Origin of the sequence: Prosthecobacter dejongeii (assembly GCF_014203045.1) — a bacterium.
GTDB classification, from domain to species: domain Bacteria; phylum Verrucomicrobiota; class Verrucomicrobiia; order Verrucomicrobiales; family Verrucomicrobiaceae; genus Prosthecobacter; species Prosthecobacter dejongeii.
The window spans coordinates 277,957-499,695 of the sequence record NZ_JACHIF010000004.1; the positions used below are offsets into that span (position 1 = coordinate 277,957).

The following is a 221,739-nucleotide window of genomic DNA, read 5'->3' on the forward strand; positions in this document are numbered from 1 at the left end:
AAGGATCTCGTGTTCGAGCTTCAACGGAGCCACGATTTTTATGTCGTGGAGAGACAAAGATCGAACGCCGCCAGAGCTTCCCGAAGGGGCAGCTTCAACGGAGCCACGATTTTTATGTCGTGGAGAGCCGCCGTCAATGTCCATGTCAGCAAGGCCGATCCACTCGCTTCAACGGAGCCACGATTTTTATGTCGTGGAGAGTAGGTTGCGGGAGTTGGAGAACAAAACATTACAATTTAGCTTCAACGGAGCCACGATTTTTATGTCGTGGAGAGCTGGTGCAGGAAGTTCCCCTGGCTGCGGAACTCCGTGCTTCAACGGAGCCACGATTTTTATGTCGTGGAGAGAGCGGGTGGAGGCTGCGCTGGCCGCTCTGCCGGCATTAGCTTCAACGGAGCCACGATTTTTATGTCGTGGAGAGCCCAGATTACCCGAACATGTATGCGGTGGACGTCCAGCTTCAACGGAGCCACGATTTTTATGTCGTGGAGAGTTTCCAGACCATTGCTTTATCTGTCTTCACTTCCTCTCGCTTCAACGGAGCCACGATTTTTATGTCGTGGAGAGCCTTTGCGCAGCGGATGGACGCCGCAAGGGTTTCTTCGCTTCAACGGAGCCACGATTTTTATGTCGTGGAGAGTTGATGATGCTGTATTTGCGAGCCACATCCAGGTTATCGCTTCAACGGAGCCACGATTTTTATGTCGTGGAGAGTTCCTCAGAAGCTGACCGAATTAGATCCGCCCTCGCTGCTTCAACGGAGCCACGATTTTTATGTCGTGGAGAGATCGGCGGCCTCTTCAATCTCGTAGGCACTACGACTCGGCTTCAACGGAGCCACGATTTTTATGTCGTGGAGAGAGGGTGGCTACTCGCAGGTTTACCCAGCCACACGTCCGCTTCAACGGAGCCACGATTTTTATGTCGTGGAGAGTAGCGAAACCGAGGGCCTGACGTTTCGCAATCCGTCGCTTCAACGGAGCCACGATTTTTATGTCGTGGAGAGAACCACATCGTGGTAGATGCCAGCAATGCATGTGCCCAGCTTCAACGGAGCCACGATTTTTATGTCGTGGAGAGCTAACGGGCTCAAGATGCGAATCACCCTCAGCGACTCCGCTTCAACGGAGCCACGATTTTTATGTCGTGGAGAGCTTGCCAAACTCAACCCGCAGAAAGTATGAGCAAAATGCTTCAACGGAGCCACGATTTTTATGTCGTGGAGAGCCCTTATGCCAACCAAACCCAAGCGACAACATATCAGGCTTCAACGGAGCCACGATTTTTATGTCGTGGAGAGATCCCAGTCTTTAGCTGGTCGAGAAAGTTTTAGAATAGCTTCAACGGAGCCACGATTTTTATGTCGTGGAGAGAAGCCCGAGGCCGCAGGCACCGGCACCGCCTCCCGGGTGGCTTCAACGGAGCCACGATTTTTATGTCGTGGAGAGCTTCCAGAAGATATCCGCTCTCGTTTCACCTTTGACCAGCTTCAACGGAGCCACGATTTTTATGTCGTGGAGAGTCATTTATATGACGAATAGTAAACACGCCATGACACACGCTTCAACGGAGCCACGATTTTTATGTCGTGGAGAGTTGCTGAGGATGTGCTGACGGAATCTTACCACCACACGCTTCAACGGAGCCACGATTTTTATGTCGTGGAGAGCGCTGCCGTAGGGGGTGGTGATGGACGTCACCGGCGAGAGCTTCAACGGAGCCACGATTTTTATGTCGTGGAGAGCCACCGAAAACAAAGTTGTCCTCCACATCCAGATCAGCTTCAACGGAGCCACGATTTTTATGTCGTGGAGAGGTAGGGCTTCCGCGTTGTTCATCGCTCCAATCATCACGCTTCAACGGAGCCACGATTTTTATGTCGTGGAGAGGAAGCGGTCGAAGACGGGACGGCGGGTGAAGGTGCTGCTTCAACGGAGCCACGATTTTTATGTCGTGGAGAGGTGCTGGACGTGGCCACGTCGGGAATCCTGGTGGTCAAGCTTCAACGGAGCCACGATTTTTATGTCGTGGAGAGCTGCGACCTCGAAGTCCTCCATTCCCGACCATGAACGGCTTCAACGGAGCCACGATTTTTATGTCGTGGAGAGATCACCTTGCCATTTTTGATAACGGTCAGGTGCGATGCTTCAACGGAGCCACGATTTTTATGTCGTGGAGAGGACACCCACGCTAAACCCGCTACAACTCGCGAGTATGTAGCTTCAACGGAGCCACGATTTTTATGTCGTGGAGAGTCCTGGATAGGGCCAGACGTAAGCCCAAACATCGCCTTTGCTTCAACGGAGCCACGATTTTTATGTCGTGGAGAGTGTGCATGGATTCCAGCCATTTATCCTTGGAAAGAGCTTCAACGGAGCCACGATTTTTATGTCGTGGAGAGGGCATTCCATAGTGGTACGAATTTTCCCGCCACGCAGGCTTCAACGGAGCCACGATTTTTATGTCGTGGAGAGCACATGGCAAGCCGTCCCAAAGAAAAACGACCGCCTTGCTTCAACGGAGCCACGATTTTTATGTCGTGGAGAGGGGTGTCGCGGATGACTTCGCCGTCTTCGGAGATGATGCTTCAACGGAGCCACGATTTTTATGTCGTGGAGAGACCGAACTCCGCGCCACTCAGCGCAAGCTGGACGAGGCGCTTCAACGGAGCCACGATTTTTATGTCGTGGAGAGACAAGGTTGTCACCGACTGTCTGCTCGTAGGGAAAGCTTCAACGGAGCCACGATTTTTATGTCGTGGAGAGCTGCTATGGCTTGCCCTCAGCGGTGGCCTAGTCACCATGCTTCAACGGAGCCACGATTTTTATGTCGTGGAGAGATCCGTGCAAGACTGCAACCTCAGCGCCAACCCCGCCGCTTCAACGGAGCCACGATTTTTATGTCGTGGAGAGCTGATGGAACGCAGGTTGCAGAGACGCAGCGTTATCTGCTTCAACGGAGCCACGATTTTTATGTCGTGGAGAGTTGCGCAGGGAGTTTGAGGAGGCGGCAAAAATTTTTGGGCTTCAACGGAGCCACGATTTTTATGTCGTGGAGAGGCCGCCTGGAATGCTCATCCATCGTCGGGGAGCATGGCCGCTTCAACGGAGCCACGATTTTTATGTCGTGGAGAGAAGGGGAGCGAACGAAAGTTCTAACGGTTTTATAGCCTGCTTCAACGGAGCCACGATTTTTATGTCGTGGAGAGGGCTTTCTGTAAGAGATGCTTTCGATAACTATCTTAAATGGCTTCAACGGAGCCACGATTTTTATGTCGTGGAGAGAAAAGCCCGTGGGCTTTACCACGGGCTTTTGAATGGCTTCAACGGAGCCACGATTTTTATGTCGTGGAGAGCTGTGGGATGCTGACCCCAGGTCGAACGGAGCACGGGCCGCTTCAACGGAGCCACGATTTTTATGTCGTGGAGAGGGGCCGTAGTATTGCGGCCTCAACCACACGGGAACGAAGCTTCAACGGAGCCACGATTTTTATGTCGTGGAGAGGCCCAGGCCAAACTGGTGCAGGCCTTCATGTCGTGAGCAGCTTCAACGGAGCCACGATTTTTATGTCGTGGAGAGAACGGGGCCAATCTGTTCATCGGCTGCAACGCGGGGTTGCTTCAACGGAGCCACGATTTTTATGTCGTGGAGAGTTTCACACGCGTTGGTGGCCGGGCCGATCAGCACAGCTTCAACGGAGCCACGATTTTTATGTCGTGGAGAGGGGCATAAAAAAGGAAGGTTTCGGATTCGCAGAGGTGCTTCAACGGAGCCACGATTTTTATGTCGTGGAGAGATTTTGATCGTCTTTTAAGTATCTCCACCGTTTTTTTAAGCTTCAACGGAGCCACGATTTTTATGTCGTGGAGAGGCGGCAAGAGGGTTTCTAGGGTGTGGGTCATGGCTTTTGCTTCAACGGAGCCACGATTTTTATGTCGTGGAGAGCCCACAATGGGAGATCGAGGGGCATGGACTGCCAGGCGCTTCAACGGAGCCACGATTTTTATGTCGTGGAGAGTTTGCAATACCAAAATACCCCCCATAGCTACCCCATGTAGCTTCAACGGAGCCACGATTTTTATGTCGTGGAGAGCCGCAGTTCGTGATTCTTCTTCACCCGGTCCGGAATGGCTTCAACGGAGCCACGATTTTTATGTCGTGGAGAGTTTTGGAAAAACGCTACAAGGTTTACGTGCTTCGTGCCGCTTCAACGGAGCCACGATTTTTATGTCGTGGAGAGGGGGTGCCGGGAAAGTTGATGGACGGTTGAATGGCTCCGCTTCAACGGAGCCACGATTTTTATGTCGTGGAGAGTTCCCACCGATCATGAAACTGGGCGACTTCTCCGCATGGCTTCAACGGAGCCACGATTTTTATGTCGTGGAGAGTCTTTGAAGACCTGCCCGACCAGCAGCTCGCACGGCAGCTTCAACGGAGCCACGATTTTTATGTCGTGGAGAGCCTGCCGCATCAGGAGCGTCAATGGTGACCACGCGCTGCTTCAACGGAGCCACGATTTTTATGTCGTGGAGAGTAAAAAGCCTGATAACTTGCCTGATGGCGTGGAGTGGCTTCAACGGAGCCACGATTTTTATGTCGTGGAGAGTCTCCAACGACGTGAAGAACCAACTCCGCTCCGCAGGGCTTCAACGGAGCCACGATTTTTATGTCGTGGAGAGATGGCCTTTGTGTAAATGTGCCTGAAACTTCAAGGGTTGCTTCAACGGAGCCACGATTTTTATGTCGTGGAGAGCCGGCAGGCCGCTTTGGATGCTGCGCACGGAGCCTTGCTTCAACGGAGCCACGATTTTTATGTCGTGGAGAGCTCGCTCTCGCTGTTCCCGCACCACTCCGCCACCTGACCGCTTCAACGGAGCCACGATTTTTATGTCGTGGAGAGGCAGAGATTCAAAGATGTATTTCCCATCATCAAAAGAGGCTTCAACGGAGCCACGATTTTTATGTCGTGGAGAGTAGTAGCCGGTGGCGCTGAAGTTGCCTTGCTCCGTGATTCCGCTTCAACGGAGCCACGATTTTTATGTCGTGGAGAGCCCAGGAACTCATCCCACTCCGAGCTCTCCATGAACTCGCTTCAACGGAGCCACGATTTTTATGTCGTGGAGAGAGTCGCTTTATAAACCTCGTATGCATGGGCTATCCAGAGGTATTTTGCGAGTGGTGCGGAAATTGCCAGCATTAGATAGGATCGCTCTTCAGTTTGAGCGTATTAAACTGCTGATAATGAACACGCGAGTGGCTGCGGAGGGTGCGAGCGGGACTTGACCGCTCGAAGAAGTTTAAAATGTCAAAGAACAAAGTACGTGGGTGTTCTACACCACGTAGCAAGGCGCATCAAATCTGGAATAGGGAAGCCCCAGCGCTGAAATGACGCGATCTCCGCGCCCTTCGGAGGGACCTAGTGAAACGAAGAGCACTTGGTCTTCATCATGTTTGATGACTTCTTTTAGCGTGCGCTGCAATTGAACGAGCTCGCGGGGATTCAAGTCGCATTCGAAAACGGAAAACTGCAGGTGAGTTCCGTGATCTTTGCATATTTTGAAAACTTTTCTCAGACGTCGGTCATTGGAAATGTCATAACACACAAGATAGGTATGTCTTGAGCTGGGGCTGTTATTACGGGCAGACATGGGAATTTACCGGGTGACCATGGGGATGTAGTCGGGGATTTCTCCGGTTAGCCAGCGTGCTAGGAGACGGGCTTGGAGTTCTAAGACGCGGCGATAGCTGACTTTGTAGTCGAAAATGGGGTGCGTGATGAGGGTGTTCATTCGCTGTTCATAGGCCTGGAAGAAGGCTTTGCGGCCGATGGGCGTGAGGTTGACGGCATCCCCGGCGCGGACGAAGTGACCTGGGGTGATCATTCGATTATTAATGGCGGTGAGGACGGCGCTTTCGGCGATGAGGGGACGGAATTCTTCCATCAGGTCGAGGGCGAGGGCGGGGCGACCGTGGCGGGGTTGGTGATAAAAGCCAATGTAGGGATCGAAGCCGACGGCGAGGGAGGCGATGGTACAGTCTTTGGCGAGGAGGCTGTAGGCGAGTGATAAGAGGGCGTTGACGGGATCGGTAGGGGGACGGCGGCGACGTTGGTTGAAGTCGAAAGTGAATGTTTCTTTTTCGGTTCTTAGCTTTTTCTGTAATGCGGTGCTGATGTCTAAGCCGGGGATGTCATCGTCGGGGTCGTTTTGGCCGATTTTGATCATTCCGGATAGATTTTGGAAGTAGAGGGCGGCGGCGGCGCCTTCCATGCCGAGGAGTTCATCGAGACCTCGGGCGTCGGGGACGCGGCCAGCGATTTCTTTCATGCCCCGGATGGCGGTGCTAGGGGGATCAATGTGCAGCCGCATGAGCATGGTGCGGTGGTTGCGGATTTTGGCCTGGACGATTTTGCGGGCGAGGGCGAGGCACTGGACGGGGTTGCTGGCGATGGCGAACTGGCGGATGCGGGTGTGGACGTTTTTGAGGCCGTAGAACCAGCCGCCCATGCTGAAGTAGGCGATGGGGATTTCTTGTTCGCAGAGTTCTTGGATGGCTTGGGTGGTGAGCTGGATGTTGCCGAAAAGGGAGACGTGGGTGACGTCGCTAAGGCGGATTTCGTCGAGGGTAGTGTCTCCGTCTTTGATGGTGAGGCGTTCGGATTTGATGCCGACGCGGCAGCCTTGGGTGTTGAGGTAAAGGGCGCGTTCGTCATCGCGTGCGGCGATGAGGCGACGTGGGGGCAGGGGAATGCGTGTGGGCGAGGGTGGGTTTTCGGGAAGGCGAGCGTTGGTGGCGAGAAGGCGTGTTTCGTCGGGTAGGCAGACGGGAGCGAGTGAGCAACGGACGCACTTGGGGCTGTTGATGAGGGGTGGCGGCATCGTGGGGGATGCGGCGGTGCGGCGGGCTTCGGCGATGTTTTGGATGATCCAGGTTTCGACCTCGGGGGTCATCTGGAGTTTGACTCGCTGTTTGGTGGCGCGGTAATAGATGACGCCTTCGTTGCAGTGGTAGCCGTTGTCGCGGAGGACGAGGATTTGGAGGCCGAGTTGCATTTTGTCGGCGTCCCAGAGTTCGTTGGCTTCGGGGCCGATGCGGGGGGAGCCGACTTTGTAGTCAACGGGGGTGACTTGTTGGACTTTGTGTTGGTGGAGTTTTACATGGAGGAGTTGGGGCTGTGGAACGGCGGTGTCCGTGATGTCGGGCGATGTTGAGTCTGTGGGTGGGGCTGCGAAGAGGTCTGGCTGGTCGGTATTGGGGAGGGCTTTTTTGGTTGTCTTTTTGGTTAGGTTAGCGGTGGATTGGGGCTGCCAGTTGTGGGTGGATTGGGGGATGAGGGCCATTTGGACTTCGATGAGGTCCATTTTGGCGACGACTCCGAGGCGTTCGGAGCTCATCATGGCGGAGCGGGAGTGGATGGTCTCGGTCTCGGGTGGGGCCGCGGATTCGGGCGGGGTGGGGGTGTTGTCGGCTGAGGGCGTTGGATTTGGGGCCGCATCTGGGTTTTGGGCTTTGGGGAGGGCCCCGCGTCCTCGGTCTATTTTTTGATGGATGGCGGAGCCACGTTCGGTGTCGGCATTGTCGAGGAAGATGCCTTCGACGTGCTCGTAGTAAAAGAGGCGGGGGCAGTAGATGTATTCGTTGAGCTGCCTGGCGGGTAGGGAATCATTTGCGGCGCTTTTGGTTAGGTGGGGCTCGCGGGTGCTCAAGACCGCGGTGGGGGCGTTGTGCGGATGGCTGGCGCGTTGGAAGCCGAAGAGGTCGAGTTCGGGATGATCTTCGGGGATGGGAAGTGGCTCGTAGAGGTATTCTAGATCCCAAAGGGCGGCGGGATGCTGATGAAGGGCGCGTGCGGTCCGGTAGTAGGAGGCATTCATGGGCAAGTCCGAGAATTTATGACTATAGGCCTAACTTAAGGTGTGGGGCAAGCGGCAATGGAGGTGTGTGGACTGGACGAAAGCGGGGAGCCCGGCGCATTGGGACAACGCGCCCTACCCTGGGAGAGTGCAGGCAGGAGTGCCTGCATCACCTGGGGGATGGAGGAGCACGAAAGGTGCGGAGGATACGGAATGGTTTGGGGGCTTGTGAAGAGGGATGCTGCGCATCCTAGATTTAGATGCGGGCAGGAGTGCCCACGCTCCTCTCGGGGTTTGTTGGAAGCGGGGAGATGTTTTTGTTATGAGCGGATTTGGGCGGACTTGAGAGTCCAGCGCGTTGGGACAATGCTCCCTACCGGGGAAGTGCAGGCAGGAGTGCCTGCATCACCTGGGGGATGGAGGACCACGGATGTTGCGGAAGACACGGAATGCTTTGGGGGCTTGTGAAGAGGGATGCTGCGCATCCTAGATTTAGATGCGGGCAGGAGTGCCCACGCTCCTCTCGGGGCTTCTTGGAAGCGGGGAGATGTTTTTGTTATGAGCGGATCTGAGCAGTTAAAGGAGGGGGGCTGAGCGTTGGGACAACGCTCCCTACCGAGGGGTCTTGTGGAGAGGGCGGGGTGAGGCGTGGGCTGAATGCGGGGGGCCGGAGCGTTGGGACAACGCTTCCTACCTGGGGGGATGGAGCGGCTTGTTTTGGCCGGGGGGATTTTATCGAGTTAAAGCTCTTGAGTACTTTGGCTTGGTCTTTGGATGGGGGCTTCTGGACCTAACGGGAAGTGTGTTGCGATTGCTGATTTGGTGGGCGGCGGGGGGCTCTGCCTGGGCTGGTTGGTTAGGCTAAGGGTGAGCCTGGGGGCTTCAGTCGTTGGGTTCGGCTGGGTATTGGACGGGTGGCTGGCCGATTTTGGAGTGGGCTTTTTTATAGCCTTTTTGATGGTCGGACTCTTGGACCTTTCGGCAGGTGAGGAGGAACAACCATTCGTCGCCGTAATCGAAGAGGAAGATCATTTTTCGCCGAGGGCGGAAGACTTTGGAGATGGGTGTGTTTTTGACTCCTATGTCGGTTTCTTTGACCTCTTCCCCCATGTCGGCAAAGAGGCTGTAGGTCTCTTTGCTCTGGTAGGGATTTTTGACGTTGTCACCAAACTCGAAGGCGTGATCAAAGTCGAATTTTATGGTCTTGATGATGAATGCTGCCAGATCATACAGGGAGAGTTCGCCGTCGATTGCGAGCTCGGCTTGGAAATCTTCATGTTGGAGGGTGAGATGCTATTCTTTCATCCAGGGAAAAAAGAAGGGGGAACTCTCTCAGTCAATGGGAACGAAGAGACCGAGACCGAAGTTGGATGTGTAATGAGTGGCCTACACAGCCGTTGCTGGGGTGAAGTTCCGAAATTTGCCCTGGGTGAAGCGTTCACAACGATAGAGACGAAAAACTCCACGCGGCGAGAGCTGGCAGTGATCTGGTTTGTCTTCTTGGCTTTCTGCTAAGGCGATTAGGCTGCGGGTGGTGGCAATGTCGATGGGAATATCCCACAAGGGCCAAGTCCAAGTGGTGGCTTTATCAATGTCTGTGAAGCCCGTAGTGCGGAGACCGGATTGGCGAGGATGGACGGGGTGGAGTGCAAGCCCAGTGACTGCGAGGGCATTGGCTCCGATCATGCCGCCCTGCTTTTTGCGCTCTGGGTCGCCGCTAGGATTGCGCCAGCGAAGGGCGTAACGCACGTCATCAAGGGGATCCAAACGCAGACTGAGTGATTCAGTGGGATCGTCGTAGACCCATGGAGCAAAAAGCGTCTTGGTAATGTGCTCCGGGGCGAGGGAAAGAAGTTGGTTAGCCATGATACCAAGGAAGTGCTGGTGGCCTGCACCACGCACGGTGCGAAAGGCGGTGTCTTCGGCGAGGCCTTCGTCATCTTCACAGGCGCTGCTGCATAAGGCGGCTAGGGTGGCAGCGTGGAAAGATTGCTCATGTGCCGTGGCTTGAGCTTGCAATTCCCAAGCACGCCACTCTGGAGCTTTGAACTTGGTATCAGGACCGTAGTTAAGGTGTGGGGCGGCGTGCTCAAGCCAACGCACTCGTAGTTTGGTGATCTCGGAATTGAAGGCTACCTTGCGATCTTTGAGGTCGGTTTTGGTGAGGCTTTTGTCTTTCTCGGCTTGTTTAAGGCTGACCTCGATTTGCTCAATGCGGGTGCGGAGTAGTTCGCGCGCAGTCAGTCCGGCACTGGGATCAGTTGGTCCGCCAATGAGGGCGGTGTGCAGGCTTTCCACAAGCTCGGCCTTGGTGAGTGGATGTGAGGTGTGTAGTCTGGCTTTCTCGGTCCGTAAGTCCCATGAGAGCTTTGGCTTCCAATCGGGATGATGATGGGCGAGGAGGCGGAGGGTGCCGAGGGCGGCGAGGTAGCCGACGCTGTTGCTGCCTTTGAGGCCGATGAGTTGAAGAGTGTGGGTGCTCATGCGGGCTGGGTGATGGTTTGCTCTATCGCGCTGACTTGCTGGTCGGCGAGGCGGAAGAGGGCTTCCAGCCAGGCGAGACCCCAGGGGCCGAAGCGGTTCTGGAGTCGCCAAAATCGTTCACTAATGGCGCTGTCGAGTCGTTCAAGACCAGAGACTGCGACATGGGTAAGTGATTGCTGAGCAGCTTTGCAGGTGACGGTAAGGTTTAAGCCATGTGGGTCATTGATGACTGGTGCAAAGGGGCGGCAGTAACCGTGGTGGCTTGCGATGAGGTGAAGGATGAGGTCTTGCTCTTCGATGTCCTGCCAAAGTGCTGGGCTGCACTCGGCAAGGCGAGTGCTCAGGAGTTCGTGGCGTCCGCCTGCGGGATAGCCTGCGGCTTTGCGCTGCTCTTCAGCTTGTCGGCGAGTTGCTGGAAGGCGGGCGGACTTGGCTAAAAGCTGGTCTATTGCGGGTGCAAAGCCTGGAGAGCCTGCGATGAGCATGGACTGAAAGCGAGGGTCGGCCTTGCCGGTGTCGTGCAGCAGTCCGGCCAGATGGAAGGCGCGGACTATGGTCTCAGGCAGGCCCACTGCTTTAGCGTGTTGGCTGGCGCGCTTGGCTACATCTTTGCTGTGTGTTTCCAGAAGGACGGCTTGGGCGCTGCGAGAGCTGCTGAAGCTGTCGTCGGGAGTGGGATCGTCTTCTACATCAAGAGAAAGCCGATAGCGGCGGGTGCTGCGGAGGATGAACCCGGCAGGGGATAGAGGCTGATGAATGGCACGCTCTAAGCGGCGCTGGTTGTCGATCTCATCATGCAGGGCGGCACAGGCTTTGAGCAGCCATTGGTGCTCAGGGCTTTGTTTTGCGCATTCTTGTAGGCTTTTGAGAATGGCTTGGAAATGCGCCTTGGCTGGAGCAAGGTCTTCGAGCATTGGTTCAATGGAGTTGGCTTCGAGCCAAGGCTGGAGTAACTCCGGCCATTGTGGTTCATCATCCTTGGCAGTGCTGGGTTTTGGCCAGTGAGCAGTCAAGTTCTTGTGAAACCGCAAAGTGGGGCGTGCCCGAGCGCTGTGTTGGACATAATCCCCTAAATCGAGGTGAATGCTGGGGATATCCTTTCCAGCAATGTCTTCACGAAGCCAGAACAGGGCGCTGGAGTGATCGCTGAGGATAATTGTGTCTCCCTGCTTTAAGCCATCGAGCTGACGTATATTCGTAATGATGAAGCTAGAAGCTTCATTGTCATCAGCTTGTTTTTTGTGCTTGGGGTTGCTGCGCAGCGGACCACGCCAGCAAACGGCAAACAACGGCTTGTCTGATTCGGGGAGCTTGAGATCGGGTTCTTTGGAGGTATCGTCGCTATCGAGAGAGAGAGCTTTAGCCGCTTGATCGTCTTTCGTGGTGGCAAACCACTGAAGCAGAGCCCAGCGTGGGACGCTGAGGCACTCGGCGGCCGCGGGAGGGCAAAGGGCGATGTGATCAAAAAGGGCCTCTTCGTTGCCCTGGCTCGGTGGTGCTAAGTTAAGTCTCCAACACAGGCTTATCTCGGGAGCATTGGTGCTTTTGCCGTGAAGGAAAAGGCTAGGCTCGGGTTCGCAGTGCGGCTTGGGACTGGTTTGGCTCCATGCTTCAATATGGGCAGGGAGCATGGCAGGGGCATCTCGGGGCTCGAGGCGGAGCTTAGCGGCTTCGGAGGGTTCGAGAGCAGCTAGCTGTGGCTGAAGGGCGTTAATACCGAAGTCGAGTTGGTCTGCTGGGATTGTATTTAGCCAAGTCCAGGTCTCAGGAAGGGCACGAGCATAGACGGGGTCGAGATTTTTATCGTCGGCGGGTGCGGTGTTCTGATCGGCTCGGATAACAATGGTAGCGAGTGCCTGGATGGGGCGTCCACCACGATTGAGGCGGCCAAAACGCTGGCGTAAGGAACCGAGGCTGGCGCATTCGGTGACAAGCCCGTCGAAGTCCATGTCAGCTCCTACTTCGAGGCACTGCGTAGCCACAACGAAGACCGGACCACGCTCTGGATTTTTGGCAGCGGCACCTGTGCTGAGGTGAAAAGTGGACTCCGCTTTGGCAACGATGCGATCACGGTCGTAAGGCCTCATGCGGCCCGTGAGTAGAACATGCGGTTTATCTTTGAGCAGTTCGGCAACTCTCTGTGCGGTGGCAACGCGGTTGACCAGAATGGCGATGACGCGCCGATCCTCTTTTTGAAGAGTTTTGGCTTCAGAGACGAGCTTGACGGCAAGTTTCTCCACGAAATCCCCTTGCTTGGTTCCTTCTGCGATGACGAGGCTTGCGGGTTTGCTGGCGGACCAGCGTTTGCCGAGGGTCGGATGCTGGCGGTCTGGGATAAGCTCTTCGTCGGTAGCTGGAAAACGGTCTGTGCAGGCCTCTGGCGGCGTGGCGGACATGACGACGAAGCGGAAGGGCGCGGGGAGTGCATCCTGAGCGTAGCGGCGATAGTGAGCGATGGCGTTGGCGGTCTGGAGGAACGGCTCAGCGATGTGGGCTTCATCCAAAAGGATGAGCATGTCATTCCCCACAAGGCCGGCTTGAATCGGCAGAGCACCGGGACTGGCTCCGTAGCCACGAAAGAGCAGCCGTGAGCCGAGTTGATCAACCGTCGAGCAGAGAACGAGAGGCTGGAGCGGGTTATTGCTCCAAGTTTGATCACGGAAAACGCCACCACGCAGCGTGACGACACGGAGAGGGTCTTCAGCGAAGTCTCCTGCGAGCGCACGCAAACGACAGGCAACGGCTTCGACGATGGCTGAGTCTCTGGCTCCGGGCTTAAGGGCAGCGGTGATCTTTTCTGCACGAGCGCTGGCTTCATCCACGATGATGCGACGATCTACCACAAAGGCGATACGACGTGGGGCGGTGCGCTGCCCGGGCGGAAGATCGGCCTGGGCTGCCAGTGCGAACAGGGCGATGTCGATGCAGGCGGTCTTGCCGCTGGCAGTGGGCAGGGTGATAGCTTGGGGCCAGCCTTTGCCTGCATCCAGCACGCGCTGCATGAGGCGCTCTTGCCACGGAAAAGGCTCCACGCCATGCACGGCGTGGAAAAAGTCGCTGAACTGGTCTGTGGTAAGGGCGCTCATGCAAAGGCTCCGGTGAGGGGTCGAAATAGGCCATAACCACGATACCGGCCTGCGCCCAGCATGAGGGGGCCATGCACTTCATCCGTGAAGGTGATGGCAACATGGCTGTGATGAATGTTGCCCCCTGATTTACGCTGAAGGCAGGGAAAGCCGCGATTTGCAGGGCTGCCCTGATGGGCGGAGACAGGCATGATGTGGACGGAGCGAATGATGTTCTCCGGCAGGCCGACATGTTTGCAGGCTTGCAAAACCATTTTCTCGATTTCGTCGTAGGCATCTTCACCTCGTCCCTTTGGATGACGATCAAAGGCCATAGGGGTGACGGTGGCCCAACGTTTGCTGGGTTGAGTCCAAAGCTCTGGAACCAGAGTCTGCGGACGGGAGGATTCGGCAAGTTCTAGCTGCATTTCACCAATTTTCCCGAGGACGAGCTTCAGTGTGCGTGGCTCGCCATCGTCAAAAAAAATGGAATGGAGAAGAGGACTTTGCAGGTCTGTAGGCAGAGCGAGGGCGAAACCCATAATGCGGCCATCACCATGATTGTGACCGACGTTTGCCAAAGGTAGGAAGGAGAGATGGGGGCGGTCAGTGGGTTGGCCAGGCCGACTATGGCCCGAGAGCCACTCCGGCGCGGGCTGTTCAGGACAGATGGCCATGAGGGTATCTCGCAGGGCTCGGGTGAGCTGGCCTGTGCTCTCGAGGCCAAAGCGGCGTCCCCCAGTCTGGCGAAGCACAATGAGATCAGAGGAAAAAACGGTGTGGTGGCTGGAATCGGTCTGCTCTGGCCGGTTAGAGTCTAAGTCATAGGAGCCCCACATAACAGGCTTGGGCCGGAGACCTTGAACGAAAAGGCGTTCAAGCTCATCAAATCGTCCCGGATTTGGGATGCGGAGGCGGCTTGCCGTGAGACGAGTGGAACCGGGCTTCCAAAGGGGCAGGCTTTTAGCTTGGTCAGGCACTATGTCTGTTAGCCAGCACTCGACGGGCGATGAGGAGTGGCCCAAGTAGGTGACCCGGCTGCAAAGATCGGCTAGAGCGCTGCGCTCGGTGGGAGGAGGATCGGTTGGCCAGACGAAGGCAACAAGAGTTGGATCTATGCCCTCAACTAAGTGCAATGGCCGCACAGCAGGGAAGAAACGAGGCTGCTTACCACGTTTTTCAGGAAGGACGGAGAGGCCATCGTCGATGACATCGTTCGAGGTCTTATCATCAACTTTCCTCGGGGTGACTGCGTCGTTGGTGGGAACGAAGACAGTTACGACATCGCGGTGCTGGATCTCAGAAACAGCTCGCAATTCAGGTGCGGGCTGCTCCTCCAGCCAATGGAGGGCAGCCTGAGCTGCGGGCGAGCGATGAGTTTCACCCCAGGCGGCGACCAGGGCCATATAGAGTCGGTCAGGGTGCGGCGGCCACTCAGCTAACTTGTAGCTGCTGGGATGTGTGGCCACGGCTCGCCCCATGAGGTAGCGAACGCAGATGGTGATCATGGCTCAGTAGTGGATTTAGCGGAAAGCGCCTGACTGCGACGAATGAGTTCCACTAGCTGGGGGGAGGCTTGCAGCTCGATTTCAGCTTCATGCCAAGGAAGCTTAGCGGCTTTCGCCTCTGCCAGAGCGGAAGCGAATAGATCGATGGCTTGCTTTCGAGTGAGGGTGAAAGACTTCGCTGGCTGTCCTGCAGTAAGAATTTCCCAAGAGGGCGTTTCGGCGGCATAGAGCTGACAGCGGGAACGAAGGTCGGAGTTTTGCTCGGCTGCAAGTACGGAAGCACAAAGGCCAAGCGCTGCTAGAAGTGTGCGGGCCTTGTCATCGGTAGCGATGTCAGAGGCCGCGCCTGCCTCTAGAGGGAAACAAAGGCGGCGCAGGGCAGTGAGAGACAAGACTACAGTTTGTTCGGCTTTTTCGAAGATTACGCCTCCCTCGGTTATGGAGGGCACGACATTCCCGTGATTGGCCTCGGAAGGCTTGCCATCTTTGCCAAGAAGCACCGGCTTGCCTCTTTCTTTGAGTGATTCCTTTTCTTCAAAGGTCCACCCTCCGTTTGCTGCGGCGTAGATAATGGCGGCGTCCTTCCTAATCTCAGCCGGGTCGATACGGCTACTCGTCTTGACTCCAAGTTGAACGGTGTGCGCTACTAATTCTGAGACCAAAGCCCTTGGAAACTTGGCACCTAAGCCTCCTTTTGGCCCGGTGCTGTCCCACACCCCAAAAACAAGCGCGGTGGGGCAGTACTTGAGCAAGGCTGTGGCGTTCTTGAGGTCAACGCTGTCGAGACTCTTACCGACATCGGCTTCACGAAACTTCACTCCTTTATTGGTGATGCTGTCGCGCAGCAATGCGTCGGCAATACGATGCGGAGCCTCAAGACTAGAAACGCTAAATTGCTTTAATAACCCTTCGCCCTCAATTTTGGTGGTGATGACTGGTAAAGAAAGTTGGCCTCGCCGCTTCGCCTCAAGTAGGGCAAGCTCCATACGGTTGGCTTGAGCCTGAACGGAATCCAGAAGCACACGAGATGCGGTGCCAGCTTCTTTATTGTGTCCTTCTAGCGCATATTTCCCACCTTCATAGGTCGGTGGGAAAACCTTAGTGCCATTGCCAGCAGCAGGCTCATAGGTGATTCGAGTGCGGATTGCCGAGGCTCCATCAGTAATGGCAGCCTTAAGAATGTCTAGAGTTAAGACTGTGCGTGGTATGCTCATGGTGTGTTTGGTATTGAATTCGTGAAAACTAGATCCAGGCTACCCTTAACAAATGCCGCAGGGAAGAAGGTGGTGAAATCTTGGGGCATGCTGTGGTTGGGCGCTTAGATGATTTACGGGTATTTTTGAGGATTTAAGCGGGTGGTCGTGAATTTTGCAATCTGGATATGGGTTTAGTGGTGGGTAGGAGGTGGATTTTTTTGGGTAGGGGGGACAGGGTGGGGTGATGGAAGTTTTGCGCTGGGGTTGCACGAGTGATGTGGACGCGCTAGATAGCGGGTCTTTCATGTCTGCTTTTTCTAACCGCCTTGACCGTCGTTTTGCTGAGCTCCGTTCTTCTGGGAAGCGCGCCTTTGTGGCGTATATCGCTGCGGGGGATCCGACGCTGGAAGCGACGGTGGAGATGGTGCTGGCGCTGGAGCGGGCGGGGGTGGATGTGGTGGAGCTGGGGGTGCCGTTTTCGGATCCGCTGGCGGATGGGGTGGTGAACCAGATGGCGGCGGACCGTGCGCTGAAGGCGGGGGCGACTTTCCCGAAGGTGCTGGAGATGATCCGGGTGCTGAGGACGAGATCGCAGATCCCGCTGGTGCTGTTTACTTACCTGAACCCGATCTATACGTATGGGTATGAGTGCTTTCACACGGATGCGGTGGCGGCGGGTGTGGATGGGGTGCTGGTGCTGGATCTGCCGCCGGAGGAGGCGCTGCAGAATGCGGAGCTGAGGCCGACGCCGGAGCTGGCCCATATTCAGTTGATCGCGCCGACGTCGCCGCCGGAGCGGATCGAGCTGATCGCGCGGAATGCGGAGGGTTTTATTTACTATGTTTCGCGCCTGGGGGTGACGGGGGCGCAGGTGGAGGTGGCGACGGGGATCGCGGAGCAGGTGGCTGTGATCAAGCAGTTTACGGAGGTGCCGGTGTGTGTGGGCTTTGGGGTGTCTAACCCGGAGCAGGCGGCGACGGTGGCGAGTATGGCGGATGGGGTGGTGGTGGGGAGTGCGATCGTGAAGCTGATCGAGCGGGAGGGGGCGGCGGCGGATCTGGCTGACCAGGTGGAGGTGTTTGTGCGGCCTTTGGTGGCGGCGGTGAAGGGGCTGGTGTGAGGTGTGTTGACGCGTGGGTTTTTTTGCTTTTTTGTTTTATTTTTTTGATTTTTATGACTCTGAATTTTTGGAAGATGAATGGGGCGGGCAATGATTTTGTCATGCTGGACAATCGGGATTTGTCTCTGGTGCTTTCGGGGGAGGTGATTGCGCGGCTGTGTGATCGGCATCGGGGGATCGGTGCGGATGGGCTGCTGTGTGTGGAGCCGGCGAGGGAGGGGGGGGATTTTAGGATGCGCTATTACAATGCGGATGGGGGGGAGGCGGAGATGTGTGGGAATGGGGCGCGGTGTTTTGGCCGGTTTGTGAATCGGCTGCATGAGGATGGGCTGACGCGGGTGCGCTTTGAGACGCTGGCGGGGATGATTTCGGCGGAGTTTGAGGGGGACCAGGTGCGGATCAATATGAGTGCGCCGCATGGGCTGACGCTGGGGGCGGTGCTGCCGGTGGGGGGGGAGGTGCTGACGGTGCACTCTGTGAATACGGGGGTGCCGCATGCGGTGGTGTTTGTGGAGGATCTGGAGGGGGTGCCTGTGCGTGAGTGGGGGGCGGGGCTGCGCTACCATGAGGCGTTTCAGCCGCGGGGGACGAATGCGAATTTTGCGAAGGTGGTGGCGCCGGGGAGCATTGCGATCCGGACGTATGAGCGCGGGGTGGAGGATGAGACGCTGGCGTGTGGGACGGGTATGGTGGCGTGTGCTTTGATCCACCACGAGCTGACGGGGGCTGCGAGCCCGGTGAGTGTCTTGGTCAAGGGGGGGGATACGCTGCGGGTGGGCTTTACGGAGGTGGCTCCGCATGAATATTCTGATGTGACGCTTTTTGGCCCGGCGGATTTTGTTTTCCAAGGCTCTGTTACTCTCTAATTTCTTTTTTTTACTCTCATGTTCGCAGGAACCCATACCGCTATTGTTACCCCTTTTCTCAACGGTCAGCTCGATGAGGATGCGCTGAAGAAGCTGATCGATTTTCAATTCGACCATGGTGTGTCGGGCGTGGTGCCGTGTGGTACGACGGGGGAGTCACCGACGCTGGACTATGATGAGCATGAGCGTGTGGTGAAGCTGACGGTGGAGTTTGCTAGGGGCCGGGGTGTGGTGATGGCGGGCACGGGATCTAACAGCACGCGGGAGGCGATCGAGCTGACGCAGGAGGCGGAGGCTGCGGGGGCGAATGCGTCTCTGCAGGTGGCGCCGTATTACAATAAGCCGACGCCGGAGGGGCTGTACCAGCATTTTAAGGCGATCGCGGATAATACGAAGTTGCCGATCATGCTGTATAGCATCCCGGGGCGATGCGGGATCGAGATCGGGCTGGATGTGGTGGTGCGGCTGGCGGAGAGCTGCCCGAACATTCGTGCGATCAAGGAGGCTGGGGGGAACCCTGAGCGGGTGAGCCAGATGAAGCAGGTGCTGCCGGCGGATTTTGAGATTCTTTCTGGGGATGATGGTCTGACGCTGCCGTTTATGTCGGTGGGTGGGGTGGGGGTGGTGAGTGTGGCCTCGAACCTGATCCCGCAGCAGATCAGTGATCTGGTGAAGCTGGCGCTGAAGGGTGACTTTGCGGGAGCGCTGGCTATCCATCAACAGTATTACCCTCTGTTTGCGGCTTTCCTGAAGCTGGCGACGAATCCGATCCCAATCAAGACGGCGATGGCGCTGGCTGGGCATTGCACGAATGAGCTGCGCCTGCCGCTGGTGCCGATGGAGGAGGCGAAGACGGAGGAGCTGCGCGCGACTCTGACGAAGCTGGGGCTGGTCTAACCGAGGGCGTGTCTGTGATGAGCTATTGATCTTCCGTGAGGGGGATCAATGGCTGATGTGGCATGAAGCGGGCGGTTTTGGCTGGGCGAGGGCTTTTTCCAAAATGGCGTCTAGGTGGGTGACGGGGAGGGAGTAGTGGCCTTCCTCGGCGAGCCATTCGGTGGTGGTGTGGGGCATGATGCTGGCGAGTTTTTCGGTGTAGCGCCAGTCGATGTTACGGTCTTGTTTGCCATGCCAGAAGTGGATGGGGTAACCGATGGAGCCGACTTCGAAACCCCATTCGGAGAGGTAGATATCGGCATCGGCAATGACGGCTTTGGGGCCACGACGAAGGGCCTCGAGCATACCTGCGCGTACTTTTTCAAAGACGATGGGGTCTTTTAAAACGGCACGGTCTGCGCGGCCGAGCATTTTCATGAGCCATTTGAGTGGGGCTTGATCGGGGTGGCCACGGGCTATTTTTTCGCCCAAACGCAGGATGATGCCGAGGACGGTGGGGAAGGCATGGCGCAGGCGGATCATCATGCGGTATAGCCAAAACATGTGCTCGTAGCCCAGGAAGGTGAGCGGGGGGGCACCGCAGATGATGGTGGCGCTCAAGAGGCGCTGAGGCATGTGGAGGGTGGTGACGAGGACGTAGGGGCCGCCGCCGGACCAGCCGAGGATGTGGAATTGATCTAGGGCGAGATGGTCTGCGAGCTCCGTTAGGAGTGGGGGCCAGTCTTTGAGTTCGCGTCCTTCATGGAAGTCGGAAAGCCCAATGCCTGGGCGATCTGGGGAAATAAAGCGCAGGCCGTATTTTTTGCCCGCTTCATCCATCAAAGCTCCCTGAATGCGCGCGCTGGGCCAGCCGTGAAAGTAAAAGCAAGGGGTGCCCTTAGGGTCACCATGCAGGGCATAGCCTAACGTGCGTCCTGTGGACAATCGAAAAGTATGGTCAGCCATGCGTTGTTAAAGGGGGGGGAGGGGAGTGTGGAAAGTAGAGCTGAGATGGGCTTCTCGCAATCGGCATCCCATGAGTAAATGGGGCATCTCCTGGCAAGTGGTGGATTCGGATGTTTTAACTTCTCTCTTTTCTAAAAAGGGTCTCAGATAAAACGCGATTGCACGCCGACAAACCCCCTCTAATCTTGAAGCGCGCTCATGAAAACTGTCCCAGCAATCCTCGCCCTCGCCGCTCTTATTCTCGTTTCCGCTTCTTGTGATAAACATTCCTGGGAGGAAACAAAAGTATTGCATGAAGGCATGCACAAGGAAGGTCATGGTGATGCTCATCACGGTAAAGCAGAGGAGCACGCGAAACCTGCCGCTCATGCTCCTGAGGCTGCTAAGCCTGCTGCGCATTGAGTTCGCGAATCCGAGGAAAGACTTTCGCTGGCTTTCCCGTTATTTTGTAGAGTCCTTTAGGCTCACTTTGGTAAAATATCCAGAGTGAGCTTTTTTTTGAGCATCTCCCGTAGAAAAGAATCTAAATATCGATGGTTATTCCTTTTGCTCACTTTTCGTCTCGTCCGCGTCTTGTAAGAACCGGCGTGGTGAAGTTTTTTCGTGGATTTTCTATCTTGATGTTGCTGGGGACTTTGGCAATTGCTCCCCTAGCTTTTTCACAGCAGTCTGTGACAAATGTTCCTATCAGAGCTTTAGATGCTCTCGCCAGTGAAAATATCTGGCAAATCACGACGGATCAATTTCAGCAGCATTTTGAAAAGATTGGCCTGCAATGGCTTTCTGAAAAACGCGATCAAGCACGTTTTTTTGGTCCCGGGCTGAGTTTGTGGCAAGGGCAGCTCAAGGTGACTGAAGCGATTGTTAATTTCAGTTCCGAAGGCCAGCCTAATCGCATCAGCCTTTCTATTTTTAATCGTGGGGATAGTGACAGCGAGTTTGTAAATCGCGAGAAATTTGAAGCTTTAGTTGAAAGTCATCGGACTAAGATTGGCCAGATCCTAGCGGTGTCTTCAACGGAGCGCGGGAAGGACAAAACTTCGGCTGTTGCTGCTGAGGGTTACGTTTGGGTCAAGCCTCCTACGGCTTACCTCCTCGAATATTCCTTCCAGCGAGAGGTAAAGTCTCGCGACTTACCGTTTCGTCCAGAGTTTATCCGTTTATTGATGGCTCCGGTTCCTAAAACGGGGACGACCCCAGGAGGGGGGGCTGTGGCTGCTAAGGCATCTTCAGTCACGAAGGACTCTCTAGCGACGAATTTGAAGCGTGAGGAAAATGGGGATGTCGTCATTGCAAATGTCCCGATGGTGGATCAGGGGCCCAAAGGTTACTGTGCAGTCGCTACTGCGGAGCGGGTTTTTAAATACTATGGTATCCCCGTAGATCAGCATGAGATGGCCCAGGTGGCTGATAGTAGCAGCGATGGGGGAACAAGCCCGGCTAAGATGTATGAAGCTTTGAATAAGCTGGAAGGGCGTCTTCGGGTACGAGTCAGAGTCATCGAAAATTGGGATTACAAGACGTTCATGGACATGGTGGGAGATTACAATAAAGAGGCCAAACGAGCTGATAAGCGTGAGGTCAGCGCGGCCCCACGTGGTGGCACCATTTACATTGATGAGATCTATGGTGCTATGGATGGTGAGGTTCTCAAAACCTCACGTATTGGCCGTGACCGTTCAGGCTTTGGCAAATTCCAGCGCAGCATTACTGGGTTGGTTGATCAGGGAATCCCCGTCATGTGGGGTGTAATGCTAGGGCTCTTGCCTGAGCCGGAAATTCCCCAGGCTTCAGGAGGTCACATGCGCCTCATTATTGGCTACAACCTCAAAACCAACGAGTTTCTGTACACCGACTCTTGGGGGGCTGAGCACGCTCTGAAACGCATGCCGATTGCCAATGCCTATACCATGACCACGGGCATCTATTACATGGAGCCGATGAAGTAGATTCGCCACGCGGCATATGACCGAATAAACGCCCGTCAAATGAGTTGCTGATTATTGCATAATACATAGTGGTAATTCACCGCTATCTGTACTGACAGACGGAATTAGTGTCCGGCGTTTGACTTTCCTCGTGTTCATTTAACAATGATACTTGGCCTTCAGCGAATCTGTGGTGCTGGGTAGAAGCGTCGTTTTTACGTTGCCATCGCCCTGAGCAGACAGCCATTCGCTGAAGGTTTTTTTCATCTTTGTAACGCAAGAGTTCCAAGGACTCAGCAGCTTTCATTTCCGTCAAAACAAACTCTGGCATCCGCCCATAGATTGATTTTGCTTCCAGAGCGGTCTCGCCATTTTCTTCCCGGGTGGTGAAATAGGCTGCGATGGGACCCTGGTCTGTGGGAATGGTGGTGATGATGGAAAAGGCCTTGGTATCCCCTGGCGAGATGTAAACCATCATGGGGTCATTGAGGGCTCCGGGCAGTTTTTTCAAGGCCTCTAGCTTCAGCTCAGAATGCTTTCCACGCTTCTTGCGGATCTTGCTCTGGCGAATGCGCAGCGGTATTTCAGGCAGGCCTGCTGCTTTTAAAATAGCCCCAGGTGGACCTATTTCCAGGATAGCGTTGGGAGGCAGTTTTTGTCTGAAGGCAGCTTCAATGTTATCCGCGTATGGCACTGGCCTAACACTGAAGGTGGAACCAATGATCTTGAGAGCCGCTTGCTCCACAGCCACCACATGGGCAGCTTCTTCAGTAAGGCCGAGGGATTCATTGAGGAAGGCTTCGAGGTTCCCTAGCTTGCCCTCACGCTGGGCTTTGGCTAGGCGGGCGGCCTGGCGCTGGCGCTCCACGTCGAGCCGCTCGTAAAGGGTGGTGAGGGTGGTCTGGTCTCCAGCGGCTTGGGCCTCGGTTTCAAGATCGGCCAGGGTGAGGCTGCACTGGCTGAGGGTGAAGCGCGCTCCCTCGGCGGCGTTTTGGCTGAAGGCTTCGAAGACGGCGAAGGTGCGCTCATCTTCCTGGATGCCGAGATCAGCGACCTGACTGCGAAAGAGGGCCATGGCCTGCTCCGCTGTGGGGAGGAGGGCGGCGGTGCCATCGGCAACATTGGAGACTTCCCACTGCTGGCCGACTTTGCGGATGCTGATGCCGGCGTGCTGGAGCTGCTGCTGCTCGGCCTGCTGGGTGCGGTGCTGGATGCGCAGGGCGGCGGCCTGGCGTTGCTCAGTGGTGGCGGTATCGGCATGGCCCGTGGGCTGGGCGAGGCGGGGGAGGAGGCGCTGAGCCCTCACCAGACCGAATTGATATGAATCAATCTTTGGTTAGAATCAATATGCGCTCCCAGATGAGGTGTCTGTGCCGTTTGAGTCTGCGGCTTGCGTCGGAATCCCTGCAGATGGGGACCCCTTCAAGGGGCAGAGCCGAAGAAATTCAAGTGAGGCTTTAGTCTTTCTTGAGCAAAACTCCTGACCTCTATGAGATCAGAAGTTTTTGTTTGTAGGGACTACTTCACTTTCATAGGCAAAGACTAATCCTGGATGTGGAGCTCAAAGGACTGAGCCTGGAGCTCTAGGCTTAACCAGGCGGCGGGAGCATCCAGCTTGACTCCTTCCAAGTAAAAATCCGTGAAGGTTCCGGTGCTAGGCCATTGGTTAGACTCCACCTGCGCAGGGCCAAACCCACCTTCCTCCGGTGTTTTCAGATAAGGACAAATTGTCAGCTTGTAGGACCTGACTTTGTTAAAGACAATCTGGGCCTTTGGGCACTTTTTGCCGTAAATGGCATAACCAGGATGTGCTTCCATGAATTCGAGCCCGCTCAGGATTTCGATGATTGTCCGCTCCGCCTGGAAGGTCATTTTTCCATAGACGGTATCCATCGTATGCAGGTCATCAAAGTGTGTGAGAAATATACTCATAACATTCAGTCGTTAATCTTTTCAATGATGGTTGTCATCACCGCCTTGTGAAATAACTCTCTTCCATCTGTTGTCTTAAAGAAATGAACTTTGAAATCTTCCGCCAAAGCGGTCTTCTCAACAACAAGTTTAAATCCCATCTCTTTTAAAACTTGGTTTTCGGGCACCTTGATAAACTTATTACCCTTGGTGCCATTTATAACGATTCGTCCTCCCTTTTTTAATACTTTGGAAGCCTCTATGAGCCACGCTTCCATAGGGAGGCCATAAGGATTGCTCGCCACTATGAGATCCTGACTTTTAGGGGCAAAATGCCGGGAGATATTTTCGACCGAATCCTTTATTCCTTGCTGGGCTCTCAGATCCACATTAATCGCCCCTGGAATCTGGCTATTTTCCCCACCGAACACCTCCACGATCTGTTGGCCCGGCACGAACAGAGGCGAGGGTAGCCGAGTGTAATCCTGGGAGCGGCTATTTCCTTCACCGGGCGGAACTTTGCCTGACTGAGACGTTAGACCTTCGGGTCCTTTGGTCCCCTCATTGCCAGGGTTCACAGGCTTTTCGCCAGACGGTATAAAGGATGACAAACGTGCTGTAGCATCCCCTGCCTGCGTAGCGCGTGGCTGGGCGAGGTAATCGGTGAGCTGGGTGAAGCGTTTTTCAATCTCGGTATGGCGGGCAGCGGCGGTGCTCAGGCTGCTGAGCTGGAGGAAGCCGCCTAGCTGGGCACGGACCTCGGGCGGCAGCACGGTAAGCACGGCATCCAGGCTGCGCAGGGCCTGCTGCTGGGCGCTGGTGGATGTGGGCTGTGCAGCCCAGGTGGCGTGTGCGGTGGCCAGGTGCTCATGTGCACGCTGGAGCAGGGCGGGCTGCTGTTCAGGCTGTGCCTGCACCTGCTCTCCTAAGTCTGCGGAGAGGGCCTCTAGACGATCACTGAGGATCAGCTCTGCTTTATCCTCAGACTTGACTCCAGCCATAAAATCAGTTAGGCTAAAGCTAAGCTTGGTCGCAGCCGATGACGGTGCCGATTGTTCGCTCGGTTCCCCATCGTTGAAAGCCTCCAGTGCATCGCGGACCTCCAGGGCCTCCAAGGAATACATTCTTGGAGGCTCTGCTGTTTGTAAAAGGTAGCGAACTGTCATCAAAACATGACGCCGTTGGCCGTCCGGAAACACAGCCCATGCATAACGTCGCTCATAGAAGGCAACATCCTTTCCTTCAGAGTCGGGCTTTCTGGCAAGCACTTCTGAGTTTTCCAATAGTTCAGGAAGTGCAGCCACTGCCTCAAAATGAGCAGCCACATTTTCTCCCTCATAAACTTTCACTTGCTTCATTTTATTGACACCGCGCTGTGAAAGCACAAACGGCGCAGGCATCCTTGCTGCAATTAATGGCGCAGTTGCAGTAAGCCAAGAGCGCCCTTCCTGAGCCACTTCTTTGGGTGATCCTGAGCGCAGACTAATGCCCTCTAGTTGCAATACTGGAGGCGCTTTTGAGGGAACATTAAACTCTGCATTTTCAATTCTTAAACGAAGGCTGAAGGTGGAACCAATTATCTTCAGGGCTTCACTCTCCACCCCCGCCACATGAGCGGCTTCTTCGGTGAGGCCGAGGGATTCATTGAGGAAGCCTTTGAGGTTCCCTAGCTTGTTTTGCGCTGGGCTTTGGCCTGGCGGGCGGCCTGGCGCAGGCTTTCGCGGAAGAAGTCCAGGGTGTCTTGCAGCCGGGCCATGAGGCCGGGTGCGCTGCCCTGCTGCGCGGCCTGGCGCAGGCGCTGCCGCTGCTGCCGCGCGTGGCTGGCCTCTTGGCTGCGCACGGCCCGGCTGATGGGGCTGCCGTGGCGGGTGCCTGTGGCCCACAGGCGGGCGAGGTGGGAGTAGGCCTCAATGATGGCGGTGGGGCTGTCCCCATGCAGGTAGGTGTCTCCGGTGGCTAGCTCCACTTCCCGGATGTTGGCGGCGAGGGCCTCCAGGCTGGTGCGGTTTTGATTGACGAAGAGGCGGGCGTCGTTTTCGGACTTTTCCTCGACGAGGCCGATGGCGCGGGCCCCCTGGTGGATGCGGCTGGCGTAGGTGGCGAGGCCTTGTTTGAACTCGGTCACGGACTGGCCCAGGACGTTGAGATCGGCCAGGGTGAGCTGGGCGTTTTTTTTGACGTTGGCGATCCGCCCTCACCAGGCCGAATTGACATGAACCGATCTTTGGTTAAAGCGCACAATGCGCTCCCAGATGAGGTGTCTGTGCCGTTTGAGTTTGGGGCTGCTTCCGAATCCCTACAGATAGGGACTCCTTTAAGGAGCAAGGCGGGAAACTAAAACCTGGCAAAGCACCGCTTTGCCAGGTTTTTTATTGTCAGTGTGCCTTTTCCACAATCGATTGTGCGCCAAATGGATGCTTCGCCATGTCAGGTGGATATTGGCTTATAAGCACCCAATTTTGGTCCAATCCTTTACCATCTGCGGTCACAACCAAAACTGAATCCATCTTCTTGTTAGGCCAATGAATGTTACGCCTTTATTCGGGTGCCAGTGTCAGGCACCTGCCTCTTCACACTTGGGTGATTTCGCTCAAGATTGAGCCTCACTTTTCCACCAGCTTTTTCCGCCACCGTCAGGAAGGTCATCTTCAAAATGACAAGCGGCGACGGCAGGGATCTTTTGCTCCCACAAACCGGTCAAAAGCTGGCTGATACCTTCCACATAGGTGGCTTTATCCGTGGACGCTACAGGTTCGATTTCCAGCTTGTAGCGGTAGTATAAAAATAAGTCTTCTTCTCCCGCTTCCCCGAGGCCTGAATCTATGTTCTTACCAAAATAGATCTCTGCCCAAGGACACTGTATATCACATAAGATCTCCAATCTTCCTTTCACAAGCCTCGCAATGGTTTCACCTAACTCAGACTTTTGTCGATTGAACTCAATAAAGACACTGCAATAGAAGTCGTCAGTCATGAATCAAAACAAGGGTGTTCTTCGGGAGGGTCAGTTGCGGGGCCTAGGCGACAATCTTGCAGAGGACTCACTGCATCGCAAGAATCCGTGAGGCTTCAAGGGGTTTATAGGCTTGATCCACGCGAGCCCGTTCAGGTAAAATCAATGGCGTCGTCTCCAACCTTTTCCGCCAATGTCCTCTCCATCTCCCCATTCCCCTGAAGACTCTTGAAACGATCAAAGTTGTGAAGAGTTGATGAATGAAGCCATCCGCCTTGAAATGATGCATCAGGGCCTGCCTGAGCGCGAGGCGGATGCCGTGCGCGCACGCTTTGAGTCTTTGGCCCTCACCTGCTCCTTCCTCCGCAAGGCTGATTTCGCCGCCTTCACGCGCAGCTTTCGGGGCATGTGCGCTAACCGTGAGTTGCACCCTCTTGCTCTGGAGGCTTTCTTACGTGCCGCCTGGAAAGCTAGTGATGAGGATGCCAAAGGCCTGCGCCTCATCCCCGGCAAAGCGGAGATCCAGGCGCGAGCACGCGAAATGAGGCGAGCCATGATCCTGGATACCGAACAGTCCTGGGCCTATGAAGGCCTAAACGTCCAGTTCCGATCTGACTTGGAGGAGGGCGAGGACCCCGCTCTCTTGGCCATCTCTTATGGCCAGCCAGCTCATCTCAACCTAGACGAAATCCGGGAAGGTATGCGCGAGTACATTGAGAGCGGGCGCTTGGAAGCCAAGTTTGCCAGGATCGCGGCAGATTTTGAAAAGCAGCAGGCCCAACGGTCTCACAGTTAGTTAGGCGAACCTCCCTTCATCCGTTCTTCAATTCCTTAGAGTAACCTGTACAGGGAACGGTGGACGGAGCACTTTCAGTGTGGATGGGCGCAAGCCGTACCTTTCCGCATGGTAGTTCATCAGTGGACCTAGGTTAGACGGCAGTTCTTTCAGCGCGTGCATGTAAACGGCGCGTGGCACATGCTGGGCTCTTTGAGTATTGGGAAGCAATTCTTTTTCCAAAGCAGAAGTCATCAAACGGGTCCATCGGCCATTGCCATCTTGGAAAGGATGGATGAGCACAAGCCGTGCATGAACGAAGCCCTGCAGCATTAGACGATCCGAAAGGCCTGTGGGCGTATCGATGCCCTCCAGATTTTTGGAAAGAGACTTCACTTGATTCGTCAGCAGTTGAAGCTCGGCCTGGATGTTTTTGCTATCCGCCCCCACTCGTCCGCTGAAGGCAGCTAGGTCACCAGGTTGCCGCAGTTGTCCTGCATGCGGGTAGATCTCATCAAAGTAGAGCCGATGCAATTTGGTCAGATCGTTCACTGCCCATTCTGAAAAGGGTTTGGAATGCTGCTTCAGGTAGTGTGACGCTGCCTGATACCCGCGCTCGGAGGCGGCTTGGAAATCTGCTTCCGTATGAATCTCGGGGAGGGTTTTCACCTGCTGAATTTCTTTGGTCATATTCGAATGTTCTCCAATATTAAGTAATTTATCCTTCAAAGGTAAACTCTCCTTGGCTGATGCGGGTCGCTCTTGTCTGCGGGTGTAATGCAGGGGGGCGATGATCCATTTGGCTGTCTTCGATGAGACAGACCAATGAGCTGTGCGTTGTGCTGGCGCTGACAATGACTGTCTCTTGTGGAGTGCCATCCTAGGTTCTTCAAGAAGGATGTTATCTCCGCATTCATCGCAAACCCAGGCTCCTCACCTGAATCCCTGGCCAGGCTTCTGACTTGTTCTTTAAACACTTGACGCGGGCTTCACGTTCCGGCTCATCGAGGGGCGGCAAGGGCTACTCGAATGTCCTCAAGGCTGGCGTTGTCACCGTTGAGCTACAATCGATTTTAAGGTTTTCTCCAAACCGTACTTGAGGTCTTTGTACGGCGGTTTGTTCCAGCCTACTTACCGGAAATTCTTTTTCTGATTTACTACTCCATGAAAGGCTCCTGCGCGAATGTCGCGGTGGCTAGGGTGTCCTGATTACTGCTCTAGAACGCTCGACGAGAGGTTTTGTCGAGCATCTACCCTCTAGGGAATAATTTAACAAGGGGTTTCCGCTCCACCCATCGGCTGAGCCAGGGCACGATGAGGACGCTACCCATGATGATGGAAGCGCCGATGTAAAAACCGCCGCTCATATGCTCTTGCGACCCAAAGATCAGCACGGCCAAGATGATGCCATAGACGGGCTCTAGATTATAAACGACATTCACCGTGAAGACCGACATACGGCGCAGGACGGCCATGTAGCCAGCATAAGCCCCAACCGTGCAGACTGTGGCCAGGAGAAGGATCCATAGGCAGTCCGAGGCTCCAGGTATGTTGAATTGTCCTGGAGTCGTTACCAGCCAAGCAAGCATAGCTATCACTAAAGCCCCAAGCATTTGATAGTAACCCATGACCGCGTAGTGGCTGCGAGCGACTAGTTGTTTATTCATGACGGCAAACAGAGCCGCTAGGAGAGCGGAGACGATGCCTACGGTAAAGCCTAACCAATAACGCAATTCGACCTCATAGATCATCCATACCGCTCCCACGATGATGATGCCGACGAGAAGTTCTAATGGTCTCCAGCGTCGAGTGCCATCGGCATAGGGCTCGATGAGGCTGCACCAAAGCATGGCCGTGGGTAGAGCGGCAAGGCTAACGCTGGCCGTGGCGAGGCGGGCAGAGAGGAAAAAGAGGATCCAGTGCAGGCCTAGAATGGCCCCTACGCCTAACATTTTCCAAAGATCTGTGCGGGAGACTTGGAGGTTCTGCTTGAGCCCACGCGTCAGGAGCGCAAAGCCTGCCGCAGCAATGGCCGTTCGCCAAAGAACTACCTCAATGGGGGGAAGTGTGATCAGCTTTCCCAAGATCGCGGTAAAACCCCAGGCGAGAATCACCAAGTGCAAAAGCAAGTAGTCACGCATACTCAGGTGAAGGCGTTCGCGCAGAAAGTTATGCAGATCAAGCCTCCATGCATGAAGCCTGTGAACGACTGATGCTGAGGCCTTGGTTGGGAGCTTTGGCAGCAGATTGCGTGGCTCACGCGACACAGGTTTTCAGCTCGGCCATGGCGGCAGCGGTGTCTGAAGGACCGTAAAAAGAAGTGCCACAGACAAACAAATTGGCACCGTTGGCCTTGGCAATGGGAGCTGTATGGGGATAAATGCCGCCATCCACCTCGAGATGATACTTCAGACCGTGGGCATCGCGGTAGTCGCGTGCCGCAGCTAGTTTGGGCATGGTTTCTTTTTCCATGAACGGCTGCCCACCAAAGCCTGGGACCACGGTCATCACCAGAAGAAGGTCAATGTCATTGACGTAAGGTAGGGCGGCTTCAAAAGGCGTGTCTGGATGAAGGGCAATGCCTGCATGTTTGCCAGCAGCACGAATGTGGCGCAGCGTCTCAAGCACGGAGTTGTCATAGCGGGCTTCGACGTGAATGGTGATATTGTCGGCCCCAGCGTGGATAAAACGGTCCACATAATGGTCTGGGCGATGGATCATGAGATGCACATCTAGATACATGGAGGTGCATTTACGCACAGTCTGCACCATTTGAGGGCCGAAGGAAATGTTGTCCACAAACGCTCCGTCCATCACGTCCAGGTGTAGCCACTGCACCCCAGCATCTTCAGCACGTTTCACTTCTGCGGCGACACGGGACCAGTCAGCGGCGAGGAGAGAGGGCAGAATGAGGGGTGTTTCGTGAGTCATGAGAGATTATTTCACTGGGTAGAAGTTCCAGGGCTGGGGAGCAACTGAGAAGTGATGAAAAGGTGACTGTCTGTGGCTTTTACCAGGTTTAAAGATGGTCGGTTCACATCCAGGGTTGCCTTTCCTGCTCGGGCGGTGTTTGAATCCCACGTGTTTTCTTTCCGCCACACGTTTGGCTTAGCCCTTTTACTGACTCTCACGGCCTGTCGTGTGTCTCCCCCACAGACACCGGATACGCCTGTTTTGGCTTCGGATCCTGCAGGTAGCGTGTGGGTGGTGGATGCGCCTAAAACGGGGGGGCGCCTGTTTCTCTGTGGGACGATTCATATCCTCAGGGAAGGTGATTATCCGCTTTCTCCGGCCTATGAGGCAGCCTATGCCAATGCCGACCGAGTGGTTTTTGAACTGCCTCCAGGAGCCGGTGAGGGCAGTAGCATGACCTCTCGCATGCGTGAATTGGGGGTGTATTCAACCGAAAGCTCCTTAGAGGCCAGTGTGAGTCCGCAAACATGGCAGGCGGTGAAAAAATGGGCCCGTAGTCGGGGTGTCGAACCTTCGTCACTCAATCGTTTCAGACCCTGGTTTGTGGCCTTGCTGATCACTTCAACGGAGTATGCGGCGCTGGGCGCAAAACCCGAATGGGGGGTGGATAATCATTTTGAGGCTAGGGCAAAGCGCGATGGGAAACCTGCCACGGGGCTGGAAACCGTGGAATTTCAACTCCAGCTTTTTGCCAGTCTGACACCCGCTCAGCAAAATGAGATGCTGGATCAGACACTCGGAGAGGTTAACACGCTCCCTCAGGAGTTTGCGAGCATGATCGAGTCCTGGAAGCACGGTCGGTTGGATGCACTGGGCGAAATTCTCTTTCGTGAGCAGGCAAAGTTTCCAGATCTCATGGATCTATTCCTGTTCCACCGGAACCAGGCGTGGCTGGGACGCCTGGACGAGATGCTGCAAAAAGGAGAAAAAGTGATGCTGCTCGTAGGTACGGGCCACTTTGTGGCGGACAAGGGCTTGATCAAATTGCTAGAGGCCCGTGGCTACACCGTTCGCCATTACAATGAAGTAAAGGCTGAAATGTAGCACTAGACAGCCCTTTTGTTTGACCTCACGGAGGCACTCTCAGTTGCAAAGGCGTTGTCTATGTCTGACGGTATGGCTATTCTAATCATCCATGAAGATTCTTGTCACCGGCGGCGCCGGATTCATCGGCTCACACACTGTTGAACGTCTGCTCAAAAGCGGAGGTCATGAGGTGACGATTTTCGACAGCTTCAATGACTATTACAATCCGGCCATCAAACGTTCAAACGTGCGCCATTTTGGCGGGCAAGTGACGGTGCAGGAAGGTGAGCTAACGGACGCTGCATTCGTCCGACGTGTGTTTGAGCAAGGCCAGTTTGAGGCCGTGATTCACCTCGCCGCACGCGCAGGGGTGCGTCCTTCCATTGAACAACCTGAGCTGTACATTGATACCAATATCAAAGGTACGTTTAATCTGCTGGAAGCGGCGCGGAAGATCGGCTGCAAGCATTTCGTTTTTGCCAGCAGTTCCTCGGTATATGGGGTAAACAAAAAAGTGCCGTTTAGTGAAGAGGACCCCATATTGCAAACCATCAGTCCCTACGCGATGACCAAGATGGCAGGAGAGCAGATGTGCTCGAATTACAGTCACCTTTACGGCATTAAAACGGTGTGCCTACGCTTTTTTACAGTGTATGGTCCACGGCAGCGCCCCGACTTGGCCATTTCTAAATTCACTCGTTTGATCGATGAGGGGAAGCCAATTGATAAGTTTGGAGAAGGGCACACAGCGAGGGACTACACCTTTATCCATGACATTGTGGATGGCATCATTGGAGCGCTTCATTATCGCTCCGGACCTATTTGCGATATCTTCAATTTGGGCGGTTCACAGACGGTGACACTCAATGATCTCATCTCCACCATCGAAAATGGAGTGGGCAAAAAGGCGGTGATCCATCAGTTGCCTGAGCAGCCTGGAGATGTGCCGCTGACTTCGGCCGACGTGAGCAAAGCGAGGCAGTTGCTGAATTTTAAACCCACCACAACGATAACGGAAGGGGTGCCTGCATACGTGGAGTGGTATCGTCAGATGCGTGCGGAAGGTGTGGCTATTTGTTAGCGGCGGCGGCTACCTATTTTCTCCGCAGTTTATCCACCAGCACGGCCCCCAGGATCACGGCCCCGAGAACGACCTTCTGCGTGTAGCTTTCCACGTTGGTCAGGTTCATGCCGTTTTGGATCACGGCAATGATGAAAGCACCCGTGAGTGTGCCGACCATGCTGCCTTTGCCACCGCTGAGGCTGGTGCCACCCACCACCACAGAGGCGATGACGTACAGCTCATACATACCTCCGTAGGTGGGGGATCCGCTTTTGAGTTGCGACGCCATCACCACGCCGCCCAGGCCCGCCAGCAGGCCGCTGGCCACATAGGCAAACATCAGCACTCGGTCCACCGGCACGCCGGAGATGTGCGCGGCCTCGCGGTTGCCGCCCACGGCATACAGGTAACGGCCCATGCGCATCTGCGTCATCACCAGATGCGCGGCGACGTAGAGCAGCAGCATCAGCAGCACCGCATTCGGGATGCCCAGTACATCGGCCCCACGGCCTAACCAGACAAACGTGTCCGGGATCTGATAGATGGACTGCCCCTCCGCTAGCGTGTAGGCAAAGCCGCTAGTCACCAGCATCATGGCCAGGGTGACGATGAACGGCGGGATGCTAAAACGTGTGATCATCAGCCCGGAGAAGCCGCCCGCCAGACCGCAGGCCAGGATGGCCACGGCACTGGCCAGCACCATGCCGCCCGTGCCCGCCTCCAGTGCGCCCGCTTTTTCTCGGATGGACCAGGAGACCAGCACAGCAGCGAGTGCCAGCAGGCTGCCCACGGAGAGATCAATGCCAGCCGTGATGATGACCATCGTCATGCCGATGGCGATGATGGCGATCACAGCGATCTGGTTGGCGATGTTCAGGAGGTTGTCGCCTTTGAGAAAATTGGGCCAGCGATAGCTGTCGGGTTTCACTACGCGTGGGGACCCCAGCGGGGCGAAGTCCTTGGCCAGTTCCTCCAGCACCAGCCAGCGCACGGTTTCCTCCGTGCCGATGATGGCATTCACCTTCGCTCCGGTGGCGGCCTGCTTTTCCAGTGCGGCCCGCACATCGGCTGGCGCACCCTTCACCACGGCCGCCACCGTCGCACCCGCCGACGTCACTTGCGTGGCCACCGCATCCGCATAGGCGGAGTCGTCGGCAGATGGCCTAACCACAACCATGACCGTTTGCCCGGCCTTCACTTCCTCCACCACTTGTGCCACTGCTGCCTCGCCCGTCACGGACTGGTCCGTCAGCGTGACTAGGCTGAAGAAGGCGCACAGCGCGGCCAGCACGAGGATCATGCCGTGGTCGGACAGCAGGAGGAGCAGGGGACGTTTCATAGCTGGGAAAAAAGGAAAGGGGGTTACTTCAGTTCAGGGTCCTGCTGCGCGTCTGCCTGGCGGTAGAGCTGCGTGGGGATGAGGATCTGCGGCGACTGTGGCAGCCCGCGTGACCACGTCATGATGGACTGCACCAACTGCACGCCCATTTTGTCAGGGAATTGGATGGGGTCCGCGTAGATCTTGCCGTCCTTGATGGCTTGCTTGCCCTCCGGCTGCCCGTCGAATCCGATGATGACCACCTGCTTTTCCTTGCCCGCCTTTTCCAGTGCGGCGCGTGCGCCCAGGGCAGCGGGATCATTGATGGCAAAGATGCCGCGCAGGTCCGCATGGGCCTGCAGAGTGTCCTCTGCCGCCTTGTAGCCCAGGTCCTTGGCACCGCCGCTTTCCAGCTCCGCCACGATGTCAATCTTCGGTTTGCCGCTGGCATTGTGCGCGTCAATGACTTCGCGGAATCCCTTCACACGTAGCTGGCAGGACTCCACCTGCTTCAGGTGCAGCACGGCCACCTTGCCGCCCTGGCCGCCCAGGGCCTCGATCATCGCCGCGCCCGCCTCTTTCCCACCGCCATAGTTGTCCGTGGCGATCTGCGTCACCAGTTTCACGCCCGGTTCATTGCAGGGCACATCCACGGTGAAGACGGGGATGCCCGCCGCATTCGCCTCCTGAATCACCGGCACGATGGACTTGGAATCACAGGGGCTCAGCACGATGGCGCTCACCTTTTTCACGATGAAATCCTTCACCTGGTTGCTCTGCTTGGCCACGTCCTTATCACCGCTCACCACGATGACCTCGTAGCCCTGCTTGCGCCCTTCGGCGGCCAGATTATCGCCGATGACTTTGAAGAAAGGATTGTCCAGAGTCAGCAAGGATGCACCGATGGTGCCGCGTGTGGGTGCCGGGGCCTCCGGCTGGCCGCAGCCTGCCAGCGCGATGAGGAGGCCGAGGCCGAGATAACGGGAAAGAAGTCTCATGCGTGGGGTCGGTGGGGTACAGGGTTATTGCCGATGCTGAAGGGTCCCTTTGAAAATGACAATCATGGAGTGAGAGAAACCCTCATCTTTGCGGCGTTGGTTTATCCCGTCATGCTCCGCCCATTCCTCACCGTGCTCGTCCTCCTGTCCGGCCCCACCTTCGCTGCGGAGGAGGCCCTGTTTCAAGCCAGCCCGCTGACGGAAAAGGGCCTGTTCACCGATGGCATCGAAGGCCCCGCCTGCGATGAAGCGGGCAACATCTACTGCGTGAAATTCGGTGGCGAGCACACCCTGGGCAAAACCAGCCCGCAGGGGAAGGCGGCCCTGTTTGTGAACCTGCCCACTGGCAGCACCGCCAATGGCATCCGCCTCGGGCCCGACGGCTTTCTCTACGTGGCCGACTACACCGGCCACAACATTTTAAAGGTGAACCGCCAGACCGGCGAGACCATCGTCTGGGCCCATGAGCCGACGCTGAACCAGCCCAATGACCTCGCCATTTTGGATGACGGCAGCTTCTACGCCAGCGACCCGAACTGGAAGGCCGGCACCGGGCAGATCTGGCGCATCAGCCGCGAGGGCAAGTTCACCAAAGTCGCCCCGGACATGGGCACCACGAATGGCATTGACGTCAGCCCAGATGGCAAGACGCTGTATGTGAATGAGAGCGTGCAGCGGAAGGTCTGGGCCTTCAGCATTGAGTCAGATGGATCGCTGAATAACAAACGATTGCTCAGGGAGTTTCCCGACTTTGGCTTTGATGGCATGCGTCTGGATGTGAAGGGGAATCTCTACATCACCCGCCATGGCAAAGGCACCGTGGTGAAGCTTTCGCCCAAGGGCGACATCCTGCGGGAGATCACCCTGCCGGGCAGCAATCCATCAAACATCTGCTTCGGCGGTCCCGATGGCCGCACCGCCTACGTCACCGAGATGCAGAACGGCCAGCTCGTGCAGTTCCGCGTGGACCAGCCCGGCCTGGAGTGGCAGCGCCTGCAGGACTGGCGTGCGGCGGATCAGGAAAAGAAACCCGCCCAGGTGAAAACAGCCGCCGCCATCCGCGATGTCTGCGCCTGGCCCAATCTCACCACTCTGCGCGATGGCACCGTCATCGCCGTGGTGCATAACCAGCCTGGGCACGGCACGATGGAGGGCGACATTGACTGCTGGGCCAGCAAAGACGGCCTGGCGTGGGAAAAGCGCAGCACCATCACCCGCCACGTGCCCCACACCATCCGCATGAATCACGCCGTCGGTCTCGCCGCCAATGGCGACCTCATCGTCCTCTGCTCCGGCTGGACGGATGTGAAGCAGCCGCAGCGGCCCAAGCAGGCCCCCTTTCGCGATGACATCCTTTCCAACTGGGTGCTGCGTTCCACCGATGGTGGCCGCACCTGGACCCAGCATGAAAACTTCCCCGCACCTGAAGATGGCTGGACGCACTACATCCCTTTTGGCGATATCTGGGCACGCGACGGCGCTCTCTACACTTCTTGTTATCACGGCCAGTTCACCGATGCCACGAAGAGCACGAAGACCAAGGGTTACCGCTCCTGGCTCTTCCGCAGCGATGATGACGGTGCCTCGTGGAAGGCTGTGTCCGTCATCGGCGCACGTCACAATGAGACCGATCTTTTTCCCCTCGGTGGTAAAAGCTGGCTGGCCGCTGCCCGTGTGGAGGCCATGGATCTCTACCGCAGTGATGACGATGGCGCCACTTGGCAGGCTCCCCTGCGTGTCACGGGTCGCAACGAGATCAATGGCCACCTCACCCGTCTGAAGGATGGCCGCCTCCTCCTGACCTACGGCGTCCGTGTTGCCCGCCAGTATGGCGTCCGCGCCAAGTTCAGCAGCGACGATGGCACCACCTGGAGCGACCCCATCCGTGTGGCCCACAGCCATAGCTGGGACTGCGGCTACCCCAGCAGCGTCCAGCTTGCCAATGGCGACATCGTCACCGCCTACTACTCCAAAGACTCCCCCCTCTATTCCGGCTATCACATGGGCGTGGCCGTGTGGAAGCTATGAGGAGGTGATTTCGCCACCTGTATACCGAGCTTCCTCAAGGCCCAAGGAGCGGGACTTGCCAAGTCCCGCAGCGGAGACACACCGCAGCCGCGAAGCGTCCTGGACTGCGCCAGTCCTCTGGCGATTTCGAAAGCTCATAAGCCTCCGTTACCACTCTTGCCACACTTCCTGTTAATCCTGCCAATTCTGGAATCCTGTTTAAAAAAGCCCGCAGCCCTTCCGCCCCTGTCTAAAGGCCCACCTGGAATTCCATCCCCTCACGTCGGTCTTCTTGAGATCATTTTCCACAAGACTTTGCCTCGGGGACTTGCTAGGAAAGGGCCATGCCCTTGCTCACTGATCGCAAAACCCAATCGCAATATGATGTCATCGTCGTCGGCTCCGGCGCGGGCGGGGGCATGGCGGCGATGATCCTGGCCCTTAGTGGCGTGAAGGTCCTCATGGTGGAGGCCGGGCGGAACTACGAGCCCGCCACCGAGACTCCCATGTTTAACACGCCCGAGATGGCCCCGCTGCGTGGCGACCGCACCCCCGTGCGCCCCTTTGGCCACTACGATGCCACCATCGATGGCGGCTGGCAGGTGCCCGGCGAGCCCTACACTAACAAGGCTGGTACCGAGGGGGCCTTCTGGTGGTGGCGCGCTCGCATGCTGGGTGGCCGCACCAATCACTGGGGCCGCATCTCCCTGCGCTTTGGCGAGTTCGACTTCATCCCGAAATCCCGCGACGGCCTCGGCGTGGACTGGCCCATCAGCTACGGCGACATCGCCCCCTGGTATGATCGCGTGGAGCAGCTCATCGGCGTCTACGGCGAAAACGACGGCATCGCCAATGCGCCGAATTCATCCCCCGGCGTCCTCTTGCCACCGCCGAAGCCACGCCTCGGCGAGCTCATGGCCAAGAAGTCCTGCAAACAAAGCGGCGTCCCCATCGTCGCCGCCCACCGTGCCGTGCTCAGCCAGCCGCTCGATTGGAAAAACCTCCCCGCCCAGCTCTTCCCCGGCAACGCCAAGGCCCAGGAGATCATCGGCAAGGACATGATGCTGCGCGCCCCTTGCTTCTGGGCAACCGACTGCATCCGCGGCTGCAGCATCCGCGCGAATTTCCAAAGCACCACCGTCCTCCTCCCGCCCGCCCTCGCCACGGGGAATCTGGACATCATCACCGATGCCATGGTGCGCGAAGTCATCATGGAAAATGGCAAAGCCGCCGGGGTCCATTACATTGACAAAAAGACCCGCCGCGATGCCGTGGTGAAGGCCCGCATCGTCATTCTCGCCGCCAGTTCCTGCGAAACCTCACGCATCCTGCTGAACTCCAAATCGCAGGACAAGGCTGGCCTCGCCAACTCCAGCGGCCAGGTGGGCAAAAACCTCATGGACAGCGTGGGCACCACGCTCGGTGCTCACATTCCTGCGCTGGAAAATGCGCCTATACTCAATGAAGACGGGGCAGGGGGGCTGCACGTGTACTCCCCGTGGTGGCTCGTCAATGAGCACTCCAAGCTCGGCTTCGCCCGCGGTTACCACATCGAGATGGGCGGTGGCCGCCGGATGCCGCAGATGAGCAGCTTTAGCCGTCTGGATCAGACCAGCCCCGGCATCTATGGCAGTAAGTTGAAGGAGGAGGCCAAACGCTACTACGGGGCCAGCTTCAGCTTCAGTGGCCGGGGTGAAATGGTGCCTAACAAGGATTGCTACACCGAGCTGGATCCCCAGGTGGTGGATCAGTGGGGCATCCCCGTCCTGCGTTTCCACTGGAAGTGGAGTGACCATGAAATCAAACAGGCCGAGCACATGCAGCAGACCTTTGCCGAACTCATCGAAGGCATGGGCGGCAAGGCCAGCCCCAAGAGTGGTCGCGACGCCATCCAGCGCCCCGGCGAAATCATCCACGAGGTGGGCACCGCCCGCATGGGAGCCAATGCCGGCGACTCCGTGACCAACCAATACTGCCAGACCTGGGACGTGAAAAACCTCTTCCTCATGGATGGGTCCGTCCTCCCCAGCAACCCCGACAAAAACCCCACCCTCACCATCATGGCCCTCGCCTGGCGCTCCTGCGAATGGCTCATGGGCGAGATGAAGGCCGGTAATGTTTAATCCAAACACACTTTCTGTTATGTCTGAAAACCTTTCTCGTCGCCACGCCCTGAAATGGCTCGCTGGCACCGTCGCCGCCCCGGTCGCGCTGAAGGCTGCCCCTGGCGAAACCGAACCCGCGCCCCCGGCCTACCCGCAGCGTTACACCCTGCACGATCCCGACTTCTCCAAGGCCCTGCCCGGTCCCTGGGACAAGCTGATGACCGAGGCCGAGCTGAAGACCACCACCGCGCTGGCCGATCTCATCCTGCCCAAGGACGAACACGGCCCCGCCGCCAGCGAAGTGGGCGTGCCCGCGTTTCTCAATGAATGGATCAGCGCCCCGTATGAAAAGCAGCGCGAGGACGGCGAAGTCATCCGCGGAGGCCTCGCCTGGCTGAATACTGAGTGCTTCAAACGCCACGCCAAACCCTTCGAGGAACTCACCACCGAACAGCAGTCCGCCATCGTCGATGACATCTGCGGCCTGGAAAAACCCAAGCCCGAACACCGCATCGGCGCTGCCTTCTTCAAGACCTTCCGCCAGCTCTGCCTCGGTGGCTACTACACCCACAGCGCCACCTGGAAAGGCCTCGGCTACATCGGCAACATCAGCCTCGGCGGCCCGTACCCCGGCGTCCCCCAAGACATCATCGAGAAATACGGCCTGCAAGACGTGGCGTGAGGAGGTGGAGGGGAGGAAAGTGCTAAGTTCGGAGGTCAAGGGGTCAAGAGGTCAAGAGGTTAAGAGGTCAAGAGGTCAAGAGGTCAAGAGGTCAAGGTGGGGCAAGGTGGGGCAAGAAGTCGCAAAGCGTCCTGGACTGCGCCAGTCCTCTGGCGCTTTGAAGGCTCTCCCACCTGCAACGACCACCGACCTCGAGAGGAGCGCGGACACTCCTGTCCGCATCCTAAAACACCGGATGCGAAGCATCCCACTCCCACCGTCCGCCCTGTATCCTCCGAGCTTCCCCAGCGCCCCCAAGGAGCGGGACTTGCCAAGTCCCGGCCCCTGAATCCGCACCCACCCCTCCGCTCTCGCCAGCTCTGCGGGTGTCTAGTTTTGGGGCGATCTGGAGAAGGTCCGGCAGGTCATGGAGTCGCCTAAAGGCTAAACACCAACAGACCGAACAAATCTGCCCCCTTTTACACACTTCCTGTTAATCCTGCCATCTTGTTAATCCTGTAAAAACAGCCCCCATTCCACGACCGATCGCCGTCCGCCCCCAAGACCCCCAAAACCACGGGACTTGGCAAGTCCCGCTCCTTGGGGACTTCCCCGTCATCCTCACCTTCTGTGTTTCCCGTCCTTTCCGTGGTTGAAAATTTCCCACAAAAAAACGCAGGCCAGTGCGCGCTTTCACGCTCCCAGCCTGCGTCTCACAGTCACGCTTTATCGCCTTACACCGCCTCGCGCGAGTAGCCACCATCCAGCAGGCGCAGGGCCTTGGTGGGGTTCGCGTTTTGCAACGCCTCCGGCAGGCAGTCATCGGGGAAGCCCTGGTAGCACACGGGCCGCACAAAGCGGTAGATGCTACCGGTGCCGATGCTGGTGTAGAAGCTGTGGCTGGCTGCCGGGTAGGGGCCGCCGTGGTGCATGGAAGGGCAGGGCTCGATGCCAGTGCCGAAGCCGTTGAAGATGATTCGGCCCACCTTGCGCTCCAGCACGCGGATCAGCGGAGCGTACTCGCGCAAGTCCTCCTCCGTGCCGTGGATGGCCGCCGTGAGCTGGCCTTCCAGATTGCGTGCAAAGGCCAGCAGATCTTCCAGCGTGGGGCACTGGGTGATGATGGAGCATGGGCCGAAGACCTCCCGGCGTAGTTCCTCATGCGACTCCAGCACCTGTAGCGTCGTCGTGTAGATGCGGCACGCGGCCTGGGTGGCGTCAAGGTCTGCCGGTGTGGCCGATTCACCGGCCAGTTGCAGGCCGTTGATGGTGGACCACACCGCCGTGCCTGCCTCATAACTTTCGCAGATGCCGCGATGCAGCATGGACTGGGGCGGCACCTTGGCGGCGAACTCGCCCGCGTTTTCCACAAAGTTGGTTAGCTCCCCGCCCTGCAGGCCCAGCACGATGGCCGGATTGGTGCAGAACTGGCCCACGCCCATCGTCACTGAGCCCACATACGCCTCGGCGATTTTCTCCCCGCGCTCCTTCAGCGCCCCTGGCAGCAGGAAGACCGGATTGATGGAGCCCATTTCGCCATAAAAAGGGATCGGGTGCGGGCGCGCCGCTGCCACATCCATCAGTGTCCGGCCACCGCGCAGTGAGCCTGTGAAGGCCACAGCCTGCGTTAGCGGATGCTTCACCAGCTCGGTACCGATGTCTGTCCCGCGCCCGTGCAGCAGGGAGAATGCGGCATCGGGCAGCCCCGTCTTGCGCAGGGCCTTCACCACCGCGCGGCCCAGGAGCTCGCAGGTGCCAGGGTGCGCCGGATGCGCCTTCACCACCACCGGGCAGCCGGCAGCCAAAGCGGAAATTGTGTCCGTGCCCACTACACCGATGGCAAAGGGGAAATTGCTCGCGCCAAAGACCACGATGGGCCCCACCGGCAGCAGCACACGCCGCACGTCCGGCTTAGCCAAAGGTTGGCGGTCGGGCTGCGCGCGGTCAATGCTGGCCTCCGCCCAGGATCCCTCGCGGATCAGCGCGGCGAACATCTTGCACTGGTTCACCGCACGGCCACGTTCACCCGTCAGGCGTGCCATCGGCAGGCCCGTCTCGGCATGGGCACGCTCCAGAAGGGGCTCGCTCAGTGCCAGGATTTCATCTGCGATGGCCTCCAGCAGAAGAGCCCGTGTCTCCGGCGTGGCCGCCCTCAGTGCATCAAAGGCCCCATCCGCAGCGCGCAGCGCCTCATCCGCGTGGGCCGCTGTAGCTTCGCAAAAGGCAGGCTCCAGCTTCTCGCTCGTGCTGGGGTTGGTAGCGTGGAAAGGAGCGTGGTCGCAAGGAGCCTCGCGTCCGGCAATGAGTTGGTGGCCTGAGATCATGGTTGGAGAAAGAGTAAAAGAGTTTAGAAACGATTTTCAGTATTCAGACATCCGGCAGTGAAGCAAATGCCTTTGCACTTCCCGGAAGTCTCAACTTTAAGGCTGGGGCAGCGATTGTGCCTATCAAAGAAAGAAGGCGAGCCGTGACCTTTGGCATCTGAACTTATGGCCACTTACCCCATCGGATTCGCCAGCGTGCCGATGCCATCAATCGTGATGCTCACCACGTCCCCGCTTTTCAGGGTGAATTCATCGCCCGGCACTGTGCCTGTGCCGGTCATCAGCAGCGCCCCGGTGGGAAAGGTGTTATCGCGGTAAAGAAACTCCGCCAGCTCCTGCGGCGTGCGCTTCAGTTGATCTAGCGTCGTGTCGCCCTCAAAGGCCACTTCCTCACCGCGCGTGATCTTCACGCCGATCACCGTCTCCGGTGGCAGCAGGTCTGGCGTCACATAGATGCAGGGGCCTACGGCGGCGCAAAGCTTGAAGCATTTCGCCTGCGGCAAATACAGGGGGTTTTCACCCTCAATGTCCCGGCAAGAAAGGTCATTGCCCACGGTATAACCAATGATCTCACCACGGCTATTGATCGCCAGTGTCAGTTCAGGCTCAGGCACCATCCAGGTGGAGTCACTGCGCAGGTGCATCGCCTGCCCAGGGTGCGCCACACGTTGAGGGGTTGCTTTGAAAAAGATCTCTGGCCGCACGGCTGCATACACGCGATCATAGAAAGTGCCGCCGCCTGCGTCTTTGCTCTCCTCCATCCGTGCGGTGCGGCTGCGGTAATATGTTACCCCGGCAGCCCATACTTCCTGGGTGCCGATGGGGGCCAGCAGCGTGCTGGCTTCCGGTGCCGGGACCGCTGTATATGTCACCACAATTTCTGCGAGGTAAGCGTGCAGGTCCTCATGATTGAAGAGAGCATCCCACTCTAAATCCGCCAGGCGGTACCAGTGGTTCGCATGGTTCAGGTAGATGCCTTGGGTGGTGCGGTAAAGGTGCATAAGGAAGGGTGGCCGAGCCTAGCGGAAGCCTTTAGCATGTCAAACATCACGCACCTTGGCTGAGGGAAAGCTTTACCAGCAGTTGATCCAACTCTGTGAGATCCATGGCCCAATGGATGTTTAAATCCGTCAATTGTTCCGAATACCCCCTGGCTGCTCTGCCACCGATGATGAGAGCCATGGATTCAGGCAGCAGATTGCGGATCTTACGCAGCTTTTCTTGAATCACAGGGCACTGGTCCGGATACACCACACTGAGAGCTACCGCCCTGGCCTTTCGCGCCCGTGCGCAGGCCACGATTTCCTCCGTCGGGAGATTGGGGCCTAGATAGGTGACTCGCCACCCCAGATCCCGTGCTGAGGAGGCTACTAGCAAAGCACCTAATTCGTGCACCTCACCCACCGGGGTCGAGATGACCACCTCGGGCGCAGATGCAGCGACTTGACTCCCTGGGACAGGAGTCATCAATACCTCCCTCACCACCGAAGTACAGATGTGTTCATGGCTGGGACGAATATCCCCCGCTTGCCATGACTCACCGACTTTTTGAATCAATGGACAAATCACTCGATGCACGGTGCAGCGTTGGCCAAACAATATACGTGCTCGCTGTAGCAACCGTCGGAGCCTATCTGCGTCATAACCCTTAGCAGCCTCCAGGCAAAGTTTAACAAAATCCGCTTCCGTTTCTAGTGGGCTGGTTGCATCGACTGTAAAGCTGGCGGTGGCCGAGGTAGGGCGTTCGAGAGTTTGTTTGAGCAGGTTTTCCAACTCACTTTTTTCCAGTTTTGCGATGTTGCCGATGCGGTGACCATTTTCGGTCAATTCACGCAGGAGCGTGAGTCGTTCGATCTCATCAGGGCTATACATCCTTCTGTTTGTCCCTGTACGTGTGGGGGTGAGCGCCTCATAACGACGCTCCCAGATGCGGATCACATGGGGACTCAATCCGCTGCGGATGCTGGCGGCCTGGATGGTGGAAAGCATAAGTTGGGGAGCATTACGACATCTAAAGCCGCTTGGTAACAACTGTCTGTGTCTGTTATCCTCGAAAGTTCCTGGTTGAATCTTCGCCCACCAGCATTCCTATCCATCTCATGCTGAATTACATCTGGGCCTCCCTTATCCTCATCGGCCTTCTTGTCGCTGGGCTGCTAGGCCGCTTCACCGGGGATCAGGGCGTTATCACCGCAGCCCTGGAAATGTCTAAGACCGCGGTTATGGACATCGCCTTGCCCCTCGCTGGCATGATGATGTTTTGGCTTGGCCTCATGCGCCTGATGGAAAAAGCTGGCCTTCTTCACTTCGCCGCCCGCGCCCTCTCCCCGGTCATGCGCCGCCTCTTCCCCGATGTGCCTCGGGATCACCCCGCCATGAGCGCTATGATCATGAACCTGGCTGCCAATATGCTAGGCCTCGGGAACAATGCCACCCCGCTTGGCCTCAAGGCCATGACCCACCTCCAGGAACTGAATCCCCACAAGGACACCGCCAGCAATGCCATGGTCACCTTTTTGGCCATGAACACGGCTGCATTCACCCTCATCCCCATGACGGTGATCAACTATCTCAGTGCCGCCGGCGTCAAAGGGGCCTATCAGATCATCGTCCCCACCATCCTCGCCACCGCCTGCACTACCCTCACCGCCATCTTCGTTGCTAAGGCTCTGCAAAAGCTGCCCATGTTTCGCATCCGCCCCGGGGAAGGGGACAGCCCCCTTGCAAGTCGCATCCCGGGCACTGATCCCGCAGCCCCTGCCGCAGAGGAACCTCCAGCAGAAACCCCGCGCATCACTGCCCGGGGTCGTATTTTCTTGGCTGCCATCCTGATTCTCTTCACCGGCGGCGTGGTTCTAGAACTCGCTGCGCCAAGCCTTCGCCAGTCTGTGCTCGATGCTACCGGACTTACCCAAGTCATCCGCAGTGCCGAACAACGCGCTGCCAGTGCAAAGGCCGATGCCGCTGCCCGCGCCGCCGAAAAAATCAAAGCTGCTGAGGCTGCCAAAGCCACTGCTCCGGCCACAGGCCAAAACACCGCTCCTGCATCCGCCACTCCAGCCGAAGATCTCTCTACCTCAGGGCTCATCCGGCGCCTTATGGATGGGGCGTCCGGCGTCGCCATTCCCTTACTCGTCATCATCACCCTCGGCATCGCTCTCGCGCGACGGGTAAAAGTGTATGAAGAATTTGTCGAAGGTGCCAAGGAAGGTTTCGGAGTTGCCACCCGCATCATGCCCTTCCTTGTGGCTATGCTCGCAGCCCTTGCCATCTTCCGTAGCTCCGGCGCTCTCCTCTTGCTGGAGCACGTACTCACCCCCGTGCTCAACCGCGTTTCGTTTCCAGTCGAGCTGCTTCCCATGGCCCTCATGCGCCCTCTTAGCGGCAGTGGCTCCCTCGGCATCCTCAACGAGCTCCTCGCTCGCAACGACATCCTCGAATACCTCAAATACACTGCCGCCATCATGTTCGGCTCCACCGAGACCACCTTCTACGTGCTCGCCGTTTACTTTGGCTCCGTCAGCATTCGCAAAACTCGCCACGCTCTTGCCGCTGGCCTCACTGCTGACCTTGTAGGTCTCTCCATGTCCGTCGTCATTGGCCGTCTCATGTTTGCGTGAGTGGGAAGGGAAGGGGGGGAAGTGCTGAGGTTAAGAGTCAAGACGGTCAAGTAGTTCTCTGGCGCCGCCGCGCTTCCCAAATTGCCCTCGAGAAGAGCGCGGAGATTCGCTTCGCGGCTTCGCACTTCTCCACATCCGAAAATTATCGGATGCCCAGCGTCCCACTCCCTCCGTTCGCCCACGCCATCGCCGAGCTTCCCCAACGCCCCAAGGAGCGGGACCATGAGGCCAGCGTGTAAAGGGCGCGCGTCCATGATATCGCCGAGCTTCCCCAACGCCCCAAGGAGCGGGACTTGCCAAGTCCCGGCCCCTGAACCTGCGCACACTCTCGCGCCCACGCACGCCCCTGGCGCACAATTCCTCCACCCCCACATCCTCACGGCCTCGACCCCTCCCAAACCACGCGACTTGGCAAGTCCCGCTCCTTGGGGGCTTTACCCACTCCCCACAAAAAATCCCGTTGCCCAGGAGATCTCTCCCCCAGACAACGGGACTCTAAAAAAGACGATACCTTTTGTTAGGCGGGCACCACCACGAAGCTTCTTAGAACTTGATCGTCGCGCCGGCCACCAGGCCAAAGCCCGGCTCGTTGCTACCAGACCCCGTGTAACGGTACTCCTCATCCAGCAGGTTCTCCAGCGCCAGCGTCACCCCGATGTTCTCGGTGATCTGCCAGCCGCCGCGCACCGTCAGGATGTTGAAGCTTGGGTTGCCATCCGCTGGCATGCGCTGCGTGTCTCCCTTATCGCCCGCGTTCAGATTATCATACTGAGAGTGGGACAGACTCACGAACTCGCCCCAGAAGCGGCGGTCTGTGCTCTGCCAGCGCACCCCAGCGCGGCCCATCCACGGCACCACACGGCTGAGATAGTCTCGGCTCTGCGTCGGAGCGCTGGTGCGATATTGATCCGCCTCACCTTCTGTCCAGGTCAGATGTCCAAAGATCGACCAGTTGTCATCAAAGCGCACTTCACCAGCCAGTTCCACGCCTTGCATGTGCCCCTCACCCCCATTGGCTTTGGTGACGATGAAAGGATCGGCGCTCGTTCCCGCCCCTTGGCCTGTGGGACGGCGGACGATCATGTCATCAATGACCGTATAAAAGTAGCTCAGGCTACCGCTGAAGTGCTTGGTTTCCGCCTTGAGGCCGATCTCCATGTTGATGAATTTTTCCGGGTCCAGTCCTGGGGCCCCCACTTCGCGCTCACCGCTGCGGGCCGTATCCAAACGGGAAAGGTCAGACAAGTTTGGCGCACGAAAGCCTTGAGAAATTCCGCCAAAGACCTTGAAGCGATCCTGCGTGTCCAGATCCACCACGATGCGGCCACTGGCCGAAAAGTTCGTCCAGCTATCGCTGTAGGAGTCCACCGCCTGTGGAGTAGAAGGGTCCTGATAGCGGCCGATATCCGCACGGGCATACGTCTCACGTGCACCCAGGAAAAGATGCACGCGGGAGCCCAGGTCCACCTCATAGTTCAGGAAGGCACCCAGCAAGTCGTAGGTCGAGTCATCACCCACCGGCCCCTGCACACCCTGCGAGTGCAGCGTTCCGTTCAGGCGGTATCGCTGGCTGCCACTGCTCACCCAGTCACGGTAGTAGTCCACTCCGTAGATAAAGCGGCCGATGGAGGTATCGCTCTGCAATTGGAGATCCAGCCCCAGTGTGCGCAGCTCCACCTGTGTGTAGTCCACACGGTTGTCAGCTTGACGGCGAATCCGGTGCTCATACTCATCCGCACTTTGCAGGGAAACGGTCAGGCTCGCAGCATCAATGAATCCCGCCAAATTTTCTAACTTTTCACCACCGAGCCGCACGTATGAAAGCGTGCGCTCCTGGTCATACGCGCGCTTCACATCCGTGCCTACCGTCGTCCCGTGCCACGAGATACCCTCACGCGTTTGGTGCGTGCGCCAGGCATCATTTTGGCGCAGTTGCTGGTGCACGGCCGTCAGCGTCCAGTTCGCATCCAGCGCCACATCCAGACGCATGTCATAGGCCCACTCATCATAGTCCGTCTCCGGTTGGTCGCCGATGCCCGCCGCGTGCACATCACCAAAGGACTTCAGGCTCGCGCCCAGGTGTAGTCCCCAGCGCCCCCCTTCACCGAACTGGAACTCCTGGCGTCCTACATTGCTCTCCTCCGCTGTGGATCCGCGATACGCCGTCAGCCCGTGGAAAAAGTAGCCCGCCTGCTCATTGCGGAAGTCCGCCCCCTTCGTGAAAAGGTTTAATGTTCCGCCAATCGCATCGCTGCCATACAGTACCGAACCTTGGCCCGGCACCAGCTCGATGCGGTCAATGGCAAACGAATCAATCGTATTCCAATATTGGTTAGGACCATCGCGGAAAGTCGAGTTGTTAAAGCGGATGCCATCGATCAATGCCAAATTACGAAAGCCTGTAAAACCGCGAATGTAAGGGGAGCCCTGCGCATTCGCTGTCTTTTGCACCATCACGCCCGGAAGTTCTTTCAGCGCCTCTGGTAAGGAGCGGACCTGGCGTTCTTGGAGTTTTTCTGCGTTCAGTTGCCTTACCTGTGCCGGGGCTGCAATGGCAGCCTGCTCAGTACGAGTGGCTGTCACGACTACTTCCGGCAGGATGGGAGTTTCTTTTACTTCAGTCTCAGTCGCTGCCGGAGTCTCCGCAGTCGGGGGAACTTGTGTTTTTACGGCTTCAGCCGCGTGGGTCGGGGCTAGCCCCGCCAGTATGATGAGCGTCGTGATTAAAGTTGGTTTTAACATCGGGAGATTCCCAGAAATCCCATTGTCGTCACTTTGTCATTTTTTGTTGGTGTTGTGAGACGCGCAAATTGCCCGATGGATAAAAAATGGACTGCCATTTTTAATTTGGGGCATATTTAATGCCCCTTTTCCAGGCTCGGCAAATTCGCACCCATCACAGCGGACGATCATAAATCTTTTCAAACACGGCATCTGGGCCTTCTGCAATGCGGTTAGCATCCACAATCGTGATGCCATCAGGACCAAAGCGAGCTGTCACAGTGGCTCCTTTACCCTCATTCAAGTATTTGAAATTCAGGTCTCGCACTCGTGCGGCAGCATCTACGAGGGCACAGGTGATGCGTGCTTCCTCGGCAGTGGGATATAAATCCGCCACGGCATCCCGGCTTTCTTTAGCAAATTTGACCCGGCACACCGCCACAAGACCTACGGTCAGACTGTCCACGCCGTAGCCGATGTAGCCCTTCGTTCCATCTGGGCGTGCGACATCTCGTGTGAAATGGTTATTGCTTGTCCGCGAGCCACCGCCCTGGTTCCACCAGCGAAAACCGCGATACTGCTGGTCACTTTCCACCTTGCCATCTGCACCTACGATCTCGTGGCCCTGGTTCACAGGTCCTTCAAAGTCCGCCGGGGTCACCCAGTTGTTATGAAAGTTGATGCTCATGCCGTTTTCGAAGTCCACACGCACCTGCACCGCATCATAGGCATTGATACCATCGCGGATCAGTCGCTTCTTTTGCCCCACGGCTGTTAGGCTCACGGGCTTCGACTTGTAGTAGCTCCAGATGAGGTCCGTCCAATGAGGGCCGACATAACTAAAAGGATCGGAGGATTCCACCCACTTAAAAGTGCTAGTGCTCACTTCCAGAGGTTCTTCCAAATAAGCTGTGCCATACAGCGGTGCACCGATGCGGTTTTGAATGTCATCGCGGATGCGCAAATGATCCGGGTCGTAGCGCTTGTGCATGTCCACTGCGACAATGCAGTTCTTAGCCTTCGCCGCCTCAATGATCTCATCGGACTCACTTGTGCTGAGGCACATGGGCTTCTCTGTGAGCACATGGACACCTTTGGCCAAGGCTGCCAAAATGGGTTGGGTATGGAGATGATCCGGGGTGGCTACGGCCAATACATCCAGGTCAGGGAAATCCCGCAAAATTTCATCCCAGGGAGCATCACCAAAATAAACTTTGGGTTCATGCCCCGTCCATTCTTTGAAAGCAGCAGCAGACTTCAAGGCTGACTTTTCTGAGCGTGTAGCCACAGCCACCAGATCAAACTTCACGGGGGCGAGATCTCGCGCATGTTTGTCCAGTCCCACTCGGGCCAGTTGCCCCGCGATGCCAAAGCGCTGCAGGTCAGCATAAGCACGTAGGTGGACATCTCCGCCGAACATCCCGGCACCGACAAGAGCAATCTGAATGGTTGGTTGCATAGAAGAGCTTGAGTCAAGGCAGGCGAAAGCACTCCGCAAGGAAGGACGTCAATATCGAAGTGACCAACATCCGCGTTCCGATGACAGCTCTCGTAAAACACGCTCCACAGCCGACTCTGATGCATGATTGAAAGTCAATCATCGAAATGAAGGCTTCATTTACGCCCTCTTCTCCTAAGTCATCGGCCGTGCTGATTCGTCATTTAAGGCAGCCTTTGATTCACTGGCTTCGCTCTGGGGAGACACAGGTTTGAGAGGGATCCTACCTGTGGTTGTCAGGAATTTGTGAAAAATATGAAAATTAAGTTTGCATGAATTTAACGAATAAGTTATAAATACCATATTCCGAGCAAGAAGCCCTTCACGAGTTTCGGGTTCGGAAGACAACGAAATCCAACAGCCCAAACTGAAAAACAACGACTATGAAAAAAGTTAATCTCAATGCCTCCCTTAAGGCTGGTTTCTCCCTTGTGGAAATGCTGGTCGTGATCGCCATCATCGGCATCATCGCTGCGATCGCGATCCCAAACATTGGTAACATCAATGACAGCGCCAAGCAGGCTACCGCTCAGCGCAACGCCCAGTCCGTCGCTTCTGTGATGAACGCCGCTATCGCCGCTGGTTACGTTCCAGCTTGGGCTACTGAAGCCGAAGTTCTTGCCGCCGCTCAGGGTGTCACCGTCTTCCCAGCAACAGGCCCATTCAAAGACAAGGTCTTCACCGTCGGCAACATTGACGACGAAGAAGAAGCAGCTGTGCTGACCTATATGGACTGGGACAACGTCAACAAGCAGGTCAAATACATCGCTCGCGACGACGGTTAATTCCGACTCGCAGCTTCGCCCGGCTCCAGGCTTTGGACGCCATCTCTGATCCTCGGATCATGAGCTGACGAAACCGGGCACACCTTAGATCCGCCGGGGATTCGACTCCTCGGCGGATTTTAGTTTGATTAACCTCTTGATATTCCTAAGGAAAATGGTCGGTCAAAAACATCCAAGAAAAGGCTTCACGTTTGTGGAGGCTGTATTTACCATTGCTATTATTGGCATCATGGCATCCTTGGCTGTTAGCGCCATTTCCAATGGAGCTCGTGATGCCAATAGGATCATGGCACGCCAACAGCAGGCTGCCGTGCAGGAAGCTCTCAATGCCTGGGTCCTTTCTCAGGGTAGAGTTCCTCTCGAAGGCGGCAGCACAGATACGGCACAGGTGCAGTCCCTGGAAAATATCCGGACATTGTATAACAATCTGCCTAGCACCGTGGCGCGTTTTCAGAAACTGCGCCCGACCACAACAGGATCCGATCCATTGAAACAATTGGGGTTTCTGGATGCTACCACATTGGCTCATTTTGATGCTTATACCGTGGGGTCAGATCGCCTCAAAACCGCTGCTTTGGAAGGGGCACGCCAGTACTTGAGTTTGCCCGACTGGGCGCCGGGTGAAGAGCCCCAGGTTCTTCTTTTGGATGAGTAATGAGTTTGATCGTCTCACCCCGATTCTTTTTTCCTATGACTTACTTCCATCCCGTTAGGCTTTTGGTTAGCCGCGTTCGCCGAGGGTTCTCATTGGTCGAAATGATGGCCTGCGTTTCCATCATCGGCATCATCGCGTTCATGGCCATTCCGTCCATCACTCGCATGCGGGGAGAGAGTGAGCGTAACCTCGCTATCACACGTGCTGAAGCTTTAAATCTCGCTCAGGCCACTTTTATCCAAGTCAAAGGGCGGACCGAGGCGGCCTTGCTTTGGAACAACGCTACTTCAGACGAAAATAGATACAAACTTTTGAAGGAATACATGAGCTATCCAGAAGCATCTCTGAGTCTCTACATGCCTTCGGGTTACTCACTGAAATTCAGCAACAAGATCACCAACATGGAGAAAGCGGAGCTGAAGCTCGGCAATACGAAGGTTTTCTATTGAACTTTGTGTTCTCATGAATTCGTCCCAGAAAAACATCGCCTTCTACAAACCTGCCGCACAGCCCACGCGCTGCCGCGCAGGTTTCTCCATGTCGGAGATGATCGTGGTCATTGCGATCCTGGGTGTTCTGGCTGGTGTGGTGGTCATCATGCTCCAAGGGGCCTTCGGAGCTAGTCAAGAGGCCTTGGCGAAGGCCCGTGTTGAGATGTTGAATTCAGCTCTCCACACTTGGTCCACGGCCAATCGAGAAATCTATTTTCCTCCTAACGATGGTAGTGGAGAGGAAGAACTTTATATTTTACGCGAACTGCAGTTCCGTGATCCAAATCCGCTGAAGGCCAAGACGGGTTCCCCCTACGTTCCGCCCGAATACAATCCTGTTGCATCCTCAAACAAGACGGACTTCCGCATTCGCTGGAATGGCCGTCTCTATGAACTTCTCTTGCCTGATCAAGAAGGCTCAGGGCTGCTCATGGATTTTGCTGCGTCGGACTTTACGACGCCTCATCAATTTCCAGAGAACTACAAATCCGGCAGTTTTTAAAACTGTTTTCTCCGCTTCTCGCCCATGTCTGCGAATCTACTTCCATCGCCACCGCTTACTCCACAGTCCTTTGGAGAAGTGAGTAATCTACCTACCGCGACAATTGATGCAAAGGCTGCGGCAATTCTTTCGATCGAGGGTATGGCCCTCCAATACAATCTGCTTCCGGTCACACTCCTGCGGGAATCATGCTCGCCAGAGGCTGAGCGCATCGTCCGCAAGCTTGGACGTGTTCCTTATGTTGCGGATCCTTGGTTGCCTGTGACCATGGTAGGCCCGCTTTTGGTAATGGCCCATCACAACCCGCGGGCAGGGGATACCTGGGGGGTTCCTAGCTTTCTCACCATCCGCATTCTCATCAGTCCAGATCAGTATCAAAAAACCCGCAAGGATCTGGTACAACGGTTTGGTCAACTACCCATTGCCCAGCAGAATGCCTTAGAAAATGTGCAGCCGCCACGGTTCCCAGAACTGGGCCTGGAAGGTTCCTTTGAGTGGCTCATGGAGCATTATCCTTTTGAGCCTTCTGAAGTGACGAAAATGCGTGGCTTTTTTGAAAGCCAAAAAGAAAAGCATTCAGTCTTAGAGCCCACTCATTTTAATTCCGTGCAGCGGAATCTCGGACCCGCTCTCCAACATTTGGTTAGTGGTGGTCGGCATCTTTGCTTTGCTGCCAGCGAGGCCCAGCGCCAGACCTTTTTCCCTTTGCCTCTCTTAGAACGGCATACTGTCTATCCTCTCTACATCGGGAAGAACGCAGTGTTCTTACTCAGTGAAAACACGGATTGTTATTCTTTTGAGGATGAGTGGCTTTCCATGGGAAATCCAGCGGTCAAGATCATCCCTGTTTTGGCAGATCCTGCGGCCATCCGTGATGCCATCAATCGAGCTGGAGCCACCTTTGATCCCAGCGGCATCGCCCGCATGGATAAGTCCACTCTCACGGCCTCAGTGACGGGCAATGAGGGTGTTGTGGACATCATGGCTGAGGACATGGCGAGGATCAATCCTTCGAGCCCAAATCACACGGCAGAGGAGCTCGTTCAGTGGGCTCTTTTCACTGCCATTCGCTGCCGGGCATCAGACCTTCATTTGGAGAAGTTTTATAACCTCGCTCGTTTCCGTGCCCGCATGGATGGAAACATGAAAACCATCCTCACAGCGCCTGAATCTCAGCTCAATCGCTTCGTGGCCTTGCTAAAAAATTATGCAGGCATGAATCAAAACAGGCAGGAGTGCCAGGACGGCCGCTTCAGTCTCAGCATTGGTCGCCGCCGCTTGGATGTTCGTGTCGCGGCTGTCCCCACCCGACGTGAATTTCAGAAGGTCATCATGCGCTTTTTGGACAAGCAGGATGGTGTCAAACGGCTGTCGGATTTCAATCTCAGCCAGCGTCAAATTGATATTCTTACGCGTACGATGACGCGCGACCAAGGCCTGGTGCTTGTGACTGGCCCCACGGGTTCAGGGAAGACCACCACACTCTATGCTCTGCTCAACAGTGTGAATGATGATGGTGTGAATATTCAGACCATTGAAGACCCCATCGAATATGAGGTGGAGGGTATTAACCAAACCCAGACAAATCATACGGTGGGACTGGATTTTGCCAATGGACTGCGTTCACTTCTGCGTGCCGACCCTGACATCATTCTCATTGGGGAATCTCGAGATGCGGAGACGGCCAATGCGGCGGTGAATGCAGCTCTCACAGGCCATTTGGTTCTCACCACACTGCATGCCAATGACAGCCTACGTGCCGTCTCCCGTCTCATGAGCATGGGGGTGGAAAAATATCTTTTGGCCGATTCTCTGGCCCTTTCTCAGGCCCAGCGGCTGGTGCGTCGTCTCTGCACCTATTGCAAGCGTCCGATGCCCGTGCCGCAGGATGTTCAGGAACTCATGGCCAAGCAAGGTGTGATCACCCAGCCATTGACTCAACCCATCTACAGTCCCGTCGGTTGCCAGGAATGTCACGGTACTGGTTATTCAGGTCGTGTCGCTCTCATGGAACTGTGTGAGATCAGTTCTGAGCTGCGGGATCTGATTGAGGAAGCTGCGCCCATGTCTGCGCTCCGGGCCTGTGCTTTTAAGAACGGCTTTTTCTCACTTTACCAGGAAGGTCTCATGCAGGTCATCGCAGGTCATACCAGTCTGGATGAGATCAAATGCCTAGCTTACACCGCCGCTTGATTCGTTTCCTCCCTTTTTGTTAGCCGATTCTCCCTCTCCCTTCATCTCTTATGTTCACATCTACTCCCGCCCACTCTCATCGCTCTCATGGGCGTATCTTAGTCGTGGATGACGAGCCGCAGATGCTCGCTGTCGCCAAGGCTATCCTGAATGCTCACAGCATGGATGTTGAGGTCTGTGACTGTGGTGCGCAGGCCCTGCAAGTTTTCCAGGCGGCCATTGCTACACCAGGTCGGTTTTCATGTGTGGTTCTCGATCTCACGATGCCGGGTGGCCTTTCAGGCTTTGAGGTTATGGAAGAGTTGCAAAAGCTGGACCCGGATCTCTCTGTCATCGCTTGCAGCGGATACTTCCAGGAAGATGCGAGGGATCTTTGTCAGGCCATCGGCTTTACTGATGTGCTTCAAAAGCCCTACACCTTAGAGCATCTCGTCGCCACTGTGCGCCGTGGCCTCATGCGCGACCGCGCTACTCACGACCAAGCATGAAGCTCCGCTTCTCCATTTCTGCACGCTTCATGGTCCTGGGCCTTTTGGCCGTGGTGATCGCTGTGTGTGTCACTGCGTTTGCCTTTCTTTGGCAGGATTTTCAGATCTTGCGGATGGTGCAGCGCTCTTATCTGGGCTCGATTGTACAAGCCGCTCAGACGGAACTGCGCGCACAGGGGCATTCACCGGATCAATGGATCTCAGCTCCTTCACTGACGAGTGAATCCATTGTTCATCTAAAGATGCGCCTTCAGGTCGTGGACGTTCCCCCCATGATCCAAGACCTCGGTCTGCGGATTGAGATCGTAGCTCCTGGTGCTGCGGCTACCCAAACTCCCGTGGAGAAAACTCCGTACGTTGTCGTTCATGATACGCCCTTGCAGTTTCAGCCAACGGAGCCCGAACCTTCGCAGCTTCATGACATTATCTATCGGGTCATGGCGGGCTCTTCGGTCGTCATTGGAGACTCGACGCCCTTAATGCCAACTCAGTTGTTGGATGCTCCGCACGAGTGGCTTCTTGCGGGGGCTCCACTTACCAATCCCACGGGGCGTATTGGCGGGGTCATCATCGCACGGCAGCCGGAAGTACACTTCAAGCACCTGCTGAATCTTCCACGCCTGATGGTGCCGATATTGGGGGCCTGTTTGGGTCTTTTACCCGCGATTTTGGGTTTCTATTGGGTGGGACGTAGCATTTCACGCAAAACCGCGCAGCTTCAAGAAGGCTTCGAGGCTCTGCGCCAAGGTAACCTGAACCACCGCCTGCCTGCCACAGGAAGGGATGATCTGGATGCACTCCAGGCCCAGTTCAATGACGCGATCACAGGCTTCCAGCAAGAGGAGTCTCGCAGGCAACAAATGGTAGGTGAGTTTCAAGCTGCCCGGAAGCAAGCTGAAGTCGCTACGGCTGCGAAGGGGGACTTTCTGGCAAACATGAGCCACGAGATCCGCACGCCCATGAATGGCATCATCGGCACCACCTCATTGCTGATCGAGATGGGCCTGGACAATGAACAGGAAGAACTGGTCCGCATGATTCGGAGCAGTGGGGAGTCCCTCCTACATCTCATCAACGACATCCTGGATTTTTCCAAAATCGAGTCTGCTAAAATGGAGATCGAAGACATCCCTGTGGATATGGAAAAACTCCTGGCTGAGGTGGCGGATGTCTTCTCCTACCGTGCTGCCGAGAAGAAGGTGGAGATCAATTTTCACATGGATCCAGCCCTACCGCGCATGTTCCGCGGGGATTTTCAACGCATCAAGCAAGTGCTGGTGAATTTGGTCGGCAACGCCATCAAATTTACGGAGAAGGGGGAGATCCTCATTCTTGCGCGTCAAGTAGCACGTAAGACCCCGCAAGGTGACATGCCACACCTCCATTTTTCAGTGCGGGATACTGGCATCGGCATTTCAGCCGATAAGATAGGCTCACTGTTTCAGGCTTTCACTCAGGCAGACACTTCCACCACGCGTAAGTATGGTGGCACGGGTCTGGGACTCGCGATTTGCCGGAAGCTTTGCCACCTGATGGGGGGAGAGATCAGCGTCATCAGTGATGAAGGGCATGGCTCAGATTTCTTCTTTGAATTGCCCCTGCGCATCGCGCAGGACGAAGCGGGTCGTGAAGAGGAATTTAGCTGGTTGGACAGCATCAAAGAACGGCGCATTACATATCATAGCCCCCACACGACTACTCAGCAGATTTTGCAGCAAACCCTTCAACAATGGGGCGTGGCTGCCATCCCGTTGGCGATTTTACCTGCGACTCCAGAGGCCTTGAGTCGAGAGTTGGGGGATACCCCAGTCTTCATCATGGATGCCAGCGAACATACGCCGACCTCCCTGGCCCCTTTCCTCCTCGCAGCTTCAGTTCACGGTACGGGAATTCTCCTCTTATTGCCTCTGACTTTATGGAAGTTGCGTGATCAATTTGCTCCTCCGGGTTATACCCGTTTCGTCAAGCTCAGCAAACCGGCCAAGCGCCGTGAACTATTGCGCGCATTAGCCGAACTCGTTCGCATGCCTCGAGTGGCGAATGTTCCTGCTAATGCGGTGGCGCCGATGCATAAGCCTATTTCGCTAACCAGTCCTATTACCGGGAATGGTGGCTCGTTTCATCCCGCCAGTGCGCCGGCCTCAGCCTTGCCACCTCTGGTCAGTCCCTTCCCCAGCAGTCCTCCTCCCATCGGTAGTGAGTTCAATGCCGCTAACGTGAGTGTAGCACCCGTATCTTATGTACAACCCTCATCGACCGTGTCTCCCGCTTGGGGCGGCACTGCTCCTGTTTCTGCTGCTGCCTCTCTAACCCCTCCGCCTGCTATGCCCATGCCAGATCCAAATCCAGAGTGGCTGAAGCCTGCCCCCCCAGCCCCTCCGACACCTCCTTCACTCACGGGGTTCTTTCACGAGCATCCTGCGCCTCTCCAGAATCACAGCCGCGCGGGGCAAGCAAGCCACGATGCCCAAATCTCACAGGAGACCAATCGCGCCATCGCTGCTGCTGCAAATGCGAACGGAGATAGCTTTGCTAAACAGCATCCGGCACGCATTTTGTTAGTCGAAGACCAGCCCCTGAATCAAAAAATTGCGACCATGCTGCTCCAGCGTCTGGGATACGCGCAGGTAGATGTGGCTAACAATGGGCAAGAAGCTGTGGAGATGGTCTCCGCAGGTTCTTATGATCTCATCTTTATGGATCTTCAAATGCCTGTGATGGGCGGCATTGATGCCGCGCGGGCCATTCGAGGAAATTTCCACCTTAAAAACCAGCCAGCGATCATTGCCATGACCGGGCACGCACTCACGGGCGTCAAAGAAGAATGTAAAGAAGTCGGGATGAATGCCTTCCTGACCAAGCCTGTGAGCTTGGATGACTTCCGCAAGACCCTGCCGCCGTGTTTAGAAAAGGAAGCCGCGCTGCGCCCGATGGTGCTCTGATCTGGCTTTTGTGCCCAAGTTCAATCCATGACATAGGTTGCGTGTACATGGCTGCTTGGCTAGTCTTGCGGTCTCATGTCTCTCGTTCGTAAAGCTGTCATTCCTGCTGCCGGTTACGGTACCCGTTTTCTGCCCATCTCGAAGGCCATTCCTAAAGAGATGCTGCCGCTCGTGGATAAGCCTGTCATTCAGTACGTGGTGGAGGAAGCCGTCGCTTCTGGGATTACGGATATTTTGATGGTCATTAGCCGGAGCAAACGCGCGATCGAGGAACATTTTCACCCAGCGTTTGACCTCGAGGCAGAGTTGGAAGCTAAAGGCCGAAAAGAAGATTTGGAAGATCTTCGCCGACTGCAATCACTGGCAAAAATACATTTCATCTGGCAGCCGAAAATGGGTGGTCTGGGGGATGCCATTTTGTATGCACGAGATCATGTGGGCAATGAGCCCTTTGCCGTGCTGTTGGGAGATACAGTGGTGACCACGAAGGACGAGTCCCGCCCCTTGACACGCCAGTTAGCAGATGTGGTGGAGCAGCGCGGTGGTTCCGCTGTGGCTTTGCAGGAAGTTTCTTTGGAGAAGGTGAGCCGTTACGGCATCCTGGGTGGGGAGGAACTGGAGCCTGGGCTGATCCGCGCACGACAGTTTGTCGAGAAACCAAAGCCAGAGGAAGCGCCGAGTCGTCTCGCCGTGAGTGCCCGGTATGTCTTATCTCCGCGTATCTTTGACCACTTGGAAAAGACACCGAAAGGTAAGGGGGGAGAACTCCAACTGACCGATGCTATGGCCTCCTTGATGCAGGAAGAGGCGCTGTATGGCTTGCACTACGAAGGGCAGCGGCATGACATCGGAAACAAGCTGGACTTCATCAAGGCAAACCTACACTTTGGCCTGCAACACGCAGATATTGGCGAGGCGTTGCGGGAATACGTCAAAAGCTTATCTTGAGTGGATCGCGGAAAAGACGGGCCTAACCTCAACTTTGAAGAGAAAGATGGGAGGAAAAGAGTGCGGCGAAATCAGCTGGCTTTTTTAGCCGCCGCCTTTTTCACCGCAGGCGCTCCCAGGTTTTCCTGAAGCTCTGCAGAAGTGATGCCGAGAAGTTTTGAGGTCTTGGCGGCATCTTCCTCGTAATGGCGGTATGCCATGCGCGAGAGCTCACGCTGGACCCAGGGTAGCAGCTCAATATCCGGGCTGTTTTGCGCGGTATTCAACAGCATGGTCAGGGCATCCCGCATGCGCGTGACGGTGCTGGCAGAGTTACCATGGCGGCTACCCGTGCTGCCCAGAGGAATATCTGAGGCAAGAAGCACGTCCGAATTACACAGCGCGCAGGCACGCTGAATGGTATTCTCCAGTTCACGCACGTTGCCTGGCCAGTCATAGGCCTCCAGCAGTGCGAGGGCATCTTCCGTGAAGCGCATGGTCAAACCCCGCCGGCGGGCAGATTGACGGTGGAGGAAAAACTCGGCCAGCAAGCGCACATCTTCACGCCGTTCGCGAAGCGGCGGGATGTGGATACGCACAACGTTGAGACGATAAAAAAGGTCTTCGCGGAAGGTGCCCTTCGCGACTTCTGCTTCCAAGTCTTTGTTGGTGGCCGCCAGGACGCGCACGTCACATTTCAACACTTGATTGCTACCGACACGGCAAAATTCGCCTTCCTGGAGCACTCGTAACAGCTTGCTCTGGACGGCTAAGGGCATGTCACCGATTTCATCAAGGAAGAGAGTGCCGCCGTCGCATTGCTCAAAGCGGCCGATGCGCTGGGTCACAGCTCCCGTGAAGCTGCCTTTTTCGTGACCGAAGATTTCGGACTCCATCAGATTATCTGGAATGGAGGTGATATTGATGCCGACGAATTCTTTCTGCGTACGCGGGCTAAACTTATGAATGGCGCGGGCAACGAGTTCCTTACCACAACCGCTTTCACCTGTGACCATGACAGGAGCGTCGCTACGGGAAACGCGGCCGATCATCTTGAAAACATCCTGCATCGGGCCTGAGCGGCCAATGATGGTCTCCTGAATGGTTTCAGCGGGAACTTCAGCCGCATTGGCCCGGGTGACGCGGCGGGATTCATTGGCCCGAAGTGCACTCTCCACCACGGTGCGTAGTTCATAAGGCAGCTTTTCCTTTCCCAGCACATCGTATGCACCGAGGCGCATGGCTTCGATCACGTTGCTGGTACTAGCGATACCACTGAAAAGGATGACCATCGCATTGGGATCAGTCTGGCGCAGACGCTTGAGCAATTCGATGCCTGAAGTGCCAGGTAATCGCACCTCTGCGAGAACGAGATCGGCACGCGTTTTTTGGTAATTGGCCAATCCCTCCTCAGCACGTTCTGCGGTGCTCACGGAAACGCCGGGAGCTTTCAGGTGTCCAGATGCCCAGACGAGGAAGTCTGGATCTGTATCCACGATGAGAATTCTAGAATCCGGGATGTCTGCCATGGGTTGCACTAAGACTGCGTTCCTATCTTGATTCAGCGGTGGCGTCAACACGTGAATCGGAGCAACCCAGTGCTGATCTGGTGGCGTTCACGCAGTCTTGAGAGGCTTGGAGCGTAAAAGTCCGAGGCTGAATTCCAAGTTTTCACCATCTCAGGCTTACGCAACGGCGGCTGCATTAGGCACCAAATGTTCGGCCGCTTTGGCTGCCTGCTCACGCAATTCCGGGTTGGCATTCTTCTGCTCGAATTCTCGACACCAACCTTTGATCTCGAGTTCGTTGAAAATTTTGCCGATCACCCGGCGAAGCAGACCTTTGAGATTGGGGAGCTCGACTTCTTGGAGACTGCGAATGGCTGCTTCTTTGTAGGTTTCCAGCATCAGGGTGGATTTATCGTAGGCCCCAGATTCCTCGGCCCAGCGACGGATGGTAGGCTTGTCTGGCAGCGTGTTGGCTTGACCATTCCAGAGTGCTTCCATGATCTCCTTAACCTCTCCCTTGCCGCGTTCCCGCAGCAGAGCCAAAATAATGCTTGGGCGAATACTGACATTGTTGTCTGCCGCAGAATCATCGCCAAGATCATCCAGATCATCGCGAATCTGGTAAGCAATCCCGAGATTTTCGCTGTAGGAGTGAAGGGCTTCGGCCGTTTCTTCGAGCTGTCCTGCCATGGCTGCGCCAATTTTGAGAGCTACCTCAAACGCAGGGGCCGTCTTGCTGCGGAAGATCTCCAAAACTTGGGTATTGCTCAAAGCGACTGGGTGATTATTCCAGAGCAATTCGGCACCTTGGCCACGGCAAAGCTCTCGTTGACCTTCTGCGGCCACTTTTAAACAAGCGCTGCGGATGTGGCTGGCGCATTTCATTTCAGCAAGCAGGCGATACCCTTCGCCGATCAAAAGATCTCCCACATTCAGGGCCACGGGAATGCCGTATTCGGAATGCAGGGTGGGCTCGCCATAGCGTTCTGCATCGTTGTCCTCAATGTCGTCATGAATGAGGGAGGCTTTATGAAAAGCCTCCACGGAGATGGCCGCCAGTTTAAGATCGTCTGAAATGGGGGCTTCTGGATCTTCGCGTAATGCCTGGTAAGCGGCGATGGTGAGGAAAGGGCGCCAGCGCTTGCCGGCGCGGCCTAACCGTTCACGGGCGATTTGTTCGGTCTGGCAGCTGGGTTTGCCCAACAGCGCTTCCAAGGCCTCTGGGGTGAACCAAGTTTTAACTTCTTCATGCAAATCATTCAGATTTAGACGGCGAGTTTTGTCTTCGCTGGTGAGGTGGATGTAATCCCAAACCCAATCCACATCCACCGTGGTGTCAATGCAGTCATCTTGTAGCAAAGGCACGGCGACAGCGGGAATGGCGGCCGCTTCAACGTAGGGAAAAGTACGCTCCAGCACAGGTAAGCAGGAGATACCTACGATGGCCTCGATTTTTCCCGTCTGAATCAGAGACATAACGATGGCACTGCCTTCAGCGACAAGAACCGCATAGCCTAGCTTTTCCGCTTCATTCTGGAAGTCCTGGATGCTGCAAAGGCCGCATTGCTTGCATAATAGGCCGAATTCATCAAAAGGGGCTGGACACTTGCTTTCGATACGTAGGCATTTGGGCATCAATAAAAGCCGCTTTTCAAAGGGCACTGTGGCCAATGATTCGCGCCAAGTTTCATTGGCGAGGAGCACACCTGTGTAGTCGCGATAGATTTTTTCGATCCCATTGAGGGCCATGATTTTATCCGTGTGCACCTGGAGCTCATCAATGGGCACTGGAGGAACGAGTTTTGTCTGCTCAGCATACTCCCGCACTGCTTGAAGCACAAAATCACGATCCTGTTTGGTCTGCGGAATGTTCTTTTTAGGCTGCCTAAAGCGCCGCACAAGTCCAGGAATGGCGGGGGGCAGGGAAGCAGAGCGGACAGCGACGGTGGACATGGGGGAAGGGGACAAATTTCCTGAAAGCAAACAACCATTAATCCATACGTCCTCGTTGAAGCAACGAATGGGAAAAGAGTCAGCCTTGTAACCGTGCCGCTGCCTGGCAGTCTTGCAAGGATTGCGAAAGGATGTGCGGATTTTGTGCTGATTAAGAGGCGATCACGTGGCGTTTTTGAATTCTCAGACCACCGTGCCTCGGCTTTTGCCTTTGTTACCTTTGGGTTTAGCGGGGGCTCCCGGGATGCCTTCTTCTTGCAGAATCGTATCCTGCGGAAGTGGTGCCGCTTCTGAGTCGGACTTCGGTTCGGTGTCCGTGTAGGGAGTTTGTTTCTGGTACAACTTGAGGCGTGTTTGAAATTCAGTTTCCAGATTGCGGCGATCTTCTTCTGCCAACTCTTTGTCGGCAGGCAGCAGGGCCAGGGCTTTCTTTTGCCAAAGCACAGCTTCTAAATACTCACCATTTCGAGCGAGACAGGCGGCTTTGGTATCGATCATTTCATAACGCTGCTCTTCCCCTGCTTCATCCATGATGCGCAGTGCGCGGGAGGAAAGTTGCACCGCTTGTTCGCCATTGTGAAGGCTTTCGTCAGGACATGTCGCCATGAACCAGGCCAGGTTGTTGGCTGCCCAGGGGTCATCACTGCGGGCTGCCCGCTGATACCACGCACCTGCGCGTCGGTAATCGACAGGAACCCCTGTGCCGGAATAGTAGAGATTTGCCAAACGGCTCATGGCTGGCACAAAATCTTGCTGCGCTGCGCGAAGGTAATAAAGAGCCGCTTTAGAGGGACTTTTTGCAGTGCCTACTCCCCGCTCGTATTTGGCTGCGAGCGCAGTTTGAGCTTGTGGATAATTTTGTTCGGCCGCTTTTTCTAGCCATTCGGTGGCCTTTTCGGCATCCAATTTGACGCCACGACCTAGATCATACGCCATCGCGACGGCATGCTGTCCTGCGGCAAACCCATTTTCGGCGGACTTGCGATACCATTCGAAGGCTTTGGCATCGTTTTTCTTCACTCCCACGCCATCTTCATAGAGGGAACCCATTACGAACTGCGCACGCAGGTGTTTCTGAGCGGCCGCTTTTTCCATCCATTGCATCCCCTCAGCTTCATTCTTCTTTAAACCCTCACCCGTGAGCAGTCGCAGTCCGAGTTCAAATTGAGAGTCCGCGTCGCCATCATTGGCCCAAGCTCGCAGTTCTTTGTCGTTGATGACCTCTGGGATCTGCTGCGCAGAAACGGTCATGAAGGCGAGGCAAGTGAAAGCAAGACAGCGGAAGAAAATTTTCATGATGGAAAACACTACGTTTCGAGAATCGTGCCTACAACAGACAAACTTACGGATTGCTTGCTCGATTGCGGCATGATTTGGGCCAGTTCTCAAAAAAGAAAACACAAGCTCCAATGCAAAGCGATCACGAGAACCACGAGTGGTGTATGAAAAAAACACCTTTTGGCCTCAATCCATAAGGGCACACTGAGGGTAATGCCTGTGGGTGAGATCATTGAATCTCTGCAATCAATTAAAATATTTGGATATTTGACCCTGTGGGAGACTCATGACTTTCTTTGTGGTTAGTCAGCCTATGATCTAGAAGCCTGTAGCAGTGGGCCGCATGAAAAAAGCAATAAGGATGAGGAGCGAGCCACGCGCTCATACTGCTGTCCTTGAGAAATGATGGCATTTTTTTAAATTTATCTGGGAGGCTTTGAATAAAAATCTTGTCTTTTCGGCTGTCATGGTTGATAATTCGGTGTTGTTGAATTCTTGAGTTTGAGAATTTAGTATTCAGCAAGGCCTGTAATTTATGGATTCTATGGAATTAGCTTGCGCTTACCATTGGTTCTGGTTACATTTTAAATAGATATTCAAAATTTTCCTGTCCGGCCAAGCCTCTAGCTCCCCATTTATGTCCAACACACTCCAGCCTGAAATCAAGGATCACGCCAAATTGGCCGACTTCATTTTGTTCAGCCAGCGGGAATTCTTGCTCAATTTGTCCAAGGAGCTGAACCGCGATAACATCTCCTTCGCTCAGTTCTTCCTGTTGAGTTATTTGGCTACTTCGAAGGAGCTGACGATGACCGATATTGCCCGTAAAATGGGTCATTCGACTGCTGCTGCGACTGGGTTGGTGGATCGTCTTGAAAAGCTGGGATACATGGAGCGCACCCACGCGATTGATGACCGCCGCAAAGTGATGGTTCGTGTTACCTCCAAGGGCTTGGATCTTGTGAGCCGTCTCCGCGATGGTCTTCAGGACCAAATTGCCGAAGCGATGAGTGAGACTGACGCCACGGATGCTGCTTCTTTCATGACCTCCTACCGCACGATGGATACGAGCGTCGCCAGCAAGTAAGATTTCCCGTTGTATTGTTTGTTTCGAAAGCGCATGGAGCTTGTATGCTTCATGCGCTTTCTGCTTTTAAATAGCTATGGATGATTCTCTTTGGATGACTTTTCCTCTCTTGAGTGACTTGCCGGGCTTTCGGCATCGTTTCACCCTGAGGCACCCAGACATAGCGGTGGATGCTGAGCGCGTCGTGGTGGTGGAGCGTCTGTGGGACTGGCACCGCGAGCAGGCTGTCGAGTTGGGCTTCCATGCCCATTCTTTATGCACTGCAGAGCAAGTTCACGGTTCTAGGGTCGTGGCAATTGATTCGGTGCCTACGGCCCCTATTCTTGGAGCGGATGGCATTGTCACTGGCGCAGCCGATTTGGTAATTGGCATCTATGTGGCAGATTGTGGAGCCCTTTACTTGGCTGATCCAGTTACAGGAGCTTGTGGAATCGTACACTCGGGGAAAAAAGGATCTGAGTTGGGCATTGCAGCCGAAGCGATACGCCTCATGCATGCAAAATATGGCTGTGACCCAAGCAACATCCGTGCGCAATTGGGGCCCTGCATTCGCCCCCCTGCTTATGAAGTGGATTTCGCCTCTCAAATCCGGGAGTCTTGTCTGCAAGCTGGGATTTTACCCGAGCACTATGCGGACTGTGATATCTGTACTTCCAGTGACTTGCGGAGATTTTATTCTTACCGCATGGAGAAAGGTCGGACTGGTCGCATGCTTGCCTTAATGGGACGACTGTCCTCGAATACTTAATTTCACCTAAAACCGACCTGTTGTGGAGCTTTCCTCACCTGCAAAGATTAATCTCTGGCTGCGTATTTTAGATCGCAGATCCGACGGATTTCATGAAGTCGAGACGCGACTGTGCAAAATAGGTATCTCGGATACCGTGAAATTGGAGTTGATGGGTCCAGGGAAATCCGTCGAGTTGACTTGCAACATTCCCGGTATTCCGCTGGATGATTCCAACTTAGCTATCAAAGCAGTACGTGCTTTTGAACGCCGTCTCGGCAGAACAAACTCTTGGCACATCCATTTGGAAAAGAGAATTCCCTCGGGCGCAGGGTTGGGGGGGGGCAGTAGCAATGCGGCCTCCATTTTAAAAGCAGCTAATGAACTCACGGGAAAGCCTCTCCCGCTCTCGGAGCTTCTAGAAATCGCCGGAGATATAGGCGCTGATGTGCCCTGTTTTTTATTGGAAACGGGTGCGGCTGACGGAGCCGGGCGTGGGGAAAGAGTGACTCCGGTGGAGTTTTCTTGGAAGTTGCCTTTGGTGCTTATCAAACCGGCCTTTCCCATACCAACCCCGTGGGCTTACAAACACTGGAAGGACTCGCAGGAGCTTAGGGGAGTACTTTATGCACCGCAGCACTGTCCATGGGGACACATGGTGAATGGCCTGGAAAGGCCAGTTTTTGAGAAATATCGCCTTCTCGCGGCGCTTAAAGGGTGGCTGCTTGAGCAAAAAGGAGTGCAGGCAGCACTTATGTCAGGGTCTGGCTCGACCATGTTTGCAGTGACCAAAACGCATGCTGATGCAGCCGCTCTGGCTGAAGCTGCCCAACTTTGGTGCGGTCCCACCGCTTGGGTGAAGGCTACGGAAACACTGGTGTAAAAAAATTGAGGCCGGGCGGCTCCCGATTCCGCCCGACCTCTTTGTTTGCATCAACCTCAACACTGACCTGTGTTTCCACAGGGGTGATGACAACAACCAATCACTCTCAAGACCAGTTAGGGGGACTCTCTCCCGCCATCACTGTTGATAGATTAGATTCCTCTCCTGAGGAGATGTTGAATCATTTTTGATTTTTTTTGATGATTCTTTTCGGCACCGATTCAGATCGGCGAGCCGTTGATATGACGAGTTGAATCGAGGGGCGGCATCGCCATGATTTATTTTTGCCTTTTTTTGATCATGAATTCCAAATTTGCTGCCTACCACACCCCTGAAATCCTGGTTGATACGGATTGGCTGGCCGCCAATCTAGAGACCCCCGGCATTCGAATTATTGAAAGCAATGAAGACCTGCTTCTTTATGATGTGGGCCACATCCCAGGTGCCGTTCACATTGACTGGCGCCGCGACTTGAATGACCAGACGACTCGCGATTACATCGGTCCGCAAGCTTTCGCTGAACTTTGCCGTCGCCATGGCATCACGCCAGAGACCACCCTCGTTTTTTATGGGGATAAATCGAATTGGTGGGCCTGTTATGCCTTCTGGGTTTTTCAGCTGTTCGGTCATACCAAGGCCAAAATCCTGGATGGTGGCCGCGACAAATGGGAGGCGGAAAACAAGCCTTTGACCCGCTCTGTAAACGCCTTCCCGGCCAGCGATTATCCCGTGCCATCCAAGCGTGATGATGAGGCGCATCGTGCCTATTTTCAGCAGACCTTGGAACACTGTAAAGCTGGTAAAAAGCTTGTGGATGTGCGCAGCCCCAAGGAATACTCAGGTGAGGTCACCCACATGCCTGAATATCCTCAGGAAGGCGTGCTGCGCGGTGGTCACATCCCAGGAGCGAAAAGTGCTCCGTGGGCGCGTGCGGCCAATGCCGACAAAACTTTCAAATCTCGTGAGGAGCTGGAGGCTATCTATGCCAATGAATTGGGGCTGAAAACCGATGACGATATCATCGCTTACTGTCGCATTGGTGAGCGCAGTAGTCACACTTGGTTTGTGCTGAAATATCTTCTCGGGTATAACCAAGTGCGTAACTATGACGGCAGTTGGACGGAATGGGGCAATATGGTGCGCACCCCAATTGAAGTGGGTGCGTAGCATTCTCAAGTCTAGAAAGGTTTTGGTCTCTAATTCCCCCCTTATGCCCTATCCCACTGCCCTCAACGAGATCATTGAGCTGTTTGAGTTTTTGCCTGAGGCTGCACGCCGGGAAACTCTCATCAATTACGCAGATGCAGCCGCCGCCTGTGGCCGCAAGGAGGGGGTGGCTTACAACCTGGAAGATGTGCGTAAGGACGAAGAGTGCACCGATACCGTTGGGGTCTTTGTGCGAGTGGATGACGAAGATCGAGTTCATTTCGCCATTGAGTTAGGACCTAAAGTTCAAACACTCACCAAGGCGATGACTGCCATTCTCTGTCGCGGGCTTAATGGGAGCACCTTGATTGAGGTGATGGCGGTGCCTGCGGATTTTGTGCCACGCATCATCGGTGCGGAATTAGTTCGTTTGCGGAGCCAGACGGTCTATTATGTCCTTGGTCGCATGAAGACTGCGGTGAAGATGTTTACAGATCGTCGCCGCGCTGAACTTCCTTGAATGAAGGTGGGAGTGCACAAAGGCTTTGAGTCGTAAAAACCCTCTTTCCCAAGAGGCGTTCTGGCTTCGCTTTTTCTTTCGGTAAAAAGTTGCGAACAAACCTGTCCGGAATCGGCAAATTAGGTGACATCATTCTTGCCATTTTAGGCAGTGCTCCGTACTCTCGCGCGCCATGCAAGAAAATAAACGATCGGTGGATTGGGACAGACTCGAAGCAAAGCCTGAGTTCCGCGCTCTTCTTGGGCGCAAAGCCAGCTTCATCATTAAGGCTACCATCTTCTTCATGGCCTACTATTTGGCCCTACCTATTTTAGTGGGCTACGCTCCTGATTTGATGAAAAAGAAAGTCTTCGGTGAGGTGAACATTGCCTATCTTTTTGCCCTCTCTCAGTTCTTCATGGCCTGGATCATGGCTTTCGTTTACGTCCGAGTCGCCTCCCGTTGGGATCGTGAGGCCGCAGCTGTGATTGCCGATGTGAAGTAAACAGTCTTCGATTTCTTTTCTTTGCTGCGGGAAACCACAGCGCTTTCCAAGCCTTTCTTTTTTTAGACTTCATCTGCATGTTCATTTCTCTTCTTTCAGCGGCTGCTGCGACGGCGGCCTCTCCGGCTTCTTCCAAAAGCTTGATTCCCCTTATCATGTTCACTGGCTTCGTGGCGCTCACGTTGCTGATCACTTTCTGGGCTGCTAAGCGCAACACAGGGGCGAGTGCTTACTTTGCGGCGGGTCGTAATATCACTGGCTGGCAAAATGGTCTCGCTGTCGCGGGAGACTACATGAGCGCAGCCTCCTTCCTGGGAATTTCAGGAATGATCTGTTTCTCCGGTTACGATGGGTTTATGTACTCGGTGGGCTTCCTCGTGGCTTACATCACGGTGCTACTCATCGTGGCTGAGCCTCTGAGAAATGCCGGGAAATATACCATGGCGGACCTGTTGGCTTATCGCCTCTCGCCACGGCCTGTTCGTGCCATGGCCTCCCTCAGCACGCTCACGGTTTCTACTTTTTACATGATTGCTCAGATGGTGGGTGCCGGGGTGATCATTGAGCGCCTGATCGGTCTTTCCTTTGCTCCTGCCGTCATTGGGGTGGGAGTGCTCATGCTGGTCTATGTTGTCTTTGGGGGAATGCTCGCTACCACTTGGGTACAGATCATCAAAGCGCTGCTGCTCATGGCAGGTGCGATCCTGCTCAGCTACCTCGTTCTTCAGTATCATCACTTCAGTCTGGCTGGCTTCTTCGATGCCGTATCGAAAGCGGACTACGCAGGCACCGCTGAACCGAAAAACCTTCTGGAGCCCGGCCTCAAGTTTGGCGTTGCTGTCGCAGGTAAATGGGGCCCACTCGATCTCGTCTCCTTGGGATTGGGACTCGTTTTGGGAACGGCTGGTCTGCCGCATATTCTGGTGCGTTTTTACACAGTTCCAGATGCCAAGACGGCGCGTTCCAGCGTGGTTTGGGCGATGGCCATCATTGGTATTTTCTACATCATGACCACCTTCTTTGGTTTTGGTGCAGCCACCATTTTGAAAAAGGCGCTGATCCTCACGGAAACCGGCGCGCCGAATCCGAATATGGTCGCTCCTATTCTGGCGCAGGAATTGGGAGGAGAGCTCTTTTTTGCCTTCATCAGTGCCGTTGCTTTCGCCACCATCCTGGCTGTGGTCGCTGGCTTGACCATGAGTGCCTCGGCCTCCTTCGCTCATGACTTTTACTCGAACGTTCTCCATCACGGCAAAGAAAACCGCCCCGGAGCTGAGGTGAAAGTCGCCCGCATCACCGCCTTCATTGTGGGGGCAGTCAGCATCGGTATCGCCATCTATCTAGGCCCCGCCGTGAATGCGGCGTTCCTCGTCGGACTTGCTTTTGCTGTGGCTGCCAGTGCCAACCTTCCGGTCATTATCTTCAGTGTCTTTTGGAAGCGGTTCAATACGACCGGTGCTGTGGCCGGTCTGGTCACCGGATTGGTCTCCGCCATTGTCCTCATCTTGCTTAGCCCGAATGGGCTTTTTGGCAAAGCTGGGGCTCCATTTCCCCTGGAAAACCCAGGAATTGTCAGCATTCCTCTGGGGTTCTTGGCGGCGTATCTGGGCACCATCCTGACTCCACGTGATCTTGAAGCTGAGGCTAAATTCTCAGAACTCACGGTCCGTGCTCACACGGGGCTGGGGGCTGAAAAAGCGACCCACCATTGATCGTCCAGCGCTGTCGGCGCAGAAAATTAAATTTTGAGTGGCCATCACGTTTCACGTGATGGCCATCGTCATTTTGGCCGCTCGATGCCAGTTTCCAGCATCCATTCAGGGCTTGCCCGAGTTGCCCTTCATGAGGTTTTCCACCTAGCGCTTCTTTTCTTTGGGCTGTTTGCCACGCACACTCATGCGGAAGGGCACGCCTGGGGCAGGCCATTCTTTGCGAATCACGCTTTCGAGGAAGCGCAGGTACCCGTCGGTCATCTTGGCCGCGCGGTTGGCGAACATCACGAAGTGAGGCACGGGAATGGAGACATCTTCCGTCTCGTTTACCTGCGTTACGTAGAGCAGCTTGAAGGTCTGTGGACTGCGGCCGAGCGGGCCTGGAGTGTTTTCGATGGTTTCATGCATCAAGCGATTCAGCACGCCTGTCCCGATGCGACCCTGCGCGCCTTTTCGCACTTTTTCGATCTGCACAAACAGCTTGCCCACGTTGTCGTTATTCTTGGCTGAGATGGCGACCAGGGGAGCGTAGCTGAGGAAGAAAAACTCGCGACGCATGGTTTCAGCCAACTCTTCCAGACGATCCTTTTGCTGGGCATGAGGGTGGAAGAGGTCAAACTTATTCATCACGAGGATGCAGGGCTTGCGCTCTTCCACGATCATTTGGGCGATCTTGCGATCCTGCATCTTAGCACCGTCTGCGCAGTCAATGACCAGGAGGCAAAGGTCTGCCCGCTTGATGGCGGCGTAGCTGCGCTGGATGCTGAAGATTTCCACGGCATCTTCCACCTTCGCTTGTTTGCGGATGCCGGCGGTGTCGATGAGTTGGTAATGTTTGCCGTTATACGTGCAATGCACGTCCAGGCTATCGCGAGTGGTGCCGGGAAGGTCGCTGACAATCGCTCGTTCTTGACCCAGGACGGCGTTTACCAGAGAGGACTTGCCTGCATTTGGCCTGCCCACGATGGCTAGCTTGAGCGGGCGGGCAGAGAGGCGTTCGTCGCGAGCTTCTTCGGTTTCTTCCTCGGTCAATTCCAGTTTCTCTACAATGGAGTCCACCAGGTCATCAATACCGTAGCCGTGCACGGCGCTTACTTCTGCCGCATTGCCAAAACCGATTTTGGCAAACTCACCGGAACCTAAGCGACGCTTTTCCGAATCTGACTTGTTGGCCACCAGGATGACATGCTTATTGGTCCGGCGCAGCATCTGGGCTAGCGACTGGTCAATCGGCGTGATACCTGCCGTCACGTCCACTACAAAGAGCAGCAGATCCGCCACGTCTAGGGCGATGGCAGCCTCTACCTGTACCTGCTCGGTCAAGACATCCTCCGTATTGGCTCCGATACCGCCCGTATCCATGATGTTAAAGACCTGCGGCCCACGGCGGCATTCAGCCGTGATACGGTCGCGAGTCACCCCTGCGAGGTCATGAACGATGGAAATATTCATGCCGGCAAGGCGATTGAAGAGGGCAGATTTGCCCACATTCGGGCGGCCTACGATGGCGACGGTTTTACGCATGGGATGTTTTTTTCTAAAAGGGATGGAGACAGGTCAGTCATGCTTTCCTGAATGCTCTTGTACCTGGCGCACGCCAGCCGCGAGATTGAGGAAGCCTGAGATGGCCGTAAAAGCTCCGGCCAAAGCCGTGGGCCAGATAAGGAAAGGAATATCTAACATCAGCCAGAGGACGGCGGCAAACTGGGCAAAAGTGGCTACTTTACCTGTCCAATGTGGTTTGATCACGCATTTCCCCGTGAGATAATCAATGAGGAAGGCGCCACCGATGCTGGCGAGGTCACGGAAAATGACCAGGGTAGGGAACCAGAGTGGAAAGTGCTGTCTCCAGCCGGTAAAACTCAAAGTGATAATGCCGGAAAGCAGCAAAAGTTTGTCCGCTAGAGGGTCTAAAATGGCACCTAAACGGCTGCGCTGATTGAAATGGCGGGCTACATAACCATCCACAGCGTCGCTCAATGCTGCGATGGCAAAGGTGGCGATGGTCCACCAGCGTAGCGTTTCATTGGCCTGTCCCGAGGACACACTTTCCCCATAATAGACCGCCAACCCGATGAAAACCGGGATGAGAAGGATGCGGAAAATCGTGATCTGGGTGGCGAACGTCACAGCGAACCTTCCCTTTAAACCCTGGGGAGCGGATTGCAATGCCGACTGTTTTGTTCGTCTTTCTGAGAGAGCCTGAAAATGCCTGGGATCAATTTAAAAGTAGTGTTTCTGAGCGTGGCAGCAGCTCTCCTAGCGGCTGCCGACCCTCCTAAATCTATTTTGGGAAGGCGTTTCTTCCGCTGGGGCATTGCATTCGCTGCTCTTGCAAGGCCGTCGTGATGATCCAGATTATGGTTGAGTGAATCTGATTTCAGGGGATTTCCTCTGAATTTGAACGTTGGCTAACAAAGAATGAATCAAAACTAACGACCCAGCACTTGGAGGAGTTCCACCTGGAAGATCAGGTCGCTATTAGGTGGGATTTTTCCGCCGATGGCGCGGTTTCCATAGGCCAAGCGTGCAGGGATGTGCAGCAGCCATTTGTCGCCAGGTTTCATGAGTTGTAGCGCCTCCGTCCAGCCGGGAATGACTTGGCCGACGCCAAAGCTCGCAGGTTGACCACGCTCAATGGAGCTGTCAAAGACCGTTCCGTCAGTGAGGGTGCCATGATAATGTACTGAGACGGTATCCCTGTAAGTGGGTGAGATCCCAGAATCAGGCCCAGAGCTCAGAACACGATATTTCAGTCCGCTGGCGGTCGTCACCACACCGGATGGTGAGATGCTAGGGGTTGCCGCTGGAGGGCTAGTGTTCTGGGGGGCCTGGGATGGGGGCTGTCTGACGGTCTTCTTTTTCGCTGGGGCTTCAGTCTGGCAGGCCGTGAGGCAGAGCAAAAGGGCGGAGGACAGGGTAACGTAAAGGGACTTCATGGAATGAGAAAAGAGGTACTGAACGCCTGCCAGTATGCGCCGGGTGGCGTGAGGTGTGCCAGTACTTTCTCCCACATCAGTGCTGATCTAGGTTAGGCCTTTTTCATCGGCTCGCATCTCCGGTAGGACGGACCTCTAGACGAAAAGAAAATTTCCAGTTATTAATTGTCACTGATGCGTGCCGTGCCGCGTATCGGTGAAGCCTTCGGCTCATCGCCTTCTGTCCATTGATCCCCAAGAGAATACTTATGTCAGACGAAGCTCAAACTTGCCCTGTAGCCCACACTGCTGCTGCCCCTCAAGGAAAGTGTCCTTTTCACCACGCGCCCAGCACGGGTACGACCAATCGCGATTGGTGGCCGAAGCTGTTGAAGATTGATCTTCTGCATCAGCATTCTTCCAAGTCCGATCCCATGGGAGGAGACTTCAATTATGCCGAAGAGTTCAAGAGTCTGGACCTCGCTGCGGTTAAACAAGATCTCGCTGCGCTGATGACGGATTCTCAGGACTGGTGGCCAGCAGATTTTGGCCACTATGGTCCCTTATTTATCCGCATGGCCTGGCATAGCGCTGGCACCTATCGAACAGGCGATGGCCGTGGGGGAGGTGGCCGTGGGCAACAGCGTTTTGCCCCGCTCAATAGCTGGCCAGACAACGTTAGTCTGGATAAAGCACGTCGCCTTCTTTGGCCCATCAAGCAAAAGTATGGTCGCAAAATCTCATGGGCGGATCTGATGATCCTCACGGGCAACGTGGCGCTAGAGACGATGGGATTTAAAACGTTTGGTTTTGCCGGTGGACGTGAGGATACCTGGGAGCCGGATCACGATGTCTATTGGGGCCGTGAAACTACCTGGTTAGGCGGCGATAAACGCTATGCTCACGGGTCTGAAGGCGTCGCCAAAGCGGGTGGTGTGGTCGTTTCCGATGATCAGGCGAATGGGGACGTGCATTCGCGGTTGCTTGAAAATCCGCTGGCTGCGGTGCAGATGGGGTTGATCTACGTGAACCCTGAAGGCCCGGATGGCAACCCCGATCCCTTGAAGTCTGCCTATGACATTCGTGATACGTTTGCTCGCATGGCGATGAACGATGAAGAAACCGTGGCCCTCATCGCGGGTGGTCATACTTTTGGTAAGACCCATGGTGCTGGTCCGGCCTCTCATGTGGGCGCTGAACCAGAGGCCGCTGGCCTGGCTGAGCAAGGGTTTGGCTGGAAAAATAGCTTCGGCACCGGCAAAGGTGGTGACACCATCACCAGTGGTCTGGAAGTGACATGGACCACCACGCCCACCCAGTGGAGCAACAACTACTTTGAGAACCTTTTTGGTTATGAATGGGAGCTGACCAAAAGCCCGGCAGGAGCCCATCAATGGAGGCCCAAAGATGGGGCAGGGGAGGGCACTGTACCTCACGCGCATGATAAGACGAAACGCATCGCGCCGAACATGCTGACGACTGACATCGCTCTGCGCGCAGACCCGGCTTATGAGAAAATTTCACGTCGTTTTCTGGAGAATCCAGATCAGTTTGCCGATGCTTTTGCTCGTGCCTGGTTCAAGCTCACCCATCGTGACATGGGCCCGCGCGATCGTTACCTCGGGCCTGAGGTGCCTGAAGAAATCCTCCTTTGGCAAGACCCCATCCCAGCTGTGGATCATCCCTTGGTCAATGCGCAAGATATCGGTGCTCTGAAAGAGCAGATCGTGGAGTCGGGTCTAACTGTGTCGGAGCTTGTCTCTACGGCCTGGGCTTCGGCCTCAACGTTCCGCGGTTCGGATAAACGAGGTGGGGCAAATGGTGCCAGAATCCGTTTGGCTCCGCAAAAAGATTGGGAGGCCAATCAGCCTGCTCAACTGGCTAAAGTCCTGGAAAAACTAGAAGGTATTCAAAGTGCGTTCAATGCCTCCCAGTCTGGAGGCAAAAAAATCTCGCTGGCTGACCTCATCGTTCTTGGTGGCTGTGCGGGTGTAGAACTAGCGGCCAAGAAGGCTGGCCATGAGGTCATGGTTCCCTTCACCCCAGGACGTATGGACGCCACGCAGGACCAGACCGATGTCGAGTCTTTCGGTTTCCTGGAGCCTTTGGCCGATGGCTTCCGAAACTATCAGCGCACGAAGTATAGCGTTTCAGCGGAAGAACTCCTCATTGATAAAGCACAGTTGCTCACACTCACGGCTCCTGAAATGACCGTGCTCATCGGCGGCATGCGTGTCTTAAACACGAATGTGGGCGCAGGCCAAGCTGGATTGTTGACTCAGCAACCCGAGGTGCTGACCAATGACTTTTTTGTCAATCTGCTGGACATGAGCACTGAGTGGAAGCCTCTCTCTAAGGATGACGATGCCTTCGAAGGGCGTGACCGGAAAACCGGAGCTCTCAAATGGACGGGCACACGAGTGGATCTGGTCTTTGGGTCCAATGCCCAGCTCCGTGCTTTAGCTGAAGTTTATGCCACTTCGGATGCTCAAACCAAGTTTGTGCGCGATTTCGTGGCCGCTTGGAACAAGGTCATGAACCTGGATCGCTTCGACCTTTTGTGATGCGGTAAGACACGCTGCGCCGTCTCAGAATCCTGAGGGTGGGAGATCATCTCTCCCACCCCGTCATCGATGAATAGGGCGTATCGCCTCCCTTGATGTCCTGGCTTAAATTCGACCTTCCAATGGTGATTGAGCATCCATCGCCAGGAACTGCTTTTTTCGGCAAACTCTCCATCTGAGGATGGGTGCCTAATAAAGGCACGAGCCATCATCATTGGCGCGATGAAAATTGGGTAATTCGTTTCATCGCTCTCATCTTACCTAGATCCTACCCAGGGGGGAGCTGATTCTGTGCCTGTTCAAACCAGCAGGTCGGCATACCCTCTACCTTCAGATCGACTTGAGCTCTTTGCGTTCCAATTGCGCAGGCCATGGAAAAAACACGGAGAGGCAGCCGCTATGCACAGGAGGCGCGATCAAAATACAGTGACTGGGACATGGGCAATCATGGGTGCGAGTTAAAACACTCATAGAATGCTTCAATCGTCCACATCCAACCAGTCTCTTTATTGCTCTACGTCTTTACCTCATGAAACGCTTCATTCCATCCGCCTTCGCCACCCTTGCCATGCCTTTCCTGGCGATGGCGCAATCCTCCGCTCCAGCTCCAGACGAGGACAAGCCAAGGGCCCCGGAAGCCCCTGCCACGGCTCCTAAAGTTGTCGTGCCGGAGACCCCTCCTGCGGTGTCTGCCGAAAAGTCCCCTGATAGATCTACTCCTCCCGGGGCCAGCAGGCGCGAAAGACCTGCCGCCCCAGGAAAGGATCGCCCCGAGCGCTCGGGCCTTCCTGGAGCTGACCGTCGTAGCCCTTCCGAAAATGAACGCCCAGGCGGTCCTGGCGCTGCTGAACGCCGCAGAGCATCTCGAGCAAAAGATCAAACTGGTGAGCCAGAGGCTCCGGGTCGGGCTCCTGGGGGCACCGCCCCGAACGGGAATCCATCTGGCGATCCCGAGCGCAAGGCACCGGGTCAAGAAAGGGACAGGCCTTCGACCCGCCCGGTAGAAACCCCTGATGCACCACCGACCCCTCGCGAGGTGCCGCCAGCCACTAGCGACGCCCCACCGACCCGCCCTGGGAGTCGTCCCGTGCCTGGGAAAAAGCCCACCGATCCGCAAGAACGGGGCGTTGATCCCTCGGTGACCGCTCCCGGTGCCCCGATGCCAGCCGAGACTCCTACGCCGGCAACTCCTGGTGAACCTAAATCCACAGAGCGACCTGTACAGCCAGAACGGCCTGGACAGCCTGAGCGACCTGGACAGCCTGAGCGACCTGGACAGCCAGAACGGCCTGGACGGCCAGAACGGCCTGGACGGCCAGAGCGGCCTGGACAGCCAGAACGGCCTGGACAGCCAGAGCGGCCTGGGCAGCCAGAACGGCCTGGACAGCCTGAGCGGCCTGGGCAGCCAGAACGGCCTGGACAGCCTGAGCGACCTGGACAGCCCGAAAAGTCTGATCAAGCTGAGGGGCGCGAACGGCCTGAACGCCCTGCTGCCCAGAAGCCCCCGACGCAAGAGACTGCCGAAGTGCTTGCCGATGAACCCAAACGTGATCGCCAAGCCGATGCTGCCCAGGCGCGCAAGATCGAAACCCCGGAAGATGCCAAGCGCTTGCTCATGAACATCCTCGGTGGCGGTGCCGCTCGAGCTGATTCTGATGATCGTCGTGGTCCCAATGATCGTCGAGACTCAAACGATCGTTCTGAACCAAGACGTCGCCGGGACGATTCCAGGCCCCGTTACCGCCCCTCCTTCGAGGAAGTGGGCCGGACCCAGCAGGATCGTGACCGCGCGGTCAGTATTATCGTGGACAGATTCCAGGGCCGAGTCCCGCAGGCGGCGCCTTCAGGCAACGTATATCGCGAACGCCGAATTTTCGAAACCACCGAAACCCAACGCCGCACTCAGTTTTACGATGGCAACCGCCGGGTGATCCGCTACTCCTCCATGCAGGAGATCCCGCCGATCATCGTTGCATCTCAAGAACTTAACCGAGTCCAACTCCTCCCCCAGTCGCAGAGCACTTACCGCGTCATGCCGCAGGCAGCCCAGCAGGAGCGTTATCGGAATGATATTCCGGCCTCGTACACCAGTGGCGACGCCTATGCCGTGTCCTACAGCGTCGATCCTGATTCGGCCATCAGCACAGATGCCATCCTCTTCCGTCAGGGCTCCACAGACTTTGCCGATGCCTATTCCTATGACCTTGTCATTGATATGGCAAACGCCATGAAGGCCCCGGCCCTAGCCAATGACACTTTCGTCATCGAAGGCCATGCATCCGCTGAAGGTGACTATGGGCAGAACCTCCAGCTTTCTCAAGAACGCGCGGAGCGGATCTCCCGCGAGCTCGTTTATCATGGCGTCAATGCCGAGCGTCTCATGCCTGTAGGCTATGGCGAAGCCGAAGCTTCCTCCCCGGCCGATGCCAATGAAGCTGCTCGTCGGTTGGACCGCCGCGTTGTGGTCTTTCGCATGCGCTGAACTTTGATGGAATGTCGGACGCGCTGTGGCGCGTTCGACGTTTCAAGGAGCGAAGCGCCCAGCAAGTGACACACTGCGTCGTGTCTGACCTCACTAAGAGTAGCAGTAACACCTCATGCTGAAGACCTAACGACAACTTCCTCCGTCCTATCCTGAAGGTCATCGGCAATGCTGCCCAGGGAGAGTTCGGGTTATTCAGCTACAGTATCATTTAATAAAATTTAATGCGGAGCAGACTCCTTTCAATCTTAATGGCCTAACAAAAAGTGTTCCGGATTCAGCTTGGCACACCTCATTTCGGCCGTAATGGCCCGCGCATTTGTGGCGGTATCGCCTCCATGGGTAGCTTTCGTCCCAGTGCTTTCTCAAACCCAGATCGGCAAGCAGCCGACATGTATTCTGATTTCGCATCATGCTCCGCCAGGCTCGCTGGGTAGGCACGCGCGCTTGTCGGGTCCGTTGGCCGGGGGACACCTAGCGCATAGCCGATCCCGCTTAGCAATTGCTTGTGCAGTCGGCTCAACACCTTCTTCCGCTCCGGTGGCCCGTGATTAAACTCAGCCGTGTAGCGTGCATACGATGTCACTGCCAGCTTCCCGCCCGTCAGAGCAGATCCAAAGAGAAAGTTTACATCATCATCACACAGGTCCGCCCCCGTCACCCCCACCACTGTGACGTTCCCAGGCATGGGCGTCCGTAGTAGATAACTCTGCAACATCTTCAGCAGGCCTGACGCCCGCCACTGCTTATCCCATTTTTCAAAGTGAAGTATCTCTTTCTCCATGTTCTCAGCCCGCACATCCTCACCCTCACTACGCATCAGCGCCACCAGTCCTCGTAGCAATTTCTTTGGTGCAATGTCTGTGGGTACCTCACCACCAAGATCTTTTAGCATTTGCCTCGCCACCGGGTGACTCCACTTGATCCCTGGGATCACCTGCCTCGTCACCCATCGGTCCAGAGCACTGCGATCTGCCGCCGGCAGTCCCACTGTATCAGGTGCCAAATAAGCAGGCATTCCCAGCGTCAGGCTGATGCGCTCCATCGCCTCTTTCATCACAATGTCTTCCACTGGCCCCACCTTAATAAAACATAGCCATGGCCCTTCGACCGGGCCTTTAAAAACGGATGGTCCCTCTACAGGACCCCGGCCTAGCATCTTTAGCGCTGCATTCGCGAGCTCATCCGTCTCCGCACGCTTCACCACCATCTCGCCGATCTCTATCGCCTCCTCCTTACGCTTTAGCTTCCGCAGCACCTCCGCATACACCAGTTGTTCTTCCAGGCTCCACGGGCTCAATTGCAGCCCCTTGGTAAAATACTCTGCGGCCCGCGTTTCATCGCCCTTCTCATGCAGCGCCCGCGCCGCCTGAAAGACCAAGCTAACATCCTTAGCCGCATTCACAAAGTCCTTGTTTGAAGCTGCTATCACCGCTTCCGCTTGGCGAATAGCCTCATCCAAATTCGTATCCCGCACAGGCAGTTGTGCCATAACCATCTTCGTGCTCAGCAGCACGACCAGCCGCAGCAGTGTATCCCATCTTAAATGACCCTTCTTCATGACTCCATCTTAAGTAAAAAGAGGGGTCCTGCAATCCTCGCTTCTAAACATTTTCAGGGCCTGCTCGGCTCTGATGAACTTGATCAAAAAACAACTTCGTCCTTTTCAACTCGTCGAGATGCTTTAAACTAAGTTTCTGTTCCCCGAACGCATCATGGAGAGGTGGTCGAGTGGTTTATGGCTCCAGTCTTGAAAACTGGCGTGGGGTAATTCTCACCGTGGGTTCGAATCCCACCCTCTCCGCCACCCCGTTTTCGAGCACCTTAGATGCTTGGACGGCCTTGGGGATGAAGGAGTAAGGTAGTGACATGGAACCCCCAACTGTCACACTTGCCCTCTCTGAATCAATGTCCCGCCAACAAGGTTTGCTGCGTCGCGGCTCACGCTGGCACAGCAATTTTAAAGTGCCTCTCGACCTCCAAGCGGCGCTTGGAAAGAAGCTCATCCGCGAATCTCTCGGAACCTCCGACTACAAGGAAGCCTGCCGGAGGGTTGTTTACGAACGGGCGCGAGTCACCGCGCTTTTTGAAAACGAGCGGCGAAAACTGGTGATCCTAAAGGCCCCCAAGGCCAAGCACGAAAAGCGTCTTCTTACGGTCATTTCAGAACGCGAAGCGTGGGAGATGGCAGCCCGCTACCTTGCCACGTTTGAACACAAGTTCGGAAATTGGATGCAAGAGGAAGGCCGCTTCCTTGGCGAGCATGAACGGGAGCAAATGCGCTCCAATGTTCAGGAGGATGAATACGACTTGGCACGGGGAGAGGAATACAAAGGCCAGCCGTTGGACGGCACCCGTGAGTTGCTGCGCTTCCTTCAAAGCGAAGGCATTGAATGCGCCGTCACCAGCCCTGCCTTCAAGACACTCCGGCCTCTGTTCTTCAATGCACATCTGGAGTATCTAGGGCGTGCTCAAGACATGCTCAAAGGCGATGCAGCAAAGGAACGAAGCCACCAGTTCAAAGGCGTGCATTTTCATTCGCCGGCGATTGCTGAGCAGAAGAAGGGGAAAACGATCAACGATCTTTTGGAACTGCGGAAGCAGACCATTCAAGAGTTCAACCTCTCTCGAAAAAGCGCCGATGCCTCACAACTCACGGCCCGCCTTCTTCGTGAGTTCTTTGGAGGGGAACGCCAGCTTTCGGCCATTCAGCCGGAGGACATCCGGCAGCTTTTCGATTTGCTGCGCCGCATTCCCCCGAACGCCACGAAGCGTTACAAAGGAATGACGCTGGAGCAGGCGGTTGCGGCAGCCGACAAGGCAGAAGACCGGAGGCGCTTGAGTCCGAAAACGCTCCGCAACAACTACATTCAAATCACAGCCCTGTTCAATCTGGCGATGGGAGAAAAGTGGATCAGTGAAAACCCTGTCAAAAGCAAACGACTGAGCCGGTCATTTGAAGACAACGCCGATTCACCTCCCCGCCCACAGTTCACGATTGAGGAACTGAACCGCCTTTTCCGCTCGCCGTTTCACATGGAATGCGCCCAAGGCAAAGAACGCGGAGGGCGCTTTTGGGTTCCGCTGTTGTCCCTGTTTCATGGCTTCCGCTGCAATGAAGCCTGTCAGCTTTACACGGAAGACGTGAAGACCGTGGAAGGCATCACCTTCATTGCCATCCGCGAAGAACGGGAAGACGGCAGCAAATGCGAAAAGAAGCTCAAGACAAAGCAGAGCAAGCGCGAGGTTCCCTTGCATCCTGAGTTGATCCGGCTGGGCTTCATGGATTTTGTTCAAGAACGCAGGCGTGACAGTGCATCCCCTCGCTTGTTCCCGGAACTCACGCCGGGCCACAAGGGCTATTTCTCCGATGCCTTTAGCAAATGGTTCGCCCGCTTCGTGGAATTGACCGTTGGCAGCGAATGCCGGGCAACCATGCACAGTTTCAGGCACCAGTTCAGAGACGCCACAAGGGCGGCAAGGCTCCCCGCTGAAACGGTGGCACGCCTCGCAGGCTGGGAAGACGGTGAAGGCCCGGCAAGCCGTCAAATGAACCACTATGGCAGAGGAGCGGGCTACCTCCGCACACTCGCGGAAGACATCGCCAAAATCGAATACCCCGGCCTTGATCTGAGTCACCTTTGCGCTGCAAAAACGGTGAAATCGGAGCCTGCCGAAGATTGAGACAATCCAGCTTTTCACTCTTGCGTGCTCTCTGCCGACTCTCTAATTTCACAGTGCTGATCGAGAGGTCAGACGAGACTTGATAACCTCGCGTATAGCGGCGGGCGTGTGCCGCAAACACGCCGCTTCCAGACCTGAAAATGGCCCGGAGGCGGCGGTTATGTCCAGAGCCTCCGGCTTAAAGGCCGTCGCGGTCGTCTATACGCGACTTATCAACTCTCGGGTCACCCGTTTGGAATTTTTCCAGGCGTGGTGACAGAGATTGATTTTCTGCCTTTGAACACATGGACAACCAGCAAGCATCAAACGAACGGTGGTATTACTCCCAAGGAGAAGCCGTCAATGGCCCCTTTTCTCTCTCTGAACTGCTCCAAAAAGCGGAGGAAGGAATTCTCAATTCGGAAACGCTCGTTGTGCCAGAGGGCAGTGAAGATTGGCGGCCATTCTCTGCCATCGCCCCTGCCGACACCAATTCTCAAGAAGCCAAAGAAGCGCCGTCACAACACGCGGAGCCTCCCCCTGTTCCGCACGAATCAGCGGGGACTATGCCGAATGACAACGTGGACAAACCAGCCCCCAAAAAGTTACGCGACAAGCTCTTTGAATCGCCCGTTGAGGCATCTGCAAAACCGGCCCCAAACAACAAAGACGCCCTCAAGGGCTGCGGCGCGCTCGTTCTCCTTATCGTTGTGGCTGCGATCTTGTGGCATCACTGGCGCTTCCTGCTTACGATGGGTGGTTTTCTTGGCGTTTGGTATGGCTTTGCTAGTTCCGGCCTCCAAGCCAAACGGAGCAAAGTCTATTCAGTGGGCGGTGGTTTCGTGCTGGGCTTACTGACAATGATGCTTTTGAGAAGCTGCGTGGGGACGGATGGCATTGATTTTTCAAATCCTCCTGCGGCAATAGAAAAACTGGCGAAGGAGTCTCTTGGATCGGCAGAGGGCTTTGAATACATCAAGGTTGAAAAGACAGGCCCGAATCAAGACGGCTATTTCGTGAATATCAGCTATCGTTCACCGGGGGATTTTATCGGCGGTGAGAAAGGTTCATTCCAGCGAATCAAGCGGGACATGAACGACACATACAAAACGATTTTGGCTCATCCAGAACTGGCGGTCGTTCATTTGAAAATCAATGCGCAGCTAGAGCTAAAAGACAAATTCGGCAACACAGCTTGGGTTGATGTTTATCGAACACGTTTGGAAGAAGCAGCTACCGGGAAGCTCAATCGCCAGAATCTCAACCTCGTGGATTTTGAAGAAATTTGGGATGTGGTTTTCATTCATCCGATATTTTGGCCCTTCGATGAAAAGCAATCTCGGTGATCTAGTGAAACGAGGGCGGCTTGCCTCCCTCGCGTTGATAATTCCTGCGCTGTTTGCGGCTTTAGGATGCGGCAAACACGGGCAGGATTCACCTTCCGAACAAAGAAACTCAAGGACGCCGCCCAAGAGGTATCATCATGCCCAAGCAGGAACCCCGGTTTATTTCTTCAAGCCGCTGTATGCTGACAACCCGCGCTGCTCATTCGAGTATGAAACCCTGCCAAGCGGGGCCGTGCGTTTCATAGACGCCTACGATCATCGGGAATACTGCATGACGCAGCCTTTCGAGATGAAGGAAAGGCCGTTGCCAGAATCAGCCGTGAAGGACGCGCCTGCGAATATGGCCGAAAAGGAACGGGCGATGAACGAGCCGCTGAAATACTACCTCATCACGTCGTATGCCACGGTGAAGGGCTACCGTTACAGCGCGTTCCGCTATGCGATTGACCACAACGGAACTGTTCGTTTCGATCAACGCGGCAGCAAGCTGGCGATTCCACCGCCCTACATCATCGAAGAAAACTTCGTGGGGAAAGGAAATCACCCAAAAATCCCGGACTACCCGCCTTCACCAGACAGGGGCTAGCTGTTCCGGTTTGAACACATGTGCGAGCCTACTAAAGAGAGAAGTCACACGAGCAAAAACCATCGAATATGCCATTTTTGAAGCAGTCCCCCTGCTCAACCATTGAATTCATCACCCTTCTCCCTCGATACAAAGTTCCTTCCCGAAGATGCTGCGGAGGACAAGATTGATTTAGACTTGGGGACGTGGCGTGTGTTTGGCCTGACTCCCGGCGATGAGATCGTTGATGAGTTCAAGAGCCATCTTTCTTCGCCACCGGATGACAAAGAGAAGACGGGCTACATGGATGATTTCGCATGGGATTCCGACATTGTTCCCGGCGGCCAGCCGTTGTATGGAGCGTTCCTTTGCCGTCTTTCGGGGAAAGACGACCGGAAATTCTGGATTCGGAAACAGGCTTTAATCCATCCCACGGATTCACGCCGTATCGAGCCGCCCCTTTGCTCCGGCTGCTGCCGCTTTCGTCTGGACAGTCAACTGCCCATCACTGGGGACTTCATTCACACGGCCAAGCTCTACCTCTCCCTGAATCTGCAACGCTTCATCAGGCATCAGCCACCGCAGGACAACCCCAAAAAGCCGCACACTCCGCGCCTTCAAAGACGAAAGGGCAAACGCTGTGTTCATGGAGATGAACAATCCCTTGATGAGCAGGACAACTGGCTGCCCGACACTCCCGAATGGCGAAAGTATGCCACCAGAGAACACTTCCCGAAGTATCTGGAGTTGATCGGCGATCAAATGGGCAAGGAATTGTCCCGTGCCTGCAACGTCATTGAAAAGAGCGTGCTTCAAATCGACCCGGAAGCCGATTGGCCGCAAATGGGCTGGGAGCGGGAAGACTCATACAGCCTTAGCCAGGTGGAAACGCTCTGGGAGTTCCCCGCAGACAATCCCATCACTACCGTCTGGGAGCTTGGAACGAAGCTCATGCACCTTTCCAAGACCGGAGGGAAAGTAGCCATGCACAAAATGCAGGCCAAAGAGGCCGGGCACATCTACAACTCCCCCTGTTTCAGCATCCCGATAGCCAAAAATGTGCGCTTGAAGCTGTATGCGAAAACCAATCGGCGGATTCGATTCGAGATTGTGCATTCCGAACTCTGGAATCAGCGGGCCGCGCTTCTCAAAGAGGCCGGATTGAACCCGGAAGCAGGCGGGCGCTCTTGGGACGATGTTCCGCATCTGCTCAAAGCACTCCGGCAACGGGCGGCGAAGCACATGAACAACGTCATGGAGCATTTGCAAACCGTGCAAACTCCCGAATTGAAGCCCAAGACGCTCTTGGAACTGATTACCGCCGTCTTTGAGGCCATTCCTCCCACGATCTTTAAGCAGACACGCATGGATCGAATTCAAACCATGCTCATCTGGCTTTGCTTTCACAAAGGCTACCGGGGCGGCATCAAGAAGGGGCCGTATTCCGATGCTCTCAAGACACTGGCGGAGCGCGGGATCATTAAGTTTGACCACAAACGGAAGTTTTATGTGCTCACCAATGCCTACAGAGACGCCGCAGCGGCCCTTTCCTCGATAGCAGGTGATCCTCTTTTAGCCTTGATGGGCATTGACCTATCCGAATTCGTCCTGCAACCCACCAGCCTCTCGCCTCCCGTCCGTGTCCGTGAGTGACATTCCCCGGCCTTAGCTCTGCCGCCAAGGCTCGCACATGTGTTCAACTTGGCCGTCTCCGCTTCTGAAAGTGTGTTCAAACAATCGTTGCCCGCTTTTTGCCCCGAAATCGCCCGGTTTTCCGTGGGAAGGGCTAATCTGAATGTGTGTTCTCGAAATCACTATTTTATTAAGGCCTACAGCGCGAGGCTGTTGCTTCTGGCAAGAATCGCGCTCTAGGACTTGCGCTCCCACACACGCACATAGTCCACTTCCATTGATGTGGGAAAACCCTTCTCCGTTGCTGCCAGTGGTTGGGGTTTCATCTCTTGCCCCACCCAACCGATGTGCGGATACCTTAGTCCAAGGGAGAGAGTGAGGTTCATCGGCAGGTGCCAGTATTGGTTGGGCTTCCGGGCAACTTCCTTGCCATCGATATACCAGATGATGTTTTCAGGGGTGACATCGCAGCCATAGACGTGAAAATCCTCACGCGGGTCCCAAGGAGCCGTCCAAGCATTCTTACAGAGCGCAGGGTCCGTTCCCGGCCTGACCCAGCGGACCTTCCCGTCTTTGTCTGCAAGTCGCAGATGAAGATTCATGTCGATCTGATTCACGGAGTCGCGCACCTTGGTTTCGCGATTGAGTTCGTTCATTTGCAGTTCGACGAAATCGATCTCGCAATAGCGCACCTCGCCTGTTGAGGTCTTGCCATCGCTGTAAATCCAGAACGCGGGACAGGCCCCAGGGAAGAGGCTACAACCTTTGATTCGCGCCTCGTAATAGCCGTAGGTGCGTTTCAGCTTCGAGCGGAAGATGCCCGACTTGTAAGACAGCGATAGACCGTTCTTCCGTGTATGCGGTTCATAGGTCATGCTCAGCACTAGCTTGCCGTCCTTCTGAACCGCGTTCTTCTCATCCCATGTCCAGGGTCCCCAACTCGCAATATTTGTTGTCCACTTCTTAGGATCGACTGCCGCGCCATCGAATTCATCTGAGAACGCGGGCTTCTGCTCCCACAAACCGGTTTGGCCCAATGGTTTCACAAGATTGGGTTGAGATGGGTCTGCATGAGCGTTCGCGAACAGCAGGAGTGTTGTGAGTGCGCAGAGAATAGTTTTCATAGATGAAAAGAATGGACACCATTCAATTAAAGCCATCAACCGCTTCGCACATGGCATTTCGTCTTCGACACATTCAAAAATAACACTTTCCTTTTGTGTTCACACATATACGAGCATATATGTGTGAACATGGATGGCAAATTTGTAGCTTATTACCGCGTTTCGACAGCGAAACAGGGCCAGAGCGGCCTTGGACTAGAAGCCCAAAAGGCAGCCGTTGAAAGCTACCTGAACGGCGGCAAGTGGAACCTCGTTGGCGAGTTCGTGGAAGTGGAGAGCGGCAAGCGCAAGAACCGCCCGCAGCTAAACGCCGCCCTCGCTCTATGCAAGAAGCAGAAAGCAACGCTCATCATTGCCAAGCTGGACAGACTGGCCCGCAATCTCCACTTCATTTCCGGCCTGATGGAGTCCCGGATTGAGTTCTTGGCAGTGGACAACCCGACCGCTAACCGCCTCACGGTGCAAATTCTCGCCGCCGTCGCAGAAGAGGAAGCACGTGCCATCTCCTCCCGCACCAAAGCCGCTCTCGCCAGTGCCAAGGCAAGAGGCGTGGTCTTGGGCAAACACGGTGCGAAGCTGGGCAAGGCCAATCACGAGCAAGCTGTGAAGACAGCACACAACTTGGAGGCCACGATTGAAGCCCTCAAATCCGAAGGCATCACCGCCGTTCGTGAAGTTGCCACTGCGTTGAATGCTCGTGGCATTGCCACCCCGCAAGGCAAGCAATGGCACAGCACATCAGTTCACCGCCTTTTGAAGCGTCTCGACAATGCCACCTAAAAAGCCTTCCTTTCGCACATGTGTTCAAGCCCCCTTGTTGCAACCGGTGCTCACTTGCCGGGAAGCCTGATCTGCCACTAGTCAGAGCGTCCTTTTTTGCGGCGCATACATGCTTTGAATCGAGGGGGGCACCGTGCTATCCTCTCCGTGCCTTGGTTTGGCTTTGCGTATGGTAGTTCCGGGCATTGAACATCGCCTGATGCCCCACCATGCCCAAGCCCGTTTACATTCCCAAGAATCCTGCCAAAAAGCCCGGCAGACCCACGCTTTTGAACCCCACTAGGCAAGCCGCGCTTCTGGAGGCGATTGAACAGGGAATGCCGCTCAAACAAGCTGCCGCAGTCGCGGGCATGTCATACGACACGCTCAATCATTGGCAAAAGCGGGGAGAGAATGAAAGTGCCCCGCCTGAATATTGCCAGTTTTACCAGCAACTTCGGCAATCTCAAGCCGTCGCCATGCAGGTGCATGTTTCATCCATCTGTGACGCGGCAAAGCGCGACTGGCGGGCCGCAGCATGGATGCTGGAACGACGGTTCCCGGAAGACTTCGCCAGACAGCAACACCATGAACATGCCGTGTCAGATGCGAAGCCTTGGATGCCTGACCCCGACGTAACGCCTGAGGTTTTGATTCGGATGAAGAGACAGCGGGGGATTGCCGAACTGCTCAAGAAGCTGGGCAGCATCATTCTGGAAAAGAAGCGCCAGCGGGAAGAAGATGCCAAGGCCGAAAGAGAAGCCGTTACGCTGCAAACGCCGCTCGTTTTGAACACAAAGCAGACGAAGCCCAAGCGTGCTCCCTTGCGCGAGTGAGTGAGCAAGTCACAAAACGGTTGCAGTGTCACACCGAAGCGGCACACTGATTCACGATGTCACGGGCCTAAGCCCTTGATTTCCAAGGAAAAGACGGCGTTTGGGTATTCTCCCACCCTCTCCGCCACTGCGAAAAGCGCCCCGAGCCTTGTAAAATATGGCCTCGGGGCTTTTTTGTGGGGTTGAGGGGATTTTTGCTGAATCATGCCTTTTTAGGCCTTTTCATGCCTTTTTACTGGTGTAAAGTGGTGTAGAATTGAAGCGGAAAAAAGCCATCACGGAGAATGAGAAGGGCATCATCGCGGTCACCTTTGGGACGGCGGTCGCTCAAGTATTCCAGCGGGGGAATGGCTATTGGAAGGTGAATTGGAGGGAGGCGGGCAAGAGTAAGTCCACCACAAAGGCGAAAAGAGAGAAGGCCATCGAGTTCGCGGAGTTGAAAGTTCGGGCGCTGGATGCGGGGCAGGGGGGCATGATGATGACCACGGCGGACCATGCGCTCTTAACCCGACTTAAGGCCGTGAGTGGGGATCGCTCGCCTTTTGCGGTGCTGGATGAGTTGGAGTCTGCGGCCCAGAAATACGGGGGCTGGCAGTTCTTCAGCCGGGCGGTCTCTCATTATGAGGCCTCAGGCCTGGCAAAGGTTGAGCTGGTCACGGTCCAGAAAGGATTTGATCGGCTGATTGATAGCTACGGGAAGCGAGATCCTGAGACAGTGGAAACGCTGGAGAAGGAAATTGGCCTCTTCTGCAAGACTTACGGAGATCTGCTGATCTGCGATCTCACGGAAGAATTCGTCGAGCGCTGGGTGAATCGCCGGAAATTGAATGGCGAGGTAGCAGCTCCTCGAACGCACAACAATCGGCTCGATTGTTGGCGTACTTTTTTGAATAAGGCCCGAAAATGGAATTACTGGCCCCAGGGAGAGAAACACCCAGGAGAGACGCTGGAGCGAGAGCGTGTGGCTCAGGGGATACCTGAGATTTTCACGGTCGAGCAGGCCACGGCGCTTTTGAAGTTGGTCCAGAAAGAAGAACCGAAGGCGCTGAACTACTTTGTCACGGCATGCTGGTTGGGTCCTAGACCAAAGGAGATCCTTCGAATGACCCCTGAGATGTGGGACTGGGAGCGTGGCTACGTGGGCCTTTCAGCGAAGGTGGCCAATAAGGTTCTGCGCCAGCGGTTTGTACCCATTCCTGACAACGTGAGGAAGATCCTGGGCGGGAAGATTGAGGATCCTCGGGACAAGGTCTTTTACGGCAAACGTGTTCGAGGGGCGCTCTGCACCACCAAAGCAGGCGATGAGATTTCAGCGCTCGCTAGAAAGCATGGCATTGTCGAGAACTGGCCTGCTGATGTGATGAGGCACAGCTATATTTCCTACCGGCTGGCCCAGGGGCATAGCCGCAGCCAAGTGGCGGAATGGTGCGGGAACAGCGAGGCGGAGATCCGTCAGTCGTATCGGCGTCCTCTGATGAAAGAGGAGGGCGATAAGTGGTTTCAGATCGGGCTTTAATTCGCATTAACATTGAAGAAATTAATATTGGCCTTTTCTGCTAAATAAGTCTATGACTTAAGTATGAAAAAAGAAGAATTCGATAAGTTGAAGGGTCTACCTGCAGCCAATGAAAGCCAACTGATTTTAGGTAGTCGAGTGGCAGGGACTGGCAAGCTTGAATTCCTTGATTGGGATGACCTCAAGGAATCGGGTAAGCTTAAATTTACTCCTACAGCTCCTCTCAATGTTAGGCTGGAGGGGAAAGGGGAAGTAACCTACTTTCAACATCGAATTGAATTTAAAGCTGCCACAAAGAGCGGTGAAGCCTACTATCTGTTGACCTAGATTGAATGGGATTATCTCTCTATTAGATAGCCTAGCGGCAGACTGAGCATTTACCACCGGCGTTGCAATGTCCACAGTACTTGCAGTTTTTGCAGGCTCCACAGAGGCCGCTGGGGTTGCAGTAGGCGCAATCGGGACGGGCGGCGGGGAGTGAGAGGGTGATTACCAGGGCTAAGGCAGCAACGGCGACAGCGAGAGCGATTTTCATACTTGCATCGTGTACGTTCTACGGGAATTTATTCTTAGATGAATGTTTATTGGCTTTCCCGTGATGGCGTTTCCCCGGCCGAGGGGCCTTTTGCTATTGGGCAACTGCAGCGGATGTATGAGGCTGGCCAGGTGAATGCTTTGGCTCAGGTAAGCAGGACGGGGGAGGATCTCTGGATACCGCTGTCTGAGGAATTAGAGGCCGTGCAAATGCCGACATCATTTTCTCAAATTAAGCACTCCATTCCTCCAGCGATTGGCCGCGTAAAGTTGGTTAAAAGCAGCGGATGTCCGGCCATACTTTTGTTCTTTGGCGGCGTCATCATGTGCTTCATTTTCTTCCCTGTCGGGATTCCGATGATCATCATTGCCTTCATGATTGATTTCGCGAATGGCCATCATGTGTGCAGCGAATGTGGCAACAAAGTGATGAAGACCTCTAGCTTTTGCCCTGCCTGCAAGGCTGAATTAAAATGAAAAGCTGGTGGTTATGTCGAGATGGCGTAGTGCATGGTCCTTATGACCAGGACACCGTTCATCGATGGCTAAATGAGGGTGAGATCTTCGAGGGAGATCAGCTTGCTGAGGTTGGGACAGAAGCTTGGCAAGATGGGAGATCTTGGGCTCTAAAGAATGATGAATCATTTCTCTTCGAAAATCTGCTGAATGAGATTGTGGATGAGATGCGTGCTAAAAGGGTCTGGCGAGGGATAAATAACGATTCGCCAAGTCCTGATTTCCGGTGGATAACGCTCAAGGAATCTATGGCCGTAACAGAATATTTGAACCGAACGCAACCAGGATGGAGCGCTAACGAGAAAGGCGAGGAGCTGTATTTCTGGGAAAGTGACGAGATGGCTCTGAAAGTTCGCGTTGCCCTTGCGAAGCTCTTTCCTGAAAAGCTGAAGGCTAAGAGTCGTGTGCGATACCAATAAAAAAGCCCGTCTCAAGACGGGCTTTGAAAGGGGATAATGTTAGACGATTGGTTAGGCTTTTTTAGGCTTTCTTGCGCTTGCCAGAAGTATAACTGACCTTCTTCGGCGACTTGGGATCTGCTGCCTGAGACTTTTCGTCTTCGGCTGCGATGTGTTGAGGCGGCATCTTGGTGATGTTGCTGGAGGAAACGGCAGGAGCTGCAGTCTTGGCCCCCGTGTTCACGGAGTTGGGGGCTTGTGACTTTGACCGGCGCTTGACGAGCACATCTTGAATAGCCTCGGACAAGAGATCATCAAAGCTGATGTTTTCCTCTTTGGCCATCATGAGGAGCTCATAAAGCTCAGAGAGCGGAAACTTAATCACTGACGCCCCCATCATTTTTTCCTCCACCCACTGAGGAACAGGAGAGATGCCTCCTTCCCATTTAACGATTCCTGATGCTGAGCAGTTGCCGAGTTGAGCAGCAAGCTCTTCCCGAGTGAGGTCTCGTGATTCTCGCAGTGTGCGTAGTTGTTCGCCGGTCATGGGTAAAGGATCATGATTTAAATTTACCCGTTTGGCAAATTTTTGTTTGCCAATTAACCAGATTGGTAACAATATGCGGGTGTAATTAACCTATTTGGTAAATATGAACGCGACCATCGAAGTCAATTTGTCGGACTCCTTAAACGCTGAGGAGCTGTGCGAACTCACTGCTGAAGCAGAGGAGCAGGATAAGCCGATTGCACGTGTGCTTTATGAAGCGGCCAAGGAAGTGGCGCGCCGTCGCAGAGAGCAGCGCGAGGGCAAGGAGCCTGCCCTTGCGGCCTAACATCAAACACTTGCCTACCTATGAGTGCGACTAACAAGAAGGCGAAGAGCAAAGGGCCGGGGATGCCTGGCTACAGCGACCGGGAATGGGCGCTGATGGACTTTGGGCGGTGCCGTAACATCGCGCTCCGGGCTCTGAGAAAGGCCAAAGAGGAGAAAAGTCCTATCGCGGCCCGAGGCTGGGTGGGAATGGCGCGTGAGTGGGGGAAGACTGCGCGTGAGGTTTATGCGCGGGCCTTTCCTGAGCGCGTCCCTACCCAGCGTAAAGCGGGCAGGAGTGCCCACGCACCTCTCAGAGCGGGAGGTGGGCGATGAGTGCGCCGATCTACACACGCCGCATTGTGCGGGAAGCGATCCGTGACTGGCTGGTGAAGATGAAGTTGGTCAAGGGGGCTCCGGCTGTGCTGGATCTGATGACTGATGATCTCATGGCTGATATCGGCCTGACGTTTGCCTTTGAGATGGTTCTGACGGAGCGGGCGGTGCAGCAGGCCAAGGGCTACGATGCAACGCACGATGATGAGCACACTCACGGGGAGCTGACGCTGGCAGCGCTGGAGTATGCGCGGCATGCCTATGAGCAGGATGGCAGCGTGCGAACGGGGCAACCTTTGACCCGGCCCGCTCCATCGAGCTGGTGGCCTTTCCGGGCGTGCGATTGGCACCCGAGAGATACGGCCAAGGCCAATCTGATCGTCGCGGCGGCGATGCTGATCGCGGACGCGGAGCGCCTGGAGCGGGCTGAGGCCACGCCCATTTCACAACCCCAGTTGGATCTGAACCTGAACCTAGAAAGACCACGACCATGAACCGAGTACCTGTGTTGTTCCGCAAGGCGGACGAACAATTTCGAATCGCGGGGGCCGATACGGTGCTCGTCACGATCAATGCGGGCAATCGCCTGCATTACGTTGCCGGCAAAGGCGGTAAGGCAGTGATGGAGGAAGCGGAGTGGGAGGGTTACAAGCTGCTCTGCAAGCGGTTCGCGGAATCCCCCATGGATCGTCAGGATGCCGATCCCTTTGCGGCGCTCCTGGAGCCACGCCTAACGACTGAGGATCTCTGGCATATTGTGACCTCACTCGCCGCCGAAGCTGCGGAAGTGCTGGTGTTGATTCGAGGGGCCATGACGACTCTGAGTGTGGAAGATTATAGCGATGCCCTGGCAGGTGCCGAGCGACGGCAGGAAACCGTGTCGAGCTGCCTCAACCAACTCATGGTTAGGCTTCGTGGTGAAGTGCCGATGACACCGCAAGGGGAGCCGCTGCCCAAGGCCGAAGAGACAACCACGGAAGATGCGGAACAGACGGAAGGGAGGGCGCGCTGATGCTTTGTGAATGCACCATTCGGGCTGAGGGCCCAGGAAAACGCTGGATGCGCAACGTGGAGGCGACCAGCACTTTCGACGCGATGCAGCAGGTGCTGAAGCTGCCTGAGGTGGCGGTCTATTTTGCCGATCGGCCTTTCGCGCCGCTGTGCGTGCATGTGCAACCTCACCAAGCTGAGGAGGTCAAGCAGGCGGCATGAGAGCGGGGCTTTATCCATTGAGTGTGATCGCACGTTTCCTGGGGCAGCGGCCCTCGGAAATGACGCGCTACATCGAGATGGATGCCCTGCCTGCGATCAAGGTGGCCACGGCAACGCGGCCGGCTTGGCGAGTGGCGCTGCCGACCTTCCACCGATGGCTAGCGGCCCGCTCTTCGGGCCTCACGCTGACGGTCGAGGAACTGCGGGAAGAGCTGAGGCTCTGCGAGGAAGCGGAAAAACCGAAAAAAGGAAAGGAACAAAGCGAGCATGAATGAAGAACTAAATCAGGAGGTCGAGGACCGGGTAAATCGAGAGGGCGGGCGGCTTGCGAAGGTTATCTCCCAAGCCCTCTCGGACGCTAGAGATCCCGCGATGAATGGCCAGGAAGCCAACTATGCCAGCATGAAAGCCCTGCTCACAGTGACGGCCATTTATGCCGTGGATTTAAAGGTCCCTGACCAGACGCTGGAAGGCACAATCGCTGATTATACTCAACAAATGGCCAATGCCATGAGAGTGGCACACCGCTTAATCATGAAAGGAATGCCCCACGGATGAGAGTGCAGGTGTCCCATCATCACTCCTGTGCTTACGGATACTTTTCCGATGCAACCGGGGAGACATGTCTGATCTCTGAAACGACGGCGAATTGGCCAGCGATCGTGATCGGGTATGAGCATCATAAAATGATGCTGAGGGTGGGACATGTGCGGGAGCTTTTACCGCTGCTGCAGCGCTTCACGATGACGGGGAAACTGATCGAACCGGTGTGGGAGGATTACTTGATATGAGCAGTGACCAACGACTCCAGGCAGAATGCGCGCGCGCTGTGGAAGCGGAGGTGAAGATGCGTGAGGAGCTGCGTAAGATGGAAGCGCTTTTCCCGGTGGCGACGCGCCAGACGGTGGCGATCCGCCATGCGATGATCGAGATGCTGAGCTTTGTGAATGCGGTCAAAGCGTCGCTGGCATCCTCAAAAATGGTGGGGAGCGTGGCGCAAGATCCAACGCCTGATCGCGTGGAAGACACGCCTTTGTTCGCGGGCCAGGCGACGCCGCTGCCTGCTGAATTTGCGCCTGCTGAAAAGTGGAAAGAGATCTGGACGGGGTCTCGCATCGCAGCGGTGCCGGTGAAGAAAATCACGGCCCAGGAAGAGCGGCGGATGCTGGCCTCACTGAGGCGCGCCGGAGATCACAGCCTGGATGCCCAGGAGCCCGATCACGACCGCCACGTGGCGGTCGAGCCAGAAGGAGGGAATCACTGATGGAATACACAAGTTACGCCGATTGGCAAAGAGCCGTGGATCAGAAGATCGCGGAAGTATGGGCGCTGAATGGCGGGGGTCTGGCCTTTGATCCGGTGAATCCGGAGATGGGGATCAGCCATGTCATGCATGATGATGACAGCCTGGAAGTGGAGATCCGCGAAGCGCGTGTGCGCACGTTTCAGGAGCTGATGGATTTCATTTGGGCCGGGGGGCCGAATCCAGTCGCGGCGCTGAAACGGCTGTTTGTGATCACGCGCTGTGGATCGCCGCAACATTTGGCGTTCATGAGCCAGACGGATGTAGCGGTGCTGCTGAATGAGACGCGCGCGGCCACTCAGAGCCGGGAGGAAAAGCACTGGGAGAAGTACCTTGAGGAGCTGGGATTCTTCGGCACTCGCACGCGGCTCAAAAAGAATGACGGAGCCCGAGAGACCTACAAGGAACTGAGGAAAGGCAATGTTTCCCGCCTGGGTGGCAAGGCGGCGCTCAAGAAATTTTCAGTGCTGCGGCAGAAGCACGGCACTCCCAAGAAAACGACAACGCAGAAAGCAAAACGGAAATGAACAGCATGAGCATGGCTATCCCAGCGGGCCTTATCGCGGGACAAACCTGGATGGACGGGCATCGCCACATGGTCGCGGTGCAACTGGACAACCAAAGCGGCCTTTCCCCTGTGGAGATGGTCAAAGAGATCGACCTGGATCTGATCGACGCGAGCCCCCTGAATCGGCAGCACTTTGACCCGATCAAGGCCAAGGAAATGGAGGATAGCCTGCGTGAGCATGGGCAGACGACCCCGGCGATTTTGCGGCCGAAACCCGATGGGCGTTATGAGCTCGTGGCAGGGGAGCGGCGCTTTCGCGGGTGCAAGGCGATCGGGCGGCCGCGCCTGCTGTGCATGGTGCGTGATTACACGGATTCCCAGGCGGCGGAGATCCTGCTGATCGAGAACCTGAAGCGGGAAGATCTGAGCGTGATCGAGGAAGCGCGGATTTATCAACGTTTGTTAGAACTGCGTGATGAAGATGGGGCCAAGGTTTACACGCTGCAGAAGATCGCCCTACGGGTGCATGATGATGAGAAGAAGACGGATCGAGTGGCGCGCGTGCTGACGCTTCTGGATCTGCCCGAGAAGGTTAGGGAGGCGCTGGATGCCGGCGTGATCCCGATGCGCGTGGCGTTCCTGGTGGGGCGGGTGGCCGATCCCAAAGATCGCGTGAAAGCCGGTGAGGCTGTGCTGAAAGGGCACTGGAGCCAGCGGCCGCTGACGGTGAAGGAAGCGGAGGCCCTGATCGCCAGTGAGTACCAGGTGAATCTGAAAGGCAAAGATCTGGATCGGGAGGATGCGGACATCCTGTCTCCGGAGCAGAAGAAAACCCTGGGCTTCACTGGGGCCTGTGGTGAGGCGAATGACGGAAGCTGTGAGCGGTGCCCCTGGCTGGCGAAGAATCACCCCGTTTTTTCCAATGAGCTGGCGACGGGGAATAACAAGGGGAAGGGTGAAACCGGCGTGGATCCGCTGACATGCACGCGCGCGCCCTGTTTCCAGCTGAAGATGGAAGCGCTGTGGCAGCAACGTGCGGCTGAACTGGCGGCGAAAAGTGGGGCAACGGAAGTGCTGCCGTTGGAAGCTGGCGGCGCAGATTTGCAGCGCTGGAACTCCCCCTGGGTGATGCTGGATGAGAGCCCGACTGGTGGTCACCTCAATGACTGGCAGAAAGCGGCCGAAGCACCGAAATGGAAGAAGATCCTGAAGGGCGTCAATGTCCCGTTGATGGTGGCTGCTGGCGAGAATGGTAAGCCTGTGTTGGTCGTCGATAAAGTGCTGGCCATCACGGCGGGCAAGCAGGTGCAGCCTGAGCTTTTCGCTAAGGCTGAGATTCCTGGCCAGAAAGGGGCTCAGGATAGTAGCTTGACTCCTGAGCAGAAAGCTGAGGCCCAGGAGGCGGAAAGATTGCGCCATGAAGAGGCCAAAATGCAAAAGGCCATCAAGGCCGAGACCGTCACCGAATGCCTGAAGGAGCTGCGCGAAAAAGTGGAAGCTGAGGGGCCGAGCGTGGATCTGCTCAAAGGGCTATTCAGCTCCATCACACGCGCCACGGATGGCATGGATGATCTGATGGCATTCTTCGACGGGGGCCCAGCTGAGGAGGAAGAGGATGGAGTCGGCATCGAGCAACGAATCAAAAATTACCTGGACCTCCTGACCCCGAATGGCCTCCTGGCGGCGTGCGTGGTGGCGTCTGTCTGGGATGATGTGAGCTACAGCGGGCTGGAAAGGGCGGAAGATTTCCAGACGATGGCGAAGGCTGTCGAAGTGGATTGCGGGGCGCTGGAGAAGTATGTCACAAAACGGCAGGAGCAGCTCTTTAAAGAGGCTGAGAAAGCGCGGGCGGAGAAGCTGAAACCCAAGCTGAAAAGTAAGGGAGCGAAGAGTGATCCCGCACGCGCCACGGAGCAGCTGAATGCGGATATCGTCACGGCGGGCATCTTAGCTGAAGGCGATGCGCAACGAGACGCAGCACCAAGTCGCACGGGGCCTCCGGGCCCAGGCATGCTAGGGCGCGGGCCTGAGCAGTCCTGCAGCGGTGATGCGGCAGCATTTGCGGAACTCTTTCCTGAGCTGCCGCGTGAGCTGAGTGAGGAACTCAAGGAACGCGGCCGGGAATGGCGTATGGCGAATCCGGAAGGCGACGAAATGCAGATGCGCGAAGATCTGGAGCTGACGCCTGAGGGGGCAAGCGAGCTGTGGAAAGTCATCGAGCAGGAAATCGAGGAAGATGTGCCAGCGCATCTGGAGCGGGTGCGTGAGTACAAGGCGCGTTTCCCTCAACACTCGGGAGGCAAGATTGCTGATGAGCTGGGGATTACCTCGGATGAAGCTTATGCCTGTGTCGATTTCCTGATCGACGAAAAGCACAATGCTGCCCAGGAGGCGAAAACCGAGAACTGGACGGTGGAACAGAAAGCGGCCGCGCTGAATGCCGGCACGCATGACATGGCGGCGCTTATCGGGGTGAAGCCTAACCGCAAGGATAAAGAGGCGGTGAAGGAATGGGACAAGCGCCGCAAGCAGGTGGAACGCAAAGCGGCCCAGCTGAGCGAGGGGAAGTGAAGCAACCTAACCAAATAGAAAGAGTGATAGTGATATGAGGCCAAAAATCGTTTGTTTGTGTGGAAGTACAAAGTTCTGGGAAACATTCCAGAAAGAGAGTTTGAGGCTGACGCTTGAGGGCGTCATCGTCCTTAGCATCGGGGCGGCAACTGCCAGTGATGATTCACACTTTGGTAGTCTTCCAAAGCCTGAGTATGATCGCGTGAAGGCGAGTCTTGACGAACTTCATAAGCGCAAGATCGACCTGGCTGATGAGGTTTTGGTTCTCAATGTGGGCGACTACATTGGAGAGAGTACGAGAAGCGAAATCGAGTATGCCATTCTCAACGGGAAGATGGTCCATTATGCTTATCCTCACGGGCCAAGAGGGCTTCTGCTTGAAGGCTTTTTGAAGACTAATGAAGCATGGGGCCCCGCTCCTCCTCAGCCTTTAACGTGCAGGCTCATGAAGTGGCTGTCGGAAGTGAAGTCCATGCATGATCAATTTGTCAGCCAGGGCAATGAGGAAGCATCCATGGCCGTGGCTGCTTGCCATGACAGCTTTAAGGAGGTGGTCAAGGGCTATGCCGATGACATGCAAGCCTATCGAGCGGGGCCTCAGATCAAGCGGGAAATTTCACCAAGCGGGAAGCCTGAGTGAAGGGAAGTAAACCTAACCAAATAGAAAGAATGAAGTAGTTATGTCAGAATTTAAATCAGCTTTTAGCCTCTTAGAGGGCTTCGAATTTGCCAGCTCGAAAGATCGTGAGAACGCACTGCAGGCGCAGTTGTGGTTTACGGAGGCGCTTATGAATCCGGCCTCAGAGCCTTTTCCGTTGGTGATCATCACGGGGCCAAGGGGGTGCGGGAAATCGACGCTACTGACGCGGATGAAAAGCGTGGTGAGGCATCGGGCTTGCTTCGAATCGTCCTCCATTGATGACTTGTCTTTTGCCGCTGCTGCGCAGTTGTCTGCCGCTCTGGTGGTCTTTGATGGCCCTCGAAGTGTGACGGCGGAACGCATCGAGCGGCTTCGTGAATTTACCTCTAAAAATAGCTGGGAATACCGGGCTCTAGGAACGGAGAAGTTAATCAGCCGAGGCAAGTGCTGCCTAGTGGTGGTGGCTGGAGAAGGGAAAGAGCTGAAAGGCCTGCTGAGCCATCCCGGCATTGAGGACTGGAGCATTCAGATCCGGATGAAAGCCCGTGCTGAACAGAAAGGAGGGCAATAGCCGTGGCTGAAAAAACATCGAAGTATCCGCGCCCGGATGTGGTGGTGAGATTCTACGGGCCTCCAGGCGGCGGTAAGACGGCGCTGATGGGGGAGATAGCCGCCATGCTCGCCGCGAAGGGGAGTGATGCGGTATGTCTGGAGGGCAAATCTGGGGAGCGGAAGCTACCGACGGTGACGCCTCCGGAGGGGCAATTCCGAAGGCCCCGGCGCGTGCTGCTGATCGAGCAGTGGGACTGATGGTCTAACGAATAGCGATACAACCCTTTGAGGAACTTTTTTATGCAGGTGGGAGATAACATTGATCTGGCGAATCTGCGGGATCAGATTCGCGGTCGGCTGACGATGGCGGATCTGTGCGCGAAAGATGGGCTGGAAGGCCGAAGGGAAGGGCATGCGCAGCGGGCACGCTGCCCTTTTCACGAAGAAAAGAGCGGGTCATTTCTAATCGGCGGCCGTGCTGCAGATCGAGCGCATTGTTTCGGGTGCGGATGGAGCGGGGATCTTTTTGCTTTTTGGGAAAAACGCAAAGGTGTCAGCCATGTGGAGGCAGTGAATCAGCTGGCCTCGCTGGTGGGGCTGGCTCCTGTCATTCCTGGGGTGAAATGGGAGCGGCCGAAAGCGAAGGCGCTGGCGGTGGCAAAAGGCACGCGGCGGATCGAGGCCGGGGAAAAGCCGGCGCTGCCAGGCATGCGGATGCTGCGAGAAGACGAGATGGAAACGCTGGCGAAACTGCGCGGGCTTTCTGTGGAGTCGGTGAGGATCGCCGCGACGGTGATGAAGCGTGTGGGCTACTGTGAGTGGCCGCTGTATCTGAATCGCCGGGAGAACCGCTGGTGTAGCCCATGTGATGCGCATTGGTTCAAGTGCGGCCGTGATACGGATGAGTGCGCGCCGGTGCCGAGGTTCCCCTCCTGGGTGGTGACCGATGATGCGCGGTGGGTGGCGCAGTTTCGGCGCCTGGATGGTGAACCCTACACTCCGCGCGGGGAAGGCGGTAAAGATCCCTTCAAATCCTGGACACTGGGAACGGCAACGTGGCCACTCGGCGCGGCCGAGCTGCGGAATCGAATGGGTGTGATCCTCGTGGAAGGTGGGGCGGATATGCTGGCGGGTTACCATTTCCTTCAGCGTTTCAGCCGACTGCGCGAGGTGGGGGTGGTGTGCATGCTGGGCGCGAGTGGTCGCATTGCCGAGGCGGCGCTGCCTTTCTTCAAGGGGAAGCGCGTGCGGATCATCTGCGATGCGGATGAGGAGCAAGTGAAGCGACATCCACAAAAGGATGGTACGGAAAGGATCGTGAAAACACGACCTGGCTGTGATGCGGCCGCGCGATGGACGGAGCAGCTGACGCACGCGGGTGCGGCGGTGAAGACATTCTACCTCGGGGACGTGCTGGATGGCGAGGGAGAGATCATCGTGCCTGGCCTGGTGAGAGCTGACGGGAAGCCGGTAAAGGATCTGAATGACCTGGCTTATTGCAGCGAAGTGATCCTGGATAGTGATGAAGTGCGCGATGCCTTCTGTGAATGGAAGGAGGGCTTCGGTGGCTAAGAAAGCAGCCACAAAAAAAGCGGCGAATCCACGTGATGGAAAGGCCAAAAAAGGTGCGAAGGATGAAGCGGCAACGTTTTCACCCGGCGATGCGGCCGCGCCCAAGATCTTCGACGTCGATCAGGTGTGCGACGAGCTGAATCTGTGGTGGGAGAATGACGGCGGCGATTCCTTCGTGGTGAAAACGGGTGGCGAATTGTGGTCGCGCTGGCCGGTGTCATCGATCAAGCAGCTGGCGCGGATGTTGCCCGGACGATTGATTGCCCTGAAGACGCGCGAGAACGAGCGGCTGAGTGAGATGGATCGCGTGCTTTTGCATGCGCGCCAGGCGCGGTGCGTGGAGAAGGTATTGCCGGCGCTGGCGGGCTACCGTGCGGGGGTGCGTGAGCTGAGTGACGGCCGTCGTGTGGTGGTGAGGATGTCGCCCAAATTGATCGAGCCCGAGAAGGGTGAATGGTCAACTGTGCGCGCGCTGATCGAGGACCGGCTGAACCTGGGGGCAGGGGATGTGGATCAGAGCGTGTACTTTCACGCGTGGTGCAAGATCGCCTATGAAAGCCTGATGTATGGGGAGCCGGGGAGCTACAAGCCTGGTCATGCGCTAGTGCTGAGTGGGCCGGTGGGCTGTGGGAAAAGCCGTCTGCAGGTGAACATCATCACGCCTTTGTTAGGTGGCCGTAAGGCTGACCCCACGGCCTTCCTGATGGGGGATGATAGCTTTAACGCTGACATGATGGGCAGCGAACATTTGATGATGGAAGAGCTTCTGACGAGCAGCTGGAGCGCGGCCGATCGCGTGAACCTGAGCGAGGCCATCAAACGCATCGTGGCGAACGAGAGCAAGCGCATGCGTTTGATGCGCACAGATCCGCTCACTGTGGATCCGTTTTGGCGGTTCACTTTGTCCATGAATAACGACCCGGATAAGCTCCGGGCCTTCCCTATGCTGACACCTGATTTTCGTGATAAAGTGATCATGCTGCTCGTGGCCAAAAAGCCGCTGCCAATGCCGACACGAACGGCGGCCGAACAAAAAGCGTTTAACGACCAGGTGAGGAAAGAACTGCCGGCGTATGCGTATTGGTTGCTCAATGAATTTGAGATACCGACCGCCATGCTGACGGTCGATGGGCAGGATGCGACGCGGTTTGGTTTTGGTTCTTTTCAACACACGCAACTGTCAGAACAGCTGTTTGATGAGTCGCCTGCAGCTCAGTTGCTGAGGCTGATTGATACGGCTGAGATCTGCCACATCGCGGGCACTCCGAAGAAGCTTTGGGAACTGAAGCATCCGCTGAATCACAGCGGCCGGAAGCCCCGTGGGCGGCCCTGGGAGAATACGCCCTGGGTCTGGGAAGGCAGTGCTGAGAAGCTGGAAGAGCTGCTGTGTGGCCACGTGGAGGGCTGGACTTCTTCTGTGGCCCGAGCCGCCTCCAGGCTTCTGGGGAAAGCGGGCGCGGCTACGATGCTGAGCCGACTTGCGGAAGACCGGATTGACAGGATCGCTAAGCGTGACAGGGCGGAGTTTAGGGGATGGGCCATTGCCGCGTCAGCGGACGAAATGGATGCGCCGAAGGCGGAAGATGAAGAAGGTGAGGACTGAGGGGGGGGCGGCGGAGTGAGGCGTCAGCGGTCGAAACCCTGACGCCGAAGGCGTGTATGACATGCTGTGATGTCAGGCTATAAGCCTACGGCCAGGCGGAATCGCGCCCTGTGGTGACGGTGTGGCGGGTTGTTTTTTTATTTATTAGGCGCGCTAGGTGTCAGCTTATCGGTTTAACTTTTTCGATCCTAACTGAGCTTTTGTGATGTCAGATTGTCAGATTAGAAGACTTTGCCTTGAAAGAGTAGGGGCATAAGATGACGGGCAAGAGTTGCGAGGTTGCACTTTCCGCCAGAATAAGGGGCAATTCCGTGCAAATGAGGGGCGATCCTGCCCCATCCCACCCCGGTAAGGAATCTCTTTGCCCCCTAGGGTGCCTAATGCGGGTCCTCCGTCCCCCAGTGAATTCGCAAATGGGGCGAAGAATTGCACTCTTGCCCCTGTCTTTTGACACTAGGCGAGGGGCATGGATTTAGACGTGGTCATGCAAATGGAAGGGCAAAAGTGCCCTGCTAGCTGCCTTAGTTGCTGCCTATCGCCCGTTCCTGCCCCTCTGCTGATCAAGGCGAACAAAAATTTTCGGAAGGGTAGGGCCTTGCCCAAAATTTTCGCGCGACGTAAAAATAAAACATCGGACAAAAAAACGGCCGGCGCTGCATCATGAACGCGCTAGAACAATCCGAGATCCCTCTCGCCGCCGAATCTGAAGCGCTGCAACTGCACGCGCCTGCCTGTATCGCGGTGCGGCCAAAGTTGGAGAGCGCCAAAAAGGAAACGTACAAGCATTACGAGTCCATCTATGGCAAAAAGACTCGAACGCTGAAGTGGTGGGTAGAGCAGGGGCGCTCGGCGGCGGGTGGGCCTGATCTACCCCCGTTAGATCGACCTGAGGAGATGCCAGCATGGTGGGAGAGGGTAATGACTCAATCATGCCCTAGATCAGTTCTGGAGGCCTCCAGAGCGGCAGCGGCGGCGCGTACCTCGTCTATGGTCGTGTCGGTGGTCTCACAAGCTCCTATCGCAAATGCGGCTAACGGGAGCTCTGCTACACCTGCATTTGAGGCTCCGGCCCTAACGAGCCAAGATGAAAACCTGAATCATTTAAAGGGGCAGCTAGCGCGGGTGCGTCTTGAGCTCCTAGAGGCGGAGACTGCAGAGCCGCGTGACCACGTCCTGATCGAGTCGAAAGAAAGGAAGTGGCGGGAATTGCGAACGGAGGTTGAAGAAGCTGAGGCGGCGATTTTTAAACTCCGAAAAATGCAGGGAAAGCTCGTGGATCTGGAGGCGGTCGAAGCCGCTCTTATGCCGCTGCTCTCAAACGTCGTGGATGCCGTGCGTTCCACCTACACCCGAGTGCGGCCGTCGCTGTCTGCGGCATCGACAGACGCTGAGCGTGAGGCCATCTGGAACCGTGGGATTGATGAGGCCTTTGAAGAGCTTGTCCGTGGTGGCTTTTTGAACCGTGAAACCATGAAGCTCGCTGCATGATTGATCTCACTGAATGGGGGCGTGGATTGTTGGGCCGGGTCATTCGACCACGGCCCAAAGGTGGGATCGCGAAGTGGGGCCATGAGAACATTGCGCTAAGCAGTGAGGAGAGCGCTGGAGCTCCGGGCCCTTACCGGGTCGAGCTAGAGCCTTGGACATCGATCGTCTTCAAATTCATCGAAGATCCGCGCTATGATCTCCTGTACGTGGCGAAAGCTTCCCGTATGGGCTTCACACTGGCTTTCTTCGTGGCCATGATGTGGTGGCTCACCCATTTTGGCACGAATATCATTTTCGCGATCGACAAATCGAAGGAGGTCAAAAGGATCGCTAGAAAGCGCATCATCCCATTGATCAAGAGCGTGCGCGCTTTGCGTGATGTGCTGCCTTCGAATGATCGCGCGCTAACGACTGAGACGCTTTACTTGAAGGGTAAGACAGTCTTTCTCGCGGGTGCTCAAAGCCTTAGCCAGGTGTTGAATAAAACGGCCTCGCTGATCTGCGCGGATGAGCTCGATCAGTTTGAAAACTTCAAGTCTGGGGAAATCAACGCCCATGGTCATTTGTTAGACCGAATGATGGACGTGCTGAATGCCAAGGGCATCTTTGGCGGAAAGCCGCGTAATGAGGAGGATATCACTTGGCAGGAATATCTCACCGGGACTCGTCACCAACTGTTTGTGCCTTGTCCTCACTGCGAGACCATGCAGGTCTTAGACCCGAAAAATATGCGGTATGATCACTGTCGCACCGAAGATGGGGATTATGATGGTGACCGGGTAGCGAATGATGCCTTTTGGCAGTGCATCAATCCAGAGTGCCGATTGGATCCAGCGCGTCACCACGGCCGCATTGATGAAAAGCACAAGCTGTGGATGCTGGAAATGAAAGACCATGAGTTTGTTAGGGCGGAGTTCCGCCAAACCAATTTTGGGCAGGATGATGATAAGCCTGAGCCGCGTAAAATGAGCGTGCAGATTGGGCAGCAATACAGTCTCCGGCCAAAGCTGACCTGGGGAGCGATCGCGTTGCATTGGATCAAGGCCAGCAAAAAGGGTGGAACCGAATTGGCGCACTTTTATCGCACGCGTTTTGGCATGCCTTATCGACAAAAGCAGACCATCATCAAAGGCGAGATGGTCAAAGCTCTGGCAAAGGGTAGCGTTTATCGGCATGGTGAATGCCCCGTCTTGCCTTGCTTCGTGGCCATGGCTGTGGACGTTCAAGAGCTCGTTAAAAAGTGGTCTAAGGTCGCCTTCCTGCCTTCCGGTGAGGCTTTCATCATTGATTACGGCGAGTGCTTGGCCTTTGAAGATCTTTATGAGATCGCAGAGAAGCCCATCAAGATCCTGGACTGGGGAGATATCCCTGAGTCCGAGCGGGATCCACACATCATGGTGAATTTCGTCTGGATTGATGAGGGTAACGGTGATGGGGATCAATCGACGAAGGATGTGCGAGACTTCTGTGCTCGCCCTCGCTCTCGAAATCACCCGCTGCACGGCGGCCATTGGATTTACCCGTGTAAAGGGGCAGGGGGCTTGCAAATCAAGGGTGTGGTCGATGAACGTGACCGCAAGGTCGATAGCTATGAGTTCAAATGCTACCACTTGAGCCATAATGAATTCGCCACTGAGTTGTACCTACAGCGAATTGGCCAGCACGAAGAGATTTGCGCGGCCATGGAGATCATGGCGCGAAGCCCTCACAAAAGGCTACCGCTTCCGGCCCCTCGCTTGTGGCTGATGAAAAATCCCGATGACGAATTCATCGCGGAATTGTGCGCGGAGAAACGGCAGCTCAAAAAGGTCCGTGGGCGGCTGCGTTGGGTATGGGTCGATCCGACCGAAAAAAACGACTATGGCGACACGGTGAAGTATTGCCTGGCCATGTGGTATTTCATTCGTGAATTGTATGGGTGGGAGGCACCTGATGATGAGCCAGAAACTGATGCATCGAAACCGGCCCAAAAGGAGCGCGAATACATCCTGCATCGGGATGAGGATTGACATCCTCTAGGCCCTTGAATGGCCTCCGATGTTGATCCCGATATCCTCACTGACGCAATCCTCCTGCATGTTGAGGACCTTGGCGAGGTGAATGGTAAAGCCTGGCTGCGCACGGAATTTGACCGCGTTTTTGGCCTCGTGATGGCTGGCGATGAATTTGTAACGGCTACGAGCTTCAAAGGTCAGAGCGGCAGCGCGGAGCGCAAAGTTTCCGGTGCCCAGTTGCTCGCTGTGCTCACTCAAGCTCGCAAGATGCTGAATGCTGAAGAAAACGGCAGCCCTGCGGCTGGGGCCATGCTTGTCCCTCGTCTCGCTGACTTTCCCCTTTCCTGATTTTTATGAGTCGTTCTAAAGCTCGATCCAAAGCTAAGCCCGCGCCCATTACAGCGGCCGTCTTGCCTCCAGCAATGCCGGCAATCAATAGCGGTGGTGGAATCCGCAGCACCCCCGTGGGCCAGACCTGGCGGAACTGGAGAGCCGAGACCAGCACTCAAGCTCGGGAGCGTGTTCTCACATCACGATTCCTCCAGGAGGCGCTTCCATTTGTGGGTTACCTGGTCTCGCAGCTGCCCGAGGAAGCTTTGGGTGATGGCCTAGTGCCGACCAGCGAAAGCAAGGATTTGGAGTTCAAGCGCGCGGCTACGGCATACTTTGATCAATGGGCTAGATCGCCCGCGATCGACATTCGTCGCCGATTCGATTTCTACGCATCGCAGCATATGATCGGCCAGACCATGATTGGCGATGGCCAAGTGTTTGCGCTGAAAATTCGTGATCCGCGCCCTGAGGCGCTAGCAAGGCCGTTAAGTGATAAGAAATTCCGCCGTTTACAGCTTCAATTTCTGACTCGTGATCAGCTCGGAAATGCAGGAGCTCGTGACATGGTGGCCAATGGAACTTCCCTTGTTTGGGATAACGGAATCCAGTTTGATAGCCTGGATGTGGCTCGCAAATACAGCATCATCAAGCAGACCTCTCCAGGCATCTTAGCAGGCAGTTCTTATGAGATTAAAGACGCGTCAGAGATGCTGCACATTTACGCCGATCGAATGTTCAATCAGCGCCATGGAACCCCATGGCTTTTCAGCGGCAACTCCAGTGCTCTTGATGCCTTAGACCGTAAATCGGTGCGTATGTATGCCTCCAAGATTCGCGCCTATTTCTTGGGTGCCATCAAGACACCGACGGGCGAAAATCCGGCAAGCATGCGCAGCGCGGTGAGGAAAGGCACCAAGCTGAACGAAGAAGGCGCTGCGGTCGATAACGGTGTACGATATGTCGAGCTGGCGGGTGGCGTCTCCATTCCCGTTTTGAAGGAAGGGGAATCCATCAACTTTTACCAGAATCAGGATCCTGTTACGGCTGATCAGCTTCTGCAGGAGCTCTGGACGGAGCTTGTGTTTTGCCTGAAATATCCGCCTGAATACCTGCTGAATTTGATGGGCCTCGGCTCTGGTGCTATCAGGATGGTGCTTCGCAAAGTCAAAAAAGCTCATGACAGAATCCGTCGCCCAGTGCGGCAGCAATACTGCCAGGAGGTGTGGGAATTTGTCATCGGGGATGCCATTCAGCAAAAGCTCCTCCCGCTCGTGGATGACTGGCGCGACGTGAATTGGAAAGGTGGAGTCGATCCAAGCATTGATGCCGGCCGAGATGAAAAAGCCGAGCAGGAAAAGCTGCGGAGTTTCACGGGCACGGTCGAGCAGTATTGCGATGCGTTAGGCCTGGATGGCGAATCGGTCCGGCATGCTCGCTTGGATGAGATAGCGGATAACATTGCTTACGGAGCTAAAAAAGGCCTGCCTTGGTTCATGTGCATCGATGCGCTTCAAGTGCAAGCCATGACAGGTTTGGCCTCCCAGTTAGGCGTTGATATCGGTGACCTGGTAGCCAAGCTAACAACGGTTAAGGAGTAGAATGAACGACCGCCACGTGGCGGTCGTCATTGACATCTAGCTGGCTGGGTATGACTCAGCCTCGGCCTTCTTTCATCACTGCCTCAGCCGTTCCTCCCAAGCAAAACGGATCCTGGTTTGCCATTACAGCGCTGGCTGACAAACCTGCAGCCGAGATTCGGCTCCGTGGTTACATTGGCATGGCCTCGGAGGGTTACGACTACTGGACTGGTGAGAGCTATGATACTGGCGGCGCTGGCACGGTGCAGGAATTCGAAGAAGCCTTGAAAGCGCTGGGCCCAGTTGACGTGATCAATGTTTATATCACCTCTGAGGGTGGGAACGTTACCGATGGCATTGCTATCCATAACATTCTGGCCCGCCAGAAGGCTAAAGTCGTTTGTACGATTGATGGTTATGCTTTTTCTATTGCCACCGTGATTGCCATGGCGGCCAATGAGCTGAGGATCGCTGCGAATGGCCTCATGATGATCCACGATGCGGAGTTTTGGGCAGCGGGCTCTGACGTCAAAGCATTGCAAGACGCTATCAACAGTCTCCAGGCCTGCAATGAAGCGATCGCAACGGCCTATCAGGCAAAAGCGGGTGGAACGCTCGCAGACTGGCATCTCAGAATGTCGCAAACGACCTGGCTAACGGGTCGCCAAGCGGCGGAACTGAGGTTGGCAGATACAATCCTGGATGATGTGGCTCTCACAGCATACGCGCCCGCGAATAAGGCCACCCTTGCTCGTCAAATGCCCGAGAGCATACGGGCTCTTTTTGACAATGCGTCACCACCGATCGCCACGCCGACACCTTCCACCACTCCTATGTTGAAGCCCCGCACTCCTCTCTTCACTGCCGCCACCGATACGCCGCCCGCTGGCGGGGGTGCGGCTCCTACAACTCCCCCCGCTGCAACGGCTACCCCGCCTGAGGCTGATCCTGTTGTTGTCCCTCCACCGGCAGCCGCTGCCGCGCCGGTCGCTGATTCGGTCGCTGCTGCGGTTACCGCTGCAATGGCTCCCATGCTAACGCAGATCACTGCATTAGCCGCTGAGGTGCAACACCTCAAAGGTCTCGATGCTCACGGCATTTCTCGCACAACAGCGGCCAGCGCTGGCCCAGTAGGAGGAGCAAAGGCTGATAAGCCCGACCTCACTGCCCTCTCTCCTCGCGAACGGGTCAAAGCTGCCCTGGCCGAACGTCGTTCCTAATCTCTCACCCTCACCCTTCTTTCTACCTACTCGTTTTATGACTCTTCGCCTTGCCGCTAAAATTGTTTTCTCGCTCCTTTGTGTGCTCTTGGCCGTTAATCACGGCTTCATCGTCGGTCTCAGCATCTGGTGTGTTGGTGGTCTCGCTCTGATTAAGCCCCAATACACGGGCGAATTTTGTGAGCGTCTGACCATGCTAGACCTGGTTCGTCCCGATCCGCTGATCGGTGGCCTGGTCGAAGAAAACATCATTCGCGCCCCCGAGCTGCAGGTATTTGAAATGGCGCAACTGGAGAGCGGAATCAGCTACAAGACTCTTCATCGTATCGGCTTGCCCACCACGGGTTTTCGCAAAATCAACCAAGGCGTTGATCCATCCAAAAGCCGCTACGAATCGCGGGAGCATAAGTGCTTTCTGTTCTCCGGCCGGGTTGAGTATGATCGTGCAGCCGGCCAGGCGGACAGCGGGGGCTTGGCAGCCATTGAAGCGCGCGAGTCTTCGGGTGTTATGCTTTCTTCCATGCAGGAGATCGGGAGTCAGATCTTTAATGGTGTGGCTAACGAAGCTGAGGGTTTCCCCGGCTTGAAAGCTTTCACGCCTTTCGGGGGTGCTTACACTCTCAATGCCACGGGTGCGGCGGCGAATACGGCAAGCTCCATTTATGGAGTGATCATGGGCGAAGATTACTGCCGCCTGATCGGTGGCGCGGGCGACATCTTTAACTTGGGTGACTTCCGCGACGAAACCTTGCGCGATGAAAACGATAAACCTTTCGCTGGCCGTGCTGCTGATCTGCTAGGCTGGGTCGGTTTGCAATGCAGTGCTAAATTTTGTGTGGTCCGAATCGCCAACGTCACGGCGGAGGTTGGCAAGGGTTGCACGGATAACCTTCTCGTGACAGCTAAGGAGCTTCTCCCGTCTGGATTTTCCCCGACGTTCTGGTTCATGAGTCGTCGCTCGCGTGCTCAGCTCCGCACCTCTCGCAGCGCTGTGACAATGGCGGCGTTGCAACGCACCGGTGACGGCGTGGAAGTCTCTGCGCCTGTGCCAACGGCAGACGTCGATGGTGTGCCAATCATCGCCACTGACAGCATCCCAAACACTGACGCAATCGAGGCTTAATGCCTCACCTAAACTTCACTCTTCACTTCTACTTTTATGGCTAAATTTGCTCAAGATCTCCTGCTGATTAAAACCAAGGCACTGCCGGCAGCGGCAGCGACCGCCTACACCGCCGCCATTGATTTGCGCGGCGATAGTCCCGGTGTCTCGCTTCAAAATGTCGAATTTGAATTCGGCGTTCCGGCTGTTCCTGCGCTGGCCGATACCAAGACCATCATCACCAAGTTGCAAGACTCGGCTGATGGTGTGAACTTTGCAGATATCGCGGCACTCAACAGCATCACTCAAACGGGTGCAGGGGGCGTAGGCGCGGCTGCGTTGTCGCGTAGTGTGGTGCTACCTGCGACTGTGCGGCGTTATCTGCGCGCGGCGGCCACTGTTTTGGCCGTGGGTGGCGACAACACTGCGGTGAGCTTCTTCCTCAAAGCGAAGTTTTAAGAGCTTCGGTCTAACAGAACCTTCAACCGCTTTTTTGTATGGCTACCAAAACAGTTCGTTATCATCAATTCAATCGCCCGGACGTGGAACTCCTCGTGATCGCAGAACACAAGGATGGCACCTTGGACATCGGCGATGAGGAGGGCAACATCATCGTCAGTCGCTGTCCTGTTGACGCTGGCAGGTTCGGTTGCTGTTCTTTGGTAGATTCAAGCGTTGCCGATGCGAAGGCCGCTGCCGATGCGAAGGCCGCTGCCGATGCGAAGGCCGCTGCCGATGCGAAAGCCGCTGCCGATGCGAAAGCCGCTGCCGATGCGAAAGCCGCTGCCGATGCGAAAGCCGCTGCCGATGCGAAGGCCGATAAAAAATAGTCTGCTACCGTGCATCTCCAAAACCCCTTACCGCTTTCGCTGGTAAGGTGTTTATTTTTTGACACCCCCCTGTGCACATGCCCGATATCAAAGAGCTGACGAATGATCTGGATCGAAAAAGCGGCCGTCGCCGCTTTATGATCACGGGGGTCAATGAAGAGGAAAGGGTCATTGTGGAGCTCCAATGGGAGTACAATCTCAGCCTTTATGATGAGGCAAAAAACTTCGCGGCCGTGGATCATCCTCCAGGCAATCAAGCAGCGGCTGAGCAGCTGCTTGACCTTGTGTGCGCGCTCCGCCAGAAGCTTTTCTCCCTGGATCTCACATGAGCCCTTCTGCTTTCCAACAGGCCATGATGCGAGGCATGGCTGCCAGCCCCTTCAAGGGTTCTGTAACGCTGATGATCGGGAATGCTGAGCACCCCGTTGAACACTGCGTGGTCGAGAGCGGAGACAATGCGGCCAAAGCCGAAGAATACGGCCTGCAGCACGTGAGAACGCTATCCGTTCAAATGCCGAAGAAAACACCCTTGGGGGTTTCGACACTGCCTGAGCGGCCAGAAACAAAACACAAGCTCAAGTATTTGGGCCGGATCTACAACCTGACCAGCATCGAGGGCGATGATGAGGCCTCCCCGGTGTGGGTATTGGAAGGGAACGCACCTCTATGACAACCCTGCCTGATATCTTCATGGCCCAGTTGGTTCTGGATTACCTATCAACGCCCGAGTCAGCCGCTAAAGGCGTCCCGAACATCCAGAAAATGTTGATGGATTCCTGCCAGGAATACCCGCGCCCATCGCTGATCATTGCCGCCCGTGAGGATCCCAAACAATCCTCGGGATCGAAACGCGTGGTGATGGTGACGCCTGTGCTAGCGACCTGGCTGAAAAGCACAGATGAAAATGCAGTGCCGGTGGGGCAGCAGACAACCCGCCCGGATGCGAGCGCCTGGCTGCATCTGATTGATAATCGTCTGCGAGATCTCGCGGCCTTTGCTGCCTTTGTTGCCGCTCTGCCGAGCGAGCGGAAGGCGGGCTATGCTTTCCTTTGCACCCGCTTTGGCGGCGCTGCTGTTCCTCTTCGTGGTGAGATCACTCAGGAGGTCAGTTACGCCACCTCAGTGAGTTACACCCTCGCGGTATCGCCGCTGATTTGACAATGAATCGGAGTCGTTAGGCACTCCTTACTCCTTGTCATGAATCATAAAAAACGCTTCTCGCTTCTTTCTTCGCTGGCTGCTTTTGCTGCCATTGGTCTCATTTCTTCCCGGCCTGCTCATGCGGCGGATGTGTCGGTAACGGCCGCCAACGTGCGGGTCAGCTCTCTGGCCGTCATCATGCCGGGGACATTCGGCGAAGCCGTGACTGCGGGTCAGCCGGTATATGTGGGCCCGGATAGCCGTTACTACCTCACCGATGTGAATGTGGCGGGGAAAACCGAGCTCGCTGGGATCGCCATCAATGGCGGTGCGGCCGGGCAACCCGCTTTAGTTTGCAGCGAAGATCCGGCATTCACGCCTGGCTTCACGCTCAGCACCTCGGCTCCCGTTTACGTGGCGAGTGCCACGGCTGGAGGTATTGCGCCTGTAGCGGATGTGACCACGGGCTGGTTCACGACCGTCATCATGGTTGCTCGCAGTACGACAACGGCCTCGTTTCGAGCGCGCGGGCATGCCTCAGGTGCGGCGGCGACGGCCCCTTAATCGTCTGGCGTTATCACTGGTTAGTCCATCCACCTTTCATTTCTCTTCCCATGCCTGCTCCAGTTCCAGCCGTTCAACTTTACGGCACTTTGCCAAACTTCGACCGTCAGGAATTTGCCGAGACGGGCTTTCTCACTCAGACCGTCAGCTTTACGCCTGAGCAGGAGATCAAAAAGAAAAAGAAACATTCACCCGGTGAACTGGGTCAGACTGGCCAGATCCAGATTTGGCGCGGCGATTTAGCCATCGAGCTCAAGGGCGATATCATCCCGAATGCGGATGGTTTGGTGCATGGCCTGCCTGCTAGCTACGTCGGCCAGGCGATCACAGCCTGTGCTCACTTCGCAGCAGCAACGGAAGGGCCAAATCCCATCCCAGCCCTGGAGCGTCATGGTTACACTCGCGATCCAAACAAGCTGCTGTTTATCAGCAGTGCCAAGACGGATCTGGGAGAGGATGCGCCCAACTGCACCATCGGCATGACTTACGTGCCGACTGTTAGCAAGGATCCCATCGCGCTTCTCGCCTAACCAAAACTTTGAAAAATCGAGCCTCGGCTCTTCACCCAATTCCCTAAGCCGCCATGAGTGCCTCTGCGAATACGATCTTGATCACAGAAACACGCCTGGCGGCTTGTTTTCGGGCTTTAGGATTTCCATATCAAGCCGAAGTCATCATCCATGAGCGCCGGGATGAAATGCGCGTTCAGTTCCTTTTCCAGCCTCAGAGTTTGCGCTTTCCTTCGCTCTTTGCATCGGCGCTGTTAGCCCAGTGGCAAAGCGGAGAACTGGCTCAACGTGAGCCCTTGCACTTGCTGTGCGTCATGATGAATGCCCAGCATAATTATGACCAGCTTCTCAAAGCTCAGAAACAAGGATCTGCTCTGCGAGTGGTGAGCGTGGCGGGTGGGTTGATGACACGCTACGTGCTTGGTCAGGAGCCTGCGACGGTGGCATTTTCGCCAGAGCGTGTGAGCATTGATGATTTACGCCTGGCGGCCTGCCTGGGCATGCTGGGGGTGCCTTTGCTGCGCATTACGGGTTCGTCTCCCCGTCATGTCTTCGAGATGGCCCGCACAGGGTATCCGGTGCTCCTTAGCGACGGTCAGAGGCATGTGCATGATGCGCAAGTGCTCTCCAGACGCTCCCCGACAGAAGCCGATCCTCTGAGGTTATGGCTGGAGATTCAGCAGCCGCTTCATCCGCTCTGCATTGGCTACGATGCGCTGTATTCCAGGACACAGCTCAAGCGTGAGCTGGAGACTCAAAAGAAGCTCCTGATGATTGATGAGGCCTCGCACCGGGTCACCGGCGATGGAGCCTCTACGGAGATCCTGGCGGCCAAGCAGGCGCTTGTGAGCGTCGATGCCGCTGGTCACGTGATGGATCACGTGACGAGACACATGAAAAGCCCCCCTATTTTTTGGACGAAATGACTGCAAACTCTGAACTCCCCTTGGCACCTTTGGAAGCTGAGATCCCTGCTGAGGCCTTAGCTCCAGCTCCCATCCTTCCTGCACCTGAAACGCCCCCACCGGGCCCCCAGGAAGATGAAGTCTTTGCAGCGCGGGCGGCTGAGGCGCGCGAGCTTGCTTGGGATCTCGCTGCAGAGCCTTTCTTTGGCGAGGATATGCCCCTCAAACCTTGGTCTCGTGAGCGGCATTTGCTGGCCATGCGGCTGATTGCTATGGATGTCCCTGGACCTCCGTTGGAAGAATTGGGAAGGCTTCAGCTTCGGGGCGCTGAATGGGCCAAAGCCAGGGGAATCGACACCCCGCCTTTGACTGACTTTGTAGATATTCTGCCGTATGTTCCAGCGGCAGAAAAGATCCTCTTCATCGCCGCTCATGATCCCCAGGAGCTGGCGCATCTTCGGGGCCCGCGTGTCGAGCGGTTCTTTTCAGCGATCGCCAAATGGAGTGAGGCAAACATTCGTCCGGATCAATTCGAGCTCGCCTGCCTCACGGCCCTACAGCTGACCACTCAGCACGAACAGATGATGGCCATGCCTCAGCCGGGAAAAAAGGGAAGGGCTGACTCGGGAAACTAGCCCTGCCCGTGCGCAGCGCGGATTTCTATGCGCTGCTGTCTCGGGCCTATCTAGGCGGAGTCACTCGTGATGAGATGCGATGGGAAATCAGCCTCACTGAAGCATACGGGATGATTCTGGCCAGCGGCATCCTGCATGGCGGGGCCTTCGTCTGGCCGGATCCACGCCTGAGCCGTAGCGGCCGGCAGATGCTCAAGCTACGCGACAAGTTAGAGCGCTGGAAAACCGAGGGCTTCGCTTCCATGATCGATCTTTGACCGACCGCCACGTGGCGGTCGTCACTTTGACATGAGCGCTTTGGCGAAAGCTGCCCCATCTCATGTCCTCCGGAATCATCGTACAATCACAAAGCCACCAGGCGGCTTTTGAGCGTTTCGCTTCCGGGAGCAAAAAAAGCATGGTGGCATTGGTTAAGGGCGAATTCGGCATCGTGCTGGACAAGGTAGCCCGCTACACGCCGCCAGCTTCCGAAGGTGTCACGGGGCTCAAAGCTGAGCGACAGGGGAAAGCGAAGGTTGCTGCCGATATCCGCAGCATCTACGGCACTCCTGGGGATGCCTATGACGCGATCAAAGGCACTTCCGCCGCCTCAGCTTCCGCCTTTTGGTTTCTTCACAAACAGGGGAATGACGATGATGCCAGCAAGATCGTCCGTGCTGCCACGGGAAAGAGCTTTTCTAGTTTTGATGGTGGCACCTTGCATCAACGGGTGAGCCCTGCCCAACGTCGCAAGCGCCGGAAAGAGATCGTCTTTTTCGTTCGAAATCCGCAGTCGCTCGAAAGCTACATTCAGCAGGAAGAGAGTCACGTGTGGTGGCTTGCTTCCGGCTGGGCTCCGGCGCTTCGTGCCCTCGGTCGCAAGTTGCCCTACGGTGTCGGTAAAGCCAATGGCCCTGGCAACTTTCGCGCCATCATCAATGATCGTCGCATCGAGCTCATTGCGACGGATGAAGTCGGCTACGCCAGCAATGTGCGAGACATCAATCGCCGCATCGCCTGGGCCATGCAGGTCCGCACCCAGGATCTGAATGATATGTGGGATAAATACCTCGCCACTCTCGCGCGAGAAACGGGCTTCAAATCTGCCAAAAAATGAGTGCCATTGTTTCTGCGCTGCGACTTGAGATTGCCGAATACCAGCAAAACCTGGCAAAGGCTCGTGGCGACGCTGCGAAGCTGAAAGAGGATCTAATGCGTCAGTCTGCCGGTATTGAGCAGGCTATTCTCGGAAAAACTGAGAGATACCAAGCCATCATTAACAAGGTTCGCACGGATGCGATGGCCCTGAAACGGGAACTGTCACAGGCGCAGTCTCAATTGCTCGCGAAGGAAGCTCTACGCGTGCAAAATCCTGATTTCAGGAGCTTCCATCGGCATGTGGAAACGGAGGGTCGTAAAGCTGGAGCCAGCCTTGCGGCCAGCATGCGTGGGGGCTTGAACTCAGCAGGAGGACTGGTGGCGGGTGGTATTGCGACGACCTTAGCGGCTGTCGGTTCAGTGGGCAGTCGAGGCGGAAATTTCAATCTTACGCTCGATAATGCTGAGGTGGGTATCGCTAACGTGTTACGTCGTTTCGATGGGCTCAATGCAGCGGCTGCGAAGAACGAGGCCGCTAAGGCTTTGGAGCGCATCATTGAGCTGGAGCCGATCACAGCGGGCGGCCTGGAAGATCTGACGTTAGGCTTCATGAAGACTTTGGCCACGGCTAAGGGAATCGGCCTAACCACGATGCAAAACGTCGAGTTGACTGCAAAATTCGCCAACGCGGTGGCGAATGCCGGCTTGCCCTTGGATCAGCTCACTCAGGAATACCGCTCCATCCTCAGCGGCAACATCACCAAAGATTCCCAGATTGCGAAGATCCTTGGCATCACGAATGAGGAAGTGAACCGGATCAAGTCTTCCGGGGGTGACATGTTCGCCTTCCTCACGGATAAGCTTGGGGAATTTGGCGAGGCAGGTGATGGTGCTCAGGTGGCCTTTAGCTCGTTCGGGAGCGCCGTTTCCAAGACTTTCGGAAATCTCACCCAGGGCGGATTTGATGAGGCGGTGAGCAGCGCTCGCGAGCTTGCTGAATGGTTGGAGGGCAATGCTGATGCGTCTCGGGAAGCTGGGGATGCCATCGGTGATTATCTCTACGTCTTTCGTGATGGCTTTAAAAATCTGTCCTCCGAGATTCTAAATGATCCCAAAATCAAGCAGCTGGCAAAGCTGAACCCCTTTGCCGGCGTGATGCCGAGTAAGGACGATATTGATACCGCCAGGTTAGCTGATGAGCAGGCGCGACGAAACAGCAAAGCGGACACACTACAGCGGCATGCTGATGATCCAAATCTAACGGAAGAGCAGCGCGCCAAGATCCTGGAAAAGATCGCAGTTATGCGGCAGCAAGATCTCGATGTGGAGACTGAGGCAGCTAAGATCCGGGAGGAAACGGGGGTTAGCTTTGTTGAGTCACTTCGGCAAGCGCGCGAATTGGTAGAGCTGCGCGAGTCGTCCCGTGCTTCGGAGCAGCAATCCGCCAATCAGAATTCAGAAGAAGCCAGTGAGGCATCAATCAAGGCCAAAGAGAAAGTGGTCGAGCTGCAGCAGCGCATTGCTGAAGAGGAAATGAAAGCTTTGCCGCCTGCGGAACGCTACCGCGCGGCAGCTGAGGCCCAGGCTGCAATCTTCGAAGAAATGCAGAAGACAGGCGGCCTATTCTTCGAGGCATCGATCGAAGGTATGAAAGAGCTTGTGAGCCTGCGGTTTACTCGTGGAAACTTCGAAGGGGCTTTGCAAGCCATGGAGCAGCTCAATCGCGCTCAAGACTTGGCCAAGGTGATGTCTGAGGCGGATCAGCAGGCCGAAGACAGCACCTCGAAAACCGACAAAGAGCGTGACCAGGCGCGCGAGAAAAAAGAGCGAGAGGAAAAAAGCACCGCCGCTAAACTATTAGCCGAGAACAAACTTCGCCAGAAACGCGCAGAAGCCCTGGCGGACTTTCATGCCGAGATGGATATCCTCAAAGCTCAAGCCGATGGCCGCAAGGAACTGGCTGAGCAGCTACAGCGGGATCTCGATGTGCAAGAGCTCAAGCGTCGCATCATCGAACAAACGAATGTCAGCGAAGCTGAGGCCCTCCGGATGGCTCGTGAGCGTATTGACCTTCAGCAGAGGATCAAAGAGCAGCAGAGCAGCTCGAAAGATTCCCGCTACGATGAAAACGGCCGGCGCGTTACCGATGGCCGCAAGCGCATCGATGCGCACATCCGCACGCCAGAAGAGGGCGGGCCGGATCGTGGCCCTAGCGGCCTAAGTGACTTTTACCGGGATCAGACCGACCCGTCACGAGGCAAGGTGAATACGCCAGGCCTGGATGCGTACGACACGATGCAAAAGACTCGGCTGAAGGATACCTTCAAAACGCCTGGCCTGGATGCCTACGATGAACTGCAGCGGAAGAAGAACCGCGATCAGAGCCAGGTCACAGATCAGGCGAAGAAGAACGAAGCGGCCGCCAATGCCACCCCTCAGGACTCCACGGCTCAAGTGACTCAAATCATCATCCAAACCCTTCCTGAAATCCTGGCCCGCCTTAGCTTATGAGCGCCCCACGTGTCATCGTTTATGGAGAAAAATGCTTTCGGCTGGAGCCTGATAAGCGTTCGGAGCGGCTTCGGGGTCTGGATGCCGTTTATGGTCATTGGCAGACTGACAGCCCGCGAAGCTTTCGCAAAGGATCCGTGCCGCCTGGTTACCCTCACATGCGAATTAAGAGCTGTGACACCATCGACTGGATCGACGGCCTGGATCACGAGCACCGCTGGGAGGCCGATGGCCTGCTTGATGGGGCTGACAAGCTAGACGCCGACCGGATGAGTCAGCCAGAAGAAGGCTGGGACGTGGGGACGCTCGCCTTTTTAACGGTGAGGCCTGAGGCTTACGTGCAACACTCTTCGCACCCGCTTTACCCCTCGTTGGTGATTCAAGATCTGGAGAAAGAAAATCTCAATGGTTATGTCTCACGGGTGAGCTGCAGCTGCCGAGGAATTTACATTCCGAAAGCAGTGAAACGTCGCTATTCGACGAACAGCAAAGAGATCACGGTGGGGGCTACCATTCCGACGATCAGTGAGTATCCGCAATCCTATCGAGTGCCTCAGCAGCGGCTGCAGATGACGGAGCGCTTTTTGATCGACGGGGATCCACCGACAGACAAAGTAGGGCAGGTGCTCTTAGGTGCAGATGTGCCCACGGATACTCCGACCATCTTCTCCAGTGCTCTGACGGCTTTTGTGACGAGCTTTCAATTCAATTACCCTTACCTGTGGAGGATCGACAACCTCACGGCAGAGCGACTGCTGGCCGGCCGATCTGAGCACGATGTGACTGTGCAATATAGCTACTGGGAAGCGGTGGAACCTAACGGCGCTGCCTAACCATGGATCTTGAATTACCAGATCCCTTCTTTTTTAGACAGCACAGCGGTCCCTTGCCGATGTGGATGCTACGCAGTTACATGGAGTGGATCACGCGGTATTTAAAAAAGCGCTGGCAACCCAAGATTGCTTTCAGGACTGCTTTCGATCTGGAGTTGTGGGGCACGCGCTACGTTCCTGGACTGCCAGGGGATAACCCCGTGAAGGAAGCTTACCGATTTGAACGCTCTGCGGGTTTTTGCTTTGCTCGCGATTTTCGTTCTTTTGGAGATTACATTCTCGCTGGAGTGGTTCCGCAGTCGCAAATTGTCGCGCAGTACTACAGGTTTGATGGCGAATTCGACGATGGGATTGTGAAAGGTGCCTGGAAGGCCGAAGAAGAAACGGATCTTTATAAATATCCGGACGGAATTGCGCTGCATTTTGTTAGGCATCTGAAAGATTTTGACCGGCATGTTTACCGCCTTCTTCAGGAGCGGAGAAAGCCGATCGAGATCCCAACTGTGCGAGATACATCGCAGTACTAATTGATTAAGATCATGAAAATCATCTTTGAGACGACCACAAACACTCTTGTTCTAAGCTCTGGCCTGGATTCGCCAATCACTCGTTTGCAGGCCATCCGTGGCAGTGGAGAAACGATCACTTTGGAACTCCTGCGTGATGGGGTTCGTTGGCAGGCTCCCAGTGAGGATTTCATCTTCGCGGCCAAGCCGCCAGGGGTTTACAGTGGCGCTGCTCTCGCTTCTGCGGATACCTGGGTTTACGATGTGGCTACCGGATATTATGAGGCCGCTATCACCTATGAGGAGGCAGCACTGAATGAGCTTTTACTGGTGGGGGCCTCTGCCGAAAATGCCGCCGTGAAACTGCAGGCTCAGTTTGCCTGGAAACGCCCAGGCCTGGGAGATTGGCGGCGCTCGCAAAAGGTCGAGCTGGAAATTCAAAACAATGTTTGGCGTGGGGATGAAGATGCTTCGGCTTTACCTTCGGCCAGTCTGCTGCGCCCGAGCGTGCGTAGCATCACGACCGATGTGATCAACAACAACGCTGTGGCCAATACTTTGGCCAATGTGACCGGGTTATCCTTTCCTGTGCAGGCCGGGAAAAGATACAAATTTGAATTCCTGATTCCATACACGGCGGCCGCCACTTCAACGGGGAGCCGTTGGTCGATCAATGGTCCAACGAATAACCTCTTGGCTTATCGTAGCACCTATGCACTCACGGCCGCTAGTGATACGGTGAATTTTGCCAGCGCCTATGATCTGCCCGCTGCCTGCAATGCTACGAGCTTGGCTGCTGGAAATGTGGCCATCATTGCCGGTGTGATTTCCGCCACGGCTGATGGTGATGTGATCGCTCGTTTTGCATCCGAAATCTCAGGCAGTGCCATCACCGCTAAAGCGGGGGCATCGGTGACCTTCTGCGAGCTGCCTTGATGGACATTCCGTTGATTTGACATCCTTGGCGGAGAGTGGATCCACAAACCCTCTTTATCGACATCGCTACAGGCCAGGTGCAGGCCGGGAATGTGGACACGAGTGCGCCCAGCGTGCGGGCCATCGTAGGCACGGCGCTGGCGCTTCGGGTGGGGTTTGTGAGTGGCGCGGTTCCGCAAGAGCTGGATGTGGCGGTGTCGGGGATGATCGTTTTCAAAAAACCGCTTCAGCACGCATCTCTCGCTCTGTTTGTGGATGCTGAATGGACGCAGCAAGGGGCCGGGGCGGCGACACGTTACCTCTTCTCGGCGCTGGTGGCCAGTGAGGGCCTTGCGGCTTGGATGGAAGGCAAAGACCAGTCCGTCGTGATGGCCCAGATTGAGTTCACGCTGGCGACTGAGGATGCGCCTCGGCGGTCGCTGCCCTTTCCGGTGACGATCTGCAATAGCTATATCACCGGCGAGGAGTCTGCGTCACCTGGGCCTGCGATGGCTAAGACGCTGAGGCATTACCTATCGATCACCGCTCTCACGGGTGGAGAGCCCACGGACTTCGATAGCGTGGTCACAGCTATTCTGCCAGCAGGCACCGTGGCGGTTTTGTTCATCGGTGAGGAGCTGCAGTTTTGGGTTTTACGGTCTGGCACCACGGCCACGGACGGCATCGGTTACGTGCGCGGCACGGACTACGCAGGCGGCACAAATGAGAAATTTTGGGAGAGAAAAGCATGATGAAAACACTGTTACACCTTTGGTTAGGCGCGATGCTTTGCGGATGCGCCATGGGCGCTGAAGAAACGCTCAAAAAGAATACCCAGTCAGATGCGCTCACTGAGAATTTCAACGTGCCCACCGGCAAGACGATCACGATTGGCGCTGGCGGCACTCTGGTGATTGCCAGCGGTGCGACGATCCAGGCCCTGGAAGGTAGCACGTTGATTGGCCTCGGGAGCGGCGGGGGCGGGGGGCTCAGCAACGTGGCAAGCACGATCACGGGTGCCACCCTGACCTTCACGGGCGCATTGACCACGGGCCGCACGATCACCTGGCGGGATCTCGCGGGCACGGTGGCCTTGTTGAGTGACCTTTCAAGTTATCAGCCTTCAAACTCCAATCTCACGAGCATCGCCGCTCTAACGACCACCAGCTTCGGGAGAGGCTTTTTGACGCTTGCAGATGAACCAACGGCTCGCAGCTACTTGCAACTCGGCACAGCAGCCGGGGCCAATACCACGTCTTTAGAAGGCTCGCCCTCGGCGGTGAGTCTAGCGAGCCACACGCATAGCTTGGCTGGCTCTTACATCACAGGCACGCTCCCGACTAGCAAAGGGGGCACGGGGGTCTCGGGCTCGCCGACTAATGGGCAGCTTTTGATCGGGGTGACAAGCGGTGGCATTTATGCTAGATCAACCTTAACGGGTGGTACAGGAATCACAGTCACAAACGGAGCTGGTACCATTACCCTCGCTGTAGATCAGAGCGCGCTGAGTCTGACCAGCATTGGGGGCACTTTGAGCGTGGCCAAAGGAGGGACAGGAATCACAAATTTCGGGAGTGGAATAGCGACCTTTCTAGGGACGCCATCTTCTAGCAATCTGCGCAGTGCATTGACGGATAAGACCGGCACCGGTGCGGCAGTGTTTGCAAATACACCCGCTTTAGTCACCCCCGACATTGGTGAGGCTACGGGCACGAGTCTGACTCTAGGTAGTGGAGCTGCGAGACTGAATGCTAATTATGTTGTCGTTGCGGATGCTATCTCTTTGCACTCCGTTTTTGGGGTCAATGTGGGAAACCAATTTGGCATTGGATTCACCGCTGATGGCTTTTGGTTTAGCAGCCCAGATACCATCTTGAGGCGTGATGCTGCTGGCGCGATGGGCCTGCGGAATTCATCAAATGCGCAGGCTTTTAGCGTGTATCGCACAACGGACTCAGACCCGACCACAAACACCAATTACGAGCGTATTGCCATCCGATGGAGTGGCACCGTTGGGCAGATTATCCCCCAGGCTGGAGGCACGGGAACAGCCCGTAAAATGGAATATCACACGACTGCTGACGGCGTCAGTTTGTCGTCAGGTTTTGGCAGTCCAGAGTCGGTCGTCACAGCAAAGGTAGGTTCAATTTACACCCGCCTGGATGGGGGCGCGGGAACGACTCTCTACATCAAGGAGTCAGGCACCGGCAACACAGGCTGGGTGGCTAAATAAGTACCATCATTGTTCAACCATTCGTTAGACCATGCTCCCTCAATTCTCCGACCTCGCCTTTGAGATCAAGCTTATGCTCGCCTCGGCTCTCGGCTTTAGTGCCATCCTCGCCGATATCTCCGGCGACTACAAAGGCTGGGAAGATCTTTCGATGAAGGTTGTGCTCCTGATTGCCGTCGTTTTCATCGGCAAGCTCTACCTTCAGCAAGGCATCGATCACAAAAAGGAAATGGCCGAGACTTGGGCCGAGCATAAAAAGGAGATGGCTGAGACCTGGGCCGAGCACAAAAAAGACGTGGAGGCACGCGAGGAAAAGATGAATGACGCCCTTCGGGGCAACCGCGAAGACATGGCGGTCTTGATAGGCCTCACCAAAGAGCAAACCGACCATTATAAGTCGGTCACGCGAAAGCTCATTGAGGATCGGATTGGGAAGCCGAATCTGCCATAAAGGACTGGGAGTATTCGATCCACTCGTTCAAAGTTTGCCTCATTATTGGTAGCAGTGGCACTAAGGATTTGTTTTTCTTTAATATCCAGTGTTCGTCTGGTGTGACCAAGCCAGTCTTGGTAAGTGTGTTGTAGAGGCGGCCGCTTAAGCCTGCCAAGACCAAAAGCTCTTTTGGTGCATTCAGATTTGAACTCAAATGGCAGATCAGATCGTCGATCTTATCAAGCTCTTTAGTTGAATACGCTTTTGATCCATTTTCATTGTCGTGGTATCGGCCGTTGTAATTAGCTTCAAGGCCATTGATTGTTGCGTTATATGGAGTTAGGTCAATAATCTGCTGATGGAATAGTTTTTCCTGCATAATTCGTAGATTATGAGAGAGTTTCTTTGGCTTTATCGGCGTTTTGAACAAGAGCATAGCCTTCATGAACTTCTCGCATGTTGTCGCTCCAAGCTGCAGTCCGGCTGGGAGCCCGTTTAACATACAGCAACGGAACATTGCATAATCGGTAGCTGCCCCATAGAGGAAGTTTGTTGCATCTCGATGCTGAGAGGCAAACTCCCGAACTTGCTCTGGTGTGAGATCAAAATCCATATAGGGCTATACTGGTAAAATTGCGCGGAGAAACCTTTTTGACACCTCCGCGCAGTTGCCATGAAAGCACTTAAGCTCCTCAGCCTCCTCACCTTCGCAGCGGCCCTTAGCTCTTGCGAGCTCGCCAAACAGTTCGACTACGCCGCTGGCACCAGCGGCAGCGGATACTTCCTCACCGTTTCGCCGAAGCCTCAGCCGCCTCCCCTGGCCACGAGCGCCAAGCAAGTGACCAACGTGCGACCGTGATGGTCGGGATCCAAGTTAGGTCTCAAGCCCTGCCTTCGCGAGATGGCAGGGCTTTTTTTGTCACCACTGCAACTCAAGCTGCTCAGTCGGATCGGGCTTCTCGATTGGCCGGGGCGGGGAGAGAGTAGGTTGATCTTTGGTTACAAGCTCGCCCTGCCAGGGGCGCATGAGGGGCGCTAGCTGCTCTAAGGTGCTGATGGGATCCAGCCAAGTTTGCCAGGCCTCCTCAGGCAGAATGAGCGGCATGCGGTCATTATAGGGCTGCACCGCTGGCGTAGCGGGGGCACTGAGCATGGTAAAACCGTGGCTTGGCGTGTCGCGGCCCTCATACCAGCTATCGTAGATCCCTGCGATGACCATGGGTTGATCAGGGCTCTCAAAGTAGCGCGTCTCCCAGAAGCCGGTGGCTAGCACCAGGCAGCGACGCATCCGGTAGGCCATGCGAAAGCTCTGCTTGATCGCGGCCGTCTCGAATCGAGCAAAGAGCAGCAAGGAGCGTTGCCAGTCCGGCTGGATGCCCCAGGGCATCATCTCGATGGCCGCGTGATGATCGTGGCGCTGCAACAACACCGGCGCGGGTTTGCTGGGCCAGATGTCAGTCGGCTCCTGGGCTATGGGATAGACGCGGAGCCTCTCCACGATGCGGGAAATGTCACGGCCTGAGTAATGGTAACGGTTGCACATGGGGGTATCAGGATACGATTTTCAGCCGCCGATCACGGGCCACGTAAAGCGTGCGGCCGTGAGATTGCATGCCCACCTGGATGGCTCCAAAGAACCACGGGCCTAGCTTGGCGCAATAATCGGTGTGGAGGAGGCAGCTACGCCGAAGCACCTGGCCGAGATCGGGCAGGCGGGGCCGGGGCCCCTGGATCTGCCGAAGAGGCAGGGGATAAGTAACGCCATCGAGATCCAGGCACCACATCCACCCCTCTGGTTCTTCCTCGGCTTCAATAGGATACACCTGGGCCAATTTCACCCCAGCGCCGCAGGTCTGCGGCAAAAAGAAGTGCCACGTGGTGTGGATGACCATGAGCCAGGCGCGGCCTTTCAGCCGCTCACCTGAGCTGAAGTAGTCCGTGCTGCGCACTTCGCCGCCATCGGTTTTGAAATCCATAATACTGAACGTATGAACAGTACTCTTTTACGGGTCAAGTACGAAGAGGGAAGGGAGTGCGGGTGAGCGAAGGGAGCTTTGGGTCAGGTGAAATACCTCGAGGCCCAAGTCAAAATGAGGCGTGTCTAATCAACCAACTCCACAAGCCAAGCGGCCGAAAAGGCGGGAACATAATCTAAATCCAAGCCGAGCCGTGCACCAACGGCACCAAGGGTCCTGTGATTAAACCGAAAAACCCACTCAGAATATTCCCATGAATCCCACTAAATCAGAATCAGATGGCCCGGAACTCTGGCACCACCGGCACTTGGACCTCCAGAAGGCAACGAGCGAGGGTGATTTTGGAACAGATGCTAACCACCAACTGCCCAAGACAAATTTTCCGCTGTGCAGAACCTCAAAAATTTCATCCCACGCCGCCGCCAGTCCTCCCGAGAAAAAGTGTAAATCCAGGAACGATATGAAACCGAAACCCAAAGCCAAGCCCCGCGCTAGTAAGAGAAAAAAAGCCAAAAGTAAAAAGCATTGGATGGAGATGATGACTTCGGGCCTACAGGCCGCAAGGTTGATTGTCGATCTTGTGGCAATCCTTACAAAATTGACATGCCCTTAGCGGCATGGACGCAATCATCACCCTTTTTCTCCAGGCTGTGCATTCTCGGATCGGCATGCTTGTTCAGTGGCTCGTCGGTGGAGCGCTTGGCGCTCTTGTGACGTGGCTAGCGACCCTCGGGATCGAGATCCCGAGTGATGTGCTGGAGAAGCTTACTTTTGGCCTGGTGGCTACGGGCGTGTGGCTGGTCACCTCCAGGATCCAGGCTTACCAGACCCGCCGAGCTGCGCAGCTACAGGCTGCGATTGGAGCGAAGCAAGACGGCTGGATCGGCCCAGTCACCCTGCGCATCGCTGAGGAGGCCGCCAAGCGAGTCGAGGCCGCTCGCAAGCTGTGATGCTGGGCCTTACGGGGTGCGCTGGATACGAGTGCGGAAAAAACGCTTTTCGGTGCTTCCTCCATAGGTGCCTGGAAGGGCAGCAGTCCAAGTGATCATATCGGTGCTGGATTCCAGAATCACCTGGAATTGCCCCGTTGCGTCATTGGGAATGACGACCGCGTTGGAAGGAACTGCATTTTCAGCAGTCAAGGCGCGGGTGATTCCCAGTGTGACCAACCCGGCAGCTGGTGAGAATGGAGAGTTTTTTTTAAGTCGTAGAGTTGCTGGGCCTGCTATGACCAGCGTGGCTGTAGCCCCACTTAATGGATAACCGAAGACAGACTGGCCGATGGTCACTTCAACAGTGACCCCACTGGACGTAACCCCTTCAGTATCATAGCCCGTGTAGAGGATGCGAGAGCAGTCGCCTGCTTTTAAAATCACCGACTCGCTGAAGGAATTTACTGGCGTGGCGGGAGCCATCAAAGTGACGAATTCCTCTGCATTCGTTGAGCTGATGAGGACACTGAAAACAGCGAGTAAGATTAAGCGCATCAGAAAAACTAGCATGCCAGTTGAGGAAGCTCACCTCATTTCTCCTGCGCTGGATTGACATGGCAAAGGAAGCATGAGCACTTCGCCTCCCTCTTCCTCTGCCCGTCTCTTTGCCGCCGCCCTCAGATATCTCGGCACGAAAGAAGTGCCAGGAGCTGGGAGCAACCCAAAGATCAAAGCCTGGATCAAGGAAGCAGCGACCTGGCTAAATGGCGATGACAGTAAGACCGCCTGGTGTGGATGCTTCAGAGGGGGCGTGGGCCTTGAGACCGCCACCGGCGTGCCACCTGAGCACTACCGCGCTGCCGAATGGGGTACCTGGGGAAAAGCTGTGGATCTGAAAAAGCCCCAGACATGGCAGAGAGGGGACACCATCGTGATGACCAGGCCTGGGGGAAATCACGTCTGCCTTCTGGACCGCATCGAGGGCCGCACCGCTTACTGTTTGGGTGGCAACCAGGCGGACAGCGTGAGCATCGCACCTTTCCCGATTTCACGGATTACGCATGTCAGGAGGCTGAGTTAAAGCCTGAAACTATCTGCTAAAAAGGTCTGGTAAACGTTGATATACTTCATTGTTAGACCATAGTGTTTTCACAATGAAGACAGCCCAAAACGCCCCCGAAGAACTGCTCAACGAACTTGTGATTTTGGGTTTTGCTCCAGGTCGCTGGGACAGCAAAGACTGCCGGATCCTAGACCTCAAAAACGACGAAGGTCATACCGCCCTCCGAGTCACTCTCGACTATGACGGTGAACCGAAGCCTCAGACCACGAGCCTCCTGAAATTGGATGGCCGCAACAGCCAAAGCGTCGAATGGAGCAGCCAAAACATGAGCGCCAGCATGCCCCTCCCCGGTCTGCTAGCCCTGATCAAAGCCTGCCTGTAGGGCAGGGGATTCTACACAAACTTTTAGTGTAGAGTTGGTGTAAATCAAAAATAGGGCTCCAAAGGCTTTTAAAATAGGGATTACTAGGAGGCTTCGAATCCCACCCTCTCCGCCACCCCGTTTTCGAGCACCTTACATGCTTGGACGTTAGCGAAGCGTGGCTGCTAGTTTGAAAAGCGCGTCACGCCGTTGATCTTGAGGAAGTTTCCTCAGATGTTGAAGCGTATGCCATGTTCCGTCTTGCGAGGGCACAAAAAGAAATGCGATCTGGTGCACTTCTGCCCATCGGATGGGGGTTCGCAACGACCACCGGACGTATAAAAAGGCTGGCACCAGTGGCAGAGGTGTACGTCTCAATATGTAAACCACGCCAGCTGCAAGAAGCAGAGATGACAAAACAGCCAGTAAATCGACCCAATCCCCGGTGATGCCATAAGGTTTCAAGTCTTCACGATGGTAAGTCACGAAGTCGCCTGTATAGACAAAGAGGGTGAAGAGCAATCCGAGAAGAAGCAATTTGAAGATCAGATCAAAACCGTGAGTGTAGCTTAATCGAGCCATCGAAGACTAATCGCCAAGCTCTAAGCTCTGGCAATGTAAAAGCGGAAATTTTTTCCTAGGCAACCTCGCGAGGGTGGATGTCGAGCTTGAAGAAGTCCGCGCCTCCTGGTGGCCATGGGTGTTGCCTGCACGGTTGAGATGGAACCGACAAAAGCGAGCCTCACCTTCAACGAGTATAGGAAGTCCAGGCCCTTGGCGGGAAGTCTCACGCCCAAGCCTGCGATGCATGCTTCAGTGGTTTTTTTCTGACGTTAACTAACAGCTAGGGATGCGTTGCGCCGCGTCTGGTTTCATGACGCCATTGTAGCCATCTCATTATCGTTCCATAAACGTCGAGGATGACCTGGCCACAGAGGGCGTCTTCTTCTCTCCACCTTCCTTCAGCTCCCTGCTTACCCCACCGCTTGCAGTCTTAATCGTCGCAGGGAAAAGAGGTTGCCACTGCATTCGCGCAGTCTCCGGGCTCCATCTTTTCTTTTTGGTCCAAAGAGATTTCGATTCTCTGTAAACACACTTTCCACGAACTCTTGGCTGCCTAGCACCAGCCCATCGGTGAAGTAGCGCACGCGTAGTCGCACCAGTTCTGCTGGACTCAGCTTGCCTTTCTCGGCTAGTACCTGCCGGGCTTTGTCCGCAGTCATGCCAGGCCTAACAACGGTTTCGTTTTGCGCATCTCGCACTTCCTGACCGTCCGCATGTAGCAGGCAACGATACGTCTCAGCTCCACCGCCGTTTTGCCACCCGTCCACGGGTTTGGCCACGGCCTTGCAGAGGCCTCGTTGGGCTCGCCGGCTGCCACCTACCGCCTCACCATACCCGCACCACCGATAGTCTTTGGGATCATCTACTAGGCTGGCTCGCACGGGGTTGAGCTCAATGTAGGCGGCCATCGTCCGCAGAGCTTCACCGCCGCTTTCCACCATCACGCTTTTGAAACGGTCCATCCACAAGGTGCCGCGCCTGCCACGTCTTTTGTTAAACCAGCGGCTGAATCTTTCTTTGACCTCTTTGACGTAGATGGACAGGTTACAAAAGCGCTTCTTGATCGCCTCCAGTTTCTCCTGGGCCAGGGTATGCATGCCTAGGCGACGCAGCTCATGGATCTGCTCGCGCAGAAAGGCGATGTAGGTTTTGCTGTAAAGTAGGCGCAAGTGCTCGAAGAGCTTTTCCTCGCCAGTGGGTCCGGCAAAACGCTCCAGCCAGACCTCGCGTCGCGGTACCTCGACGAGCGCGTGGAAGTGATTTCCCATGATGCAGTAGGTGACCAGCTTGACCCCTGAAAAGTCCGCCAACCGCCAGAGCAAGCGCTTGAGGGCTTCCTTGTCGATGTCATCAAAGAAAACCTCGCCGCCGCAAGTGCGCGACATGACGTGGTAGGTGTAGCTTTCCAGAGCGCCCTTGCCGACCATTCGCCGCCGTCCACCGGACCAGGACCGCGCGGCAGGGTAGGGGGCGGTTTTGGCATTGATGCCGATGAGCTGCTGCTCAAGCAGATCGGCTTGAGGATCAAGGGTTCGGGCGGTTTTCATGGGATGAGGTTATAGCAGAAAAGGTGTAATTACAAGCACTGTTTGCCTGGCATCTTTTTTGTGGCATCTTTTTTGAAGATTGAATGCCTTCAATACAGCAACTGAGAAACTTGGCTTTGCCTCTAGCGCGCCATCAGTGACATAGCTGCCTGAAATGTCGTTTATTCGGGTAATGATGCCATCACGAATGGCAATCTCGCCAGCAGCCAAAACATCTGCGTTATGAAAAAGCGTCTCATGTTTTACCGAGCCGACCACTGAGCGGTCACTATCAAGTGCAATCCTGATTTCATGATCGGAGTTAACTGCAAATATAAAGGTCTTCCCGTATCCACTGCCTTCCGGCTCAGGGTCAGATCTGAGAATACGTACATCAGGCGTCGTTAAGTTCACAGCTTTGTTATGCGGATCCTTAATTCGTCCTTCATTAATAAGACTCTTTAAGTCAAAGGTCGGGCCACTCGATGAGCATCTACATATTCCAAGCGAGAGTCGTCGCCGGTTTTCATGGGTATCATGATAGAAGAACATGATGCAGCGAAGGTTATCGGAGCCGTTATGGATGTAACTGAGATGCCCGCGCTCACGCCTTCGCGAAAACCTCCGCTCCTGCTTCCACGAACTCCTTCGACTTCTCCGCCATCCCACGCTGAAGCGCTTCTTCCTCGGAGATGGCCTGTTCGGCGGCGTATTTGCGGACGTCCTCGGTGATCTTCATGGAGCAGAAATGGGGGCCGCACATGGAGCAGAAGTGAGCCGACTTTGCGCCGTCCTGGGGCAATGTTTCGTCGTGGTATTCGCGGGCGGTGATGGGGTCGAGGGCGAGGTTGAACTGGTCTTCCCAGCGGAATTGACGATCTCTTCGCCTCTCGGCGAGATCGCCCTGCGGGCAGGCTTGCAGCCTGTCTAACTCGCCGTCCGCCATCCAGCTCGGTTCAAAGCGGGCCTTGGAGAGGACGTTGTGGCGGTATTGGGCTCTGGGGTGGCCTTTGGCGGCGTGGGCGGCGAGTTTATACGTGATGACACCGACTTTGACGTCGTCTTTATTTGGCAGGCCGAGGTGCTCCTTGGGTGTGACGTAGCAGCACGTTTTGCCAGGAAGAAGGTGCATCACGAAAGCCTTAGTAAGATGTTTTTTTGAGGAATATCCTTTGATGTCAACGCCCTGAGACTCTGACTTTAATCACTTGGCCTTGTTTCCAAGTCAGCAGGGGCATTTGCCAGCGTTTGTGTTCTGCGGTGAGGTTTCGGGCCATGATCTTAGCCGCAGCGAGGCCACGTTGAACGGCCATGAGATCACCATGGATGGGTGGGATGACTTTTGGAACCGATTTCATGGCAGAAGCTGGCTTTGCAACTCAATAAGACTAGCCTGACCTGAATGCAGTAGCAAGCGGGGAGGTTTTGCTGTGTTGTCCCATAGAAGCCAGGTCCCAGCCAGCGGTGCATAGATGTGAGCGAAGTTTTCCAGGCTGCGCGAATAGCGACGGTGGACATCGCTGGAAGGTATGGCATGACCGCCTTTCCTGACTCGCCGAGCAATCCTGCGAATGGCCAGGGTGGGAGAGGGAATCCAGAGGAAATGAATCTCGATCTGAAAACCGAAGGCCTGGGCGCGCTCTAGCAAACGGACATGGCCCTGCCCACTCAGAGTGCTCTCCAGCCCGAATGACTGGCCAGCAGAGAGACAACCTTCGATCTCATGCAGCAGGAGTTTACCTGCTTTGATGGCCATGGAGGCAGGATCCAATGGAGAAAGGCCCCTTGCGATTTCATCGGCATTGAGAAACCGGGGAGGCGAAGGAAATTGACTGAGGTAGGCGCGGGCAAAGTAGTTTTGCCCGCACCATTACAACCTGCAAAAGATGGAGGGTGGGAGAGTCCATCTTAGTGAAGGGCATTTAGGCTGGCTGATAAACCTCAGCGCCCTTTTCCACAAACTCCTTCGACTTCTCATCCATCCCGGCTTTCAGGGCCTCGTCGTCGGTCATGCCGTTTTCGGCGGCGTATTTGCGGACGTCCTCGGTGATCTTCATGGAGCAGAAGTGGGGGCCGCACATGGAGCAGAAGTGGGCGGACTTGGCGCCGTCTTGGGGGAGGGTTTCGTCGTGGTATTCGCGGGCGGTGACGGGATCGAGAGACAGGTTGAACTGGTCTTCCCAGCGGAATTCGAAGCGGGCCTTGGACAGGGCGTTGTCGCGGTATTGGGCACCGGGGTGGCCTTTGGCGAGGTCGGCGGCGTGGGCGGCGAGTTTGTAGGTGATGACGCCGGCTTTGACGTCCTCTTTGTTAGGTAGGCCGAGGTGTTCCTTGGGCGTGACGTAGCAGAGCATGGCGCAGCCATACCAGCCGATCATGGCGGCACCGATGCCGCTGGTGATGTGGTCGTAGCCGGGTGCGATGTCGGTGGTGAGAGGCCCAAGGGTGTAGAAGGGGGCCTCGTGGCACCATTCGAGCTGCTTGGCCATGTTTTCCTCGATCATGTGCATGGGGACGTGGCCGGGGCCTTCGTTCATGACCTGGACGCCTTTGGCCCAAGCGCGCTTGGTGAGCTCGCCCTGGACTTCGAGTTCGCCGAACTGGGCTTTGTCGTTGGCATCGGCGATGGAGCCGGGGCGGAGGCCGTCGCCAATGGAGAAGGAGACGTCATAGGCGGCCATGATGTCGCAGATGTCATCCCAGTGGGTGTAGAGGAAGTTTTCCTTGTGGTGGGCGAGGCACCACTTGGCCATGATGGAGCCGCCGCGGGAGACGATGCCGGTCATGCGGGAGGCGGTGAGGGGGACGAAGCGGAGGAGGACGCCGGCGTGGATGGTGAAGTAGTCCACGCCCTGCTCGGCCTGCTCGATGAGGGTGTCCCGGAAAAGCTCCCAGGTGAGGTCCTCGGCCTTGCCGTTCACTTTTTCGAGGGCCTGGTAGATGGGCACGGTGCCGATGGGCACGGGGGAGTTCCGCAGGATCCACTCGCGGGTGGCGTGGATGTTTTTGCCAGTGGAGAGATCCATGACGGTATCGCCGCCCCATTTGGTGGCCCAGCGCATTTTTTCGACTTCTTCCTCGATGGATGAGGCGACGGCGCTGTTGCCGATGTTGGCATTGATTTTGACGAGGAAGTTGCGCCCGATGATCATGGGCTCAAGCTCGGGGTGATTGATATTGGCCGGGATGATGGCGCGGCCTGCGGCGACCTCGGAGCGGACGAACTCGGCGGTGATTTCGTTGGGAATCCTTTGCGGGAAACGATTGAAGATGCCGGGAGTGTAGGCGGTCTGGGCCTGGGCGGAGCCGACGTGCTGTTTGTCCAGGCGGTTGCGCAGGATGTCGTCCGTGAGATCGGCGATCTGGGCGCGGCGCATGTTTTCGCGGATGGCGATGAACTCCATCTCCGGGGTGATGATGCCCTGGCGTGCGTAGTGGAGCTGGGTGACGGGGGTGCCTTTGCTGGCCTTGAGAGGCTGGCGCTGGGCGTTGATGGGGGCCTTGAGAGGGCTGAGGAGGCCTTCGCGCTTGGCGGCGGCGTATTCGGCGTGGTTTTCGGTGAGGTAGCCGTTGTCGCGGGGCTCGACGGCGCGGCCTTCATAGGGGGCGACGTCGCCACGGGCTTCGATCCAGGGTTTGCGGAGGGCAGGGAGGCCGGTTTCGACGGTGCCTTTGTAGTCGGGATCGCCCCAGGGGCCGGAGGTGTCATAGACACGAACGGGGGCGTTTTCTTCGATCTGGCCGTTGAAGGCCTTCGTGGGGCTGAGCTTGATTTCGCGCATGGGGACGCGGATGTCGGGGTGGATCTGGCCCTGGACGTAAACGCGGGAAGAGGCGGGGAGTTGCTCGCTGGAGTGAGGTTCGAAGGAGTCTTTGGAGGCGATCATGAGGAGGAGTTTGCGGAGCAAACGTTGGCCATGGATGGCCTTGTTTGCGGTTGTTGGCAGTGGATTAGAAAAAATGGGCGCAGTAGCGAGGGGACGTGGGCTTCTTTGCCAAGCACTGAGATACCTCCGAGCGACTCCCTTCGGCGGCATGACCCGCAATCAGGTTCGGAGGGTTTCCCGCGCTGGCGAGATCTCAGCCCCTGCAATGGGACGCCCCTGTCGTAACAGGGAAGGATATACCGGACGGGGGGAGGTTTCGTCAAAGCGTATTTCGGGAGAGATAAACTGTAAGGTTGTTATGGTATTTCTAATTTTTGCTTGAAATAAAGATGTCCAAAGGGCAAAATACTCTCATTAATGATGCCGCGTTCTTCCTCTTTCCTTCGAGCTGGCTGGTTGGTAGGCGTGTGCCTCGCCATCTGCACAGTGGCATCGCGGGCGGACTTGATCAGCGACTGGAATGCGCAGGCGCTGATGGCCATCCGTGGGGATGCGCAAGCGGGGCCGGATGCCTCGCGAACTTTGGCGATGCTGAATGCGGCGATCTACAATGCTGTGGAGGGCATCGCAGGAGATCACAATCTTTACGCCAGCGGCAGTTACACGGGACCTGGGGAAACGGCGCTGGATGGGGCCTCCATGGATGCGGCAGCAGCGGCAGCGGCCTTCACGGTACTGCAAGGTCTGTACCCCAGCCTGACGGGAGACTTTGCCGCGCTGTATTCGGCTCAACTGAGTGGCTTGGCGGATGATCAAGCGCGGGTGGATGGGATGGACTTTGGCACGGTGGTGGGTAATGGTATGCTGAACTGGCGGGCGGGAGATAACTCCAACGCGGCTTCAAACACGGCCTTGTATTCACCTACAGGAACGGTTGGGCACTGGCAGCCGACGGTGCCGAATGGGGAGGTGCTGCCGGGGTGGGGGGCGGTGACGACCTTTGGCATCCCGAGCACGGCGGCTTACAATGGTAACCTGCCCGCGACCATCGAGACCTACATTCAATCGGCCCAGTATGCAGCGGACTACAATCAGGTGAAGGAACTGGGCGCAAGCAGCAGTGGCACGCGAACGACGGACCAACTCAATGCGGCCTTTTTCTGGGCTGCGGCGGCTGGGACAGGGACGACGGCGGGGCTGTGGAATCAAGTGGCGCAAACGGTGGCCGCGAGTGAGGGCCTAAGCCTGCAAGAGAGTGCGCGCCTGTTTGCTGCGCTGAATGTGGCGATGGCGGATGCGGCCATCGTGACCTGGGATACGAAATATGATGTGGACTTTTGGAGCCCGCTGCAGGCGATCGTGAACGGGGCGGCGGATGGCAATCTGGATACCCTGGGCGATGCTGGCTGGACGGCCTTGCTGGCAGAGCTAAACTCACCTGCCTATTTTTCTGAGCAGAGTGCCCTGAGTGCGGCGGCAGCCCGGGTGTTGGCAGAGTTTTTAGGCGATGATGTGGCCTTCATGCTGGGCAGTGACGTGGATGGTGACGGCGTGGCGGATATGACACGAATGTATAACTCCTTTAGCCAAGCGGCAGAGGAGGCGGGGCTGAGCCAGATCTGGGGTGGCGTAAGCTACGGCACGGGACACACCGATGCAGCCACAGCGGGTGCTGCGGTGGGGGGCTATGTGGTGAACAATTACTTTGCTCCCGTGCCTGAACCCTCTGGCCTGATGCTGGTGCTGGTGGGCGGTGTGATGTGGGCGATGCGGCGGCGACGCTGAAGGGGAGGAAGACTCGACGGTGCTGGGAGTTTCGTTTTCAGTGGAATCCAGTCTTCTCGAAAGCAGTCGCATCCTTGGTTAGGTGTAGGCTCACTGAGCGCGGCGTTTGAGTGCGCTGAGCATGTCTTCAAGCTTATCAGTCACCTTCGCAGCTGCGGGGACTTCCAGGTAGCTGCTGCGGGCGCGCCAGGTTTCATATCCGCCCATGGCGTGGTCTTCTTCGGTCGGGAGATAACCATTGTAGCCATTGGCCAGGGAGATAGTGAAGTGGCGGGCAAAAGGGGTGGTTTGTTTCAAACGAAGACCAATCTGGACAAAAACCTCGCATGGGATGGCGGCCACGCTGAGGGTGCCGATGCGGTGCGCTTGAAGCTTGACCGGGACGGTATCAGGATAATCAGCCAGGAGCACGGTTTCACGGGCATAGATGGCTTTTTTATCGCCCCACTGACCATCCTTGTCTTTGGGGATGGTGGCCAGCCACTCTTTCGCCTGAGAGAGGTCTTGTGCGGTGCCTTTGCGCACGCCTAACTGGATGTCTGTTTCTTCTGAATCCAGTGGGGCTTCTTTTTCCCATTTGATGGTTTCATAGGCTCCGACGGCCGCATCGGCTACGCTGCGGGCGACGATGTTGATTTGCTCACCGGGATTGCGTTTGTAACGAATGGAAGAGCCGAAGTTGATGTTGTTGATGTTGCCGCTCGTGCCATTGGAGAGAATGCCGACAAAGGCGGGTTTCCCTGCATAACGGGAATCGCCCGCACCGAGTCGAGTGGCGATCTCACGGGCAAATGCGCCAAAGTAATCTGCACTGATGGCCGTATTTCCACCCACGTAATGCAGGCTGTAATTGGCTAAAACTCCGATGGGGCGTTGATCCGCTACAGAGCGGACAGCCATGACGGCGACATCTTGATCCACGGCGGAAGTAGGGACGGAAACACTGGTGCTGACGTTACCGGGATTCATCTTTGCCCGGTCGGTGGTGATGCCAAAGGGGTTCTCATAGTACTGGCCTTCTTTCATGTGCCAGCGACGATTGAAGACGTGGGCGGGGTCACTGCCGAAGGCCCAACCAAACTCGGCAGGTTCTAGATTTTTCACCGCCTGAGCGATTCCAGCAGCAATGCGCGGGGCTACGGTTTTGATGTATTCAGGATCTGGGTCACTCTGGAAGACTCCCGCCAAAGTGGCTGCTGAGTGAGTGTGGGTGGCGGAGATGAGGATGTGAGCCGTAGGTATCTTGGTTGCCTGACTGGCTAGGATTTTGGCTTCTTCGCAGATCTCGCGAGGAATCATGCAGGCATCTACCACCACATAGACCAAGGCGCGTCTGCCATCGTGTAACGCTAAGCAGCGAGCATGCATGGGATCGGTAATGCCTTGAGCGAAATTTCCTTTCATGCCGCCATTCACTGGCGTCGGAAACTGGTTGGGCGAGATGTCCTGCGCAAAAGCTCCCGCGCGGAATTCCGCATGTGCTGAAGCTCCGGTCAAAATTAGGGCGGCAAGACAACCTGAGAAAAAACGACGGCGCATAGATTCACACCAACGCCGCTGTAACTGAACAAAATGCGTGACTCGGTAGGAATGAGACATTCGGTTATAAAGAGGAATTAAAAATACCGATATGAGTTTGTCATATCGTGCTGAGCAGGTGCAATTTGCATGACGTATGAGAATCCGGAGGTTTCGGACTTTGCTTCGCAAGGAACTCATTTTTGAGAATAAGCCGTTAGGCGTAGGGCGGTAAAGTTAGGTTACATATCTTTTGGAATATTTTTGTTTGGAATCGAAAAAAATCTTTACTCGCAGCCGTCTCCTCTTTGAAAATGCTGATTTTAAGGGCCTTCCCTGAGTTCAACCAACCCCCCGTCTGAGACTTGTCGTGCGCTGGTGTTTGACACCGCAGGATGAGACCACAGCGACTCAAGGTAGCTCCTTTTCCCCCAACCTTTTATGAAAAGCCTGCGTCATCATCGCTTCATCGTGAATGTCTTTCTAGTCCTACTGACTGGGCTATGGCAGATCTCCATGCCACTTCACGCAGTAACGATTAACTGGACTGCTGGCAGCTCTACGGATCTGAATTGGGGAACAGCGGCTAACTGGAATGTGGGGGTCCCCTCCCTGGTTGACGATGTGTTTTTTGGCACGCCTATTCTAAATCCAGGGGCCTTAACGAATCCGCGACAAATTTTGTTAGGCAACGGTAGCTTGGCGGGTTCTTTGAGCTTTGCCGATCATTATTTGCTGACAGGGGGAAATCTGACTTTGGGATCGGCTCACACGATTTCCGTTGGCTCGGGGAAATCTGTTTTATTGCAAAGTCAGGTGCTGGGGACCTTAGGGTTGATTAAGACAGGGAGTGGGTTGCTATCTTTGAATGGCATCAATAGTTATACTGGTGGCACGGATCTCAATGGTGGTACTTTAAGGATATGGAATGATGGCAATTTGGGGGGCGCTGGTCAGCCTTTGAGACTGGGGGGAGGAAGCTTGCAAATGGGTTCTACTTCTCTTGTGCGTGGTGTGGAGGTCACATCCAACAGCACTTTGGATGTGGCGCGAAATTTTACCTCCAGCATCAATGGGGTGCTCAGTGGTGTGGGCACATTGACCAAGACGGGCGATGGCGAGCTCCGCTTAAACAGCAACAATCCAGGTTTCACAGGTATCCTGAATGTGGAGCGTGGCACCGTCCGTATGCGGACGAGTGTGAATGATGGGCTCAACAATTTCAATCCAGGATTGAGCGGCGCTTCTGGTTATGTCTTCGGCAATGGCTCTCAATTGATCTTAGATAATTCGGTCGCGACATCGCTAAATCCGGTAGTGAATATGATTTCAGACACCGCACCGCTGACATTCAATGGTGGACGCCTTAGCTTTGTGAGCAACAATGCTGCGGGTAATACTGTGTTTACGGAGACGGCTGGTAATGTGATCTTGGCGGAGCGTTATTCGAGCATTGCCGTCACTCGCACGAATGCTACTTCAGCAGCGGTGTTGGACCTCGGGGGTTTGACTCAGCAGGCAGGGGCTACGGTGAATTTTGTAGCGACTTCACTGGGAACTACAGGGAATAACCCGCGCATCACATTTCGTGCCGCGCCGACGCTGAATGATGAAATCATCGGAGGCTGGGCTTTGGTCAATGGCACTGACTTCGCAGGCTACAATGCTTCCCAGGGAGTGGGAGCTCTGGGCACGACTGGGTTTGGCGCTTACACAGTCAGAACAGGGACCGACATCGGAACTGCGACGGCGGCAGAAAACGTTTTCATCACGGCGGGTAATGGTACGATTGCGACTATCGGCAACCTAACCATCAATTCGCTAAAATTGACGGCGTCAGCGAGCACCCCCGCTTTACTCCAGACGGCTGGAACCACACTGACGATTGATTCGGGCGGGATCATCGCTCTGGGGAACTTCACCAAAACACTCGGAACGAGCACTGGATTTATCAAGGCCAACGGTGGCGGGTTGTACATCCATAATAATGAAAGCACGCTGACGCTGAATTCACAGATCCAAGATGGGAATGTCTCGACCGCTTTGGTTAAAGATCAAGCTGGCGCTTTAACCTTGGGGGCAGGTGGCAATAGTACTTACACGGGTGGAACTTATGTGAACGGTGGCACCTTGACCACAGGCACTACAGCTGGCAGGACGTACCTGGGCACTGGGCCGGTATTCGTTGATTCCGCGAGTCTTGTTCTTCAACGAAATGGTGCCACCTCATCCACGCAGGGCTATCGCGTGAAGAACGGCGGCAACATCACACTGACCAACAACATTGCTTACACTTCGACGGGAGATCGTTTTAACATTTCTGCGGGTAGCACTCTCACAGGCACGACGGCAGCCGCGAATCAAGGGTTTAACAGCCTCACTCGTGTCTCAGCATTCTCAGGTGGAGGGCAGGTCATTTTAACGCCCGATTCCATCTTGGCGTATGCAGGCACGTTTGTTGGAGAATTTGATCTGGCCAATCTGTCTGTTAAAGATTTAGGCAGCTTGAGTGATCTCTACTTTGGTCTAGGCACGGCTGGTACAACGGGGTCTGTAACCGTTGGGGTTGGAACCCCCTTTAAAGGGCTGAGCACGGATCGGACATCTCGGACATGGACACTGGGCACCTTGAATGTAGCTTTTGATACCTCAGACATTTATCTCCAGGGACTTGTTTATCCTGATTCGGTGGGGAATGCCGTCACACCTGCGACCCTGACATTGGGTGATGCGGCTGCTACCGGAGGTGGCTTCACCATCAACCCTTATAACACGAATGCTTTCAATGCTCGAATCACTTCGGGGGTGGTCGCTTTGAATGATGAGAACTCGGTGTTTGGTAACTCTGTGTCCGCTCCCATGACTTTTGTTGTAGAGCCGGGAGCTATTTTGCAAGGATCCACGGCCAATTCTCTGGGCAGTGGAAGTGGCATCGCGAATGTGCGTGTCACAGCGGGTGGAACCTTACAGCAAGTCGCGACAGCAGGTATTTCAGCAGATCTGGCCTTCAATGGAGCCGTAACAATAGAGGGGGGAGGACGTTTCCTGGCGCAGAACCCGGATGGTCTAGATGGAACAGGGGTTCTGACTTTTGATCCAGGTGCGATCTTGCAAGTGACGACGGCCACTGGGTGGAGCGGTGTGCAAGCCGATGCGACCCTGCTTCCAGATTCAGCCATCGTCAGGTTAGGTGTCGTGGGTTTTGGTAGCGCGACTCAACCTTTGCTGACTCAGCCTTCCTTCTCTGGGGCTGGCATCTACCAGATCTTTGGGGCGAACTCAGCCGCGACGAATCCGACTGCACCTGGAACGGTCCTATTGAATCTGAATAATGGCGGCATCATCACCAATGACAATGCGGATCGCAACTGGGCGGCTGCGGCCAATGGAGTTATTTCCGTGGGCGTAGGTGGCGGCATCATCGCTGCCTCTACAGGCACGTTCCTCAGCATGCAGAATGTGATGAGCCTGGGAGCGAATACGCTGACTGTCGGTTCCACACGCACGATTGATGGTAATTTGAAGACTGGTGAAGTTCGTTTTGCTGCAACCGTAAATGCAGATCCTGGTGCCTTGATCGATGTATCCCCAGGGGTCGCTCTACGCCTGAATGCAGCGAACGTGCTGAGCGACAATCTAACGATACAGTTGGGATCAGGCAGTCTTCTCAATGTGGACAATGCAGAGTCCATCCTCCAGCTAACCGGCGCAGGAACCTTGATCGGGGATTCGGTGCTTACCTTGTTGGATAATGCAGATTCCACTCTCAACGCCACACTCAATGGCACGACAACAGGTTTTGGCTTGGCTAAACAAGGGTATGGTGTCGCGATTCTCGCCAATGCTTTGAGCAACGGCTTGGGAAGCGTGACCGTTCGTGACGGAACTTTACGCCTTAGCAGCAGCTCTTCGAATTCGGGTTATTCATTGGTGTCAAATGCACTCCTTTCCCGTGCGACGGCTATTTTGGATCTGAATGGCACTTCTCAGGGGGCCGCTGGCCTGACGCTGCAAGGAGGAACGACCACGAGCACTCCAATCATCACTGGAGTTGGTTCGACGATCAACTTGGCGGGTCCTGTGACTTACACTTCGACGAATAATCCGTTAGGCGGCGTCATTAGTGTCAGTTCACTCTCACTGGGCAATGCAAGCCGCGCTTTTAATGTCGGTAACAGCACCAGCGCTTTAGATGACCTAACCGTCTCGGCTAGTCTTACGGGGGATGCAGGCATCGGCATTATCAAACAAGGTGCAGGCACACTTCGTCTTAGTGGTGTGAATGCATTAACGGGCTCTTTAGAGATCCAGGCAGGTTCTGTTTTTGGCAACTTAGGCACGGGCAATTTGCTTTTGAGTGGGGGAACCATAGAGTTAAGTGGCAACTTTACTCGAGGGCTAGGAACGGCTGATGGCGAAGTCCGCTGGGGAGCAGGAACGAATGGGGGCTTTGCAGCAAGAGGTGGGCCTTTGACTGTTTCCCTGGCAGGAGCCCCCAATCCAATGATTTGGGATAGCACGCCGCATTTTGTGAATGGTGCAGGTCAGTTATTATTCGGCTCCGTGTCTGCGGATGATGTGATTACATTCACGCATCCCTTAGATCTCAATGGAGCCGTTCGTATCATCCAAGTTCTCGACAATGCTGCCACCAGCAATGATAAGGCAATTCTTTCCGGTGTTCTCTCTGGAGTGAATGGTGGTATCAATAAAACTGGAGCTGGGATTCTGGAATTGTCTCAAGCCAATACTTACACCGGCACAACGACTTTAACGCTAGGCACGCTGCAGTTAAACAATGCCAACAACGGTGGCTTGGGCAGCGGTGTGCTGAATCTCGTCGCAGGAACTATGCAGGCTTTACAACCTGGGATTTCCATCGCCAATGACGTTTTGCTTACTTCTGTCACGATTGCAGGAACTGAGAGTCTAACATTCAATGCTCCAGTGATCGGTACAACGGGGGGGAGCAGAACGCTCACCAATAACCTGAGCGCAGGGACTCTCACTCTGGGGAATGTGGGTATCAATAATGACATCACGGTAGCTCGCACGATGGCACTTGCTGGGACAGGTGCCACTGTGGTCAACGGCGTCATTTCCAATGGTAATGGGGATGCTTTTGCCAATAGCTTGAATCTTACCGGTACGGGACTCATCACATTGAATGGCCTCAATACCTATACGGGGACAACCACTGTCAATACAGGGGTGGGTACGGTCAGCATCAATAACAATCAAGCTTTTGGTTTGGGCACTGCTTTAACTTTGGCATCAGGGACCCTTCAAGGGGACGGATCGGGTGCTAAAACGCTCAGCCAAAATGTGACGCACAATACAGGAACCGTGACGCTGGGTGGCGTGGATAAGTTTATCTTTAATGGCACGTGGGTGACCTCAGGTGGCACTCGCACATTGACGGTTAATACCCCTGCCGGTGTGGAACTCAATGGCCTAATGACTTTGGGGGAGACAACGAACAATCGTGCACAAGCCTTTGCTGGGCCTGGCAATATTTTGATCTCTGGCGTCATCCAAAACAACCCTGGTGCGACCGCTCCTGCCGCAAGCACCGTCTTACTTCAATACACGGGGAATGGCACGCTTACATTGACAGGAGCTAACACTTACACCGGGGCTACGACCATCAATAATACCAATGGCACACTCACCCTCAGTGGGGCGGGTAAATTGTCTGTGGGCAATTTGAATCTCAATGCAGGCACGCTGAATATTCTGGCTTCGGGTGTGGATCAGTCCGTGGCGGCCATCACCATGGGGGGCGCGGTTACTGGTTCTCAAGCATGGCTAAATATCGGGGCTGGTAGGACGCTGAACGCGGGAGCCGTGACCTACAGTTCGACCAATAACAATTTAACCTCGATGATTCAAGGTTTAGGGACTTTGAACTTGGGTAACACAGATGTGACTGTGACTGTGGGGAATAGCACAGCCGTGGATGTGGATATGGCCTGGACTGTCGGCACCCTTTTAGGCAGCGGTACCTTGATCAAAGCAGGACCTGGGACTTTGGATATCAGTGGCATCACCAATAATAACTTCACGGGTCCGTATCAGGTGAATGCAGGCGCGATTTTAGGTCTTGGTGCCCTAACTAATAATTTGATTCTCAATGGTGGGGTCTATGAAGGTGCAGGATCATTTACTCGCGCACTTGGCACTTTGACGAATCAGGTCCAGTGGGCGGCAGGTGTGGCCGGAGGAGGTTTCTCGGCTCGCGGAGGGAATCTCTCGGTGGCATTAAGTTCGGTGCCTGACCCTTTAATTTGGGGGAGTACTCCCAACTTTGTTCCAGATAGCGCACCGTTGATTTTTGGGTCAGTTACGGCAGATGCGGTGGTGGATTTCACAAACAACGTGAATCTCAACGGTGCTGTGCGCACGGTCCAGGTCGTGGATAACACTTTGCTGACAACAGACTGGGCTAAATTATCGGGAGTTTTAAGCAATGGTAGCCTCACGAAGACTGGTAACGGTATCCTTGAACTTTCCGGTGCCAACACTTTCACGGGAGACATCACGGTCACTCAAGGTGTCTTGCAGTTCAGCACGGTCAGCAACAATGCAGGTGGTCCGAGCAATCTGGGGCAGGGGAGCAATGGCCTGTTTATCACAGCAGGCACCTTATCCTTCATTGGGCCTATGAGCCAGGTGACCAATCGTGCCGTCACTTTGAATGGAGCCTCTAGCACGACGGTAGGTGCGCTTGCAATGGGAGCGAACGGGACGGGTGGTGCCACCATCACTTACACAGGTGCGATCAATACGGCTGGGAATTTGCTCACATTAACAGGCTCGGGAGAGGGTTTCATCACAGGCGGTATCATTCAGACTGGAACGGCTGCGGATGTGTATGTGAATTCCGGGACATGGACCATCAATGGTGCCCCAGGATCCAGCGTTTTGGCTGATGACTTGGTGAGTCAGAATGCGGGTAGCGTCCTGAACTTGGGAGGCACGGGGAGCATCAACTACACAACTGGGACGAGCAATGGCTTGTATTCGCGCGCTGGCGGTCTGGTGAATTTACTGGCAGACAACGTGTTTGTGGAACCCAATGGGTTGGACTTCATCTTGTTAGCTGACTCGGGTGTGGCCCTGCCTGGCACACTCAACATGAATACTTTCAATCTGACCACCCCCAGGTTGGATCTGGGCCAAGTCGGGGCTGGTTTGGAGGGCATCATTACAGGTTCGGGCACGCTGACTGTAACCGCTGCCATCAATTTGTTTCGAGGCAATGTCGCCGCCAATTTAAGTGGTGCGGGGGTCACGTTAAAGTTGGGACAAGGCGAAGTGATCTATTCTGGAAATAACGCAGGTCTGACGGGAGCGACCACTTTGACGAATGGCAGTCTGAAGCTGGATTATACGACGAATAACCTGCGTAAAATTTCCAGTGGTCTCCTAACCATGAATGGAGCTTCGCTGATTCTTGAGGGCAATAGTGGAGCCAATACGGTAGATACAGTCAATGGTCTAACTTTAGGTGGCACTACATCTGCTGGCCGCTCTGTGTTGGATCTTCGTCCTGGGAGTGGTCGCACGATGACTTTCAATCTAGGGGCCATTTCACGCACGGCCGTAGGCGGTGCTTTGAATCTTATCCTTCCTTCCAGTAATGCCATCGTCACGACGACCACCACCAATCCTGCTGGTCAGAGCATTTTGGGCGGCTGGGCCACCATTAATAATACGCATTTTGCGACTGTTGCCGGTGGGAATCTCGTCGCGAATACGGCAACTGTCGTCAAAGATAACATCATGACATGGACCGCTGCGGACAACGTCATCGACGGCATCGGTTACATGGGCGCACTTGCAGCGGGCGGCAGTGTCAATAGCATTACCTATGAAGCATCTGGTGCTTCGACTGTCACAGTCGCCAACGATACCCGCCTAACAATCGGTAGTGGAGGGATTTTGGTGAAATCTGGATCTGGCTCTGGTCAGCTCGTCGGTGGGCTTTTGGGCAGTGGTTTTATCAATGGCAGTTCTACGGAGCTTTTTGTTCATCAGCACAGCTCCAACGATTTTGTTTTGGGCTCCACTCTCAACAGCACTTTGGCATTGTCCAAGGCAGGTGCTGGTACATTGATCATGAATGGATCCTCGTTACAAAGCGGTCAGACCAGTATTTTGGAAGGCATTTTGCGAGTGCAGGGCGGCAATGCAATTGGTGACCGCTCGATTGTTTATCTCAAGAATTTACCCGGAGTCGTTTTTGATCTGAACAATGGAACGGAGAGCATTGGTGGGTTGGCCGGCGGTGGCGTTGACGGTGGCGCCGTGAATCTGGGCACAGGCACGCTGAATCTCAATGTCTTCGCCACAGGCACTTACTCAGGCTTTGTTTCCGGAGCCGGTAGTCTCGTTAAAAATGGGACCTCCACACTCACTTTTAATACGGTTTCAAGTGCGGACTTCACGGGTAATTTGATCATCAATCAAGGGGCCGTGACTCTGGGGAATCGAACTGTGGCCAATTTTCCTAATCTTGGTTCGGTGACCTTGAATAGCGGCAGTCTAACGCTCGACTTTGCCGGTGGCACTGAAGGCTCGCCTAACAAATTGAACAATTCGGCACCTGTGACCTTGATCAATACTGGAGGAATTGATGGCCTGCGTGCGAACAATGATCGCAATGATGCGAGCAAGGCGGAGTCCGTTGGTGCAACGACCTTACTCGGTGGGGCAAACACCATCACGGCAAGTGCCAGTTCCACCAGTGGGACGACACAGCGAGCCATGACCATCACCGCCTCTACCCTCGCTCGCTCCAATCAATCTACCCTTCTGGTACGGGGGCAAAACCTCGGCACGCTGTTGACGGCTGCACCGTTGGATCCTCTTCATACTGGCCGTATCGTTGTCAGCACTGCGCCTACTTTGACGGGGGGAGCGGGCGCAGCAGGTACTTTGACGACAAGCATTTTACCTTGGGCGATTGGGGCTGAAAACATCACCAGTACGGGGACCAGTTTCGTAACCTATGCGGCTACAACGGGTTTCCGACCTCTAAATCTGACGACTGAATATGAACAACTCGTCTCAGCAGGTGGCATTACAGCTAACAACAATGTGCGTTTTTCATCTGCTGCTAGCTTGACGCTGGATGGCGTGGCTAAAACGATGAATTCACTGCTGCTGGATAACACTGGTGCAGGTAACATTACGCTAGCTGGAGCTAATGCTACCTTGAATATCACCTCGGGTGCCTTCCTTTTTACAGGCAGTCAGCCTTTTGTTTTGAGTGGATTCAGCGGTATTACGACAGGTGCCCTGAATGAATATGTTTTGCACGTGCCAAACACAGCCACGGCGGGTGTCACCATCGCATCTCCATTCACGACCACGGCCGCTTCCTTCACTAAGTCAGGGGCTGGTACTTTGATTCTGACTGGAGCTGGCAGCACTTACACTGGGCAAACGGCTATCAATCAAGGGGTGCTACAGATTGACTCTCTGGCGCGTTTAGGAAACAACGGACGCGGAGGGATCCTCTTGAATGCTGGCACTCTGCGCTTCGGTGCGGCTTTTGATCTATCTCAGTCGCCTGTGATTTTTGGTGTTCCAACGACCGGCACAGTTCAGACTTCTGTGGGGGGGACTTTGGATACCAATGGGTTCGATATCACCTTCGTGAACAGCATCGGAGGCGGTGGAAATGGGGGCTTGAATAAAATCGGGTTAGGCACTCTGACGCTGAATGCGCCAGTTAATTACACGGGTATCACCACCATCACCACGGGCACTTTGGCATATGGCGTAGCGGCGGCTTTGCCTGCAAACACGAATCTGACTCTGGCAGGAGGAAACCTGGATGTGGCGAATTTTAACAGTGCACTCAGTGAAGTGACTCTGGCTGCCAATGGCACTTTCAATGTAAGCAATGCGCTCGAACTCAATGGAAATGTGATCAATTTTGGCGGGAATCGCACATTAGCCTTCACTGGGGCTGGCACCACCACGCTGAATGGAGATTACATCCTGCTGTCTGAGTCGGCTTCTGCCCGCACCCTGACATTGGCTGTGAATGCTGGCAGTGTTTTGATAAACAGCATCCTGACTAATGGCCCTGGCGCAGCTTCATCATTCATCAAAACGGGTGCCGGAAATTTACAGATCACCACCGGAGCTCAATACACGGGAACAACTACCATCAATGGTGAAGGCGGCATTGTGCGGCTGACCGGTGCGGGTTCCTTGAGCACTGGAAATCTTACCGTGAACGCTGGGATCCTGAAAATTGAAGGAGCTAACCAAATGGTTGGCACCTTGACCATGGGTGGCGGCGCCGCAGGAAATTCTGCACTCATTGAGGTCGCCGCAGGCCGTGTCTTGACTCCTGCATCCATTGCTTACACAGGCACAAATAATCTAGCATCAGTGATCACCGGAGCAGGTACGCTGAACCTAGGAACAAACGGCATCACAGTCTCAGTGGCTGACAATACAGCTTTGGATTCAGATATGATCTGGTCTATCAATACAGTGATCGGCAGTGGGGCGTTCATTAAGACTGGCGCCGGAACACTGGATGTAGGTGGAGTCACCAATTTTGATTACAATGCCACTTCTTACCAGATCAATGCAGGTGCCATTGTTGGGCTTGATCAAGGGGATGCTAATATCATTCTCAATGGCGGTGTGTTTGAGGGAAATGGCAATTTCACTCGCGCACTGGGATCTGGACAAAATCAAGTGCAATGGGCTGCTGGCACGGGTGGTGGCGGCTTCTCGGCAGCAGGTGGGAATCTCACGGTGGCCATCAGTGGTGGACCTAACCCCCTTGTTTGGGGCGCCACTCCCTTCTTTGTGCCGACGGGAGCACCTTTGATTTTTGGTTCTTTGTCTGCCGATAGCGTGGTGGATTTCACCAACAACATAGACCTCAATAATACAGCCGGTGCAGTCACGCGCACGATCACGGTGAATGACAATGTGGATTTCACCACAGATAAAGCCGTCATCTCAGGAAGCCTAACTGCAAGTGGTGGGGGTGCAGTAACTTTGACAAAGGCAGGTTTAGGCACCCTGCAATTGACGGGCAACAACAATTTCACTGGAAACTTGACCCTCAATGCAGGCGCGCTCCAATTCTCGACTGTGGCCAATTTGGGCGGCAGTGCAGCGATCCCTCTCAATTTTGCTGGAGGCACTCTAGACTATATCGGCAGCGGAGGGGTGGATCTGTCGGGTCCGGTGGGGTGGATCTGTCGGGTCCGGTGGGCGTGGCGACTGCGACTTCTACGATCAGGAATAGCAGCCCAGGAATGTTGACCCTTAGCGGCCCTGTTACTTTAAGTTCCAGCTTAAATGTGAGTGGCATCTCTCCTGTGAATTTCAGCAATACGCTCAATCAGAGTGGTGGGGATCGCACGGTGACTGTGACCGCGCCCACAGCGACCTTTAACCATATCAACCTGACGGAGAGTAGCACGGGAAGAACATTGGTTTTCAATGTCAGTGCTGGTTCCGAAGCCGTGATTAACGGCATCATCGGCAACGGTAGCACGGGATCCAGTGCCTTCCGTACCGATGGCGCAGGCACGGTGACTGTCACCACGAGCCCGACTTTTAACAATGAGCTTCGAGTGAATAACGGCATCTTAAAGTTGCAGGCTAGCATGAGCAATCAAACAGCGACGAATTCGATCGTGTTTTCCAACACCGCAGTCGCTGGCAGCACGCCAACCTTAAACTTGGATGGGGCAGGTGTTGCATACAATCTGACAGGAGCCATTATCTACGTGGGGAATTCATCCATCACGGGCACCGCTCGCATCAATGGAACGGGTTCATTGAATCTGAATGGGGCCAGCCGCACGATTGAAGTTCGTCCCTCAAGTGCGACTAGCGAACATCTGGTGATTGACGCTGCGATTGTGAACAACAGTGGAACCGCTGCTGGTTTTACAAAGACTCGTAATGGCACACTAGTGCTTACGGGGACCAATACCTACAACGGCAATACAGCCGTTAATGAAGGCATCTTGCGCTTAGATTATCGTGGCAATACAGGTAACAAAATTGGCGGGGTATTGACGATGGCAGGAGGCACCCTGGAACTCATTCGCCATGCTTCTTTGGATGCAGCTCAGAGCATCACGGGCTTAACTGTCAGCGGCGGGGCAAATCGCATCCTTCTGGATTCTTCTGGTGGTGGCAGTGTCAGTTTGAATATTACGGGTGCTCTCACATCCACAGCGGCCGGGCGTTCGTTGGACTTCACTATGTTGGGCAGTGGTTCCACCATCAATACCACTGGGGCCACTGGTTGGACTTTGACGAATGGAATTCTTGGTGGCTGGGCCACATTCAACAGCTCCAGCTTTGCGACACTCAATGCGAGCAATCTTGTGACAGGACTGACTGCATCTCTGAAAAATGACGTCTCCACTTGGTCCACAGATGAAAACATTGGGAATTCAGGCGCTTTCACAGGTCTAACGGCTTCTCTTCTGCGCATCAACAGCTTGGCCTTTGGTTCAGCAACAGCCACTGATCTGTTGGTTGGAGATTACCTCAACCTTAACAGTGGCGGTATTTTGGTAGCCCCTTCAGTCGGTGCGAATGCCACTGCTATTTCAGGCGGCGAGCTCACTTCAGCAGGGGCGGCTTTGTTTGTGCACCAGCACAATACAGCAGCATCTTTGACTCTCGGCTCAGCTATCCGTGGAAACACATCCCTGACCAAGAATGGGGAAGGAACAGTGATTGTCGATTCCTCTTCGAATGACACGTCAGGGGCTGTGTTTATCAATCGTGGAACTTTGATCACACGCGGTGGCAATGCCCTGACAGATACAGGAGCGGTGACATTGGATCCTGTCGCCGGTGCGCTCTTGAAGCTCGAGGCGAACGAGCGTATTGGTAGTTTAGCAGGTGGTGGTTCTGATGGCGGCTGGCTCGACATTGGCACCCACGTGCTGACCTTAACCAATGGATCTACTTTTAGTGGCAAAATTTCTGGCAGTGGCACCTTGGTAAAATGGGGGACGGCCAATCTCAACGTGGCCAATTTCAATAGCCCCGAATTCACTGGCTCTGTGATTGTGAATCAAGGGCTTTTCCAACTTAGCGGCAATGGTATCGCTAACTTGCCTAATAGCACCTCCCTCACCGTGAATCCGGGAGCAGCTTTCCTCATTGATAACAATAGCTCCAGCAGCGCTCCAGACCGATTTGGTAATTCGGCTCCCATCACGATCAATAGCGCAAACGGAACAAGTTCGGTTGCTACACGTGGTCTTTGGGCTCGGGCAACCAACCAGAATGGGACGCGTGGAGAAAACTTGGGGGCTCTATCAGTAAATTCGGGGTCGAGTTATGCAGCTTTAGAAGGTGTCGGCACTAGCACGGGAACTTCGACGATTATTGAATTTCTCTTTGATGACATTTCCCGGAGTAACAATGCCACCCTCAGTGTTCGTGGCACCAACTTAGCCTCCGGCGCGTCCATTCAGCGCAGCCGATTCCGCATTGATGTTTCAGGCGCGCAGACAGCTTTCATGGCGAATCATCAAATCGGCGTGGGTAGCACAGCAGGAGCTGCCAATTTGAGAATAGTGCCCTGGGCAATCGGGCAGGATTTGATCTCGAATAATTTTGGCACCACGTTGAACAATGAGTTAGGCAATAGCCTGGTGACCTACGTGAGTGGCATCGGTTTCCGCCCTTTGAACTTCACCAATGAATATGCGACCTATGCAGTGGGAGGTGTTTCTGACAATGTGCGACAGTCTCTAACATCAGATCTCACAGGACTGATAGGTAAGACGATCAACTCTCTGGTGATTGATAATGCTTCCAGCGTCAGTCCGGTAGCTGTTGAGGGCAGTGGTAGCCTAGTAGTGAGCAGTGGAGCCTTCCTTTTCACAGCAGTGGACGGTGCCAGCGCTTCGGGTGCACAGTTGGCGACTCCGCAAGGCGTTACGATCCGTGGATTCGATTCCATCACGGTGGGCCCCACAGCCAATTCCGTCGGCAATGAGTTCATCTTTCACACCATGAACACAGCTTCGACAGGGATCGCCATTCAGTCGAATTTGGTCAATTCGACCCTCGGAAGCACTGCTCTGACAAAATCTGGTCCAGGGACTTTAATCCTTACGGGTAATAACAGCTACACAGGAGTGACGACGCTGAATGAAGGAACGCTGATGATTAATAGTTGGTTAGCCGTTGGCGGATCTTCAGGTGCAGCACCCTTAATATTTGCTGGCGGCACATTGCAGTTGGCTACGGGTTTCACCGGGGACTTTACTCGCAGCGGGGGCATTCGTCTTGCTCAGGCAGGTGGCACGCTGGATACGAACGGGGCGGATCTCACTTTGCAGTCTGGGCTGTCCGATCTCGGGACGATGAGCGGAGGACTTACTAAAACAGGTGTGGGAACACTGACTTTGGCGGCAATTTCCTCAAATACAGGCATCACGACGGTGGCCGGGGGCACTGTGCGTCTGGGAATCTCTCAAGGTATCGGTACCGGAGATTTAGTTGTCAATAACGCTATCTTTGATCTCAATGGATACGATGCGACAGTGGGGCTGGTGACTCTTGCGGACGCTGCCGGGTCCATCATTACCGGTGCTGGCGTATTGACGAGCCATAATTCTCAGTTCGATCTACGCCAAGGAACGGTTTCTTCCTCCCTGGCAGGTAGCTCTGCGCTCGTTAAAACGGGAGCCAATACAGTCACTCTGTCCAGCCTCAATGCCTACACAGGAGTCACCGAGGTACGCGCTGGAACCCTGGCTTTTAATTCGATTGCCGATGTCGGGGGAATTAGTGCCTTGGGACAGCCCGCGACGGCAGAAACGGCGGCCATTCGTGTGGGCTTGACCACCACGACGGGTACATTGCTTTATAGCGGCAGTGGCCACAGCAGCAACCGCCGGATTGATTTGGTCGGGACAACGGGCGGCTTAACTCTGACTCAAGACGGCAGCCTGGAGGCCTTAGTGCTCAGTGGCGGCATCCGAAATGCATCTCCAGGCAATAAAACGCTGACTTTCCAAGGCACCAACACGGCTGCGAATGAAATCAGCGGAGCGATCCAAGAAGGTCAAAACGGAGTGCTTTCCGTGATCAAGTCACAGCCTGGGACGTGGGTGTTTGGTGCTCAGAATCATTACACTGGATCTACGAGTGTTAACGAGGGCATTCTCAGATTGAAAGTCGCACAAAATCTTACCGGTGTGCTTAACTTTGGCAGTGCGAATAACATCACCACAGCAGGCACGCTGGAAGTGAGTGAAAACTCCACCTTTGGGGGGCTTGTGGCCCAAACCAATTCAAATGCCAACACAAATCGCCTGATCCTAGCGGTGGGCAAGTCACTCAACGTCAATGGCAATGTATTGATTGGCACAAGTGTGGCGTCCCTTAGCAACACCCTCTTTAATGCATCGGGTGATGGCGTTTGGAATGTCACAAACCTCTCCGCAGCCGCTCAATTCCGGGTAGGTGGTTCCAGCGGATCTGGAAATGTCACGCAGGCAGACATGAGTGGCCTAGCTGAAATGAATGTTAGCTTAAACACCACGGATGGTATTTTCCGTGTCGGTTCCACTTCCGGCACAAACGTGAGTAATACTTTCTCCGTTCTGAAGCTGGCAAAAGACACGACGGTCACGGCAGCCACTCTCGCGATCGGAGATGGTGGACAATACAATAGCAGCACAGGGCAGATCAATCAGTTGCAGTTGGGCATCGGTGAAACACTGCTGAACGTCAACACTCTGAATATCGGCACTGGAACAAGAGATCTGGGATCTCTAACTTTCCAAACCAATGCAGGGAGTTTGAAAGTGCGTGCCGCAGATGGGATCAGTGCGACGAGCTTTAACATGGGAACGGGAACTTCTACGACGGGTGCAACCCTGCCCACCGGCAATCGAAATACCTTCGATGTCTCAGGACACGCCGCAGACCTACTATTTAGCAGTGTAAACATTGGCACTCAAAATGGACGTACTGGTGCTCTGGAGAATTTGTTTGCCTTTAATCAGGGGAGTCTGGTGATGACCAGCCTAACCATGGGATCTAAAACGGCGACAGGGAATAGCACGAACACCCTGAATCTGGGTGGCGGCACGGTGAACATTGGTTCGGGTTCAGGCACGGCTATCACCTTGTCTAGCAATACCAACTCTGGCACCGTAAGCTCTGCCATCAATATCTCAGGTGGCATGGTGACGGTCACAGGGAATATTGTTCGTGGAAACAATACCGGCGCAGGCAGTGCCATCGGCAGTCTGAACTTAGACGGTGGCACGCTTGACATGAGTGGTAACGCCATCGGGTCTTTGACGAATCCCATCGGTCTTACGGCAGCCTCAGGCACTCTTCGAAATTTGAGCGAGTTCAACGGTGGAGCTGCATTGATCAAAGCCACGGCGGGCATCTTGACCCTGAGTGGCGTCAATAACTACACGGGTGGAACCACCATCGCAGGTGGCACTCTGTTGGTGAATAATCTCACGGGTTCCGGCACAGGAACAGGCACTGTGAATGTGAATCTAGGCACCATTTTAGGCGGAACGGGGCGGATCTCTGGCCTTGTAGCCAATAATGGAACATTGGCTCCAGGCAGTGTGGACGGTTTTGGCGTAAGTACCTTGGGTCAGCTCAGCATTGGTAATCTTACCTCTTCGGCGGAGTCCGTTTTACTATTCCAAATCGGCGGTGCGACTGCGATAGATCCTGCAGCCGTGGCGCTTTATCTCAGCAACCCTTCTGGATTCTCTGTGCCAGCTTCTTGGACTCAATATGAAGCGGGAATCACTCCGCACGATCAATTGGTCATCAATGATGCCAATCCGCCAGTATTGAATACAACTATCCAGATCTCGAATTCCTATCTCAACGGTTTTGTCCCTTCTTACGGACAGGTGTTTCAGTTTCTGGACTGGGCTACTTTAGGCACAGCTAGCGCCACGGGCTCACCCAGTTTTAATCTTCCGTCCCTCACAGGTTTGCTGAATTGGGATACCGGATTATTCGCGAGCCATGGCATCATTGTGGTGGTGCCTGAACCAAGCCGCGTCTTGCTGCTCTTCCTCGGCTTGATGGGGCTCTACTTCCGCCGCCGTCGTTAAAACTGAGATCCAGTGTGTGATTTTCACGAACCTCGACATAAAATCGAGATTCGTGAAACCTCAAAATAAGTTAGGCCATAACGGACCGTGCGACGATGGACGCCTCTGCTTCTGTCAGAAGAGCAGATATTAAGGCTAAGCCAAAGATGAAAGCTGTGCCGGCTCCACGAGACGTGATGAGATGTCCATCGACTATGACCTGTTCGGCAGGCTCGGCCTCCGTCAAGACTGCGTAGGTCGAGTCATGCGCCGTGTATTTTTTCCCTTCCAGGAGACCGGCATCATGTAGAACCAGCGGAGCGGCACAGATGGCAGCGACTTTTCGTCCAGATCGCATAAACTCCTTGGCCAAAGCACCCGCACGTCCATCCTGCCGCAGGTAGGCCACACCCGGACCTCCAGGAAGGAAAAGCAGGTCAAAATCGCTTGTATTTAGCTCGCTTAAATAGGAGTCCGCCTGGATCAAGACGCTGCATCGTCCTTTGACCAGAAGGTGATCTCCAAGGGCTGCCAGCACCACTTCGATGCCCGCACGGCGCAGAAGATCCACGGGGGTAATCGTTTCGATTTCTTCAAAACCTTCGGCAAGAAGGCAAAGTACGCGTGATGCCATGAGAAAAGAGAAGAGAGAAAAGAAACTTTAGGGGACATCCCAATCAATGGAAAATGGATGAGAAGCCTTACTTGTTACGATATTTAGCGATCACCTCACGGATTAGCTCCACACGGTTTTCTGGCGCAGGGTGCGTGCTCATAAATTCAGGCTGACCGCCGCCCTTCGAGGCCGAGGCAAGGATCTCCATCACCCCAATCATGGCTTCGGGATTGTAGCCTGCCTCAATAAGAAAGCGCACACCTAAAGCGTCAGATTCCAATTCGTCATCTCGTCCATACTTCATGACTCGCATGTTCGCCACCATGCCCGCGATTTGAGTGCCCGCATTGCTTTGACCATCAGAAAGCAAGATGCCTGCTCCTGAGGCTAGGCCTTGCCAGAGCTTGCTTGTGGCCATTTGCTCATTGGAATGACGACCAACAACATGACCGATCTCATGTCCTAAAACCCCGGCGAGTTGATCTTCATTTTTAAAAAGCCGGAAGAGGGCTTCTGTGATGAAAATTTGCCCTCCAGGAAGGGCGAACGCATTCACCGTTTGACGATCTGCAAGAAGATGAAACTCAAAACGATAAGGCGTTTGGCGTGCTAGGGTGCTTTGCACTAGCTTAGCTCCCACACGATCCACCAATGCCTGGGCCTGAGCATCGCGGGATTGCCCTCCCATCTGTCGGATCATCATCGGTGCAGACTGTAGGCCTAGGGCTATTTCTTCTTGTGCTGTGGCAAAGGCGAGCCGCTGTGTGCGGCCGGTGAATTCGTTTTCATATTCGGTCGTACCTAGGTAATGATAAGCCAGGGTGCCTCCCATGATAAGAAGGGCTAGAATGATGCGTGGATGGCAGCCGATGCCGTGTCGGCCGTCTCCATCAAACGAGGGTGCCATTTGGCTAAAAAAGCGGGTGAAAAGGCGTAGCATGCCGTGAATGATAGACGTTCTAACAGCCCGTGTCACGGCAGGAGTGCCTGTTAACAGACGTCTGAGAGAAGAAGACGTTCGTTAAGAGCACATTGTCACAGTGGCCTTTATTTCTAAGACTAAAGGTAACTCCCAGTTGAAAATGGAGTAGTTACAAATTAGCAGCTTCCAATTTGTATCGCCTATGAACTTAATCCGTGCATTTAGCACTATTTTCTGCCTCGGCTTTTCTTTTATTACGATAGCCATGGCTGCACCGGCAGACTTGGATCCTGTTTTCCTTAGTGGAATTGGGGTTGGCATCACGGGGCCCACTTACCCTGATTCAGGACCGACAGGGGCGGTACAGGCGTTGGGCATTCAGCCCAGCGGTGCCATCCTCGTGGGAGGTGGCGGCGGCATGGGCAGGCACAATAATGTGGGCGAATTAACTGCCCTCAAGAGGTTGCTGCCAGACGGCAGTTTGGATCTATCTTTTGCGGCGAACGGGGCGTTTGTCCAGGGACCTCACACGACCGTAGTGGGTCAAGCTTCGGAAGTGAATGCCATCCTGGTGAATGCGGACGGCTCCTTTTTTATTGGCGGTGTGTTTGAAAATTACGGTCCCGCCAGCACCGTGAGAGCCTTGGTCGCCAAAGTGGATGCAGATGGCACGCTGGATCCCACGTTTGTACCGCCCACATTGGCTTCGAATGGAGCTGGCCGTTATGTGCAAAGTTTGGCCTTGGACAAGAATGGAGGGTTGCTCATTGCTGGGGCGTTTTCCGCAGGAGGTCGAGCCAACCTCATTCGTGTGGATGCCCAGACTGGCGCGCAGGATCTAACTTTTGACTCCTCCGCAGTGGTGGGGAGCTCTCGGGTGGTGGACTGTGTCAATCTCGCCCAAGACGGTCGGATCTATGTATCTGGCAGCGCAGGCAATTTTGGCGGTTATCCTTATGTGTTTAGGCTGCTGCCGGGAGGGCAGGAGGATACCTCTTTTCATGTGCCTTTTGCAAACGAGTATGGCCGTGTGAATCGCGTGCTGGCGCTGCCTAGCGGCCAAGTGATCATCGGTGGTGGCTATACCCTTGCAGGGAATCCGCAAGGAGCCTACTTCACCGGACTTACTGCCAATGGTGCGCCGGATGCAGCCTTCAATGCCAACTTGGGCACGGGTGCCAATGGCTGGATGGGGGGGCTGCTGCAATTGCTGCCAGATGGTCGCATCCTGGCTGGGGGCATTTTCAATCTTTTTAATGAGACACACGTGGCCTCTCTCATCATCCTGAATCCAGATGGTACCCGCGATACGACCTTTACACCGGCCCCTTATTCGACGGACCGCAACAATTACACCACGCATTTTTACAGTGCGGTGCCTTTGAATGATGGCCGCATCGTGGCGGGTGGATGGTTTTCACGTGTCACAGACCCTGAGTTGGAAATCAACAACTTGGTGGCCTTTGAAGGCGATGGCACCGCTGGTGCAGGCACACTGAAATTCAGCAGTCCTGTTTATTCAGCCTTCGAGGATGGGGGCAGCGTGACGGTGCAGGTGGCCCGCACAGCTGGCATCGCCGGAGCTGTGAGTGTGAGCTACGCCACAGGCGGCGGCAATGCGGTGGCCGGAACCCACTACACGAGCACCAGCGGCAGCCTGAGCTGGGCCGATGGTGAAAGCGGCGCAAAGAGCATCACCATCCCGTTAACGGACAACGTGCCGGCCAATGCGACGAGGACTTTCCAGGTCACACTTAACGGACCCACAGGAGGAGCTACCCTGGGCACTGTAGCGATGACCCAGGTCTCCATTCTGGATGATGATTCTCCTCCTGAAATTGTCACCTCTCCATCCAACGTGACGCTGAACCAGGGGGCAAATCTGAACTTATCCGTCACGGTCAACAGCACGGTGCCGGTGACCTTTCAGTGGCAATACAATAGCGGCAGTGGCTTTGCGAACATCCTCGGTGCGACGTTCCGAAATTTGCAGATCAGTCAGGTGAATCCGCAGAATCATACCGGGCAATATCGGGTGGTTGTCACCAGCACCAACGGGTCTGTTCCTTCGGCTGCGGCAACGGTGAATGTACTCACGCCTGCAGGTTCGGTCGTTCCCTCGTTTACCTCTACTCTGGGTAGCAATCGGGCGATCTCGGCTGCAGCGCCGGATTTCCAGGGGCGCTGGATCGTGGTCACCAACCAGAATGGCGCGCCCACGGTCCGCACACTTCAGCGTCTGCTGCAGGATGGAACGGTGGACACAAGCTTCACTGAGTCCACTTTCGACAATGGGGTCTCGACGGTGCATGTCCTGCAGGATGGCCGCATCCTGGTAGGCGGCTTCTTTGACACGGTCACCAGCCCAGCCAGTGGTTCAGCAGTGAGCCGACCCGACTTGGCACGCTTCCAGGCCAATGGTGTTTTGGACACGACTTACACGCCCTCGCTGCCCACCGTTAACAATCTGTATGTGGAAACGATTGCCCCCGGGGCTGGGGGCACGTTCTATGTGGGATTTGGCTCAGGCGGCGGCTTGCGCCGTTACTTGGCTAATGGCACGCTCGATAGCAGTTTTACCGCCCCGGCGACTCTGGGCAGTGATCTCCAGGGCAAGGTGGATGCGGTGGTGGAGCAGGGTATTTCTGGGATGGTTCTGGTAGCCCATATGATCGGCCGAAATGGCCAGGGCTTCACCTACAATCTGTCCCGTCTGAATGCCAATGGCACTGTGGATTCTGGGTTCACCGCCGTCTCGGCCATCGGAGGAGAAATTGAAACCATCGGCTTGTATGCGAATGGGCAGAAGATCGCGATAGGTGGGCGTTTCTCTGGACTCAATGGTTCCCACAACCCAGGCCCGCGCATGGCGGTGCTGGATGTGGCTGGTAATGCGGACAGTTCCTTTGTCAGTCCTTTCAACAATACGGAAGGGAAGGTCTCAGGCATCCTCGACCAGGATGGCAAGCTGGTGATCGCTGGAGAGTTTTTGACCATTGGTGGCATCAATCTTCGGGGCGTGGCCCGATTGAAGTTGGATGGCAGCATTGATTCCTCCTTTGTCGTGGGTGCTGGCACGAATGGCAGTGTAAATAGCCTGCATCTCACCTCGATGCGTGACCTGTTCATTGCAGGCAATTTTACCTCGGTGAACGGGGTGACCAAAAACTACGCGGCAGAGCTCTTGGGGAATGCCCAAGTGGGAACTTTGGGCTTTGAACCCGCTCGTGTGACTTACACGGAAGCAGCTAAGACCATTACACTGCTGGTTAGGCGTTATGGTTCCGTCTTGAACGCGATTTCTGTGCAGTGGAGCACGGCAGATGCACTCACTGGCAACAGCGCGACGGCGGGCACGGACTACACGGCAGCGACAGGCACGCTGAGCTGGGGGCCTGGAGATTCTAATGGCAAGTTCATTACCCTCACGCTGTTGGCGGATGGCACGCAGGAGTCCACCGAAAATTTTCGTGTGGTCCTTAGCGATCCGCAGGGGCCAGTGACTACCGGTGCAGATGCCACCGTGACGCTGTTGGATTCTGACACTCCAGTGACCTTCACCACTCAGCCTGCGGCCAGCACGGCGCGGCTGGTCGGGGAATCATTGACGCTGACAGCGGCAGCGACGAGCCCGACGCCCATCAGCTATCAGTGGCATCTCAACGGTGCACCTGTGACAAGCGCGACGGGGACCACGCTGAACATCGCGGCGCTTACCCAGGCCCAGGCCGGGCTGTATGTGCTGGTGGCCACAAATGCTGCAGGCAGTTTCAGCAGTGCACCCGCGCAAGTCATCGTGACGGCGCGTTCGGGCGGTATTTTTGCAGGTCAAGCGACTGCGGGGCGGCCATCCTTCACAGGCGGGTCTCCCCAGGCCATCGTGGCTACGGGGGATGGCGGAGTACTCATCGGCGGTTTCTTTGGTGTGAATTTGGGGAACAATGTCAACAAGCCCTATCTTATTCGTATTCTGCCCAATGGCTCGACCGACACGGCCTTTCCCCTGACTCTGAACAACAGCGTCCGTGCGTTGCTGCGGCAGCCCGATGGGAAAATCCTCGTGGGAGGGGAGTTTACCTCTCCAGCCACCCGCTTGATGCGGCTGAATGCCGACCTGACACTAGATACGGATTTCAACACGAATGTGGGCAGTAACCTCAGCGCGGGGCAGGTGAATGACATCGCTCTAGACTCCACCGGCCGTGTGTATGTGGGGATGTCTGTCAGCACCAATGGGCAGATTTCACGCTTCAGTTCAGCCGGGGTGATGGATGCTGCTTTTGCACCGGCTGTGAACCAACAGGTGACCAACATTGCCGTGCAAAATGATGACAAGCTTTTGGTTAGTGGGTTTTTTACCCAGCTTGCAGGTTCTGCGGCGAACCGCTTCGGCAGGCTGAATTCAGACGGCACCTTTGACAGCACGTTTACGCCCTCCTTGGGTAGTTTTACATTCAATGACCTGCTGGTGCTGAGGGATGGGCGTATTTTTGCAGCAGGAAACGCGGGTGGCGGTCTGGCCCTTGCTCATATTGGTGCAAATGGTACCACACTCTCAAACATTGCCTCCAGCAACCAGGTTTATGAACTCTCGCAGGCACCAAATGGCAAGGTCGTGGTAACCCGTGCCAGCATCGGCGGCAGCGGCTCGGTTTACCGGATCAAGGCCAGCAATCCGCTGCCTTCTCCAGGGTCTAATGATGGCGATGCCACCTTCAATGTGGGCACGGGGCCCAGTGCAGATGTCAAAGTGGTGACGCACGCCCCCGATGGCTCCATCTGGCTTGCAGGAGATTTCACGACTTTCAATGGTGTCACAACGGGTGGTGTGGTGCGGCTGGAAGGAGACCCCGCAGACCCTGCGATCGTCAATCACCCCGCCAAGGTGGGGGTCAATGGTGGGGCCACAGCTCAGATGAGCGTAGGAGCGGTGGGGACCAACCTTAGCTACCAGTGGTTGAAGAACGGAGTGCCACTGGCGGATGGTGGACGCATTTCGGGCGTTACGACGGCCATCCTCACCGTCACCAACGTGGGGGTGGCAGATGATGATTTTTACAGCGTGGAGGTGACCGGAGGAACACCGATAAGCACCGTCACCAGCAACCCTGCAAAGCTGAATGTCTTGTACGCGCCAGTCGTAGTGAGTAGTCCCGCCAGTGCCTCGCCGGACCGGGGTGCGACGCTGATATTGACCGCCGAGGTTTTGGCGGCGACTCCTGCTACCTATGAATGGCGACGCGATGGGGGGTTGATCCAGAATGGCGGACGTTATTCTGGAGCGAATACGGCCACCCTCATCATCGCCAGTGCCAACAACGCGGACGACGGCCTTTACACACTCACCGTGACCAATAGCCAAGGCACGGCAAGCACTCCACCTGCCTCCGTCACGGTGAACCAAGTGGCCTCTGACCGCGATCCTGCATTGGTGGCTCTGGGCACGACGAGCACGAACTCGAACAATTATGTGAATGCCTTCCTGCATCTCCCGGATGGGCGCACACTCATTGGCGCTCGAGGTAGCATTGCAGGAAATCCGCTCAATGGCGGTGCCACGAATGTTGGAAATCAATTGGTCGTTATTGATACGGAGGGGCGCGCCACAGGGCCCTCTGCCGGGAATTTCAGCGGTACCAATTCCAGCGTGGATGGGTTCTTCCGTCAGCCCGATGGCAAAATTCTGGTATTTGGCAATTTCACCAGTGTGGCCAACATCGAGGGGCCCGGGCGCACACGTTTGTCCCGTCTGAATGCAGATCTCTCCTTGGATACATCCTTTTTGCCAGTGGGGCCTTCCAGTGCGCCTGTGGCGGTGATTGCCGATGGCCTGGGGCGCATCTATGTGGCGGGTAGTTTTGGGGGGTATGGCGGCAACTTCGGCTACAACTACCTCGTCCGCCTGAATCCGGACGGCAGTCTGGACACCACCTTTAAACTCGAACTCAACGACAATGTGAATGCCATGCAGTTGCTCCCGAATGGGAAGATTTTGGTGGCAGGCAACTTCAACAGTTCCGGTCCATTCGGGGCAACCACAACGATCCCCAGCCTCATCCGGCTGAATGCCGATGGCACGTTGGACAATACCTTTGCGCCTGCCTTGCCGACTGGCTTGATCGCCACCACGGCGGTGGATGCTTCGGGCCGCATTCTGGTCGCTCGCAATGCGTCTCCATTTGGACTGCTTCGGCTGCTGCCTGATGGCGCGGCTGATGCTTCTTTCAGCTTCACGGCAACGCTGACCAATGCGCCTTCGGTGATAACAGCTTTGCCGGATGGTAAAGTACTGGTGGGCGGCAGCTTTACGACTCCAACGAACCGATTGTTCCGGCTGAATGAAGACGGCAGCCTGGATGACGGCTTTAATGTCGGCACAGGTTTCAATAGTGGTGACATTACTGCGATTGAGGTGGACTTTCAGGGCCGCCTCTGGATCTCAGGTTTCAGTTTCACCACTTATAAGGGGGGAGCTGCGAACCGCATGGTCATCCTCCAGGGAGATGGGCCCGTGCTACGTTTCATCACTCACCCAGCTAGCCAAGTGGTGGATGTGGGCACGGCTTCGCTTCAGTTCAGCGCCAGCGCGACAGGCAACAATGGCTTTGCTTTCCGTTGGAAGAGAAACGGCTTGCCCTTGAATGATGGCGGACGTGTCTCTGGAGTAACAACCCCGACTCTGACGATCTCCAATGTCATCGTGGGTGATGCTGCCAATTACACGGTCACCGTCACCAGCCCAGATAATGAAGTAACGAGCAACAGCGCCTTGCTGACCGTGCTTTCAGCCCCTGAAATTCTCAGCTCTCCAGTGAGCCAGGTCGTGGATACAGGCACTACCGTGACTTTCAGTGGCACGGCCCGGGGTGCTGGCACGCTGAATTATCAGTGGCTCTTGGGAGACGTCGCCCTAACCAATGGCAACGGAGTCAGCGGAGCTACCACACCCACCCTCACGCTCGCGGGGGTGGACTTTGCCGATGCAGGCAACTACCGCCTGCGCGTCACGAATACCATTTCCTCAGCGACATCGGGAACAGCCAACCTGACGGTGCAGCGCAGGCCAGATGCGCTCGCGGGTGATCGCCCTCAGCCGACCTTCAATAATGAAGTCTTGGCCATTCACTTGTATGATGATGGTTCGTATTTAGTGGGCGGTGCTTTCACCAGCGTATCGGTGAACGGGGCCACCTCCATTAACCGCGGGCGCTTGGCGAGGTTCCTTCCAGACGGCACGCTGGATCTCAACTTTTCCCCGAGCTTTAATAACAGCATTCGTGCAATTGCCGTGGATTCGGAAGGGCGCATCTTTGTGGGCGGCGACTTCACCAATGTAATCATGGGTGGTATAACAACAAACGTGACGCGCGTGGCTCGTTTCACACCAGGCTTGGCTCTCGACACAGCCTTTGATACGGTGAGCGTGACGCCTAACGCGGCTGGACCTAATCAAAGTGTTCTCGCTCTTGCCGCAGTGGGAGATGGCTCCGTTTACATCGGCGGGAAATTTACCCAGATTGGTTCGAATACCTCGGCGGGTGTGAATCGCATGGCACGCCTCGGGGCGAATGGGGCCGTGATGGCTAACTTTACATCCGGTGCTGTCAATGACGTCAACTGCATTCACCGCCTATCAAATGGCACACTTTATGTCGGTGGTATCAGCAACACTTGGGGCAGCAATGCTATGGCGCGACTGGTCAAGCTTTCCGCCACTGGAGCACGTGATGGCAACTTTGTGTCGCCAGATATTTTCACGATTGTTTACGACATCCTGCAACTGCCTAACGGCTCCTTATTTGTTGCTGGCAATAATCTGGGACAGCCCTATCTGAAAAGGCTGAATGCGGCAACCGGGGCTGATTTAGGATTCTCCATCACAGGGCATAGCAGCGTGGTCAATACGGTGGCACGGCAGGCTGATGGCAAGCTGCTCTCCGGTGCTCTGCAAACTTTCATCCGTATGGATGAGAGCTTCGTCCGTGACACAGGAATGACGGTGTCACTGGATGGCAAAGTGAACGACATCGCAGTGGATGCCCAAGGTCGAATTTATGTTGGGGGAAACTTTGGCCAAATCAACGGAGTTGCTAAAAGCCGATTCGCCATTCTGAATGGCGGCGAGTTTGATTCGCGCAACGGCCTGTTGCCACCTCAGACGATCACCTTTGCCCAGCCTGCGAATCGGACCTTCAATCCGTCAGCAAACAGCCTGCAAGTAAGTGCCTCCTCCAGTTCCAGCTTGCCGGTCTCTATTGAGGTGACCAGCGGTCCCGCCACTCTCAATGGCAGCACTCTGACCATCACGGGGGCAGGGGAGGTGACGCTAACGGCCACCCAGTCTGGCAATGAAAACTTCTCCGCCGCCACCCCGGTGGTACGCACCTTCACGGTGGCCAAGGCCACTCAGACGATCAACTTTGCAGCCCTCTCAGATCGTTCGATGTTCAGCGTTCCCTTCACCCTCAGCGCCACCTCTAGTTCCGGGTTGCCGGTGAGTTTTGAATGGGTTTCTGGCCCGGCCACTTTGAGCGGTGCCACAGTGACCCTGGAGGGAACGGAGGGTGTGGTGACCGTGCGCGCCACCCAGGCGGGAAATGCCAACTACGAACCTGCCCCGGCGGTGGTGCACAGCTTCCTTTCCCTAGACACGCCGCCATCCCCAGAGCCGCAAACAATCAGCTTTGCGCCGCTGGCAGACCGTCTCGCCACAGCGGGTCCGTTCATGCTCAGTGCCACGGCCTCCTCAGGCCTGCCTGTGGGCTTCGATCTCGTCTCTGGTCCTGCCACTTTGGTTGGCAACATGGTCACACCGACCGGGCCCAGCGGCACCGTCACGATTCGCGCTATCCAGCCAGGAAATGGAAGCTGGCAGGAAGCAGCGGCGGTGACACGCAGCTTCTTCGTCACTGGTAACACACCGGTGGTGCCAGTCACCCAGACCATCACTTTTACCGTCTCTCCGACACGTTACCTCAGCGAGGGCACGGTGGCCTTGAGTGCCTACTCGAGTTTAGGGTTGGCCGTGAGCTTTGAGGTGGTCTCTGGCCCGGCCAATCTTTCCGCACCAGGGGTGCTGACCTTGACAGGAGTGGGCACAGTCAATGTCCGCGCAGTGCAGGCTGGCAGTGCCGCCGTCAAGGCCGCTGCGCCCGTGATCCGGAGCTTCAAAGTTCTGGCTGATCCCACGGGCCTGACCCTAACAAACCTGACGCAGACCTACACGGGATCGCCCATCGTAGTCGGCTATGTCGGCGTGGATGAATCTGTGGAGGTCACCATCACGTATGCTGGCAGCGAAACACCGCCTACCCAAGCAGGCAAATATGCGGTGGTGGCCACTGCGGGCGCTGTGAAGAAAACCGGCAGCCTTGTCATCAATAAAGCGCCGCTAACCGTCACGGCAGACAACCAGCGCAAACTGGTGGGCCAGCCAAATCCCTCACTCACTCTAAGCTACGCAGGCTTCCTCGCGGGTGATAGTGAATTGACCATTTTTGACAATCAGGCAGCCAAGCCCGCTGTGAAGCCGCCGGTGGTGACGACCACGGCCAAAGAGACCAGTGCAGGTGGACTCTACTCGATCAAGCCTGCTGGAGCGGTGGCAGTCAATTACCTCTTTATCTATGTAAATGGTACCCTCACGGTGGATACTTTTGCTGGCCAGTATGAGGCCCTGCTCGTTAGCAATGGCGGTAGTTCGCTACCGATGGCAAAGGCGGAGATCACTGTGGCAGCCACGGGAAAAACCTTCACGGGTAAGCTTACCACAGCGGGTGAACTGGCAGCCCTGCCGTTCAAGGGCAGCCTAACCACCGATGTGGAAGAAGAAACCTTCACCGGCCAGGCCATTTTCAGTAAAGGGGCCAACAGCTATGTGCTGGATTTTATCCTGCCCTTGCAAGGTGAGTTTGAGATCACACTTAAGCTCAATAACAATATCGTTGCTTCCACCCAGGAAGGACAAAAGCTGCTGGTGCTGGCAAAAGGGCAGACGCTGACTCACACGGGTGCCCACACGCTGCTGCTGGGCTCAGGGCGGGTGATTGATACCTCCGTCATGCCTGTGCCGGAGGGCGTAGGCTATGCCACGGCCACAGTGGATGCTAAAGGCACTCTAAAGCTGGCTGGCAAGCTCGGCGACGGCACGCTCCTCACGGCTTCCCTGGCCGCTGACTCCGATGCCGGTTATCGTCTCTTCATCCTTCCTTATAAAAGGTTGAACAGTTACATCGCAGGTACCATTCCGCTGGAGAATCATCCAAACCTGGTGGGCCGCAAGTATGTGGACTTCGATTCTGAAGCAGATCTCGTTTGGCAGAAAGCGCCCGAGTCCAAGGACAAATCCTACCGCGCAGGCTTTGGCCCTTTGGCCTGCCGGATGATGCTGGATCCCTGGTTGCCGCCGACGAAGGCCACCAAGACCGTGACCGCTATTACCCTGGCTGATCGCCTCGGGCTGAATTCCGCTGGCCAGCTCACCGTGGCTCATGGGGCCTTCATAAGTGAGTCATATGACGATCTGCCCGTATCCGTCATGGTAGATGCTGCTGGCAAAGTGGTTGTCGCATCGCCTGTGACGGTACCGGTCAATGCGACTAAGTGGAAAGTCACTTTTACGACTACAACGGGCCTGTTCAGCGGCAGCTTTGCCCTTTCAGATATGGTTGAAGGCAAAGCCGTGCCACGCACGGTTCCGTTCGTGGGCATTTTACGTCAGCCTGTCAATGCAACTGAAGGCATCCTTGGTGGCGGGCATCTGCTACTACCAGCCTTGTCCACCGCTCCGACCAATGAGCTGGTATCGTGGCCGATTGAGTTCCAGAAGCCTTGATGCCTGAGTGAATCACATTTCGGAACCGCGTCATTCCCAGATGACGCGGTGTTTTTTTGTTCACGGATGTGCTTCCCACTCCTTTCTGGAAAAGCGGCTCAGTGCAGTTCTACTAGACTGCGGGAGCGAGTGATCTTTCCAATGCGACGGATGGAGATGTGGGCTGTGGCTGCGTGCTCGCTCTCAATAGAGCCACGGATACGGCCACAGTAGTCGTCCCAGGATTCACTGGGTTCGATGTGAGATTCGACCTCCATGACAGTTCTGACTAGGGTCGCATAGTCCACCCCAGGAAATTCATTGTGGAGATTCTGAAGCAAAAAGCGCAGCCTCGTCGGGTCAAGTGATGTGCTCATACCCACTACATTCGCACAAAATCATTAATTTGTGTGTATTATTTTAAAAAATTAATCTTTAGGGACCTGGTTGGTTTAAAAATTGGTGTGCCTGTAACGGTGTTGAGTAACGCGAGGCGATGAAGGAACTCCTTAAAAATCAAAGGAATAGGAGCATCCTCCTCACGCAAGTCAGTCGATCACTGGGTGATCGACTGTTAAAATTTTTATCTGGATCAAAGACAGATTCGCAATCTTTGATGTGACAAAGATACACTATTGAGTGGAGCTTTGGGAAGGAGGTGCTGCTTTTTCAGGCTTTCGTTTGAGCAGTTCTTTGAAGATGCCAATACCCAGCAATTTCATCGTGGTGAAGTAGCTGCGCGCAATATCTGCTGTCAGGAATGCCAGATAGACATCATTTGACGGAAGCGTGCTATTGGAGGCGTAATAAACTGGCTTTTCAAATCCACGATATTTGGACTTATGGAAAGCGAGCCCTTTGAAATTGTAGATTTCTCCACCAAAACGTTGGCTGATTTGAAAAAACCATCGGGTCATCAAGTCATCTGAGTAAATGCCCTGCTGAAGGTTGGTGAATGGGCATAACAAAAGATTTAGCACTTCCACTCCTTCCATTTTAAAGGCCTCCATAGCCACCATGTGCACAGCCGTGGCTAGGCGGCCAAAGCGGGCTTCATCACAGCGGACGGTGTTGGCAGAGTAACCAAAAACTTTGCCGTTGCGGTACATGGGATCATAAAACACGTAGCCGATTGCGGTGCCTTCTTTATCGAACGCGACGAATTTACGCACATCATGCTCAGGCTGATAAACCGGGCGGCGTGCATAGATCCAGATCTCCCGATCATTGACTTTTTTCCCTTGGAGCCATTTCGAAGACAAGGCGTTCAACTCCTCCAAAGAAACCTCGGCGATATTCACTTCGCGAATGCTGATACCCTCGCGCTTGGCTTCATTGCGTGCGCGTTTGATCATGTCCAACTCCTTCCAATTTCCCTTGGTATTATAGGTCTGAACAGGAAGTTCGGGCTCGTAACCTACGCAATTGACTTTAAACCCCATCTGCCTCAAAACGGTAGCACAGTTCTCTGAAACGACCCCAAAGACTGCTGCTGGGTACTCTTTAAGAAATGCAGCAACGAGGGGGCGAAGATTTTCCGGTGCGCAGACAGGATCCGTTAAAGCGATTCGTTTGGGTTTCCGCGCAAATACTGGATGTGTGGCGGTGATGAAAGCAATGTACCCCAATTCATGCACGAAATATTCCATGCCCTGCTGGAGAGTTGCATAGGAAAGTGCTTCGCAACCATGCTTTTTGAGATGATCCGATAGTAAAGACCATTTGGCTTCGGGATCGAAATTTTCGGCTTCTTTTCCTAAGATTGAGCGCATGGTTTAAGTGAAGGGGTAGGTTCTACACCTTTTTGAGGAGCACGCTAGGCAAGATGTTTCAGTAGCCAATCTCCGGTAAGGTCAAAAACACGCTGTCTATTGCGGTCTAGGTGACCTGCATGCCCATTACCCTCGATGACTTCCACATGTTTGACGCAGGTGAGCGCGTCATGAAGTTTATAGGCTGTGCTGACAGGATCGAGATTGTCCTGTTCACCCCAAATGATCAGAGTGGCAGCAGAGATTTTTGAAACCCTGTGGATGGTATTGACGAAAAAGGCAGCGGAAGCACCAGGAAGGGGAAAATTGGCAAAGGCTTGCAGTTTTCCTGGATCCACTTTTAAGCGAGCATTGATCTCAGGATCTGCTGCAAGTTGCACTTCTTCGAGCATTTGGACGATCGAGATACGCAAGTCGTTGCCTGTGAACCACCGCTTAAGATAACCAACCGCAGAAAGACTGGCCATCGTGAGTGTGATGGACCAGGGCAGCGTGTTCATCACCGTGGCATCCAGTGCAATGAGGGCTCTGAGACGAGGATCAATGACCGCAGCCTCCAAGATGGCTGTGCCGCCGGAAGAAAGTCCAAAAGCCGCCATTTTCTTGGCGTCCACATCTGGTCGGGTTTCCAAGTAATCCAGTGCGGCCTGTAGATCTGCCACCCATTCTTTCATGGAGACATGGTAGGCTTTCCCACCACTCTGACCGTGTCCATGCATATCAAGCAAAAGGCATGAAATGCCCTGTTTCGCCAAGCTGCGGGCCATCTCGAAATAGTTTTCCTTAAACTCACCCGCCCCGTGAGAAACGATCAAAGTCGGTCCGGACGACGGCTTTTCACTTGGCACAAAACAAGCGTAAATGTCGGCTTCGAGAGAGCGAAGCTTCAGTAACTCCCATCGTTCATCCAAAGGCCGCTCGGGCCTTAGAGATGAAAAATCGGGCGTTTTATTCATTATTTGTAATGCGCATTAATATCACCAGAATCAATAATCATCAAAGCTAGAATATTTCGAGTTGTCCTACATGAATTGGGTTGTAAATCCTAATTAGAAAACCCTTTGGTGTGATTTTTAATTTCGGCTGAAGTTTGTATCGAAGGTCACTCCATCCTTTAACTGAAAATGATGATGGCGATAAAAATGGACAATAGCGCCACACACAGCACAGCGCCTGCTGCCATGTCTTTGATCTGGCGAATAGCGTCTTCCTGTTCGGTGGTCACTCGGTCACAGAGCTTCTCCAGTGCGCTGTTAAAGAGCTCAGCCATCCAAACAAGGCTAATGGTGATGCCCAGACAGCACCATTTCCAATCGGCTAAATTTTGGCTTACCCCCAAACCGACAGCCAGCACCGTGGCAGCTAGATGGATCTGAAGATTCCGCTGGGTTCGCAAGGCGTAGCCAATGCCTCGCAAAGCATGGTGTAAGCTGCGAATGACCTTGCTGCACCAGACGACCATGCGTTAGGAACCAGAAGGAGGTTCAATATTAGCGCTCTTTTGCTCGGGAGCGGATTGATTGACCAATTGACGAAGGCTCTTCACCCATGTTGGAGCATCTGGATGGCCTGGGTTTTCTTTGATGAGCTTCAGCATGTCAGCCAAAGCGTTGATTGTGGAAGGGCCTTTTTCATAAAGATAAAAGGCTCGTTGCCAGCGGAGTGTGGGCAGCTCATTCTGGGTCCAGAGTTCGAACTCAGGGGCAAACATCTGTTCTTTGCGAAAAACTCCTTCTGCTGTGATGCGTGCATCCCAGAGAGCGGGCAGGCTCTCCTTATTGGTCTCCGCGGCTAACGGCAGTAGGGTGAGCATATACATGCTACCAATGTCAGCAGGGCGTTGGCTCCATTCTTTGCGGTTTAGGTAACGGCTGAGGCTAAAGGCTTCGATGATCGCATTGTTTGGAGAGAGAGCATTGCTCAGTTGACTGTAAGCGCGACCCTTGAGCTTCGGGGCTGCCGCGACCACGGTATTGATATACTCTTGGAGCTTGGGCACCATTTTCTTAAAGTCCTCTTCCTTCGCCTCATGGGCTTCCAGCGTGAGAACGAGGTATTGGATGCCTAGCCGGACCGCGAAGCCCACGTCGCCATCCTCGTCCGCATCCCTGCCTTTGTTGCGGTTTTCCATCTTGGCTTGACGTTCACGAGCCTCTGATTTGTCCACTTCTTTACGCTCGTTATTGACGATGTTGGAGCATTCTAAAAAAAGGCTCATGGCCGCTTGGTCACTGGCCATGGCGGCACGTAACTTGGCCAAAATAGTGCCCAGGGTATTTCCTCTCATTTGGAGGATTTGGTTTTCCAATTCTTTGAGCTGGGTCATGACGGAATTGACCTGAGCTTCCGTTAGCGCCGTTCCTGGCTGCGGCATCCCGGGAGTGGCGGGTGCCTGCCCCCAAGTGGTAGTAGCTAGGCAGGTGGCCAGAAAAACGGTGGTGTGGAGCAGGGACTTCATGGTGGGTTGAGTGTGATCAAACGGAGTGCGGATGGGGAAGAAAAATCTTGAGATTTCAGCTTCTGTGGCTCCAACAACGTTTAGGGAACTCAGTTTCATTGATCGAATTTCAGGCTGGTCACATTTCTTTATCTGCAATGGGGGGTTGCACGGTGAGGTAAGTCTGCGAATTAGGCTCTTCACATGACATGGAATCAGCCTTTGCGCTTTGTGCCCATCTATCAAACCCGCGTCTGGGGTGGCCGAAATCTGGAGTCGAAATTCGGTCGGAAGCTGCCTGACCCTGCATTGCCCTACGGCGAATCCTGGGAAATTTGTGATCGCCCAGAAGCCGTGAGCCAAGTGTGCGAAGGTGAGGCCGCAGGGCTGACGCTGCATGACCTCTGGCAGAAACATCGGCGGGCTGTTTTTGGGGAGGCATTGGCGGATCATTCTTCAGAGCGTTATCCGCTCCTGATGAAAATTTTAGATGCTTGTGAAGATCTCTCCATTCAAGTCCACCCGCCGGCCGAGGTCGCTCAGGTGCTCAATGGCGAAGCGAAAACGGAAATGTGGTTCATCACACATGCTGCTCCCGGGGCACGGCTTTATGCTGGGCTGCGAGCAGGGGCGACGAGGGTGCTCTTTGAAAAGGCCCTGGAGGATGGGAGTGTGGCCGAAATGCTGCACCACATTCAGCCGCAGCCAGGAGACAGTCTTCACCTTCCCAGTGGTCGAGTGCATGCCATCGGAGCGGGGTTGGTGCTTTTTGAAATTCAGCAAAATAGCGACACAACGTACCGCGTTTTTGACTGGAACCGCAAAGGACTGGATGGTCTGCCGCGGACTTTGCACGTTGAGGCTTCTCTACAAAGTCTTAACTTTCAAGACTTCGAGCCCCAGATCCAACCTGCTGCACAGGTGGGAGTTTTGGTAAATTGTCCATTTTTTGAGGTGAAAAAAGTCGCTTATCCCTGCACAAGTACTGTTGGCCAAGCGGGCGAGCATCTAACGGTGGTGATTATTCGTGGGATTTTAACCGTTCAGAATTGCATTTTAAGGGCTGGGGATTTTGCCTTAATTCCAGCCTGCATGAAGGAGAAAGACCGCCAAATCGTGGCTGCGGAGCCCCAAACGGAGTGGCTGGAGGTCAGAATACCCAGGGGAAGCCCAGATGCGGCATCGTTTTAAAACCTCCCGTTCCGGCAACTTGACGTTCCATTGACACGCCTTTAGTATCACGCTCCGATGAGAGAACCTGTTCTTCCTAGACTGTCCGCTTGCGCCCTTGCGGCAGCATCATTGTTTCTTCTGCCCGCCACCTCTCCAGCATTCTTGGGGCTGTTCGAGAAGAAGGACAAACAAGCCCCTGGCACCGATGAGCGCCAAGCGCAGGAAGCCCAGGCGACTGCGATGCTGATGTCTGCGCGTGAAGCCCAGAATGCTGGTAAGACAGGACGTGCTCAAGGCCAGTATAACGCTATCGTAAAACAGTATCCTTTCACGGTGGCTGCCTCAGAGGCTGCATATGCCAGCGCCCTGATCACCCGTGCCAATAGCGATGTGACCACTGCGTTTGACGCGTTTCAGAAATTTATTGATGACCATCGCTCAAGCGCTCGTTTTAACGATGCTCTCCAGCAGCAGTATGAACTGGCAGAAGAGGCCCGTGGCGGTCGCCGCCAGCGTGCCATGCTCATTCTACCTGTCAAAATGGGTGGAGAGGAAGTGATCAAGCTCTACACGCAGATCATTAAGAACGCCCCCTTTGGTAAATTGGCACCTCTGGCTCAGTTCAGCATCGCAGAGATTTACCAAGACATGGGCGAGAAGGATAAAGCCGTCCTTGCCTACCAAAATGTGGTGGAAAATTACCCGAACACGAAACAGGCTGGCGAGTCTCAGTTCCGTATCGGCTCTATCAGCAACGTTGCCGCCAGCCGCAGTGAGGATAAGTCCAATCTGGTCGCTACTCGTGATGCCTTGACCACTTACATGTCCACCAATCCTAAAGGTGACCGTGCCAGCGAAGCCGAGATGATCCTTCAGCAAGTGAATGCTGCTGAGGCCACTCAGTCACTCGCGGTTGGGAAGTTTTATCAGCGCATGGGTAAGACCAAAGCGGCGGCTATCTACTTCAACGAAGCTCTCAAATATGGATCTCCAGAAGCCTCCAATGAAGCTCGTGAGTTGCTTGCTCAACTCGCAGCGGCTGATCCAGATGCAGTGGCCGATGCTAAAAAAGGTCAGCCCGACCAGGATTATACCATTCCTGGGGCACGCAATTTGAAGACTCGTGATGATTACATCGGACCGCTTTCTCCTGAATTGACGCGTTTGGGCCAGAAGCCAAAAATGCGCGCTGGGGACGACAACTTCCTGCCGATTCCGATCCAAGAGCCGACCCTGCCTTTGACACCAGGAATGGCCCCTACGGGAGGCAGCCTTCTACCGCCCGTGTCTGAGGAAAAGCCTGCTTTGCTGCCAATCCCCGCTGCACCCGCCGCTCCAGGGATCCCGCCTCAGCCACCGACGAGCCTGCCTGTCCCGCCTAAACCGACACCGGCTCCTTGATCTGCAAGTTTTGCTTTTTCAGCTAGCTCTCTTTTCTTTCTCGGATGAAAATTTCTCTCCTCGCCTGTGTTTTCGGTGTGCTGGTGTCTCTCACAGGTTGTGCGGGCTACCAGCTCGGCGGTCAGAAGCCTGCTCACCTCACGAATGTGACGAAGTTGGCTATCCCTACTTTCGAGAATCAGACTTTGGAGCCTCGTCTAGGCTCATTGGTGACCAATGCCATCATCAAACAGATCCAGAACAGCGGTGGTTATGAGATCGTCTCTTTGGCCGATGCGGAAGCTGTTTTAGACGGAAAAGTGATCAATGTGGACCGCTCTCAGTTCCGTTCCGACCGTCGAAATGTGCTGCGCACCTCGCAGTTGCTTATGACTCTGCGCACTGAGTATGTGATCAAGGATGCTGGCAGCGGCAATACAATCCATCGTGGACGCACTTCGGCTGATTCCTACACCATCTTGGATTCCAATGTACAGAACTCTGAAGCTCAGGCCCTTGAAGATGCAGCCCAGCGTCTTGCAGCGAATGTGGCAGCAGACATCACCGAAGGCTGGTGATGACGGAAGACGACCAGCCTCAAGATCATCCGTCACAGGGGAGCCTTATCGAGGATCCCTGGCGCACAGATGAAGATTCCGCACACGTGGAAGAGAACCGCCTGCCTACTGAAGGGACAGCGGAGGAAGATGAGGCTCTAACCGACTTTTTGCCCAGCAGTTTGCAGCCTGCCTTGTATCTCGTAGGCACGCCCATCGGCAATTTGGCGGATATTACCCTGCGCGGTCTGCATATTCTCAAGTCGGTCAGTGCCATCGCCTGTGAGGACACGCGCCATTCGGGTCGCCTGCTTTCGCATCATGGCATTCGTTCACGGCTCATCAGCCTCAATGAGCACAATGAGGCCAGGCGTATTCCTGAAATCGTCGCCCAGCTTCAGCAAGGGAGCAGTGTGGCGCTCATTTCAGATGCAGGCATGCCTACGGTCTCAGATCCGGGGCAGCGTCTCGTGCAGAGTGTGGTTGCTGCGGGATTAAGAGTGGAGGGCATCCCCGGTCCGAGTGCAGTGCTGACAGCTATTGCCGCCTCCGGCCTGCCGACCACACCGTTTTATTTTGGCGGTTTTTTGCCCCACAAAAAAGGCCAGCGAAACAACGAGCTGACTGCCGCCGTGACCCGAGACTGCACTAGCGTTTATTTCGAGAGCCCCTACCGCATCGTGGATACTTTGGCGATGATTGCGGAGCAGGCTCCCGAGCATCGGGTCGTGGTCGCGCGGGAGTTGACGAAGAAGTTTGAGGAATTCCAGCGCGGTCCGGCCCGGAACGTGCTTTCTCATTACCAATCCAAGACACCCAAAGGCGAAATCACTCTGGTCATTGCCCCGTGTGAACTTCCCAAGTGGGTGACCTGGTGACCTCCAACCTGGTTCCCATGACGAATGACGAAATCCGAACGCCACGGCAGAGCCGAATGATGTGCGGTGCTCTGCCTGCCCTTTTTTCACGCTCAGCCTCTTGCGTTTTGACATCGGTCCTTTCGTGATGATCAGAACTGCTTTTCTACGCCATCCCTTCCTCTTATGACACCCGCCCCCTGCGACCTCGGCAATTCCAAGGACAGTCTCAAAAACTCCATCATCAATCATCTGCGCTTCACCCTGGGTGCCTATGTGGAGTCCGCCAGCAAGAACGACTGGTGGGTGGCCACTTGTTTGGCCATCCGAGACCGGGTGATGGATCACGCGACGAAGTCCCGCACCCTGCATCGTCAGTCCGGCGTTCGCCGTGTGCATTACCTTTCTTTGGAGTATCTCATGGGCCGGTTGCTGGAAAACAACCTCCGCAATTCAGGTCTCTATGAGTCCACCAAGGCTGCTCTCGGCGAGATGGGCAAGGACCTGGATGCCCTGCTGGATTGCGAGCCTGACATGGGCCTGGGCAACGGCGGCTTGGGGCGCCTTGCCGCTTGTTTCATGGATAGTCTCAGCACTGTGAATCTGCCAGCCATTGGTTACGGGATTCACTATGAGTTCGGCCTGTTCCGCCAGGAGTTTGTGAATGGCAAACAGGTGGAGCATCCAGATGCGTGGATGCGTGATGGCAGCCCTTGGAAAATCGCTCGCCCCAGCTATCGCCAGACGGTGCAGCTTTATGGCCGCGTGGTGCAGAAGTTTGATGACTGCGGGCACCCGCGCTCGGAGTGGGTAGAAACCAAAGCTCTACTTGGCCTTCCATGGGACATCCCCATTGTCGGGTATGACAGCCACACGGTGAACGTGCTGCGCCTCTGGCAGGCCCAGGCAGATGAAGACTTTAACTTCCAGGTCTTCAATGAAGGCAGCTATGTCGAGGCCCTGAGGGACAAGGCCATCGCGGAAACAGTCTCTAAAGTTCTTTACCCGAATGACTCGACCGAAAGCGGTAAGGAGCTTCGTCTGGTGCAGCAATACTTCTTTGTTGCTTGCTCGCTGGCTGATATTGTTCGCCGTTTCAAAGTTGGTTATACCCTGCCGTGGAGCGAGTTCCCCTCCAAGGCCGCCATCCAGCTCAATGACACTCATCCTGCGGTGGCCATTCCCGAGCTGATGCGCATTCTGGTGGATCTAGAAGGCCTGCCCTGGAATGAAGCCTGGAAGATCTGCCAGGAAACCTTCGCCTACACCAATCATACCCTTTTGCCTGAAGCCCTGGAAATGTGGTCGGTCAGTTTGTTTGAGCGCGTCCTTCCGCGCCATCTCCAAATTATCTACCAGATCAACCAGCTCTTCTTGGAAGGCGATGTGGAGGCCAAGTGGCCCGGCGACAGCGAGAAAAAGCGTAGCTTGTCTCTCATCGAGGAGCGCGGTGGTAAATACGTGCGTATGGCGAATCTTTCCGTGCTGGGCAGCCATGCCACCAACGGTGTGGCCGCGTTGCATACACGCCTGCTTTGCGAGCGTCTGTTTGCAGATTTCTACGCACTGTATCCAGACCGTTTCCTGAATCTGACCAACGGCATCACCTTCCGCCGCTGGCTGGATGTCTGCAATCCGCAGCTCTCTGCGCTCATTACGGAGACCATCGGTGAAAGCTGGAAAAAGAATGCAGACCTTTTGCGCAATTTAGATCCGCATGCGGATGATCCGGCCTTCCGGGCGCGCTATGCCAAAATCAAACGTGACCACAAGGTGGTGTTGGCCAAGATCATCGAGGATGAATGCGGCGTCACCGTCAGCCCAGATGCGCTTTTTGATGTGCAGATTAAGCGGCTCCACGAATACAAACGCCAGCACCTGAACCTGCTGAACATCGTCACGCTGTATCGCGAGATCTTGGACAACCCGAACGCGGATTTCCATCCCCGTGTCTTCATCTTTGGTGCGAAGGCGGCCCCTGGTTACTTCTTGGCGAAGAACATCATCCATGCCATCAACGCCGTGGCTGCAAAGGTGAACAATGACCCGCGTGTGGGGGACAAGCTGAAAGTGGTCTTTCTGCCAAACTACCGCGTCTCCCTGGCGGAGAAGATCATCCCCGCTTCGGACCTCTCGGAGCAGATTTCTACTGCTGGCAAGGAAGCCTCAGGCACGGGCAACATGAAGTTGGCCCTGAATGGTTCTCTCACCATCGGCACCCTGGACGGAGCCAATGTGGAGATCGAGGAAGAAGTCGGTTCGGAAAACATCTTCATCTTTGGCCTCACGGTAGAAGAGGTGACAGAATTGCGGGCCAAGGGATACAATCCTTGGGACTACTACTGGGCTAACGAGAAGTTGCGCAACACGATCGACTGGATCAGCAGCGACTACTTCACGGGCAATGCCGAAGAATTCCAGCCATTGCGTCGCAGCCTCCTTGACCATGGCGATCCCTACCTCTGCCTGGCCGACTACCAGTCCTATGTGGATGCTCAGGCCAAAGTGGATGCCACTTATAAGGATCAAGACAAGTGGGTGAAGATGGCCATTCTGAATACGGCTCGAGTGGGCAAATTCAGCAGTGACCGCACCATTCTGCAATACGCGGAGAAAGTCTGGAACCTGCCCCAGGTGCCCATCGGCGAGTAATCTGCGTCAGCATCAAAGCTCTACCGGCCGCCTGTGTTCACTCACAGGCGGCTTCTTTGTCTGAATCTGAGAGGTCAAACCAGCATGGCTTCATGCTCCTCTTCTTCCTCGGAGTAATGCCAGTCCACTTCGCCATTGAGGTGGACGCAGGGAGGCAGCTCGCTGGGGAAGTAGATGTGACGGAGGCCGCAGGCGACCCCCAGGCTGAGATGGTGTTCAGCAATCGCTTCTGGTGTGAGCAGGCAGCGCAGGCACATGTCTTTCCCATTCCACTTGCAGTGCAGGTGGCAGGGATCGTTGGCTATGGGTTCGGGCATACGTGGGACCTTTCCATGAACAGTTCGCAGTGAGACTTTTCGATGGAAGTGACCGGCTGGCTCGGGAGAGCAGATGCCCGGATCTTCCGCTGCGGATGAGGTGAATCATCGGGACGGATTTTCCGGATTTTTTGTTTTACCACGGATGCCGATTTGCAGGCAATGATCAAACAAATATTTTTTACAATATTTGTTAGACTGAATATTTAGCTATCTAAAAGAATCCGGAAAAAGGCCGCTTCATTTCCAATGGAGCTGCCTACATCCAATGTTAGATTGTCCCACGGCAGAATGCCCCTTTCAGGCAAAAACTTCCACCGCATTCCTCAGCAGGGTCAGGCCGGTTTCCTGGCTCTTCTCGGGGTGGAACTGCACGGCCATGAGGTTGTCCGTACAGATGCCGGCGGTGAATTCGTTGCCGTAGGTGGTGGTGCAGAGGGCCAGGGATTTATCCGCCACGTCAGGGTAGTAGCTGTGCACGTAGTAGAGGTAGGAGGGGTTGGGCAGCCCCTTCCACCACTTGGCACCGCGTTCTTCCCAGTGGACCTGATTCCAGCCCATGTGCGGAATTTTCAGTCCATGATCGGGCAGGAACTTGCGGACAATGCCGGGGGCCACGCCCAGGCCTTCCACGCCGGGGGACTCTTCACTTGCTTCAAAAAGAAGCTGGTAACCGAGGCAGAAGCCCAGGTAGGGGCGCTCGTCCTTGAGCCACTGCTTCAGGGGATCCCAAAGCATCCGCTCCTTGATGATGCGGACGCTGTCGCCAAAGGCCCCCTGGCCTGGGAAAACAAGCACGTCCAGCCCTTCGAAACCTTTCGGTTCCGTGACAAGTTGGGCCTCATGGCCAATGGCCTTGAAGGCATTCAATACACTGCGCAGATTGCCAGCGCCGTAGTCGAGCACACCGAGATTCATGGATTACAATACGTCCTTGGTGCTAGGAATGCCGACGACTCTTGGGTCATGCAGGGTGGCGGCGTCGAGCGCGCGGGCGAGGCCTTTGAAGATGGCCTCGGCCATGTGGTGGGAATCGCGGCCGCGTTTGATTTCAACATGCAGGGTGCACAGAAGGGCGCTGGAAAAGGCGCGCAGGAACTCCTCCACGAGCTGATAGCTGAAGACCCCGGCGCGACCGCCGATGGCCTCCATCTTTTCCGGTGCGTGGTAGCTGAGGAAGGGGCGGCCGCTGAGGTCCATGGCCACTTCGGCCAGGGTCTCATCCATGGGCAGGAGGAAAAAGCCGTAACGCACGATGCCTGCCTTGTTGCCCAAAGCTTCGCGGAAGCACTGGCCCAGCACGATGCCGGTATCCTCGACGGTGTGGTGATAATCCACATCCACATCGCCGACGACTTTGACGTTCAGGTCAAAGAGACCGTGCTTGGTAAACAGCGTGAGCATGTGGTCGAAAAACGGCACGCCGGTGTCAATGGTGGAGAGGCCGGAGCCGTCCACATTGAGGTCTATCTGGATGTCGGTCTCGGCGGTTTTGCGGTGCTGTTTGGCGGTGCGAGGCATGGGTGGGAGGATTCAGTCTGCGGTATTCAGTCTTCAGTTTTCAAGAGAAGACCGGGCCTGTAATGAACACTGGAAACTGGACACTGGAAACTGAAACTTCACGACGCCTTCTGGGCGGGTGTTTTCACTTGATCCAGAACTTTGGTGATGATGTCGTCCACTTTGATCTGCTGGGCTTCGCCTTCGAAATTCAGGATGATGCGGTGGCGGAGGGAGACGTGGGCGATGGCGCGGATGTCGTCAGTGGAGACGGCAGTGCTGCCATGCACAGCGGCCCAGACGCGGGCACCTTTGATGAGGCTCTGGAGGCCACGGGGGCTGGCTCCGTAGGAGACAAAACGCTGGATCTCCGGCAGCACGCCAGGAGTCTCTGGGTGGGTGCCGAGGATGAGCTGGGAGGCGTAGCGGGCCACGGGCTCGGCCACGGGCACCTCGGCCAGCTCGCGCTGCATTTTCATGAGGTCGGTGCCGGTGAGGATAGCGTTCAGCGTGGGCTCGGTGAAGGCGGTGGTGCGGCGGGAGATTTCCACCAGAGAATCGAGATCGGGGAAGGGGACCTTGATCTTGAACATGAAACGGTCGAGCTGAGCCTCGGGTAGGGGGTAGGTGCCTTCCATCTCCATGGGGTTCTGGGTGGCGAGGACAAAGAAGGGCTCGGGCAGCATGTGGCGCTCGCCACCGGTGGTGACGCAGCGTTCCTGCATGACTTCCAGGAGGGCTGCCTGGGTCTTGGGGGTAGCACGGTTGATCTCATCCACCAGCAGCAGGTTTTTGAACACGGGGCCTTTTTCAAAAAACATCATGCGGCGGCCCTGATCGTTTTCATTGACGATGTGGGTGCCCAGGATATCCGCAGGCATGAGGTCGGGCGTACATTGCACACGGCCAGGCTCCAGGCCGATGACCTGGGAAAGGGTGCGGACGAGAAAGGTCTTGCCCAGGCCGGGCACGCCCTCGAGCAGGACGTGGCCGCCGGAGAAGATGGCCACGAGGACATCCGTCAGCAGGGCATCGTAACCGACGATGGACTTTTGCAGCTCGGTCTTGAGGTTTTGGAAGAGTTTGGGAAAGGCGGGCATGGGGAGGGAAATCGGTAAACAGGATTCAGTGGGCAGTCTGCGCGGTCAGGGCTGTTTTTCGAAGCGGCGGCGGAGTTCGTTGAAGTAACGGCGCACCTGCTCGCGGCGGCTGGGAGGCAGGGCGGAGTCATCCAGGGCCTCTTCTTCGGCCTGGAGAAATTCGACAGCGGTCTGGGTTGCGTTGCGGGTGGCGGATTCCTGGCGGGTGCCACCTTCCACGGCGCGGGTGCTGGACTGGCCCTCGCTGTTTTGCTGGGCATTGACGACGGTACTGTTGGTCGTGTCCTGCTTGGCGGTGGGGTCGGCTTTCAGATCGGCCTTGCCCACTCCAGGATCGCGCCCGCCGGGGATGGAGAGATTGATGTTGGGGGTGCCATCGCTGGGATCGCCCGGAGGGCCGCCGAGAATGAGCATGTCGGGCGGTTTGTCGCCCGGTTTTTGTCCTGGGACGGGGGCCATGAGCATGGGCGTTCCTTGTTCGCCCTGCTGGCCGGGTTGACCTGGCTGTCCAGGCTGCCCCATCTGGCCCACCTGCATTTGCTGGGGCTGACCTTGCCCCTGCTGGCCAGGGTTTTGCTGCGGCTGCATGGACTGGCCCTGATTGGGCTGGCCCAAGCCAGGAGGTTGCAGGGCCTGTTGCTGGCCTTGTTGTCCGGCGGGAGTTTGGCCGACCTGCGGTGTCTGCCCTGACTTTGACTGTGGGGTGTCGCCCGCAGCAGCATTCATCTTCTGCATGCCGCCGGCTTCATTCTGCCCGGCGATGTTGCTGCCGGCATCGCGGAGTTGTTGAGCCAGTTTTTCCAGTTCCTCGCGGGATTTTTCACGTAGGGCTATGTCACGCATTTGGTTAGCCAGTTTTTCAAATTCGCCGCCAGCCGCAGCGGGCTTGCCCTGGTTCATCTCGTCGCCTGCCTGCAGCACGTGCTGGCCTACGGTGCGCGTGCGGTCTTCCTTGTCAGAGGCTTTCTCGATGTCATCCAGCGTCTCCTTCAGGCGTTCGCGGGCGGCTTCGGGCAATTGTGGGGACTTGAGCTGATCCGCCAAGGCATCGGCGGACTTGGCGGCCTGGGCGGCGTTTTTGGCGGCCACGGCATCGCCTAGATCAGCGGTATCGGCATGGGTGCGCAGGGCTTCGACGAGCTTGTCGGAGGCCCAGGCCTCTTTGTCGTTGGCCAGCCGTTCCGCCAGTTTCTCCGCCTCGCGGGCGCGGCGCTCCAGATCGGACATCACTTGGCGGGCATCTTGGCCCTTGGCATTCTCCAGGCTAGCAGCAGTGGCTTTCAGGTTTTCCTTCAGCTTCTCCAGGTCGACCTTTTCACTCTCTTCCAGTCCGGCGAGGTTTTTCTTGTCCCAATCCGTTTTTGCCAGCTTGTCAGCCTCGGCTTTCGCGGCGGCCTGCATGGCGGGGTCGAGGGGGATTTCGTCGCTTCGGCTTTGCACCAAGGGGATGCTGTGGAGGAGGAGAAGCAGGACCATAGGAAGCTCCAGCCAGCGTTTGAAAAGCGGCAGCGGCAGGTCCTGGGCGAGGCTCTTTCGGGCTTGGGGCAAAACCTCACGCTGCTGCTGCAAATGACCCTCTTCGGTGGCGGTGCGAGTCTGTTGCTGCTCAAACCACCACGCGCTGGCAAAGGCTTCGCGGCGGCCCGTCTGGGAATCCCAAAAAGCGAGGGCGCTGTATGGTCCCGGCATTCTCCAGGTAGCCAGCGCGGCACTGCCGAAAATCCACAGGCCAAAAAAGAGGCTGCCCCAGATGGCGGCCCCTGAACCGCCCAGCGTGAGCAGGGTGACGATGACGATGAGCAGCAGGCCGCTGACCGTCCACACCGTGCGCCCCAGCCAGCCCAGCCAGCGCCGCAACCACACCCGACGCCGCACCTGCCGCGCAACAGGCGCGAAGGTGGCAGGAGGAAGGGGTTCAGAAGTCATGGCTCAAACAACTGGCTAAGAGATAACGGCTCTCAGACCCAAAGCTCCAGCAGGAATTGCGGCATTGGGAAAAGAAAAGGCGTGAGACCGTCTCATACCAATGGCTGGTTGGTTTTTGCCCTTGGACACAGGGGCGAGGAATTCAATGTGTGAGCTTTCCAGCGTGCTTTTGTGCCGCACTGTGGACGGGTTATCATGATTGGCTAGTATGTCGAGCCGACTACCGCTCTTCCGGTAAATAATAAAGTAAACGGTCACCGACAAGTTCTGAGTCTTCCCAGGCCTTTCGGACGCGAATTTCGAGCAAGTCGTAAGTCATGAAATTCAGGAAGATCCTATTTTCTTTGCAATGCTTCCACAGACGCCAGGTATCAAATCCGTTTCCCTCCCCCAACTCGCCCCAATCGAAGTCAACGGAGATGCTTGGGAATTTCATTTCGACTCCATAACCATGTGGACGAATTTGGATGCCAATGCTCTCTCCCAACTTTGGAAGTTCCATCTGATGGCAGGACTTTGCCCATTCAAGGTTTGAGCTGGGTAAGGGAACACCAAGACGCTCGTTCAAAGTAATCACCGCGAGATCTTGGGCCGACCTGAAAGCTCTAATGACTTGGATTAGACCGGGGTGCATGGTTAGAGCGGGCAACAGGGACGTGCGTGGAGTTCTTTTGAGTTTTCACTGGCAACTGGCATGTGCCAGTTGAATCCCAACGAGGCTCCTTACAGCATCCCTCGAAAATCTTCCTCACTCAGGATCTTCACGCCTAGCTTGGTGGCCTTGTCGAGCTTGCTGCCGGCATCGGCTCCAGCCAGGAGGTAGGTGGTCTTGCCACTGACGCTGCCGCTGACCTTGCCACCGTTGGCGCGGATGGTGTCGGCGATGGTTTCGCGGTCCTGGCTGAGGGTGCCGGTGATGACCCAGGTGCTGCCGTTGAGCTTATCGCTGGCGGCTTCGACGGTGCGCTGGGCGAAGGTGAGACCAGCGGTGCGGAGGCGTTCCAGCAGGGCTTTGTTATCTTCGTTGTTAAACCAGCCATGGACGCTGGGGGCGACGATGGCCCCGATGTCCGGGCACTGGGTCAGTTCTTCAATACTGGCCTTAGCGATGGCATCAATACTGCCAAAGTGCTCAAGCAGCTTGCGGGCACCACCAGCACCGACATGGAGGATGCCGAGACCGAAGACGAGCCGCCAGGCGTCCTGCTGTTTACTGGCTTCGATGGCCTTGAGGAGGTTATCAATGCTCTTGGTGCCCATGCGCTCCAGGCGGGCGAGTTTCAACTCGTTCAGGTCATAAAGATCGGCGGCGTCTGACACGGTGGGCACGCCGTTCAAGGGTGTGTCCACCAACTGGGCGACGACGGATTCGCCGAGGCCGCTGATGTCCATGGCTCCACGGCTAACAAAATGTTCTAAACGACGTTTCACCACCTCTGGACATTTGGGATTGGGGCAACGGATGACGACCTGTTCTTCGTCCTTGTGCACTCCGGTGCCGCAGATGGGGCAGTGAGTAGGGACTGGGATAGTGAGCTCGTCGCCAGTGCGTAAATCCTTTTTTACCATGACCACGGCGGGAATGATCTCCCCCGCTTTTTCGATGACCACGGTATCTCCTATACGGATATCTTTGCGTTCGATCTCCTCGAAGTTATGCAGCGTGGAGTAAGTGACCGTGGAGCCGCTGAGGAAGACAGGGGTGAGGCGTGCTACAGGCGTGAGGGCCCCGGTGCGGCCCACTTGGATGTCCACGGCGAGGAGCTTTGTCTTTGCTTGCTCAGGCTGATACTTGTAGGCGATGGCCCAGCGCGGGGCCTTGCTGGTGAAGCCGAGTTCGCGCTGATCCGCAAAGGCGTTGACCTTGATCACGGCACCGTCGGTTTCATAGGGCAGGGACTTGCGCATGGCATCCAGTTCATGGATGGCCTCCAGCAGGCCTTCGGCGCTGTCCTTTTCCCAGACTTTATCGGCCTTGCGCAGCCCGGCGTTTTTCAGCAGTTCATAAACCTCTGTCTGCGCCTCGATGGGCATGCCCCAGGAGTCGGCTAGGCCATAAAAAACGATGTCGAGCGGGCGCTTGGCGACGATTTTTGGGTCCAGCAATTTGAGAGTGCCTGCCGTGGAGTTGCGGGGGTTGGCAAAGCGGGGTTCACCTGCATCTTCACGTTCTTCATTGAGCTTGGCGAAGTTCGCCTTGGTCATGAAGACCTCACCGCGCACTTCGAAGGTCTGCGGGCCGTCTTTCGGCAGGCGCAGGGGCAGGGCTTTGATGGTCTTCAGATTGGTGGTCACATCGTCCCCGGTCTGGCCATCGCCACGGGTGATGCCATGTTTCAGCACGCCATTTTCGTATCGGATGCTGATGGCCACGCCGTCCACTTTGGGCTCGATGACACAGGCGATCTTTTCGCGACCCAGGCCTTTTTGCAGGCGGGCAAAGAAGGCGGTCAGTTCGGCTTCGGAGTAGGTGTTGTCCAGGCTCATCATCGGGATGGTGTGCCGGATCTGGGTGAAGCCTTCGATAGGGGCCCCGCCGACACGCTGGGTGGGAGAGTCGGAGGTAAGAAGATCGGGAAACTGCGTCTCGATGGCCTGAAGTTCGCGCAGGAGGGCATCGAATTCCTGGTCGGTGATCTCCTGCCGGGCCTCGACGTAATAGAGGTGGTTGTGGCGGTGGAGATTGGTGCGGAGGGATTCGGCTCGGGCGGCGGCTTCAGCGTGAGTCATGCGACCTCTTTTTTAGCGAGAAAGCTCGACCTGGGAAAGGGAGATTCGGTATTACTTCCTCGTTTTCAGAAAGCTGAACTCTCAGGCTTGTCGGGGCGTCTGAGGAGAATCGCCGAAAAAAGAATTTCACCCGGCCCCAAGAAAGCCCTCACACTGACGTGATGCCTGGCGAACACGACCCCATGAACGACACCCACCGCCTGTTTCTGGACACGTTGAGCCGCTATGAGAGGCCGCTGCTGCGGTATGCCCACAGCTTTACCAACGACGCTGAAGAGGCACGCGATGTCGTGCAGGACGTGTTTATCAAATTGAGCCAAAACCTCGCCACGCTGGATCCGGACCGGCTGGCGCCCTGGCTCTTCACCGTCTGTAAAAATCGCGCTCTGGACCACCAGCGCAAACACCAACGCCTCATTGTCATGGAAACGCAAAGTTTAGACCTGGAAGCCTCCGAGGTCCCCCAGCCCGGAGCAGAAATGGAAAGCCGGGAGACCGCCGCCGCCCTGCGCGGCTTCATCGAAGAACTTCCCCTGCGCCAGCGCGAGGCCATCCGCCTCAAATTCATCGCCGGACTCGATTACAAACAGATCAGCGACGCCATGCAGACCAGCATCGGCAATGTCGGCTACCTCATTCATCACGGCGTGCTGGCCCTGCGCCTGAAGTGGCAAGCCCAGGAAGACGCCACACCGGGCAAACAGAAATCCGCCCTGGCCTAACCAAACCTTTGTTTAAATTTTTTAATTCACTTTCCCCATGAAACCGGAACAAATAACCGCCTGGGCCCTGAACGAACTCAGCGCCGAAGAGCGCGCCCAGATCGAGGCCCTCATCCAGGAAGACGCCGAGGCCAGCACGCAGGCCAGCCAGACCAAGGGCTTCTGCGACTTCCTCACGGCAGAACTCGGCGACGACTCCCTCGCCTTCACCCCTGAACAACGCGAGCGACTGAGCCGTGCCGATGCCCCTGCGGCTTCGTTTCCCAATGAAGCGCCCCAACCCGCATTACCGAAACAGCCGACGTTTTGGAGACGTCATGTCTTCATGAATCTGGCTGCCGCTGCCGCCGTGGTGATGGGCACGACCCTGTTCATCCGCAAGCAGATGGAGAGCGAAGGCCAGATGGCCGAGATCACTCCGACCGTTCGTGGGAACCTTGGCGATGATCAGACCATCATCACACGGACGAGTCCTGTGCCCGAGGAACCAGCCCCGGTGGTGGCTGCAGCCCCGCCGACATCGATGCGGAAGCTTCAGGCGAACGCGGCTCCCTTGATGAAGCAAGATGAAAGCACACTGGCGGCGAAGGATGCTAAGGCGGCAATGACGTTTTCTAATATGCCTGAAACGAAGGCGAAGAACGAGGCAACAATGGTCGATGCAGAAGCGGCAAGACGGGAATATTTTGCTGCGACCCAAGATCAGCAGCGTGCCCGCTTGCTGAACCAGGCGAATGAACCTTGGGAATCCCCAGCCCCGACAACCGCTAGTGTGGCACCAGGGCAAGTCGCAGCCACCCCCGCCGCAGCACCTAAACCTGCGGCTCCAGTGGCCAATGGCAATATCACAGTTAATGGCGGTAGCTTGACCATCACCGGTGCAGGCACTCTGACCCTCCAAGGCCGCACGACCTACACGGGAGGCGTTGTGCGGTCCGCTCCAAGTTCGGTAACACTCATCGCAGGATCTGGGATGGCAGGAAACGCCGACATTATGGACGGCGAAACTCAAATGCGTCGCAGCCAAGAGTCCTACACGCAGATCATCGAAAACGCGCTCAAGAGTGTGGAGAGCGAGCCGCTGTCCACCTTTTCTATTGATGTGGACACGGCCTCGTATGCGAATGTGCGGCGCTTTCTCAATCAGAACAGTGCGCCACCACGCGATGCCGTGCGCATTGAGGAGTTAATCAATTATTTTCCCATGGATGAAAAGGGCCCGGCGGCAGGGGTGAAGGAACCTTTTGCTGTCAAAGTGGAGATGGCCGCGTGCCCTTGGCAGCCGCAGCATCGGCTGGCTCGCATCGCCATCAAAGGCAAGCAGATCGGCCTGGATCGCCAGCCCAGCAACTTGGTCTTCCTGGTGGATGTCTCTGGCTCCATGGCGGAGCCAAACAAACTGCCGCTTGTGCAGCAGAGCCTGCGCATGTTGGCCGGGCAACTTGGCGAAAATGACCGTGTCTCTATGGTGACCTATGCCAATGGATCGCAGGTGGTCTTGTCCTCCACCACTGGCCAAAATAAAGGCGAGATCGTATCTGCAATTGATCGGCTCCAGGCTGGCGGTGGCACCCATGGCAGCGCGGGCATTCGCTTGGCCTATGAGCAGGCCGTGGCCGGCTTCATCAAAGGCGGCGTGAACCGCGTGGTACTGTGCACGGATGGCGACTTCAATGTGGGCATCAGCAGCCCGACGGAGTTGGAAACCTTTATCTCCGAGAAAGCCCGCAGTGGCGTCTTCCTCAGCGTGTTGGGGTATGGCTCGGGCAATCTGAAGGACCGCACCATGGAAACCTTGGCCGACAAGGGCAACGGCAACTACGCCTACATTGACAGCCTGGGCGAGGCCCGCAAGGTGCTGGTAGAGCAGATGAACGGCACGCTGGTCACCATCGCCAAGGATGTGAAGATTCAGGTGGAGTTCAATCCCGCAGTTATCCGCAGCTACCGCCTCATCGGTTATGAGAATCGTTTGTTAGCCAAAGAAGATTTCAATGACGACGCCAAGGACGCTGGGGAAATCGGAGCTGGGCATAGCGTCACCGCGCTGTATGAGCTGGTGCCTGCGAATCTGCCTCCTGGGGGGGGGACACTTCCTCAAGTGGATGCGCTGAAGTATCAACAGCCAATCACTCCCGCAGTCCCCATGGCTGCTACTGCAGCTGCAACGGACGAGGCTTTGACCGTGAAGCTGCGCTACAAAGAACCTGAAGGCAACACCAGTAGCCTCATTGAGGTGCCAGTGAAGGATAATTCCCGGGCAATGGACACGGCCAGTGGCGAATTCAAGTTCACCACAGCCGTAGCGGGGTTTGGTCTGCTGCTGCGCCAGTCTTCTTATGCTGGCCAGCTCACCTGGGACCAAGTTCGCCAGCTTGCCCTGGAAGGCAAAGGAACCGATGCTCTGGGTTACCGTGGCGAGTTTATCCAACTCATCGAGAAGGCGAGGGGAGTGAGCCGCTAGCCCTTGTGGGAGGCTGATTCGACAAGCGTTGAAAACTTTTTCGAACTTTTTCATTCACACTGTTTGACAATACTAAACCTTCATCTAGTATCTCAATCCGCAGCCAACACTGCGGGGCGAAAGCCAAAGCACCCCTAGCTCAACGGATTAGAGCATCTGACTACGGATCAGAAGGTTAGTGGTTCGAATCCACTGGGGTGCACCAAAGCTAAATAAGCTTGGTGCACCTATTTCATTCCGTGAGTGGGTATTTCAAACAACATCCCAGATGTGTTTTTACATTGTATCCGATTCCGTGAATGGAGCTTCATTCTTGTTCGACGAGATCCTGGCCGATTCGTTTCCTGCGTTTGCGATCCCAGCGTAACTCCTCCAATGACTCCTGTTTGACTAACCGCACTGTCCCCGTCATTCTGACTCCCTATGGGACTTTTCGATTCTTTGGCCAAACAAGCGTTGGGTGGTATTTTTGGAGGTAACAAACAGGGCGACATGCTCACGGGATTGCTGAACCAGGCGGGCGGACTGGGTGGTCTGATGCAGCAATTTCAGCAGGCTGGTCTGGGGGATATCTTTGCTTCCTGGGTCTCCAAAGATGAGAATCAGCCTGTGCAACCAGCTCAACTGGAGGCCGCCCTAGGTAGTGATGCGATCAAGGACCTCGCTGGCAAGCTGGGCTTTGATGCGAAGATGGTGCTGCCATTGCTCTCTCAATTCCTCCCGCAGATCATTGACCGACTGACGCCGAATGGTAGCATTGAGGACACGCATCCCTCCGCTGATAAACTGCAGGATGTCCTGACCGGAGTGATGAAAAATGGTTTGGGCGGGCTGTTCGGTGGTCGTTCCTGACCCAGCACACGCGCATCCGTAGGTTTCTCTGTTCTTCTGCTGCTGCAGAGACGTAAATGATGGGATTTCCTTTGGGCGGTCCCGTCCGTCTTAAAGTTCGTTCCGTTTACATCATCACCCGATGCTGCGTCTCGCCCTCAAAATGCTATTTGGTGACACTGGCAAGTACCTCATGCTGGTGGCTGGCCTAGTGTTTGCCACCTTTCTGATGGCGCAGCAGACGGCGGTGTTTTGCGGTCTGATGAGCTGGACCACAGCGACCCTGAAAAACGTGCCAGCCCCTATCTGGGTGGTGGAGGGAAAGGTGGAGCAGGTGAATGAAACCAATCCTCTGTTGGATACCGACGTGGCTCGGGTGCGCAGTGTGGACAGTGTGGCCTGGGCTGCGCCGCTCTATTCTGGCATTCAGCGTGTGCGTCTGGAAAACGGCAATTTTAAGATCATCCAACTCATTGGTATTGATGCCACCACGCTGGCTGGAGCGCCGGTAAAACTCCTGGAAGGAAAACTGGAAGACCTACGCCTACCTCATGCTGTGATCATTGACGATCTAGGCGTCCAACGGCTTTCTAAAGAGAAGGGCGGTAAGGTGAAGATAGGAGATACCTTCGAAATCAATGATCAAGAGGCCCGTGTGGTGGGTATCGCGGATACGATGCAGAGCTTCACAGGGGGGCCTTACGTTTGGACAACTTACGAACGTGCGCTGCAATACACACCACCACAGCGCAAGATGCTCTCTGCTGTGATTGCTGCCCCGCGTGAGGGCATCAGCGAAGCTAAGTGCGTGGCTGACATTGAGCGTGAAACAGGGCTGAAGGGGTACCTGAACAAAGGTTTTAACTGGAACGATTTCACCGCTGAAAAGCCGCCTGCCATTCAGGATTTCAATACGACGACTGTGGCCTGGTACATCCGTAATACGGGCATCCCATTCAGTTTTGGTATCACGGTCATGATTGGGTTCATTGTGGGAACGGCCATCAGCAGCCAGACATTCTATACTTTCGTTTTGGAGAATATGAAGCATCTAGGGGCACTGAAGGCCATGGGGGCTTCTACGGCTACATTGTGTCTGATGCTATTGACGCAGGCGATCACGGTAGGGCTTATCGGGTACGGTATCGGATTGGCGTTCACTTCTGTGATGGGGCACTTTGCACTTAAAAATGATCAGCCTCCCTTTTACATGCCGGAGATTGTTCCTGTCGTAGTGTTAGGGGTAGTCCTTTTCATTTGCATCATGTCTGCGCTCCTTGGCATCTGGCGTGTCGCACGACTGGAGCCGGCGATGGTTTTCCGTGGTTAATCATGTCTGAAGTCACAGTTCCATATGCCGCCCAGGTGCGCGGATTGAACAAGTCCTTTGGTGATGGGGCCTCGCGCATCCATGTGCTTAAAGATGTGGATATGGAAGTGAGGCAGGGAGACATTACCATGCTCATCGGCCCCTCGGGTTGTGGTAAGACCACACTCATCAGCATTCTGGCTGGAACCTTAAAGCCCGATGCAGCCACTCAGGAACTCACGGTTTTAGGCCAGGATTTGCGCCAGATGAGCATGGGGGCGATCACTCGTTTCCGTGCCCAAAACATCGGCTTTATCTTCCAGGCCTTCAATCTCATCCCCACGCTCAGCCTGGCTGAAAATGTGAGCGTGCCTTTGCTGATCCGTGGCGTGCGAGCTGGAGCGGCAGAAAAAAAGGCCCGAGAGGTGCTGGCGCTGGTCGGCTTGGGAGACCGGGCCAAGAGCCGGCCTAACCAACTTTCAGGTGGTCAGCAGCAGCGTGTGGCCATCGCCCGCGCCCTGGTGCATGAGCCGCGCCTGATCATCTGCGATGAGCCGACGGCCGCGCTGGATGCGAAGAACGGGCAGCTCGTGATGGAGCTGTTTGAAAACGTGGCGCGCAGCCCGGAGCGTGCGGTCCTGATCGTCACCCATGATAACCGCATTTTCCCTCACGCGAACCGCATCGCCTCCATGGATGATGGGCGCATCGTGGAAGTGCACGACATTGATGCCAGCCACCCGCTGCCGGAAAATCTCCGGCATGGGTTTCACCAGTAAAGCTGTGCGTTAGGCAGCAACTGTGGCCCAGCGAAGGGTCGGGGCCGAGCGCACCTTGGCCTCGGCATTGAAGGCGATCAGGAGCAGGGCGCTGAAGCCTAGATCGCTAAGTAAAGAATTACGCAAAAAGACCCAGGTAGGCGGGAAACCAGGAAGGCCGATCGTCAGTGCCTGGACAAGGCCCTCAAGGCTCTTGCTGTACTCAGGCATCGTCCACCAAGACAGGACATTGGTGACGACGTAAAAGACCAAGCTGCAGGCGGTGGCACCCAGCAAGGTCTGGAGGATACCGGCCTGACCCCGCATCTGGTGGGCAGCCCAGGCCGCCACTCCGTAAAGGACATGCATGAGGTAAACTTCAGGGTGGCCTGCACCCATGGCCAGGAACTGTCCGCCCATGGCGACGAAGTCGATGCCCACCAGCATCAGCGGCCAGGCCCACCAGGGGATAGTGCCGCGCGGGAAAACCAGCGTGCCAGTGAAGGCAAGGGCCATCCAGGGGGAGAAGTTGGGCAGCAGGCTCATGCCGTCTGAATTTAGCTTCATCCATTTCAGGCCAAGGGCGAGCAGGGCGAGCAGCAGGGGCACCCAGAGAAGGGGAGCAGTGGCACGGGAATCAGACTTCATGAATGGCAGAATAGAGGCTCTTAAGGGGGATGCAACATCTTCACAGCTTCTCCGGCTCCTGAAGGAGCTGGGCCACACGCGAGAGTAAGCGACCTGCCCCCCCACCATCCAGAATGCGGTGGTCAAAACTGAGGGTCAGCTCGGCCTCAGTGACGGGGATGAATTGCTTCACCTCCTCACTCCAACGAGGTACTTTACTGCCTGCACCGAGGCCGAGAACGAGATTCTGCTCGGGCAGAGGAATGGGAGTGGCCCAGACGATGCCAAAAGTGCCAAAGTTGGTGACGGTGGCGATACCAGGCCGATTCACATCCATGGGCAGACGCCGCGCGCGTGCTTGCTCCACCAGTTTATTGTAAGTAGGCACCAGTTGCACCAGCGGGGTTTTTTCCACCTCGCGCAATACAGGGACAAGCACGCCATCTTCGACTTCAACTGCGAAACCAATATCAATGGCCCGGGGATGAACGATGCGACTGCCGATAAGGCGTCCAGCAACTGCGGTGTTTTCGGCTAAGGCTAGAGCCAGAGCACGGATGATGTAAAGAGCTGGGCCTGGTTTTGGATTGGCCCGTTTACGATGCGATAGAATGGCGTTTAGAATCACTGGACTCCCCACGGTGGCAAGGGGACGGCTCCAGCTACGGCGCATGGAATCCGCCACGGCGATGCGCATGGGAGACGCTGGGGTGAGGCGATGTTGCTCAAGTCCGCGTAGGAAATTCTCAAAATCCTCCACAGTGACGCGGCCGCCTGCTCCTGTGCCTGCAATACCCGCTAAATCAGATGCATTCAGTCCCAGTTCATTCATGCGGGCACGCATGCGGGGGGAGATGTAGCTGGCACCCGTGGCTCCTGCTGGGACAGGCAGTGCGCCGCCTACCACAGGCTCCACTTTGGGCTGATAACCCGTGATGTTATCTTCTTCATTGAATTGGAAATGCAGCGAATCTGCACTGGGCATGCTCGTGGGCGTAGATAATGAAACCACCGGAGGTGATTCTGTAAAACCCATGGATTGTGCATCCTCTTCAGACACATCGAACGAAGCGAGGTTTGAGCCCACTGCATAGCTCTTTTGAACTTGGGCGGTGATGATCGAAACGTGACCAGCGCATGGACTGCTGACGGCCATGGTAGCCTTATTGGTTTCCACCTCAAAGATGTCAGTGCCTGCTTCGATCTGCTGGCCGGGTTCGATTAAAATGCGAACAATGGTGGCCTCGGCGATGGATTCGCCCAACTGGGGCATCAGGATGGGAATAGTCGGCATGAGGAATGGGAAGCAGAATGACAAGATGGAAGCTGGATGCAACACGTCAAGGCGGTGTCCAAGCATGAATGAGGATCTTTTCCGGACATCATTGAAAAGCAATCTATGCCGATCCCATGCTGGGGTAAATTTCGATTCATTCGATAGATCCATAGGGATCAATGATCCCGAAAAAAGAAAACCGCCGCTAGATCTCTCCAGCGGCGGTATCAATCAAAGGATACGAAAGGAATTACTTCCCAGGAATGCCATAGACGGCGACTTCGCAGTAGTGGTTCATCTCGTTGGAGGTGTTTCCATTGCTGTAAAGGCGGACGTACTGGGCTTTGGTGTTTTTGCCATCAATAACGCGACCGTGGTTGGTTTCGATGTAAGCTGGGTCTGCACCGGCGCCCATCTTCAGGGTGTCATCGTGATCAGAATTGAAAAGGGTGGTAACACCGGTCTTGAATTCTTTGTCGTCGGAAACCTGGATGACCACGTCCACATAAGCCTGAGCCTGCTTGTGGTAGTGCCAGGTGGCGATCTTGTTGATCGAGGTTGGGGCACCGAGATCGATCTGCACCCACTGGGGACCTGGGGCGAGTTCGACAAAGCAGCCATCGGAACCGTCAGCATCACCGTCGGTGACGAGGGAAAGTTCACCGATGATTGGAGCTGGATCACTGGAGGTGACTTCTTTGTCCTTGGCGAGGTTCACAGTGCCTTTAGGAGCCTGGAACGATTTGATGATTTTGGATGGATCCGGCTGCTCAAGGTTCGGCAGTTTAGCCGGAACTGGAGTGCCAATGAACATCGGCTTTGGGAATTCGATTTTGATCTCTTCCATTTCCTGAGCGGAGACGGAAGTGCTGAGAGCTGCGATGGCAGCGAGTGCAAGGGTCGTGTGTTTCATGTGGGGGAAGGGTTGGGGGAAAGGGCCTCAGTTAAGGCCGATCTACGTTAGACGCCGGAAACGGCAGAATATTGAAAAGAGGGAACAGAAAAGTGCAAATGGAAGCAAGCTGTGTGGGCCTGGGTCTTTTTTGCACGGAATTCTGTTCCCGATTCAATCAAACAAACGGATTAGACTTCGAAGTCCGCTGGAGTGAACGTGTACTTCTGGCCTGTCTGCAAGCAGTCATAGGCTTTCAGCACGGTCACACAGGACTTAAAGGCATCCATGACGTTACAAGTGAGATGCTCAGGCTTCTTCATCTGTACCGCTTCAATGAAGTTCGCAACGTGGGGGGTGTGCGGGTAAACACTGAGCGTGACTGGAATTTCCCATGGATCAAGCGCTTTGGACTCTCGGGCATCGGCCACGGCTTTAGCCACGCCTGAGACGGCGTAAGACTTTGGTGCGGGTTTGGTCCAGGAGCGGTTATGCTCCCAGAACTTGTTTTTGATGTTATCCGGAGCTTTAACCAGAATCGGATTGTCTCCCGTCGTCCACTTTGTCCAGTCTTGGCCAGGCTCGGCATAGACTTGGTTTGAAGTAGGGCTTTCGGAGATAATGGCGGACCCGTTCACACCCATGTGCTTCTCATAGTAACCTTGGCTGCCTGTGGTGGTGAGCACCTGATAGTAGGCGCGCATCGTGCCAGTAGGCAGCTTGTACTCATAAAGGCACATGACGTTATCCGGCAGTTCGAATTTTGCCTTGGGGGCACCATCGGCCCCTGGAGTACCATCATAATAATCCACGCCGCCTGCTGCATAGAGAGAGACTGGGGTGGTCTCATACATCCAGTTGAACATGTCGATCTGGTGGGCACCCAAGTCGGAGATGGGGCCGCCACCATATTTGGCAAACCAGCGCCAGTTGAGGAACTCTTCCATGCTGCCGTAGCCGTAGCGGGCCAGGAGTTCTGGAGAGACCGGATTCTTTTTCGGGGCACCTAGAGGGGTGCTCGCAGAAACGCCACGATTCCACTGACCGTAACAGTGGGTCACACGACCGAGCAGGTCGTTCTTGATGATCTTTTCACGAAGGTGAACATATCGTGGATTCGAATGACGCTGGTGCCCAATCTGGAAGATGCCATTGAACTCACGGCCAGCTTTCACCATGTCGCGCGCGCCTTCGATGGTGTTGGACATCATCTTTTCGCAATACACGGATTTGCCCTTAGCCAGTGCCATGCGAGAAAACGGCGCGTGTAGGAAGTCTGGCGTGGCAATGAAGACGGCTTCGATATCAGCCTGCTTGTCGAGCATCTCTTCGATGGTCTCAAACTGGGCCACAGGACCGTCCACTTGGTGCTTGTTTTGAAGCTCCATGTAGCGAGCCATTACGCGGCGTTTGTCTTCGCGGATATCAGAAACGGCGACCCACTGGATGCCCGTAGGAATCTGGGAGGCGGCTGCGCGGAGGCGGTCACCCTGGGCACCACAGCCTACAAGGGCACATTTGATTTTGCGTCCGGCTTCAGTGCCTTGGGCAATGGCACCTTTGCTGGTAGCCAGGTACAATCCTGCGCCACTCACAGCGCTGGTGCGCAAGAAGGAACGTCGGTCAAGAAATTTGGAGAGCCCACTGGGCTTTGGGGTAGAAGGGGAAGGGGTCGTGCTCATAGCTTCACGTATTTACGTTGCGCCTTGGCGATCAGCCTTCGGTGCTGGCGGACTTTTTAGCGCGGCCACGGCCAAAGAGGCCATCGAGGGAGAGATAACCGCTCTTATTGGTATAGAGGGCGAAGGCCGTCAGCAGGATGCCGACACCAATGTTGGCAGTCAGTTCCAGGTCGTCTGGCAGTGCGGCCAAGCCAAAGCCCAGGGACAAAAAGGCAAGACCGGCAGCAAGAAGAGCAAATTCGCTCAAAAGGCCGATGCCCACCCATAAACCAACTGCAAGAAGAACGTAGCCGATGCTGTGAGCATACGCATCAATGGCAGAGGGGGGGAGAAAAGATGGCAGCATGCTGTTGTCTGTCATCAGCTTGGCGATCTGGTCCGTCTTCGTCTGGTAATTGCCAGCGTTGAAGGTCGCCGCAGCGCCATCACCAGAGCGGAACTTATCTACTCCGGCCATGAACAGGCGAAGTGCCACCCAGAGACGTGTGATCAGGTTGGCGAAAGCGAGGTCGAGGCGGCGGCAGCAGGAGGAGTTTTGATCGGACATGTTTTGGTTGTACTGAGTTGGCGTATGGAGATGGAGGGGCGATTCTGAACGAGTCACCTGGGAAATCCAGCAAAATTTAGATGCTAAAGACCAGAGAGTCGAAGTAAGCGCGCCTCTTGTCATTCTACGCCTGTCATTTCCAGTCCTATCGTCACTTTCTCTGGCTGATTTCATGCTTTCTGATTCCGCAGGCTTGCCATTCCGGAGTTCACCCCCTAAAAAAATAAATTCTTCTGAAAATGAGCGCTGATTTTACTTCCCCCCAACTCCCTCCTGTCGGAATTCTTGAACCTCTCGGCGATGATGATCGTGACATACTCAGTGGCTACGGGGTTTTTCGTCCGGTACAGCCAGGACAGCATTTGATTGAGGAAGGTATGGCCCAGACGGGTCTTTATTACATTATTTCTGGTAAGCTCCACGCCACGGCCATGCGTGGTGGGCACAAGGTACTATTAGGGAGTGTGCAATCCGGCGAAACTGTAGGGGAAATCAACCTCCTGGATCCTTCCGCGGCCAGCGCCACCGTCACTGCCGTGGATTTTAGCCAAGTCTGGCATATTGATTCGAAGAGCCTGGAAGCGTATCTCAATGAATACCCACGTCCTGCATCGTGGTTGCTCATTGGGATCGGTAAGACCATTGCCCGTCGTCTGCGCTCAGTGAATGAAAAAATCGCCAGCTTTTACGGTGGTTGATCACCGTTTTGACAGTGTCTCTTACTTTCAAAGTCCGCCTCTCATCGGGGCGGATTTTTTTTGAATAACCGAAGTCAGCGAGACGATGGCTTTTTTAGTGTTTGAACGATGAGGCTAAGCCGGCGGCTAAAAGTGAGGATGGATCCGACGAAAATCACCACCAGTGCCCAGTATATGGCCACAGGCTCCCTGCCGTAGAGGGATTCTACGAGCGCGGCTAACGCTCCCACTGTCAGCACTGCCATGCGATGTTGTTTCGCCATCGGGCCGATGAAGCTTTGTTGTCCCGTCAAGGTGCCTTGAAGTAGCCGAATATAGGCCGTCGCCATCGCTAAGATTGCGCAGGACCAGCCGAGCGGCAGCGTGTCAAAGAGCTTGATCACGCCAGGGTCCATGCGGGTGCTATAGCCCGCTCCCACCAAAATAAAAACATCCGCCACTCGGTCTGGCACTTCATTGAAAATCGGGCCCGTGGCCGAGGCTCGCCCACCTTCCACAGCCACCATCCCGTCCATTAAATTACACAGAAGTCTGAGTTGGATACCTGCCGCAGCGCCGAACCAAAGAAGGGCTGAACCCAGCGGTGTGCCCTGCTCAGGCACTCCTAAAAAACAAGATAAGGAGACGGTGGCAAATACGATACTCAGTAATGAAATCGCATTCGGGGACAGATGCGAGGCACAAGCCCAACGGGCAAGGAGGCGTGCCCAGCCCGTATTTCGTGACTTCAGTTCGCGGCGCGGGCCGTGGTCTTGCGGTGTGGACATAGAGACGATCTAACACAAGCGGACGTAAACTGCTAGACCTTCTGTGCTTCACTCCATTACACTCCATGCGCATGGTGACCCAGTCACGTACCCGATCTCAATTTGAACGCATTGAAATGCCTGGTGATTCCTCCTTTGCGTGGAAGGAAATTTCGGGTCAGCATTTCACGGCCCCATTTCATCATCATCCGGAGATCGAGTTGACGATCATCACGGCCGGTCACGGACAGAGGTTCGTTGGAGATACGGTAGAACCCTTCCAAGCTGGAGATGTGGTTATCCTAGGGTCGCAGTTGCCTCATGCGTGGTTCAGCGAGGCACGCTGTCAGCAATCTGAGGCGATCGTGGTCCAGTTCCATCCCGAAACCTTCGGTGGCGGCGTATTGAAAGCACCAGAATTAGGCAATGTAAGAGAGCTTTTGCAGCTGGCTACAGGCGGCCTCGTGATCACGGGGCACATCGCACAAGAGATGAAGCAGGAGCTCTCTTCTCTAAGTGATCTCACGCCATTGTTCCGCCTCACTGTGTTCATTGAACTGTTGGAAAAGGTAGCCACCCGTCGCAGCTATCGTTGTCTCAAAGCACAGGCTCCCGAGGAAACAGTCTCGCTGGTGGACCGGAAACGTCTGGATGAAGTGCTGCGTTACATTCACATGCATCACCGGCGTGCTTTGGCCCTGCCTGAGGTGGCAAAGGTGGCGGGACTTGGCCCAGAGTCTTTCAGTCGTTTCTTTCGCCGTGTCACGGGCCACACTTTCATCGAAACTTTGATACAAATTCGTCTGGCCAGTGCCTTGGCCTTGCTGGCAGAAAGTCCGGAAACCATTGCTGCGGTGGCTTTTGCTAGCGGCTTCGAAGACCTTTCCAATTTCAATCGTCAATTCCGCCGTACCTATGGCATCACACCGAGTGAAGCGCGGAGGCGCGCTGCGGGCTAGCGTGCATGGACGACTTCCTTTTTTCTATCGTCTTTTTCATTCGCTCTCTATCATTCCCTCCATCCTCTAAATCCCATGACAATCTCTCCTGACCAATACGAGAAGCTCGGTGCTTTTTACCTTGGACGTGGCTACGACCTCGCTACCAAACAACTGCAGGATGACCTCATCATGTACGACTCGAAAGACCTCGTCACTCATGGTGTGGTTCTAGGGATGACCGGTTCAGGTAAAACAGGTCTTTGTTTAGCCTTGCTGGAAGAGGCCGCTATGGATGGTGTTCCTTTGATTGCGATTGATCCGAAAGGGGACATTGGCAACGCTCTGCTGACTTTTCCCAATTTGAGTCCAGAGGAATTTAAGCCTTGGGTCAATGCGGACGATGCCCGCCGCAAAGGTATCACGGTGGATGATTACGCTGCTCAGCAGTCTCAGTTGTGGACAAAAGGCCTCGCTGACTGGGGACAAAGTGGGGAGCGTATCCGCAAACTTCGTGAGACGGTGGATATGGCCATCTACACCCCTGGTAGCAATGCCGGGCTCCCGGTCTCCATTCTTAGCTCTCTAGATTGCCCGCCCGCAGCAGTGATGGATGATGCAGAGACGCTGGCAGATCGTATCGAAAGTACCGTTTCGTCTTTGTTGGGCCTGATGGGTATTGAGGCGGATCCAGTGCAGTCGCCTGAGCATATTCTGCTTTCGAATATCATCGCTTTTGCTTGGAGAAAGGGGCAGAATGTCTCGCTGGAAAATTTGGTGCGTCACATCCAGCAACCGCCTCTGCGAAAGATCGGCGTGGTGGACATTGAGACTTTCTGTCCTGAGTCAAAGCGCACGGCACTGGCCATGAAGCTGAATAACCTCATCGCCTCACCGGGTTTTGCCACCTGGCTGGAGGGGGAGCCACTAGACATCCAGCGCATGTATTACACGCCGGAAGGGAAGCCGCGCATCACCATCTTTAACATTGCGCATCTAGGAGATAGTGAGCGGATGTTTTTCGTTTCGTTGCTTCTAAATCATTTGTTAGGTTGGATGCGGAGTCAGCAAGGCACCACCTCCCTGCGTGCGCTGTTCTACATGGATGAAATTTACGGTTATCTTCCACCCAGCGCCATGCCTCCCTCGAAGAAGCCGATGATGATTCTTCTGAAGCAAGCGCGTGCCTTTGGACTGGGCATTCTAGTGGCGACTCAGAATCCGGTGGACCTCGATTATAAAGCCCTGGCCAACATTGGAACTTGGTGGATTGGCCGACTGCAGACGGAGCGCGATAAAGCGCGCCTACTGGATGGGCTGGAAGGGGCGATCAGTAGCAGCGCTGGTCAGTTTGATCGTAAGACCCTCGAGACGGCGATTTCAGGCTTGGGAAACCGAGTTTTTCTCATGAATAATGTCCATGAGGATGGCCCCGCCATCTTCCATGTACGCTGGATCATGAGCTACCTGAGCGGTCCTCTGGCACGTGACCAAGTGAAACGTCTCATGGACCCCCTACGCCCGTCTAAAAACAGTGCTTCATCTGCCAGCGAAGATGATGGATTTCTCCCTCCTGGTGCTACGGCGGCCCCTGCCGCAGATCGTAACACGATCAAACCTAAGTTGCCAGAAGGCACAGCGGAATACTTTTTGCCCACCCATGCCTCTTCCGACACTCTTTGTTATGTTCCTGCCATTCTACGCAGTGCAGAGGTGAATTTTGACGATGCTCGTCGCAAAATTAGCGGCCGTAGCACGGTGACACTGGTGAACCCCATTGATGTGGAAAACCAGCGTGTATTGTGGGATAAATTTGTCGAGATTCCCCGGGATGTAGATCTAAATGCCTGGAACACTGACTTTGTTGATGGTGCTGAATACACGGTTCTGCCTGGAGCGGCGATGAAATCCAGCACGTACAGTAGCATCAAGAAAGATTATGTGGACTGGGTGTATGCCAACCACAGTCTGGAAATCAGCTACAGTCCTTTGTTAGAAGCGTATTCGAATCCTGGTGAAAAAACAGATGAGTTTAAAGTCCGCATTACCCAGACAGCTCGAGAACTGCGCGACGCAGCCATCGAAGAATTGCGAGAAAAGACGGCGAAGGTATTCAAGGCATTGGAGGAGAAAGTGATCCGAGCTCAGACGAAAGTGGATACTCAAAAGTCCCAGGCCACGAGTGCTAAACTTTCCACGGCTGTATCCATTGGCACGAGCTTGCTGGGCGCATTTTTTGGTCGCAAAAAAGGCATCGCTTCTGTGGCTAAGGCCAGCACTGTAACTGGCGCCGCTCGTGTCATGAGAGAACACCAGGAAGCGGCAGCGGCAGAAGCTGAGTTAGAACGTCTCCAGGCCGACATTGCCGAGTTGGAAAAACAGTTGGCGGACGACACTCAAAAGATCCGCGATCAGTACGACCCCACGGTTCTAGCACTCGAGACGACCAAGCTTACACCGACAAAGTCGAAGATCCTGCCGACAGCCATTGGTATCCTGTGGTTGCCCCATGAGCGGGCTGGGGCGGAGCTTCGTAAAGCATGGTCTTGATCAATGCCCTGTTCTGGTCAGCTTTTAGAGAGGGCTATATCAGGAGTGGTTTTTTAAGCCTTTGTAGGAATCGTTGTCATTGCCTGAATTCAGGCAATGCAAAGGTGCACACGAGCACGCATCCGTGTCGCTTTCATGCTAGAAATGGCCTGGCGGCACCGCTATAATTAAATTCCCCCCATGAATTTATATTTTGTTGATGTCGTAACTCGTTTTCGTTTCGCTTTGGCTATTTGTTCGGCGTCATTGATTGCTGCATGCTCTGCACCACAGAAGTCCGCAGTGGCTGATCCCGAAGTTTTCAATTGGAGCGAAAGCCAACTTCGTTCGCGTTTCCCCAAAGCTCAAAACATCGGGGTGGTTCAGCTCTCAGGTCGAAAATTAAAGTCCCAAACATCTGACACTGGTGATGTGGAATATTTGGCGTCTGGAGGAGCCTTGCTAGTGAAAAAAGTGGAGCCACCTATTCTGGCTCAAGCCTCAGAGATTAAGGTGACTCCAGACGCAGCTATCCTTCGAGGTAACCAAGCCATGGTTAAACACAACGGGCGTTTGATCACGTCCGAGTCGGCCTCCACGGAGATCACTATTGATGGGGTCCAAGTCAAGGTAGAAGGACCTCATTTCATACGCGACTTAGCTACAGGTAAGATCACTCCGATGGCAGGAGCCACCGCCCCTATCGCAGCAATACCCGAGGCGGTGAAAGCCAAGATCGTTAATAAGCCGATCTCTCAAGCTCCTGCAAAACCTTTGGTTAGGTCTGTAACGGTTCCTCTTGACGCCGTGAAAGTTCCTGTCCCGACTCCAGTGTCCAAAACGGTGGCTCAGAAAACCAACAAACGCCCGCTGACTAACTCTCAACCTACGGCTAAACCCACCCCACCAGTGGACCGTAAAGAATTGCTCAACTTGATGCGCGCACCCACGGAGTAAAGGTGCTTTAAAACTGGGTGTTTCATTAGGCGGGCCTTGTTTACTGAATGCGCATCCATTCGACTCGAGGTCACAAACAAATGAGCCTGTAAGCTGCGGATAATGAGTCAATTGCTTAGGTTTTTGGCCATTTGGAGTGGCGGTCGGATGTTATGAATGTCAGATTAACTTCATCTGGTTAATTTCCGTGAGTTACCATTTCTATTTTGATAAGAATAAAGCCGGACCTTTTTTGTCATGCCTTTGGGAGTATCTGCCCATCAAGTTCATTGAGTTTCGGTTATGAATGAGCCAAATCCATCGGGGAAGGGGCTTTCATAAAGGAAAATGCAATTCAATATCCGGACTGGAAAGTGGGGCGCGAGAGGTGTTTCCAGGGGCCTGCTCACTGCTACAGCCGCTGGGGAAATGACGGCATCTCTTCTAATTCGATAGAGCTCGATACCGACTGAACTGATGCCATGAATTCATTTTAGCAAGAAAACTCCTGGCGAGCTTCGAGAAGCAGGGGATCGAACCGGGGGATGGGTAGATCTTTGGAAAGAAACGTCTCCGCTGGCATGGCTTTTGCACGGTGGGACGTCTCATGCCCCGCAAACAATCGCAGTTTTCCCTTTACGGGATGGCCGGGCATTAAAAAAATACAGCAGAACATTGACACTCAACTCGCAGGCCCCTTATACTCACCAGCCATGCTCAGGCAAATCATCGGACAACCTACTGAAGGGCAAAAGGAAACAGGCCGCGCTGAGGCCCCCGCACCGGCCTCAACGGCTGATCGTGGAACCAGCTTCTCCGCGCCCGCTCCTGCTGCACAACCCCAACGCGCATCCCAATCTTATAACATGACTTCCAGCAAAAACGTTCTCGCCAACGACGTCGAAATCAAAGGCTCCATTAAATTCTCCCATGATCTCATTATTGACGGGAAAATCGAAGGAGAAGTCCAGTCCGACGGTAGCCTGACTGTGGGTGAAAATGCTCTGATCAAAGGCGAAATTAAGACCCGTTCCGTTATCATTTTCGGCAAAGTGGAAGGTAATATCACCGTTCTCGAGCGCTGCGAACTCAAGAGCAACGCCATCCTCGTGGGTGACATCGAAGCTGGCACTCTCTCCATCGAAGAAGGCGCTACCTTCATGGGGGCTTCTAAAGTCGGCCGCAAGCCGGAGCCTGCCAAGCCAGCACCTTTGGGTGGCAATCGCCCAGCATCTGCTTAACCCTCAAATTATAGAATCACCTTCGAGTGTTTCGGAGTCTTTTCGGCTCTAAAAGCGACCGTCCGGGTCCACCCAAGAATCAAATCGAGGTGGTGTGCCCGGCTTGTGGCGCGGCTCAGTATGAGCCGCGCCTTGTTGTCTCCACTTTTTGCAAAAAGTGCGGGGTGCATTTGAGCATCCAGCGCAAGAAAGTCGTGGCCTCCAGTGTCACACGCTCGGGTGTGGGCATGCCTGATCCTTGGGCAGACTCTAAACCCATCCCCAAGCCTGAGCCTCAAACTGCCCCTGTTGAAGTGGCACCACCTGCCCCCAATGAAGACCCTGTGGCGGTGGAAATGAGCCAACCTGTGTCGGAGGAAGAAGCTGCGGAAGGTGGCTTCGGTGTCTTTTTAAAACAGCAGGCCACTCCACCCTCCGCCCCAGCCGTATCGAGTCCTTCGCCTACCTCTGAGCCCCCTGTGGCTGTGGAGCCTAGACTTACCACCGAGTTAGAAGACACGACTGCGACACCTGAAGTCGAGCCTGCGGTGGCTGCCACAAAGCGGCCTCAATCCTACGCCCCACCGCCGACTCCCGCACCTGCCCCCATGAGCGCTAGCACGCTCCAGAAAATGAAAAATGAGGGGATGTACAGGAACCAGTATTTTAAGGATGCGGACTGCTTTGACTGCGGTCACAAATTTAAAGTCAGTCGTTCATCTCGTTCCACTCAGTGCCCCACTTGCGGTGCCCTGATCTCCTTAGAAGACGTGGAGGTGAATATGCACTCTGGCCAGTCTATCAAAACGCGGGGAGACGTACTCATCCGCAAGCGTGGTCAGGTTTCGGCTGAGAGTATCCAGTGCAAGGATCTCCGTTGCCAAGGGATCTTAGAAGCCAATGTAAAGGCCTCAGGTGATGTCATCATCCGTGCTACAGGCACCATGATTGGCGAAATTCACTGCCGCCGATTCATTGTAGAAAAAGGGGCTGACGTGGTATTCCTAAATGTTATCCACGCTGAAGAGGTGGACATCCAGGCACGCATCACAGCCACCCTTTTTTCCAGTGGGCCATTCATCATTGGCACTCAAGGTTCCGTCAATGGAGATGTAACTGCACGTTCCGTGTCGATTGAGCCAGGCGGCGAACTGAATGGAGCCATGAACATTGTGAGAACAAAGGCCCCCACTCCGCCTGCGGTTATGGAAGATTGAATGTTGTAAACGAGTTTTAATTTGAGCCTGAAGCGAGTGGTGGCTTGAGTCCGTTGAGTCAAAAAATAAGCCGTTGTAGAGCAGTGTCTTGCGGTAAAGGTTATTCTGAATTAGCCTTTCGAACAATGGATCAAACTCTGCTCGCTTTAGCTCAAAAAATCGGACTCACAGCCTTAGACGTAGGCGCGCGTGGAGGTGTGAATACCGACCTTGGGCCTTTGGCTAGTGCTACGAATTATGTAGGCTTTGAGCCTGATCCTGAAGAATGTGCACGATTGAGCAGGACGGGTATTGGCGGCGGCTGGAAGAACGTAAAATTTGTCCCAGTTGCCCTCGCTGCTCAGCCAGGTGAATTCACCTTAAATCTTTATTCAAAACGAGGGTGTTCATCCAAATACACTGCGCGTCAAGATCTGGGACAACTCTTTGCACGAGGCGATTTTTACAACCTCGACGAAGTCGTTAAAGTTCCCTGTCAGCGCCTGGACGATGTTTTGGTAAGTGAAGCGATCGCTGAACCTGCATTCATGAAAATTGATGTGCAAAGCATGGAAGTCGAAGTCTTCGATGGGGCACAAAAGACGTTAAAGGAAGACCTTGTGGGCATTCGCACGGAAGTTTCCTTTTTCCCCATGTATGAAGAGCAACCTTTGTTCGCCGAAATCGACCAACGCGTGCGTCGAGATGGATTCGTGCCTATGCGATGGTTGGAAAATCATGAATGGCGGCGTGGGACAAAAAAGAAACCATACGCCATGGCTGACGGCGCGCTGCCATTCTCGAGAGGGCAACTGATGCATGCTGACGTTCTTTATCTTCAACATCCAGAGTGGCTTAAGACGGATACGCCACAGGCTCTACGCCGTTTGGCCCGCTTAGGGTTGGTCGCGGCTTGCTATCAGCATTACGATCACGCGTTGGCTGCATTTTCGATTCCTGCTGTGAGGAGTTTTTGCCGCGAAGAAATGCATCTAGATGCAGAACGTGCTGTGGAACGGATGTCCCAAGCTGAAGTTACTCTAGGGCGACGATTAGGCTGGAGACTAATGCGTGCCTTGCAGAATCGCTTTGCGTGAGCCAAAGAGGGGCTGCTCATGCTTCCGCAAGTCGTCTTCGTTCAAAATTCCGTGCATCTAGCCGGGGCCCAGAAGTCTTTGTCTAGACTTCTCACTGCTCCAGCGATGCAGGAGCATGATCCCATACTGCTTACGGGCCAGGAAGGTTGGCTTACAGAGCATTGTGATGAAAATCGGGTGAAGTGGTTACGAGTGCCGTTTCCTGCTTCACGCAGCTTGCCTGCGCGCATGATTGGCAATCGGTTATTCGCTAAAAAGGCCGCCCGAATTTTAGCACACTCTCTAGAGCCTGGACGCCCAATCATCGTTCACACAAATGACCATCCAGATAGTCTTTTGGGCCTAGCTCTGGCGCGTGAGTTGAGTGCGCTTCCAGTGCTGACATTGCGAACTCCTGGGATGAGTCTGCGCGATTTTGAAAAATATCACTGTTCGAATCATGCGCATTTGATTGCCGTCGGAGACGATCTTTTTCACAAAGTCCACCCTTGGGTTTCTGGGAAACGCCCTCTCACTTTGGTGCACAATGGAGTGACAGAACAGGAGATTTTAGCGCCTCTACTTTCAGGGCCTGATTCCGTCACTCGCCTTTTGGTCCTGGGATCCATCATTCCTCGAAAAGGGTGGCAAGATCTCATGGAGGCTCTCTTGATATTGGAGAAGCGGTTGGCTCCAGGGCCTGTTCCTGAGATTGATTTTTTGGGGGATTTGTTAGGCACACAGCCCGAAGACGTCTTGGCGACCCATCGACTCACTCGATTTAAAGTGTCGTTCTTGGGAGTGCGTAAAGAATACCGTGCTTGCTTGCGTCAGTACAGCTTGGCGGTGCATCCCTCACGCAGCGAAAGCTTTGGCATGGCGGCTTTGGAGTGTGTGGCAGCGGGGGTGCCTTTATTGGCCGCCGCTACAGGTCTGATTCCTGAATTTGTGCTTCAGCCCTCATTTCTCTTCCCTCCTCAAGATGCTGCGACTTTGGCGGATCGGCTAGAGCATTTGATCATCTTATCTGCCCCTGAACGGATCGCTGAATTTCATTTCGAGTCCGTCCATCAAGTGGTAAAAGATCGTTTTTCGACTCCGGGAACGGTACGAAAATTAAAAGGTATTTACGCCGGACTTTCATCTCAAAACGCATGATTTCTGGAGCTGCGATCGTTAGTGATAAACAGTTAGGCGACGTTTTGCTGCTGCAACCCTGTGGTGACTATCTCGCAGAAAAGACGGGTAAATCTACGGCATTGTTTGTTAGGGATGTTTTCAAGCCGATGATTGATCTGATGCCGGGGTGTGCCTGGGGGCCAGAGGGAGAAAAGAAATTCAGTGAAGTTTGGTCCACCAGTTGGAGTTCGCGAGCTGTGTGGCAGGCCCTGCGGTTACGGAGTCCGAATCGTCGTTTGATTGTTAATAAATCCAGGCACCTGCGGTGGTGGTATCGCTTGGTTTTCCACGAGATCCGTCTGGAGCCACCTTCTGCAGAATATTGGGCGCGTTACTTCTGGCGGATCGTGAGTGGTCAGCCTGCGGAGGCTTTTATAGCTCCTCGATTGAATTTACCACCTCCAGAATGGTGTCATCCTGCATTACCGATGGGTGGATTCATCCTCATCAACCCAACTGCGGCATGGCAGAGGAAATTTTGGGGAGTGGAGCAGTGGGCTGAGCTAATTACACGCCTGTTTAACGAAGATCCCCTGGTGACGCTGGTCATCGCCGGGGGAAGTTCAGAGCGTGAGATTGCCCACTGTGCGGCTATTGTTGAAAGCGCTGGCGTTCCCGTGGTGAACCTAGCCGGACAGACATCTCTGAAGCAATATCTTCATCTTCTGGCGGGCGCTACTCTGGTGGTTTGCATTGATGGGGCGGCCTCGCATTTGGCTCAGGCTTTTCAGGTGCCCACGGTGACCGTCTTTGGTCCGACACATGAAGGAAAATGGCATTGGCCTACTTCGCGTCACATTGCCTTAGCGGCCAGAAACTACAATGAATCGCAGTCCTATGGCCCAGCATCAGGTGTCCCAGTTTACGCCATGTGGGAGGCTGTTTGTGCTGCTAGGATGCCTTGAATGCCTTCAGTGAGGCTCTGACGACCCGATGACCAGTAAAAGTCATCAACATACCGACGCTGATTTTGGACCTGGGTGGTTGCGAACACAGAGTCGCTGACCAGTTTAGAGATTGTATCGCTGAGTTGAGCAGGAGTTTGAGCCACCAAGCATGCTTGAAATTCGTGAATAAGCGGAAAGCCTAACTCAGTGTTTGGTTCATACAAAAAGATGACAGGCACACCCAAGACAAAGGCTTCAAGGCCTGCTGTGGAATTTGAATTGAGCAGCACTTCAGCATCTTGCAAATGCTTGAGCATATCTTCCTCCGGCGGAATGAGATGAACGTTCGAGGGCGGATTCAGGGACTCAATGTAGAGAGTTCTGACATGCAGCTCTTCCTCATCCATGCCGATGAAGCATTGCTCCACTTTCTTGCGATCTCGTAAGGGGTGGAATTTGATGCGAAATTCATGGTTAGGCATTTGCTGTGCCGTATCCACAATGAGTCGGTAATGCATGTAGCTGCGCTGTGGATCTACCGTGGCCGATGTGCCCGAATAGTAGCTATCGGCATAAAGGACGATGTTTTTCTTACCCGGTGATGAAGACTGAAGCAGGGCAGGGGGGCGACGGTGTGACGCGACGGGAATGATTCTCTCGGCTTGATGGCCCCGTACTTTAGCGATGTGTGTGTTACGTCCGCTATCACAAAGCAACCAGTCAGGGCTGAAACTGAAACGAGGCTGAGGAATGTGATCGTAAGTGTAAGCTGCGACAGGTATACCCAATTCACTGGCGGCTAAACTCCAAGCTCGCTCGTCACTGCCTTCCTGGGTATCACACAGAAGCAGGCTGGGACGATCTTTTTCCAGGTAATCCAGAGCGCGTAAATATTTCCAGGCGAAACGAGGATAGGTTTCGCGAGATTGTTCCCGGCCAAGGTCTAACAAAATGGATCGTGGATCTCCTGCATCATCTTTTAGCAGGCTGCTCAGTTTGTTTTCGCAAGCTTGCCACCATGTGGCATAGCCCGTCTTGAGCCTTTCGAACTCCAAACCTTCAGGTCGGCCAAAAACCTCATCGGAGACATGATTCCAGTCTAGATGAGTATCTTTGGATTGGCTTAGGAGCATCCTGGAGAGCCGAATGCTGCAACACAAAACGGCACCTTGTTTAGCTGAGCGAGGCGTTTGTGTGGCTGAAGGAACGGGAGGGGGAGTTTTTTTCCAGCGATTCACCAATCGCTGCCAACGGCGTTTAAGAGACCATGGACGGGGTTCCGTGGATAAAAACTGAATTGGGATTTGGTGTTTTGCCGCGACTTGCTTCCAAGCTCGAAAACTAATGCCAGCTCCCGGTGCTACGAGGATACGGTCAAAGGTACGTCCGGCAAACACATGCCCCGCTAACTCGAGATTGACGAGATAGGGATTGATCCACTTTCGGCAAGTCATGCCTAAACACGCGGCTCGAAACGCCCGTTGTAGAGGTACGTTGTCCGTTATGGGCAGGGACTGAAGGTAGCTTTCCAGAATCTCATTGGTCCGTGTGTCCAAGTTCACCTGATCTTCAGGTGAAAGGAGATCCAAAGCATTGATCCACTCTTTGGCTTTGAAGCGTTGTTCCAGCGGGAGCCAAGTCTCAACTTCAAGCACCGTAAGCTCGGACTGAGACTGGATTTGCTGCACTTCGTTCTTACACGCCTTAGGTGCAAGAGAGCCATAAATAAAAAGTGTTCGTGTCATGGCCAAGGCACTCTTCAGGTCACTGGAAAGTGACAGGCCAACGCAAAGTTTTTCGGTAAGCTGGCGGTTTACCCCCAGGAACAAAATGGGGGTGATCTGGGAATCCTTTGATCACACCGATGGACTGCCACGGGGCAGACAACCAATGAGAGGTGTCTGAAACAAACGTTTCCTCTGGATTGAAGACGCGGACTTGAAAGTCAATTTCGGTGACTTCTTTTCTTTCAGACGGAGACAACTCCAGAAAAGCGGCATAGCCTAGATCAACGATGGACTCTGCACGATCTGCCGCGCGATCGAGGACATTTTCATTCACAGCAATACAATAATCCGTCACCCGATAAGTGGTGCCTGCGATCGTACGTGGATGCCAAGCCTGCAGCCCGCATGGGATTCCATTGATGTCCCAGTTCTCGAGCACAGCCTTGTCCCCTCCTGGTAATTTGGCCACCTGGCGAAAAATATAGATACCGTAGATGTGAGTTTCTACGAAGATCATGATGGGACGGAGGGCGATTGTCCAGGCGCTCAACGTGGTGATCAAACCACCCCGAAGCTTGACGAGTCCCGAGCAACTTATCACCGCCAACAGTAGGAAAAAGCATGCGATCCACAATAAAGGAGCCTGCGTTCCAATAGGACCTGAGGGTAATGCGAATTCAGGGCCACCTTTGAAATAAGGGCTAAACTCAATGACAAAAAGAAAGGTGGAGCTGAGCAGCGTTTGTGTGCTGAGGAAAGCGAGATAAACCATCAAACAAAGTGAGATGGCAAATCCTAACGACATGGGGAATGACACCCAGCGGACAGCAGGAACGAGAAGAGCCAGAACCAGGAAAAACTGGGTGGCAATGGTGGCCCAACTCATGACGACGGAAGCCGCACGACTTTTATTGGCCCAATGAAAGCTGGGTTTCACCCAATGCCGCAGGGACATGAAATAAAAGAATCCCAGTCCGCGCCGCCACATGGGAGAACAGAGCTTTTCCCAGCCAGCAGACAGCATGAGGATACCAAAGGTCCAACAGTAGAAATTTAGCCCAACTAAAGATGGGATGCTCAAGCCAAAATCGAGACCCAGCCATTGATCCACGGAAAAACTTAGATGTGAGTTCAGGAAAAGGAGACAGAAACCTGCAGAACGAATGAGAACATCCTCAAGGGAGTAAACCTTCGAACGCCGCCAAATGATGGAACCAAATAGGATATGAGCCAGGATGGCCAGCGGGGTAAGGAAGCCTACCATCATCATGACGGCAGGAATCATCCAAAGGTAGATACAGCGGAGCACGTGGGATGTCTGGCGCCAGCCTAAGACCATGGGGGCCGCTGGGCGAACAAGAAGCAACCGCAGCACGATCATGAACCCGTAAGTCACACGAAATAACCCAATCATGTCCAGACGAGTCTGATCAATGTAATCGAAAGGCCTCTGATGGAACATTCCCCAGATGGCCGCACACGCGACTAACACGGTGATGGTCGCTCTTCCTAGGACTTCAGTTCTCGAAATGTTCGCCATAATTTTAGAGCCGTGCAGACAAGGTGATTTTAGTCCCGATTTACCAATTTCCAGGAGAGAGCAGTGCCACGTTTGACGTCGCAGGCTGTGCTTTTGCCGAGCAATGATTCATAGTGTTTTGGCGATAATCCAAATCCAGGGCGAATGCTGCGCATATTTTGCGCTGTCAGCACTTCACCAGCTTTCATGTCCTGAGTGATGTAGAGGCTGCGGCGGCCACGTAAGTAGCCACGCTCCGTTTCGGCTGGACCATAGCTTATAGAGCCCACAGATTCCCAACCGGCGCGGCATTCGGTGACTAAAGCCTTCATTTCAGACGGTTCTAAGCTGAAGTGGGAATCTGGCCCGCCGTCCGCACGAGCTAAAGTTAGGTGCTTTTCAATGAGCGAAGCCCCCAAGGCTGCTGCGGCCACGGAGGCGCCAATACCTAAGGTATGATCCGAAGCGCCAGTGAGGCAGCCAAAGAGCTGACCCAGGTGTGCCATGGTTCGGAGGTTTGATGTTTTTGGGCTGGCTGGGTAGTCAGTGGTGCATTTGAGCAACACAATCTGGGGAGCTCCATTTTCACGTGCTGTTTTAACGGCGGCTTCAATTTCGGCCACCGTGGCCATGCCACTAGACATGATCAAAGGTCGGCCTGTTTGTGCACACTTTTTGATCAAAGGCAGATCCACGATCTCAGGCGAAGCAATCTTATAGCAAGGAGGATTCAACGTTTCTAGAAAATCCACCGCACTGAAATCGAAAGGACTGCTGAACCAAGCAAGGCCTCTTTGCGTAGCGCGCTGCACCATCGCCGCATGCCATTCCCAGGGAGTGTGGGCTTCCGCATACAGACTGTGTAGGCTGCGCCCATCCCACACGGAACCTGGTTTGCGAACAAAGAATTCTTCGCTATCTGCATCCAGAGTGATGGTGTCTGCCGTGTAAGTTTGAAGTTTAATCGCATCCACTCCACAATCAGCGGCTGCATCTATGAGCTGTAGAGCCCGCTCCAAGGATTGATTATGATTGCCTGAAAGCTCTGCCACGATGAGTGGCGGGCAGGTACCTGCTGGCTGGTTCAGAGTGTCTAGAAATTCAGCGTTTGTCATGACTTAAAGATGAAGTTTACAAGCCCCACTGGTCCACAATCCATTGTTGTGCCGCCAGGGTGCGGGAGCGGGAGGCTTCTGATAATGACCGGATGCCTCCTTGGCCATCGGCCTCCCCCAAGATAAAGCGTGGAGACCTGAGATGATCCACCACAAGGTCTCCGGCCTGCCCAACTGCGCCGCCAGCGACAATGTGTGTATGGGCATCCAAGTCAACCTGCCCCGCAGCGAGGTGGAAACGATCATAGGTATGAATGAGCCGCTCAGCCTCAGCGACGAGAGCTGGGCCACAGTCCAGCCGCCACAATTGAATGCCTCGACGACGAGCTTCTGCAAATGCATCGTCTGTTAGTGCCCGAGCACGCACCATAAGGACGACACCTCCGTCCCGAACTTGCTGCAAATCATCTTTGCTCGCTGGAGATTTTGAATCACTGGTGACCAGTGCATCTACGGGAATGTGATTTTTCACCACTTGAGTGATTTGGCTAATGGCTGCTCGCTGCCCTGCATCATCGCCGATGACGGCGACCTGGGTGGCTTGCAATATTTGCAGTGCATCTGCCACAGCCTGGGCAATGACCGCATCATCGTCATACAGAAACTGAGGCTGAGATGGACATTGGCCTCTCGACTTTTCCAATCGCTTATCCAGCAGCCAAAAATCACAAGAGTCAGCAAGAGCGTTTCGGACTTCTGTGAGGGCTTCAACGGTGCTCACTTCGACATGAGCCACAATGCTGATTCGGCTACTGCGGACTGGACCGATGCGGGCTCCACAGAGGTCAGGAGTGTGGGCGATGGTGACCACACGTCGTTGTGGGCTCTTTCCCTTTTGCACACGCAGACGGTCTGCGAGGGCCTCGAGAGATGTCGGCTGAAGACGTTCCAGTGAATCACCATTGCTTGGCAGATCTGAAATCTGACTACTGTGACGTGGTTCTGAGGCGGCCTGCTGGGCGGCGGCCACAGCGACCTCTTGAGAAACTTTTTTTCGCGAGTCTTTGGGCAGCCGCAAAATAGTGCGGTAGAGGGGAGCTTTAGCGTCCGCGTTGGCCTTTTCTACCACAGGGCTGAAACTGGAATGAAAGTAGTTTAATCCCGTTGCAATTTCCGAAGCTCGTGGACGGGCGTGGTCTGGCACGCAGAACTGCATCACCGAATCCGCAAATTCAACCAGACGTTCCCAATCGATGGGCCAAGCAAGGCTGTTCCGTTGGGCGAGAACGGCAGCGAGGAGTTCTGTCGCTGCATTGCCACCACTGCGGCCCAAGCCTGCCAGACTCCCATCCACGTAAATACCGCCACATTCAACAAAACGCAGACAATTGGCCACTGCGAGAGTGAGGTTATTATGGCCATGAAAAGCCAAAGGCACCCGTGAGCTGCGGGCCAGCGTGGCTTGGGTGTAAGCGGCTACTTCGTTAGGAGTCATGCCCCCGGCAGAGTCCACAATGGCCACGACATCCACCCCAAACTCCCCCACTCGCTGACTGATTTCGGCGAATGATTCTGGAGGAAGCAGATACGACTTCATCATATTCCCCCAGACTTCCAGGTTGAGAGACTTGGCCAGTTTGACGAATGGTTCTAGCTTCGTGTGATCATCCACATCAATGCCGAGACGGATGAATCCAAGCCCTGCATCTGCCGCAGCACGCAGGCTATCTTCTGTGCCAATTCCAGGGATGAAAAAGCTGCCAATCAGAGCTTTGTCCGGCACGGCAGCTTTGGCTGCGGTGATGTATTCAATGTCACTGATGGCGGCGTTGCCTTTACCGCAGTTTTGAGCATTGAGCCCAAGCCCGTGCCCCACTTCAATATGGCGAATACCAGCTGCGGCAATGCCATGAGCTATAATATAAGTGTCTTCCACCGTGAATTGATAGTCCACCACATAGCTGCCATCACGGATGGTGCAGTCGAGGATTTGTGCGGATGTTTCCATGGAGCAAAGATACTATAAAAGGATGAGGGAGAGATGCCGTGGCGTTATGGGTCAATGCTTGGGAAGCAATTCACCAGCAGCGCCATCCACAAGGATGAAACGAGGGAGACCGAATTGACGAATCTGACTGGCGATGGCTTGAGTCCAACCGCGTGAGCAGATCACACAAATATGCAAGACGGAAGGGTGAAATTCCGATGGGTCCGGTTTTTTGACACTGATTTCGAAGCCTTCTAGATGAGTGCCGGTTTTGACGTCGGAGTTATCATAGGGAAGGATCTTGATGGCCTTTTGTTTGAGCTGTGGGCCAATGAGGGTAGCGATCTCACTGGCGGTTTGATTGGCCCCAAAAAAACAAACACGAACGGGCGTGTCTGACGCATCAACACCCTGAATGATCAAGTCCGCGCTGGTCGCGAGGTTATCCTGAGCATGATTTAAAAGTGCCCGCCCTCGCTGGTAGGCTGCCTGCAATTCAGCAGCTTGTTCCTGCAACGGAGCAAGAGCAATAGGCGGAGACATTTCCACTCGTCGAGCAACAAGAGAGAAACCAAAAGCACGGCTGGCACCCGTCTCCCGGATTTCCACCACTTCATACCCCGCTTCCTGCACCAGGGCAGTGAGGGACTCGGGAGTTAGATAAAGAAAGTGTTCATGCATCAAGGCTTCCTTGGGATGCCTAACCAAATGGGGAACTTCGATCACAAGAACACCGTCTTGGGTCAATAACCCACGCATGGAAAGCAACCAATCCCGTGGATTGGCCAGATGTTCAATAACGAAGTAAGCCAAGACTGCATCGAAGGCCTGCTTCATGGCAGTGGGGGGGACTGCCACGCAGCCCCGACGGAATAGACCGTCTAGCCATTCAGCACGCTCAGTATCTACGGCCATAACGTCATCCCCTGCGACATCATAGCCAGCTTTTAGGAGGGCGGTGTGGAACTCGCCCAATTTATCTCCGATTTCATAAACGCGTGCTTTAGGTTTGAGCCAGCGATGGAGCAGCTCTAGGCGCACGGCCACATCGAAATCTGGGACAATATCAATGGAGGTGGATGCGATGGGCCAGCAGTCCGTGTAATAGTCGCGAAGGAATTCCGCCGTTGGTCGTAAACGATTAAAGACGAATCCGCACTGCGTGCATTGCACGTCTTCATGACGCCAGGTGTAGTCATGATGCTTTTGAATGATGCGTCCGATGCGTGTGCCTAGCGTGCTCAGGCCTGTCTCTTCGGCTCCGCACACGTCGCAGGCCACCGGAGTCCAGAAGGTTTCGATGAGTTTTCTCATGCGTGCAGTGCTTTGACGGCTTCGGGCTTGTGAAGATAAACGGTAAACTCATACAGCGGATAATCCGCCCGCAAAGTCACGAAGCGTGAGAGACTTTTAGCAAAGTGAAATACTTCCTGCTCGGCGTGGTAGAAAAGGTGCTCTTCTTTAAAATCCACGTAACTACCGAGAAGGTTAAAGGCGACGGCCTTGCGGCAAATGCGAAAACTTTCGCGCACTGTGTCATGCATGAAGCCTTCATTGTCTTCAATTTTGAAATTGAACAAGCCGCTAAGAAACACGTAATCTTGGGATGAATCTGGAAATTGACTGAGATCTGTCGTCGCAAAAAAACTCGCTTCAGGGTGACGTTTTTGGGCCACATCAATGAGCGCGGGATTTAAGTCGGTGCCCGTGTAATCTACGTTTTGGGCACCTGCTTCGGTCATGTAGTCAAGCAAGTCTCCAAATCCACAGCCGATATCTAGCGCCGAGCAGCCACTGAGATCTGCCACTTCAGCGAGGATGCGAAAACGAAGTCGCTGTTGGGAACTATCCCGCCAGCCTAGGGCCTGGGCGGTCTCACCCAGGTTGCTGAGGCGTTCGTTGTAACGCTGAATGATGCGTTGCTTTTCGTCAGATGTCATTGGGCGGAGGCTTTAGAAAGAAGACGCTGAATATTGCCGGCAAAGATGAGACTGCGGTCGCCTTCGTTGAAGCCACATTGATCGCAAAGTGCGAGGGTGTCTTCCACGGAGCGCCCAACGGGCACTTCAGGGCTGTCAGATCCATGCAGGATACGGTTTGCTCCTAGCTTACGAAGAACAAAAATGAGATCGGAATACACGGTGGAACCCGCAAACCAAAAGGGGGTAAATGATACGTCCACCACCACGTTGCGATTACCCTTCACCACCATCAGCGCATCCATCACATGAATGCCACCGGTATGCGCCATGATGATGTCTGCTTGAGGCACAGCTTGTGCGACTTCATGGATCATCCGCACCTCCTGAATTTTATAGTAAGTGTCTCCGTAAGGGAAGGCGTCAAAGAGGATGGGCACTCGCAGTTCGGCCGCCTGTTCCACCAGTTGGATCACTTCCCGAGTATGCTCAATGGTGAAGCCTTGGCGACGCGGATGCAGTTTAACTCCATGCATCTTGCCGCTGCGAATATAGGTCGTGAATCCCTCGGTGACAGATTGAGGGTTTAGAGGATTAAGAGAGACGAACCCGATCAATTCGGGATGCTCTGCGCACTTTTGCGCGACGTAGTCATTGCCCATGTCCGGTTCGATGGCCAGCACCACAGCTTGGGAGATCCCCGCAGCTTTAAGATTTGCCACCAACGTTTCCGCGCTGGCATCTTTGTGAGGTCCGAAGCCTTTTGGATCGGGATGGATATGGGTATGGGCGTCAATAATCATCAGCGGGTGATGAGTCGAATGTGGTTCAATGCGGTCTGGGCTGCGGCACGGCAGGCGGTTGGTTCGGCGGAGTAAGTGAGGATATGCCCAGCACGGTCAGAGCCAGAGCGCAATTCATGGAGAACTTGCCCAGGCTTTGGATAAATGATCACTTCCGAAATTCCGGTGACAGCACGGGCGGCCTCTAAACCTTCCGCTCGGACAAACTCTCCTGGTATCGGGTCGATGAAAACCAGTGAAGCACTCTGGCCTTGATGTTGATCCGGCAGATGTGGCACTTCGCCCAAAGCTGCCTGGATGCTGGCTCGGGCGGTGGAAAGGCCGGTCACACGTGGCAGCATTTCTGTGAAAACCTTGAAGCCCGCTCCCCGTGCAGCGAGTTCTACAATCATGGGCCCCTCGGGCGAATAGATGCACTCCAAATGCACTGGGCAGTCACGAAAGCCACAAGCCTGGATCGCGCGAATGGCATGAGCGATCATCGTCTGGCGGTGTTCCAGAGACAAATCATCTGGAAAATGCACCTGACGGTCCAAGAGGTAAGGGGGCTGAGTGCGCACCTTCATGGAGGTGGCTAGAACGTGCACTTCAGTCCCGACTACCCAGGCTTCCACACTGTATTCAATGCCTGGCATGAAGGATTCCACCATCACTTGACCTGAGCGAGAATTCTGTTTTGCCAATTCGAAGGCGGAGATGACTTGGTCCCGGTCATTGACGTAGCTGACGCCCCGACTGCCGGAGGCATCCACGGGTTTGATGACGCCGGCTGCTGTTTTAAAACTGTCCCAGGTGGCCAGTGCGGCTTCTTCTGTCTGAACTGCAGCAAATTGCGGCACCAAAAGGCCTTCCCGCCGCATGGCTTCTCTCTGCAAAAGCTTGCTCCTCGAAACACGCACCACTTCCAAGGGAATACCTGGAAGTTTTAACTCTTGGCAGGCGATTGCCACAGCCTCCATCGCGACATCACAGCAAACACTGACTATCGCCTGGGCTCCAAACTCATGTGCCACGCGGATGATTTCTTGCGCATCAAGAATATTGGCCACGTAAGTGGTCGGTGCATCAGCCAATCCTGGTGCTGTCGCATCTCCATCCATAGCCGCTACTTCGTAGCCCATCAATTGGGCCTCGCGGATGGCAGGTGCCTGTGCCAAGCCTGCGGCTACGAAGAGAATCTTTTCTTTCATTCAGGAGGTCAGTTTTTAAGGTTGGCGAGGCTACTAATCAGAGCCGTGAGGCGGTTCAGTCCCTGGCCATCCACGATACTGGCAGCACGGCGGGCGAACTCAAGCCGCTCTTGTTCGGTGGTTTCAATGATTCGACCGATTTCGCGGGCCCATACGCAAGCTTGTTGCTGACAAAATGGATTGCTAAACGCAGATTCCGCATCGGTCTGAGGGAGTACGGCAACCAAGCGTCCCAGAAACAGAGCCTCCAGAACCGTCCCCCCTCCATTGCATAAAACCAAGTCCGTATGGCTCAGTATCTCGTCAAAATTGGCAGGAGCTTTGACGGTGTTAAATGCAAGTTGAGCGGCGGCGTGGCAGACTTGTGCTTCCAATTCTCGACCGACTCCAGGGCCGAGAACGATCGTGACCTGCCCCAGCCTATTTCGCCAAGGGCGCAGCAGGTCAATGGCTTCCAGCGTTAACCCTTTTGGATCAGCTCCACCGAGTGTTACCATGACGTCCAATACTCCGTTTTGTCCTGGTAGGGGTGCATGAGCCCGCTGCCGCAGGATGCTTGGACGCATCATGGCATATTCGACACCTTCATGGTAGGTTTGTGGACGTTTTGCTTTTTCAAAGGCCTCTCGCATGAAGCCGCTGAGATCTCGCAAAGTGACGACTTCATCTGGTAGCAAATCCGGCTGTAAATAATCAAGGGCTATACAAGGGAGATTTTGGTCTCGGCACTCAACAACAGCCGCTTTTTGAAGTGCAGGGGTAACATCTACAATGACCACCTTTGCTGGACGTGAAAGGGGAGAGGTATAGGGATACCATGGCAGGTCACCCAAGATGCTGGCGATTGCGGCTTGCGGTAACAATTCAGAAGGGGGGCCAAATATTTGAAACTCAGTCTTCCAGCCTAGAGTGTTGAGGTGTCTCGCTAGGGTGGAGCAACGGCGCAGATGCCCCGTGCCGACTCGTGGGGAACATTCCACTAAAAAGAGCAGCAAGCTTGACTGGGGGCTCATGAGGCGGAAGTCGCTTGCAGAGCAGAGAAGAGATGACGTGCCTGTTCCCAGTCCTCGGGCGTGTCAATGTCCTGACAGCGGTAGCGCGGTAGGACAAACGGCAAGCAGTGGCCACTGAGCGCGGAATCTTGTTGCAAAAAGGAAGTCGCTCTACCGATGACGAACTGCCCTGCATCATGGAAACACTCCGACAAGGCTTGGGAAGGAGTCAGTCGCAGTTCTGGCCACATGAAACGGATTTCTCCTGCCTCGTTGGTGGTCATCGCCCTCTCCACGGGAGAGGGAAACGTGCAAACGGAAAGTACATACTCAGATTCTGGCTTTTCGTTCAAACGATCAAAGGCTGCGCGTAGATCTGAGGCCCTCAAAAATGGAGCTGTGGCATAGATACAACCCAAGAAACTTGGACGACCGCCCCCTTCCATTTCCAGCCAATTTAGAGCATGCTTTAAAACGGGATTTAGACCGACCTGATCACCGGAAATTTCAGGGGGGCGCACAAAGGGAACCTTGGCTCCATACTGGCGAGCGATCTCCGTTACCTCAGGATCATCTGTGGATACGATCACGCTTTCAAACACGTCACTTTCCAAGGCTGCCTGGATAGACCAAGCAATCATGGGACGACCACCGAATTCACGGATGTTTTTGCGTGGGATGCGTTTGCTACCGCCGCGCGCGGGGATAATGGCGACGGTACGGTCTTTCATGCCTTACGGCGTAGGAGTAGGAGTTCGGAATGGTACCCATCCACTGTGCGGTAACCAAAAGGATGAACATTGCGCTCGACCAATTCGTAGTTAGGCAACATGGCAAGGTAGTCGTCGCTCAGGATGGGCGTATCTACACCTGCCCAACCTCCAGCTTTGCGCAGTTGTTTGCCTTCGCGCATGTTACGCAGGAGTACCCAGCGGGTGTTGAGGCGGGAGACATGATTGAGGTAATTTTGGACGATGGGGGGCTCCATTTCCTGGAAGGAGATGAAGTTCACAAACAGGTCCACATTCCCACGTAATTTTTCGATCTGCCAAGCGCACAGCACGGAGATGGGAGTCAGGGATTCGATCTCGATTTCAGCCCGGTCACGTGTCTGGGCATACGTGGTGACCTTTTCCGCGCCGAGCGCACCACTGAGGTAATGCTGGGCCACATAGCTGGTCGGCGGAATATCAATATCCACGTAACGCAAACCTTCAATGCCTGCACTGGCCATCACCTCTCCCAAAGTGCCGAAGCCTCCGCCGATCTCTAATACCGTGCGTGGCAGGTCATTGGGTCCCAGGTGCTTTTTGAGCAAGGCTAGACCGAGGAGGTAATTCAAAGCGGAGCGCGAGAACCAGCGTCCATCGAATTCAAAATGCTCAACAGGTTCTCCCACCTTGCTTTCTGAAAAGGTATGCAGGTGAGGAAGCTTCGTTGGATTATCAGCGGCCAAAAGAACGCGGTAATCGGCCAGTGCTGCTGCTTCGCCAGAGAGAAATTGATCCAGCCCTAGATGGGCCTTTTTCGCTTCGGGATGAGCGCGCTGGAGAGTGGCGGTCAGGCCTTCGATCTGGGCTGGGGTAAAACTATTGCCTGGAGTGCCAAATGTAGGAACGAAAAAGCCGAGGGTATTGGGAAGCCGACGGAAGTTTTCGATGCCGTTCTCACACAGTTCATTGACGATGCGGGAAGAGGCTTCGTCCCAGAACACGCTCGGGCGATAAAGTTCGTCCTGGGACCGCATGTCATCGCGGGCGGCGGTCAGTTCCGGATAGGAGTTCAGCTGGGTCATGAGGGAAAAGTTACACCTTAGCTAGGACTCGTTAAGAGATGGTGCAAGTTGGATTTCAGGGGGGATGGGAGGGGGCGTTAAGCTCAAATTTCCGAGCTCAGTTGGCCGTTTTCCAATCTCAATCGCATTTGTCCTAGGAGATCAGCTTCCTTCCGTGAATGAGTCACATGCAGAACGGTGAGGGAGTGGCGAATATGCAGGCTTTTGAGCAATTCGACGGCATCCGCATGCGTGGCCTCATCCAGCGCCGAAAGAGGCTCGTCTAACAGCAGAACTCGTGGCCGAGCAGCTAAAGCCCGGGCTAGGGCGACGCGTTGTTTCTCCCCACCTGATAGATGATCGGGTAGCCGATCAAGCAGATGACTGATGCCTAGCTCCAATGACAGGTTTTGAACCAAGGCATCTTGATCTGGAGACTTTCTGAGCGTTGGCGCAAACCCGATTTGCTCTCGGACCGTTTTGCCCGGGAACAGGGCAAGATCTTGGGGGAGATAGCCGATCTGCCGCTGGCGAGGTTCCATTTGAGTTACGTCCTGCCCCTGCAATAAGACCCGACCTGAGAGGGGCTGGCGCAACCCACAGAGAATCTCCAGTAAAGACGTCTTTCCACAGCCTGTTGGCCCCATCAGCACCGCGTACGTTCCCGCAGGGATATCCTGGGTGATGTTTTGTAAAGTGAATCCTCCAGGCGCTTTCCAGGCGATACGTTCAAGTTGGATCATAGCGGGGGAATCTAAAATAAGGCCATCTGCTGCATGGTTGGGGCAGGGGAGCTGGTGCTGAGGCTGATGACCACCCGGCGGCGTGCCACCTCGATGGTGGGAGTCAGGCAGCGGCGCTGAGCGCACTGTACTTTTGTGTCTTTGATGCCGATGCGATGGAGAGATTCCTGGATGCGCTGGGTGGCGCGGTCGGGATCGTTGCAGTCATCGCTCAAATGACCCAGCACGACGTGATGCAAACCTGCGTGAGCGACACTTTCAATTAACTCCGCCGCTTGGTCGTTAGAAAGGTGGCCATGTCTGGAACTGATACGCTGCTTGGTTGCCCAGGGGCGCTTAGTATCAGCCTCCAGGAGTTGTGCATCGTAGTTAGCCTCCACAAAAAGGCTATCGGCAGCCTTGAGTCGGTCTTTGATCAAATTCGTCACAAAACCGACATCGCTCAGCAAACCGAGCCGGGATTCTTCGTCAGCAATGACAAAACCCACGGGATCCACGGCATCGTGCGGGACTGGAAAGCATTCGATTCGCAAGTCTTGAAAGTCAAAAGCACTGCCGGTCGTCATCAACCGCCAGGAGGGCGGGGTGCGAAATTTAAGGCTACCCTGCAATGTTTCCCGGGTGAGCGCGGTGGCATACAAGGGTAGTGTACGTTTGCTACTCAGCACTTCCAGGCCATTCGTGTGATCCTGATGTTCGTGAGTGAGTAAGATTCCGTCTAGTTGGTCTAGGGTGTAGCCAGCAGCTTCTAGTCGCACGCAAATCTGTTTGGCACTGAGTCCAGCATCCACTAACAACGTGGTGCGACCCGTGGACACGACAGCACAATTGCCTGAACTGCCGCTGCCGAGAACTGTGAGTCGAACCATGCTCTTTGTTTTTAACCGACTGAGCGGTGGCTGCAAGGCACAACTTCACAGGAAGATGCCTTCCTATGGGCACAAAAAAAGCCGGAGCGTTTTCACGCTCCGGCTTCTCTCACGCAGGGCATGCCTGCGAAATCTTAGTGCTCGTAACCTGCCTCACCATGCTCGGAGAGATCCAGACCGATCTGCTCGACTTCTTCCGTTGGGCGAAGGCCTACCAGCAGCTTCACAATGATGGTGATCACCAGTGTTGCAGCCACGCTCCAGAGGATTGTCAGGGCGACAGCCTTCAACTGATTCATCAGCAGTCCTTCTTTCAGACCTGCCACGATGGAGTTGGCTTTCTCATCAGCAAACACACCTGTCAGGATAGCGCCCAG

Annotated in this window: 179 protein-coding genes, 2 tRNA genes, 3 pseudogenes, 1 CRISPR repeat array and 1 riboswitch (1 of these 186 only partly in view); of the genes and pseudogenes, 108 read left to right on the top strand and 76 right to left on the bottom strand. The window is 55.1% G+C overall.

The window, feature by feature from the left end; genetic code table 11:
* Positions 1-5,125: a CRISPR direct-repeat array (repeat unit 36 nt; unit sequence GCTTCAACGGAGCCACGATTTTTATGTCGTGGAGAG) (it extends 1,013 nt beyond the left edge of the window).
* A gap of 205 nt (positions 5,126-5,330) precedes the next feature.
* From cas2 to cas7g, 6 genes are all read right to left on the bottom strand, one after another.
* A complete protein-coding gene (gene cas2, locus HNQ64_RS11705) occupies positions 5,331-5,648 on the bottom strand; it encodes a CRISPR-associated endonuclease Cas2 (protein WP_184208715.1) in 318 nt (105 codons plus the stop codon).
* A gap of 6 nt (positions 5,649-5,654) precedes the next feature.
* A complete protein-coding gene (cas1, locus tag HNQ64_RS11710) occupies positions 5,655-7,874 on the bottom strand; it encodes a CRISPR-associated endonuclease Cas1 (RefSeq protein WP_221305429.1) in 2,220 nt (739 codons plus the stop codon).
* 1,365 nt (positions 7,875-9,239) lie between these two features.
* Complete coding sequence (locus HNQ64_RS11720) at positions 9,240-10,337, bottom strand: type I-G CRISPR-associated protein, Cas3-extension family (protein ID WP_184208717.1); 1,098 nt, start codon at positions 10,335-10,337, stop codon at positions 9,240-9,242.
* Positions 10,334-13,423 (bottom strand): type I-G CRISPR-associated helicase/endonuclease Cas3g, encoded by a 3,090-nt coding sequence (gene cas3g / locus HNQ64_RS11725; protein ID WP_184208719.1) that lies wholly within the window; start codon positions 13,421-13,423, stop codon positions 10,334-10,336. The genes HNQ64_RS11720 and cas3g overlap by 4 nt, the downstream gene beginning before the upstream one ends.
* Positions 13,420-14,910 (bottom strand): type I-G CRISPR-associated protein Csb2, encoded by a 1,491-nt coding sequence (gene csb2 / locus HNQ64_RS11730; RefSeq protein ID WP_184208721.1) that lies wholly within the window; start codon positions 14,908-14,910, stop codon positions 13,420-13,422. Before csb2 ends, cas3g begins: the two co-directional genes overlap by 4 nt.
* Positions 14,907-16,124 (bottom strand): type I-G CRISPR-associated RAMP protein Csb1/Cas7g, encoded by a 1,218-nt coding sequence (cas7g, locus tag HNQ64_RS11735; RefSeq protein WP_184208723.1) that lies wholly within the window; start codon positions 16,122-16,124, stop codon positions 14,907-14,909. Before cas7g ends, csb2 begins: the two co-directional genes overlap by 4 nt.
* Before the next feature lie 286 nt (positions 16,125-16,410).
* Between cas7g and trpA the strand changes: the two genes are divergently transcribed.
* Genes trpA through dapA form a run of 3 tightly spaced genes read left to right on the top strand, consistent with a single transcriptional unit; the run spans position 16,411 to position 18,989 of the window.
* Positions 16,411-17,226 (top strand): tryptophan synthase subunit alpha, encoded by an 816-nt coding sequence (gene trpA / locus HNQ64_RS11740; protein WP_184208725.1) that lies wholly within the window; start codon positions 16,411-16,413, stop codon positions 17,224-17,226.
* Positions 17,227-17,279: 53 nt separating this feature from the next.
* A complete protein-coding gene (dapF, locus tag HNQ64_RS11745; RefSeq protein WP_184208727.1) occupies positions 17,280-18,092 on the top strand; it encodes a diaminopimelate epimerase in 813 nt (270 codons plus the stop codon).
* An 18-nt stretch (positions 18,093-18,110) separates the two neighbouring features.
* Positions 18,111-18,989: a 4-hydroxy-tetrahydrodipicolinate synthase gene (gene dapA / locus HNQ64_RS11750; RefSeq protein ID WP_184208729.1), complete on the top strand. Its 879-nt coding sequence runs from the start codon at positions 18,111-18,113 to the stop codon at positions 18,987-18,989.
* Between the two features lie 45 nt (positions 18,990-19,034).
* Here the strand turns inward: dapA and HNQ64_RS11755 are convergent, their stop codons facing one another.
* Entirely contained in the window at positions 19,035-19,934 is a 900-nt protein-coding gene (locus HNQ64_RS11755; RefSeq protein WP_184208731.1) for an alpha/beta fold hydrolase, read from the bottom strand.
* A gap of 198 nt (positions 19,935-20,132) precedes the next feature.
* On the opposite strand from HNQ64_RS11755, the gene HNQ64_RS11760 reads away from it, so the two are divergent.
* Both HNQ64_RS11760 and HNQ64_RS24335 read left to right on the top strand, forming a co-directional pair.
* Complete coding sequence (locus HNQ64_RS11760; protein WP_184208733.1) at positions 20,133-20,336, top strand: hypothetical protein; 204 nt, start codon at positions 20,133-20,135, stop codon at positions 20,334-20,336.
* Positions 20,337-20,605: 269 nt separating this feature from the next.
* A complete protein-coding gene (locus tag HNQ64_RS24335) occupies positions 20,606-21,883 on the top strand; it encodes a C39 family peptidase (protein WP_184208735.1) in 1,278 nt (425 codons plus the stop codon).
* An 82-nt stretch (positions 21,884-21,965) separates the two neighbouring features.
* Here HNQ64_RS24335 and HNQ64_RS11770 read toward each other — a convergent pair whose 3' ends face one another.
* From HNQ64_RS11770 to HNQ64_RS11790, 5 genes are all read right to left on the bottom strand, one after another.
* Positions 21,966-23,168: a MuF-C-terminal domain-containing protein gene (locus HNQ64_RS11770; protein WP_184208737.1), complete on the bottom strand. Its 1,203-nt coding sequence runs from the start codon at positions 23,166-23,168 to the stop codon at positions 21,966-21,968.
* Positions 23,169-23,404: 236 nt separating this feature from the next.
* Positions 23,405-23,794 (bottom strand): hypothetical protein, encoded by a 390-nt coding sequence (locus HNQ64_RS11775; RefSeq protein ID WP_184208739.1) that lies wholly within the window; start codon positions 23,792-23,794, stop codon positions 23,405-23,407.
* Between the two features lie 5 nt (positions 23,795-23,799).
* The gene (locus tag HNQ64_RS11780) at positions 23,800-25,374 is read right to left on the bottom strand and encodes an LPD3 domain-containing protein (protein WP_184208741.1); all 1,575 of its coding nucleotides are present in this window, start codon (positions 25,372-25,374) and stop codon (positions 23,800-23,802) included.
* A 65-nt stretch (positions 25,375-25,439) separates the two neighbouring features.
* Positions 25,440-25,898, bottom strand: coding sequence for a hypothetical protein (locus HNQ64_RS11785; RefSeq protein ID WP_184208743.1), 459 nt, complete (start codon positions 25,896-25,898; stop codon positions 25,440-25,442).
* A gap of 465 nt (positions 25,899-26,363) precedes the next feature.
* On the bottom strand, positions 26,364-26,747 hold the full coding sequence (locus tag HNQ64_RS11790; RefSeq protein ID WP_184208745.1) for a 1,4-dihydroxy-6-naphthoate synthase: 384 nt from the start codon (positions 26,745-26,747) through the stop codon (positions 26,364-26,366).
* Between the two features lie 235 nt (positions 26,748-26,982).
* Between HNQ64_RS11790 and HNQ64_RS11795 the strand changes: the two genes are divergently transcribed.
* Positions 26,983-27,522 (top strand): hypothetical protein, encoded by a 540-nt coding sequence (locus HNQ64_RS11795; protein ID WP_184208747.1) that lies wholly within the window; start codon positions 26,983-26,985, stop codon positions 27,520-27,522.
* 27 nt (positions 27,523-27,549) lie between these two features.
* Here HNQ64_RS11795 and HNQ64_RS11800 read toward each other — a convergent pair whose 3' ends face one another.
* The 3 genes from HNQ64_RS11800 to rpe form a co-directional block, all read right to left on the bottom strand.
* Positions 27,550-28,191, bottom strand: a complete 642-nt coding sequence (locus HNQ64_RS11800; RefSeq protein WP_184208749.1) for a Fic family protein — start codon at positions 28,189-28,191, stop codon at positions 27,550-27,552.
* A 560-nt stretch (positions 28,192-28,751) separates the two neighbouring features.
* Positions 28,752-29,642 (bottom strand): DMT family transporter, encoded by an 891-nt coding sequence (locus HNQ64_RS11805; RefSeq protein WP_184208751.1) that lies wholly within the window; start codon positions 29,640-29,642, stop codon positions 28,752-28,754.
* Between the two features lie 115 nt (positions 29,643-29,757).
* Complete coding sequence (gene rpe, locus HNQ64_RS11810; RefSeq protein ID WP_184208753.1) at positions 29,758-30,432, bottom strand: ribulose-phosphate 3-epimerase; 675 nt, start codon at positions 30,430-30,432, stop codon at positions 29,758-29,760.
* A gap of 150 nt (positions 30,433-30,582) precedes the next feature.
* Here rpe and HNQ64_RS11815 point away from each other — a divergent pair, with 150 nt between their 5' ends.
* Positions 30,583-31,518 (top strand): TraB/GumN family protein, encoded by a 936-nt coding sequence (locus HNQ64_RS11815; RefSeq protein WP_184208755.1) that lies wholly within the window; start codon positions 30,583-30,585, stop codon positions 31,516-31,518.
* Positions 31,519-31,609: 91 nt separating this feature from the next.
* Positions 31,610-32,581, top strand: coding sequence for an SDR family NAD(P)-dependent oxidoreductase (locus HNQ64_RS11820; protein WP_184208757.1), 972 nt, complete (start codon positions 31,610-31,612; stop codon positions 32,579-32,581).
* Between the two features lie 13 nt (positions 32,582-32,594).
* Here the strand turns inward: HNQ64_RS11820 and HNQ64_RS11825 are convergent, their stop codons facing one another.
* Together HNQ64_RS11825 and HNQ64_RS11830 are read right to left on the bottom strand one after the other, a co-directional pair.
* Positions 32,595-33,902 carry an ABC transporter permease gene (locus HNQ64_RS11825; protein ID WP_184208759.1) on the bottom strand — a complete coding sequence of 436 codons (1,308 nt, stop codon included), beginning with the start codon at positions 33,900-33,902 and terminating at the stop codon, positions 32,595-32,597.
* A gap of 23 nt (positions 33,903-33,925) precedes the next feature.
* Entirely contained in the window at positions 33,926-34,879 is a 954-nt protein-coding gene (locus HNQ64_RS11830) for a substrate-binding domain-containing protein (RefSeq protein ID WP_184208761.1), read from the bottom strand.
* 33 nt (positions 34,880-34,912) lie between these two features.
* Between HNQ64_RS11830 and HNQ64_RS11835 the strand changes: the two genes are divergently transcribed.
* The 3 genes from HNQ64_RS11835 to HNQ64_RS11845 all read left to right on the top strand — a co-directional run bounded on the left by HNQ64_RS11835 (position 34,913) and on the right by HNQ64_RS11845 (position 39,673).
* The gene (locus HNQ64_RS11835) at positions 34,913-36,907 is read left to right on the top strand and encodes an SMP-30/gluconolactonase/LRE family protein (protein WP_184208763.1); all 1,995 of its coding nucleotides are present in this window, start codon (positions 34,913-34,915) and stop codon (positions 36,905-36,907) included.
* 323 nt (positions 36,908-37,230) lie between these two features.
* Entirely contained in the window at positions 37,231-39,009 is a 1,779-nt protein-coding gene (locus HNQ64_RS11840; RefSeq protein ID WP_184208765.1) for a GMC family oxidoreductase, read from the top strand.
* Between the two features lie 19 nt (positions 39,010-39,028).
* Positions 39,029-39,673: a gluconate 2-dehydrogenase subunit 3 family protein gene (locus tag HNQ64_RS11845; RefSeq protein ID WP_184208767.1), complete on the top strand. Its 645-nt coding sequence runs from the start codon at positions 39,029-39,031 to the stop codon at positions 39,671-39,673.
* 713 nt (positions 39,674-40,386) lie between these two features.
* Here the strand turns inward: HNQ64_RS11845 and HNQ64_RS11850 are convergent.
* The 3 genes from HNQ64_RS11850 to HNQ64_RS11860 all read right to left on the bottom strand — a co-directional run bounded on the left by HNQ64_RS11850 (position 40,387) and on the right by HNQ64_RS11860 (position 43,965).
* On the bottom strand, positions 40,387-41,976 hold the full coding sequence (locus HNQ64_RS11850; protein ID WP_184208769.1) for an aldehyde dehydrogenase (NADP(+)): 1,590 nt from the start codon (positions 41,974-41,976) through the stop codon (positions 40,387-40,389).
* Between the two features lie 173 nt (positions 41,977-42,149).
* Positions 42,150-42,977, bottom strand: coding sequence for a fumarylacetoacetate hydrolase family protein (locus tag HNQ64_RS11855; RefSeq protein ID WP_184208771.1), 828 nt, complete (start codon positions 42,975-42,977; stop codon positions 42,150-42,152).
* A gap of 46 nt (positions 42,978-43,023) precedes the next feature.
* A complete protein-coding gene (locus HNQ64_RS11860) occupies positions 43,024-43,965 on the bottom strand; it encodes a MerR family transcriptional regulator (RefSeq protein ID WP_184208773.1) in 942 nt (313 codons plus the stop codon).
* 110 nt (positions 43,966-44,075) lie between these two features.
* Between HNQ64_RS11860 and HNQ64_RS23805 the strand changes: the two genes are divergently transcribed.
* Entirely contained in the window at positions 44,076-45,596 is a 1,521-nt protein-coding gene (locus HNQ64_RS23805; protein WP_221305430.1) for a nucleoside recognition domain-containing protein, read from the top strand.
* Positions 45,597-46,139: 543 nt separating this feature from the next.
* Here the strand turns inward: HNQ64_RS23805 and HNQ64_RS11875 are convergent.
* Positions 46,140-48,338 (bottom strand): TonB-dependent receptor, encoded by a 2,199-nt coding sequence (locus HNQ64_RS11875; RefSeq protein WP_184208775.1) that lies wholly within the window; start codon positions 48,336-48,338, stop codon positions 46,140-46,142.
* 154 nt (positions 48,339-48,492) lie between these two features.
* Positions 48,493-49,776, bottom strand: a complete 1,284-nt coding sequence (locus HNQ64_RS11880) for a Gfo/Idh/MocA family protein (protein ID WP_184208777.1) — start codon at positions 49,774-49,776, stop codon at positions 48,493-48,495.
* A 422-nt stretch (positions 49,777-50,198) separates the two neighbouring features.
* Here HNQ64_RS11880 and HNQ64_RS11885 point away from each other — a divergent pair, with 422 nt between their 5' ends.
* From HNQ64_RS11885 to galU, 9 genes and pseudogenes are all read left to right on the top strand, one after another.
* Positions 50,199-50,600 (top strand): type II secretion system protein, encoded by a 402-nt coding sequence (locus HNQ64_RS11885; protein WP_184208779.1) that lies wholly within the window; start codon positions 50,199-50,201, stop codon positions 50,598-50,600.
* 154 nt (positions 50,601-50,754) lie between these two features.
* Positions 50,755-50,838, top strand: a pseudogene (locus tag HNQ64_RS24475) (pilus assembly FimT family protein); the annotation flags it as partial.
* Positions 50,839-50,886: 48 nt separating this feature from the next.
* Positions 50,887-51,255, top strand: a complete 369-nt coding sequence (locus tag HNQ64_RS11890) for a hypothetical protein (RefSeq protein WP_246431028.1) — start codon at positions 50,887-50,889, stop codon at positions 51,253-51,255.
* A gap of 35 nt (positions 51,256-51,290) precedes the next feature.
* A complete protein-coding gene (locus HNQ64_RS11895) occupies positions 51,291-51,704 on the top strand; it encodes a type II secretion system protein (RefSeq protein WP_184208783.1) in 414 nt (137 codons plus the stop codon).
* Positions 51,705-51,717: 13 nt separating this feature from the next.
* Positions 51,718-52,248 carry a type II secretion system protein gene (locus HNQ64_RS11900; protein WP_184208785.1) on the top strand — a complete coding sequence of 177 codons (531 nt, stop codon included), beginning with the start codon at positions 51,718-51,720 and terminating at the stop codon, positions 52,246-52,248.
* 24 nt (positions 52,249-52,272) lie between these two features.
* Complete coding sequence (locus HNQ64_RS11905; protein ID WP_184208787.1) at positions 52,273-54,441, top strand: GspE/PulE family protein; 2,169 nt, start codon at positions 52,273-52,275, stop codon at positions 54,439-54,441.
* 50 nt (positions 54,442-54,491) lie between these two features.
* Positions 54,492-54,929, top strand: a complete 438-nt coding sequence (locus HNQ64_RS11910) for a response regulator (RefSeq protein WP_184208790.1) — start codon at positions 54,492-54,494, stop codon at positions 54,927-54,929.
* Complete coding sequence (locus HNQ64_RS11915; RefSeq protein WP_184208792.1) at positions 54,926-57,871, top strand: hybrid sensor histidine kinase/response regulator; 2,946 nt, start codon at positions 54,926-54,928, stop codon at positions 57,869-57,871. The genes HNQ64_RS11910 and HNQ64_RS11915 overlap by 4 nt, the downstream gene beginning before the upstream one ends.
* Before the next feature lie 75 nt (positions 57,872-57,946).
* A complete protein-coding gene (gene galU / locus HNQ64_RS11920; RefSeq protein ID WP_184208794.1) occupies positions 57,947-58,819 on the top strand; it encodes a UTP--glucose-1-phosphate uridylyltransferase GalU in 873 nt (290 codons plus the stop codon).
* Positions 58,820-58,890: 71 nt separating this feature from the next.
* On the opposite strand, the gene HNQ64_RS11925 is transcribed toward galU, so the two are convergent.
* The 3 genes from HNQ64_RS11925 to HNQ64_RS11935 all read right to left on the bottom strand — a co-directional run bounded on the left by HNQ64_RS11925 (position 58,891) and on the right by HNQ64_RS11935 (position 63,555).
* Positions 58,891-60,327, bottom strand: coding sequence for a sigma-54-dependent transcriptional regulator (locus tag HNQ64_RS11925; protein WP_184208796.1), 1,437 nt, complete (start codon positions 60,325-60,327; stop codon positions 58,891-58,893).
* Between the two features lie 156 nt (positions 60,328-60,483).
* Positions 60,484-62,259 carry a polyprenyl synthetase family protein gene (locus HNQ64_RS11930; RefSeq protein ID WP_184208798.1) on the bottom strand — a complete coding sequence of 592 codons (1,776 nt, stop codon included), beginning with the start codon at positions 62,257-62,259 and terminating at the stop codon, positions 60,484-60,486.
* Between the two features lie 183 nt (positions 62,260-62,442).
* A complete protein-coding gene (locus HNQ64_RS11935; RefSeq protein ID WP_184208799.1) occupies positions 62,443-63,555 on the bottom strand; it encodes a tetratricopeptide repeat protein in 1,113 nt (370 codons plus the stop codon).
* Positions 63,556-64,174: 619 nt separating this feature from the next.
* Here HNQ64_RS11935 and HNQ64_RS11940 point away from each other — a divergent pair.
* The 7 genes from HNQ64_RS11940 (at position 64,175) to HNQ64_RS11970 (ending at position 70,096) form a co-directional block, all read left to right on the top strand.
* Positions 64,175-64,624 (top strand): MarR family winged helix-turn-helix transcriptional regulator, encoded by a 450-nt coding sequence (locus HNQ64_RS11940; protein WP_184208801.1) that lies wholly within the window; start codon positions 64,175-64,177, stop codon positions 64,622-64,624.
* A gap of 94 nt (positions 64,625-64,718) precedes the next feature.
* Entirely contained in the window at positions 64,719-65,372 is a 654-nt protein-coding gene (locus HNQ64_RS11945; RefSeq protein ID WP_184208805.1) for a polyphenol oxidase family protein, read from the top strand.
* 22 nt (positions 65,373-65,394) lie between these two features.
* Positions 65,395-66,234: a 4-(cytidine 5'-diphospho)-2-C-methyl-D-erythritol kinase gene (gene ispE / locus HNQ64_RS11950; RefSeq protein ID WP_184208807.1), complete on the top strand. Its 840-nt coding sequence runs from the start codon at positions 65,395-65,397 to the stop codon at positions 66,232-66,234.
* A gap of 300 nt (positions 66,235-66,534) precedes the next feature.
* On the top strand, positions 66,535-67,401 hold the full coding sequence (locus HNQ64_RS11955; RefSeq protein WP_184208809.1) for a sulfurtransferase: 867 nt from the start codon (positions 66,535-66,537) through the stop codon (positions 67,399-67,401).
* A 43-nt stretch (positions 67,402-67,444) separates the two neighbouring features.
* A complete protein-coding gene (locus HNQ64_RS11960; protein ID WP_184208811.1) occupies positions 67,445-67,900 on the top strand; it encodes a SufE family protein in 456 nt (151 codons plus the stop codon).
* A gap of 172 nt (positions 67,901-68,072) precedes the next feature.
* Positions 68,073-68,384, top strand: a complete 312-nt coding sequence (locus tag HNQ64_RS11965; protein ID WP_184208813.1) for a DUF485 domain-containing protein — start codon at positions 68,073-68,075, stop codon at positions 68,382-68,384.
* A 155-nt stretch (positions 68,385-68,539) separates the two neighbouring features.
* Positions 68,540-70,096, top strand: coding sequence for a solute symporter family protein (locus HNQ64_RS11970; RefSeq protein WP_343075894.1), 1,557 nt, complete (start codon positions 68,540-68,542; stop codon positions 70,094-70,096).
* Between the two features lie 144 nt (positions 70,097-70,240).
* Here HNQ64_RS11970 and der read toward each other — a convergent pair whose 3' ends face one another.
* The 3 genes from der to HNQ64_RS11985 all read right to left on the bottom strand — a co-directional run bounded on the left by der (position 70,241) and on the right by HNQ64_RS11985 (position 73,035).
* Complete coding sequence (gene der / locus HNQ64_RS11975) at positions 70,241-71,620, bottom strand: ribosome biogenesis GTPase Der (RefSeq protein WP_184208817.1); 1,380 nt, start codon at positions 71,618-71,620, stop codon at positions 70,241-70,243.
* Positions 71,621-71,653: 33 nt separating this feature from the next.
* The gene (locus tag HNQ64_RS11980; protein ID WP_184208819.1) at positions 71,654-72,226 is read right to left on the bottom strand and encodes a CDP-alcohol phosphatidyltransferase family protein; all 573 of its coding nucleotides are present in this window, start codon (positions 72,224-72,226) and stop codon (positions 71,654-71,656) included.
* A 302-nt stretch (positions 72,227-72,528) separates the two neighbouring features.
* Positions 72,529-73,035, bottom strand: a complete 507-nt coding sequence (locus tag HNQ64_RS11985; RefSeq protein ID WP_184208821.1) for an FKBP-type peptidyl-prolyl cis-trans isomerase — start codon at positions 73,033-73,035, stop codon at positions 72,529-72,531.
* Positions 73,036-73,283: 248 nt separating this feature from the next.
* On the opposite strand from HNQ64_RS11985, the gene katG reads away from it, so the two are divergent.
* The 3 genes from katG (at position 73,284) to HNQ64_RS24340 (ending at position 78,060) form a co-directional block, all read left to right on the top strand.
* Positions 73,284-75,578: a catalase/peroxidase HPI gene (gene katG, locus HNQ64_RS11990; RefSeq protein ID WP_184208823.1), complete on the top strand. Its 2,295-nt coding sequence runs from the start codon at positions 73,284-73,286 to the stop codon at positions 75,576-75,578.
* Positions 75,579-76,771: 1,193 nt separating this feature from the next.
* On the top strand, positions 76,772-77,197 hold the full coding sequence (locus HNQ64_RS23810) for a hypothetical protein (protein ID WP_221305431.1): 426 nt from the start codon (positions 76,772-76,774) through the stop codon (positions 77,195-77,197).
* Positions 77,104-78,060 carry an OmpA family protein gene (locus tag HNQ64_RS24340; protein ID WP_184208825.1) on the top strand — a complete coding sequence of 319 codons (957 nt, stop codon included), beginning with the start codon at positions 77,104-77,106 and terminating at the stop codon, positions 78,058-78,060. Before HNQ64_RS23810 ends, HNQ64_RS24340 begins: the two co-directional genes overlap by 94 nt.
* A 292-nt stretch (positions 78,061-78,352) precedes the next feature.
* Here HNQ64_RS24340 and HNQ64_RS12005 read toward each other — a convergent pair whose 3' ends face one another.
* Positions 78,353-79,621 (bottom strand): hypothetical protein, encoded by a 1,269-nt coding sequence (locus tag HNQ64_RS12005; RefSeq protein ID WP_184208827.1) that lies wholly within the window; start codon positions 79,619-79,621, stop codon positions 78,353-78,355.
* 156 nt (positions 79,622-79,777) lie between these two features.
* Between HNQ64_RS12005 and HNQ64_RS12010 the strand changes: the two genes are divergently transcribed.
* The 5 genes from HNQ64_RS12010 (at position 79,778) to HNQ64_RS12030 (ending at position 85,287) form a co-directional block, all read left to right on the top strand.
* A tRNA-Ser gene (locus HNQ64_RS12010) sits at positions 79,778-79,867 on the top strand.
* A gap of 101 nt (positions 79,868-79,968) precedes the next feature.
* On the top strand, positions 79,969-81,744 hold the full coding sequence (locus HNQ64_RS12015; protein WP_184208829.1) for a site-specific integrase: 1,776 nt from the start codon (positions 79,969-79,971) through the stop codon (positions 81,742-81,744).
* 284 nt (positions 81,745-82,028) lie between these two features.
* A complete protein-coding gene (locus tag HNQ64_RS12020) occupies positions 82,029-83,069 on the top strand; it encodes a DUF4339 domain-containing protein (protein WP_184208831.1) in 1,041 nt (346 codons plus the stop codon).
* Positions 83,050-83,655, top strand: coding sequence for a hypothetical protein (locus HNQ64_RS12025; RefSeq protein ID WP_184208833.1), 606 nt, complete (start codon positions 83,050-83,052; stop codon positions 83,653-83,655). Before HNQ64_RS12020 ends, HNQ64_RS12025 begins: the two co-directional genes overlap by 20 nt.
* A 102-nt stretch (positions 83,656-83,757) precedes the next feature.
* Positions 83,758-85,287 carry a hypothetical protein gene (locus HNQ64_RS12030; RefSeq protein ID WP_184208835.1) on the top strand — a complete coding sequence of 510 codons (1,530 nt, stop codon included), beginning with the start codon at positions 83,758-83,760 and terminating at the stop codon, positions 85,285-85,287.
* A gap of 215 nt (positions 85,288-85,502) precedes the next feature.
* Here HNQ64_RS12030 and HNQ64_RS12035 read toward each other — a convergent pair whose 3' ends face one another.
* On the bottom strand, positions 85,503-86,390 hold the full coding sequence (locus HNQ64_RS12035; RefSeq protein ID WP_184208837.1) for a kappa-carrageenase: 888 nt from the start codon (positions 86,388-86,390) through the stop codon (positions 85,503-85,505).
* Positions 86,391-86,519: 129 nt separating this feature from the next.
* Here HNQ64_RS12035 and HNQ64_RS12040 point away from each other — a divergent pair, with 129 nt between their 5' ends.
* From HNQ64_RS12040 to HNQ64_RS12065, 6 genes are all read left to right on the top strand, one after another.
* Positions 86,520-87,170, top strand: a complete 651-nt coding sequence (locus tag HNQ64_RS12040; protein ID WP_184208838.1) for a recombinase family protein — start codon at positions 86,520-86,522, stop codon at positions 87,168-87,170.
* A gap of 317 nt (positions 87,171-87,487) precedes the next feature.
* A complete protein-coding gene (locus tag HNQ64_RS12045) occupies positions 87,488-87,985 on the top strand; it encodes a hypothetical protein (RefSeq protein ID WP_221305432.1) in 498 nt (165 codons plus the stop codon).
* A gap of 256 nt (positions 87,986-88,241) precedes the next feature.
* Complete coding sequence (locus tag HNQ64_RS12050) at positions 88,242-89,501, top strand: tyrosine-type recombinase/integrase (RefSeq protein WP_184208842.1); 1,260 nt, start codon at positions 88,242-88,244, stop codon at positions 89,499-89,501.
* Positions 89,502-89,564: 63 nt separating this feature from the next.
* Positions 89,565-89,828, top strand: a complete 264-nt coding sequence (locus HNQ64_RS12055) for a hypothetical protein (protein WP_184208844.1) — start codon at positions 89,565-89,567, stop codon at positions 89,826-89,828.
* Positions 89,829-90,074: 246 nt separating this feature from the next.
* Complete coding sequence (locus HNQ64_RS12060; protein WP_184208846.1) at positions 90,075-90,512, top strand: DUF4339 domain-containing protein; 438 nt, start codon at positions 90,075-90,077, stop codon at positions 90,510-90,512.
* Positions 90,509-90,970 (top strand): hypothetical protein, encoded by a 462-nt coding sequence (locus HNQ64_RS12065; protein WP_184208848.1) that lies wholly within the window; start codon positions 90,509-90,511, stop codon positions 90,968-90,970. The genes HNQ64_RS12060 and HNQ64_RS12065 overlap by 4 nt, the downstream gene beginning before the upstream one ends.
* A 61-nt stretch (positions 90,971-91,031) precedes the next feature.
* Here the strand turns inward: HNQ64_RS12065 and HNQ64_RS12070 are convergent, their stop codons facing one another.
* Complete coding sequence (locus HNQ64_RS12070) at positions 91,032-91,496, bottom strand: helix-turn-helix domain-containing protein (protein WP_184208850.1); 465 nt, start codon at positions 91,494-91,496, stop codon at positions 91,032-91,034.
* 103 nt (positions 91,497-91,599) lie between these two features.
* Here HNQ64_RS12070 and HNQ64_RS12075 point away from each other — a divergent pair, with 103 nt between their 5' ends.
* The 38 genes from HNQ64_RS12075 to HNQ64_RS12260 all read left to right on the top strand — a co-directional run bounded on the left by HNQ64_RS12075 (position 91,600) and on the right by HNQ64_RS12260 (position 122,880).
* Positions 91,600-91,782 carry a hypothetical protein gene (locus tag HNQ64_RS12075; RefSeq protein ID WP_184208852.1) on the top strand — a complete coding sequence of 61 codons (183 nt, stop codon included), beginning with the start codon at positions 91,600-91,602 and terminating at the stop codon, positions 91,780-91,782.
* A 310-nt stretch (positions 91,783-92,092) separates the two neighbouring features.
* A complete protein-coding gene (locus HNQ64_RS12080) occupies positions 92,093-92,590 on the top strand; it encodes a hypothetical protein (protein ID WP_184208853.1) in 498 nt (165 codons plus the stop codon).
* Positions 92,587-93,108 carry a hypothetical protein gene (locus HNQ64_RS12085; RefSeq protein WP_184208855.1) on the top strand — a complete coding sequence of 174 codons (522 nt, stop codon included), beginning with the start codon at positions 92,587-92,589 and terminating at the stop codon, positions 93,106-93,108. Before HNQ64_RS12080 ends, HNQ64_RS12085 begins: the two co-directional genes overlap by 4 nt.
* Positions 93,108-93,308 (top strand): hypothetical protein, encoded by a 201-nt coding sequence (locus HNQ64_RS12090; RefSeq protein ID WP_221305433.1) that lies wholly within the window; start codon positions 93,108-93,110, stop codon positions 93,306-93,308. Before HNQ64_RS12085 ends, HNQ64_RS12090 begins: the two co-directional genes overlap by 1 nt.
* 59 nt (positions 93,309-93,367) lie before the next feature.
* A complete protein-coding gene (locus HNQ64_RS12095) occupies positions 93,368-93,583 on the top strand; it encodes a hypothetical protein (protein ID WP_184208860.1) in 216 nt (71 codons plus the stop codon).
* Positions 93,576-93,866, top strand: coding sequence for a hypothetical protein (locus tag HNQ64_RS12100; RefSeq protein WP_184208862.1), 291 nt, complete (start codon positions 93,576-93,578; stop codon positions 93,864-93,866). Before HNQ64_RS12095 ends, HNQ64_RS12100 begins: the two co-directional genes overlap by 8 nt.
* A 229-nt stretch (positions 93,867-94,095) precedes the next feature.
* Complete coding sequence (locus HNQ64_RS12105; protein WP_184208864.1) at positions 94,096-94,572, top strand: hypothetical protein; 477 nt, start codon at positions 94,096-94,098, stop codon at positions 94,570-94,572.
* Positions 94,572-95,138, top strand: coding sequence for a hypothetical protein (locus tag HNQ64_RS12110; RefSeq protein ID WP_184208866.1), 567 nt, complete (start codon positions 94,572-94,574; stop codon positions 95,136-95,138). Before HNQ64_RS12105 ends, HNQ64_RS12110 begins: the two co-directional genes overlap by 1 nt.
* A gap of 5 nt (positions 95,139-95,143) precedes the next feature.
* Positions 95,144-97,690: a ParB/RepB/Spo0J family partition protein gene (locus HNQ64_RS12115; RefSeq protein WP_184208868.1), complete on the top strand. Its 2,547-nt coding sequence runs from the start codon at positions 95,144-95,146 to the stop codon at positions 97,688-97,690.
* 34 nt (positions 97,691-97,724) lie between these two features.
* Positions 97,725-98,330, top strand: a complete 606-nt coding sequence (locus tag HNQ64_RS12120) for a hypothetical protein (protein WP_184208870.1) — start codon at positions 97,725-97,727, stop codon at positions 98,328-98,330.
* A gap of 283 nt (positions 98,331-98,613) precedes the next feature.
* The gene (locus tag HNQ64_RS12125; protein WP_184208872.1) at positions 98,614-98,901 is read left to right on the top strand and encodes a hypothetical protein; all 288 of its coding nucleotides are present in this window, start codon (positions 98,614-98,616) and stop codon (positions 98,899-98,901) included.
* Positions 98,902-98,903: 2 nt separating this feature from the next.
* A complete protein-coding gene (locus HNQ64_RS12130; protein ID WP_184208873.1) occupies positions 98,904-99,140 on the top strand; it encodes a hypothetical protein in 237 nt (78 codons plus the stop codon).
* 27 nt (positions 99,141-99,167) lie between these two features.
* Complete coding sequence (locus HNQ64_RS12135) at positions 99,168-100,454, top strand: CHC2 zinc finger domain-containing protein (protein WP_184208875.1); 1,287 nt, start codon at positions 99,168-99,170, stop codon at positions 100,452-100,454.
* Positions 100,417-102,057, top strand: a complete 1,641-nt coding sequence (locus tag HNQ64_RS12140; RefSeq protein ID WP_184208877.1) for a primase-helicase family protein — start codon at positions 100,417-100,419, stop codon at positions 102,055-102,057. The genes HNQ64_RS12135 and HNQ64_RS12140 overlap by 38 nt, the downstream gene beginning before the upstream one ends.
* A gap of 660 nt (positions 102,058-102,717) precedes the next feature.
* Positions 102,718-103,545, top strand: a complete 828-nt coding sequence (locus HNQ64_RS12145) for a hypothetical protein (RefSeq protein ID WP_184208879.1) — start codon at positions 102,718-102,720, stop codon at positions 103,543-103,545.
* Positions 103,542-105,554, top strand: a complete 2,013-nt coding sequence (locus tag HNQ64_RS12150) for a terminase gpA endonuclease subunit (RefSeq protein ID WP_184208881.1) — start codon at positions 103,542-103,544, stop codon at positions 105,552-105,554. Before HNQ64_RS12145 ends, HNQ64_RS12150 begins: the two co-directional genes overlap by 4 nt.
* An 18-nt stretch (positions 105,555-105,572) precedes the next feature.
* On the top strand, positions 105,573-105,887 hold the full coding sequence (locus HNQ64_RS12155; RefSeq protein ID WP_184208883.1) for a hypothetical protein: 315 nt from the start codon (positions 105,573-105,575) through the stop codon (positions 105,885-105,887).
* A 5-nt stretch (positions 105,888-105,892) separates the two neighbouring features.
* Positions 105,893-107,470: a phage portal protein gene (locus HNQ64_RS12160; RefSeq protein ID WP_184208885.1), complete on the top strand. Its 1,578-nt coding sequence runs from the start codon at positions 105,893-105,895 to the stop codon at positions 107,468-107,470.
* A 50-nt stretch (positions 107,471-107,520) separates the two neighbouring features.
* Positions 107,521-108,669 (top strand): head maturation protease, ClpP-related, encoded by a 1,149-nt coding sequence (locus tag HNQ64_RS12165; protein ID WP_184208887.1) that lies wholly within the window; start codon positions 107,521-107,523, stop codon positions 108,667-108,669.
* Positions 108,670-108,706: 37 nt separating this feature from the next.
* Complete coding sequence (locus HNQ64_RS12170; protein WP_184208889.1) at positions 108,707-109,792, top strand: major capsid protein; 1,086 nt, start codon at positions 108,707-108,709, stop codon at positions 109,790-109,792.
* Between the two features lie 36 nt (positions 109,793-109,828).
* Positions 109,829-110,230: a hypothetical protein gene (locus tag HNQ64_RS12175; protein WP_184208891.1), complete on the top strand. Its 402-nt coding sequence runs from the start codon at positions 109,829-109,831 to the stop codon at positions 110,228-110,230.
* Positions 110,231-110,268: 38 nt separating this feature from the next.
* Positions 110,269-110,601, top strand: coding sequence for a hypothetical protein (locus HNQ64_RS12180; RefSeq protein WP_184208893.1), 333 nt, complete (start codon positions 110,269-110,271; stop codon positions 110,599-110,601).
* Positions 110,602-110,678: 77 nt separating this feature from the next.
* Positions 110,679-110,930, top strand: coding sequence for a hypothetical protein (locus tag HNQ64_RS12185; protein ID WP_184208895.1), 252 nt, complete (start codon positions 110,679-110,681; stop codon positions 110,928-110,930).
* A 35-nt stretch (positions 110,931-110,965) separates the two neighbouring features.
* A complete protein-coding gene (locus tag HNQ64_RS12190; protein WP_184208897.1) occupies positions 110,966-111,271 on the top strand; it encodes a hypothetical protein in 306 nt (101 codons plus the stop codon).
* Positions 111,268-111,759 (top strand): hypothetical protein, encoded by a 492-nt coding sequence (locus HNQ64_RS12195; protein WP_184208899.1) that lies wholly within the window; start codon positions 111,268-111,270, stop codon positions 111,757-111,759. The genes HNQ64_RS12190 and HNQ64_RS12195 overlap by 4 nt, the downstream gene beginning before the upstream one ends.
* A 39-nt stretch (positions 111,760-111,798) precedes the next feature.
* Positions 111,799-112,305: a hypothetical protein gene (locus HNQ64_RS12200; protein WP_184208901.1), complete on the top strand. Its 507-nt coding sequence runs from the start codon at positions 111,799-111,801 to the stop codon at positions 112,303-112,305.
* Between the two features lie 50 nt (positions 112,306-112,355).
* A complete protein-coding gene (locus tag HNQ64_RS12205; RefSeq protein ID WP_184208903.1) occupies positions 112,356-112,835 on the top strand; it encodes a hypothetical protein in 480 nt (159 codons plus the stop codon).
* A 53-nt stretch (positions 112,836-112,888) separates the two neighbouring features.
* Positions 112,889-113,740, top strand: coding sequence for a hypothetical protein (locus HNQ64_RS12210; RefSeq protein WP_184208905.1), 852 nt, complete (start codon positions 112,889-112,891; stop codon positions 113,738-113,740).
* Positions 113,737-114,354, top strand: coding sequence for a hypothetical protein (locus HNQ64_RS12215; RefSeq protein ID WP_184208907.1), 618 nt, complete (start codon positions 113,737-113,739; stop codon positions 114,352-114,354). The genes HNQ64_RS12210 and HNQ64_RS12215 overlap by 4 nt, the downstream gene beginning before the upstream one ends.
* 74 nt (positions 114,355-114,428) lie before the next feature.
* Positions 114,429-114,611, top strand: a complete 183-nt coding sequence (locus tag HNQ64_RS12220) for a hypothetical protein (protein WP_184208909.1) — start codon at positions 114,429-114,431, stop codon at positions 114,609-114,611.
* A 62-nt stretch (positions 114,612-114,673) separates the two neighbouring features.
* A complete protein-coding gene (locus HNQ64_RS12225) occupies positions 114,674-115,450 on the top strand; it encodes a hypothetical protein (protein WP_184208911.1) in 777 nt (258 codons plus the stop codon).
* On the top strand, positions 115,447-117,942 hold the full coding sequence (locus HNQ64_RS12230) for a hypothetical protein (RefSeq protein ID WP_184208913.1): 2,496 nt from the start codon (positions 115,447-115,449) through the stop codon (positions 117,940-117,942). Before HNQ64_RS12225 ends, HNQ64_RS12230 begins: the two co-directional genes overlap by 4 nt.
* Positions 117,939-118,775, top strand: a complete 837-nt coding sequence (locus HNQ64_RS12235) for a hypothetical protein (protein ID WP_184208915.1) — start codon at positions 117,939-117,941, stop codon at positions 118,773-118,775. Before HNQ64_RS12230 ends, HNQ64_RS12235 begins: the two co-directional genes overlap by 4 nt.
* 2 nt (positions 118,776-118,777) lie before the next feature.
* Complete coding sequence (locus HNQ64_RS12240) at positions 118,778-119,302, top strand: hypothetical protein (protein ID WP_184208916.1); 525 nt, start codon at positions 118,778-118,780, stop codon at positions 119,300-119,302.
* A 12-nt stretch (positions 119,303-119,314) separates the two neighbouring features.
* The gene (locus HNQ64_RS12245; RefSeq protein ID WP_184208918.1) at positions 119,315-120,217 is read left to right on the top strand and encodes a hypothetical protein; all 903 of its coding nucleotides are present in this window, start codon (positions 119,315-119,317) and stop codon (positions 120,215-120,217) included.
* 35 nt (positions 120,218-120,252) lie between these two features.
* Entirely contained in the window at positions 120,253-120,948 is a 696-nt protein-coding gene (locus HNQ64_RS12250; protein WP_184208920.1) for a hypothetical protein, read from the top strand.
* Positions 120,945-122,429, top strand: coding sequence for a hypothetical protein (locus HNQ64_RS23815; protein WP_221305434.1), 1,485 nt, complete (start codon positions 120,945-120,947; stop codon positions 122,427-122,429). The genes HNQ64_RS12250 and HNQ64_RS23815 overlap by 4 nt, the downstream gene beginning before the upstream one ends.
* Positions 122,430-122,460: 31 nt before the next feature.
* Positions 122,461-122,880 (top strand): hypothetical protein, encoded by a 420-nt coding sequence (locus tag HNQ64_RS12260; RefSeq protein WP_184208922.1) that lies wholly within the window; start codon positions 122,461-122,463, stop codon positions 122,878-122,880.
* Here the strand turns inward: HNQ64_RS12260 and HNQ64_RS12265 are convergent.
* Entirely contained in the window at positions 122,843-123,475 is a 633-nt protein-coding gene (locus tag HNQ64_RS12265; protein WP_184208923.1) for a hypothetical protein, read from the bottom strand. The two genes, HNQ64_RS12260 and HNQ64_RS12265, sit on opposite strands and share 38 nt — an antisense overlap.
* Before the next feature lie 60 nt (positions 123,476-123,535).
* Between HNQ64_RS12265 and HNQ64_RS12270 the strand changes: the two genes are divergently transcribed.
* Positions 123,536-123,721: a hypothetical protein gene (locus HNQ64_RS12270; RefSeq protein ID WP_184208925.1), complete on the top strand. Its 186-nt coding sequence runs from the start codon at positions 123,536-123,538 to the stop codon at positions 123,719-123,721.
* A 60-nt stretch (positions 123,722-123,781) separates the two neighbouring features.
* Here the strand turns inward: HNQ64_RS12270 and HNQ64_RS12275 are convergent, their stop codons facing one another.
* Positions 123,782-124,405, bottom strand: a complete 624-nt coding sequence (locus HNQ64_RS12275; RefSeq protein ID WP_184208927.1) for an SOS response-associated peptidase — start codon at positions 124,403-124,405, stop codon at positions 123,782-123,784.
* A gap of 7 nt (positions 124,406-124,412) precedes the next feature.
* Positions 124,413-124,838: a hypothetical protein gene (locus HNQ64_RS12280; RefSeq protein ID WP_184208929.1), complete on the bottom strand. Its 426-nt coding sequence runs from the start codon at positions 124,836-124,838 to the stop codon at positions 124,413-124,415.
* A 617-nt stretch (positions 124,839-125,455) separates the two neighbouring features.
* On the opposite strand from HNQ64_RS12280, the gene HNQ64_RS12285 reads away from it, so the two are divergent.
* Entirely contained in the window at positions 125,456-125,788 is a 333-nt protein-coding gene (locus tag HNQ64_RS12285; protein WP_184208931.1) for a hypothetical protein, read from the top strand.
* A gap of 9 nt (positions 125,789-125,797) precedes the next feature.
* On the opposite strand, the gene HNQ64_RS12290 is transcribed toward HNQ64_RS12285, so the two are convergent.
* A complete protein-coding gene (locus HNQ64_RS12290) occupies positions 125,798-126,340 on the bottom strand; it encodes a hypothetical protein (protein ID WP_184208933.1) in 543 nt (180 codons plus the stop codon).
* Positions 126,341-126,398: 58 nt separating this feature from the next.
* On the opposite strand from HNQ64_RS12290, the gene HNQ64_RS12295 reads away from it, so the two are divergent.
* Together HNQ64_RS12295 and HNQ64_RS12300 are read left to right on the top strand one after the other, a co-directional pair.
* Positions 126,399-126,851, top strand: a complete 453-nt coding sequence (locus tag HNQ64_RS12295; protein WP_184208935.1) for a TIGR02594 family protein — start codon at positions 126,399-126,401, stop codon at positions 126,849-126,851.
* 73 nt (positions 126,852-126,924) lie between these two features.
* Positions 126,925-127,215: a hypothetical protein gene (locus HNQ64_RS12300; RefSeq protein WP_184208937.1), complete on the top strand. Its 291-nt coding sequence runs from the start codon at positions 126,925-126,927 to the stop codon at positions 127,213-127,215.
* A gap of 953 nt (positions 127,216-128,168) precedes the next feature.
* Here HNQ64_RS12300 and HNQ64_RS12310 read toward each other — a convergent pair.
* From HNQ64_RS12310 to thiC, 6 genes and pseudogenes are all read right to left on the bottom strand, one after another.
* Entirely contained in the window at positions 128,169-129,305 is a 1,137-nt protein-coding gene (locus tag HNQ64_RS12310; RefSeq protein ID WP_184208941.1) for a transposase, read from the bottom strand.
* Positions 129,306-129,314: 9 nt separating this feature from the next.
* The gene (locus HNQ64_RS12315; protein ID WP_184208943.1) at positions 129,315-129,836 is read right to left on the bottom strand and encodes a hypothetical protein; all 522 of its coding nucleotides are present in this window, start codon (positions 129,834-129,836) and stop codon (positions 129,315-129,317) included.
* A 52-nt stretch (positions 129,837-129,888) separates the two neighbouring features.
* A pseudogene (locus HNQ64_RS12320) lies at positions 129,889-130,389 on the bottom strand (phosphomethylpyrimidine synthase ThiC); the annotation flags it as partial.
* 73 nt (positions 130,390-130,462) lie between these two features.
* Positions 130,463-130,642 carry a hypothetical protein gene (locus tag HNQ64_RS12325; RefSeq protein ID WP_184208947.1) on the bottom strand — a complete coding sequence of 60 codons (180 nt, stop codon included), beginning with the start codon at positions 130,640-130,642 and terminating at the stop codon, positions 130,463-130,465.
* A complete protein-coding gene (locus HNQ64_RS12330; RefSeq protein WP_184208949.1) occupies positions 130,639-131,040 on the bottom strand; it encodes a Zeta toxin family protein in 402 nt (133 codons plus the stop codon). Before HNQ64_RS12330 ends, HNQ64_RS12325 begins: the two co-directional genes overlap by 4 nt.
* 166 nt (positions 131,041-131,206) lie before the next feature.
* Positions 131,207-133,171, bottom strand: a complete 1,965-nt coding sequence (gene thiC / locus HNQ64_RS12335) for a phosphomethylpyrimidine synthase ThiC (protein ID WP_184208951.1) — start codon at positions 133,169-133,171, stop codon at positions 131,207-131,209.
* A gap of 118 nt (positions 133,172-133,289) precedes the next feature.
* A riboswitch (TPP riboswitch) is annotated at positions 133,290-133,399 on the bottom strand.
* Between the two features lie 129 nt (positions 133,400-133,528).
* Between thiC and HNQ64_RS12340 the strand changes: the two genes are divergently transcribed.
* A complete protein-coding gene (locus HNQ64_RS12340; protein WP_184208953.1) occupies positions 133,529-134,896 on the top strand; it encodes a PEP-CTERM sorting domain-containing protein in 1,368 nt (455 codons plus the stop codon).
* A gap of 90 nt (positions 134,897-134,986) precedes the next feature.
* Here the strand turns inward: HNQ64_RS12340 and HNQ64_RS12345 are convergent, their stop codons facing one another.
* Positions 134,987-136,435: a neutral/alkaline non-lysosomal ceramidase N-terminal domain-containing protein gene (locus HNQ64_RS12345; protein WP_184208955.1), complete on the bottom strand. Its 1,449-nt coding sequence runs from the start codon at positions 136,433-136,435 to the stop codon at positions 134,987-134,989.
* A 420-nt stretch (positions 136,436-136,855) separates the two neighbouring features.
* On the opposite strand from HNQ64_RS12345, the gene HNQ64_RS12350 reads away from it, so the two are divergent.
* Entirely contained in the window at positions 136,856-147,718 is a 10,863-nt protein-coding gene (locus HNQ64_RS12350) for a beta strand repeat-containing protein (RefSeq protein ID WP_184208957.1), read from the top strand.
* A gap of 38 nt (positions 147,719-147,756) precedes the next feature.
* Positions 147,757-153,540, top strand: coding sequence for an autotransporter-associated beta strand repeat-containing protein (locus HNQ64_RS12355; RefSeq protein WP_184208959.1), 5,784 nt, complete (start codon positions 147,757-147,759; stop codon positions 153,538-153,540).
* Positions 153,541-153,610: 70 nt separating this feature from the next.
* Here HNQ64_RS12355 and HNQ64_RS12360 read toward each other — a convergent pair whose 3' ends face one another.
* Positions 153,611-154,153: a DJ-1 family glyoxalase III gene (locus HNQ64_RS12360; protein ID WP_184208961.1), complete on the bottom strand. Its 543-nt coding sequence runs from the start codon at positions 154,151-154,153 to the stop codon at positions 153,611-153,613.
* A gap of 67 nt (positions 154,154-154,220) precedes the next feature.
* Entirely contained in the window at positions 154,221-155,042 is an 822-nt protein-coding gene (locus HNQ64_RS12365) for a M48 family metalloprotease (protein WP_184208963.1), read from the bottom strand.
* A gap of 280 nt (positions 155,043-155,322) precedes the next feature.
* On the opposite strand from HNQ64_RS12365, the gene HNQ64_RS12370 reads away from it, so the two are divergent.
* Entirely contained in the window at positions 155,323-165,891 is a 10,569-nt protein-coding gene (locus HNQ64_RS12370) for an immunoglobulin domain-containing protein (protein ID WP_184208965.1), read from the top strand.
* Between the two features lie 98 nt (positions 165,892-165,989).
* On the opposite strand, the gene HNQ64_RS12375 is transcribed toward HNQ64_RS12370, so the two are convergent.
* From HNQ64_RS12375 to HNQ64_RS12395, 5 genes are all read right to left on the bottom strand, one after another.
* The gene (locus tag HNQ64_RS12375; protein WP_184208967.1) at positions 165,990-166,247 is read right to left on the bottom strand and encodes a hypothetical protein; all 258 of its coding nucleotides are present in this window, start codon (positions 166,245-166,247) and stop codon (positions 165,990-165,992) included.
* A gap of 255 nt (positions 166,248-166,502) precedes the next feature.
* Positions 166,503-167,642 carry a DUF2156 domain-containing protein gene (locus tag HNQ64_RS12380; RefSeq protein WP_184208969.1) on the bottom strand — a complete coding sequence of 380 codons (1,140 nt, stop codon included), beginning with the start codon at positions 167,640-167,642 and terminating at the stop codon, positions 166,503-166,505.
* Between the two features lie 44 nt (positions 167,643-167,686).
* Positions 167,687-168,598: an alpha/beta hydrolase gene (locus HNQ64_RS12385; RefSeq protein ID WP_184208971.1), complete on the bottom strand. Its 912-nt coding sequence runs from the start codon at positions 168,596-168,598 to the stop codon at positions 167,687-167,689.
* Positions 168,599-168,756: 158 nt separating this feature from the next.
* Positions 168,757-169,104, bottom strand: a complete 348-nt coding sequence (locus tag HNQ64_RS12390; protein WP_184208973.1) for a diacylglycerol kinase family protein — start codon at positions 169,102-169,104, stop codon at positions 168,757-168,759.
* Positions 169,105-169,107: 3 nt separating this feature from the next.
* Positions 169,108-170,100, bottom strand: coding sequence for a hypothetical protein (locus tag HNQ64_RS12395; RefSeq protein ID WP_184208975.1), 993 nt, complete (start codon positions 170,098-170,100; stop codon positions 169,108-169,110).
* A 183-nt stretch (positions 170,101-170,283) separates the two neighbouring features.
* Between HNQ64_RS12395 and HNQ64_RS12400 the strand changes: the two genes are divergently transcribed.
* The 5 genes from HNQ64_RS12400 (at position 170,284) to HNQ64_RS12420 (ending at position 176,698) form a co-directional block, all read left to right on the top strand.
* Entirely contained in the window at positions 170,284-171,270 is a 987-nt protein-coding gene (locus tag HNQ64_RS12400) for a type I phosphomannose isomerase catalytic subunit (RefSeq protein ID WP_184208977.1), read from the top strand.
* A 111-nt stretch (positions 171,271-171,381) separates the two neighbouring features.
* Positions 171,382-172,653, top strand: a complete 1,272-nt coding sequence (locus HNQ64_RS12405) for a tetratricopeptide repeat protein (RefSeq protein WP_184208979.1) — start codon at positions 171,382-171,384, stop codon at positions 172,651-172,653.
* Between the two features lie 44 nt (positions 172,654-172,697).
* Positions 172,698-173,210, top strand: a complete 513-nt coding sequence (lptE, locus tag HNQ64_RS12410; RefSeq protein WP_184208981.1) for an LPS assembly lipoprotein LptE — start codon at positions 172,698-172,700, stop codon at positions 173,208-173,210.
* Positions 173,210-174,067 carry a 16S rRNA (cytidine(1402)-2'-O)-methyltransferase gene (gene rsmI / locus HNQ64_RS12415; protein WP_184208982.1) on the top strand — a complete coding sequence of 286 codons (858 nt, stop codon included), beginning with the start codon at positions 173,210-173,212 and terminating at the stop codon, positions 174,065-174,067. Before lptE ends, rsmI begins: the two co-directional genes overlap by 1 nt.
* Positions 174,068-174,232: 165 nt before the next feature.
* The gene (locus HNQ64_RS12420) at positions 174,233-176,698 is read left to right on the top strand and encodes a glycogen/starch/alpha-glucan phosphorylase (protein ID WP_184208984.1); all 2,466 of its coding nucleotides are present in this window, start codon (positions 174,233-174,235) and stop codon (positions 176,696-176,698) included.
* Between the two features lie 74 nt (positions 176,699-176,772).
* Here HNQ64_RS12420 and HNQ64_RS12425 read toward each other — a convergent pair whose 3' ends face one another.
* From HNQ64_RS12425 to ligA, 7 genes are all read right to left on the bottom strand, one after another.
* Positions 176,773-177,015, bottom strand: coding sequence for a hypothetical protein (locus HNQ64_RS12425; RefSeq protein ID WP_184208986.1), 243 nt, complete (start codon positions 177,013-177,015; stop codon positions 176,773-176,775).
* 300 nt (positions 177,016-177,315) lie between these two features.
* Positions 177,316-177,933 (bottom strand): imidazole glycerol phosphate synthase subunit HisH, encoded by a 618-nt coding sequence (hisH, locus tag HNQ64_RS12430; protein WP_184208988.1) that lies wholly within the window; start codon positions 177,931-177,933, stop codon positions 177,316-177,318.
* A 3-nt stretch (positions 177,934-177,936) separates the two neighbouring features.
* A complete protein-coding gene (gene hisB / locus HNQ64_RS12435; RefSeq protein ID WP_184208990.1) occupies positions 177,937-178,536 on the bottom strand; it encodes an imidazoleglycerol-phosphate dehydratase HisB in 600 nt (199 codons plus the stop codon).
* A gap of 98 nt (positions 178,537-178,634) precedes the next feature.
* Positions 178,635-179,615, bottom strand: coding sequence for an AAA family ATPase (locus HNQ64_RS12440; RefSeq protein ID WP_184208993.1), 981 nt, complete (start codon positions 179,613-179,615; stop codon positions 178,635-178,637).
* 45 nt (positions 179,616-179,660) lie between these two features.
* Positions 179,661-181,541 (bottom strand): phage tail tape measure protein, encoded by a 1,881-nt coding sequence (locus HNQ64_RS12445; protein ID WP_184208995.1) that lies wholly within the window; start codon positions 181,539-181,541, stop codon positions 179,661-179,663.
* Between the two features lie 220 nt (positions 181,542-181,761).
* On the bottom strand, positions 181,762-182,175 hold the full coding sequence (locus HNQ64_RS12450) for a DUF6896 domain-containing protein (protein WP_408004362.1): 414 nt from the start codon (positions 182,173-182,175) through the stop codon (positions 181,762-181,764).
* Between the two features lie 89 nt (positions 182,176-182,264).
* Entirely contained in the window at positions 182,265-184,271 is a 2,007-nt protein-coding gene (gene ligA, locus HNQ64_RS12455) for an NAD-dependent DNA ligase LigA (protein ID WP_184208999.1), read from the bottom strand.
* A gap of 182 nt (positions 184,272-184,453) precedes the next feature.
* Here ligA and HNQ64_RS12460 point away from each other — a divergent pair, with 182 nt between their 5' ends.
* The 6 genes from HNQ64_RS12460 (at position 184,454) to HNQ64_RS12485 (ending at position 190,376) form a co-directional block, all read left to right on the top strand.
* Positions 184,454-184,993 (top strand): RNA polymerase sigma factor, encoded by a 540-nt coding sequence (locus tag HNQ64_RS12460; protein ID WP_184209000.1) that lies wholly within the window; start codon positions 184,454-184,456, stop codon positions 184,991-184,993.
* A 37-nt stretch (positions 184,994-185,030) separates the two neighbouring features.
* Positions 185,031-187,457: a YfbK domain-containing protein gene (locus tag HNQ64_RS12465; protein ID WP_221305436.1), complete on the top strand. Its 2,427-nt coding sequence runs from the start codon at positions 185,031-185,033 to the stop codon at positions 187,455-187,457.
* 128 nt (positions 187,458-187,585) lie between these two features.
* Positions 187,586-187,662 (top strand) — tRNA-Arg (locus tag HNQ64_RS12470).
* Positions 187,663-187,880: 218 nt separating this feature from the next.
* Positions 187,881-188,309 (top strand): YidB family protein, encoded by a 429-nt coding sequence (locus tag HNQ64_RS12475; RefSeq protein ID WP_184209002.1) that lies wholly within the window; start codon positions 187,881-187,883, stop codon positions 188,307-188,309.
* Positions 188,310-188,430: 121 nt separating this feature from the next.
* The gene (locus HNQ64_RS12480; RefSeq protein ID WP_184209004.1) at positions 188,431-189,618 is read left to right on the top strand and encodes an ABC transporter permease; all 1,188 of its coding nucleotides are present in this window, start codon (positions 188,431-188,433) and stop codon (positions 189,616-189,618) included.
* Between the two features lie 2 nt (positions 189,619-189,620).
* Positions 189,621-190,376, top strand: a complete 756-nt coding sequence (locus tag HNQ64_RS12485) for an ABC transporter ATP-binding protein (RefSeq protein ID WP_184209006.1) — start codon at positions 189,621-189,623, stop codon at positions 190,374-190,376.
* Positions 190,377-190,385: 9 nt separating this feature from the next.
* Here HNQ64_RS12485 and HNQ64_RS12490 read toward each other — a convergent pair whose 3' ends face one another.
* From HNQ64_RS12490 to HNQ64_RS12510, 5 genes are all read right to left on the bottom strand, one after another.
* On the bottom strand, positions 190,386-191,003 hold the full coding sequence (locus HNQ64_RS12490) for a DUF6580 family putative transport protein (RefSeq protein ID WP_184209008.1): 618 nt from the start codon (positions 191,001-191,003) through the stop codon (positions 190,386-190,388).
* Between the two features lie 40 nt (positions 191,004-191,043).
* Positions 191,044-192,276 carry a 2-oxo acid dehydrogenase subunit E2 gene (locus HNQ64_RS12495; protein ID WP_184209010.1) on the bottom strand — a complete coding sequence of 411 codons (1,233 nt, stop codon included), beginning with the start codon at positions 192,274-192,276 and terminating at the stop codon, positions 191,044-191,046.
* A 232-nt stretch (positions 192,277-192,508) separates the two neighbouring features.
* Positions 192,509-193,171, bottom strand: coding sequence for a discoidin domain-containing protein (locus tag HNQ64_RS12500; RefSeq protein WP_184209012.1), 663 nt, complete (start codon positions 193,169-193,171; stop codon positions 192,509-192,511).
* A gap of 170 nt (positions 193,172-193,341) precedes the next feature.
* Positions 193,342-194,832 (bottom strand): Gfo/Idh/MocA family protein, encoded by a 1,491-nt coding sequence (locus HNQ64_RS12505; RefSeq protein WP_184209014.1) that lies wholly within the window; start codon positions 194,830-194,832, stop codon positions 193,342-193,344.
* 31 nt (positions 194,833-194,863) lie between these two features.
* Positions 194,864-195,379: a hypothetical protein gene (locus HNQ64_RS12510; RefSeq protein ID WP_184209016.1), complete on the bottom strand. Its 516-nt coding sequence runs from the start codon at positions 195,377-195,379 to the stop codon at positions 194,864-194,866.
* 239 nt (positions 195,380-195,618) lie between these two features.
* On the opposite strand from HNQ64_RS12510, the gene HNQ64_RS12515 reads away from it, so the two are divergent.
* Entirely contained in the window at positions 195,619-196,077 is a 459-nt protein-coding gene (locus tag HNQ64_RS12515; protein WP_184209017.1) for a Crp/Fnr family transcriptional regulator, read from the top strand.
* A gap of 74 nt (positions 196,078-196,151) precedes the next feature.
* Here the strand turns inward: HNQ64_RS12515 and HNQ64_RS12520 are convergent, their stop codons facing one another.
* Positions 196,152-196,844 carry a CDP-alcohol phosphatidyltransferase family protein gene (locus HNQ64_RS12520; RefSeq protein ID WP_184209019.1) on the bottom strand — a complete coding sequence of 231 codons (693 nt, stop codon included), beginning with the start codon at positions 196,842-196,844 and terminating at the stop codon, positions 196,152-196,154.
* 116 nt (positions 196,845-196,960) lie between these two features.
* Between HNQ64_RS12520 and HNQ64_RS12525 the strand changes: the two genes are divergently transcribed.
* The 8 genes from HNQ64_RS12525 (at position 196,961) to HNQ64_RS12560 (ending at position 206,802) form a co-directional block, all read left to right on the top strand.
* Positions 196,961-197,782: an AraC family transcriptional regulator gene (locus HNQ64_RS12525; protein WP_184209022.1), complete on the top strand. Its 822-nt coding sequence runs from the start codon at positions 196,961-196,963 to the stop codon at positions 197,780-197,782.
* Between the two features lie 75 nt (positions 197,783-197,857).
* On the top strand, positions 197,858-200,311 hold the full coding sequence (locus tag HNQ64_RS12530; protein ID WP_184209024.1) for an ATP-binding protein: 2,454 nt from the start codon (positions 197,858-197,860) through the stop codon (positions 200,309-200,311).
* A 180-nt stretch (positions 200,312-200,491) separates the two neighbouring features.
* The gene (locus HNQ64_RS12535; RefSeq protein WP_184209026.1) at positions 200,492-201,247 is read left to right on the top strand and encodes a hypothetical protein; all 756 of its coding nucleotides are present in this window, start codon (positions 200,492-200,494) and stop codon (positions 201,245-201,247) included.
* An 845-nt stretch (positions 201,248-202,092) separates the two neighbouring features.
* Positions 202,093-202,467, top strand: coding sequence for a bactofilin family protein (locus HNQ64_RS12540; RefSeq protein WP_184209028.1), 375 nt, complete (start codon positions 202,093-202,095; stop codon positions 202,465-202,467).
* A gap of 164 nt (positions 202,468-202,631) precedes the next feature.
* A complete protein-coding gene (locus tag HNQ64_RS12545; RefSeq protein ID WP_221305437.1) occupies positions 202,632-203,663 on the top strand; it encodes a polymer-forming cytoskeletal protein in 1,032 nt (343 codons plus the stop codon).
* A 125-nt stretch (positions 203,664-203,788) separates the two neighbouring features.
* Positions 203,789-204,739 (top strand): FkbM family methyltransferase, encoded by a 951-nt coding sequence (locus tag HNQ64_RS12550; protein WP_246431029.1) that lies wholly within the window; start codon positions 203,789-203,791, stop codon positions 204,737-204,739.
* Positions 204,740-204,757: 18 nt separating this feature from the next.
* Positions 204,758-205,876, top strand: coding sequence for a glycosyltransferase family 4 protein (locus HNQ64_RS12555; protein WP_184209034.1), 1,119 nt, complete (start codon positions 204,758-204,760; stop codon positions 205,874-205,876).
* Positions 205,873-206,802, top strand: a complete 930-nt coding sequence (locus tag HNQ64_RS12560) for a glycosyltransferase family 9 protein (protein ID WP_184209036.1) — start codon at positions 205,873-205,875, stop codon at positions 206,800-206,802. Before HNQ64_RS12555 ends, HNQ64_RS12560 begins: the two co-directional genes overlap by 4 nt.
* Here HNQ64_RS12560 and HNQ64_RS12565 read toward each other — a convergent pair.
* From HNQ64_RS12565 to HNQ64_RS12630, 14 genes and pseudogenes are all read right to left on the bottom strand, one after another.
* Positions 206,760-208,529 carry a glycosyltransferase family protein gene (locus HNQ64_RS12565; protein WP_184209039.1) on the bottom strand — a complete coding sequence of 590 codons (1,770 nt, stop codon included), beginning with the start codon at positions 208,527-208,529 and terminating at the stop codon, positions 206,760-206,762. The two genes, HNQ64_RS12560 and HNQ64_RS12565, sit on opposite strands and share 43 nt — an antisense overlap.
* Positions 208,530-208,548: 19 nt before the next feature.
* A complete protein-coding gene (locus tag HNQ64_RS12570; RefSeq protein WP_221305438.1) occupies positions 208,549-210,003 on the bottom strand; it encodes a hypothetical protein in 1,455 nt (484 codons plus the stop codon).
* A 77-nt stretch (positions 210,004-210,080) separates the two neighbouring features.
* The gene (gene pseI / locus HNQ64_RS12575) at positions 210,081-211,145 is read right to left on the bottom strand and encodes a pseudaminic acid synthase (RefSeq protein ID WP_184209042.1); all 1,065 of its coding nucleotides are present in this window, start codon (positions 211,143-211,145) and stop codon (positions 210,081-210,083) included.
* 16 nt (positions 211,146-211,161) lie between these two features.
* Complete coding sequence (locus HNQ64_RS12580; protein WP_184209044.1) at positions 211,162-213,093, bottom strand: beta/alpha barrel domain-containing protein; 1,932 nt, start codon at positions 213,091-213,093, stop codon at positions 211,162-211,164.
* Between the two features lie 51 nt (positions 213,094-213,144).
* Complete coding sequence (locus HNQ64_RS12585) at positions 213,145-214,386, bottom strand: class I SAM-dependent methyltransferase (protein WP_184209046.1); 1,242 nt, start codon at positions 214,384-214,386, stop codon at positions 213,145-213,147.
* The gene (locus tag HNQ64_RS12590; RefSeq protein ID WP_184209047.1) at positions 214,383-215,012 is read right to left on the bottom strand and encodes a class I SAM-dependent methyltransferase; all 630 of its coding nucleotides are present in this window, start codon (positions 215,010-215,012) and stop codon (positions 214,383-214,385) included. Before HNQ64_RS12590 ends, HNQ64_RS12585 begins: the two co-directional genes overlap by 4 nt.
* The gene (locus tag HNQ64_RS12595; RefSeq protein ID WP_184209049.1) at positions 215,009-215,794 is read right to left on the bottom strand and encodes an amidohydrolase family protein; all 786 of its coding nucleotides are present in this window, start codon (positions 215,792-215,794) and stop codon (positions 215,009-215,011) included. The genes HNQ64_RS12590 and HNQ64_RS12595 overlap by 4 nt, the downstream gene beginning before the upstream one ends.
* The gene (locus HNQ64_RS12600; RefSeq protein ID WP_184209051.1) at positions 215,794-216,984 is read right to left on the bottom strand and encodes an ATP-grasp domain-containing protein; all 1,191 of its coding nucleotides are present in this window, start codon (positions 216,982-216,984) and stop codon (positions 215,794-215,796) included. Before HNQ64_RS12600 ends, HNQ64_RS12595 begins: the two co-directional genes overlap by 1 nt.
* An 8-nt stretch (positions 216,985-216,992) precedes the next feature.
* Entirely contained in the window at positions 216,993-217,997 is a 1,005-nt protein-coding gene (locus HNQ64_RS12605; RefSeq protein WP_184209053.1) for a hypothetical protein, read from the bottom strand.
* A complete protein-coding gene (pseF, locus tag HNQ64_RS12610; protein ID WP_184209055.1) occupies positions 217,994-218,707 on the bottom strand; it encodes a pseudaminic acid cytidylyltransferase in 714 nt (237 codons plus the stop codon). The genes HNQ64_RS12605 and pseF overlap by 4 nt, the downstream gene beginning before the upstream one ends.
* On the bottom strand, positions 218,704-219,771 hold the full coding sequence (locus tag HNQ64_RS12615; protein ID WP_184209057.1) for a putative sugar O-methyltransferase: 1,068 nt from the start codon (positions 219,769-219,771) through the stop codon (positions 218,704-218,706). The genes pseF and HNQ64_RS12615 overlap by 4 nt, the downstream gene beginning before the upstream one ends.
* An 83-nt stretch (positions 219,772-219,854) precedes the next feature.
* Positions 219,855-220,493 (bottom strand): ATP-binding cassette domain-containing protein, encoded by a 639-nt coding sequence (locus HNQ64_RS12620; RefSeq protein WP_184209059.1) that lies wholly within the window; start codon positions 220,491-220,493, stop codon positions 219,855-219,857.
* 11 nt (positions 220,494-220,504) lie between these two features.
* Positions 220,505-221,362, bottom strand: a complete 858-nt coding sequence (locus HNQ64_RS12625) for an MBL fold metallo-hydrolase (protein ID WP_184209061.1) — start codon at positions 221,360-221,362, stop codon at positions 220,505-220,507.
* A 134-nt stretch (positions 221,363-221,496) separates the two neighbouring features.
* Positions 221,497-221,739: pseudogene (locus HNQ64_RS12630) on the bottom strand (ammonium transporter); the annotation flags it as partial.

Bases quoted from the DNA above. Each gene is read 5' to 3' on its own strand.
- HNQ64_RS12260 (WP_184208922.1), top strand. From the start codon at position 122,461: ATGCTCCCTCAATTCTCCGACCTCGCCTTTGAGATCAAGCTTATGCTC.
- HNQ64_RS11915 (WP_184208792.1), top strand. From the start codon at position 54,926: ATGAAGCTCCGCTTCTCCATTTCTGCACGCTTCATGGTCCTGGGCCTT.
- HNQ64_RS12165 (WP_184208887.1), top strand. From the start codon at position 107,521: ATGACTCAGCCTCGGCCTTCTTTCATCACTGCCTCAGCCGTTCCTCCC.
- HNQ64_RS12225 (WP_184208911.1), top strand. From the start codon at position 114,674: ATGTCCTCCGGAATCATCGTACAATCACAAAGCCACCAGGCGGCTTTT.
- HNQ64_RS12020 (WP_184208831.1), top strand. From the start codon at position 82,029: ATGGACAACCAGCAAGCATCAAACGAACGGTGGTATTACTCCCAAGGA.
- HNQ64_RS12005 (WP_184208827.1), bottom strand. From the start codon at position 79,621: ATGAAGAAGGGTCATTTAAGATGGGATACACTGCTGCGGCTGGTCGTG.
- HNQ64_RS12390 (WP_184208973.1), bottom strand. From the start codon at position 169,104: ATGGTCGTCTGGTGCAGCAAGGTCATTCGCAGCTTACACCATGCTTTG.
- pseF (WP_184209055.1), bottom strand. From the start codon at position 218,707: ATGAAAGACCGTACCGTCGCCATTATCCCCGCGCGCGGCGGTAGCAAA.
- hisB (WP_184208990.1), bottom strand. From the start codon at position 178,536: ATGCCTCGCACCGCCAAACAGCACCGCAAAACCGCCGAGACCGACATC.
- HNQ64_RS12115 (WP_184208868.1), top strand. From the start codon at position 95,144: ATGAGCATGGCTATCCCAGCGGGCCTTATCGCGGGACAAACCTGGATG.
- HNQ64_RS12170 (WP_184208889.1), top strand. From the start codon at position 108,707: ATGACTCTTCGCCTTGCCGCTAAAATTGTTTTCTCGCTCCTTTGTGTG.
- HNQ64_RS12095 (WP_184208860.1), top strand. From the start codon at position 93,368: ATGACGCGCTACATCGAGATGGATGCCCTGCCTGCGATCAAGGTGGCC.
- HNQ64_RS12280 (WP_184208929.1), bottom strand. From the start codon at position 124,838: ATGGATTTCAAAACCGATGGCGGCGAAGTGCGCAGCACGGACTACTTC.
- HNQ64_RS11935 (WP_184208799.1), bottom strand. From the start codon at position 63,555: ATGAAAATTTTCTTCCGCTGTCTTGCTTTCACTTGCCTCGCCTTCATG.
- HNQ64_RS12555 (WP_184209034.1), top strand. From the start codon at position 204,758: ATGCTTCCGCAAGTCGTCTTCGTTCAAAATTCCGTGCATCTAGCCGGG.
- HNQ64_RS12590 (WP_184209047.1), bottom strand. From the start codon at position 215,012: ATGACATCTGACGAAAAGCAACGCATCATTCAGCGTTACAACGAACGC.
- HNQ64_RS11890 (WP_246431028.1), top strand. From the start codon at position 50,887: ATGGCACGCCAACAGCAGGCTGCCGTGCAGGAAGCTCTCAATGCCTGG.
- HNQ64_RS12040 (WP_184208838.1), top strand. From the start codon at position 86,520: ATGGATGGCAAATTTGTAGCTTATTACCGCGTTTCGACAGCGAAACAG.
- rpe (WP_184208753.1), bottom strand. From the start codon at position 30,432: ATGACTCACGAAACACCCCTCATTCTGCCCTCTCTCCTCGCCGCTGAC.
- HNQ64_RS12080 (WP_184208853.1), top strand. From the start codon at position 92,093: ATGAGTGCGCCGATCTACACACGCCGCATTGTGCGGGAAGCGATCCGT.
- HNQ64_RS11860 (WP_184208773.1), bottom strand. From the start codon at position 43,965: ATGCTTTCCACCATCCAGGCCGCCAGCATCCGCAGCGGATTGAGTCCC.
- HNQ64_RS11940 (WP_184208801.1), top strand. From the start codon at position 64,175: ATGTCCAACACACTCCAGCCTGAAATCAAGGATCACGCCAAATTGGCC.
- HNQ64_RS12450 (WP_408004362.1), bottom strand. From the start codon at position 182,175: ATGCACCCCGGTCTAATCCAAGTCATTAGAGCTTTCAGGTCGGCCCAA.
- HNQ64_RS12220 (WP_184208909.1), top strand. From the start codon at position 114,429: ATGCGATGGGAAATCAGCCTCACTGAAGCATACGGGATGATTCTGGCC.
- HNQ64_RS11880 (WP_184208777.1), bottom strand. From the start codon at position 49,776: ATGCAACCAACCATTCAGATTGCTCTTGTCGGTGCCGGGATGTTCGGC.
- lptE (WP_184208981.1), top strand. From the start codon at position 172,698: ATGAAAATTTCTCTCCTCGCCTGTGTTTTCGGTGTGCTGGTGTCTCTC.
- HNQ64_RS12495 (WP_184209010.1), bottom strand. From the start codon at position 192,276: ATGCCGACTATTCCCATCCTGATGCCCCAGTTGGGCGAATCCATCGCC.
- HNQ64_RS11820 (WP_184208757.1), top strand. From the start codon at position 31,610: ATGAAGATTCTTGTCACCGGCGGCGCCGGATTCATCGGCTCACACACT.
- HNQ64_RS12500 (WP_184209012.1), bottom strand. From the start codon at position 193,171: ATGAAACACACGACCCTTGCACTCGCTGCCATCGCAGCTCTCAGCACT.
- HNQ64_RS11930 (WP_184208798.1), bottom strand. From the start codon at position 62,259: ATGTCCACCGTCGCTGTCCGCTCTGCTTCCCTGCCCCCCGCCATTCCT.
- cas3g (WP_184208719.1), bottom strand. From the start codon at position 13,423: ATGAGCGCCCTTACCACAGACCAGTTCAGCGACTTTTTCCACGCCGTG.
- HNQ64_RS12140 (WP_184208877.1), top strand. From the start codon at position 100,417: ATGCCTTCTGTGAATGGAAGGAGGGCTTCGGTGGCTAAGAAAGCAGCC.
- HNQ64_RS12350 (WP_184208957.1), top strand. From the start codon at position 136,856: ATGAAAAGCCTGCGTCATCATCGCTTCATCGTGAATGTCTTTCTAGTC.
- HNQ64_RS12565 (WP_184209039.1), bottom strand. From the start codon at position 208,529: ATGACACGAACACTTTTTATTTATGGCTCTCTTGCACCTAAGGCGTGT.
- HNQ64_RS23805 (WP_221305430.1), top strand. From the start codon at position 44,076: ATGCTGAATTACATCTGGGCCTCCCTTATCCTCATCGGCCTTCTTGTC.
- HNQ64_RS11970 (WP_343075894.1), top strand. From the start codon at position 68,540: ATGTTCACTGGCTTCGTGGCGCTCACGTTGCTGATCACTTTCTGGGCT.
- HNQ64_RS12270 (WP_184208925.1), top strand. From the start codon at position 123,536: ATGAAAGCACTTAAGCTCCTCAGCCTCCTCACCTTCGCAGCGGCCCTT.
- HNQ64_RS12120 (WP_184208870.1), top strand. From the start codon at position 97,725: ATGAGGCCAAAAATCGTTTGTTTGTGTGGAAGTACAAAGTTCTGGGAA.
- HNQ64_RS11900 (WP_184208785.1), top strand. From the start codon at position 51,718: ATGAATTCGTCCCAGAAAAACATCGCCTTCTACAAACCTGCCGCACAG.
- HNQ64_RS12100 (WP_184208862.1), top strand. From the start codon at position 93,576: ATGAATGAAGAACTAAATCAGGAGGTCGAGGACCGGGTAAATCGAGAG.
- HNQ64_RS12625 (WP_184209061.1), bottom strand. From the start codon at position 221,362: ATGGTTCGACTCACAGTTCTCGGCAGCGGCAGTTCAGGCAATTGTGCT.
- HNQ64_RS12185 (WP_184208895.1), top strand. From the start codon at position 110,679: ATGCCCGATATCAAAGAGCTGACGAATGATCTGGATCGAAAAAGCGGC.
- HNQ64_RS12525 (WP_184209022.1), top strand. From the start codon at position 196,961: ATGCCTGGTGATTCCTCCTTTGCGTGGAAGGAAATTTCGGGTCAGCAT.
- HNQ64_RS12055 (WP_184208844.1), top strand. From the start codon at position 89,565: ATGAAAAAAGAAGAATTCGATAAGTTGAAGGGTCTACCTGCAGCCAAT.
- HNQ64_RS12585 (WP_184209046.1), bottom strand. From the start codon at position 214,386: ATGAGAAAACTCATCGAAACCTTCTGGACTCCGGTGGCCTGCGACGTG.
- HNQ64_RS12370 (WP_184208965.1), top strand. From the start codon at position 155,323: ATGGCTGCACCGGCAGACTTGGATCCTGTTTTCCTTAGTGGAATTGGG.
- HNQ64_RS12550 (WP_246431029.1), top strand. From the start codon at position 203,789: ATGGATCAAACTCTGCTCGCTTTAGCTCAAAAAATCGGACTCACAGCC.
- HNQ64_RS11840 (WP_184208765.1), top strand. From the start codon at position 37,231: ATGCCCTTGCTCACTGATCGCAAAACCCAATCGCAATATGATGTCATC.
- der (WP_184208817.1), bottom strand. From the start codon at position 71,620: ATGCGTAAAACCGTCGCCATCGTAGGCCGCCCGAATGTGGGCAAATCT.
- HNQ64_RS12595 (WP_184209049.1), bottom strand. From the start codon at position 215,794: ATGATTATTGACGCCCATACCCATATCCATCCCGATCCAAAAGGCTTC.
- HNQ64_RS11855 (WP_184208771.1), bottom strand. From the start codon at position 42,977: ATGCACCTTTACCGCACCACCCAAGGCATCTACCTGAACCATGCGAAC.
- HNQ64_RS12365 (WP_184208963.1), bottom strand. From the start codon at position 155,042: ATGGCACCCTCGTTTGATGGAGACGGCCGACACGGCATCGGCTGCCAT.
- HNQ64_RS12340 (WP_184208953.1), top strand. From the start codon at position 133,529: ATGATGCCGCGTTCTTCCTCTTTCCTTCGAGCTGGCTGGTTGGTAGGC.
- HNQ64_RS12485 (WP_184209006.1), top strand. From the start codon at position 189,621: ATGTCTGAAGTCACAGTTCCATATGCCGCCCAGGTGCGCGGATTGAAC.
- HNQ64_RS11775 (WP_184208739.1), bottom strand. From the start codon at position 23,794: ATGAGTATATTTCTCACACACTTTGATGACCTGCATACGATGGATACC.
- HNQ64_RS12180 (WP_184208893.1), top strand. From the start codon at position 110,269: ATGGCTACCAAAACAGTTCGTTATCATCAATTCAATCGCCCGGACGTG.
- HNQ64_RS12330 (WP_184208949.1), bottom strand. From the start codon at position 131,040: ATGGCCATCAAAGCAGGTAAACTCCTGCTGCATGAGATCGAAGGTTGT.
- HNQ64_RS11875 (WP_184208775.1), bottom strand. From the start codon at position 48,338: ATGTTAAAACCAACTTTAATCACGACGCTCATCATACTGGCGGGGCTA.
- HNQ64_RS12290 (WP_184208933.1), bottom strand. From the start codon at position 126,340: ATGCTAGTTTTTCTGATGCGCTTAATCTTACTCGCTGTTTTCAGTGTC.
- HNQ64_RS12480 (WP_184209004.1), top strand. From the start codon at position 188,431: ATGCTGCGTCTCGCCCTCAAAATGCTATTTGGTGACACTGGCAAGTAC.
- HNQ64_RS12520 (WP_184209019.1), bottom strand. From the start codon at position 196,844: ATGTCCACACCGCAAGACCACGGCCCGCGCCGCGAACTGAAGTCACGA.
- HNQ64_RS12360 (WP_184208961.1), bottom strand. From the start codon at position 154,153: ATGGCATCACGCGTACTTTGCCTTCTTGCCGAAGGTTTTGAAGAAATC.
- HNQ64_RS11945 (WP_184208805.1), top strand. From the start codon at position 64,719: ATGACTTTTCCTCTCTTGAGTGACTTGCCGGGCTTTCGGCATCGTTTC.
- ligA (WP_184208999.1), bottom strand. From the start codon at position 184,271: ATGACTCACGCTGAAGCCGCCGCCCGAGCCGAATCCCTCCGCACCAAT.
- HNQ64_RS12065 (WP_184208848.1), top strand. From the start codon at position 90,509: ATGAAAAGCTGGTGGTTATGTCGAGATGGCGTAGTGCATGGTCCTTAT.
- HNQ64_RS12620 (WP_184209059.1), bottom strand. From the start codon at position 220,493: ATGATCCAACTTGAACGTATCGCCTGGAAAGCGCCTGGAGGATTCACT.
- HNQ64_RS11910 (WP_184208790.1), top strand. From the start codon at position 54,492: ATGTTCACATCTACTCCCGCCCACTCTCATCGCTCTCATGGGCGTATC.
- thiC (WP_184208951.1), bottom strand. From the start codon at position 133,171: ATGATCGCCTCCAAAGACTCCTTCGAACCTCACTCCAGCGAGCAACTC.
- HNQ64_RS12385 (WP_184208971.1), bottom strand. From the start codon at position 168,598: ATGAATAAAACGCCCGATTTTTCATCTCTAAGGCCCGAGCGGCCTTTG.
- HNQ64_RS12285 (WP_184208931.1), top strand. From the start codon at position 125,456: ATGGACGCAATCATCACCCTTTTTCTCCAGGCTGTGCATTCTCGGATC.
- HNQ64_RS12230 (WP_184208913.1), top strand. From the start codon at position 115,447: ATGAGTGCCATTGTTTCTGCGCTGCGACTTGAGATTGCCGAATACCAG.
- HNQ64_RS12295 (WP_184208935.1), top strand. From the start codon at position 126,399: ATGAGCACTTCGCCTCCCTCTTCCTCTGCCCGTCTCTTTGCCGCCGCC.
- HNQ64_RS12300 (WP_184208937.1), top strand. From the start codon at position 126,925: ATGAAGACAGCCCAAAACGCCCCCGAAGAACTGCTCAACGAACTTGTG.
- HNQ64_RS12200 (WP_184208901.1), top strand. From the start codon at position 111,799: ATGAATCATAAAAAACGCTTCTCGCTTCTTTCTTCGCTGGCTGCTTTT.
- HNQ64_RS12560 (WP_184209036.1), top strand. From the start codon at position 205,873: ATGATTTCTGGAGCTGCGATCGTTAGTGATAAACAGTTAGGCGACGTT.
- HNQ64_RS12155 (WP_184208883.1), top strand. From the start codon at position 105,573: ATGGCCTCCGATGTTGATCCCGATATCCTCACTGACGCAATCCTCCTG.
- cas1 (WP_221305429.1), bottom strand. From the start codon at position 7,874: ATGAATGCCTCCTACTACCGGACCGCACGCGCCCTTCATCAGCATCCC.
- HNQ64_RS11965 (WP_184208813.1), top strand. From the start codon at position 68,073: ATGCAAGAAAATAAACGATCGGTGGATTGGGACAGACTCGAAGCAAAG.
- HNQ64_RS12090 (WP_221305433.1), top strand. From the start codon at position 93,108: ATGCTTTGTGAATGCACCATTCGGGCTGAGGGCCCAGGAAAACGCTGG.
- HNQ64_RS12510 (WP_184209016.1), bottom strand. From the start codon at position 195,379: ATGTCCGATCAAAACTCCTCCTGCTGCCGCCGCCTCGACCTCGCTTTC.
- HNQ64_RS11800 (WP_184208749.1), bottom strand. From the start codon at position 28,191: ATGACCAAAGAAATTCAGCAGGTGAAAACCCTCCCCGAGATTCATACG.
- HNQ64_RS12160 (WP_184208885.1), top strand. From the start codon at position 105,893: ATGAGTCGTTCTAAAGCTCGATCCAAAGCTAAGCCCGCGCCCATTACA.
- HNQ64_RS23815 (WP_221305434.1), top strand. From the start codon at position 120,945: ATGATGAAAACACTGTTACACCTTTGGTTAGGCGCGATGCTTTGCGGA.
- HNQ64_RS11755 (WP_184208731.1), bottom strand. From the start codon at position 19,934: ATGGCTGACCATACTTTTCGATTGTCCACAGGACGCACGTTAGGCTAT.
- HNQ64_RS11760 (WP_184208733.1), top strand. From the start codon at position 20,133: ATGAAAACTGTCCCAGCAATCCTCGCCCTCGCCGCTCTTATTCTCGTT.
- HNQ64_RS11955 (WP_184208809.1), top strand. From the start codon at position 66,535: ATGAATTCCAAATTTGCTGCCTACCACACCCCTGAAATCCTGGTTGAT.
- HNQ64_RS12310 (WP_184208941.1), bottom strand. From the start codon at position 129,305: ATGAAAACCGCCCGAACCCTTGATCCTCAAGCCGATCTGCTTGAGCAG.
- HNQ64_RS12195 (WP_184208899.1), top strand. From the start codon at position 111,268: ATGACAACCCTGCCTGATATCTTCATGGCCCAGTTGGTTCTGGATTAC.
- HNQ64_RS12075 (WP_184208852.1), top strand. From the start codon at position 91,600: ATGAACGCGACCATCGAAGTCAATTTGTCGGACTCCTTAAACGCTGAG.
- HNQ64_RS11720 (WP_184208717.1), bottom strand. From the start codon at position 10,337: ATGAGCACCCACACTCTTCAACTCATCGGCCTCAAAGGCAGCAACAGC.
- HNQ64_RS12505 (WP_184209014.1), bottom strand. From the start codon at position 194,832: ATGAGCACGACCCCTTCCCCTTCTACCCCAAAGCCCAGTGGGCTCTCC.
- HNQ64_RS12145 (WP_184208879.1), top strand. From the start codon at position 102,718: ATGAACGCGCTAGAACAATCCGAGATCCCTCTCGCCGCCGAATCTGAA.
- HNQ64_RS11835 (WP_184208763.1), top strand. From the start codon at position 34,913: ATGCTGAAGGGTCCCTTTGAAAATGACAATCATGGAGTGAGAGAAACC.
- HNQ64_RS12035 (WP_184208837.1), bottom strand. From the start codon at position 86,390: ATGAAAACTATTCTCTGCGCACTCACAACACTCCTGCTGTTCGCGAAC.
- HNQ64_RS11845 (WP_184208767.1), top strand. From the start codon at position 39,029: ATGTCTGAAAACCTTTCTCGTCGCCACGCCCTGAAATGGCTCGCTGGC.
- HNQ64_RS12235 (WP_184208915.1), top strand. From the start codon at position 117,939: ATGAGCGCCCCACGTGTCATCGTTTATGGAGAAAAATGCTTTCGGCTG.
- HNQ64_RS12070 (WP_184208850.1), bottom strand. From the start codon at position 91,496: ATGACCGGCGAACAACTACGCACACTGCGAGAATCACGAGACCTCACT.
- rsmI (WP_184208982.1), top strand. From the start codon at position 173,210: ATGACGGAAGACGACCAGCCTCAAGATCATCCGTCACAGGGGAGCCTT.
- HNQ64_RS11885 (WP_184208779.1), top strand. From the start codon at position 50,199: ATGAAAAAAGTTAATCTCAATGCCTCCCTTAAGGCTGGTTTCTCCCTT.
- HNQ64_RS12275 (WP_184208927.1), bottom strand. From the start codon at position 124,405: ATGTGCAACCGTTACCATTACTCAGGCCGTGACATTTCCCGCATCGTG.
- HNQ64_RS12245 (WP_184208918.1), top strand. From the start codon at position 119,315: ATGAAAATCATCTTTGAGACGACCACAAACACTCTTGTTCTAAGCTCT.
- HNQ64_RS12150 (WP_184208881.1), top strand. From the start codon at position 103,542: ATGATTGATCTCACTGAATGGGGGCGTGGATTGTTGGGCCGGGTCATT.
- HNQ64_RS12420 (WP_184208984.1), top strand. From the start codon at position 174,233: ATGACACCCGCCCCCTGCGACCTCGGCAATTCCAAGGACAGTCTCAAA.
- HNQ64_RS12345 (WP_184208955.1), bottom strand. From the start codon at position 136,435: ATGCGCCGTCGTTTTTTCTCAGGTTGTCTTGCCGCCCTAATTTTGACC.
- HNQ64_RS11825 (WP_184208759.1), bottom strand. From the start codon at position 33,902: ATGAAACGTCCCCTGCTCCTCCTGCTGTCCGACCACGGCATGATCCTC.
- hisH (WP_184208988.1), bottom strand. From the start codon at position 177,933: ATGAATCTCGGTGTGCTCGACTACGGCGCTGGCAATCTGCGCAGTGTA.
- HNQ64_RS12085 (WP_184208855.1), top strand. From the start codon at position 92,587: ATGAACCGAGTACCTGTGTTGTTCCGCAAGGCGGACGAACAATTTCGA.
- HNQ64_RS12215 (WP_184208907.1), top strand. From the start codon at position 113,737: ATGACTGCAAACTCTGAACTCCCCTTGGCACCTTTGGAAGCTGAGATC.
- HNQ64_RS12060 (WP_184208846.1), top strand. From the start codon at position 90,075: ATGAATGTTTATTGGCTTTCCCGTGATGGCGTTTCCCCGGCCGAGGGG.
- HNQ64_RS12265 (WP_184208923.1), bottom strand. From the start codon at position 123,475: ATGGATTTTGATCTCACACCAGAGCAAGTTCGGGAGTTTGCCTCTCAG.
- HNQ64_RS11850 (WP_184208769.1), bottom strand. From the start codon at position 41,976: ATGATCTCAGGCCACCAACTCATTGCCGGACGCGAGGCTCCTTGCGAC.
- HNQ64_RS12530 (WP_184209024.1), top strand. From the start codon at position 197,858: ATGACAATCTCTCCTGACCAATACGAGAAGCTCGGTGCTTTTTACCTT.
- HNQ64_RS12315 (WP_184208943.1), bottom strand. From the start codon at position 129,836: ATGTTCTTCTATCATGATACCCATGAAAACCGGCGACGACTCTCGCTT.
- HNQ64_RS12600 (WP_184209051.1), bottom strand. From the start codon at position 216,984: ATGAAAGAAAAGATTCTCTTCGTAGCCGCAGGCTTGGCACAGGCACCT.
- HNQ64_RS12205 (WP_184208903.1), top strand. From the start codon at position 112,356: ATGCCTGCTCCAGTTCCAGCCGTTCAACTTTACGGCACTTTGCCAAAC.
- galU (WP_184208794.1), top strand. From the start codon at position 57,947: ATGTCTCTCGTTCGTAAAGCTGTCATTCCTGCTGCCGGTTACGGTACC.
- HNQ64_RS12110 (WP_184208866.1), top strand. From the start codon at position 94,572: ATGGAATACACAAGTTACGCCGATTGGCAAAGAGCCGTGGATCAGAAG.
- HNQ64_RS12325 (WP_184208947.1), bottom strand. From the start codon at position 130,642: ATGAAATCGGTTCCAAAAGTCATCCCACCCATCCATGGTGATCTCATG.
- HNQ64_RS11830 (WP_184208761.1), bottom strand. From the start codon at position 34,879: ATGAGACTTCTTTCCCGTTATCTCGGCCTCGGCCTCCTCATCGCGCTG.
- HNQ64_RS12440 (WP_184208993.1), bottom strand. From the start codon at position 179,615: ATGCCCGCCTTTCCCAAACTCTTCCAAAACCTCAAGACCGAGCTGCAA.
- dapF (WP_184208727.1), top strand. From the start codon at position 17,280: ATGACTCTGAATTTTTGGAAGATGAATGGGGCGGGCAATGATTTTGTC.
- HNQ64_RS11795 (WP_184208747.1), top strand. From the start codon at position 26,983: ATGAATGAAGCCATCCGCCTTGAAATGATGCATCAGGGCCTGCCTGAG.
- HNQ64_RS12395 (WP_184208975.1), bottom strand. From the start codon at position 170,100: ATGAAGTCCCTGCTCCACACCACCGTTTTTCTGGCCACCTGCCTAGCT.
- HNQ64_RS12025 (WP_184208833.1), top strand. From the start codon at position 83,050: ATGAAAAGCAATCTCGGTGATCTAGTGAAACGAGGGCGGCTTGCCTCC.
- HNQ64_RS12375 (WP_184208967.1), bottom strand. From the start codon at position 166,247: ATGAGCACATCACTTGACCCGACGAGGCTGCGCTTTTTGCTTCAGAAT.
- HNQ64_RS11925 (WP_184208796.1), bottom strand. From the start codon at position 60,327: ATGGCAGACATCCCGGATTCTAGAATTCTCATCGTGGATACAGATCCA.
- HNQ64_RS12210 (WP_184208905.1), top strand. From the start codon at position 112,889: ATGAGTGCCTCTGCGAATACGATCTTGATCACAGAAACACGCCTGGCG.
- katG (WP_184208823.1), top strand. From the start codon at position 73,284: ATGTCAGACGAAGCTCAAACTTGCCCTGTAGCCCACACTGCTGCTGCC.
- HNQ64_RS11905 (WP_184208787.1), top strand. From the start codon at position 52,273: ATGTCTGCGAATCTACTTCCATCGCCACCGCTTACTCCACAGTCCTTT.
- HNQ64_RS12605 (WP_184209053.1), bottom strand. From the start codon at position 217,997: ATGAGCCCCCAGTCAAGCTTGCTGCTCTTTTTAGTGGAATGTTCCCCA.
- HNQ64_RS12615 (WP_184209057.1), bottom strand. From the start codon at position 219,771: ATGACCCAGCTGAACTCCTATCCGGAACTGACCGCCGCCCGCGATGAC.
- HNQ64_RS12400 (WP_184208977.1), top strand. From the start codon at position 170,284: ATGACATGGAATCAGCCTTTGCGCTTTGTGCCCATCTATCAAACCCGC.
- HNQ64_RS11895 (WP_184208783.1), top strand. From the start codon at position 51,291: ATGACTTACTTCCATCCCGTTAGGCTTTTGGTTAGCCGCGTTCGCCGA.
- HNQ64_RS11985 (WP_184208821.1), bottom strand. From the start codon at position 73,035: ATGAAGTCCCTTTACGTTACCCTGTCCTCCGCCCTTTTGCTCTGCCTC.
- HNQ64_RS12540 (WP_184209028.1), top strand. From the start codon at position 202,093: ATGACTTCCAGCAAAAACGTTCTCGCCAACGACGTCGAAATCAAAGGC.
- HNQ64_RS12240 (WP_184208916.1), top strand. From the start codon at position 118,778: ATGGATCTTGAATTACCAGATCCCTTCTTTTTTAGACAGCACAGCGGT.
- HNQ64_RS12045 (WP_221305432.1), top strand. From the start codon at position 87,488: ATGCCGCTCAAACAAGCTGCCGCAGTCGCGGGCATGTCATACGACACG.
- pseI (WP_184209042.1), bottom strand. From the start codon at position 211,145: ATGACAAACGCTGAATTTCTAGACACTCTGAACCAGCCAGCAGGTACC.
- cas2 (WP_184208715.1), bottom strand. From the start codon at position 5,648: ATGTCTGCCCGTAATAACAGCCCCAGCTCAAGACATACCTATCTTGTG.
- HNQ64_RS12015 (WP_184208829.1), top strand. From the start codon at position 79,969: ATGTCCCGCCAACAAGGTTTGCTGCGTCGCGGCTCACGCTGGCACAGC.
- HNQ64_RS12425 (WP_184208986.1), bottom strand. From the start codon at position 177,015: ATGCCCGAACCCATAGCCAACGATCCCTGCCACCTGCACTGCAAGTGG.
- HNQ64_RS12515 (WP_184209017.1), top strand. From the start codon at position 195,619: ATGAGCGCTGATTTTACTTCCCCCCAACTCCCTCCTGTCGGAATTCTT.
- HNQ64_RS12190 (WP_184208897.1), top strand. From the start codon at position 110,966: ATGGCTGCCAGCCCCTTCAAGGGTTCTGTAACGCTGATGATCGGGAAT.
- HNQ64_RS12535 (WP_184209026.1), top strand. From the start codon at position 200,492: ATGAATTTATATTTTGTTGATGTCGTAACTCGTTTTCGTTTCGCTTTG.
- HNQ64_RS12490 (WP_184209008.1), bottom strand. From the start codon at position 191,003: ATGAAGTCTGATTCCCGTGCCACTGCTCCCCTTCTCTGGGTGCCCCTG.
- trpA (WP_184208725.1), top strand. From the start codon at position 16,411: ATGTCTGCTTTTTCTAACCGCCTTGACCGTCGTTTTGCTGAGCTCCGT.
- HNQ64_RS12105 (WP_184208864.1), top strand. From the start codon at position 94,096: ATGAGCAGTGACCAACGACTCCAGGCAGAATGCGCGCGCGCTGTGGAA.
- HNQ64_RS12380 (WP_184208969.1), bottom strand. From the start codon at position 167,642: ATGCGCTCAATCTTAGGAAAAGAAGCCGAAAATTTCGATCCCGAAGCC.
- HNQ64_RS11790 (WP_184208745.1), bottom strand. From the start codon at position 26,747: ATGACTGACGACTTCTATTGCAGTGTCTTTATTGAGTTCAATCGACAA.
- csb2 (WP_184208721.1), bottom strand. From the start codon at position 14,910: ATGATCACCATCTGCGTTCGCTACCTCATGGGGCGAGCCGTGGCCACA.
- HNQ64_RS12580 (WP_184209044.1), bottom strand. From the start codon at position 213,093: ATGGAAACATCCGCACAAATCCTCGACTGCACCATCCGTGATGGCAGC.
- cas7g (WP_184208723.1), bottom strand. From the start codon at position 16,124: ATGAGCATACCACGCACAGTCTTAACTCTAGACATTCTTAAGGCTGCC.
- dapA (WP_184208729.1), top strand. From the start codon at position 18,111: ATGTTCGCAGGAACCCATACCGCTATTGTTACCCCTTTTCTCAACGGT.
- HNQ64_RS11960 (WP_184208811.1), top strand. From the start codon at position 67,445: ATGCCCTATCCCACTGCCCTCAACGAGATCATTGAGCTGTTTGAGTTT.
- HNQ64_RS12175 (WP_184208891.1), top strand. From the start codon at position 109,829: ATGGCTAAATTTGCTCAAGATCTCCTGCTGATTAAAACCAAGGCACTG.
- HNQ64_RS11805 (WP_184208751.1), bottom strand. From the start codon at position 29,642: ATGCGTGACTACTTGCTTTTGCACTTGGTGATTCTCGCCTGGGGTTTT.
- HNQ64_RS12465 (WP_221305436.1), top strand. From the start codon at position 185,031: ATGAAACCGGAACAAATAACCGCCTGGGCCCTGAACGAACTCAGCGCC.
- HNQ64_RS12475 (WP_184209002.1), top strand. From the start codon at position 187,881: ATGGGACTTTTCGATTCTTTGGCCAAACAAGCGTTGGGTGGTATTTTT.
- HNQ64_RS12445 (WP_184208995.1), bottom strand. From the start codon at position 181,541: ATGACTTCTGAACCCCTTCCTCCTGCCACCTTCGCGCCTGTTGCGCGG.
- HNQ64_RS12460 (WP_184209000.1), top strand. From the start codon at position 184,454: ATGAACGACACCCACCGCCTGTTTCTGGACACGTTGAGCCGCTATGAG.